At 57.7% G+C, this 230,686-nt stretch carries 212 protein-coding genes, 5 tRNA genes, 4 pseudogenes and 1 riboswitch (1 of these 222 only partly in view); of the genes and pseudogenes, 141 read left to right on the top strand and 80 right to left on the bottom strand.

Annotation, left to right across the window (positions count from 1 at the left end):
* Positions 1-856, top strand: partial view of a Stk1 family PASTA domain-containing Ser/Thr kinase gene (gene pknB, locus HMPREF9241_RS02160; RefSeq protein WP_006680643.1) — the 3' portion only. It extends 1,151 nt beyond the left edge of the window; the window shows 856 of its 2,007 coding nt (coding positions 1,152-2,007); the start codon falls outside the window, past its left edge; its stop codon occupies positions 854-856.
* Between the two features lie 384 nt (positions 857-1,240).
* Here the strand turns inward: pknB and HMPREF9241_RS09375 are convergent, their stop codons facing one another.
* From HMPREF9241_RS09375 to HMPREF9241_RS02145, 3 genes are read right to left on the bottom strand one after another with little or no spacing between them, the layout of a single operon-like run.
* Complete coding sequence (locus HMPREF9241_RS09375; RefSeq protein WP_006680642.1) at positions 1,241-1,393, bottom strand: hypothetical protein; 153 nt, start codon at positions 1,391-1,393, stop codon at positions 1,241-1,243.
* A 48-nt stretch (positions 1,394-1,441) separates the two neighbouring features.
* Positions 1,442-2,191 carry a class E sortase gene (locus HMPREF9241_RS02150; RefSeq protein ID WP_006680641.1) on the bottom strand — a complete coding sequence of 250 codons (750 nt, stop codon included), beginning with the start codon at positions 2,189-2,191 and terminating at the stop codon, positions 1,442-1,444.
* Positions 2,192-2,209: 18 nt separating this feature from the next.
* Entirely contained in the window at positions 2,210-3,100 is an 891-nt protein-coding gene (locus tag HMPREF9241_RS02145; RefSeq protein ID WP_006680640.1) for a DUF881 domain-containing protein, read from the bottom strand.
* 129 nt (positions 3,101-3,229) lie between these two features.
* On the opposite strand from HMPREF9241_RS02145, the gene HMPREF9241_RS02140 reads away from it, so the two are divergent.
* On the top strand, positions 3,230-3,493 hold the full coding sequence (locus HMPREF9241_RS02140) for a cell division protein CrgA (RefSeq protein WP_006680639.1): 264 nt from the start codon (positions 3,230-3,232) through the stop codon (positions 3,491-3,493).
* A gap of 148 nt (positions 3,494-3,641) precedes the next feature.
* Here HMPREF9241_RS02140 and HMPREF9241_RS02135 read toward each other — a convergent pair whose 3' ends face one another.
* Positions 3,642-4,496, bottom strand: coding sequence for a rhomboid family intramembrane serine protease (locus HMPREF9241_RS02135; protein WP_006680638.1), 855 nt, complete (start codon positions 4,494-4,496; stop codon positions 3,642-3,644).
* A 252-nt stretch (positions 4,497-4,748) separates the two neighbouring features.
* Positions 4,749-5,270 carry a peptidylprolyl isomerase gene (locus tag HMPREF9241_RS02130; RefSeq protein ID WP_006680637.1) on the bottom strand — a complete coding sequence of 174 codons (522 nt, stop codon included), beginning with the start codon at positions 5,268-5,270 and terminating at the stop codon, positions 4,749-4,751.
* A gap of 142 nt (positions 5,271-5,412) precedes the next feature.
* Here HMPREF9241_RS02130 and HMPREF9241_RS02125 point away from each other — a divergent pair, with 142 nt between their 5' ends.
* Positions 5,413-6,042: a hypothetical protein gene (locus HMPREF9241_RS02125; RefSeq protein WP_006680636.1), complete on the top strand. Its 630-nt coding sequence runs from the start codon at positions 5,413-5,415 to the stop codon at positions 6,040-6,042.
* Positions 6,043-6,371: 329 nt separating this feature from the next.
* On the opposite strand, the gene HMPREF9241_RS02120 is transcribed toward HMPREF9241_RS02125, so the two are convergent.
* Positions 6,372-7,244, bottom strand: coding sequence for a Cof-type HAD-IIB family hydrolase (locus HMPREF9241_RS02120; RefSeq protein WP_179370097.1), 873 nt, complete (start codon positions 7,242-7,244; stop codon positions 6,372-6,374).
* A gap of 152 nt (positions 7,245-7,396) precedes the next feature.
* On the opposite strand from HMPREF9241_RS02120, the gene HMPREF9241_RS02115 reads away from it, so the two are divergent.
* The 6 genes from HMPREF9241_RS02115 to HMPREF9241_RS02090 all read left to right on the top strand — a co-directional run bounded on the left by HMPREF9241_RS02115 (position 7,397) and on the right by HMPREF9241_RS02090 (position 13,681).
* Positions 7,397-9,139 (top strand): adenosylhomocysteinase, encoded by a 1,743-nt coding sequence (locus HMPREF9241_RS02115; RefSeq protein WP_050998764.1) that lies wholly within the window; start codon positions 7,397-7,399, stop codon positions 9,137-9,139.
* On the top strand, positions 9,132-10,433 hold the full coding sequence (locus HMPREF9241_RS02110) for an amidohydrolase family protein (RefSeq protein ID WP_006680633.1): 1,302 nt from the start codon (positions 9,132-9,134) through the stop codon (positions 10,431-10,433). Before HMPREF9241_RS02115 ends, HMPREF9241_RS02110 begins: the two co-directional genes overlap by 8 nt.
* Positions 10,430-10,963 carry a cupin domain-containing protein gene (locus HMPREF9241_RS02105; protein ID WP_006680632.1) on the top strand — a complete coding sequence of 178 codons (534 nt, stop codon included), beginning with the start codon at positions 10,430-10,432 and terminating at the stop codon, positions 10,961-10,963. Before HMPREF9241_RS02110 ends, HMPREF9241_RS02105 begins: the two co-directional genes overlap by 4 nt.
* Positions 10,964-11,086: 123 nt before the next feature.
* A complete protein-coding gene (locus tag HMPREF9241_RS02100; protein WP_006680631.1) occupies positions 11,087-11,956 on the top strand; it encodes an ABC transporter substrate-binding protein in 870 nt (289 codons plus the stop codon).
* 103 nt (positions 11,957-12,059) lie between these two features.
* Positions 12,060-12,908, top strand: a complete 849-nt coding sequence (locus HMPREF9241_RS02095) for an amino acid ABC transporter permease (RefSeq protein ID WP_040318460.1) — start codon at positions 12,060-12,062, stop codon at positions 12,906-12,908.
* Complete coding sequence (locus HMPREF9241_RS02090) at positions 12,908-13,681, top strand: amino acid ABC transporter ATP-binding protein (RefSeq protein WP_006680629.1); 774 nt, start codon at positions 12,908-12,910, stop codon at positions 13,679-13,681. The genes HMPREF9241_RS02095 and HMPREF9241_RS02090 overlap by 1 nt, the downstream gene beginning before the upstream one ends.
* A 110-nt stretch (positions 13,682-13,791) precedes the next feature.
* On the opposite strand, the gene HMPREF9241_RS02085 is transcribed toward HMPREF9241_RS02090, so the two are convergent.
* Both HMPREF9241_RS02085 and HMPREF9241_RS02080 read right to left on the bottom strand, forming a co-directional pair.
* A complete protein-coding gene (locus HMPREF9241_RS02085) occupies positions 13,792-14,526 on the bottom strand; it encodes a hypothetical protein (protein ID WP_243440753.1) in 735 nt (244 codons plus the stop codon).
* A 91-nt stretch (positions 14,527-14,617) separates the two neighbouring features.
* Positions 14,618-15,400: an NADPH-dependent oxidoreductase gene (locus tag HMPREF9241_RS02080; protein WP_006680627.1), complete on the bottom strand. Its 783-nt coding sequence runs from the start codon at positions 15,398-15,400 to the stop codon at positions 14,618-14,620.
* 231 nt (positions 15,401-15,631) lie between these two features.
* Here HMPREF9241_RS02080 and HMPREF9241_RS02075 point away from each other — a divergent pair, with 231 nt between their 5' ends.
* The gene (locus tag HMPREF9241_RS02075) at positions 15,632-16,045 is read left to right on the top strand and encodes a hypothetical protein (protein ID WP_006680626.1); all 414 of its coding nucleotides are present in this window, start codon (positions 15,632-15,634) and stop codon (positions 16,043-16,045) included.
* Between the two features lie 221 nt (positions 16,046-16,266).
* On the opposite strand, the gene HMPREF9241_RS02070 is transcribed toward HMPREF9241_RS02075, so the two are convergent.
* The 3 genes from HMPREF9241_RS02070 to HMPREF9241_RS02060 are packed head-to-tail and all read right to left on the bottom strand — an operon-like array spanning position 16,267 to position 20,328.
* The gene (locus tag HMPREF9241_RS02070) at positions 16,267-16,737 is read right to left on the bottom strand and encodes a response regulator (RefSeq protein WP_006680625.1); all 471 of its coding nucleotides are present in this window, start codon (positions 16,735-16,737) and stop codon (positions 16,267-16,269) included.
* A complete protein-coding gene (locus HMPREF9241_RS02065) occupies positions 16,734-18,920 on the bottom strand; it encodes a sensor histidine kinase (RefSeq protein WP_006680624.1) in 2,187 nt (728 codons plus the stop codon). The genes HMPREF9241_RS02070 and HMPREF9241_RS02065 overlap by 4 nt, the downstream gene beginning before the upstream one ends.
* A 1-nt stretch (position 18,921) precedes the next feature.
* Positions 18,922-20,328, bottom strand: a complete 1,407-nt coding sequence (locus HMPREF9241_RS02060) for an SLC13 family permease (RefSeq protein WP_131367624.1) — start codon at positions 20,326-20,328, stop codon at positions 18,922-18,924.
* Positions 20,329-20,360: 32 nt separating this feature from the next.
* Here HMPREF9241_RS02060 and HMPREF9241_RS09695 point away from each other — a divergent pair, with 32 nt between their 5' ends.
* The 6 genes from HMPREF9241_RS09695 to HMPREF9241_RS02035 all read left to right on the top strand — a co-directional run bounded on the left by HMPREF9241_RS09695 (position 20,361) and on the right by HMPREF9241_RS02035 (position 24,849).
* A complete protein-coding gene (locus tag HMPREF9241_RS09695; protein WP_279378218.1) occupies positions 20,361-20,495 on the top strand; it encodes a hypothetical protein in 135 nt (44 codons plus the stop codon).
* 80 nt (positions 20,496-20,575) lie between these two features.
* A complete protein-coding gene (locus tag HMPREF9241_RS02055; RefSeq protein WP_006680622.1) occupies positions 20,576-22,672 on the top strand; it encodes an ABC transporter ATP-binding protein in 2,097 nt (698 codons plus the stop codon).
* The gene (locus HMPREF9241_RS02050) at positions 22,669-23,445 is read left to right on the top strand and encodes a CbiQ family ECF transporter T component (protein WP_006680621.1); all 777 of its coding nucleotides are present in this window, start codon (positions 22,669-22,671) and stop codon (positions 23,443-23,445) included. Before HMPREF9241_RS02055 ends, HMPREF9241_RS02050 begins: the two co-directional genes overlap by 4 nt.
* Before the next feature lie 96 nt (positions 23,446-23,541).
* Positions 23,542-23,628 (top strand) — tRNA-Leu (locus HMPREF9241_RS02045).
* Positions 23,629-24,077: 449 nt separating this feature from the next.
* On the top strand, positions 24,078-24,287 hold the full coding sequence (locus HMPREF9241_RS02040) for a cold-shock protein (RefSeq protein ID WP_006680620.1): 210 nt from the start codon (positions 24,078-24,080) through the stop codon (positions 24,285-24,287).
* A 334-nt stretch (positions 24,288-24,621) separates the two neighbouring features.
* Positions 24,622-24,849: a hypothetical protein gene (locus HMPREF9241_RS02035; RefSeq protein WP_006680619.1), complete on the top strand. Its 228-nt coding sequence runs from the start codon at positions 24,622-24,624 to the stop codon at positions 24,847-24,849.
* A 308-nt stretch (positions 24,850-25,157) separates the two neighbouring features.
* Here HMPREF9241_RS02035 and dnaB read toward each other — a convergent pair whose 3' ends face one another.
* Entirely contained in the window at positions 25,158-26,492 is a 1,335-nt protein-coding gene (gene dnaB, locus HMPREF9241_RS02030) for a replicative DNA helicase (RefSeq protein ID WP_006680618.1), read from the bottom strand.
* A gap of 90 nt (positions 26,493-26,582) precedes the next feature.
* Here dnaB and HMPREF9241_RS02025 point away from each other — a divergent pair, with 90 nt between their 5' ends.
* The 5 genes from HMPREF9241_RS02025 to rplI all read left to right on the top strand — a co-directional run bounded on the left by HMPREF9241_RS02025 (position 26,583) and on the right by rplI (position 30,144).
* Positions 26,583-28,247, top strand: a complete 1,665-nt coding sequence (locus HMPREF9241_RS02025) for an MATE family efflux transporter (RefSeq protein WP_103632860.1) — start codon at positions 26,583-26,585, stop codon at positions 28,245-28,247.
* A gap of 225 nt (positions 28,248-28,472) precedes the next feature.
* Positions 28,473-28,763 (top strand): 30S ribosomal protein S6, encoded by a 291-nt coding sequence (gene rpsF / locus HMPREF9241_RS02020; RefSeq protein WP_006680616.1) that lies wholly within the window; start codon positions 28,473-28,475, stop codon positions 28,761-28,763.
* A gap of 39 nt (positions 28,764-28,802) precedes the next feature.
* A complete protein-coding gene (locus HMPREF9241_RS02015; RefSeq protein WP_006680615.1) occupies positions 28,803-29,339 on the top strand; it encodes a single-stranded DNA-binding protein in 537 nt (178 codons plus the stop codon).
* An 83-nt stretch (positions 29,340-29,422) separates the two neighbouring features.
* Positions 29,423-29,665, top strand: a complete 243-nt coding sequence (gene rpsR / locus HMPREF9241_RS02010) for a 30S ribosomal protein S18 (protein ID WP_006680614.1) — start codon at positions 29,423-29,425, stop codon at positions 29,663-29,665.
* A 20-nt stretch (positions 29,666-29,685) separates the two neighbouring features.
* Positions 29,686-30,144 carry a 50S ribosomal protein L9 gene (gene rplI / locus HMPREF9241_RS02005; RefSeq protein WP_006680613.1) on the top strand — a complete coding sequence of 153 codons (459 nt, stop codon included), beginning with the start codon at positions 29,686-29,688 and terminating at the stop codon, positions 30,142-30,144.
* 120 nt (positions 30,145-30,264) lie between these two features.
* Here the strand turns inward: rplI and HMPREF9241_RS02000 are convergent, their stop codons facing one another.
* Both HMPREF9241_RS02000 and HMPREF9241_RS01995 read right to left on the bottom strand, forming a co-directional pair.
* Positions 30,265-32,688, bottom strand: a complete 2,424-nt coding sequence (locus HMPREF9241_RS02000) for a transglycosylase domain-containing protein (RefSeq protein WP_006680612.1) — start codon at positions 32,686-32,688, stop codon at positions 30,265-30,267.
* A 248-nt stretch (positions 32,689-32,936) separates the two neighbouring features.
* Positions 32,937-34,493 carry a CCA tRNA nucleotidyltransferase gene (locus HMPREF9241_RS01995; protein ID WP_050998782.1) on the bottom strand — a complete coding sequence of 519 codons (1,557 nt, stop codon included), beginning with the start codon at positions 34,491-34,493 and terminating at the stop codon, positions 32,937-32,939.
* A gap of 223 nt (positions 34,494-34,716) precedes the next feature.
* Here HMPREF9241_RS01995 and HMPREF9241_RS01990 point away from each other — a divergent pair, with 223 nt between their 5' ends.
* From HMPREF9241_RS01990 to HMPREF9241_RS01950, 9 genes are all read left to right on the top strand, one after another.
* A complete protein-coding gene (locus tag HMPREF9241_RS01990) occupies positions 34,717-35,241 on the top strand; it encodes an NUDIX hydrolase (RefSeq protein ID WP_006680610.1) in 525 nt (174 codons plus the stop codon).
* Complete coding sequence (locus tag HMPREF9241_RS01985) at positions 35,242-37,512, top strand: DUF6049 family protein (RefSeq protein ID WP_006680609.1); 2,271 nt, start codon at positions 35,242-35,244, stop codon at positions 37,510-37,512.
* Positions 37,509-39,263: a murein biosynthesis integral membrane protein MurJ gene (gene murJ / locus HMPREF9241_RS01980; protein WP_006680608.1), complete on the top strand. Its 1,755-nt coding sequence runs from the start codon at positions 37,509-37,511 to the stop codon at positions 39,261-39,263. The genes HMPREF9241_RS01985 and murJ overlap by 4 nt, the downstream gene beginning before the upstream one ends.
* 29 nt (positions 39,264-39,292) lie before the next feature.
* Positions 39,293-40,840 (top strand): midas domain-containing protein, encoded by a 1,548-nt coding sequence (locus tag HMPREF9241_RS01975; RefSeq protein WP_006680607.1) that lies wholly within the window; start codon positions 39,293-39,295, stop codon positions 40,838-40,840.
* A gap of 87 nt (positions 40,841-40,927) precedes the next feature.
* Positions 40,928-41,968 carry a thioredoxin-disulfide reductase gene (gene trxB / locus HMPREF9241_RS01970; protein ID WP_006680606.1) on the top strand — a complete coding sequence of 347 codons (1,041 nt, stop codon included), beginning with the start codon at positions 40,928-40,930 and terminating at the stop codon, positions 41,966-41,968.
* A 101-nt stretch (positions 41,969-42,069) separates the two neighbouring features.
* Positions 42,070-43,155: a YeiH family protein gene (locus HMPREF9241_RS01965; protein WP_040318349.1), complete on the top strand. Its 1,086-nt coding sequence runs from the start codon at positions 42,070-42,072 to the stop codon at positions 43,153-43,155.
* A 157-nt stretch (positions 43,156-43,312) separates the two neighbouring features.
* Entirely contained in the window at positions 43,313-43,744 is a 432-nt protein-coding gene (locus tag HMPREF9241_RS01960; protein ID WP_006680604.1) for a YchJ family protein, read from the top strand.
* Positions 43,741-44,490 carry a phosphatase PAP2 family protein gene (locus HMPREF9241_RS01955; RefSeq protein ID WP_006680603.1) on the top strand — a complete coding sequence of 250 codons (750 nt, stop codon included), beginning with the start codon at positions 43,741-43,743 and terminating at the stop codon, positions 44,488-44,490. The genes HMPREF9241_RS01960 and HMPREF9241_RS01955 overlap by 4 nt, the downstream gene beginning before the upstream one ends.
* A 55-nt stretch (positions 44,491-44,545) precedes the next feature.
* Positions 44,546-44,785 (top strand): hypothetical protein, encoded by a 240-nt coding sequence (locus tag HMPREF9241_RS01950; RefSeq protein ID WP_006680602.1) that lies wholly within the window; start codon positions 44,546-44,548, stop codon positions 44,783-44,785.
* 87 nt (positions 44,786-44,872) lie between these two features.
* Here the strand turns inward: HMPREF9241_RS01950 and HMPREF9241_RS01945 are convergent.
* From HMPREF9241_RS01945 to dnaA, 10 genes are all read right to left on the bottom strand, one after another.
* A tRNA-Ala gene (locus HMPREF9241_RS01945) sits at positions 44,873-44,945 on the bottom strand.
* A gap of 7 nt (positions 44,946-44,952) precedes the next feature.
* Positions 44,953-45,090, bottom strand: a complete 138-nt coding sequence (locus HMPREF9241_RS09370) for a DLW-39 family protein (protein WP_006680601.1) — start codon at positions 45,088-45,090, stop codon at positions 44,953-44,955.
* A 32-nt stretch (positions 45,091-45,122) separates the two neighbouring features.
* Positions 45,123-45,196: transfer RNA gene (locus HMPREF9241_RS01940), tRNA-Ile, on the bottom strand.
* 89 nt (positions 45,197-45,285) lie between these two features.
* The gene (locus HMPREF9241_RS01935; RefSeq protein ID WP_006680600.1) at positions 45,286-45,681 is read right to left on the bottom strand and encodes a DUF3566 domain-containing protein; all 396 of its coding nucleotides are present in this window, start codon (positions 45,679-45,681) and stop codon (positions 45,286-45,288) included.
* On the bottom strand, positions 45,678-48,311 hold the full coding sequence (gene gyrA / locus HMPREF9241_RS01930; RefSeq protein ID WP_006680599.1) for a DNA gyrase subunit A: 2,634 nt from the start codon (positions 48,309-48,311) through the stop codon (positions 45,678-45,680). Before gyrA ends, HMPREF9241_RS01935 begins: the two co-directional genes overlap by 4 nt.
* Positions 48,312-48,368: 57 nt before the next feature.
* A complete protein-coding gene (gene gyrB / locus HMPREF9241_RS01925) occupies positions 48,369-50,396 on the bottom strand; it encodes a DNA topoisomerase (ATP-hydrolyzing) subunit B (RefSeq protein WP_006680598.1) in 2,028 nt (675 codons plus the stop codon).
* Between the two features lie 249 nt (positions 50,397-50,645).
* Positions 50,646-51,320, bottom strand: coding sequence for a DciA family protein (locus HMPREF9241_RS01920; RefSeq protein ID WP_006680597.1), 675 nt, complete (start codon positions 51,318-51,320; stop codon positions 50,646-50,648).
* Positions 51,317-52,504: a DNA replication/repair protein RecF gene (gene recF, locus HMPREF9241_RS01915; RefSeq protein WP_006680596.1), complete on the bottom strand. Its 1,188-nt coding sequence runs from the start codon at positions 52,502-52,504 to the stop codon at positions 51,317-51,319. The genes HMPREF9241_RS01920 and recF overlap by 4 nt, the downstream gene beginning before the upstream one ends.
* Positions 52,505-52,509: 5 nt before the next feature.
* Entirely contained in the window at positions 52,510-53,646 is a 1,137-nt protein-coding gene (gene dnaN / locus HMPREF9241_RS01910) for a DNA polymerase III subunit beta (RefSeq protein WP_006680595.1), read from the bottom strand.
* A gap of 576 nt (positions 53,647-54,222) precedes the next feature.
* Positions 54,223-55,788, bottom strand: a complete 1,566-nt coding sequence (gene dnaA, locus HMPREF9241_RS01905; RefSeq protein ID WP_424133815.1) for a chromosomal replication initiator protein DnaA — start codon at positions 55,786-55,788, stop codon at positions 54,223-54,225.
* A gap of 509 nt (positions 55,789-56,297) precedes the next feature.
* Between dnaA and rpmH the strand changes: the two genes are divergently transcribed.
* From rpmH to HMPREF9241_RS01870, 9 genes are all read left to right on the top strand, one after another.
* On the top strand, positions 56,298-56,438 hold the full coding sequence (rpmH, locus tag HMPREF9241_RS01900) for a 50S ribosomal protein L34 (RefSeq protein ID WP_006680593.1): 141 nt from the start codon (positions 56,298-56,300) through the stop codon (positions 56,436-56,438).
* A gap of 31 nt (positions 56,439-56,469) precedes the next feature.
* Positions 56,470-56,802 carry a ribonuclease P protein component gene (gene rnpA, locus HMPREF9241_RS08975; RefSeq protein ID WP_218840465.1) on the top strand — a complete coding sequence of 111 codons (333 nt, stop codon included), beginning with the start codon at positions 56,470-56,472 and terminating at the stop codon, positions 56,800-56,802.
* On the top strand, positions 56,799-57,212 hold the full coding sequence (gene yidD / locus HMPREF9241_RS08970; RefSeq protein ID WP_006680591.1) for a membrane protein insertion efficiency factor YidD: 414 nt from the start codon (positions 56,799-56,801) through the stop codon (positions 57,210-57,212). The genes rnpA and yidD overlap by 4 nt, the downstream gene beginning before the upstream one ends.
* Before the next feature lie 10 nt (positions 57,213-57,222).
* The gene (yidC, locus tag HMPREF9241_RS01895) at positions 57,223-58,560 is read left to right on the top strand and encodes a membrane protein insertase YidC (protein WP_006680590.1); all 1,338 of its coding nucleotides are present in this window, start codon (positions 57,223-57,225) and stop codon (positions 58,558-58,560) included.
* A 103-nt stretch (positions 58,561-58,663) separates the two neighbouring features.
* Positions 58,664-59,188, top strand: a complete 525-nt coding sequence (locus HMPREF9241_RS01890; RefSeq protein ID WP_006680589.1) for a Jag family protein — start codon at positions 58,664-58,666, stop codon at positions 59,186-59,188.
* The gene (gene rsmG, locus HMPREF9241_RS01885) at positions 59,185-59,883 is read left to right on the top strand and encodes a 16S rRNA (guanine(527)-N(7))-methyltransferase RsmG (protein WP_006680588.1); all 699 of its coding nucleotides are present in this window, start codon (positions 59,185-59,187) and stop codon (positions 59,881-59,883) included. The genes HMPREF9241_RS01890 and rsmG overlap by 4 nt, the downstream gene beginning before the upstream one ends.
* Before the next feature lie 180 nt (positions 59,884-60,063).
* Positions 60,064-60,951 carry a ParA family protein gene (locus tag HMPREF9241_RS01880; RefSeq protein ID WP_006680587.1) on the top strand — a complete coding sequence of 296 codons (888 nt, stop codon included), beginning with the start codon at positions 60,064-60,066 and terminating at the stop codon, positions 60,949-60,951.
* A gap of 351 nt (positions 60,952-61,302) precedes the next feature.
* Complete coding sequence (locus tag HMPREF9241_RS01875) at positions 61,303-62,670, top strand: ParB/RepB/Spo0J family partition protein (protein ID WP_006680586.1); 1,368 nt, start codon at positions 61,303-61,305, stop codon at positions 62,668-62,670.
* A 248-nt stretch (positions 62,671-62,918) separates the two neighbouring features.
* Positions 62,919-63,548: an HAD family hydrolase gene (locus HMPREF9241_RS01870; RefSeq protein WP_006680585.1), complete on the top strand. Its 630-nt coding sequence runs from the start codon at positions 62,919-62,921 to the stop codon at positions 63,546-63,548.
* A gap of 178 nt (positions 63,549-63,726) precedes the next feature.
* Here the strand turns inward: HMPREF9241_RS01870 and HMPREF9241_RS01865 are convergent, their stop codons facing one another.
* Positions 63,727-64,737 (bottom strand): D-alanine--D-alanine ligase family protein, encoded by a 1,011-nt coding sequence (locus HMPREF9241_RS01865; protein ID WP_006680584.1) that lies wholly within the window; start codon positions 64,735-64,737, stop codon positions 63,727-63,729.
* A 72-nt stretch (positions 64,738-64,809) separates the two neighbouring features.
* Positions 64,810-66,144, bottom strand: coding sequence for an aminotransferase-like domain-containing protein (locus HMPREF9241_RS01860; protein ID WP_006680583.1), 1,335 nt, complete (start codon positions 66,142-66,144; stop codon positions 64,810-64,812).
* 461 nt (positions 66,145-66,605) lie between these two features.
* Between HMPREF9241_RS01860 and rbsK the strand changes: the two genes are divergently transcribed.
* The 7 genes from rbsK to HMPREF9241_RS08735 all read left to right on the top strand — a co-directional run bounded on the left by rbsK (position 66,606) and on the right by HMPREF9241_RS08735 (position 76,703).
* Positions 66,606-67,559, top strand: coding sequence for a ribokinase (gene rbsK, locus HMPREF9241_RS01855; protein WP_006680582.1), 954 nt, complete (start codon positions 66,606-66,608; stop codon positions 67,557-67,559).
* Positions 67,560-67,780: 221 nt separating this feature from the next.
* Positions 67,781-68,824, top strand: coding sequence for an autoinducer 2 ABC transporter substrate-binding protein (locus HMPREF9241_RS01850; protein ID WP_006680581.1), 1,044 nt, complete (start codon positions 67,781-67,783; stop codon positions 68,822-68,824).
* A 113-nt stretch (positions 68,825-68,937) separates the two neighbouring features.
* Positions 68,938-70,446: a sugar ABC transporter ATP-binding protein gene (locus tag HMPREF9241_RS01845; protein WP_006680580.1), complete on the top strand. Its 1,509-nt coding sequence runs from the start codon at positions 68,938-68,940 to the stop codon at positions 70,444-70,446.
* A gap of 5 nt (positions 70,447-70,451) precedes the next feature.
* Positions 70,452-71,462 carry an ABC transporter permease gene (locus HMPREF9241_RS01840; protein WP_006680579.1) on the top strand — a complete coding sequence of 337 codons (1,011 nt, stop codon included), beginning with the start codon at positions 70,452-70,454 and terminating at the stop codon, positions 71,460-71,462.
* A gap of 14 nt (positions 71,463-71,476) precedes the next feature.
* Entirely contained in the window at positions 71,477-72,520 is a 1,044-nt protein-coding gene (locus HMPREF9241_RS01835; protein WP_006680578.1) for an ABC transporter permease, read from the top strand.
* Complete coding sequence (locus HMPREF9241_RS01830; RefSeq protein WP_006680577.1) at positions 72,520-73,083, top strand: RpiB/LacA/LacB family sugar-phosphate isomerase; 564 nt, start codon at positions 72,520-72,522, stop codon at positions 73,081-73,083. The genes HMPREF9241_RS01835 and HMPREF9241_RS01830 overlap by 1 nt, the downstream gene beginning before the upstream one ends.
* 290 nt (positions 73,084-73,373) lie before the next feature.
* The gene (locus tag HMPREF9241_RS08735; protein WP_006680576.1) at positions 73,374-76,703 is read left to right on the top strand and encodes a hypothetical protein; all 3,330 of its coding nucleotides are present in this window, start codon (positions 73,374-73,376) and stop codon (positions 76,701-76,703) included.
* Between the two features lie 421 nt (positions 76,704-77,124).
* Here the strand turns inward: HMPREF9241_RS08735 and HMPREF9241_RS01820 are convergent, their stop codons facing one another.
* Complete coding sequence (locus HMPREF9241_RS01820) at positions 77,125-78,147, bottom strand: LacI family DNA-binding transcriptional regulator (protein WP_006680575.1); 1,023 nt, start codon at positions 78,145-78,147, stop codon at positions 77,125-77,127.
* Between the two features lie 74 nt (positions 78,148-78,221).
* On the bottom strand, positions 78,222-79,466 hold the full coding sequence (locus tag HMPREF9241_RS01815) for an ROK family transcriptional regulator (RefSeq protein WP_006680574.1): 1,245 nt from the start codon (positions 79,464-79,466) through the stop codon (positions 78,222-78,224).
* 87 nt (positions 79,467-79,553) lie between these two features.
* Here HMPREF9241_RS01815 and xylA point away from each other — a divergent pair, with 87 nt between their 5' ends.
* From xylA to HMPREF9241_RS09365, 3 genes are all read left to right on the top strand, one after another.
* Complete coding sequence (gene xylA, locus HMPREF9241_RS01810; RefSeq protein ID WP_006680573.1) at positions 79,554-80,906, top strand: xylose isomerase; 1,353 nt, start codon at positions 79,554-79,556, stop codon at positions 80,904-80,906.
* Positions 80,907-81,029: 123 nt separating this feature from the next.
* On the top strand, positions 81,030-82,391 hold the full coding sequence (locus tag HMPREF9241_RS01805) for a xylulokinase (RefSeq protein WP_006680572.1): 1,362 nt from the start codon (positions 81,030-81,032) through the stop codon (positions 82,389-82,391).
* 16 nt (positions 82,392-82,407) lie between these two features.
* A complete protein-coding gene (locus HMPREF9241_RS09365; protein ID WP_006680571.1) occupies positions 82,408-82,713 on the top strand; it encodes a hypothetical protein in 306 nt (101 codons plus the stop codon).
* Here the strand turns inward: HMPREF9241_RS09365 and HMPREF9241_RS08965 are convergent.
* Positions 82,650-83,028, bottom strand: a pseudogene (locus HMPREF9241_RS08965) (helix-turn-helix domain-containing protein); the annotation flags it as partial. The gene HMPREF9241_RS09365 and the pseudogene HMPREF9241_RS08965 overlap by 64 nt on opposite strands.
* 449 nt (positions 83,029-83,477) lie before the next feature.
* Complete coding sequence (locus HMPREF9241_RS01795) at positions 83,478-84,497, bottom strand: sugar-binding transcriptional regulator (RefSeq protein ID WP_083856923.1); 1,020 nt, start codon at positions 84,495-84,497, stop codon at positions 83,478-83,480.
* Positions 84,498-84,601: 104 nt separating this feature from the next.
* Here HMPREF9241_RS01795 and HMPREF9241_RS01790 point away from each other — a divergent pair, with 104 nt between their 5' ends.
* The 9 genes and pseudogenes from HMPREF9241_RS01790 (at position 84,602) to HMPREF9241_RS01750 (ending at position 94,188) form a co-directional block, all read left to right on the top strand.
* Entirely contained in the window at positions 84,602-86,251 is a 1,650-nt protein-coding gene (locus HMPREF9241_RS01790) for a ribulokinase (protein ID WP_006680569.1), read from the top strand.
* Between the two features lie 36 nt (positions 86,252-86,287).
* Entirely contained in the window at positions 86,288-87,337 is a 1,050-nt protein-coding gene (locus HMPREF9241_RS01785; RefSeq protein WP_006680568.1) for a substrate-binding domain-containing protein, read from the top strand.
* 68 nt (positions 87,338-87,405) lie between these two features.
* Entirely contained in the window at positions 87,406-88,899 is a 1,494-nt protein-coding gene (locus HMPREF9241_RS01780; protein WP_006680567.1) for a sugar ABC transporter ATP-binding protein, read from the top strand.
* On the top strand, positions 88,896-89,906 hold the full coding sequence (locus HMPREF9241_RS01775; RefSeq protein WP_006680566.1) for an ABC transporter permease: 1,011 nt from the start codon (positions 88,896-88,898) through the stop codon (positions 89,904-89,906). The genes HMPREF9241_RS01780 and HMPREF9241_RS01775 overlap by 4 nt, the downstream gene beginning before the upstream one ends.
* The gene (locus HMPREF9241_RS01770) at positions 89,906-90,949 is read left to right on the top strand and encodes an ABC transporter permease (RefSeq protein ID WP_006680565.1); all 1,044 of its coding nucleotides are present in this window, start codon (positions 89,906-89,908) and stop codon (positions 90,947-90,949) included. The genes HMPREF9241_RS01775 and HMPREF9241_RS01770 overlap by 1 nt, the downstream gene beginning before the upstream one ends.
* 116 nt (positions 90,950-91,065) lie before the next feature.
* Complete coding sequence (locus HMPREF9241_RS01765; protein WP_006680564.1) at positions 91,066-91,689, top strand: KpsF/GutQ family sugar-phosphate isomerase; 624 nt, start codon at positions 91,066-91,068, stop codon at positions 91,687-91,689.
* A gap of 222 nt (positions 91,690-91,911) precedes the next feature.
* Positions 91,912-92,283, top strand: coding sequence for a transposase (locus HMPREF9241_RS09225; protein WP_308339590.1), 372 nt, complete (start codon positions 91,912-91,914; stop codon positions 92,281-92,283).
* Positions 92,280-92,828 (top strand): annotated as a pseudogene (locus HMPREF9241_RS09765) (IS3 family transposase); the annotation flags it as partial. The gene HMPREF9241_RS09225 and the pseudogene HMPREF9241_RS09765, both read left to right, overlap by 4 nt.
* 100 nt (positions 92,829-92,928) lie before the next feature.
* On the top strand, positions 92,929-94,188 hold the full coding sequence (locus HMPREF9241_RS01750) for an ATP-binding protein (RefSeq protein WP_006680562.1): 1,260 nt from the start codon (positions 92,929-92,931) through the stop codon (positions 94,186-94,188).
* Here the strand turns inward: HMPREF9241_RS01750 and HMPREF9241_RS09360 are convergent.
* Positions 94,099-94,749 (bottom strand): hypothetical protein, encoded by a 651-nt coding sequence (locus HMPREF9241_RS09360; protein WP_006680561.1) that lies wholly within the window; start codon positions 94,747-94,749, stop codon positions 94,099-94,101. The genes HMPREF9241_RS01750 and HMPREF9241_RS09360 overlap by 90 nt on opposite strands.
* A 38-nt stretch (positions 94,750-94,787) precedes the next feature.
* On the opposite strand from HMPREF9241_RS09360, the gene HMPREF9241_RS09690 reads away from it, so the two are divergent.
* The 5 genes from HMPREF9241_RS09690 (at position 94,788) to mmsB (ending at position 100,513) form a co-directional block, all read left to right on the top strand.
* The gene (locus HMPREF9241_RS09690) at positions 94,788-94,919 is read left to right on the top strand and encodes a hypothetical protein (RefSeq protein WP_257878459.1); all 132 of its coding nucleotides are present in this window, start codon (positions 94,788-94,790) and stop codon (positions 94,917-94,919) included.
* Between the two features lie 240 nt (positions 94,920-95,159).
* Positions 95,160-96,179 carry an acetylxylan esterase gene (locus HMPREF9241_RS01740; protein ID WP_006680560.1) on the top strand — a complete coding sequence of 340 codons (1,020 nt, stop codon included), beginning with the start codon at positions 95,160-95,162 and terminating at the stop codon, positions 96,177-96,179.
* A 460-nt stretch (positions 96,180-96,639) separates the two neighbouring features.
* The gene (chvE, locus tag HMPREF9241_RS01735; RefSeq protein WP_006680559.1) at positions 96,640-97,761 is read left to right on the top strand and encodes a multiple monosaccharide ABC transporter substrate-binding protein; all 1,122 of its coding nucleotides are present in this window, start codon (positions 96,640-96,642) and stop codon (positions 97,759-97,761) included.
* Between the two features lie 41 nt (positions 97,762-97,802).
* Positions 97,803-99,353, top strand: a complete 1,551-nt coding sequence (mmsA, locus tag HMPREF9241_RS01730) for a multiple monosaccharide ABC transporter ATP-binding protein (RefSeq protein ID WP_006680558.1) — start codon at positions 97,803-97,805, stop codon at positions 99,351-99,353.
* The gene (gene mmsB / locus HMPREF9241_RS01725; RefSeq protein ID WP_006680557.1) at positions 99,350-100,513 is read left to right on the top strand and encodes a multiple monosaccharide ABC transporter permease; all 1,164 of its coding nucleotides are present in this window, start codon (positions 99,350-99,352) and stop codon (positions 100,511-100,513) included. The genes mmsA and mmsB overlap by 4 nt, the downstream gene beginning before the upstream one ends.
* Positions 100,514-100,658: 145 nt before the next feature.
* Here the strand turns inward: mmsB and HMPREF9241_RS01720 are convergent, their stop codons facing one another.
* Positions 100,659-101,633 (bottom strand): aldose epimerase family protein, encoded by a 975-nt coding sequence (locus tag HMPREF9241_RS01720; protein ID WP_006680556.1) that lies wholly within the window; start codon positions 101,631-101,633, stop codon positions 100,659-100,661.
* Between the two features lie 161 nt (positions 101,634-101,794).
* Here HMPREF9241_RS01720 and HMPREF9241_RS01715 point away from each other — a divergent pair, with 161 nt between their 5' ends.
* From HMPREF9241_RS01715 to HMPREF9241_RS01695, 5 genes are all read left to right on the top strand, one after another.
* On the top strand, positions 101,795-102,901 hold the full coding sequence (locus tag HMPREF9241_RS01715; protein WP_006680555.1) for a glycerate kinase: 1,107 nt from the start codon (positions 101,795-101,797) through the stop codon (positions 102,899-102,901).
* A gap of 731 nt (positions 102,902-103,632) precedes the next feature.
* Positions 103,633-104,886, top strand: a complete 1,254-nt coding sequence (locus tag HMPREF9241_RS01710) for an ABC transporter substrate-binding protein (RefSeq protein ID WP_040318446.1) — start codon at positions 103,633-103,635, stop codon at positions 104,884-104,886.
* 211 nt (positions 104,887-105,097) lie between these two features.
* Complete coding sequence (locus HMPREF9241_RS01705) at positions 105,098-105,880, top strand: carbohydrate ABC transporter permease (protein ID WP_243440752.1); 783 nt, start codon at positions 105,098-105,100, stop codon at positions 105,878-105,880.
* Complete coding sequence (locus HMPREF9241_RS01700) at positions 105,873-106,721, top strand: carbohydrate ABC transporter permease (protein WP_006680552.1); 849 nt, start codon at positions 105,873-105,875, stop codon at positions 106,719-106,721. The genes HMPREF9241_RS01705 and HMPREF9241_RS01700 overlap by 8 nt, the downstream gene beginning before the upstream one ends.
* A gap of 2 nt (positions 106,722-106,723) precedes the next feature.
* Positions 106,724-108,052, top strand: a complete 1,329-nt coding sequence (locus HMPREF9241_RS01695; RefSeq protein WP_006680551.1) for an alpha-L-fucosidase — start codon at positions 106,724-106,726, stop codon at positions 108,050-108,052.
* A 136-nt stretch (positions 108,053-108,188) separates the two neighbouring features.
* On the opposite strand, the gene HMPREF9241_RS09595 is transcribed toward HMPREF9241_RS01695, so the two are convergent.
* Complete coding sequence (locus HMPREF9241_RS09595) at positions 108,189-108,449, bottom strand: 2-oxoacid:acceptor oxidoreductase family protein (protein ID WP_006680550.1); 261 nt, start codon at positions 108,447-108,449, stop codon at positions 108,189-108,191.
* Positions 108,450-108,834: 385 nt separating this feature from the next.
* Between HMPREF9241_RS09595 and HMPREF9241_RS01685 the strand changes: the two genes are divergently transcribed.
* The 8 genes from HMPREF9241_RS01685 to HMPREF9241_RS01650 all read left to right on the top strand — a co-directional run bounded on the left by HMPREF9241_RS01685 (position 108,835) and on the right by HMPREF9241_RS01650 (position 117,215).
* Positions 108,835-109,299 carry a RidA family protein gene (locus HMPREF9241_RS01685; RefSeq protein WP_006680549.1) on the top strand — a complete coding sequence of 155 codons (465 nt, stop codon included), beginning with the start codon at positions 108,835-108,837 and terminating at the stop codon, positions 109,297-109,299.
* Positions 109,300-109,393: 94 nt separating this feature from the next.
* A complete protein-coding gene (locus HMPREF9241_RS01680; protein WP_006680548.1) occupies positions 109,394-109,942 on the top strand; it encodes a DUF2249 domain-containing protein in 549 nt (182 codons plus the stop codon).
* Positions 109,943-110,042: 100 nt separating this feature from the next.
* Positions 110,043-110,516: an SRPBCC family protein gene (locus tag HMPREF9241_RS01675; RefSeq protein WP_006680547.1), complete on the top strand. Its 474-nt coding sequence runs from the start codon at positions 110,043-110,045 to the stop codon at positions 110,514-110,516.
* Positions 110,517-110,861: 345 nt separating this feature from the next.
* Entirely contained in the window at positions 110,862-112,310 is a 1,449-nt protein-coding gene (locus HMPREF9241_RS01670) for an amino acid permease (RefSeq protein ID WP_040318345.1), read from the top strand.
* A gap of 125 nt (positions 112,311-112,435) precedes the next feature.
* A riboswitch (TPP riboswitch) is annotated at positions 112,436-112,548 on the top strand.
* Between the two features lie 32 nt (positions 112,549-112,580).
* Positions 112,581-113,186: an ECF transporter S component gene (locus HMPREF9241_RS01665; RefSeq protein WP_006680545.1), complete on the top strand. Its 606-nt coding sequence runs from the start codon at positions 112,581-112,583 to the stop codon at positions 113,184-113,186.
* 95 nt (positions 113,187-113,281) lie between these two features.
* Positions 113,282-115,717 carry an ATP-binding cassette domain-containing protein gene (locus HMPREF9241_RS01660; RefSeq protein ID WP_006680544.1) on the top strand — a complete coding sequence of 812 codons (2,436 nt, stop codon included), beginning with the start codon at positions 113,282-113,284 and terminating at the stop codon, positions 115,715-115,717.
* Between the two features lie 2 nt (positions 115,718-115,719).
* A complete protein-coding gene (locus HMPREF9241_RS01655) occupies positions 115,720-116,331 on the top strand; it encodes a nucleoside/nucleotide kinase family protein (protein WP_040318445.1) in 612 nt (203 codons plus the stop codon).
* A 95-nt stretch (positions 116,332-116,426) separates the two neighbouring features.
* Positions 116,427-117,215, top strand: coding sequence for a class I SAM-dependent methyltransferase (locus tag HMPREF9241_RS01650; RefSeq protein WP_006680542.1), 789 nt, complete (start codon positions 116,427-116,429; stop codon positions 117,213-117,215).
* A gap of 81 nt (positions 117,216-117,296) precedes the next feature.
* Here HMPREF9241_RS01650 and HMPREF9241_RS01645 read toward each other — a convergent pair whose 3' ends face one another.
* Positions 117,297-118,382, bottom strand: coding sequence for a Gfo/Idh/MocA family protein (locus HMPREF9241_RS01645; protein ID WP_006680541.1), 1,086 nt, complete (start codon positions 118,380-118,382; stop codon positions 117,297-117,299).
* Positions 118,383-118,449: 67 nt separating this feature from the next.
* Complete coding sequence (locus tag HMPREF9241_RS01640; protein ID WP_006680540.1) at positions 118,450-121,143, bottom strand: lysylphosphatidylglycerol synthase transmembrane domain-containing protein; 2,694 nt, start codon at positions 121,141-121,143, stop codon at positions 118,450-118,452.
* Positions 121,144-121,306: 163 nt separating this feature from the next.
* Between HMPREF9241_RS01640 and HMPREF9241_RS01635 the strand changes: the two genes are divergently transcribed.
* The 3 genes from HMPREF9241_RS01635 to pheA are packed head-to-tail and all read left to right on the top strand — an operon-like array spanning position 121,307 to position 125,320.
* Positions 121,307-121,990 carry a DedA family protein gene (locus tag HMPREF9241_RS01635; RefSeq protein ID WP_050998781.1) on the top strand — a complete coding sequence of 228 codons (684 nt, stop codon included), beginning with the start codon at positions 121,307-121,309 and terminating at the stop codon, positions 121,988-121,990.
* A gap of 3 nt (positions 121,991-121,993) precedes the next feature.
* On the top strand, positions 121,994-124,330 hold the full coding sequence (locus HMPREF9241_RS01630; protein ID WP_006680538.1) for a DUF6541 family protein: 2,337 nt from the start codon (positions 121,994-121,996) through the stop codon (positions 124,328-124,330).
* A gap of 12 nt (positions 124,331-124,342) precedes the next feature.
* Positions 124,343-125,320 (top strand): prephenate dehydratase, encoded by a 978-nt coding sequence (gene pheA, locus HMPREF9241_RS01625; protein WP_006680537.1) that lies wholly within the window; start codon positions 124,343-124,345, stop codon positions 125,318-125,320.
* Between the two features lie 17 nt (positions 125,321-125,337).
* Here the strand turns inward: pheA and HMPREF9241_RS01620 are convergent, their stop codons facing one another.
* Complete coding sequence (locus HMPREF9241_RS01620) at positions 125,338-126,678, bottom strand: diacylglycerol/lipid kinase family protein (RefSeq protein WP_103633014.1); 1,341 nt, start codon at positions 126,676-126,678, stop codon at positions 125,338-125,340.
* Between the two features lie 186 nt (positions 126,679-126,864).
* On the opposite strand from HMPREF9241_RS01620, the gene serS reads away from it, so the two are divergent.
* The 4 genes from serS (at position 126,865) to HMPREF9241_RS01600 (ending at position 131,820) form a co-directional block, all read left to right on the top strand.
* The gene (gene serS / locus HMPREF9241_RS01615) at positions 126,865-128,139 is read left to right on the top strand and encodes a serine--tRNA ligase (protein WP_006680535.1); all 1,275 of its coding nucleotides are present in this window, start codon (positions 126,865-126,867) and stop codon (positions 128,137-128,139) included.
* A 6-nt stretch (positions 128,140-128,145) separates the two neighbouring features.
* Positions 128,146-129,093, top strand: a complete 948-nt coding sequence (locus HMPREF9241_RS01610) for an HAD hydrolase family protein (protein WP_006680534.1) — start codon at positions 128,146-128,148, stop codon at positions 129,091-129,093.
* Positions 129,094-129,169: 76 nt separating this feature from the next.
* Positions 129,170-130,762, top strand: coding sequence for a xylulokinase (locus HMPREF9241_RS01605; RefSeq protein ID WP_006680533.1), 1,593 nt, complete (start codon positions 129,170-129,172; stop codon positions 130,760-130,762).
* A 176-nt stretch (positions 130,763-130,938) separates the two neighbouring features.
* On the top strand, positions 130,939-131,820 hold the full coding sequence (locus HMPREF9241_RS01600) for a DUF5926 family protein (RefSeq protein WP_006680532.1): 882 nt from the start codon (positions 130,939-130,941) through the stop codon (positions 131,818-131,820).
* Positions 131,821-131,913: 93 nt separating this feature from the next.
* Here HMPREF9241_RS01600 and HMPREF9241_RS01595 read toward each other — a convergent pair whose 3' ends face one another.
* The 4 genes from HMPREF9241_RS01595 to HMPREF9241_RS01580 all read right to left on the bottom strand — a co-directional run bounded on the left by HMPREF9241_RS01595 (position 131,914) and on the right by HMPREF9241_RS01580 (position 136,138).
* Entirely contained in the window at positions 131,914-132,699 is a 786-nt protein-coding gene (locus HMPREF9241_RS01595) for a glycosyltransferase (RefSeq protein WP_006680531.1), read from the bottom strand.
* A 106-nt stretch (positions 132,700-132,805) separates the two neighbouring features.
* Positions 132,806-135,358 carry a heavy metal translocating P-type ATPase gene (locus HMPREF9241_RS01590; protein ID WP_006680530.1) on the bottom strand — a complete coding sequence of 851 codons (2,553 nt, stop codon included), beginning with the start codon at positions 135,356-135,358 and terminating at the stop codon, positions 132,806-132,808.
* A 204-nt stretch (positions 135,359-135,562) separates the two neighbouring features.
* A complete protein-coding gene (locus HMPREF9241_RS01585) occupies positions 135,563-135,808 on the bottom strand; it encodes a heavy-metal-associated domain-containing protein (protein ID WP_006680529.1) in 246 nt (81 codons plus the stop codon).
* Positions 135,809-135,853: 45 nt separating this feature from the next.
* The gene (locus HMPREF9241_RS01580; RefSeq protein ID WP_006680528.1) at positions 135,854-136,138 is read right to left on the bottom strand and encodes a metal-sensitive transcriptional regulator; all 285 of its coding nucleotides are present in this window, start codon (positions 136,136-136,138) and stop codon (positions 135,854-135,856) included.
* A 190-nt stretch (positions 136,139-136,328) separates the two neighbouring features.
* On the opposite strand from HMPREF9241_RS01580, the gene HMPREF9241_RS01575 reads away from it, so the two are divergent.
* The 4 genes from HMPREF9241_RS01575 (at position 136,329) to HMPREF9241_RS01560 (ending at position 140,907) form a co-directional block, all read left to right on the top strand.
* On the top strand, positions 136,329-137,825 hold the full coding sequence (locus HMPREF9241_RS01575) for a hypothetical protein (RefSeq protein ID WP_006680527.1): 1,497 nt from the start codon (positions 136,329-136,331) through the stop codon (positions 137,823-137,825).
* A 43-nt stretch (positions 137,826-137,868) separates the two neighbouring features.
* The gene (locus tag HMPREF9241_RS01570; RefSeq protein WP_040318343.1) at positions 137,869-138,507 is read left to right on the top strand and encodes a hypothetical protein; all 639 of its coding nucleotides are present in this window, start codon (positions 137,869-137,871) and stop codon (positions 138,505-138,507) included.
* An 83-nt stretch (positions 138,508-138,590) separates the two neighbouring features.
* Complete coding sequence (locus tag HMPREF9241_RS01565; protein WP_050998762.1) at positions 138,591-140,312, top strand: glycoside hydrolase family 13 protein; 1,722 nt, start codon at positions 138,591-138,593, stop codon at positions 140,310-140,312.
* A gap of 58 nt (positions 140,313-140,370) precedes the next feature.
* On the top strand, positions 140,371-140,907 hold the full coding sequence (locus HMPREF9241_RS01560; protein WP_207326462.1) for a 3'-5' exonuclease: 537 nt from the start codon (positions 140,371-140,373) through the stop codon (positions 140,905-140,907).
* A gap of 24 nt (positions 140,908-140,931) precedes the next feature.
* Here HMPREF9241_RS01560 and HMPREF9241_RS01555 read toward each other — a convergent pair whose 3' ends face one another.
* Entirely contained in the window at positions 140,932-141,510 is a 579-nt protein-coding gene (locus HMPREF9241_RS01555; protein WP_131367599.1) for a hypothetical protein, read from the bottom strand.
* A gap of 276 nt (positions 141,511-141,786) precedes the next feature.
* On the opposite strand from HMPREF9241_RS01555, the gene HMPREF9241_RS01550 reads away from it, so the two are divergent.
* Positions 141,787-142,671, top strand: coding sequence for a DMT family transporter (locus HMPREF9241_RS01550; RefSeq protein ID WP_006680522.1), 885 nt, complete (start codon positions 141,787-141,789; stop codon positions 142,669-142,671).
* Positions 142,672-142,830: 159 nt separating this feature from the next.
* On the top strand, positions 142,831-143,049 hold the full coding sequence (locus tag HMPREF9241_RS08950) for a hypothetical protein (RefSeq protein WP_006680521.1): 219 nt from the start codon (positions 142,831-142,833) through the stop codon (positions 143,047-143,049).
* A gap of 240 nt (positions 143,050-143,289) precedes the next feature.
* On the opposite strand, the gene purB is transcribed toward HMPREF9241_RS08950, so the two are convergent.
* Positions 143,290-144,759 carry an adenylosuccinate lyase gene (purB, locus tag HMPREF9241_RS01545; protein WP_006680520.1) on the bottom strand — a complete coding sequence of 490 codons (1,470 nt, stop codon included), beginning with the start codon at positions 144,757-144,759 and terminating at the stop codon, positions 143,290-143,292.
* A gap of 214 nt (positions 144,760-144,973) precedes the next feature.
* On the opposite strand from purB, the gene HMPREF9241_RS01540 reads away from it, so the two are divergent.
* Entirely contained in the window at positions 144,974-147,058 is a 2,085-nt protein-coding gene (locus HMPREF9241_RS01540; RefSeq protein ID WP_165544423.1) for an acyltransferase family protein, read from the top strand.
* 48 nt (positions 147,059-147,106) lie between these two features.
* Here HMPREF9241_RS01540 and HMPREF9241_RS01535 read toward each other — a convergent pair whose 3' ends face one another.
* Positions 147,107-147,877, bottom strand: coding sequence for a fructosamine kinase family protein (locus tag HMPREF9241_RS01535; protein WP_006680518.1), 771 nt, complete (start codon positions 147,875-147,877; stop codon positions 147,107-147,109).
* Positions 147,878-148,017: 140 nt separating this feature from the next.
* Between HMPREF9241_RS01535 and HMPREF9241_RS01530 the strand changes: the two genes are divergently transcribed.
* From HMPREF9241_RS01530 to HMPREF9241_RS01505, 6 genes are all read left to right on the top strand, one after another.
* Positions 148,018-148,362, top strand: coding sequence for a hypothetical protein (locus HMPREF9241_RS01530; RefSeq protein WP_006680517.1), 345 nt, complete (start codon positions 148,018-148,020; stop codon positions 148,360-148,362).
* A gap of 1 nt (position 148,363) precedes the next feature.
* A complete protein-coding gene (locus tag HMPREF9241_RS08725) occupies positions 148,364-150,034 on the top strand; it encodes a hypothetical protein (RefSeq protein ID WP_006680516.1) in 1,671 nt (556 codons plus the stop codon).
* Positions 150,035-150,181: 147 nt separating this feature from the next.
* Positions 150,182-150,985, top strand: a complete 804-nt coding sequence (gene thiM, locus HMPREF9241_RS01520) for a hydroxyethylthiazole kinase (RefSeq protein WP_006680515.1) — start codon at positions 150,182-150,184, stop codon at positions 150,983-150,985.
* Positions 150,982-151,677, top strand: coding sequence for a thiamine phosphate synthase (gene thiE, locus HMPREF9241_RS01515; RefSeq protein ID WP_006680514.1), 696 nt, complete (start codon positions 150,982-150,984; stop codon positions 151,675-151,677). The genes thiM and thiE overlap by 4 nt, the downstream gene beginning before the upstream one ends.
* A complete protein-coding gene (thiD, locus tag HMPREF9241_RS01510) occupies positions 151,674-152,504 on the top strand; it encodes a bifunctional hydroxymethylpyrimidine kinase/phosphomethylpyrimidine kinase (protein ID WP_006680513.1) in 831 nt (276 codons plus the stop codon). Before thiE ends, thiD begins: the two co-directional genes overlap by 4 nt.
* Positions 152,491-153,138, top strand: a complete 648-nt coding sequence (locus HMPREF9241_RS01505) for a TenA family protein (protein WP_207326461.1) — start codon at positions 152,491-152,493, stop codon at positions 153,136-153,138. The genes thiD and HMPREF9241_RS01505 overlap by 14 nt, the downstream gene beginning before the upstream one ends.
* A 135-nt stretch (positions 153,139-153,273) precedes the next feature.
* Here the strand turns inward: HMPREF9241_RS01505 and HMPREF9241_RS01500 are convergent, their stop codons facing one another.
* Positions 153,274-153,657, bottom strand: a complete 384-nt coding sequence (locus HMPREF9241_RS01500; RefSeq protein WP_006680511.1) for a phage holin family protein — start codon at positions 153,655-153,657, stop codon at positions 153,274-153,276.
* On the opposite strand from HMPREF9241_RS01500, the gene HMPREF9241_RS01495 reads away from it, so the two are divergent.
* The 3 genes from HMPREF9241_RS01495 to HMPREF9241_RS01485 all read left to right on the top strand — a co-directional run bounded on the left by HMPREF9241_RS01495 (position 153,651) and on the right by HMPREF9241_RS01485 (position 157,909).
* Positions 153,651-154,073 (top strand): glutamate-cysteine ligase family protein, encoded by a 423-nt coding sequence (locus tag HMPREF9241_RS01495; protein WP_336619914.1) that lies wholly within the window; start codon positions 153,651-153,653, stop codon positions 154,071-154,073. The two genes, HMPREF9241_RS01500 and HMPREF9241_RS01495, sit on opposite strands and share 7 nt — an antisense overlap.
* A gap of 54 nt (positions 154,074-154,127) precedes the next feature.
* Positions 154,128-155,621 carry a glycoside hydrolase family 32 protein gene (locus HMPREF9241_RS01490; RefSeq protein ID WP_006680510.1) on the top strand — a complete coding sequence of 498 codons (1,494 nt, stop codon included), beginning with the start codon at positions 154,128-154,130 and terminating at the stop codon, positions 155,619-155,621.
* Between the two features lie 284 nt (positions 155,622-155,905).
* Positions 155,906-157,909, top strand: coding sequence for a sucrose-specific PTS transporter subunit IIBC (locus HMPREF9241_RS01485; RefSeq protein ID WP_006680509.1), 2,004 nt, complete (start codon positions 155,906-155,908; stop codon positions 157,907-157,909).
* A 135-nt stretch (positions 157,910-158,044) separates the two neighbouring features.
* On the opposite strand, the gene HMPREF9241_RS01480 is transcribed toward HMPREF9241_RS01485, so the two are convergent.
* Complete coding sequence (locus HMPREF9241_RS01480; RefSeq protein WP_006680508.1) at positions 158,045-159,082, bottom strand: LacI family DNA-binding transcriptional regulator; 1,038 nt, start codon at positions 159,080-159,082, stop codon at positions 158,045-158,047.
* 412 nt (positions 159,083-159,494) lie between these two features.
* Between HMPREF9241_RS01480 and HMPREF9241_RS01475 the strand changes: the two genes are divergently transcribed.
* Positions 159,495-159,761, top strand: coding sequence for an HPr family phosphocarrier protein (locus tag HMPREF9241_RS01475; RefSeq protein WP_006680507.1), 267 nt, complete (start codon positions 159,495-159,497; stop codon positions 159,759-159,761).
* Between the two features lie 2 nt (positions 159,762-159,763).
* Positions 159,764-161,449 carry a phosphoenolpyruvate--protein phosphotransferase gene (gene ptsP / locus HMPREF9241_RS01470; RefSeq protein WP_006680506.1) on the top strand — a complete coding sequence of 562 codons (1,686 nt, stop codon included), beginning with the start codon at positions 159,764-159,766 and terminating at the stop codon, positions 161,447-161,449.
* An 81-nt stretch (positions 161,450-161,530) separates the two neighbouring features.
* Here ptsP and HMPREF9241_RS01465 read toward each other — a convergent pair whose 3' ends face one another.
* Entirely contained in the window at positions 161,531-162,154 is a 624-nt protein-coding gene (locus HMPREF9241_RS01465) for a superoxide dismutase (RefSeq protein ID WP_006680505.1), read from the bottom strand.
* Between the two features lie 267 nt (positions 162,155-162,421).
* Positions 162,422-163,366, bottom strand: a complete 945-nt coding sequence (locus HMPREF9241_RS01460; RefSeq protein WP_006680504.1) for a DUF808 domain-containing protein — start codon at positions 163,364-163,366, stop codon at positions 162,422-162,424.
* Between the two features lie 244 nt (positions 163,367-163,610).
* On the opposite strand from HMPREF9241_RS01460, the gene HMPREF9241_RS01455 reads away from it, so the two are divergent.
* From HMPREF9241_RS01455 to HMPREF9241_RS01405, 13 genes and pseudogenes are all read left to right on the top strand, one after another.
* Complete coding sequence (locus HMPREF9241_RS01455; RefSeq protein ID WP_040318435.1) at positions 163,611-165,314, top strand: DUF7059 domain-containing protein; 1,704 nt, start codon at positions 163,611-163,613, stop codon at positions 165,312-165,314.
* Positions 165,315-165,428: 114 nt separating this feature from the next.
* Positions 165,429-168,158 carry a type I DNA topoisomerase gene (topA, locus tag HMPREF9241_RS01450; protein ID WP_006680502.1) on the top strand — a complete coding sequence of 910 codons (2,730 nt, stop codon included), beginning with the start codon at positions 165,429-165,431 and terminating at the stop codon, positions 168,156-168,158.
* A 137-nt stretch (positions 168,159-168,295) separates the two neighbouring features.
* A complete protein-coding gene (tmk, locus tag HMPREF9241_RS01445; RefSeq protein WP_006680501.1) occupies positions 168,296-169,147 on the top strand; it encodes a dTMP kinase in 852 nt (283 codons plus the stop codon).
* Complete coding sequence (locus tag HMPREF9241_RS01440; protein ID WP_006680500.1) at positions 169,147-170,418, top strand: DNA polymerase III subunit delta'; 1,272 nt, start codon at positions 169,147-169,149, stop codon at positions 170,416-170,418. The genes tmk and HMPREF9241_RS01440 overlap by 1 nt, the downstream gene beginning before the upstream one ends.
* 48 nt (positions 170,419-170,466) lie before the next feature.
* On the top strand, positions 170,467-172,113 hold the full coding sequence (locus HMPREF9241_RS01435) for an alpha/beta hydrolase (RefSeq protein ID WP_006680499.1): 1,647 nt from the start codon (positions 170,467-170,469) through the stop codon (positions 172,111-172,113).
* Between the two features lie 181 nt (positions 172,114-172,294).
* A tRNA-Thr gene (locus tag HMPREF9241_RS01430) sits at positions 172,295-172,367 on the top strand.
* 378 nt (positions 172,368-172,745) lie between these two features.
* Entirely contained in the window at positions 172,746-172,994 is a 249-nt protein-coding gene (locus HMPREF9241_RS01425; protein WP_006680497.1) for a helix-turn-helix domain-containing protein, read from the top strand.
* Positions 172,981-173,277 (top strand): hypothetical protein, encoded by a 297-nt coding sequence (locus tag HMPREF9241_RS01420; protein WP_006680496.1) that lies wholly within the window; start codon positions 172,981-172,983, stop codon positions 173,275-173,277. Before HMPREF9241_RS01425 ends, HMPREF9241_RS01420 begins: the two co-directional genes overlap by 14 nt.
* A gap of 37 nt (positions 173,278-173,314) precedes the next feature.
* Positions 173,315-173,533 carry a hypothetical protein gene (locus HMPREF9241_RS09210; RefSeq protein ID WP_131367597.1) on the top strand — a complete coding sequence of 73 codons (219 nt, stop codon included), beginning with the start codon at positions 173,315-173,317 and terminating at the stop codon, positions 173,531-173,533.
* Positions 173,530-173,814: a hypothetical protein gene (locus tag HMPREF9241_RS01415; protein WP_006680495.1), complete on the top strand. Its 285-nt coding sequence runs from the start codon at positions 173,530-173,532 to the stop codon at positions 173,812-173,814. Before HMPREF9241_RS09210 ends, HMPREF9241_RS01415 begins: the two co-directional genes overlap by 4 nt.
* A pseudogene (locus HMPREF9241_RS09760) lies at positions 173,811-174,002 on the top strand (helix-turn-helix domain-containing protein); the annotation flags it as partial. The gene HMPREF9241_RS01415 and the pseudogene HMPREF9241_RS09760, both read left to right, overlap by 4 nt.
* Positions 174,003-174,368: 366 nt before the next feature.
* Positions 174,369-174,905 (top strand): hypothetical protein, encoded by a 537-nt coding sequence (locus tag HMPREF9241_RS09590; RefSeq protein ID WP_243440751.1) that lies wholly within the window; start codon positions 174,369-174,371, stop codon positions 174,903-174,905.
* On the top strand, positions 174,902-175,969 hold the full coding sequence (locus HMPREF9241_RS01405) for a MarR family transcriptional regulator (protein ID WP_006680493.1): 1,068 nt from the start codon (positions 174,902-174,904) through the stop codon (positions 175,967-175,969). Before HMPREF9241_RS09590 ends, HMPREF9241_RS01405 begins: the two co-directional genes overlap by 4 nt.
* A gap of 68 nt (positions 175,970-176,037) precedes the next feature.
* On the opposite strand, the gene HMPREF9241_RS01400 is transcribed toward HMPREF9241_RS01405, so the two are convergent.
* Positions 176,038-176,310, bottom strand: coding sequence for a hypothetical protein (locus HMPREF9241_RS01400; RefSeq protein WP_006680492.1), 273 nt, complete (start codon positions 176,308-176,310; stop codon positions 176,038-176,040).
* Between the two features lie 16 nt (positions 176,311-176,326).
* A complete protein-coding gene (locus tag HMPREF9241_RS09205) occupies positions 176,327-177,433 on the bottom strand; it encodes a hypothetical protein (protein WP_006680491.1) in 1,107 nt (368 codons plus the stop codon).
* A gap of 60 nt (positions 177,434-177,493) precedes the next feature.
* Between HMPREF9241_RS09205 and HMPREF9241_RS01390 the strand changes: the two genes are divergently transcribed.
* The 8 genes from HMPREF9241_RS01390 (at position 177,494) to HMPREF9241_RS01355 (ending at position 186,128) form a co-directional block, all read left to right on the top strand.
* Positions 177,494-178,060, top strand: a complete 567-nt coding sequence (locus tag HMPREF9241_RS01390; RefSeq protein WP_006680490.1) for a DUF6668 family protein — start codon at positions 177,494-177,496, stop codon at positions 178,058-178,060.
* Positions 178,060-178,374 carry a hypothetical protein gene (locus HMPREF9241_RS01385; protein WP_006680489.1) on the top strand — a complete coding sequence of 105 codons (315 nt, stop codon included), beginning with the start codon at positions 178,060-178,062 and terminating at the stop codon, positions 178,372-178,374. The genes HMPREF9241_RS01390 and HMPREF9241_RS01385 overlap by 1 nt, the downstream gene beginning before the upstream one ends.
* Positions 178,374-179,135 (top strand): DUF8175 domain-containg protein, encoded by a 762-nt coding sequence (locus HMPREF9241_RS01380; RefSeq protein WP_006680488.1) that lies wholly within the window; start codon positions 178,374-178,376, stop codon positions 179,133-179,135. The genes HMPREF9241_RS01385 and HMPREF9241_RS01380 overlap by 1 nt, the downstream gene beginning before the upstream one ends.
* Positions 179,136-180,389 (top strand): collagen-like triple helix repeat-containing protein, encoded by a 1,254-nt coding sequence (locus HMPREF9241_RS09350; protein WP_006680487.1) that lies wholly within the window; start codon positions 179,136-179,138, stop codon positions 180,387-180,389.
* A complete protein-coding gene (locus tag HMPREF9241_RS01370) occupies positions 180,386-181,867 on the top strand; it encodes an SCO6880 family protein (protein ID WP_131367596.1) in 1,482 nt (493 codons plus the stop codon). Before HMPREF9241_RS09350 ends, HMPREF9241_RS01370 begins: the two co-directional genes overlap by 4 nt.
* A gap of 143 nt (positions 181,868-182,010) precedes the next feature.
* The gene (locus HMPREF9241_RS01365; RefSeq protein WP_131367595.1) at positions 182,011-183,342 is read left to right on the top strand and encodes an ATP/GTP-binding protein; all 1,332 of its coding nucleotides are present in this window, start codon (positions 182,011-182,013) and stop codon (positions 183,340-183,342) included.
* Positions 183,324-185,051, top strand: a complete 1,728-nt coding sequence (locus HMPREF9241_RS01360; RefSeq protein ID WP_131367594.1) for a type IV secretory system conjugative DNA transfer family protein — start codon at positions 183,324-183,326, stop codon at positions 185,049-185,051. The genes HMPREF9241_RS01365 and HMPREF9241_RS01360 overlap by 19 nt, the downstream gene beginning before the upstream one ends.
* A gap of 15 nt (positions 185,052-185,066) precedes the next feature.
* Positions 185,067-186,128, top strand: a complete 1,062-nt coding sequence (locus tag HMPREF9241_RS01355; RefSeq protein ID WP_006680483.1) for a hypothetical protein — start codon at positions 185,067-185,069, stop codon at positions 186,126-186,128.
* A gap of 49 nt (positions 186,129-186,177) precedes the next feature.
* On the opposite strand, the gene HMPREF9241_RS01350 is transcribed toward HMPREF9241_RS01355, so the two are convergent.
* From HMPREF9241_RS01350 to mobC, 3 genes are read right to left on the bottom strand one after another with little or no spacing between them, the layout of a single operon-like run.
* Positions 186,178-186,561: a DUF4913 domain-containing protein gene (locus tag HMPREF9241_RS01350; protein WP_040318430.1), complete on the bottom strand. Its 384-nt coding sequence runs from the start codon at positions 186,559-186,561 to the stop codon at positions 186,178-186,180.
* 25 nt (positions 186,562-186,586) lie between these two features.
* Positions 186,587-188,482 (bottom strand): relaxase/mobilization nuclease domain-containing protein, encoded by a 1,896-nt coding sequence (locus HMPREF9241_RS01345; RefSeq protein ID WP_006680481.1) that lies wholly within the window; start codon positions 188,480-188,482, stop codon positions 186,587-186,589.
* Positions 188,479-188,895, bottom strand: coding sequence for a plasmid mobilization relaxosome protein MobC (gene mobC / locus HMPREF9241_RS01340; RefSeq protein ID WP_006680480.1), 417 nt, complete (start codon positions 188,893-188,895; stop codon positions 188,479-188,481). The genes HMPREF9241_RS01345 and mobC overlap by 4 nt, the downstream gene beginning before the upstream one ends.
* 531 nt (positions 188,896-189,426) lie before the next feature.
* Between mobC and HMPREF9241_RS01335 the strand changes: the two genes are divergently transcribed.
* Positions 189,427-189,684 (top strand): hypothetical protein, encoded by a 258-nt coding sequence (locus HMPREF9241_RS01335; RefSeq protein WP_006680479.1) that lies wholly within the window; start codon positions 189,427-189,429, stop codon positions 189,682-189,684.
* A 49-nt stretch (positions 189,685-189,733) separates the two neighbouring features.
* On the opposite strand, the gene HMPREF9241_RS01330 is transcribed toward HMPREF9241_RS01335, so the two are convergent.
* The 5 genes from HMPREF9241_RS01330 to HMPREF9241_RS01310 all read right to left on the bottom strand — a co-directional run bounded on the left by HMPREF9241_RS01330 (position 189,734) and on the right by HMPREF9241_RS01310 (position 192,508).
* The gene (locus HMPREF9241_RS01330; protein ID WP_006680478.1) at positions 189,734-190,114 is read right to left on the bottom strand and encodes a hypothetical protein; all 381 of its coding nucleotides are present in this window, start codon (positions 190,112-190,114) and stop codon (positions 189,734-189,736) included.
* A 355-nt stretch (positions 190,115-190,469) separates the two neighbouring features.
* The gene (locus tag HMPREF9241_RS01325; protein ID WP_006680477.1) at positions 190,470-190,736 is read right to left on the bottom strand and encodes a type II toxin-antitoxin system RelE family toxin; all 267 of its coding nucleotides are present in this window, start codon (positions 190,734-190,736) and stop codon (positions 190,470-190,472) included.
* Entirely contained in the window at positions 190,733-190,954 is a 222-nt protein-coding gene (gene relB, locus HMPREF9241_RS09585; protein WP_006680476.1) for a type II toxin-antitoxin system RelB family antitoxin, read from the bottom strand. Before relB (HMPREF9241_RS09585) ends, HMPREF9241_RS01325 begins: the two co-directional genes overlap by 4 nt.
* Positions 190,955-191,132: 178 nt before the next feature.
* Positions 191,133-191,687 (bottom strand): recombinase family protein, encoded by a 555-nt coding sequence (locus HMPREF9241_RS01315; protein WP_006680475.1) that lies wholly within the window; start codon positions 191,685-191,687, stop codon positions 191,133-191,135.
* Complete coding sequence (locus tag HMPREF9241_RS01310) at positions 191,687-192,508, bottom strand: Fic/DOC family protein (protein WP_006680474.1); 822 nt, start codon at positions 192,506-192,508, stop codon at positions 191,687-191,689. The genes HMPREF9241_RS01315 and HMPREF9241_RS01310 overlap by 1 nt, the downstream gene beginning before the upstream one ends.
* A 1,070-nt stretch (positions 192,509-193,578) precedes the next feature.
* Here HMPREF9241_RS01310 and relB (HMPREF9241_RS01295) point away from each other — a divergent pair.
* Together relB (HMPREF9241_RS01295) and HMPREF9241_RS01290 are read left to right on the top strand one after the other, a co-directional pair.
* Positions 193,579-193,815 carry a type II toxin-antitoxin system RelB family antitoxin gene (gene relB, locus HMPREF9241_RS01295; RefSeq protein ID WP_006680471.1) on the top strand — a complete coding sequence of 79 codons (237 nt, stop codon included), beginning with the start codon at positions 193,579-193,581 and terminating at the stop codon, positions 193,813-193,815.
* Positions 193,781-194,071: a type II toxin-antitoxin system RelE family toxin gene (locus HMPREF9241_RS01290; protein WP_207326459.1), complete on the top strand. Its 291-nt coding sequence runs from the start codon at positions 193,781-193,783 to the stop codon at positions 194,069-194,071. Before relB (HMPREF9241_RS01295) ends, HMPREF9241_RS01290 begins: the two co-directional genes overlap by 35 nt.
* 179 nt (positions 194,072-194,250) lie before the next feature.
* Here HMPREF9241_RS01290 and HMPREF9241_RS01285 read toward each other — a convergent pair whose 3' ends face one another.
* The 7 genes from HMPREF9241_RS01285 to HMPREF9241_RS01260 all read right to left on the bottom strand — a co-directional run bounded on the left by HMPREF9241_RS01285 (position 194,251) and on the right by HMPREF9241_RS01260 (position 199,209).
* Positions 194,251-195,219 (bottom strand): DNA cytosine methyltransferase, encoded by a 969-nt coding sequence (locus HMPREF9241_RS01285; RefSeq protein ID WP_006680469.1) that lies wholly within the window; start codon positions 195,217-195,219, stop codon positions 194,251-194,253.
* Between the two features lie 55 nt (positions 195,220-195,274).
* On the bottom strand, positions 195,275-196,189 hold the full coding sequence (locus HMPREF9241_RS01280) for an ArdC family protein (RefSeq protein ID WP_006680468.1): 915 nt from the start codon (positions 196,187-196,189) through the stop codon (positions 195,275-195,277).
* A 2-nt stretch (positions 196,190-196,191) separates the two neighbouring features.
* Positions 196,192-196,326, bottom strand: a complete 135-nt coding sequence (locus HMPREF9241_RS09685; RefSeq protein WP_006680467.1) for a hypothetical protein — start codon at positions 196,324-196,326, stop codon at positions 196,192-196,194.
* A 13-nt stretch (positions 196,327-196,339) separates the two neighbouring features.
* On the bottom strand, positions 196,340-196,714 hold the full coding sequence (locus HMPREF9241_RS01275; RefSeq protein ID WP_006680466.1) for a single-stranded DNA-binding protein: 375 nt from the start codon (positions 196,712-196,714) through the stop codon (positions 196,340-196,342).
* A gap of 30 nt (positions 196,715-196,744) precedes the next feature.
* The gene (locus HMPREF9241_RS01270; RefSeq protein ID WP_006680465.1) at positions 196,745-197,677 is read right to left on the bottom strand and encodes a C40 family peptidase; all 933 of its coding nucleotides are present in this window, start codon (positions 197,675-197,677) and stop codon (positions 196,745-196,747) included.
* A complete protein-coding gene (locus HMPREF9241_RS08720) occupies positions 197,674-198,036 on the bottom strand; it encodes a glutaredoxin family protein (protein ID WP_006680464.1) in 363 nt (120 codons plus the stop codon). The genes HMPREF9241_RS01270 and HMPREF9241_RS08720 overlap by 4 nt, the downstream gene beginning before the upstream one ends.
* Positions 198,037-198,339: 303 nt before the next feature.
* Complete coding sequence (locus tag HMPREF9241_RS01260) at positions 198,340-199,209, bottom strand: DNA adenine methylase (RefSeq protein ID WP_006680463.1); 870 nt, start codon at positions 199,207-199,209, stop codon at positions 198,340-198,342.
* Between the two features lie 190 nt (positions 199,210-199,399).
* Here HMPREF9241_RS01260 and HMPREF9241_RS09465 point away from each other — a divergent pair, with 190 nt between their 5' ends.
* The gene (locus HMPREF9241_RS09465) at positions 199,400-199,633 is read left to right on the top strand and encodes a hypothetical protein (protein WP_207326458.1); all 234 of its coding nucleotides are present in this window, start codon (positions 199,400-199,402) and stop codon (positions 199,631-199,633) included.
* A 1,063-nt stretch (positions 199,634-200,696) separates the two neighbouring features.
* Here HMPREF9241_RS09465 and HMPREF9241_RS01250 read toward each other — a convergent pair.
* The 6 genes from HMPREF9241_RS01250 to HMPREF9241_RS01225 form a co-directional block, all read right to left on the bottom strand.
* Complete coding sequence (locus tag HMPREF9241_RS01250) at positions 200,697-202,967, bottom strand: VaFE repeat-containing surface-anchored protein (RefSeq protein WP_006680461.1); 2,271 nt, start codon at positions 202,965-202,967, stop codon at positions 200,697-200,699.
* A gap of 139 nt (positions 202,968-203,106) precedes the next feature.
* Positions 203,107-204,159 carry a hypothetical protein gene (locus tag HMPREF9241_RS01245; protein WP_006680460.1) on the bottom strand — a complete coding sequence of 351 codons (1,053 nt, stop codon included), beginning with the start codon at positions 204,157-204,159 and terminating at the stop codon, positions 203,107-203,109.
* Between the two features lie 360 nt (positions 204,160-204,519).
* The gene (locus tag HMPREF9241_RS01240; protein WP_006680458.1) at positions 204,520-204,828 is read right to left on the bottom strand and encodes a hypothetical protein; all 309 of its coding nucleotides are present in this window, start codon (positions 204,826-204,828) and stop codon (positions 204,520-204,522) included.
* 379 nt (positions 204,829-205,207) lie between these two features.
* Positions 205,208-206,551 carry an IS256-like element ISActu1 family transposase gene (locus tag HMPREF9241_RS01235; RefSeq protein ID WP_006680457.1) on the bottom strand — a complete coding sequence of 448 codons (1,344 nt, stop codon included), beginning with the start codon at positions 206,549-206,551 and terminating at the stop codon, positions 205,208-205,210.
* A gap of 29 nt (positions 206,552-206,580) precedes the next feature.
* Positions 206,581-207,075 (bottom strand): ParA family protein, encoded by a 495-nt coding sequence (locus tag HMPREF9241_RS01230; protein ID WP_006680456.1) that lies wholly within the window; start codon positions 207,073-207,075, stop codon positions 206,581-206,583.
* 86 nt (positions 207,076-207,161) lie between these two features.
* On the bottom strand, positions 207,162-208,010 hold the full coding sequence (locus tag HMPREF9241_RS01225; RefSeq protein ID WP_050998759.1) for a tyrosine-type recombinase/integrase: 849 nt from the start codon (positions 208,008-208,010) through the stop codon (positions 207,162-207,164).
* Here HMPREF9241_RS01225 and HMPREF9241_RS09345 point away from each other — a divergent pair.
* Complete coding sequence (locus HMPREF9241_RS09345; protein WP_040318336.1) at positions 208,009-208,215, top strand: hypothetical protein; 207 nt, start codon at positions 208,009-208,011, stop codon at positions 208,213-208,215. The genes HMPREF9241_RS01225 and HMPREF9241_RS09345 overlap by 2 nt on opposite strands.
* Before the next feature lie 210 nt (positions 208,216-208,425).
* Here HMPREF9241_RS09345 and HMPREF9241_RS01215 read toward each other — a convergent pair.
* From HMPREF9241_RS01215 to HMPREF9241_RS01205, 3 genes are all read right to left on the bottom strand, one after another.
* A tRNA-Pro gene (locus tag HMPREF9241_RS01215) sits at positions 208,426-208,499 on the bottom strand.
* Positions 208,500-208,654: 155 nt separating this feature from the next.
* On the bottom strand, positions 208,655-209,689 hold the full coding sequence (locus HMPREF9241_RS01210; protein WP_006680454.1) for a metallophosphoesterase: 1,035 nt from the start codon (positions 209,687-209,689) through the stop codon (positions 208,655-208,657).
* A 33-nt stretch (positions 209,690-209,722) separates the two neighbouring features.
* A complete protein-coding gene (locus HMPREF9241_RS01205; protein WP_006680453.1) occupies positions 209,723-211,825 on the bottom strand; it encodes a transglycosylase domain-containing protein in 2,103 nt (700 codons plus the stop codon).
* A gap of 161 nt (positions 211,826-211,986) precedes the next feature.
* Here HMPREF9241_RS01205 and HMPREF9241_RS01200 point away from each other — a divergent pair, with 161 nt between their 5' ends.
* Both HMPREF9241_RS01200 and sp36 read left to right on the top strand, forming a co-directional pair.
* Positions 211,987-212,322, top strand: a complete 336-nt coding sequence (locus HMPREF9241_RS01200; RefSeq protein WP_006680452.1) for a WhiB family transcriptional regulator — start codon at positions 211,987-211,989, stop codon at positions 212,320-212,322.
* A 91-nt stretch (positions 212,323-212,413) separates the two neighbouring features.
* Positions 212,414-212,575 carry a Sp36 family protein gene (gene sp36 / locus HMPREF9241_RS08935; RefSeq protein WP_006680451.1) on the top strand — a complete coding sequence of 54 codons (162 nt, stop codon included), beginning with the start codon at positions 212,414-212,416 and terminating at the stop codon, positions 212,573-212,575.
* Between the two features lie 137 nt (positions 212,576-212,712).
* Here sp36 and HMPREF9241_RS01195 read toward each other — a convergent pair whose 3' ends face one another.
* The 3 genes from HMPREF9241_RS01195 to HMPREF9241_RS01185 form a co-directional block, all read right to left on the bottom strand.
* Entirely contained in the window at positions 212,713-213,396 is a 684-nt protein-coding gene (locus HMPREF9241_RS01195) for a Crp/Fnr family transcriptional regulator (RefSeq protein ID WP_040318335.1), read from the bottom strand.
* Between the two features lie 344 nt (positions 213,397-213,740).
* Complete coding sequence (locus HMPREF9241_RS08715) at positions 213,741-214,883, bottom strand: hypothetical protein (protein ID WP_006680449.1); 1,143 nt, start codon at positions 214,881-214,883, stop codon at positions 213,741-213,743.
* 55 nt (positions 214,884-214,938) lie between these two features.
* Positions 214,939-215,895: a hypothetical protein gene (locus tag HMPREF9241_RS01185; protein ID WP_006680448.1), complete on the bottom strand. Its 957-nt coding sequence runs from the start codon at positions 215,893-215,895 to the stop codon at positions 214,939-214,941.
* Positions 215,896-215,961: 66 nt separating this feature from the next.
* On the opposite strand from HMPREF9241_RS01185, the gene HMPREF9241_RS01180 reads away from it, so the two are divergent.
* Positions 215,962-216,825 carry a hypothetical protein gene (locus tag HMPREF9241_RS01180; RefSeq protein WP_006680447.1) on the top strand — a complete coding sequence of 288 codons (864 nt, stop codon included), beginning with the start codon at positions 215,962-215,964 and terminating at the stop codon, positions 216,823-216,825.
* 95 nt (positions 216,826-216,920) lie between these two features.
* Here the strand turns inward: HMPREF9241_RS01180 and HMPREF9241_RS01175 are convergent, their stop codons facing one another.
* The gene (locus HMPREF9241_RS01175) at positions 216,921-217,721 is read right to left on the bottom strand and encodes an HAD family hydrolase (protein ID WP_006680446.1); all 801 of its coding nucleotides are present in this window, start codon (positions 217,719-217,721) and stop codon (positions 216,921-216,923) included.
* A gap of 231 nt (positions 217,722-217,952) precedes the next feature.
* Here HMPREF9241_RS01175 and HMPREF9241_RS01170 point away from each other — a divergent pair, with 231 nt between their 5' ends.
* From HMPREF9241_RS01170 to HMPREF9241_RS09570, 9 genes and pseudogenes are all read left to right on the top strand, one after another.
* Positions 217,953-218,990 carry a CpaE-like family protein gene (locus tag HMPREF9241_RS01170; protein ID WP_006680445.1) on the top strand — a complete coding sequence of 346 codons (1,038 nt, stop codon included), beginning with the start codon at positions 217,953-217,955 and terminating at the stop codon, positions 218,988-218,990.
* 29 nt (positions 218,991-219,019) lie between these two features.
* Positions 219,020-220,285, top strand: a complete 1,266-nt coding sequence (locus tag HMPREF9241_RS01165) for a TadA family conjugal transfer-associated ATPase (protein WP_131367592.1) — start codon at positions 219,020-219,022, stop codon at positions 220,283-220,285.
* Complete coding sequence (locus tag HMPREF9241_RS01160) at positions 220,282-221,526, top strand: type II secretion system F family protein (protein WP_006680443.1); 1,245 nt, start codon at positions 220,282-220,284, stop codon at positions 221,524-221,526. The genes HMPREF9241_RS01165 and HMPREF9241_RS01160 overlap by 4 nt, the downstream gene beginning before the upstream one ends.
* Before the next feature lie 163 nt (positions 221,527-221,689).
* Positions 221,690-221,935 (top strand): DUF4244 domain-containing protein, encoded by a 246-nt coding sequence (locus HMPREF9241_RS01155; protein WP_006680442.1) that lies wholly within the window; start codon positions 221,690-221,692, stop codon positions 221,933-221,935.
* 212 nt (positions 221,936-222,147) lie between these two features.
* The gene (locus HMPREF9241_RS01150; RefSeq protein WP_040318334.1) at positions 222,148-222,477 is read left to right on the top strand and encodes a hypothetical protein; all 330 of its coding nucleotides are present in this window, start codon (positions 222,148-222,150) and stop codon (positions 222,475-222,477) included.
* 44 nt (positions 222,478-222,521) lie between these two features.
* Positions 222,522-222,881, top strand: a complete 360-nt coding sequence (locus HMPREF9241_RS01145; RefSeq protein WP_006680440.1) for an Rv3654c family TadE-like protein — start codon at positions 222,522-222,524, stop codon at positions 222,879-222,881.
* A 481-nt stretch (positions 222,882-223,362) separates the two neighbouring features.
* Positions 223,363-224,479 (top strand): annotated as a pseudogene (locus tag HMPREF9241_RS08930) (IS1249 family transposase).
* Positions 224,480-224,496: 17 nt separating this feature from the next.
* Positions 224,497-225,441 carry an MBL fold metallo-hydrolase gene (locus HMPREF9241_RS01130; protein WP_006680436.1) on the top strand — a complete coding sequence of 315 codons (945 nt, stop codon included), beginning with the start codon at positions 224,497-224,499 and terminating at the stop codon, positions 225,439-225,441.
* Positions 225,442-225,523: 82 nt separating this feature from the next.
* On the top strand, positions 225,524-225,778 hold the full coding sequence (locus tag HMPREF9241_RS09570; protein WP_243440763.1) for an MBL fold metallo-hydrolase RNA specificity domain-containing protein: 255 nt from the start codon (positions 225,524-225,526) through the stop codon (positions 225,776-225,778).
* A gap of 122 nt (positions 225,779-225,900) precedes the next feature.
* Here HMPREF9241_RS09570 and HMPREF9241_RS01125 read toward each other — a convergent pair whose 3' ends face one another.
* The gene (locus HMPREF9241_RS01125) at positions 225,901-227,301 is read right to left on the bottom strand and encodes a GntP family permease (RefSeq protein ID WP_006680434.1); all 1,401 of its coding nucleotides are present in this window, start codon (positions 227,299-227,301) and stop codon (positions 225,901-225,903) included.
* 42 nt (positions 227,302-227,343) lie between these two features.
* A complete protein-coding gene (locus HMPREF9241_RS01120) occupies positions 227,344-227,886 on the bottom strand; it encodes a gluconokinase (RefSeq protein ID WP_006680433.1) in 543 nt (180 codons plus the stop codon).
* 141 nt (positions 227,887-228,027) lie between these two features.
* On the opposite strand from HMPREF9241_RS01120, the gene HMPREF9241_RS01115 reads away from it, so the two are divergent.
* A complete protein-coding gene (locus HMPREF9241_RS01115; RefSeq protein ID WP_006680432.1) occupies positions 228,028-228,741 on the top strand; it encodes a FadR/GntR family transcriptional regulator in 714 nt (237 codons plus the stop codon).
* A 76-nt stretch (positions 228,742-228,817) separates the two neighbouring features.
* Positions 228,818-230,284, top strand: coding sequence for an NADP-dependent phosphogluconate dehydrogenase (gene gndA / locus HMPREF9241_RS01110; RefSeq protein ID WP_006680431.1), 1,467 nt, complete (start codon positions 228,818-228,820; stop codon positions 230,282-230,284).
* 30 nt (positions 230,285-230,314) lie between these two features.
* Here gndA and HMPREF9241_RS01105 read toward each other — a convergent pair.
* Positions 230,315-230,686, bottom strand: a 372-nt coding sequence (locus HMPREF9241_RS01105) for a hypothetical protein (protein ID WP_006680430.1), incomplete at its 5' end; no start/stop codon positions are given.

Here is a 230,686-nt window from a genome sequence, read left to right as displayed (position 1 = left end):
CAATCTGATCGGAATGACGCAGGCGGAGGCGAAGTCCGCAGTTGAGTCTGTTGGCTTGGTGTTCGCGATTTCGAATGAGACGGTTGCCTCTGACGAGATTGAAGAAGGCAAGGTCGCCGAGACTGATCCGCCGTCGGGCGATCAGGTTGAGGTTGGTTCGACCGTGACGGCGAAGTTGTCGAGTGGCGCTGAATCCGTTGTTATTCCTGACAATCTAGTGGGTATGAGCCCGGATGCCGCGAAGCAGGCAATTGAGGCTCTGGGGCTTGTGTATGAACAGACCGCTGACCCTGTTGCTTCTGCGGATGTGGAAGAAGGCAAGGTTGCTCAGGTGAACCCGTCGGTTGGTTCGAAGGTCAAGAAGGGATCGACCGTGAAGGTCAGTCTGTCGTCGGGCCCGAAGAGCGTTGAGGTTCCGGATGTTACGGGTATGACGCAGGATCAGGCGCGCGAGGCTCTGGCTGCGAAGGGCTTGACGGTTGGTTCCGTTCAGGTGTCGGATGACCCGAGCCAGAAGGAAGGTCTAGTGATTTCCACTAACCCGGCTGCTGGCACGTCGGTTAATAAGGACACGGCGATCACGTTGACTGTGTCTTCTGGCAAGATCACGATTCCTTCAGGTTTGGTTGGTTACGACCAGGCGCATGTTGTTCAGACTTTGCAGGAGCTTGGCTTGCGCACATCGGTGACGGAGCAGTACTCGAACAATCTGGAAGCTGGCGGTGTTCTGGCGGTGAATCCGACTGAGGGTTCTGTTGTCGCCCAGGGTTCGACCGTGAACCTTACGGTGTCGAAGGGTCCGCAGACTCCTCCGGCTAATCCGAACAATTCCGGTCAGGCGAACTCGGGTAGCTAGTGGGTAGTTATCCGATTCACCGTGGGTGGATTTGATTGACGAGGCCTGGCGGGGATCATATGATCCCCGCCAGGTTACGCTGAAGGTTGTTGGAACTTTCACCGCAACATCAACAGATGCAAACCTTAACTATGCGCCCTCACTCATAGTGGCGTATTTCCGCTCAGCTACAACAGGCTTCAAGCTCCGCGCCCGTCCAGGCGTGGCCTCGTCCCCCTTAAGCCACCCTGATAGAATCACGCCGATTCCACGCGCCAGAACACGTTGGCAACGCGTCACAACGACACCAAGATCAAACGAACCGGCACGAACCATCCGCGCGTATGCGGAAAAGTATCAGCCGAACGCCACCTGAAACGGCGAAAGCGTCAACGGGTGAACAGGTCAGACGGACGCTTCGCCCAACTCTAAGTATTCCTGGGCCCACGGGTAACCCCACTCAAGAAGAGCGTAGGCAACAAGGCCAATCAGAACCAACGACTCAATCACCTTCAACCATGTCGGTCCGGGAAGATGACGAAAAATCCAAGCGTACATGTGGATCAAATGTCCTTTTCAAGCGATGTTCAAGCGGAGAAAATGGGATCAGGCTGCGGGTTCGTCCGCCAGCGCACTGGGCACGCCAGTGTCCTTAGGAGTCCATGACTTGAACTTCAGGTGAACAATGAAACGTTGCGAGTTCCCGTATTCGGGGTGGCACGTAGTCATGGTCATCCAACGTTCCGTGGGCACCTGGCTCCACGTGACATCATCAATCACGGGGGCGACGACGCGGTAGTTGTCCGGGTCATTGGCCTCAACGATTTCGCTGGTTTCCATAGTGTACGTGACGTAGTGGTTGTCGAGTTCGACAACAACGGGGTCGCCGACGGACAGGCGGTCGATCCAGCGGAAGTTATTACCGTAGGTGCGACGGTGGCCGGCAACAGAGAAGTTGCCGATGTCGCCGGGCTGAGCGGTGTCCTCATAGTGGCCTGCGAAACCCTGGTCTAGGACGAATGTCGACGTGGTTTCCGCCAACGGAATCTTCATCCAGTTCCACTTTGGGACATGAATAAGACCGTAGATCTGGTTCGGGTCAACGCTGGTGGTCATTGACGGCGGCTCATCCGTGCGTTCCTCACCAACGTTTGTGGTAGCGGGCGCGTGCGCGTGGGCGTATGTTTCGATCGCTTGCTGGCGAGGTCCTTCAACTTTGAAAGACGTCCAGTAGAGTTGCCAGAGTGCGAAACCAATCAAAACGATGGCGACGGTAATGAAGAGTTCACCAATCACTCCAAGAGCGACGCTGAGCGGCGAGGCCTTCTTTTGGGGTGCAATATGTGCGCCTGCCATGGAACGCCTTGTCATGTTTTAGTCCACCACCTGTGCGTATGAGTTAAATGTCTTCACGCTAGCCGCGGGAAGATGAAGGGATTTGTTCGTCTCCAGATCCCAGCCAAGGCCATACAAAGCAACGTAGGCCTTGTAATTAACAATACGGGGATTTGCGTTGACCTTCTCTGTGAGTGCGTTCGGATCACCAATGGCTTCCACCACGTATGGCGGAGAAAAAGGCTGTCCGTCAACAAGAATCACGTTGCCAATGCATCGGATCACTGTTTGTCCGGTCACGCGTACTCCTTGGACAGTCATGGCTTCCGCGCCACCATTCCAGAGCGCGTTCATCACGTCTTCAATGTCCTGCTGGTGAATGACTAGGTCGTTCGGTGTAGCACCGTCGGGAATCGCCTGCTGGGGTGCGTCCGTGAGCGTAATAGTCACACCTGGGCCGGTCACGGGCTGCGCTGCCAGTGAGGTAATGGACGTATCCTCGGTCTGCGTTTGTCCGGACGAGTTGGCGTATTGAGAGACGATGTCGCGCAGTGCGCTCACTTCAAAATCAAGCGTTTCGACTTCATCCTGCGAGGCTCGTACCAGCGAAATCAGGTTGGTATCTCGCCCGAGGTTGTCGGCGTCATTCTTCGCCTGCGCTGAAACGATGAACAGCAAGCCGCAAGCAGCGGTGACAATAAAAACGGATGTGGCCGCGCGTGGAGACAGTGGCGCAAACTTCCGTAGCTTGCGCAGGGCCACGTGCCAGGGGCCGTCGAAGTGCGAAATGTGGGGCTTGGGTTTCATCGACGAGGCCGCCTTCTTTTTCGAACGCGACCTCGGTTCAAAAGCGGGTGGGGTCGAGGAATCGGATTTTTGTGATGCCTCGGGTGGAGTCAAATGGGGCGAATCGTCCTGCTTGTGTGCCATCAATGCCTCCTTCCCGCGTTGCACTTTGGTTTGTCGTTACTTGGAAGACTACGCTAAAGGGGTTAGCGTTCTGCGATGCCTTTCCGAGAAGTAGTCGGCAAGGGCACCAAAGTTCAATTGAGGAGAAACGTGGCTGAGAACAAAAAGCGCAAGAATACGAAGCACCAGGTTCCTGAAGATCAGGATCTCAACGCCTGGACCGCAGGTATTCCGCTGAGCCCCAGCTGGTGGGCACCGACTTTCGTTGCCCTTCTTCTCATCGGCCTTGTGTGGCTGATGGTCTACTACATTTCTTCAGGCGTTTACCCAATTCCCGGCATCAACTGGTGGAACATGGTGATCGGCCTGGGCATCATGATGGTGGGCTTCCTGATGACGCTCCGCTGGCGATGACCTGTTGATAAAGGTTTCCCGCTAGATTTCAACAATCACAAGAGTTATCCCCAGGTGTTTCCACACCTGGGGATAAATTACATCCGTGTAACTTAGACAATCATACAGATTGTGGATAACTCGCATAAACCTCGAGATTTCAACGAATTTATCCGAGAACCTCGAAAATCACTTCGTAGGTCAAGCCAATCAAGGCGATCGCAGCAACATACATACCCACAGTTATCCACAAGGCCTGACGTTCCTGCTTTTTCGCAGTAATTCCAGGCTTTGCACGCCCCTGACGCCAATAAATCCACGTCGCCAACGCGCCCGTGGCAAGGCCACCCACGTGCCCCTGCCACGACACATTCGGGACAATAAAACCGATCAGCAAGTTCACAAGTAAGAGGCCCACAACGGCCCTCGTATCCATACCCGACTGCTTCTGCAAAACGAACATCGCACCGAACAAACCGAACACAGCACCGGACGCGCCCACGGTCACCGTCCCAAGCGACGACGGTTGAATCAAGACCCACGCCAAAACAAACAGCGACGCACCAATCGCACTCAGCAGATAAACAGACAAATACCGGGTACGCCCCAACACCTGCTCAAGCTCAACACCCACCGAGTATAAAGCCAACATATTGAACGCAATATGCATGAACCCGCTGTGAAGGAACGCAGTCGTCAAGAACCGCCACACCTGGCGGTAACCCACCGCAGGGTTAAAGAACAGCCAATTCCCCACCAACGGCAACACGAAGGACAAGATGAACAACGCAACGTTGATACCAATCAGCGTGTACGTCACAACCGGCTGACCACTGGGAACACGTGGCCTGCGAACGTTCGCGCACTCCACGCACACTGAACGAACCTCGGTCCGCACCGTGCAATCAACACACATCGGACGATTGCACTTCTTGCAATAATCCACCGAACGTACACCCGGGTGACGCGGGCACTCAGGAGCCGCATACGGGTTCGAACGCTGTCCATACAAAGGCGTCGACATGCTCTATATCCTCCACACACCGCCAGAAACCAGACACACCATCCCGCTCCCGACGCTCACGAGCAACCAAAATCGCTCTTACCGTCTGAATACACCTAGGGCGGACAGACGCACGAATCCACACTGGATCCGCTCCCCCATCCGCCCCACAATGAAGAAAACGTGACCGATCAAGTGGAGGCGGCCTCGCCAATCAGCAACAATTACCCACGCGGGAAACCACGCCGAACACGAGACACGCCAACCTCACACTCAGTCGACGATCGAAACCGACTCGATCACAACGTCATTCACTGGACGATCATTCGCGCCCGTCGCAGTCGTTGCAATCGCGTCGACAACCTTCTTCGACTCTTCGTCTTTGACCTCACCGAAAATGGTGTGGTTGCCCAGCAACCACGGGGTCGGCGCAACCGTGATGAAGAACTGCGAGCCATTCGTGCCCTTGCCCATACGCTTACCAGCATTCGCCATGGCCAGCAGGTAGGGGCTGTTGAAGTTGAGTTCCGGGTGGATCTCATCGTTGAACTGGTAGCCCGGGCCACCAGTACCGGTGCCCAGCGGGTCACCACCCTGAATCATGAAGCCCGAAATAACGCGGTGGAAAATCGTGCCGTCGTAAAGCGGACGCGACGTCTTCTGGCCGGTCATCGGGTCAACCCACTCGCGCTCGCCACGAGCCAGCGTGACAAAGTTATTCACCGTGTTCGGTGCGTGGTTCGGGAACAGTTCAATGTTGATATCACCCATAGAGGTGTGCAGTGTTGCTTCCATGTCTTCATCGTCCCAGAAAAGGCGCCAAAAGGCATGATCTGGAGCCATCCGATTTTGTCGCTAGGGGTGCAGATCACAAAACTTCGGTGCACAATAGGAAGACGCGGTACAAACCGCAGCAACTATTGGAAGGATTCGGACTATGGCCAACACACCGAACTTCGACACGGAGAAACTTCGCAACGAAGCACTCCAACTGCGCGACGCGGTCGCCGTGCACGCCGGACGGGTGGCAGTGAAAGCCACCGAACTCGCTGAACAGGGCATCGACTGGGCAGCACCTCGCGCCCAAGCAGCACTGAACGAAGCAATCGACCGCGCAACACCAGTCGTCGAAGACGTCACCGCTCGCGCCGTTGACGCAGCAGACCGTGCACGCCCCGCATTCGAAAAGGCACGCGAAGAGGTCGTCGAAGACTACATTCCGCGCATCCAGCGAGCCGTCCACGAAGGTGGCGCAGCGCTCGCCGCAGAGGGAACGCCGTTGCTTGAACGCGCACGTCACGCCAGCGAAGCATCGCAGGCAGCTCTCACCACCCCGACAAAGAAGGTCATCGTGAAGAAACACCGCTTCCTCCGCGCCATCGGGTGGACCGCCCTGGCAACAACCGTCGCCGGCGCCGGCTACGTGCTCTGGAAGCGTAGCCAGCCGATCGAAGATCCATGGGCCGAAGAATACTGGGCCGACCTGGAAACGACTGTCGACCTGCCCGCCACCGAACCTGAAGAGGTTGAAAGCGTCGAGCAGATTGACACCGCAACCGAAGAGTGAGCTCTCGGCGAAGTGAGTTCACTCAGAAGTGAGTCTCCGGCGCAACAAGATGACAGCGAAGTGGAATTCACGGGAAAGTGAACCCCTCGGAAGAGCGCAACTGAGCCTCACACCCCTCGCCATCACACGTTAAAGCTGGTGGTCATGCGATTGATGTCGCGTGACCACCAGTTTTGTGTTTGAGAAGCATCAGTTGTGCGTTTGTGGGTCACCAGCTTTGCTCGCGCGTTTCTCTCGTCGCGCGTCACCACCTACACCTCACGCGACACAACCACACATTTCAGGACAAAAGTGTCGCATCAAGCGCATCCGGGGTCACTTCGCGAAAATCAGTCATCTCCTATCAGGGTGCGAACAACCTGGCCGACACCATCTTCATTGTTGGACGGCGCAATATATCGGGCTTCCGCAACAACGTCAGCGTGAGCGTTCGCCATGGCGAACGACCAGTCGGCGTACTTGAACATGGAGATGTCGTTGTGGAAGTCGCCGAATGCTGCGGTCTGCGCGGGCGTCACACCAAGAGCGTCCTGCAGTGCGAGCACAGCATCACCCTTGTCGACGCCACGAATCTGCAGGTCAGCCCAGTTATCTCCGGAAACCGCATACTGGTGAGTGTCCGCGAAGTTCGCAAGTGTTGCTTCAGCCAGCGGGCCCACCGGGTCAAGACACATGACGGCGAGCTTCACGATGTCGTCGTCGATTTCACCGGAATCGATCATGTCGATGATCTCGTGCTGATCGGCGATTCGTTTGGTGCGGTGGTAGTAGGGCAAGACGCCGTCAACAAATAGGTCGTCCGTGCGTTCAACGTAGGCGAATTGCTTGCCACACATGACTAGGCCACCATTGATTCCGGTTGCGACGGCGTCGCGCACCATGTCGATGGCACGGTGGAGAGTTTCGTGATCGATGGGGCTGGATGAAACTTCCTTGCCGTCTTTCATGACAATCGCACCGTTTTCAGCGATGACTGTCATTCCGGGGCGTCCGGGGAACATGTCGAGCAACGTCCATGCTTGGCGTCCTGATGATGGGGCGAACACGATCCCACGCTCATCCATGATGTCGAGGAGTTCAGGGAGTCTCTCGGGGAAGTTTTTGTCGTCATCGAGCAGGGTACCGTCCATGTCGACAGCGACAAGACGCAGGTCGCAGTCGGTAGCGAGGGATGACAGGTCGGTGGGTTCAAGCAGTGTCATGCTTCGATTGTCCCCGATTGTTGGGGACGTATCCGACACGAAAGCTGTTCCTGGTCTCATTTCATGCGTGAGATTGTCGACGTTTATGCGATTGTGTTCGAATTCTTGTGCTCTGACTGTGCGTGAGACTACGTCTTGCTAGCGTCGTTGGTATGAAATATGTTCGTCCTTTTGCTTCGACCTCTTCTGATTCGCGTGCCATCGCGCAGGTTGTGGTGCGTCGTTTTGCGGCAACGACGAATCTGCTGGTTGCTGGTCGCTCGTTTGCGATTCTGACGTCCGCGAGCGCGTCCTCGCCATGGTGGTGCGAGGTGTACGAGGCACTGGGGTCGTTGCTCTCGGGGTTTGGCGCGCATGTCAGGTTTGTGAATTCGGTTGACGAGGCCACCGCTGACGCGGTGGTTGTACGTCCCGAAGAGGCTGCCGAACAGTCGTTAGGGCACATTAGTGTGGTGGTGGGCGTGAATGAGGCGCCCGTTGTGCGTGTGAATCCGTCGCAGGTTGGCATGTATGTGAATGTGGATGAGGAGCCTGATGTTCGCCAGATTCCTCCCCACGTTCAGGTTCTTGATTCGGATGGGAAGCTTCTTCGGGATCCCTATGATCCTAAGAATGATGCGAGTTATGCGCAGCGTCGTCTGGCGTGGGCGCGATCATTCATGCCGGTGACGCGTGCGACGGTCAGTGATCTTGTAGCAACGGGCGCTCTTAAGGGTCGTCATGTCGGGCTCGCGTTGGTATTGGAGCCGAAGACGGCGGTGCTCGCTCTCCTGCTGAAGGAAGCGGGCGCGACGGTCAGCGTGTTTGGGCACGCAGATGAAACTCGGGACGATGTGGCGGATCAGCTTCGTGCGGCAGGGCTTGCCGTCTTTGCGGAGTCGAGCGCGACACCGGAGCGTGAAGAAGAGCTTGCTCGCCAGTTTCTGACCAGTGGGATCGAGTTCCTGCTCGATGATGGATCGCATCTGATCCGCATGGCGCATGACGAGACGCGCGCTCCTAACGCTCTGACTACCTTGAAGGGTGCCGCGGAAGAGACGACGTCGGGGATTCGTCCGCTTCGGGGCTTTCCGTTACGCATCCCGGTGATGGCATCGAATGATGCGCGCTCGAAGACTCTTTTCGATAACGCGTATGCGACGGGCCAGTCCTGTTTGCTGACTTCTCTGGACCTCGTTGATCCGCAGTTACAGGGGGTTCCGCTCTGGAATCAGCGTTTCGTGGTTGTGGGCTACGGCGATGTTGGCATGGGCGGTGCTCGCTTTGCCCGCGCGTGTGGCGCTCTGGTGACAGTGGTGGAGCTCGATCCGGTGCGCGAACTGCGTGCTCGCATGGATGGGTTCCAGACAGCCTCGCTTCTCGATGCCTGCGCGAACGCCGATTGGGTGATGAGCGCAACCGGCGAACGTGACACGATCACCCTCGAAGCCCTCACTGCAATGCCCGACGCGTGCGTGGTGACGGTATCCGGTGGCGTAACCGACGAAGTTGCCCTTTCAGAGGCTCTCAAAGCCGGTTGGACTTGGGTAGATAGCGATGATCGCGCAGTCGGTCTGCTCTACGTTCCCGCGACGGCTACAGATCCTGCTCTCCCAGGTAGTGCGCAGGGGAACGAGGCCACCCACCGCCACATCACGATCCTCGACAAGGGCGGGTGCATTAACTGCACAGCCGGCGAAGGCAACGCTATCGAAATCATGGATATGAGCTTCGCCGTCCAGGTGTCTTCACTGCGCGAACTGCTCACGCACGAGAACCCCACACACGATCCGTTATCACCAGGCGTGCACTCCCTGCCCGAGGATGCAGATAATCTGGTCGCACGGCGCGCGCTCGACCTGCAGTGGACGACCGAACCCCAGCCGATTTCTTTCGCGAAGGAAACTCATGTCTAACGTTCAAGTCTGGTCTGCCGGACTGGTTATCCCGATTACCGCTCCGTCCGTCATGGATGGCGCTGTCGCAGTGAAAGATGGTCGCATCGAGCACGTTGGGGCGCGCGACTGGGTTCTGGAAACGCTGGCCGAGCGCGGACTGTCATATTCGGAGCGCCACTTTGATGGGGTTTTGCTTCCCGGCCTCGTGAATGCGCACACGCACCTGCAGTACACGGGAATGGCCGAAGTTGGTGTCAAGCAATACAGAGGGATGCCCGACTGGATCAGCGGGTTCAACGCCGTCTACGACGCAGGCGGTTTGGATTGGGGTAAGGATGCGTCGACCGGCGCGCACATGCTCCTCGAAGCGGGCACGACCAGCGCCGCCGACGTAGTGACCGATCCCGAAGCCGCGTCCGCACTTCACAACGCTGGCTTACACGGCGTCGCCTACTGGGAGGTCATGGACTGGACGAACGACGACTGGAAAGAGCGCGGGCCCGCAACCGTCGAGAAGGCTCTCGACGCAATGCCCACCCCTCCTGCCGTCGGCATTTCGCCACACGCCCCCTACTCACTCGAAGCTGACCCGCTACTCGATCTGCCCGACTTGGCGCGCAGGCGCGGAGTTCGACTGCACATTCACCTCGGTGAATCACACTCGGAAGCCGAATGGGCTGAAGGCCGCACGGGCGAACTCTCAGACCTCTGGCGCACCGGTGACTCGTCGTCGTTCACGGCGATGCGCGCTCGCGGTGGCGGTTTCTCAGCGACGCAGTTCGTTGACCAGCTGGGAGTTCTCGGCCCCGACTGCCACGTTGCGCACGGCGTGTACATGACGGCAGATGATCGTCGCCGTCTGCGTTCTCGTTCGACTGCCGTGGCGCTTTGCCCGCGTTCGAACCGTGTCATTGGTTTGGATGCGCCACCCGTGGCCGCCTACCTCAATGAGGGCAATATGATTGCTGTCGGCACCGACTCGCTGTCATCGTCGCCCTCGCTGGACGTAATGGAAGATGTTGCCGTCCTGTTCGATATCGCACGCAACCAGGGGTATCGCGCGTCCGACCTGGCACGTAGGTTACTCAACGCCGCAACACTAGGGGGTGCGTGGGCCATGGGACTCGCGACGGGACCGGATCGCGTTGGTCAGCTTCAAGCGGGCGCGGTGGCAGACCTGTGCGTCATCGATGTCCCTGTTTCCGACATCACGGGTTCAATCGAAGACGTTGTTCGCTACGGCGCGGGTCGTCAAGTTGAAACAGTGATCGCAGGTCAGGTCAGGTTCTCGCGCGACGGAAGCCTCCGATGACCGATCAGCTAGACGTTTCCACCGAGGCGATCGGCCTCGTGAACTCTCTTTGCCTTGAGCCACACCCCGAGGGTGGCTGGTTCCGCAGAACATGGACAGCGCCCGCGGTCGTGGAAACGGAGGGTGGGCGACGAGCGACCGCGTCCGCGATCCTGTTCCTGCTCGACCAGGACATGGAAGCCCGCTGGCACGTCGTCCGCTCCGATGAGTTGTGGCTCTGGCATGGGCCGGGCGCGCTCGAAATCCAGTTCGGCGGAACCGGGGACGCGCCATGCAACCAACCCGAAACCATCATCTTGGGTGCACCCCAGGTTTCGACGGTGAACGAGGCCGGAACCCAGTCCGCATCGCCTTCACCTGATCAGGCCGGAACACCGCAGGTGCCCACCGACGCGGCGAACCCTGTTCAGGTCCTGGTGAAAGCAGGAACATGGCAGCGAACGTTCGCACGCGATAGCGTCGCATTGGCAACGTGTGTTGTCTCACCCGAATTCACCTACGAAGACTGGAGACTCGCAGAAAACGTGTGATTTTCTTGTCACAAACGTCCGTGAAGCAAGATTGCAGACGAATCTGTACATGGTCGCCCGTAGGCTGAAGAGGTCGCGGAAAACTGCGACTGAGTTTCCCATCAGGCTAACTGGAGGCATTTGATGCGCCGTTCTGTCCGTTCATTCTCCGCTCTCGCGCTGGTAACGTCTGCTGCACTGTTCCTGAGCGCATGCTCGGGTTCTGCTGACACGTCGTCGGAATCTGCCACATCGGTCGCCACTCAGTCTGGTGCGCTTGAAACCGTCACCCCCGGCAAGCTGACCATCGCCACCGGCGAACCAGCCTACTCCCCGTGGGTTATCGATAACGCTCCCGAATCCGGTGAAGGCTTCGAAGCAGCCGTCGCATACGCTGTCGCCGAAGAACTCGGCTACAGCAAGGAAAACGTCCAGTGGACCCGCGCAACCTTCGATTCGTCTATCGCTCCGGGCGCAAAGGACTGGGACATTAACCTTCAGCAGTTCTCCATCACGGACGAGCGTAAGCAGGCCGTTGATTTCTCCAGCCCGTACTACACGACCTCTCAGGCTGTTGTTGCCATTGAAGGCTCCGCTGCCGCCTCCGCTCAGAGCATCGCAAAACTGAAGGATGTTCAGTTCGGCGTTCAGGCCGGCACCACCTCGCAGCAGTTCATCACGAACACGCTTGGTGATCAGCTGTCCAAGCAGGCTTCGATCTACAACAACTCCGACGACACTCTTGCTGCCTTGCAGAACGGCCAGGTTGACGCGATCGTCGTCGACCTTCCGACCGCGTTCTACATGACCAGCGCTCAGATCGATAATGGCGTCATTGTCGGCCAGTTCGAGGCCACCTCCAATGGCGACGACTATGGCATTGTTCTGCCGAAGGGATCGAAGCTGACCGCAGCCGTCACCGCAGCCGTTGATTCCCTGCGTGACAAGGGCACCCTTTCTGAACTCCAGTCCAAGTGGCTCTCTGAAAGTGTCGCGGTCCCGCTAATCAAGTGACGTTTCGTCAACCGCAGTTTGACTGCCGGCTCGGACGATAGCCGGCACTGATAACGAAGGACAATACGTGTCCCCAGCAGTAAACACTGATGCTACCGACGTGATGGCCGGGCTCCCCGTTTCTGACGTGGAACTCGGCCGTCGCGCGTATCGGCGTAAGCGTGCAACACGATCGATTCTGATCTCCATGGCCTCAACACTGGTCTTCGCACTGGTCATGTGGTTCGTTATCACCCGCTCTCCCGGGTGGGAACGCACGCAGGAAACCTTCTTCTCAGGCGAGCACTTCATCAAAGCGCTCCCGCAGGTTGCCGAAGGCTTGTGGCTGAACATCCGGATTCTGCTGGTGTCCGTCATCGGCGTTGCCTTCTTCGCAACGTTACTGGCTGCGGCACGCACTTTGGGTGGCCCGATCTTCTTCCCCGTCCGATTCTTAGCGGCTGCGTACACGGATATTTTCCGCGGTGTCCCGTTCCTGGTGGTTCTTTACCTGATTGGCTTTGGTATTCCGGCACTCAACCCGACAACGCGCATCCCAGTCGCGTTCTTGGGCACGGTCGCGCTGATCCTCACCTACACGTCATATGTTGCCGAGGTCCTGCGCGCAGGTCTGGAATCGGTTCACCCGTCCCAGCGTTACGCTGCGCGTTCGCTTGGCTTGACGCACGGCCAGACTTTGCGCCACATCATCGTCCCGCAGGCAATCCGTAAAGTCACGCCGGCATTGATGAATGACTTCATTTCAATGCAGAAAGACGTCGGCCTGATCTCGGTCCTCGGCGCTGTCGACGCGATCCGCGGAGCGCAGATCTACCAGGCAATGACGTACAACTTCACCTCGTACGTCGTTGCTGGCCTGCTGTTTATCGTCATGTCATTCCCCTTCATCCGCTTGTCTGACTGGTACACGGCACGCCTGCGCCAGCGCGAACAAATGGAAGGCACCGTCTGATGAGCACCCCCACAGCCCACGTTTTTTTGAACACCGCAAGCACGCCCGTCCTTGAAGCCAAGCGCGTCGTCAAACGATTCGGCGACAACGTCGTGCTTCGCGGGCTGAACCTTGCAGTCAATTCGCACGAAGTCGTCGTCTTGCTCGGTGCATCCGGCTCCGGTAAGTCCACACTTCTGCGCTGCGCCAACCTGCTTGAGCGCGTTGACGACGGCCAGATTTTCCTTGCTGGCGAAGACATCACTGATCCGTCAGTGAACGTCGACAAGGTTCGTTCACGTATCGGTGTTGTCTTCCAGCACTACAACTTGTTCCCCCACATGTCCGTTCTTGCCAACGTCACTCTGGCGGCACGCAAGGTCCACGGATGGGATCGCGAAAAGGCTGACCAGCGTGGCATGGAACTTCTCAGCCGAATTGGTTTGGAAAACAAGGCGAAGGAATTCCCCGATCGTCTGTCCGGTGGCCAACAACAGCGCGTCGCTATCGTCCGCGCGCTTGCCACCAACCCCGAACTACTTCTGCTGGACGAGATCACATCCGCACTTGACCCCGTCTTGGTCGGCGAAGTTCTGGACCTCGTCCGCGAAATCAAAGCGCAAGGATCAACGATTCTCATGGCCACGCACGAAATTGGCTTCGCGCGCAACGTTGCAGACCGCGTTGTCTTCCTTGAGCACGGTCGCATCGTCGAGCAGGGAACACCCTCGCAGGTGATCGACAATCCTCAGGAAGACGCGACTCGAGACTTCCTGTCACGAATCCTGCACTAACGCTGTCAGGTACGTGCAGGAATAAAACATGGATGTGGGGCTCCGCGCCAAGGCGCGGAGCCCCACATCCATGTTCAGGACATGTGTTGGGCGAGAGCCCATAACCCCCGCTAGATAATGGACGAATCGGTGACGAACGCGGGTCCGTTATACCCGGACTTGCCAAGCACATTCAGCATCGCGCTCATCAATTCGGTGTGGGACAGGAAGCCCTGTGAGTAGTCCGCGTGCACGATCTCAATTGCCGCCATGCCGTGAACGTCATGTACCGGCTGAGTGGAAAAACGAGACAGCAACAGCATTTCAGCTTCAGCCAAATCGGTCGGGGAACCGAAAAACCAGGTACGCGCTTCCTTCCTACCTTCGATCTCGCCGATATACATGTGGGTCATAATCACACGATTGCCGGCCTCGACAATGTTCTTCCCCATGCGGGTAAAGAGCGAGATCTTTGCGCCCGAATCGAAGGAGGATTCAATCAACGAGTACGCAAAGGCACCGAAACCACGAACAATCAGAGCGTCTGCCAAGTCACCGAGGACCTCGTCAGGGAAAGGCTGTTCGGTGAAGTAGATGCCCTCACCAGCGCGCTCGCGCCCAGTGTTGATATCTCCCTTGCCGAGAATCTCCATATCGTAGCCAGCATCATCCAACGCATCTCGGACTGCTTCAATCTTGGTTTCCGGATAGGGATGAAGTACTGCCGAGTTGGCTGAGTTTCGCTCGATAAAAACGTAGGTCGAGAATCCGTAGGCGAAGCCTTCCATGTCGCACATCCTCAAGGTCGTTGTGTCACCCGCATTGTTGTGCGAGAAACTACCGTTGTTTATCTCATTCGATGTCATTGAATGAAACGCCCCCGAATTGCTTCAGGTGTTGCGTGGCGCTTACATCAAATCTGTTGAGATTGAATGTAGTCGAAACAATGGTTTTTGTTTAGAGGTCAAACCCCTGCTTGTGGATAACTCTCAGAATGTCTGAAACCTGTGCACCGCCGATACCAACTTTGGTACGTACGAGAGTAGAAAATGACTCGACGCGCTTGGACGTATCACGCAGGTCGTAGTACTCGGTGATCCTCTGGTCGTATTCAGCCAAAGCTTCTTCATACGAGTCCAAGCACGGATACGTGTTATCGGCGACCGTGACCGACAGGGGCAGGCGAGGCTTGTACTGAGGCGACTGGTCGGGGTGGCCAATGAGCAAGCCGAGGACAGGGAAGGTTAGCTTCGGCAGGTTAAGGGCCTCGATAACCAGTTCCGGATTCGCGTGAATTGAGCCGAGGTAGCACGTTCCCAAGCCCATCGATTCAGCAGCGACAACAACGTTTTGCGCGCTGAGCAGAGCATCGTGAAGGGCGGTGAGAAACAAGTTGACCGTGTGAAGTGGGGTGTCTTCGATCCCCGCTTCTTCGCGAATTCGCGCATTGCAGTACTGATCAGCGACAAAAACCAGAAGCTCGCCTTTCGTGCCACCAACATATGGCTGTCCGGAAGCCTGATGGAGCTTCTCACGAACCTCAGGATCCGTGATCCGCAGGATGGTGCACTGCTGAAGGAATGAAGAAGAGGCAGTCTGACGTGCAACCTCAAACAGTGTTGTCAGTTCTTCTTCGGTAAGCGCCCTGTCAGTGAAAGCTCGGATTGTCCGGTGCCCAAGCTGAGTGGCAATCGTGTCGTTTTCGATGGGTGCTGATGGGCGGGTATTCAGATCAACCATGTCCTTCTCCATGTTCTTCGAGGCTCTTGCAAAGCATCTACGCTTTCGACGATGATCGGGTGATACACGCACGATGCAGGTCAAATCTATTCCGATACTTTCCGCCTGATTTTACTGGTCTTTCCTTAATCTTTAGGTCTTGGCAATGATGAATGAAAGGTCACGTTTTAAATGGGACTCAAACGTGACCTCTGCGGATTTTCAAGAATAATGCACCCGTATGATTGAAAGATGATGAAGAAAACCTCTATTTCTCTGTGCACAATTGCTCTCGCAACCGCTCTTCTTGCAGGTTGCTCGTCAGCTTCAACCGAGACCGCCGATTCTTCGGGTTCCGCTGCAACGTCTCAGTCCGCTTCCGCGTCGACCCAGATGCTGACCATCGAAAAGGATCCCGCAACCATTTCCGGTGCGCTGGTGACTCTTCCGATCAAGCGCGTCCTGATTCTCAAGGTTGATCAGGTAGCTGCCGCACACTGGACCGGCACCGTTGAAGACGCGTCGATCGCAGAGTTTGTTGCCGGCACCGATTCCGATGCCCCGATGATCAAGCCTCTGGCTGAAGGCGACACGACCGCAACACTGACCTCCCCCGAGGGTGAAACCATCACCTTCGACCTGTCGGTTACTCCGGGCGCTCGCTGAGTCGATCACCTGAACTCAATACGACTGTCCTCGGGGGCGGGTTGCCGTAGCAACCCGCCCCCGAGTTTCATATGGATGCACCCACCACACCGAGCTCCACGGGGCTCATCAGCCAGAAGACACCTGCACAACTCGTCGCAACGGCAACGAATACAGTCTTAGCTGAAACGACGCGGGGCCGGGGTGCAACGCCCCCGGCCCCGTCCTCGTGAATACAGAAACTAGCGGATAGCCTCCATGATTCGCACACCATCGAGAAGTGGCATGTACGGTAGCGGATCAACCTCAGCCTCAAGGACAAAACTTGTCAACTGATCACGCACAACGGCGCGTAGAGCATCTGCATCCCACGGCTTGGAAATGTAGTGGTCCAAGCCTGCTTCGTTCAGTGCACGGATCGTGTCATCTTGATCAGCCTGACCGGTAACCAAGACCGTGCGAGCCAGCTCGAAGCGATAGTCCTTCGTCAGCTCAATGAGGAAGTCAACGCCGGAACGACCGGGCAGCCGATGGTCCGACAAGACCAACGCCAACTGATCGTCGTCCGCCTCGATATCTTCCACCGCAGCCCACGCATCGTCCGCATCTTCGGCGACCTCAAGCCTGATCTTCGACCAGAATTCTTCAAGGTCACGCTCGATCGCGTCGCGCACGTCTGCTTCGTCTTCGAGAACCAGAATTGCCAGTGTCATCGTTCTACCTCCATTGGTGTGGACGCTTCGTGGGTTGAATGGTCGGCGGGGGAATCTGCGCCGGTCTGAGAAGAATGGGTACCAGTGACACTCTCAGTAGCAGAATCACCAATCATCGGGAATCGGGCTGTCATCACCGTGCGCCCTGGGCGAGATTCAACGGTGAGCTCGCCACCGTGGTCGGCAATGATCGACCGAACAATGGACATTCCCATGCCTAAGCCGAATCGAACCATGCCCGCCTTCGTGGTGAAGTGTGGTTCAAAAATCTTATCCACCAGTTCCGGCGAAATGCCAGGCCCGTTATCGCCGATGACGACGCAGACGTGACCATCCTCAACCCGGGTGGTGATGTCGATCTGCGCGGGGGCTTCACCGCGGGCAGGCGCACATTCTTCACCTTTCGCTCGCCGATCTTTGATAGCGTCGCGCTCATCGTCAATCGCTTCGGCAGCGTTGACCAGAATGTTGGTCCACACCTGCTGAAGCCTCGAGGGAATCCCCATGATCGGTGGAACATCTTCCTCGTCGCGGGTAACGACGATGTCACGCATCCTGTATCCGGTCAACCGAATAACGTCATCGACTCCTTCACGCACATCGATGGGGTGCAGTTCTACCGCGTCGGGACGCGCGTACCCCTTGAGCGACTTCGTCAGATCGATGACGCGGTCAGAGGCTGCGCGAATAGAACGGAGCGATGAACCGATCCTTGAACCGGATTCGACGACATTAAGCGCCTCGTCTCCCCCGCGCGCCAAAGCTTTGGCCGTCGCAGCCTCCGTCACGCCGGCAAGCATGAGGCGACGCGCCAAGCGCCGGTCTCCGCCCGCCGAAGACAAGAGCGACTTCACAATTTCGCGTTCCGTGGCCGTTGAGCGAGGAGGAGCTTCCAACGCAGAGCGCATGGACGTGCGCGCTGGCTCAAGCGATGGCGACGTAGACAAAACACGGTCGATGTCTTCATTTAAGTGTTCTGCCGCGCGCGCCAGCGCAGTGATCGGATTATTCAGTTCGTGCGCTATGCCTGCCGACAGTTCGCCGAGCATCGCGAACCTCGCCTTATTGACCAATTCCGCCCTGGTGCTTCGAAGGTCTTCAAGTGTGCGCGCCAATTCCTGCTTCTGCCTCTCAAGGTCGGCGGCAAGCATCGCGTTTTCCAAGTGGAGGTCTTCGGCGCGCATCAGTCTGCGAGTCAGCGACTGAATCGCAAGCGCGGCCAGAGGGGTCGCGAGAGACGGTTCTTCAAGCAACGCAATCGACAGCTGTTCGTGGGTCAGCCGGACAACTCGGGCCGTCGACGTTGCAGTCGCCGTGAAGAATGCGTTTTCTCGTCGAGCAAGGGAGACGAGACCAATGAGAGGGCCGGATGATGCAAGGTGCGCAAGGACTTCCCCGCCATTGGAATCACGGTGCAGTGAAACATCGCCGTCGAGCACAAGGTGGACAGCGCCAACCGGCTGGCCCTGAACGGCAAGTTCCGTTCCTGGTTCAATAACGAGGCGCGGTCTGGGACCCAGAACCTTTTCAACGCCAATAAGAAGCTCGCGAACAACATCATGCTCGCTGTGATCAAGGCCTGTCAGCAACGGACCGCGTACGGCGTTCGCTGGTGGATCACCGAGAAGAAGATGGATCTCGTCATCAGTTCGACCGTCTGCTTCAAGGTGGCCCACCATCGTCGAATATGACTGGCCCAGAAGAAGCGGAACAGTCCAGGGAACCGAAATCACGGACGCCAAACGGTCGGACGTGGTCGCTCGTGCCAAGTCGGTGTGCTCGTCCTGATCCGTCACCACCAGCCAGCGGGTGGGCTCCAGAATTGGACGACCGTCCATTTGATCCAGCAGATCATCGATCTGAGTGACTTCGGACGTCACCAGACCTAAGACCACGTGGTCAGCCGGGCCCAGGGAGGCATCGTAAATATTCAGGTCAGCGCCAGAATCGATGCGATCCAGACAAAGATTCGGGAATGCGATCCCCATATCCGTTGTCAGTTGGCGAGCAAGACCCCTCGAGTCATCACCGATGACAAGGATGTGGACGTGCGCATCCTGCTTGTGCCCTCTTTCGCGGACATTCGAGCGCTCCCACGGATCTTGCTTGTTCAGCACACAATTATGCAGACCTCGCGGGGCCTCGCCCCCGGGCGGAAGTGAATCAGAACCCAAGGTGACCATCTCAGATCACTCCGAGCGCGCCCCACGTTAGCGGTGCAACGAAAGAGAGCAGGACGACGCCCAAGACACCAACAACGATGCCAACGATCGCCATTTCGCGAGTCGGCGTTGTCCCCGTCGAGTAGGCGATCGCGTTCGGCGGAGTCGAAATCGGAAGGCACATACCCAACGAGCAACCGAGTGCCAAGACGATGGCGATTTCGGTAGCCGGCGTTGAAATCGTCGTAGCCAAGCCCATACCCATTGGAATCAAGAGGTTTGCCGACGCAGAGTGCGAAATAACGTTCGAGGTCACCCAACCAACCAGGGCAAGCACCAAGAGGAGCATGATCGTCGGGATCGATCCCCACTGGATAGAGCCAAGCATCCACTTATCCAAGCCCGTGTTACCAACGCCGGACCCAAGAGCGATACCACCTGCGACCAGCCACAACACAGGCCAGTCGAGGGCTCGAAGGTCGTCACCGCTCATAACCTTAAAGACCATCAGTGCAACGACAGGGAAGAAACCAACGATATTCGCCGACACACCGTGGAGCGATTCAGTCATCCAGAGCAGGATCGTCAGAAGCGAAACGACATAGAAGATCTTCGCGTTTCGCGACATATCGAACTTGGCCGTCATATCAATGTCGAACTGCGCATCCTTGGGAATGTAGCGCCACGAAATAAACAACCACGAGACCGCCAAAACAATCAGCATCAACGGAACAGCGGCGATCATCCAGTCAAGGAACGTCACGGAAATACCCGCAGTCTGCAGTGCGCCCAGGGCGATTGCATTCGGGGGCGTGCCGACCGGCGTTCCCATACCGCCCACGTTGGCGGCGACGGGGATCGACAGTGCAATGCCTGTTCTTGCCTTACCTACGGGCAACGCCATGATGACCGGCATCATGACCGCGAACATCGTGGCGGTCGTTGCCGTATTCGACATGAACATACTCATCAGAGCGGTAATGAGCATGACGCCCATGACCGTCAAGCGTGGTTTGCCCAGGAATGGCTTCAACAAGACAGCTGAAAGCGCGCGGTCCACTTTATATTTCGCCGCGCCATCGGCCACCATGAAACCACCCAAGAACAGGATGATCACAGGGTTGGCGAGCGCTCCGAAGAAGACGGTGTATTTGGGTGCTTCTTCACCGACGGGAATAATCGCATGGTCGGACACGAAAAGAACTTCGAGAAAAATCACCAGCGTCGCAGTCGCTGCCAGCGGAATCGCTTCGGTCACCCAGAGGAGGATCGCGGCAAGAAAGATGCCGAACATACGCGAGCCTTCGACTTCCAGCCCGGGAAGACGCACGAATAGGAAGGTGATGATAGCGATTGCTGCGCTCATCTGTCCGAAGAGTTTCAGCGGGCTAATCCCGTTTTCTTTCTTCGGTTTTTGGCGCGTAGTCATGTTCTGGGCAGAACGCGGATTCACTTCTACATGTGAGTGGCGCGAATGATGAAGGTGATGAGAGCGACTCATGGGATGAAGACCTCGTTGTCTTTGAAAATGCCGACCGTCACGCCGATTTTATGTTGCCCATCACAGAAAATCTGCTGGTCGAACAACAATGCTGAAATTGTTAACAAATAACCGATATCCGCGGGCGTGCTTAGCCCACTGCGCACAAACGCCCCGTTCAAGGCACACTTAAACCATGAGTAAACGGCGCACTCCCCTAGCCCCCGCAGAAGTCGCAACCGGCGGCATTCTGGCGGGACTGTCGATTGCACTCGGACTCGCAGGAACGGTCATACCCGTGCTCTCCATCTTCTTCACAATCGGGTCAACAATCCCGATTGCGATGATCACCGCCCATATGCGCCCGCGCGCCAGCCTTGGCACCGCTCTCATCACGATCTTGATGTCACTGGCAGTCGGCGGTATCCAAAGCGCGCAGACCGTCGCTCAGGCTGTCGCCGTCGGCCTTGTTGTCGGCTACCTCGCGCGCAAAGAAGCCCACCGCGCTTTCGTTTACGGCGCGGCACTGTTGCTTGGCATCGCAGGCGGGGCCCTCACATGGCTCCTGCTTCTTGTACTTTCTGAATCGCGGAACCTCGTCCTTGAATCACTGCGCACAACGACCAACGGGTACATTGCCCTGATCGGGAAGATTCCCGCGCTGGCACCACAAACGGACGCCGTTCAGGCAATCATCAACACCTGGATTGAGCACTGGTACTACTGGATTCCACCCCTTGGAGCTCTTGGCATTTTTGTGTTGACGCTAGTTGCTCACTGGCTGACGATGAAGGTTCTACGTCGTATCACGATTACTGCGCCGTGGGATCCGTTGGTGGACACGGCAAACCGCGAGCGCACTGACACCCCGACTACCCCCGACCCGTTCCCTATTTCATTGCGTGATGTCACCTTCACCTACCCGGGGTCTGATACTCCGGCTTTGCGAGGGATCACCCTCGATATCAGTGATGGCTTCACGGTGATCGCGGGCCCGAACGGATCCGGCAAGTCCACCCTCTCCCTTGTCCTCGCTGGCGCGCAACCGACAAGCGGGCAGGTGATTCGACCTGGTGGTGTCGGTTTGGGGGACGAGGCCGGAACTGCTGTTGTCGCTCAACGTTCTGAGTTGCAGTTCCTCGGTGACACGGTGGCCGAGGATATTGCATGGGGAATGAGTGACGATGAGCGTGCTTCGCTGGACCTTCCCGAGCTTCTTCACACTGTCGGTTTGGAGGGCCTTGAAGATGCTTCTCCCCGACGTTTGTCCGGCGGTCAGTTACAGCGCCTATCTTTGGCTGGTGCTCTTGCGCGTAAGCCTCGCGTGCTCATTTCCGATGAATCCACGGCGATGATTGATTCGCGTGGCCGGCGCGAGCTTCTTGAGGTTCTGCATGGTCTGCCCGCTTTAGGAACGTCCGTCATTCATATTACGCACGATGCAACCGAAGCAAGTAGTGCTGACACGCTGATTCGTCTGCGCGATGGGCACATCGATACTTCTGATGCACCGGACCCTCTTGAAGATACGTACTCGCAGGTCACACCTGTTATTGAGCGGAGCATTGCAGCTCCTCAGCCCTATCAAGGCGGGTCAATTGACCACCTGTGGGTGAAGAATGTCGGGCACGCCTACGATGTCGGATCCCCGTGGGAAAACACGGTTCTCAGTGACGTCTCATTTATTGTTTCGCCCGGTCAAGCACTACTGATCACCGGCGAAAACGGGTCAGGCAAGTCCACCTTGGCACGGATTCTAACCGGGTTGATGCGACCAACGTGGGGCGAGTGCACGCTTGGTGGCTCCCCTGTTTCTCTTCGAGTGGGTGACGTCGGGTTAGCGCGACAGTTCGCGCGCCTACAACTACAACGTCCAACGGTCGCAAAGGATATTTTGGCGGCCGCGAAAGTGGGTGCAGCTGTCGGCTCGTCCGATTCGACTCGCCGCCACCGAGGCGCCTCGTCGACTCTGGTTGATTCTGACCAGCTTGTCGCTAAAGCCTTGGCCGAAGTGGGACTGCCCGGCGACCTTGCATCGCGCAACGTTGATGATCTTTCCGGCGGTCAGATGCGTCGCGTCGCCCTGGCGGGAGTGTTAGCGTCACACCCGAAAGTGTTGGTGCTAGATGAACCTTTCGCTGGGCTTGATGTCGAATCGCGACGCTTACTCAGTGACGTGTTGAGAAAGCGGAGAGCGGACGGGCTTGGGCTGATCATCATTTCGCACGATACGGATGAGCTGATCGATCTGGTCGATAATCACCTGCATCTTGCCCAGGGAGTGATCCGATGACGCGCGTGCGTTCACGTAAGACATATCGCCCCAGCGGATTCACTCTGCCCCGCCCGCTTCCATGGACGTCGCCTCTGACGCGTACCAGCCCGGAAGTCATGATCGTCTGCTGGACGGTACTCACATCGTTCCTGCTCGTATGGCCGAAGTGGCCGACGCTTGGACTGGTCGCTATCCCCCTAATCCTGGCAACCGTGATCTCACGCGTTCCACCGAAGGCCGTTCGCATTCCCCCACTCTGGTTCTGGTCGGGCGTGATCGGCGGATTCATTGGCGCGTCGATCGGCGGAGGTTTCTGGGTTTTCCTGCGACTCTGCGTGCTTGCTCTGCTCGTGTTATGGGGAACGTACCTGCTGGCGTGGACATTCTCTACCGCGCGCCTCGCAACTGCGTTGTCGCACCTGATCTATCCACTGAAGTGGATTGGTGCTCCCGTTGATGAGTGGGCTGCGATGATGGCACTCGCCCTCAAGTCGCTTCCCATATTGGGCGATCAAGCATCCGCCGTCGTAGACACTGCGCGCCTCAGGATGGGCAACGATCTCATGCGAGCATCGTTTACGACGCTAGTGAAAGCCGGGATCGACATCATCACGGCGTGCCTATCGGCGGCATCGCGAAGCGCCGTCGACACGGGACGCGCAATGAGTCTTCGCGGTGGCACCCTGTTCACCCGCGGAAAAGGCAGTCAACTGAACTGGCCAGACCTCGTCGTCATCCTCATCGTCGTAGCCGACGTTACGGGAATTGTCGCAGCGCACCTGCTGGTGTGATACGCGCGTGCACGCCCCGATATTCCAACATAATTGGACAGGAAGTATCTTCCATTTGACGTGCACACACTTTTGCCCGTAATCTTTTCAACGCACGCGCGAGTGGCGGAATAGGCAGACGCGCACGGTTCAGGTCCGTGTCCCAGAAATGGGGTGGGGGTTCAACTCCCCCCTCGCGCACCACGTGTTTCTTAGCTGAAAAGCTATCTTCGGCAGATTTGCCGGCACCCCCTATATTCACCCTTGGGTGAAGTACATCCTCTTTTCTTCCCTTCTTTTTCGTTACACCCGAGGTTTCCCTGCGGGCGCAGATGAAGTTCGCAGACGTCGACGGTCTCGTCAATCATTCACGTGGCCACGCACACCGGCGTACCCCTACCACTAAAAGTGGGCGCGAAACCAATTACATGACATGCCCCATGAAAGTGCCCGCGATAGCACTTTATTGATGGGGGTGAGGTAGCGTTAAACGCGTAGTTACACAGTTTCATTGCAGTACCCCACGTTTTTCCAAGTGTTTTTCGTTGTGTGTGCAGGAGGTTGGGTCACTATGCCGTCGCCGAACTCGGCACGGTACGACTGCTCCTAGTTCTTTCCTTATTGCTTGGGGCGCACACAGATTGGAAACACCCATGACCACTGGTGTTGTGAAATGGTTCAACGACGACAAGGGCTTCGGCTTCATCACTCCCGATGATGGCTCCGCAGACGCTTTCGCTCACTTCTCAAACATCGTTCAGGCGTCTGGCCGTCGCACCTTGATCGAAGGCGAAAAGGTTGAGTTTGACGTCACCGCAGGTCCGAAGGGCCCGCAGGCTGAGAACATCCAGCGTCTCGGCTGAAACTCTACGTTTTCACTTCACTGCTCGGCGCATACTGGCGTGATCGGTAGCGATCATCGTGATCGCATGCTCGCGCACAGATAGCCGAAACAGGACAGAGGATCCCCGAGCTTTACAGCTCGGGGATTGTTGTATGCACTTTGGCCTCACACATGCTTGGCAGGCCGTAGCTTTGCGTCAAAGATGTGATGTCAGGCTCAACAGTGGAAACGTTTCCGACACTTTGCTAAATTAAATGGTGCTGGACGAGGTTAGTTCCTCGGTAGCGAAACTGACACATTGCCGTGCGGGGCATGTTCAGTGCTTCGCATAGCGCTGAACAAAGGAAACCACCATGGCTCACATCGTCAAGTCTGAAATCTCCCGCGCCTCTTGGCAGACCACCGCTGATGTCACCGCTCTGGTCGTCGCAGTCGTCATCCTCGCAACCCTCGGTATTGCAGGCGCCCTCGCCGCATCTTCCCCCCTCTCCGTTGCAATCGCAGCGCTGGTCGGCCTGACTGCAATCCTGTTCGTTCCCGCAACCTACGCAATCTCGCAGCAGCAGAACGAAACTCTCTGATAGGTAATTCGGGGCGCGCAAAGAGGCGCGCCCCCGCATAGTCGCGCGACGCCAGTTCGTCGCGCTTTTTGTTTGCCTTCTTCCGGCTCGTCCGCATTCCGCTTCTCTAGAACCACTCTTCAACTTCCCTGACACACGTTGCTTCCCCGGCGCCCGGCTTCCCCATTCACGTCGCGTCGCTCGCGTAAGCAGATGCGCAAGGTGCGCGAGCAGATTGCCGGTACGCCTGACGCCGATTGACGAGGCCACGCTCGCCCACACATCTCGATTCACCGTTGGTGGCGCGCGACGGGTGGGGCCGATGCCGATTAGTCTTCTTCGCGACGCGTGTAGTTGGCGAAGCGCGCCAGGTGTCCTTGGAAGAGCGCAGTGATCGTCTTCGTTGCGCCCGCACGGTGTTTGACGACATGGATTTCTGCTTCGCCCGGACGATCGTCTTCGTTGTAGTAGTCGGGGCGGTGAAGCAGCATGATGATGTCTGCGTCCTGTTCCAGTGATCCGGATTCACGCAGGTCAGACATCATGGGGCGCTTGTCGGTTCGTTCTTCGGACTTACGGTTCAACTGGGCGACTGCGACGACGGGAACGTCGACTTCCTTCGCCAGAAGCTTGAGGCTTCGCGAGATTTGCGAGACTTCCTGCTGACGCGATTCGGCTTTGCCACCAGTTGTCATCAGCTGGAGGTAGTCAACGACGACCAATCCAAGGTTCTGTTCCTGCTTGAGTTGACGGCACTTTGAACGAATTTCCGTCATCGTGATGTTGGCGGAGTCGTCAACGTAGAGGGGAGATTGTGCGACCTTGCCGATGGTGTTGGCGACCTTGCGCCAATCGTCATCGTTCATGGTGCCTTTCTGCATCTTTGTCAGTGGTACGCCGGATTCTGCGGACACCATACGCATGGCGATTTCTTGCTGGCTCATTTCGAGCGAGAAGATCAGTGACGTGATGTCGTGCTTGATTGACGCCGAGCGACAGAAGTCCAGTGCGAATGTGGACTTACCCATTGCCGGTCGGGCTGCAACGATGATCATCTGACCACCCTTGAGGCCCTGCGTCAGGTCATCCAGGTCGGTAAAGCCGGTGGGCACACCGAATAGATCGTCGTTCTTTTGAATGGCTTCAAGGTGTTCAACCAGCGAATTCACCATCGTGTTCATCGACACGTAGTCGGTGGATGCACGGTCGGTAGCGACGGCGAAGATTTCCTGTTGAGCCTGATCGACAAGCTCATCAATTTCCGCGCCTTCTTCGGAGTATCCCAATTGAACGACTCGCGTTCCGGCACTGACCAAGCGTCGCATAATGGATTTTTCGCGAACGATGCGCGCGTAGTAGCCGGCGTTGGCGGCAGTAGGAACCGATGCCATCAATGTGTGCAGGTAGGGCCTGCCACCAATTTTTGTCAGAGTGCCATCGTGCTGGAGCTTGTCAGACACCGTGATGGGATCGGCAACCTGGTTTTGTCCGAAGAGTTCAACGATCGCATCGAAGACAATCTCGTGTTTCATCGAGTAGAAGTCAGATCCACGAATCTCTTCGGTGACATCAACGATCGCGTCAACGGTCAGGAGCATGGAGCCAAGGACAGCAACTTCAGCTTCGTTATCATGCGGTTGGACGCGATCAAACTCTTCTGCCACTGCTTCTCCTTACGCCAGTATCGTGATACTTCGGTGTCTCGCGAGCATAACCCCGCATGGACGTTCTGCCCACTCTCAAGGTGAACTTGAATGGGGATAACGTGCGGAAAAGGTGTGGACAATACAGCGTGTTATCCACAGCATGGTGTGGACAGTATGTGGATAGTTTTACTTGTTGAAGAATGCTACACAAGTCTTTTCGGCGCGATTTACCGAAAGCAATGGTATACGTTGTCCACAGATATGTGCACAGATTGTGGAAAACAAAGTGAAGGAAAAATAGTGGACGACACGCCCAAAGGTTCATCGAACTCTCAACCCCAACTTGAGGCTTCGGCGGCACTGTCTTCACCCTCCACACCATCCGACCAAAAAGCCGAAACCCCCTTCAAAAACGGCAGGATCCAACCCCATAAATACCGCAGTATTACGCGGAAAATCTTCACTTTAGCAATCCCCGCTCTCGGTTCTCTCATCGCCGAACCCCTATTTACTTTCATCGACTCTGCAATGGTGGGAAACCTGGGAACACAGCAGCTCGCAGGGCTTTCCGTAGCCTCCCAGATCCTGCAAACAGTCATTGTTTTATTCGTTTTTCTGGCGTATTCCACAACTTCATTAACAGCTCGGGCGCTCGGTTCGGGGGATAGAGCGCACGCTTTTGCACAAGGCATGAACGCCACGATTTTGGCGCTGGGGCTAGGCATCCTCTCCACCGTCGCTCTCATTGCCAGCGCGAAGCCCCTTGTGGGTCTGTTGACCCAAGATCCCGAGGTCTCCCATCAGGCGACCATGTACCTGATCGCGTCAGCTCCCAGCCTGATCGGCACCCTGGTCGGATTCGCCGTAGTCGGAATGTTGCGTGGCCTTCAGGACACGCGCACACCGCTGATCGTCACCGCTGTCGGCACACTCGTCAACATCGCCTTGAACGCGACGCTGATGTACGGCTTCAAGTTGGGTGTCGCAGGCTCCGGTATCGGCACCTCGGTTTCATTGATCGGCATGGCGAGCGCGTATGTTGCGATCCTCTATTCGCATGCTCGAGCCGAAAAGATCACCCTTCGCCCCGACGCCTCAGGCATCGCGCACGCAGCGATTGAAGGCGCCCCACTGATCGTCCGCGGTGTTGCTCTGCGCGTCGCTGGACTCGCAACGATCTGGCCGGTGTCCCATCTTGGTGCCAGCGAAGTCGCGTCCTACCAGGTGGTCCTGACAATCTGGACTCTCGCATCTTTCATCCTTGATTCGTTAGCAATCGCTTCGCAGTCCCTCGTTGGGTTCGCGGTCGGCAAGGGGTCCTCGTCCGAACTCCGTGAGCTCCTTAAAGTACTGACCATCTGGGGTCTTGGAGTGGGCTTCATCCTGACCGTGCTCATCGCGTTCTTGTCCCCTTGGCTTCCCCTGACATTCGGTTCGGACCCGGTGATGCATGAGCTCGCAAAGTGGGGACTGGCCGCGTCCGTGCTTGGTTTCCCATTCTGCGGTGTGGTGTTCATGCTTGACGGCGTCCTGCTCGGCGCTGGTGACAACATGTTTTTCGCGATTGCGGGTCCCCTCCAGCTGGCCATTCTTCTGCCCGCGCTTGGAGTTGTCGAATACCTCAGGCAGGCGGGCGCTGCCTCGTCGACCATCGTCGTGGGAGTCTGGCTGGCCTACGCCCTCGTCTACCTGGGTGCGCGATTCGCGGCGAACATCTGGCGCACCTGGTTTTCCGAAGGCGGGCTCTTGCGTTCAATGTCAGCTACCTCATAGGTGATTGACGAGGCCCGGTAAAGCACTCACATCGCAGGAAGTGAGTGACACAGCACTACCTGACTCCACTAGCGCGCGGACTCATTTTGACGGTAATCTTGAGTCTTGGAAAGTCGTTGCACCAGTAGCGACTTTCCACGCGTTTGCAACCCGCAAATGCACACGCATTACCCTCCTGTCACGGACCGTCCGTGACCGCAAAGACCACAGGAGGTGGGATTAACAGTGCGTAACTACGAACTGATGGTGATCCTCGATCCTTCGATCGATGAGCGCACCGTCGCCCCCACGATGGAAAAGTACCTCGCACCCGTCACCGCAAACGGTGGCTCGATCGAGAACATTGACGTCTGGGGCAAGCGTCGTCTTGCATACGACATCCTCAAGCGCTCCGAAGGGATCTACGTTGTCATTAACATGACCACGACTCCCGATGTCGCGCTCGAGCTCAACCGCCGCATGGGTCTCGACGAGACAATCCTGCGCACCAAGCTCCAGCGCCCCGACGCTCACTGAGTTCAGTTCGATTTTCCACCACCGTCATTAGGAGTTGACATGGCACGAGATACCCAGATCACGATCGTCGGTAACCTCACCGCTGACCCCGAACTTCGTTTCACTAACAGCGGCCAAGCCGTTGTCGACTTCACCGTTGCTTCAACGCCCTCCCAGTACGACTCAAAGTCTGGTCAGTGGCGCGATGGCAACACCCTGTTCATGCGTTGCTCCGCATGGAACGAGTTCGCAGAGAACATCTCCGAATCGCTCCGTAAGGGCATGCGCGTCATCGTCCAGGGCAACCTGGTTCAGCGCAACTTCGAAGACCGTACGGGTGCTCAGCGCACCGTCGTTGAACTCCGCGTCGAAGAAGTTGGCCCATCCTTGCGTTGGGCCCGCGCCGAGGTGACTCGTCAGGAACGTTCCGGCTCCGGCCAAGGACGTGGCGGATACCAGGGTGGAAACCGTAACGCCGGTCAGTCCGGTAGCGGATACGTATCGAACCAAGCCAGCTACAGCGCACCTCAGGGTGGCGCGAACGATGATCCGTGGGGCACTTCCCAGGGTGACTCGTTCGGCGAACCCCCGTTCTGATTGGTGGCCCACGGGCCCACATCAGACACATAGACATCACATGAATTGGGCGGAACATTCCGTCCGGATCCAAGGAGACCATCATGGCGAAGCCTCAACTTCGCAATAAGCCCATCAAGAAAAAGGCCAACCCGCTGAAGTCGGCCAAGATCGAATCGATCGACTACAAGGACACTGCGCTTCTGCGTAAGTTCATCTCTGACCGTGGCAAGATCCGTGCACGTCGCGTCACTGGCGTTTCCGTCCAGGAGCAGCGTCGCATTGCCCGCGCAGTGAAGAACGCCCGCGAAATGGCGCTTCTGCCCTACTCGTCGACCGGCCGCTGATTCGGGGAAGGATACTTATTATGGCTACCACTAAGCTCATCCTCACCCACGATGTTGCCAACCTTGGCAACGCAGGCGAGGTCGTCGAGGTCAAGGCTGGCTTCGCACGCAACTACCTTGTTCCCCGCGGTTACGCGACCAAGTGGACGAAGGGCGCACAGTCGCAGATCGATCAGATCGCAGCTGCACGTCGTCGCCACGAGATCGCAACTGTCGACGATGCTCGCGAACTCCGCGACGTCCTTCAGGCAGCAGAGCCCATCACCGTTTCCGGCAAGGTCGGCCAGTCCGGTCGCCTATTCGGTGCAGTCTCGGCAGCTTCGATTGCTGACGCCGTCAAGGAACAGCTCGGTAAGACCATCGATCGTCGTCGTGTCATCATCGCAGCCCCGATCAAGTCCGTTGGTCAGTACACCGTCTCAGTGAACCTCCACCAGGAAGTTTCCGCGAACCTCAAGGTCCGCGTTGTCGCTGAGTGATTGGCATCCGCCGGTTGTTTACTTGACCGCTGAGTGAGTGAAGTAAACAGCCAGCACATAGCGGTGGGGCCCTACCAGTTGGTAGGGCCCCACCGCTGTTTTACCGGCTAGATGCTTGGACTACGGATTATCCGCAGGCTGCTCAGAATTCTGCCCATTGTGACCGTTCTGACCGCCACCCTGGTTCTGTCCGGAATTGTCAGTCCCGTTCTGGTTCTGCTGATCGGTTCTCGGAGTTGCAGGGGCAGGAGTCTGCTCCGTGGTCTGCCCCTGGGTGTCATTCGACTCAGTGGTCGAGTGCTCCGAAGTTTCAGTCTGAGGAGCTTGCGCACCACTCTGGCTCATGTTCTGTTGATTCGACTTGCGTTTCGGTGCAACGTACCAAGAGAAGGTCTGTTGGCTGAGCGTCGACGAAATCGCCGACATGTATGTGTTCCACACGGTCACAGGCCAGTCACCGCCGTGGAACTGGTCCAAGCCACCGATATTCGCCAGCGACACAGCGTTGCCTTCTTCGTCCGACTGATACATCGAAACAGCGGTCACCAATTCTGGAACGAAACCAATGAACTGGGCTGAAAGCTGGTCATTGGACGTGCCCGTCTTACCTGCAGTCGTAAAACCTGGCAGAGTGGACGACACCGTTTCAGCCGTACCACCCGAAGCGGTCACGGCCTGAAGAGCCGGCATAATTGCCGACACATCGGTTGACGAGAATGCCTGGCGAGCTTCAACGGTCGTCGTAAATATCGTGTTATCCGCTGAGTCAGCCACGGAACGAACGATGTGCGGGGTCATGCGCTGTCCGCCATTGGCGATCGTCGCGTACGCACTTGCTAGATCAATATTGTGGGGTGATGCGAAGCCAAGCACGTTCAGCAGGCTCGATTCCAAGCCGAGCGTAGATTCGGGAATACCAGCATCAATGGCTGCCTGCATCGTGGAAGCCGGACCAATATCCTTGTTCAAGGCGACGAACGAGGTGTTCACCGAATACTCGGTTGCAGTGATCAGATTGATCTTGCCGTAAGACACGTTCGCATTATTTTGAACGGGTTCGGGCAGCCCGGGGAACGACTGCGGAGAAGAACCGCTGTATGTGTCGTAGACAGATCCGCCGGCTCGCGCATTTGCGATGAGCGCAAACGGTTTGAAGCTGGAGCCGGCCATCGCGATATCCTGCGTCACAGCGTTCTGCTGACGAGCCAAGTAGTCATCGCCACCAAATTCAGCAACAATCTCACCCGTTGCAGGGTCAATGGACGACAGGGCAACGTGCATTGTCGCCGGATCCCAACCACTGACCGACGACATCGTCTGAGCGGCTGCAACCGCCTGATCCTGCTTCGTCTGATCGATGGTGGAGGTAATCTTCAAGCCACCCTCGTCGAGGCTTTCCTCCGTGAAAGCGCCCGTGGCGAGCAGTTCTTCCTTCACCTGCTGAATCAGATAGCCGTTGGGACCACTCATTGATTCAGTCTCCAAAGTTGCGGGGTCGATGGTTTCAGGGAAGGTTGCCTCATCAGCTTCCGCCTGCGAAATCCAGCCATCTTCGACCATGAGGTTGAGCACGCGCTCCCAGCGAGTCTTCGCCTGGTCTGCATCAACTGCAGGATCCCACGCGGAAGGCGCTGGGATAATGCCCGCAATCATTGCTGCTTCACTTAACGTCATTTCAGCAGCCGAATGACCGTAGTAAGCCTTTGCTGCCGCTTCAATACCGTATGCGCCACGACCAAAGTAGATCGTATTCATGTAGTTTGCCAGGATTTCGTCCTTGGACTGTTCACGATTGATCTTGATCGCCAGGACCGCTTCTTTTGCTTTACCTTTGTACGAGGTGGTTTCGCCCGTGTAGTAGCGCTCAACGTACTGCTGAGTCAGCGTTGAACCACCCTGACGTGAACCCGTTGTGACGTTGTTGAACAGGGCGCGAGCAATACCCTTCAAATCAACGCCCGAATTGGTGTAGAAGGTCCGGTCTTCCGACGCGACAATTGCCTTGCCGACATAGTCAGGAAGCGTGGTCGTATCAATGATCTCGCGGTTCACTTCACCAAGATCACCGAGCTTGGTCGTGCCATCCGAATAGTAGATGCTCGTCTTTTGAGCGAGCGCCAAGTCAGATGCGGCAGGAATCGTCGCACGTGAATACATGTAAAGGAACAGGCTCGCGCCAGCAATCACCGACAGCAAGAACGCGAAAACAATGGTCAGGCCAATGCGTCGACCCCACCCGGACTTCTTCTTCGCCACGGGTTTTGATTTGGTTGACTGGCCTCGTGACTGAGCGGAAGCCGAAGACGCAGAAGCCGGGCGGGCGGTGGCAGAAGTGACCGGAGCAAAATACCCCTGGCTCGCCTGCGCGCCCACCGAACGACGCTGAGGCGGTTGAGGCGCCTGCTTGGGTGGCTGCGACTGACGCTTACGGGCCTTCGCTACCGCTTCACGGTCGGCCACTTCCTGCGCGGCGCGACGCTGACGCGCATAATCAGCGCGCTTCGGCAGAGGTGAGCCCGGGTTATGACCGGTGGATTGTGCCACGGTTGAGCCTTTCGTCGGACAGTTCTACCACCAGCCTAGGCAGAAAACCTGAGAATCTGCGTGAAGAGTGACGGGGACAACCGAATCATCTTGAGTCTCACGCGAGATAATTCGCGCCCAACAAGAAAGGTGATTGCCCCCGTCACATGGAAGATGGAATCCCTGAGCTTTTGGGCCGAGGTTGCACAGTGAAGAGATGCAGTTAAGACCTCGTAGTTCGCACACTCAAACAGCAACTAGGGCGAAACTTAATCCGCTGATGTTGGCACTGTCTCATCTGCCAACTCAGATTGTCGCTTCGCTTTCGCAGCAGCTTTCTTTGCTCGCTTTTGCGCAACAAGCGACTCCCAGTGCGCCTGCTGAGCCTGATATTCCGCTGCAATCTCGCGGATTTCTTCCGAAGACCACCAGTCGAGCAAAGCTGCCTTTGCCGCCTCTTCACCCATCGGGCCGTTCTCCAGACGCAACTCCATCAGATAGTCGCGCGCGAGCTTGACCGCACGTGACGGACGCAATCCCAGGATTTCCATAATCTGGTCACCATCCAAGTCCGGGCGGATCGCGTCCAACTCTTCCTGCTCGCGCAGAGCAACGATACGGTTTTCCAGATCGTCGTAGGCGCTTGACAGCATCATTGCCTTACGACGATTACGCGTTGTGCAGTCAGCGCGAGTCAGACGATGAAGACGTTCAAGCTGGTCACCCGCGTCAGTAACATAGCGACGAACTGCCGAATCGCTCCAGGCTACTTCCCCGTACCCGTGGAAACGCAGGTGAAGAGACACGAGCTTTTCAACCGCCTGGGTTGTCGCCTTGTCGAACTTCAGAGCGCGCATACGCTTACGCGTCATCTTCGCACCCACGATTTCGTGATGGTGGAACGAGACGGTCCCGTTCTTCTCGAAAACGCGCGTATCGGGCTTGCCCACATCGTGCATCAACGCCGCGAATCGGAGGATGAAGTCGGGGCCGGGCACTGGACCATCCGGGCCGGTCTCCAACGCGATCGCCTGGTCGAGGACGGTCAGAGTGTGCTCGTAGACGTCCTTGTGGCGGTTGTGCTCATCCACAGTTTCCACCAGCGCGGCGAGTTCCGGCAGGACAATCTTGGCAACTCCCGTGTGAACCATCAATTCGAGGCCACGCCTAGGCCAGTGAGAAATGATCAGACGTTGCAGTTCGGCGCAAATTCGTTCTGCTGACACGATTTCAAGACGGGACGCCATTATTTCCATCGCATCCATGACATCCATGTCAACGTCGATACCTAGTTGAGCGCTGAAACGCGCAGCGCGCATGATGCGGAGCGGGTCATCATCAAAGGACTGCTCAGCTGTCACCGGCGTACGCAGGCGCGAGGCCGCGAGGTCTTCCAAACCGTTGTGCGGGTCAACAAGCGTCATGGACGGCAGACGCATCGCCATCGCATTCACGGTGAAGTCACGACGGGTCAGGTCGCCTTCCAGAGTGTCCCCAAAGGCAACTTCTGGTTTGCGTGAACCGACCTCGTACGAATCCGTACGATACGTGGTGACCTCGACGACCACATTCTTACGGCGTCCACCGATCGTTCCGAATTCCTTGCCGATATCCCATACGCCGTCGCCCCACATGGCCAGAAGTTCTTCGGTCTTATCTGGGCGCGCAGACGTTGTCAGGTCAAAATCATGCGGGTCCACACCCAGAAAGGCATCGCGAACCGGACCGCCGACTAGGGCGATCTCTTCTCCTGCATCTTCAAAAACGCGTCCAAGCTCAAGAATCTCCGATGGCAAATTGGCGAAGGCATTTCGAGCATTCACCATCAGCGATGGAATATCGCGAGCAGAGATATCCGCATATACACGTGCGTGAGGGCGCGAGTTAGGCTGATTCGAAAGTGTCGTCTTTTCACTCATCACCCCTAAGCGTGCCACGTTTTGGCGGGAAACTGCCATTAAGAAGCGCGTGAATCTGGTGACGAGTCTGCACACAAGGGCGGTCTGTCACAAAACGTTGCCATCGGACAACTAAAGTGGACGTATGCCTATGCGTCCGACGAATCACAGACAGGGGGTCCCACGACCCCCGATTCGTCATACGCGCCAGCTTCATTCGTCAACATCGCATCTTCCCGTTTCATCCGAAACGTCGGCCGGTGGCATCGTCATTGACGTTGTGGATGGAATTCCCTACGCCGCGTTGATTGCCAGAAGGAATCGTTCGGGTCGCATCGAATGGTGTCTTCCGAAGGGGCACATTGAACCCGGGGAAACGGCCGAGCAGGCAGCTCTTCGTGAAGTAGCGGAAGAGACCGGTATCCACGGCCAGATTCTGACTCACCTGACCAGCATCGACTACTGGTTCTCAGGCAATGAACGCCGGGTTCATAAGGTCGTTCACCACTACCTGATGCAGTACGTTTCGGGCGAAATCACGGTTGAAAATGACCCTGATCATGAAGCGGAAGCTGCCGCATGGGTTCGTTTGAAAGATCTTCCTCACCAGCTCGCTTACCCGAATGAGCGTCGCATCGTTTCTCTGGCCCTTGATCTTCTCTATCAGGGGCAATAGATGAGGCACGGACTTTTCGCCCGTCGGCTCTTCGCCACGAGTATCCGAAGCGTCGCCCTAGCAACCGCCACCCTTGCCGGCCTTGCCATGGTTGAAAGCAGTGTGGTCGCACCGGCCTCGTTCGGCGATGAAACGGCAGGTGGAACGCAGGCAACTGTCCCGGACCTGTTTGCCAAATCGCAATCATCGAACGGCTTGACCGTGTCGATCGACCAGCTCAGCCCGAAGATTCTGACGAACGAAAGCGAGCTGGTTGTTTCGGGCACAATCACGAACACCGGTGATGAAGCGCTTTCCGCCCCTTTGCTGATGGTCTCGATGGCCTTTGATCCGGCCGATAGTATTCGTGAACTCGCTGATTCTTTGGATGCGTCGACGCGTCCTGGGCGTCTGATCAGCTACGAAGAAACCAGCACGGACATTCCCGGCGGGCAGACCATCCCCTTCGAGGTTCATATTCCAGTTGATCGCCTCGACCTGTATTCGTCCTATGAGTGGGGTCCGCGAGCCCTCGGCGTCGACGTGCTGTCGGGGGATCGCAGTGGCGCGGATCGTACGATTTTTATTTGGGATTCCGGCCAGGAAGTCCAGCCCACACGGGTGAACGCTGTTGTTCCGTGGACCGCGTCGAATTCAAGCAATACCGTGAAAGAGCGTTCGGCGATAACTGAGATTGCTCAGATCCCGGGTACGACGCTGGCTCTTGATTCGACGGTGATTCCTCGTCCAACTCGTGACACGTCGACTTCGAAGGCGGATGCTGACGGATTGTTCGCATCGAAGCTATTGGTGGCTGAACGTGAAATCATCGCGCTTCCCACGGGGGATGCCGATCCCGGCGTGGTTGCGTTGGCGGCAAACGATCAGCTGTCTGCGCTGATGTCCGCGTCGATCAAATCCTTCCCGACGTCGGTGGAAGCAGCTGGGTGGAGCGCAACCGGCGTCGCGATTAAGGGGTACGAGGCCGCGTCTACCGACTTAGCCGAATCCAACCCGCAGAGCGCGACATCGCAGAGCTCTGACCAGTCGGGGGCTACCCAAACCCGGGATGATTTGGCGTCGCACAGTAAGCCAAACGGTTCACATTCTCAGTCCTCGAACGAAAGTGCTGCGCAGAAGGCGTCAAAAACCCACGCGAATGCAACGATTGTGAAGAATGTGGAGTGGCCGAAAGCTGAAACGTTCAGTACGACCGGGCTGGCCTTGGCTTCCGATAAGGTGACGATCGCTCCGGGCGGTGCGTTGGATCCGGACCCCGAGGTGTCGTTTACGTCCCTTGCTCCCGTTGAAGTGAATTATTCGACGGGTGAAACGTCCACGCAGGGGGCGACGGATTCGACGGCGACTGTTCTTTCAACGAATAAGACGTTGAACGATCTGCTGGGTTGGGAAGTGTCGACCAGCTCGGACGCTCTTGATGTTGACCAGGCACTTGCTGGCGTGTCTGCGATTATTACGCGTGAGCGTCCCAGTGTGTCTCGAACGGTTGAGGTGACGGCGTCGCGCACATTGACCCCGTCTGCTTCGCTTGTTCAGCGTCTGAATTCTTTGCTCCAACAGCGGTGGGTTGAGCCCACGTCGTTTAGCCAGATCGCGTCGTCGCAGGTGACTGACGTTGAGCGTTTCGTTGTTGGACCCGGTCAGCTGTCGGCTGAAACAAGCGCAGCGTTAACAACGCTTGGCGATGCACTGGCACAACTGAAGTCTTTTGCGGATTCAACGTCTGACCCGAAGGCGGTCAACGCGACTCTCCACGACGATATTTTGCCGACGGTGAGTGCGTCGATCAGCGCCGATGAGCAGGTGACGCGCGCATCCCAGTTCAGCGCGAAGGTGTCGCACCTCCGCTCTCTGGTGTCACTGGTGCCTTCAGACACGGTGAATCTGATTAACAAGTCCGCGGATTTTCCGATCCGTGTTCGTAATGATTTGGCGTGGGATGTGAATGTGACGGTCACGATCAACCCATCCGATCCCAGGCTGAAGGTTCGCCAGTCCGCGATCACAACCATTCCTGCGCAAACGGTCACCGCGGTCAACGTTCCCGTGAATGCCATCGGTTCGGGCGATATTGAAGTCACCTACCAAATCAATACTGCCGACGGCACGCTTCTTACCATTTCGGATAATGTTCTTGTTCGTATGCGTGCCGGCTGGGAAGATGCTTTTACTATTACGGTTGCGATTGCTTTTGGTCTTCTGTTTGTGATCGGCCTAGTCAGGTCGGTACGCAAGCGCCGTGCTGGGCGCGAAGAAGAGGAGAACAAATGACCGAGTCGAACTCTTCGGTTGAAGCGCCTCAGGAGCCTCGGAGCCGATCCATCCTGAGGGCCAGCGCGATCATGGCGTCGGGCACGATGGTGTCGCGAATCCTTGGGTTTGTTCGTTCGGCAATGCTTCTTGCTGCGATTGGAGCAGCCGGCGGTGGCGTATCTGCAGCCTTCCAAACGGCGAATACTTTGCCGAATACAGTCTTTAATCTTTTGGCGTCCGGCGTTTTTGATGCGGTTCTTGTTCCACAGATCGTTGGAGCACTGAAGCGGAAGCATGATGGTCAAACCTATGTGAATCGTCTGCTCACTCTTGCTGGGACGCTTCTGTTTATCGTGACGATCGTGGCGATGATTGCCGCTCCGCTGTTGGTCGTGATCACGGCGGCCGGCTACGATGCTCAAACTCGCACGTTGGCGATTCTTTTCGCTTTGCTCTGTTTACCGCAGCTGTTCTTCTACGGCCTGTACAACCTGCTGGGTGAGCTACTGAATGCGCGTGGCGTATTCGGCCCCTACATGTGGGCGCCGGTGGTGAATAACGTTGTTGGTATCGCCGGTTTGGGTGCATTCCTCTTTTTGTGGGGTGGCACCGAAGGGCGCATCAATGTCGAGGATCTTTCCGCGACACAATTCTGGCTACTGGGTGGGTCGGCGACGCTGGGCGTGATTGCTCAGGCGCTTGTCTTGTTCATCCCGATGAAACGATCGGGCGTTCATTTCAAGCCTGACTTCCATTTCCGAGGCACGTCATTTGGCTCCACGTCGAAGGTGGCCGGATGGACGTTTGCGACGCTGGGGGTCAGCCAGATTGGTGTCCTGTCGACGAATAACTTGGCCGCTTTGGCCGATGCGTACGCGAAGACGCATGACGGTGTGCTCGTCGGTATTAACGCCTACGCAACCGCTTTCATGATTTTCATGGTTCCGCAGTCGCTGATCACGGTGTCGCTGACAACAGCGATCTTCACTCAAATGGCGCGGGCGGTCGCCGATGATGATGATCGTTCCGTGGCAGCGAGCTACCACCTGGGCGTCCAAACGATTACGTCCCTGACTCTGCTGGCGGCTGCGATCCTGATGGCTGGTTCGGTGCCAATGATGCAGATGGTTCTGTACTCAAAGACGAACCAGGAAGTGATCACCGCGTATGCCTGGGTCCTTGTTGCTTTAATGCCGGGTGTGGCCTCAACGGGCATGGTCTTGATGAGTCAACGTGTTTTCTTCGCTTATGAAGACGTTAAACCAGTGTTCTTGATGGGTATTGGTCCGACCATTCTTCAGGTCATCGTCGGGTGGGGAATGTATGCGATGACGGGTGCCAAGTGGTGGGTTGTTGCCGCTGCTCTTGGTGAAACGTCGTGTCGCATTGTCCAGGGCGTGATTGCGGTGGCGTGGGTGTCGCGTCGTAATTCCTACGTGGATCGTGCCTTGCTTTTGCGTTCCTACAGCGCGTTTGTGGTTTCTGCCGTGCTGGCGGCGCTGTCTTCATTCGGCGCATTAAAGCTGGTGGGAGCGCAGACCCAGACTTCATCGACCCTGCTTCGTTTTGGTGGCGCTTCGTTGAAGCTGATCATGGTTTCACTGGTCGCGTCGATTGTGTACATGGTTGTTCTGAAGCTGATTTCGCCGTCGACAAGCGCGCGCACAATCACTCCGCTACTTCAAAGGTTGCGAGTTCCACTGGTTTTGCGGCGCATCCTTGCCACGCCAATACAGCCGAAATCGACTTCTTCAACGATAATGGATTGAGTTTCGTACTTTTTCAACGGAGGATCCCCATGAGCACGGACGGCAAGCCCGATCACGATGAATTGTCGGACGGTACGTCGTCTGAAAACTCACCCACTCTTGCGTCGCCCAACCCTGAGTTGAGCGAAGCCGAACGTGAGATTGCTATTGCGCTGGCCGCCGCTCTCCCCTCGTTCGACGAGATTCTGGCAGACCCTGAGTCTGATGATTCTGAAGTGGAAGATGGGGACGAGGCCGTGGTCGACTCTTCAGACACCCAGCTTGATGAAAGCCACGATGACGATGCGGATTCACCCGAGTTTGATGATGTGGTCGTTATCGATGAGCCTGAAGAACCTCTCCTAGGCGAGCAACCGGAAAGCATTGATCAGGATGAGGAGCGCGTCGAAGAAATCGATGATGTCTCTGATGGCGCCGACGATGCTGAATCCGAACAGGATAAGGACGCTGAAGACGACACTGACGTAGAAGACCGTGAGTCGAGCGACGATAGTTCTGACGAATCAGAAAATGAAGAATCTGATACTGAAAGCGGCGTGGCGCTCACGGGTTTTGCTGGCCTGATCGCCACGATCAAAGCAAAGTTGTCCGCTTCGAAAACACCTGAAGCGACAGATGACGTTGTTGAGTCTGGCGAAGACGGCGACCTCGACCAAGGCGCTCAGGACGAATCCGATGAAGATAATTCATCCATGCCTTCCGCCCCTGAAGAAGATCGGGGGAACGACGATGAAGGCAGCCTCGTCAATGAGGAAAACAACGAAGCCGAAAAGGCTGACAAGACTGTCACATCGAAGCACTCCACGGGCATTCCCCCGCTGGTGGCACCCGTTGACATGCCACTGGCACCCGAGGCCGATGTGACGACTTCCTTCCCCGGCCCGATTGTTGAGCGTCCCACAGACCATCTGGCTCTTGTGGCCTCCGCGGGTGAAGAGGACCAGCCTCAGCGTGAGCGAGGGCTGATTGATCCGACGAAGCCGACTCTTGTTTTCGCGGCTGTTTTGACTATTCTCGCTGCGATCTTCGGCACGGTGGGTCTGCTGAAACCCGTTGGCTCGCCTGACTTGGCGCAGTCGCTCGCAGACGCACAATCGGCAAACCACATCCAATCCGACGACCAATCGGCAATGCAGGGAACGACTTCTCCGCTTGTTTCTTCCGTATCCGTTCTGTCTTGGTCAAACGATGACGGCGATCACCCGGATACTGCGGTCAACATGATTGACGGCGACCCAGCAACCACGTGGCACTCTCGCTACTACGACACGAATTCTTTCACTGACGACAACACTGTCACCATCATTATCAAGCTCTCTGCAGAAGCAACGGTTTCTCAGATCACGCTGAACATGGATCCGTCCACGTCCGGTGGTGAACTGGTCGTGCGCAACGTCACGGATGCCGATGCTCCTCGGAGAGGAACAGAATTGGCTCGCGGGGCGTTGAGTCCTACAACGGAGATCACCCTTCCTGAACCCGTCACCACGTCGCAGATTGCTCTGTCCTTCGCGACCATGCCGACTTCGGTCGACGGTGACAACTGGGCATGGGTGAGCGAACTCAGCGTTCAGTAGCGATTTCCGCAAAGCACACTATTGGCTGATGAGGGTCAATAGGTGCCTGAAGCCTGACACTTTTGGCGATCTTTTCGAAAGGTAATGATGGAATTTACAGTGACGTCTGACCTGCTGGCCGTGAACACGGTTGATGCCGAGGTCGAGACCGTTTCGACCACACCGTCAACCCGCCCGTCTGGTGAGGTTCCCGCAGATGCGACCATTCACGATGTCATCGTCGTTGGTTCTGGTCCTGCCGGTTACACGGCTGCGATTTACACGGCTCGCGCCGGCCTGAAGCCAATCGTGATCGCTGGAGCTCTCGCTGCCGGTGGCGCTCTGATGACGACGACTGAGGTTGAGAACTTCCCCGGTTTCCCCGAAGGTATTCAGGGGCCCGAGCTCATGGATAACATGCGTGAGCAAGCAGAAAAGTTCGGCGCGGACGTTCGCTACGAGGATGTCACCGCGGTGAACCTGTCGGGTGATGTGAAGGTTGTGGCCGTCGACGACGAACTGTTGTACGCGAAGGCTGTTATTCTGGCGACCGGGTCTGAGTACCGTCACATGAATGTTCCGGGCGAGGATTCGCTGTCGGGTCGCGGTGTTTCCTACTGCGCGACCTGCGACGGCTTCTTCTTCAAGGATCGTGTGCTGGCCGTTATCGGTGGTGGCGACTCGGCAATGGAAGAAGCAACCTTCCTGACGAACTTCGCCTCCAAGGTGTACGTCGTGCACCGTCGCGATGAGCTTCGCGCTTCGAAGGCGATGGCTGACCGTGCGAAGTCAAACCCGAAGATTGAGTTCGTGTGGAATTCGACCGTCGACGAGGTCCTGGGTACCGACGAGGTCACGGGCCTGCGTTTGAAGAGCACCGTTGATGGCACGCTGTCCGACCTTGATGTCAATGGTGTGTTCGTGGCGATTGGTCACCTGCCACGCACGTCGTTCCTCGCTACGGACGTCGCACTGGACGACGCCGGCTACATCGTGGTCGACGAACCATCAACGCGCACCTCTGCAACAGGTGTCTTCGCCTGTGGCGACGCCGTCGATCACACCTACCGTCAGGCGATTACGGCTGCCGGTTCCGGTTGCCGCGCGGCCCTTGATGCCGAGCGTTGGTTGGCATCGAAGAGCGACTGATCATCTATCCGTGATGTGTGAGCGCGTGCAACAGCGCACATCAAGGTAAAAACGGGCATTCATCTCCTAATCTGCTCGGCTGGGCTCATACAGTTATCTGTATGAGCCCAGCTTCAGTTTCATCATCATCTGCTCCGACCCCTGCGCCAGCCACGGCGACTCAGTCTGGCCGGTCCGCCTCGTTGATGCGTATGTTGCCCGGCATCGCACTGTCTTTCGTTGCGGTCGGACTGGCATTGCTCATCAACCATTTTGTGCCGGCGCTGTCGGTAATGCTGGTGGCGATCATTCTGGGTGTTTTTCTGCGGAATATCGCACAGCTACCCGCGGTCCTGGATCCCGGTCTGGTTTTCACTTCCAAGCGTCTGTTGCGTGCTGGCGTTGTGCTATTGGGCCTACAGCTGGTGGTAGCCGATATCGTGGCACTGGGCGCTGGGATGATCGGTGTTGTTGTTGCGGTTATCGTCTTGGGTATTGTGTCGACGCTTCTTGTGGGGCGAGCTCTGCACCTATCGATCACGCAGACACTGCTGATCGCGTGCGGTTTCTCGATCTGCGGTGCGGCCGCTGTTGCCGCGGTTGATGGCGTTATTGAAGCTCAGGATCGCGAAGAGGTTGTCACCGCTATTGCGCAGGTCGTCATTTTTGGCACGCTGCTGATTCCGTTGATCCCGATTCTCGGCACGCTGTTCGGTTTGGATCCGCTAACCACTGGCTTGTGGGGTGGCGCAGCCACACACGAGGTTGCCCAGGTTGTCGCGATTGGCGGTGCGTTGGGAGGTGGCGAGGCACTGTCTGGTGCGGTTGTTGTGAAGCTTGCTCGCGTGCTGATGCTCGCTCCCGTTATGGCGACGATCAGCATCTGGAGGCGTCAGAAGATGGCGTCGGGAGCTCAGATCCCCGGTATGGGTTCCGAGGGTGGCAAACTTCCGCCTCTGATGCCACTGTTTGTCTTCGGATTCATCGTCATGGTCTTCGTGCGGTGGACCGGGATTGTGCCCGCGTCGTGGCTTGCGGTTCTGAAGATTATTCAGACGGCGCTACTCGCCTCGGCGATGTTCGCACTGGGCACGTCCGTGAAGCTGCGTGATTTTGCGTCCGTTGGCCCGAAGCCGTTCATTCTTGCTACCTCGACGACTGTCATTGTTGCTCTGACTGGCTTCATCGGCGTGATGCTGGCGCACTGATTCTTCGCTTACCGTCAACAGAGGGCCTCCGCTACCGCCCTCTTGCTGGCGTGGGGTGAGACCAGTGTGGTCGCCCTCGTATAGTGGTGAAAACAGCGACGGGCACACCCCTGTCCTGTTCGCTCCTCGTAAAATCTGCCCGGGTAGGCTGATTCGTATGACGTTTTCTGACGTGCCACGTAAAGGCGTAGCATCCGCGCAGGGCCTCGCACCCACTGACCCGTGCACCTGCGGTTCTTCCATCGCATTTCGCGCGTGTTGCTCCCCGATCCTTGACGGCGAGCCGGCACCCACCGCCGAAGCGCTCATGCGTTCGCGCTACTCCGCCTTCGTGCTGGGCAACGAAAACCATCTTTTCCGCTCGTGGCATCCGCGCACACGCCCCACTCCCCCATACATTGACCCGCAAATAACATGGAACGGGCTCACCATCGTCGACACCGTCACGGGAACCGAAAATGACCAGGACGGCATCGTCGAGTTCATCGCCGACTTCACCCACGCACGAGGCCACAACCGCCTGCACGAACGCTCCACCTTCACCAAGCGCGGTGGCCGGTGGGTCTATGTCGACGGGACGATAATGTGAACTTTCACCACACCCACACCGACCACATCCACCCCGAGCTCCGCGACCTTGTCCACTCAGTTGGCTTGATCGGCTGGACGCGGATTATTGTCGGCAACTGGGCGATTCTCGGCGCAATCATCCTGGGCCTGTTCATTCACCTGAAATCTGTTGCGAACTTTGATCAGGCGGTTCTGAACTGGGTGCTCACGATCCGCATCGATGCGTTGACCGCGTTCATGAAAGCGGTGACCCACCTTTTCTCCCCGACCGTTTCCGTGATCGAAGCGGTCGTCATCGGACTATTGATCTGGGCAGTCTCAAAGTCGTGGCGCTTCGGGCTGTTTATTCCTCTAGTGATGGCGGTGTCAGCGGTTGCAACGTCGCTGGTCAAGCTTGGTATCGAACGAGTCCGCCCACCGATCCCAGAGCGCCTCGTCGTCGAACTCTCCCATTCTTTCCCATCCGGTCACACCACCGCCGCCTCCGCCCTCGCTATCAGTGCTGCTCTGCTTGCGTTACATGCATGGGGACTATCCCTGATCAATGTCGGTATCGCAGACTCCCGCCTTTCATGGAATCGACGAGGCTACGCCTGCCTGATCTGGGCGCTCGCGATCTCATTAGTGGCGCTTGTGGCCACAACACGCATTTACCTGGCCGCGCACTGGACAACAGACATCATTGGTGGAGCGCTGATGGGATCAGGTACCGCGCTGATCTTGGGAGGTCTTTTATTGAGCCGCCACAGCGTCCACACACGCTAGACAGTGAACCATGTCACGGCCATACTGGGACTATCCCGGATGAAAGGAGACACCGATGTCTCTGGTGTTACGGTGGCTTGTCGCGTTCTTCTCAGGCTGGGTCGTCATCCTGATTGCAACAACATTTTCAACCGAGGTCGCCGCAGCTGACACCTACCGTATCTGCGCTCATGGCTATGTCATTATCGGCGCGTTCTTTCTTGCTGTCGCAGTGTTCCTTTACCTGCTGATTCAGGCTCTGTCGGCCACAAGTACGACCATTGAACTGCGCGGAAACTCTGACCAGTCCGCTTAGTCAAACATGTATGTGCCACGCCCGTGCGCGCCCAAATCAGCGGCAACAAACGAAAAACCCCGGCACCGAAATGTACCGGGGTATGTGTGGAGCTAACGGGACTCGAACCCGTAACCCCCTGCTTGCAAAGCAGGTGCGCTACCAATTGCGCCATAGCCCCAATGACATCAATCCTGGAAAGGATTGTCCGTCACGGATTTCCACAACTCTACATTGTCGGAGAGATCTTCGAGAATCTGTCGCACAACAATACCCGCTGCAACAGCCGTAGCCACCGCACTGAGTGCTGTGATCCATTTCTTCATTGGATCTCCGCCTTTCTTGCGATTGCGGAACGTGGGCCTAGATGGGCTCGAACCATCGACCTCAGTCTTATCAGGACTGCGCTCTAACCTACTGAGCTATAGGCCCAACCTTGTACCCCGAAGAGCACTCGATTATGTTACGCACACCCACCGTCCAACTTCAAATTGAATGGCGTGATGTAGCGCACCACACGATTATTCGTCCATCAAGGAGATCTTCACGCCACCCACCAGGGACGCGATGAGGTTGTACAGCATGGCGCCAAGGGTTGAGATGGCGGTCAACAGAACAACATTCGCGACACCGGCAATGGTGGCGTAGGACAGAACCTTGGGAAGACGCAGATAGTCAAGGAACGGGATGAACTTTTCACCACCGATGGTCTTCATGAAGTCTTCGATGGTGGAAAAGACATGCATACCGTCAACCATGAACCACAAGACAGCGGTTGCAATCACCATGGCAATGCCGAATGCGACGGAAAGAAGGAAGCTCACCTTCATTACCGTCCACGCATCGACTCGCGCGATAGCGATATCAACTCGACGAGGCGTGTCATTGATGGAATACATGCCGTGCGCGTCGCTCATTCGTCATTACCTTCCTGGGTGGACTCTTGCTCTGACGCTACAGTGTTATCAGCGCTTTCGTCAGCATTCGAAGAGTTTGTCGGCGTTTCATCACCCAAGCTATCGGAGTCCTGAGATTCAGATTCGCCATCTTCATTATCAATATCGCGCTCCGGGTTCGGAGTGATCGCGATGATGCGGTCGTCCTCGTCCGGGCGAGCGAAAATAACGCCCATCGTGTTGCGTGCCGTTGGGCGAACGTCCGAGGCGTTCACTTGGACCAGCTTGCCGGATTCGGTGATGACCATGACGTCTTCATCCGGATTGACCACAAGTGCACCAACAAGGCCACCGCGTTCATCAACGAGCTTGCCAACGCGGACACCCAACGTGCCACGGGACTTCGTTGGGTATTCCTCAACCGGAGTGCGCTTCGCATAACCGGAGTCAGTGACGATCAGCAGATCAGCGCCCTCGCGCGGAACCTCCATGGACAGCAGTTCGTCGTCACCGCGGAATCTCATGCCACGAACGCCCGCCGTGGAGCGACCCATCGGGCGGAGCTGCTCGTCGGTGGCGGCGAAGCGGACTGCCTGGCCATCACGCGAGACCAGGATCAGGTCCTGATCAGCGTTAATGACCTGTGCGGACACGAGCTCATCCGGGTTACCGGCCTCATCTTCACGCAAGTTGATGCCGATGATGCCACCGGTACGTGAGGACTCGTAGAGCTTCAGCGGAGTCTTCTTCACCAAACCGGACTTGGTTGCCAAGACAAGGTAGTCGGCGACCTCGTAGTCGCGGATGGCGAGGACCTGCGCGATGTGTTCCTCCGGCTGGAATGCCAGCAGGTTTGCAACGTGCTGGCCCTTGGCATCGCGACCGCCTTCGGGGATCTCGTATGCCTTCGCACGGTACACGCGGCCGAGGTTCGTAAAGAACAGCAGCCAGTGGTGCGTGGTCGTGACGAAGAAGTGCTCAACAACATCATCTCCGCGCAATTGCGTGCCACGAACACCCTTGCCACCGCGCTTTTGCGAACGGTAGTTGTCGGTGCGCGTACGCTTAGCAAAACCTTCGCGGGTGATGGTGACGACCACGTCTTCTTCGGGAATGAGGTCTTCCATCGACATTTCTCCGTCGAAGGCTACGATGCGCGTGCGACGATCATCGCCGTACTTGTCGACAATTTTCTGCAGTTCACTCGAGATGATGGAACGCTGACGCGCCGGCGTATCGAGGATGTCCTGCAGATCGGTGACGCGCGCGGTCAGTTCGGCATGCTCGTCCATAATCTTCTGGCGTTCCAGAGCAGCCAGACGACGCAGCTGCAGGGCGAGGATCGCGTCTGCCTGAACCTCGTCCACACCGAGCAAGTCCATGAGGCCCTTACGTGCTTCGTCGACAGTCGGCGAACGACGGATGAGCGCGATGACCTCGTCGAGAGCGTCGAGTGCCTTGAGGTAGCCCTCCAAGATATGGAGGCGTTCCTGAGCCTTGCGCAGACGGAACTGGGTGCGACGCACGATGACGGAAATCTGGTGCGTGATCCAGTGACGAACGAAGCCGTCCAGGCTGAGCGTACGCGGGACACCGTCGACGATCGCCAGCATGTTGGCGCTGAAGTTTTCCTGCAACGGAGTGCGCTTGTACAGGTTGTTGAGAACGACCTTGGCGACCGCGTCACGCTTCAAGACGATGACGAGGCGCTGGCCGGTACGACCCGAGGTTTCGTCACGGATATCCGCAATACCCTGGATCTGGCCGTCACGAACCAGCTGAGCGATCTTGTCGGCAAGATTGTCGGGGTTCACCTGGTAGGGAAGCTCGGTGACAACCAGGCACTGGCGTCCCTGAATTTCCTCAACGTTGACGACTGCACGCTGGGTGATGGAACCGCGACCAGTTCGGTAAGCGTCTTCGATGCCCTTGCGTCCGAGGATCGTAGCGCCGGTCGGGAAGTCCGGGCCGGGGATGCGCTGAATCAGAGCCTCAAGCAGTTCCTCGCGGGATGCTTCAGTGTTCTCGAGCGCCCACTGGATACCGTCGGCAACTTCTCGCAGGTTGTGCGGCGGGATGCGGGTCGCCATACCGACCGCGATACCTTCGGAGCCGTTGACCAACAAATTCGGGAAGCGGGACGGCAGAATGGTCGGCTCTTGGTTCTTGCCATCGTAGTTGTCCTGAAAATCGACGGATTCTTCATCGATATCGCAGACCATTTCCATCGCCAAAGGCGCCATCTTACATTCGGTGTAACGGGGTGCTGCGGGGCCAAGGTTACCCGGCGTACCGAAGTTACCCTGACCGGCAACCAGCGGATAGCGCAACGACCACCACTGCACCAGACGTGCCAGCGCATCGTAGATCGCGGCATCGCCGTGCGGGTGGTAGTTACCCATGACGTCGCCGACGACGCGGGACGACTTGGAGAAGGAGGAAGTGGGTCGGTATCCGCCGTCGTACATCGCGTAGAGCACGCGACGGTGAACAGGCTTGAGGCCGTCACGCACGTCGGGGAGGGCTCGACCGACGATAACGCTCATCGCGTAGTCGAGGTAGGAGCGCTGCATTTCTACCTGCAGGTCAACCGGCAGGACACGGTCGTAGTCGACAGCCGCGTCGGTTGTGTTGTTTAGCTCGTCGCTCACGTTTTTCCTTAAGTTTTATTGACGAGGCCGGCCTGCGGCCGGTGCGTGACTGTTAGATCAGATATCGAGGAAGCGCACGTCAGAGGCGTTGCGCTGGATGAAGGAACGACGAAGATCGACGTCGTCGCCCATGAGGATCGTGAAGATCTCATCGGCGTCGGCGGCCTCATCGAGGGTGACCTTCTTGAGGATACGGTGAGCCGGGTCCATGGTGGTTTCCCAGAGCTCGTGGTCGTTCATTTCGCCCAGACCCTTGTAACGCTGGATACCACCTTCCTTGGGCAGGCGGTGATTAGCTGCCTGACCCGCTGCGAGGAGCTTGTCACGTTCCTTATCTGAGTAAGCGAATTCGTGCTCGGCGTTCGTCCACTTGATGCGGTAGAGCGGAGGCATTGCGATATAGGTGTGGCCCTGTTCGATCAGCGGTCGCATGTAGCGGAACAGCAGAGTGAGAAGCAGGGTTGCGATGTGCTGACCGTCGACGTCGGCGTCGGCCATGATAACGATCTTGCCGTAGCGGAGCTTTTCAAGATCAAAGTCTTCACCGATACCGGTACCGAACGCTGTGATGAGTGAGCGGATCGTGTCAGAGGACAGCGCGCGATCGAGGCGAGCCTTTTCAACGTTCAAGATCTTGCCTCGGATCGGCAGGATCGCCTGGTGTTCGGGGTCGCGACCACCAACGGCGGAACCACCTGCGGAGTCGCCCTCGACGATGAAGATTTCGCACTCTTCAGCCTTGCGCGAGGAGCAGTCACGAAGCTTGCCCGGCATGGACGCTGATTCAAGGACACCCTTACGGCGGGTAGCTTCGCGAGCCTTGCGGGCTGCGACGCGTGCCTGCTGCGCCTGCTGACCCTTGTTAATGATCGCCTTCGCGTCTGCGGGGTGAGCATCGAACCAGTCGGTGAGCTGGGAATATACCTGCTGCTGAACGAAGGTACGTGCCTCGGTGTTGCCGAGCTTCGTCTTCGTCTGGCCTTCGAACTGCGGTTCGGTCAGCTTGATCGAAATGACGGCTGTCAGTCCTTCGCGGACGTCATCGCCGGTCAGATTGTCATCCTTCTCTTTGATGATTCCCTTATCGCGACCGTAGCGGTTCACAATGGTCGTCAGCGCCGTGCGGAAGCCTTCTTCGTGCATACCGCCTTCGGTCGTGTTAATCGTATTCGCGAAAGTGTGGACGCTGGACGAGTAGGCTGTGGTCCACTGCATCGCAATCTCGACACTCATCGTGCCTTCATCGTTTTCCGATTCGAAGTCGATGATGTCATTGTTGATCGTTTCGATCTTCTTCGCCGAATCCAGGTATTCGACGTAGTCACGTAGACCGTGTTCGTACATGTAGGTGACCTGACGGTGACCGGGAACCGGATCGTCTGCGGGACCCATTTCATCGCCGGTGATCTCGTCGCCCTCATCAACAGCGGTGGGGCGCTCATCGGTCAGCGAAATACGCAGACCCTTGTTCAAGAAGGCCATCTGCTGGAAGCGCTGACGCAGGGTCTCGAAGGAGAACTCGGTGGTTTCAAAGATATTTGGATCCGGGTAGAACGTCTGTGTTGTGCCCGTCTCGGTGGTTTCTTCGCCACGTTCAAGCTTCGTGATCGGCGTACCGCCGTTGGCAAAGGACATCCGCCATGCATACCCCTGACGACGGACAATCGTGTCGACGCGGGTCGACAGCGCGTTCACAACCGAAATACCGACGCCGTGAAGACCACCGGACACCGCGTATCCGCCACCGCCGAATTTGCCACCGGCGTGCAGGATGGTCATGACAACCTCAACCGTGGGCTTACCTTCGGTCGGGTGAATATCAACGGGAATACCTCGACCGTTATCTTCGACGCGAAGACCACCATCGGCAAGAATTGTTACTTCGATGTGATCCGCATATCCAGCTAGAGCTTCGTCAACAGAATTATCGACGACCTCGTAGACCAGGTGGTGCAGACCGCGCTCACCGGTTGAACCGATATACATACCTGGACGCTTACGAACCGCCTCAAGCCCCTCCAGAACGGTGATGTCTGAAGCACCGTAGCCTTCAGCCCCGCCTGTCGTCTTTTCGTTGTCAGCCACGCGGCTCCCCTCATACAAGCTGGGCCTGAAAAACCCAACGATTTAACGCATTAATTCTACCAAAAATGACCATAAAACCGGGGAAACTCACGCCGTGACAAAGGCAATGAAATATCTTCTGACCTGCGAATATAGGTATGTGACCAGTCACACCCTCACCGTGATAAGAAACAGACAACCATCGACGCGCACACCATAAAAAACACGTGTATTTTCCGGTCGCATCATCGTCACCTGATCCGGCCCCAATCAGCCGTATGTATCGCGCGGACCCCGGCCTCGTACCGACAGCGGACCTTTCTTCCACGAAGGCGCCACCGGCCCCAAAACCACAACCTGTTCCACCACGCCACTACCGACAACCTCGCTGATGCGACGCAGAATTCTGGGGAGCAATAACTGCAGCTGTTTCGCCCACGCCGTTGACGTACAGCGCACAACAATCTTCTTGCCTTCGAAGCTTTCAATGTGCGTGTGCTCGGCAATATTCGGACCAACAATCTCGGGCCAGCGATTCGACACCGACGCAATCTGGATCTGATTCGACCAGCTGTTATCCTTCACAAACGAACTCAGGATCGAATCAATACGCCCAGACCGATGATACGAGCGATGCATGGCCGCCATGCCCGGTGTCTTTACCCACACCTCTGGGCGATGGCGCTGAGCCTGAACAATGCCACTCAAGTCGCCGGCTTCAGCCATCTTGTCGCTGAAATCAGATTCGGCTGATAGATCTGCCTGACCACGAGACATATCCACCGCGCAATCTTCATTCGCGCCAACAAGTGCCCCCGGAGTCGGACCTTTCACTCCTTGCATGACGAACGTGGGCACGGGTGAACGCGTGAAACCTCGTGCGCGCGCATCCATCTGAGCACGCGCCAAGGCCGCTGCCAGGAAGTCTTCTTCGGGCTCGTTCATTCTTGGACTTCCGAGCCGTTGTCGACCGACCACGCCACTTTCACAACGTGTGCATCCAATTCGGGAGGAATATCGCCCTCAACAGCAGCGGTGATTAGCACCTGATCCGCTTTATCCATACGCGTGGTGAGTCCAGCTCGCCGTTTCGTATCAAGTTCGGCGAACACATCGTCGAGGATCAGAATCGGGGTTTCACCGTCATCAGCCAGAAGATCAAAAGCTCCAAGACGCAGAGCCAACCCCACCGACCAGGATTCGCCGTGGGACGCAAAGCCCTTCACAGGCATATGTCCAAGACACAATGACAGATCATCACGGTGAGCACCCACAAGGTTCACTCCCCGCTCCATCTCTTGATCCTGAATACGTTCTAAGGCGGCCAACAGACGCTGAGTCTGCGCCTCAACATTCTCCAAGTCGGCGCTTGTCGGATCGTCCGGATTCGTCCCGATTTTTCGGTCGATTGACGCATCCATCGCCAAAACCAAGTGGCGAGGAGAATCGGCAACATCGTCATATGCCGTTGCCACGGGATCAGACAATCGACGAACAAGAGATGCTCGCATTGCCGTGACCTGGCTGGACAATTCAGCGAACCGCTCATCCCACACAGACAGCGTTGAAATATCTGGGATGCGACCCCGTCGCAATGCCACCTGCGCCTGCTTCATCAACGCAGCCCGCTGGCGCGCCACTCTGTCAAAATCAGACTTCGTCTGCGAATACAGGGGGTGAATCTGAACCGCAATATCATCAAGAAATGCCCTGCGTACGCTGGGATCTCCACGAACAATCTGCAAGTCCTCGGGTGCAAAGACAACCGTACGAACGAGACCCAGAATGTCTTTCGGCTTCACGTTCGTGCGATTAATTCGCGCCCGATTTGCCTTGCCACGCACGATCTCAAGCTCAAGAACCTGGGAGCGATCGTCTTCCAAGGCTGTCTTCACGCGGACAAACGCTCCAGCCGGCGGGCGCTCCTCGACATCTAACGGAATACGAACCAGCGAGGACTCCGCAGACACCCTGTGCGAAGAAAATGTCGACAGGTAAGCGATAGCCTCAATGAGGTTTGTTTTCCCCTGACCGTTGGCGCCAAGAAAGACCGTGGGACCAGCCGGTAATTCAATGACGACGTGGCACCATGATCGAAAATCATCAAGCGCGACGTGCGAGACGCGCATGAAGATCAGGCACCGAAGCGAATCGGCATCAACAGGTAGCGGAACTGCGTCACTTCGCCTTCATCCACCTTCGACTGGCCGGTCATCACGGCGGGCTTGGTCGGGTGAGTGAAACCGAAACGAACAAAATCCGTGTCGAGAACGCCCAGGCCATCAAGCAGGAACTGCGGATTGAACGCGGTCGCAATATCTTCACCATTCAGGTGAGCTTCAATTGCTTCGGATGCCTGAGCGTTATCTCCCTGACCGGCTTCGAGAACCAGCTGACCATCCGAGAAAGACAGGCGAACCGAGGTCTTGCGCTCTGCAACCAGCGACATACGCTTCACAGCTTCAAGCAGTTCGTGGCGGTCGCACACTGCGGTGATCGGCGTAGATTCAGGGAACAGGCCGCGAACCGGCGGGTAATCGCCGTCCATCATGGTCGACGTGGTCCGACGGTTCGACGATGCGAAGCCAATCAATGAGGCTCCGCCCGCAACCATTTCATTAGACAGACCAATTTCAACCTTGGCACCCGACGTCATTGACTTCGAAACATCCTGAAGAATGCGAGCCTTCACGAGGGCAACCTGTTCGATCGAAGTATCGGCAGGCTCCCAATCAAGTTCACGCATTGCCAAACGATAACGATCAGTGGCAAGCAAGGTCATGTGTTCGCCGTCGATTTCCATTCGAACACCGGTCAGAATCGGCAGAGTGTCATCGCGCGATGCGGCAATAGAAACCTGGGAAATAGCCTGTGTCAGAACCTCGGAGTCAACGGTTCCCGCAAGCGGTGGCTGAAGTGGAAGCAACGGATATTCATCCAAAGGCATGACAGCAAGCGTGAAGTGCGAAGAACCACATCGCATATTCACCTTCTGACCATCAAGTTCAATGGTGACTGGCTTATTCGGCAACGATTTGGAAATGTCTGCCAGCAGGCGACCTGAAACCAGAACTTCGCCTTTTTCTTCCACATTGGCCGGAATACGCGAATTAGCGGAGACTTCGTAATCGAATGATGAAAGGGTCAGTTCCTCATTGTCTGCATGAATACGCACACCGGCAAGGATGGGGCTAGCTGGGCGAACAGGCAGGGCGCGAGCAGTCCAAGACACTGCCTCAGAAAGAACGTCTCTTGCGACGGTGAACTTCATGCCGGCCTCCAATTAAAAACTCGGTCAACGTACGTACGACACATGCCTCGCCATTCTACCTGTATGCACTACAACTATTCACCTAGAAAATATTTTGTTGTGAATAACTATCGTCTGACACTTTTTATCGTTGTTTGATTACCCATAATTCACCGCGTTCAACGCAATAGATTCCAATTGACTCGTTCAACGTGAATCCACAAGGTGGCACGCTCACATCTGTTCGGTTGATTTTTTCGCTACGCGTTTTTTAAAAGGAACCTTCATCATCAGTGTTGTGTACACAGTGGAGAACTATGTTTTTCGTTGGAATATAGCCACACTGATCGTGGATAGAGCTGAGTACGATCGTGTGAATGACACAGGAGCAGTTGTGGATGAAAAATGACTGGTTTTTGTCATTCACACGTAAGCCCACTCCATCATCAGCAAATGACACGTTTTCCACTGTGTCATTCACACCGAGGAAAGCTCTGATATGTGATGTGCAGTGACGGCAGGCAGGTATAGCTCCGCCCTTCGACATCCTTGAAGGGATACAGACTTCGAATAGGGTGACCGCGATAGGTCGAGTCGTCAGTTTCCGCCTCGCGCTACCTTCTTAATACGGTTCGTCAATTCAGTGACGTCGTTATAGACCTCGCGACGCTGTTTCATTTGTTCCAGGATCTTCTTATTTGCATGCATGACCGTCGAATGGTCACGGTCGAATGATTGACCGATCTTTGGCAAAGACAATTCGGTGAGCTCGCGACAGAGATACATAGCGATCTGACGTGCCTCGACAATCGCGCGACTGCGATCAGTTGAACACAGCTGGTCGATAGTGACGTTGAAATACTTTGCACACTGACCCATGATCAGCGGAATAGTAATTTCAGTGTCGTCGGGGTCAGAGATGTAGTCCTTCAAGGTCATCTCTGCCAATGCCAGGTCAATTTTCTCGTGGTAGAGGTTCGCATACGCGACTACGCGAAGGATGGCACCTTCGAGCTCACGAATATTCGACGAAATACGTTCAGCAATATACGTGAAGATTTCAGGGTCAATATCCAGATTTTCGTCCGCGGTCTTCTTCTGCAAGATTGCAATACGCGTTTCCAGATCTGGTGGCTGAACATCAACCAGCAGACCCGATCCGAAGCGTGACCTCAAACGTTCCTCAATGCCTTCGAGGTGCTTGGGCTGAACGTCCGAGGTAATGACGATCTGCTTATTGGCCTGATAGAGAGCATTAAACGTATGGAAGAAACCTTCCATCGTCTGCTCCTTCTTAGAAAGGAACTGAATGTCGTCGATTAACAGCAGGTCGAGTTCACGGTATCGACGGTGGAATTCTTCAACGGCCGAGTTATTGGGGTTGTTGACACGAATTGCATTGATGAATTCGTTGGTGAATTCCTCGGATGATACGTAGCGGACCTTCTGGTTTGGGTAGAGCGACAGAGTGTAGTGGCCGATTGCTTGCAGAAGGTGTGTTTTGCCCAGTCCGGATTCGCCGTAGATAAACAGCGGGTTGAAGTCAGTTCCCGGAGATTCCGAAACGGCGACAGCTGCCGCGTGAGCGAAGCGGTTCGACGGACCAATAACGAAGGTATCGAATGTGTGTTTTGGATTCAGCCTGGTTGACGAGGTATCGAGTGCGCGATCGGTTGATTGAGGCGCAACGTATGAGAATCGCTTGGGATCGTGCTCTTCAAACGAAGAATCTGGGAAGTCATTGATGGCTTCAACGCCGTCGAGCTGTCGAAGTCGTTCTTCTGCCGACGGGTACGAAAAGCTCTGTGCATAGGTGGGTGTATCGCCGGTCTGGTGGTGCCCCGCGCTGGGTACCTCATTGGTAGTTGGTTGATTATCTTCGGTTGACGAGGCCACCTCTACATTCTTCGCCTGATGCTCTTTTTCGTCGGCGGTTTCTGGCAGTTCCATGTCCGGGTCAACGGTGATGGCGATCCTGGTGCGTTTTCCAAAGGTCTGGGACAGAGCATCCGTCACGCTTGACGATGAGCGTTCAATCCAGTTCTTCGTGAAGTCATTGGGAACGGACAGAAGAATTGTGCCTTCGATATTGCCCAAAGGACGTGTGGATTGAAGAAATCCCATGCCTGCGGGACCAAGACCTGTCTGAGCAAGTAACTCCAATGCTTGTGTCCAAGCAGCATTCAACGATGGAGTTTCCACAATCGATCCTTTAAATAGTGCGAAGTTGCGTGAGGTCTATCACCGAATTATGCCCCTCATTGAGCAGTGGTGACGTCGCTACTCTACTTGTCTTGTGAATAATTCACAGCCTGTGGATGAAGTTGTGGATAAGAATCTTTAAATCACATATTTGTAGTTACAAAAGTGTCAGCGCGTAGTTCCGCCAAAGAATCGACGTTCACGCTAACGAAAAGAAATTCATGTGATTTTCATTTGTGGAAAAGTTATCCCCAAGGTATTCCACAGTTGTGGATACGGGGACTTCGTCACAGACGGCGCTATCACATTGACTGATAAAACCTGAACTTCTAACCTGGATATCTGTCTGTGCCCACGCAAAAGGGCGCGCAAGAGGTTCCTGCGCACAACGAGTGCGGTGGAACCTGAACCAATACAACCGACAAGTTGAGTGCCAGCGGTGCTGGTGCTCGCCGCCAAGGAGAACAGCTGTGACCACCAAGCGGACTTTCCAGCCCAATAACCGCCGTCGTGCCAAGACGCACGGTTTCCGTCTGCGCATGAGCACCCGCGCCGGCCGCGCCATTCTGTCATCGCGTCGCCGCAAGGGTCGCGCAAAGCTGTCTGCCTGAGACTGCACTGGTGTTGCCTCGCGCACACCGGATGGTCGATCCAGGCGATTTCCGCTCAACCTTTCGACAGGGTAAACGGGCCGGAGATCGAGTCCTGATTGTCCACGCTCGAACCGACGAGGGTCAGTTGAACTCCCTCGTCGGTTTCGTCGTACCCAAAAAGGAAATCAAACTGGCCACGGGACGCAACCGTGTGAAACGGCAGCTCCGGCACCTCATGCGCGATCGGCTCGACACTCTGCCCGACGGTTCACGCATCGTCGTTCGAGCAAGCTCCCAGGCCCTCGGCTGTACATCAGACGAGCTCGCTACACACTTAGACTCGGCTCTTCACCGCGCCTGGAAGAAGTGGGACGCTCGATGAGTGCGCGGCCTCGTGAACTAGTAAGGCGAATCTTCACCTACCCGATTCGTTTCTACCAGCGGTACATTTCGCTCAGAATTGCACCACGATGCCGATATGCACCCACCTGCTCGGCATATGCGCTCCAAGCCATCGAAATCCACGGAGTTGTCAAAGGCATCATCCTTGGCACCTGGCGACTCCTTCGATGCAACCCTTGGAGCCACGGCGGAGTCGACTACGTCCCCGAAGTTGGACGCTGGAAACCAGAGCCATGGGTACCACCAGAAGATTGGGCCGGTAACGCAACCGACATCGTGCGACCCGCCCCCATGGGTATGAGCGACGAATACGCTTCGTTCACCACCCCCCAGAATTTCCCGGCATCCGCCGGACGACCGAAGGACGCTTTCAGCGTCCGCACTTCTTGAAGGAGCGCGCATGTTTGACAAGATCCTTCACCCCTTCGCCATAGCGGTGGCGTGGGTATGGGTGAAGATCCACGATTTCCTTGAGCTGATCGGATTCTCATCCGGTTCGGGTGCAGCCTGGGTGATTTCAATCGTCCTGCTGACCCTGATCGTTCGTATCCTGATCGTGCCGCTGTTCCTCAAGCAGATTAAGAGCTCGCGCGCCATGCAGGCTGTCCAGCCTGAAATGCAGCGCATCCAAGCCAAGTACAAGGGCAAGACCGACCAGCTGTCACGTCAGAAGCAGGCCGAAGAAACCCAGGCTCTCTACAAGAAGTACAAGGTCAGCCCCTTTGCTTCCTGTCTGCCACTGCTGGTCCAGATGCCGATCCTGTTCGCCATGTACCGCGCCATCTACGCGGTCAAGGACCTAGCAGCCGGCACCTACAAGTACGCCAACATCGAAACCGACCACCTCGGTCCGATCACCCAGGCAGTCGCATCCGACATCAACGGATCGACCGTTTTCGGTGTCCCGCTGTCGCACACCATTACTTCCGGTGATGGCACTGTTGCCGTCGCCGTCTTCGTCATCGCGATCATCGTGATGGTTGGCCTGCAGTTCTACTCCATGCGCATGTCCATGGTTCGCAACATGCCGCCGGCAATGGATCCGAACAACCCGATGGTTCAGTCGCAGAAGTCCATGCTCTACGTCATGCCACTGATGTTCGTGTTCTCTGGCGCCTTCTTCCAAATGGGCGTTCTGGTCTACATGCTGACCGGTTCCTTCTGGGCACTCGGTCAGTCCTTCTGGACGATCAAGGTCATGCCGACCCCCGGCTCACCGGCCTACAAGGAGCTCGTCGCACACCGCGAAGCACGCTACGCCGAATGGGCAAAGCCCTTCTTCGCTTCCTACGACGAAGCACGCTCTGCCCTGCCCGCAACAGCTGACAACGCCGAGGTTATCGCTCTGAATGAGAAGACCTTCGCTGAAGCAGCTTCGAAGGCCAAGGCTCAGAAGGTCGCCACCGACTTCCCCGAAACCATGAGCGCCGGCGAAAAGGTCTCTGTCCTGCGCAACCTGTCCATGCAGGAATGGACCACGCTCCCCGACGAAATGTGGATGCGTAGTGTCAAGGATGCAGCCTCTAAGGCCAATGAACGTCGCGCCCAGCAGGAAAAGCGCGAGCAGGCTAAGAAGATGTCCCGCGAACAGCGCAAGGCACAGTCTGAACGCAATCGTGCTCGCGAAGAGCGCAAAGCCGCTGTCTCCGACACTTCCGGCCTGTCAGCCGATGAGCTCGAGCGCCGTCGTCAAGAGCGTCGCAAGGCCCGCCGCCAGTCCAATAAGAAGAAGCGCTAAGGGATACGAGGCCTGGCCCGTTTACAGATACCCAGTTTTGTCCGGGTGGCCGACCTCGTGAATAGCGCATTGCACTCAAGCTGAAAAATTAAGGGAGAACCACATGAGTGAGAAGACCAAGTCCACGATTGAGCGCCTCGAAGAAGAGGGCGAACTCGCAGCCGACTACCTGGAAGAGCTGCTGGATATCGCTGACCTTGATGGCGACATTGAGATCGATGTTGAGAATGATCGCGCAAGCGTCGAGATCATCTCCGAAGAGTCCGCTACACTCGAACGCCTAGTTGGTGAAGACGGCGAGGTCCTCGACGCACTTCAGGAACTGACCCGTCTGGCAGTTCAGACCGAAACCGGTGAACGTTCGCGCCTGATGCTCGACATTGCTGGCTTCCGCGCCGACCGCAAGGCCGAACTGCAGGATATCGCGATGGAAGCAATCGCACGTCTGCGCGCCACCGGCGTCGCTCAGAAGCTTGATCCGATGAACCCCTTCGAGCGCAAGGTCTGCCACGACGTTGTCGCCACCGAGGGCCTGCGTTCCGAGTCCGAGGGTTCCGAACCCCACCGTTGTGTTGTCATCCTTCCCGCCGATGAATCCGACGAGATTGAAGAGAGCGACGCCGAGTGAGCGAACTCGACATTTCAGCTGATCAGGGCGAGTTTCATGACCCGCTGAAGCGCAAGGTTGGCGATCCGTTTATCCCGGAACAGCCCACCGATGAGGTACGCGAATTCTTCGGACCGGCTTTTTCTGACGTCGAAGAATACGTCCACATGCTCGAAGAAGAAGGCGAAATTCGAGGACTTGTCGGTCCGCGTGAGATGCCTCGACTCTGGTCGCGCCACGCTGTCAATGCAGCAGCTGTTCTCGACTTCCTTCCCCGCTCGGGGCAGATTCTCGACATCGGTTCGGGCGCGGGACTTCCCGGTATCATCATCGCGATCTGCCGTCCTGAATTGGATGTCCACCTTGCTGAACCCATGCAACGTCGTTGCGAGTGGTTGAGCGATGTCATTGACCACCTAGCATTGGACAATGTCACTCTGCACCAGGTGCGTGCCGAAGAACTGCGTGGCAAAGGCCAGGCTGACGTGATCACCGCACGCGCGGTCGCCAATATGTCGAAACTGATCCGCATGACAACGAAGCTCATTGCTCCGGGTGGATCACTGGTCGCTTTGAAGGGGCGCCGTGCACCCATCGAAATTGATGAGGCAGCCAAGGAATTGAAGAGCCATCATCTGCGCGCTCAAATCCACGAGGTTCCTTCCATCATGGAAGAAGAATCTACATACGTGGTTGTCTGCAAGCGTCAGAAGTAGGCTCTGGGTGTGCCACCGTCGTTAACGCTGTGAGGCTTTGGCTCTCGACACATGGGCTGTGGCGCCTAGCGTCTGTCGTTCAATTTACCTATGGTCGCCCGTAGACTTTCATAGGGTGTTCGCCTAGAACTCGTTCTAGGGCACGCATCCGTTGATAGCAGTTTCAAGAGAGGATCTCAGATGAGTTCAGGTAAGCGGAGTGATACTCCCCTGCTTTCTCAGATCGAACAGAATATGCACGATCGTAAGATCCTGGATGCTGCTACCTTCGGTCGCCCCTCGAAGACTCGCGTCATCGCTGTCGCTAATCAAAAGGGTGGCGTTGGAAAGACAACATCTGCCGTTAACATTGCTGCCAGTCTTGCATTGGGTGGCCTGTCGGTTGTCGTCATCGATGCCGATGCTCAGGGCAATGCATCAAGTGCGCTCGGCATTGAACACCCCGCAGGAACACCGTCTACGTACGACGTTCTGATTGGTGGCACTCCCCTGGCCGAGGTCCTTCAGCCATGCCCTGATATTGAAGGGCTTTTAGTGTGCCCGGCGACGATTGATTTGTCAGGTGCAGAGATCGAACTGGTTGATTTACCGTCCCGCGAATTTCGCCTAGCCGACGCGGTTAAGCATTTCCTTGCAACGTCGCGCGATGTTGATGTCGTCTTGATCGACTGTCCCCCGTCGCTCGGTCTTGTCACCCTGAATGTCATGGTTGCCGCCCACGAGGTCATGATTCCGATTCAGACCGAGTATTACGCTCTTGAAGGACTCTCACAACTCTGGACCACCATCGACCGCATTGCCTCTGACCTGAATCCGAAGCTCCACGTTTCCACGATGCTTCTGACAATGATGGATAAGCGAACGCGACTCAGCGAAGAGGTTGAAGCTGAGGTTCGTACCCACTTCCCCGCTTTGACGTTGCAGACGGTTATCCCCCGCTCCGTTCGTATTTCCGAGGCTCCTTCATACGGTCAGACCGTCGTTACCTACGACCCGCGTAACACCGGTGCACTTGCGTATCGCAAGGCCGCTTTGGAGCTCAGTTTGCGTCTTGCTCAGCAGAGCTAACCGGGGTTTTTTGGGGTAGTTTTTTGTTTACCTGCTCCATTTCGACGTGGTCAAATAGCCTTTGACCTGCGATAATAATAGTTGTTCTATGTGTGCCGGATGTTGGCCTTAGAGGTTGTTTCACGCGAAACAATCACGTTGCAATGTGCATCGTTGTGCACTTCTGGATGCCTCTGCTTCCAATGTTTCACGTGAAACAATGGCGATGATTACCTGTTCTCTGCGTGTACGAAGAACGCATTCATATCTAACAATTGCTCACTGAAGATTTCTACAACCCCGTGCTACGAGATATGCGCATCGATGTTTCACGTGAAACAATGAAACATAAACTCGTCACGGAGGTTAATGATGGCAGATAAGAAGTCGACCACAGGTGGCCGTCACTCAGCATTGGGTAAGGGGCTCGGTGCTTTGATTCCAAATCAGATTGATACTCAATCGACCGAGTCGTCATCCCCCAGTGTTCCATCAAATCCTCTCGATGTGTTCTTCCCCGCCCGTCCGGCTGGTCAAGCTCCTTCAGCGTCACGTAAACGCGGAGGTTCAGCAGCGTCTCTTCTGAATCCGAAGACAACAAAGTCTGCTTCAAAGACGACGAAAAAAGCATCTTCACGGACTAAAAAGGTTGAGACGTCCACGTCTGTTTCGCCAGCAGAAAGCCTTGAGGAAAACGTAAAAATGCGTTCGAGTGCCACGAAAGCGCGTTCAACTCAGTCGAAATCGGAGCCGCGTAGACTGTCCCCCATTGCCGATGCTTTCGATAAACACAGTGCTCAGGAATCGAATCAGCAGCTGGATCAGCATGATTTGTCGTCTGATGAAGCGAATGTTTCACGTGAAACATTGGATAACCTCGTTCCGGTTCCAGGTGCAACATTCGCCGAAATTCCGCACGATCTAATCGTTCCGAATACCAGGCAACCTCGTGAAGTTTTCGATGAAGATGATCTTGCCGAACTTCGCGACTCGATTCGTGAGGTCGGTGTTCTTCAGCCGATCGTTGTGCGTCCGATTAACTTTGACGCTCCGATGACTGAGCGAATGCAGGAGTTTCTTGCAGAGAAGCCGAATGCTCGTTTCGAACTCATCATGGGTGAAAGGCGTCTTCGTGCGTCCGAGCTAGCTGGTCTTGAGGCAGTTCCTGCAATTATTCGCCAGACGGAAGACTCCGATCTTCTGCGCGATGCGCTCTTGGAAAACCTTCATCGTGCGCAGTTGAACCCGCTGGAAGAAGCATCTGCATACCAGCAGCTGATGGCCGACTTCGGCACAACTCAGGAAGAGCTTTCGAAGAGAATCGCACGGTCTCGCCCGCAAATTGCGAACACAATGCGACTGTTGAAACTACCCCCATCGGTTCAAAGCAAGGTTGCCGCGCAGACTATTTCTGCTGGTCATGCGCGTGCATTGCTCGCATTGAATAGCCCTGAAGAGATGGAATCTCTTGCTCAACGTATTATTGCTGAGGGCCTTTCGGTGCGCACAACTGAAGAATTGATTCGCTTGGGACGGGTAAAAGCTCAGACGGGTCCTACGCGCAGGCGCGAAAAGATTGTGTCTGCTCTTGGGCAGGCGGTGATTAGCTCTTTGTCAGATGTCTATGAGACTCGGGTGACGATCACGGAAGGCGTTCGTAAAGGCAAGATCGTGATTGAGTTTGCTGGAGAAGAAGATCTCCAACGTATCGCGGACCTGATCGCGGAACAGAAGCGGTAACGTTTCTGGCCTTGTCCTGCTTGGAATACGCCCTCTTCGGGTCGTCGTTGCCTGGATCGGTAGTGCGCACCATTCCATAAAGTATGCATAATCGCCTCCTCTCAAACCCTGTAATGAGCCGTGCTTTCGGTTCAATTGCGCGGTTTCTGACGGGTGTTCACTATGTGGCGTGTCTTTCGACACGAAAGTGGTTAAACGGAAGTCAATCGGAAACAATGGAGACACCATCACGAGCACTAGGGGGTCGCATGTCGCAACAGCAGACACCACATGTCGCCCTATTTGACGTTGGTGGAGTACTGGTTGAATCTCATCCCGAGCCTCAGCGTGTGGCCGAGATCCTCGGACAGACCGACGATGCTTTCGTTTCCCTTGTTGACCAAGCAATGTGGGCACACCGTGCCAGCTATGACGAGGGGTGTTCGGATCGTGAATTCTGGGATCGCGTAGCAGGCGACTGCGGTGCACCACGGATCACCGATGATCAGATTGCTCAGTTGGTTGCGTACGATTCGATTCGAATGCACGACGCCGTCGAACCGGCCGTTCAGATTATTCGTGAACTGGAAGAAAACGGCATCGTCCTAGGCATTCTTTCAAACGCGCCTTTCGCTATTGCTGAAGAAATCCGCGTCACTGCATGGGCACAGCACTTTGATGACTTCGTATTCTCTTGCGAGGTTGGTTCCGCGAAGCCTCATCGCTCGATCTACCGTGAAGCTATCGAACGTTTTGACGTGGACGCTGAAGATGCTGTTTTCATCGACGACCGCAAGAAGAATGTTCGTGCCGCGGAGCTTCTGGGAATGAAGGGCCTGCTCTGGGAAAATGCATCCCAGGCGCGTGCGGATCTTCATGCTCTGGGGATGCTGAAGTAATCTTCAATTTGTTGCGGAATTCCAACGCTTAGCGTCGGTTGAATCGAACTTTTTCCAATTCTTCACGAGCATTTCTGTTGATGAGCACGTCATTGTTTCACGTGAAACATCATCACATACTCCAGTGGCCGGACCGCACATTGCGATGCGCAATCCGGCCACTGTTTTAAGTGAAACCCTATTCGGTCTGGCCGGCCTCGTCGTCATAGGAAGCGGAAGGGTCGACCTTGTCTTCGATGATCCGAACGTGACGGTCAGCGGCAACGAACTCAACGATGCGCGTGCACAGTTCAGCGAAGGAACCGTCAGCGTCGGCGGCCTGGGGGAGTAGCGACGTATCCGTCATACCCGGCGTGACATTAGCATCGATGAACCAGCAGGTGCCTTCATCATCGACAACGAAGTCGATACGTGACAGGTCGCGTAGACCGAGGATCGTGTGTGCCTCGACGGCTGCTTGGCGTAGAACATCGAGCTGTTCCTCGGTGAAGCGGGCGGGCACAAAGTACTCGGTTTCGTCCGTTGTGTAACGCGCTGCGTAGTCGTAGCGACCACCATCGGTCGAAATCTCAACCGGAGGGAGAGCCACCGGACCGTTTTCCAGATCGACAACGGAAACTGCGATGTCACGGCCCTTGATGAGTTCCTCGACCATGATGTGCTCACCGTAGGCGAAGGCATCGACCATCGCGCTACGGAGTTCTCCAGGGTCATGAACTGCGGAGAGGCCAAGAGCAGAACCGCCGTCGGTCGGCTTGATGATGACGGGGAACTGAGTCTGTGACTCGATAGCATCGAGAACCTGGGAGGCGCCGATTTGGCGGAAGAGGATCTGGGGAAGTGAAACCCAGCCGGGTGTTACCAAGCCAGCCGAACCGAGCAAGGACTTAGCTGTCGGCTTATTCGACGCGAGCATCGCCTGCACGGATGAGGAGCCGACGAAGGGGATGCCGATTGCCTCGAGCAAAGTCTGTAAAGAACCGTCTTCGCCGATGGAGCCGTGGACGACGGGCCAGATGACGTCGGGTGCGAACTCGTCAATGACGCTGGTCAGCTGGTGATCAACGTCGGCAACGTGCACGGTATAGCCGGCCTGCGTGAGGATGTTTGCGACTCGGCGTCCAGAGCGAACCGAGACGTCGCGCTCATGTGTGAGGCCGCCAGCAATGATGAGGACCTTTAATGCCACGGGATTACTCCTTAGTAATAGTGGTATGCCGATGTGTGGATGCGCGACGATGCGCCGAAGTATTTATGCAGGTCAGAGTGCGTTTGGTGCGGGTGCTACGCCTGGGCCAACGTCATCGATGTTCCGACGGTGGAAGCCGGCACCGAACATGTCGACCAGTTCCTTCTCTGCGTTCACGACGGTGGCAAGTCGCCTGACGCCCTCGCGAATACGCTCGGGAGTCGGGTAGCAGAAGGAGAGGCGCATGTGGTCGGCGCCTTCGCCGTTGTAGTAGAACGCGGTGCCGGACACGTAGGCAACCTGGGCGCGAACTGCGCGAGGGAGCATGGACTTAGCGTCGAGGCCCTCGGGGAGTGTGACCCATGTGTAGAAGCCGCCGTCGGGATGGGTCCACTCGCAGTCTGGCATGAATTCCTCGAGGGCGTCCATCATGGCCTGGCAACGTTCGGCGTACATGGCGCGGAACGTCTTGACCTGTGAATACCAGTCGTAGCTGGACAGGTAGTCGGCGATAGCCATCTGGCCGATCATCGAGGGGGAGAGGATTGCGGATTCGGATGCGAGAACCAGCTTGTCGCGGATGGCGTGTGGCGCGTAGGCCCACCCGATGCGGAAGCCCGGGGCGAACATCTTCGAGAAGGAGCCGAGGTAGACGACGCCTTCGGGGGAGAAGCTCTTCAGTGCCGGCATGGGGTCGGAGTGGAAGCCGAGCAGACCGTAGGGGTTGTCTTCCATGATGAGGACGCCTTCGCGCATGCAGATTTCGGTGATCTGCGGGCGACGTTCCAGCGACAGGGTGACACCCATCGGGTTGTGGAAGTTCGGGATGGTGTAGAGCATCTTGATGGTGCGACCCGATGCGCGGACCTCGCGGATGACGCGTTCTAGTTCGGCCGGGATGATGCCCTTGTCGTCCATGGGGACGTGCGCGATATCGGCCTGACGGGCACGGAACACGCCAAGTGCACCAACGTACGATGGTGCTTCACACAGAATGACGTCGCCCGGATCGATGAAGAGTTCAGTCATCAGGTCGAGAGCCTGCTGCGACCCGGTGGTGATGACAACGTCGTCGGGATCAGCGCCGACGATTCCGTCGTAGCTCATGACTTCGGTGATGCGCTCGCGCAGAACTTCCCAGCCTTGACCCGAGCCGTACTGCATGGCCTGGGCACCGTGCGCTGAGATCAGGCGCTTCGCTGATTCAGCGAGCTGGTCGAGGGGGAGGTCCTTCAGGTTCGGCATGCCACCGGCAAGGGAGACAACTTCGGGTCGCGAGACGACGGAGAACAGAGCGCGAATCTCGGAAGCTCGCAGGTTGTGAGCTCGCTCTGCGTAGGCGTTAAACCACGGGTCGAGTCGGTTTCCCTGCTGATTGCTGTCCGGATTCTGCGCTTGCGTGCTCACTGGACCTTCCTTCTCTTGGTTTGGTTGCTCATCGCGTGGATGCGGTGAGCCAGCGTTGTATGGTCGTGACCGAGGCAACACTGGTTCTTAGTCTGCCACTATTGAGTGCCACATAGTGAATAGGGCGGGCGGTTATGGACAAACGGGGGAGTGAAGCGTCGCTTAGAAGCTAAGCGCCACGAGTACCAAGGATAATCATCAAGGATGAGGGGTACGAGGCCGCGTCCACCAATGAGGCGCACAGCTTCAGCAGGCGCGGGCAGCCTCGTTCTTCTTTTCTGCTGAAGGTGAGCACGACGAAGCGGATTTCATAACGAAATGATTCCGACGAAGAACAACACGACAAGTGGATGACAGAACGCAAACGTTTGCGCTAGGATCATTTCATCCAGCGTTAAACGTGGGCATCGTCGCCCATACATACGCTCTTAACCCCTCAACCTCTTTACCAAGGTGGTTCCATGAGCATCGCAGTCATCGGTTCGAACAACACTGATCTGATCACGTACATCACCCGCATGCCCGTCGAAGGCGAAACCATCGAAGCCCTCGACTTCGAGATCGGGTTCGGCGGAAAAGGATCAAACCAAGCAATCGCAGCCGCAAAACTCGGCACCAAAGTCACGATGGTGACCTGCGTTGGTGACGATGCGTTCGGTGAGACCTACCTGCAGAACTACCGAAACAACGACATCGACACCTCGTTTGTGAAGCAGGTTCACGGAACATCCGGCGTTGCCCCGATCTTCGTTGACCAGGAATCACATAACTCCATCATCATCGTCAAGGGTGCGAACAAAGGTCTGACCCCGGAGGACCTTGAAGAGGCCGCCGACGCGATCAGTGAATGCTCACTGATTGTTCTTCAGCTGGAAATCGCGTTCGAAACCGTGAAGGCTGCAATCGCTCTGGGTAACCGCCTGGGTATTCCGGTTCTTCTTAACCCCGCGCCCGCAACGAAGGAACTCGACTTGGCGCTCGCGGCGAAGTGCCAGTACGTCATGCCCAACGAGACAGAGCTCGAGCTACTGACCGGACTGCCGACGTCCACCGACGATGAGGTTCGTGTTGCAGCGCAAGTCCTTTTGGATGCCGGATGCACAAACGTCATCGTCACGCTCGGGTCTCGAGGAGTCTGGTGGCTCTCCGCTGACGGGGGAGACGTTCGCTTGGAGCAATTCCCGGCGAAGGCGATTGACACAACCGGCGCGGGCGATGCCTTCATTGGGTGTTTCTCGCACTGTTTGTCTGAGGGGCTCAACGAAGCCGAAGCTCTGGAACTGGCAAACGCATACGCGGCACTGTCGGTGACGGGTCGCGGTACTCAGAAATCCTACCGTGATGCGCAAGAGTTCTCTGCCTGGCTTTCCGAGGTCGGATCTAACCTAGCAACATCGCGGGTATTTGGGCTTTGATAACGATTGCACAACATCATGCGAAGAAGGTTGCTTCGTGTGTGCTGTGCAATATACCATCGAGCATGTTCGTACGAACGATCAGATGGATAGCTGTCTATTTGGTCGATCATTCGCGCATGACATACCGCTAATGATGGCGGTGTGATGCAACGAAATGATCCACGCACCTCGTGTGCAACGATCCTCATCAATGTGGATGTGAATCTCAAGGAGTCAACATGAAGTCTCGTATTGTAGCCGCTAGTGCAATCGTTCTCACTTCAGCACTTGCACTTGCAGCGTGCTCCGGTGGTGCGGGTGATACTGCAGCCTCCGGCGCAGCAAGCGGATCGGGTGACGGCGACTACACGATCGCCATCGTTCCTAAGGACGCCACCAACCCGTGGTTCGTCCGTATGGAGACCGGCGTTCAGAAGTACGCAGCCGACACAGGCATGAACGTGTTCCAGAAGGGCCCATCGGAAACTGACGCCACGATGCAGGCGCAGGTCATCCAGGACCTCATTGCGCAGGGCGTTGACGCAATCGGCGTCGTTCCGGTTGATCCGGGCGCAATTGAGCCCGCCCTCAAGGAAGCAAGGGATGCAGGCATCGTTGTTGTGACACACGAAGGTGCGTCGCAGGAAAACACGATGTACGACATCGAAGCCTTCAACAACGCCAAGTACGGCGCATTCATCATGGACAACCTTGCACAAGCCATGGGTGAAGAAGGCACCTACACCACGATGGTCGGCCACGTGACGAACGCTTCCCACAACGAATGGGCTGACGGTGCAGTTGCACGTCAGAAGGAGGCCTACCCGAACATGACCCTGCTCGAGGCAGAACCTCGTGTTGAGTCTCAAGACAACGGCGAAACCGCCTACCAGGTCGCCAAGGAAGTTCTCAAGAAGTACCCCGAGATTAAGGGCATCCTGGGCACCTCCTCGTTCGACGCTCCCGGCGTTGCACGTGCAATTGACGAACTTGGCCTGAAGGACAAGGTCTTCACCGCAGGTACCGGCATGCCGGCAGCCAACAAGGAAATCCTCGATAAGGGCCTCGTTGCGGCACTGACCCTGTGGGATCCGGCAGATGCTGGCTACGCAATGGCAGCACTCGCCACCAAGATCCTGAACGGTGACAAGATCACTGACGGTGTCAATCTGGGCGTCAAGGGCTATGAAGAGATGCACTTCTCCGAGGGTTCCGACAAGGTTCTGGAAGGCAACGGCTGGATCCAGATCACCAAGGACAATGTCGATAGCCTCGGCTTCTGATAGCTCCTCAGCATCGGTGCTGGGCAAAGATGCCCAGCACCGATGCTGTTGAAGCACTGAAATCGCGATCGCGTATCTCTATGCGCTAAATGCGGGCTGGAAGGAATCGATTTATGACAACGCCGCTTATTTCAGTGAAGAACATCAACAAGTCTTTTGCTGGTGTGCACGCTCTTCACGACATCAATCTTGACATCGCTCCCGGTGAAATCCACTGTCTTGCCGGCGAGAATGGCTGCGGAAAATCAACGCTTATTAAAGTTATTTCTGGTGTCCACGAGCCCGACTCGGGAACCATCGAAATTAACGGAAAATCTTGGACCAAGATGACGCCGCTCGAAGCGATCGACGCGGGCGTCCAGGTTATCTATCAGGACTTCTCCGTCTTCCCGAACCTGTCGGTTATGGAAAACCTTGCTATGACGACGGAGGTCGCAGCCGGACGAAAGCTCGTTAATTGGAAGCGATTGAGGAAGATCGCTGAAGAAGCAGTTGCCAAGATCGGTTTCAATGTCGACCTTGATGCGCGCGTCGGCGACCTTTCGGTTGCTGACAAGCAGCTGGTCGCCATCTGCCGTGCACTCATGTCAGACGCCAAGCTCATCATCATGGACGAGCCCACAACGGCACTGACGAAGAACGAGGTCAACGCCCTCTTCAAGATCATCTCCGATCTGAAAGCACGCGGTATTGCGATCCTCTTCGTTTCGCACAAGCTCGAAGAAGTTTTCGAAATCTCCGAACGCTTCACGATCCTGCGCTCCGGCGAAAAGGTCATCACCTGCGACTCATCCGAACTCGACCGTCACAAGTTCGCTAAGTACATGACGGGCAAGGAATTCGACGAAACTCGCTTCGAAGCATCAACCCTGACCGAAAACCCCGTCCTTGAGGTCAAGGATCTGGGCTCAGAAGGGGCTTTCGAAGGCGTGAACTTCTCGCTCCACGGTGGCGAAATCCTGGGTATTACGGGTCTGCTCGGCTCTGGCCGTACCGAACTCGCTCTTGCACTGTTCGGCGCCCTGCCCACGAATGCCGGATCGATCGCCATCAACGGCAAGACCGTCACCCTGAAGTCCATCCAAGACGCTATCGATGCTGGTATCGCACTGGTCCCCGAAGACCGACTGACAGAAGGTCTCTTCCTGTCACGCTCCATCGGCGAAAACATTGTCATCTCAGAAATGGACGAATTCGCTGGCGCACTCGGTGTTCTCGATAAGAAGCGCATCGCCGAAGAAGAGAAGCGTTGGGTCAAAGACCTCGAGGTCGCGACCCCCGATCCTGACAACGCGGTCTCCACTCTCTCCGGTGGTAATCAGCAGAAGGTCGTTCTTGCCAAGTGGCTTGCAACGAAACCGGATGTCCTGATCCTCAACGGTCCGACGGTCGGCGTTGATATCGGTTCCAAGTACACGATTCACTCCATCCTTCAGCGCCTCGCACGCGAAGGCATGGCCATCGTCATCATCTCTGACGACATCGCGGAAGTTCTGACGAACTGCTCGAAGGTCCTCATCATGCGTGCTGGCCGAATCCGTGAATCGATCGACCCCGCCCAGACATCCGAAGCCGAACTCGGCGAACTGATGTCGCGTGACGTTGCTACTCAAGGAGCGTGATGAACATGACGTCTCTTAAAACAAAGATCCTGCGAGCCAACGAATTCTGGGTTTTCCTGGTTATCGTTGCCCTTGCACTCGTCATCCAGGCACGAAGCGGTCAGTTCTTCACGGCAAACAACCTTGTTGACCTGGCAAACGCAATGGTCGTCCCCGGACTCTTCGCCGTCGCCGCCCACCTTGTTCTGGTTTCTGGTGGCATCGACGTGTCTTTCCCGGCCCTCGCATCGCTTGCCGTTTACGCAACTACGCGTTTCCTTGTCGATCAGGGATTCAACGGACCGGTCATCGTCCCCTTCCTGATGGCAATGCTCCTTGGTGCACTGCTTGGTGCCTTCAACGGTATCTTCACCTCGTGGCTGACCGTTCCCACGCTGATCATCACGCTCGGCACCTCGAACGTCTTCTCCGGTGTCATGCAGGGCGCACTGAACTCGGTGCAGATCCCGAACATTCCCGAATCCATGAAGACCTTCGGCGCTAGCTCACTGTTTACGGTGACGAACACGCAATCCGGACTCCAGTCCGCGATGCCGACCAGCTTCCTCATCTTCGTGGTTGTCCTGGCCATTGCCTACTTCATCACCCGATACACGATGTTCGGTCGTGGCATCTTCGCCATCGGTGGCGATGAATCCGCAGCAGAACGAGCAGGCTTCAAGGTCCGTCGCACCAAGTTCTGGCTCTACGTCATCGTTGGTGTCATCGCCGCACTCGCGGGCATGGTTCGTACGACCTCCATGGGTCAGATGCACCCGACCAACCTGCTTGGTATGGAAATGATGGTCATCGCGGCCGTCGTCCTTGGTGGAACCGCCATTACCGGTGGTACCGGCTCCCTGACCGGTGTCGTGCTTGGCACCCTGCTGATCGTCATCGTTCAGAACTCCATGATTCTGACCGGTATTCCCACCTTCTGGCAGGGCTTCGCGCTCGGCCTGCTGATCATCGTTGGTACCGGCGTTTCAGCAATCCAGGTTGCTCGTAGCCGCAAGCAACGAGCCTCGATTCTGTGAAAGGAGAGCGTGAAATGACTACTGAATCCGTAAAGAAGCGTTCTTTCGCACTCCCGTCCTTCATGACGAAGGATGCCTACATGACGAGGCTCGTCATCGTCTTCGCTCTGCTCCTCATCTTCTTCGCCGTGATTCGCCCGGGCCCCTTCTTCGCCCTGCGTACCTGGCAGTCGATGGCAATCCAGTTCCCTGAATTCGGTCTGATGGCTCTGGGCGTCATGCTGACCATGTTCACCGCAGGCATCGACCTCTCGGTCGTGGCAATCGCAAACGTGACATCGATTAGCGCAGCCCTTGTCCTGCGAGCAATGCTCACCGGCGATGGTGGTGGCCAAGCAGGTCTCGCCGTCGTGATCGCACTGGTTATCGCACTGCTTGTTGGCACAATTTGCGGTGCCATCAACGGCATGCTCGTCTCCATGCTGAAGATTCCACCAATCCTCGCAACACTGGGCACACTCGAACTCTTCGGTGGTGTCGCCATCATCCTGACTGAAGGCAAGCCCGTTTCAGGCGTGCCCGACGCATTCGGTTCGGTATTCGCAGCCCATCTGGGCGGTCTTGTCCCCATGCCACTTGTCATCTTCATCATCTGCTGCGTCATCGTCGGCCTGATCCTTACCCTGACCGGCTTTGGCACCAAGATCCTGATGATCGGCACGAACGAAACCGCGGCACGTTTTGCCGGTCTGAAGATCACCAGCCTGCTGATGCGCACCTACATCCTGTCGGGCATCATGGCAGCCGTCGCAGGCATTGTCATGCTGGCGAACTACAACTCCGCGAAGGCCGACTACGGCGCAAGCTACACACTGCTGACCGTTCTGATCGTCGTCCTCGGTGGCGTGAACCCCAACGGTGGCCGTGGTCGAATTGCCGGCGTCGTCATGGCGATCCTCGTGCTGCAGGTCCTGTCTTCGGGCCTCAACATGTTCCCGAATATCTCCAATTTCTACCGACCCCTCATCTGGGGCGGCGTCCTGCTGTTCGTTATCAGCATGAATGAATTCAACGGCAAGAACCCCTTCAAGGGCCTCCTTGCGGGAAGGAAGAAGTAATGAAGACCGTACGAAGCAAGCACGTTGTCGTCGGCGCCGACTTCGCTGGTTTCCCTCTGAAGGAGGCCGTGAAGAAGCACCTTCAGGATCGTGGGTGGACCGTCACCGACATTACGCCGGACCTTGATAAGACTCCCATGTATCACAGAGTCGGTTTTGCTCTGGGTGCGAAGATCGCCGAAGGTGAATTCGAGCGAGCACTGGCATTCTGTGGCACCGGCATGGGTATCCACATCGCAGCCTCAAAGGTTCCTCACGTTCACGCAGCCGTCTGCGAATCCGTTGCGTCAGCTCGTCGCGCAGCTGCCGCAAACAGCGCAAACCTGCTGGCCATGGGCGCTTTCTACATCGCTGAACGTAAGGGTATGGCCATGGCGGATGCATTCCTCGAGTCGGAGCTTGGCAGCGGTTACGAAGATTGGGAAGGCTTCTACGCCTACCACCGCATCGGCTTCGACGAGTGCGAGAACTTCGACTACGAGGCCTACAAGGCAAACGGTTTCGAGGTTGTTAACCCGCAGTCGGCAGTGCTGGCAGACGAACCGAAGGGTCTTGCGTACTGAGACTCAGATACGCAGATCCTGACGGTTTGAACATCGTCTGAACTGAAATCGGCGGGTCCATCACGACAGTGATGGGCCCGCCGATTGCTGTATAGGTCAAGGTGGGGTTATAGGACAAAATGTGTTGATTTTTTCCTTGTTTTATCGTCTGTTCCGGGCTAAGTAACATTTTGGGGTTAATACCCAAAGGGCGGCTGGACTTTTATGCGTGGGGTAGGATTAGGGTTACAGGGAATCTATAATCTTTACCTATTTCGAGCGAAATACTAAACCAATCAGAGGGGATTGATATGGCGCGCAAACAGCTTGCGAAGGTAGCGATTGCAGTAGGCACCGGGATCGCACTGGTGGCTCCGGCGGGAGCGGCATTCGGGATTAATCAAGCAGAACCGCAGGGCAAGTTGAATATTCAGGGAGCTGTTTCGCAGTGCCGCGTCGGAGTTGACGTAGCTGCGGTCAACAAGGCCTATCAGGATTATCTGCGCGCCCAGCAGCAAGCCACGGATGCGGCCACAAATTTGGATGTTGAACAATCCAAACCCGAGATTGCAGAGCCCCTCGCGGCTTATGCAGGCGCTCAGGATACCTTGCGGAAGGCACAAGCTGACCAGCAGCAGAAGCGCGATGATGCCACCGCTGCGCACCAGCAGATGCAGGACCAGGCGGCACAAGCCTTGGTGGCGGCAGTTGCTAATCTGGATAAAGCTCAAAAGGGCTTAGAGCAGGCTAAGCAGCAGCAAAAGCAGGCCGAAGAAAACCTCAGTAAAGCCAAGACGAACAAAAAGGCAACGGACGAAGCAAATACTGCGGCGCAGGCGGCTGCCCCCGGAGCTGACGCAGTAGCTGAAGCTAAGAAAGCTGTCGATGAGGCCGCAGCAGCTCTGGCTACGGCGCAAGAAAAAGCCGAGGAAGCTAAATCTAACCTGGACGCAGCCACCAAGGCTGCGGAGCAGGCAGACCAGGATGCCAAGAATACTGAAACCGCCAAGCAAGACGCAGAGCAAAAAGCTCAAGACGCTGCGGATGAGGTAAAAAATAAAGAAGAAGCCTTAGCTGACGCGCAGAATAAATTGCAGGACGTTAAAGATGTTCTGGAAAACGACGATGCGGTCAGTGAAGCACAAGCAAAGGTAGATCAGGCGCAACAGGAAAAGGACGTTGCTGCCGAGGCTAGGAAAACTGCAGATGAAGCGCTTGCGGCTGCTAAAGCGACACTGAAAGAAAAGCAGGATGCCACGGCAGGGAAAGCGCAGGCGGTTGTTGACGCGACAAATGCCTTTGAAGATGCAAAGACTGAGCTAGGTAAGTTAAGCCAGGCACAGGCGGAAAAGCGGACCGCCTATGAGGAAGCCGTCCAGGCGCAAAAAGAGGCTGAAGCCAATAGAGATAAAGCGCAAAAAGACTTGGATGCACAGCAGCCAAAATGCGACGCTGCTAATGCAGCGGTAACTACTGCGCAAAACGAAAAGAATGCCGCAGACCAGGCAGTCAAAGACGCGGAAGCAGCGGTTAAGGCAGCGAAAGAGGCTCTGGAAGCTTCCAAAGCTGATGCTAAAGCGCAGATTGCTAAAGGATCAAAAGGCTTCTTCGAAAAGATGAATGCAACTAAGGCCTTGGAAGAGCTCAATACAGATTACAAAATCGGTGATACGCCCCTTGTGAACCACACTCATATAGGTGCTGACGGGGATGCGACTTCGCTTGAAAATATGCTGAAAGCTCTGGACTATATCGATCAAGGAAATGGTTTTAGAACAGCTGGGGATAACAACTTTGGTTCCATGGATGCCCTTCGAGTGACGGACCAGTTAATGGCACTTGCCCAAATAAACGCTAATGGTTCCGCAATTACCAAGAACCACACTCATAACTGGGGAGTTCTGCAAGAAGTTGGTAGAAGTGGAGAAAATCTAGCTTGGTCTTTGAATCCTTACGACGGTTGGTATAACGCTGAAAAGCATTTTTATGACGATAATGGTGGTCCGGTTAGCTACTCTGATAACAAAAAAGCTAAGTACGGGTATTGGATTGTTAATACCACGGGACACTATGAATCGCTAATGAAACAGGAATTTCTGTATACTGGTTTTGGTTTCGGTTCGAATCCAATGGCAAATATTCAACAGTTCCGCACTTACACCGCAGAAAAGTCCTACTCGGTATCAGAGTATAGGGAAAGACTCCTAAACTACTATGCTCCTTTGAAGGAGACAGCTACTAAAGGTACTACAGATGCGCAGACTGCGTTAAATGCAGCTCAAGTCACGCTTGCGGCAAAGCAGGCCGCACAAAAAACTGCAGAGACAAACTTACAGAACGCGAAGGATAACGCCGCTAAGGAAGCGAAGAATTGTGAGGCTTGCCAGAAAGCGCTGGACGAAGCAGAAGCAGCACTTAATAATGCTAAAGTTGCGGTTCCCGCTGCCGAGCAAGCTTTGAAAGATGCCAAGGCAGCTGTTAAAGCTCAAGACGGTGTAGTTCAAAACAAAGCCACGGAACTGGTCAACGCTGAAAAGGCTAAAGCGGCAGCAGATGAAGCAGTCACCCAGGCACAAAATGAGGTTAACGCCAAACAGCAAGCTGCTGATGACGCGCAAAAAACAGTGGACGAAAAGCAAAAAGCTTTGGATGCGGCCAAAGAGAACTATGACGCAGTAGTTGCCACCAAGGCTGACGCTAAGAAGCAGTTGGATGAGGCAGAAAATGCAGTAAAGCAGGCAGACGCTGCCCTGAATACCGCTAAAGACGAAAAAGCTAAAGCTGATGCGGCAGTAGCCGATGCCACCACCAAGCTAAATGAAGCGAAGCAGAAAGCTGCCGAGGCCGAAACCCGGGCACAAGATGCGCAGGCAGCTAAAGACACCGCTGATCAAAAAGCAGCGGATGCCAAGACGGTAAACGACGCGGCAGCCAAAGATTACGCAGACAAAGCAGCCGCCCAAAAGGCTGCCGATGAGGCGCAAGCTAAAGCAGATGCCGCGGCGAAAGCAGTAGAGGATGCGCAGAAAGCTAAAGACACCGCCGATCAAGAAGCAGTAGATGCCAACACGGCCAAAGAGACTGCCCAGAAAGCTAAAGATCAGGCTGCGGTAGATAACGACGGCGCACAGAAAGTACCCGACCTCGACACCTGGATAGGACAACAACCTGGTAGCGCACCTGCTCCCGTAGCACTGCTGAGCATAATGGCGATGCGTGCACCGGCAGCTACCCGCGTTAGTGCCGAAACCCAGCAGGCGATCGATGACGTCCTCGCAAAGTATCAAGCTTATCTGGAAGCCGCGCAGGCAGCAGATACTGCTACCGAGGAAGTACAGCAGTTAGAGGCCGCCTATAAAGAAGCTAAAGCCGCGCTAGCGCCATTTGAAGCAGCCCTGCAGCAGGCTAACACTCAGTTGGATAAGGCAAAAGCCACCTACGAGAAGCTCTATCAAGACTGCATCGCTCCCGGGTCAGCCTATAGAGGCAAGCACGCAGGTGAACCGGATAACGCCTCCAGGTCCGGCTTGGGTAAAACCGGAGCCGACGACCTGTCCACCATTTTGGGGCTATCGGCAATCAGCGCGGGTGCCGGTGCCTACCTGGTTGCCCGGCGGCGCCAGCCAAAGCACGCGCGCTAGAAAACGTGTCTTAATCTGACAGATAACCTATGGTGGGGTCAATGCCTGAAGAAGGCATTGACCCCACCATAAATTCAGCTATAAGTTCTAAGTCGATAGGCGATACGGGTTAACAGGTTGAACACCTGATCACCAAAACGAAGGTTCATACCAGGATTAGGGGCTAATGCCCTTTTCGATATTAACCAGGCTCAGCAGTGGGGGCAGGCACGATGCCTGCACCCCATGAAACCCCACCCCGAACTAACCCATCAACACAATTTGTCCTATAAGCCTCAAGGTGCTACGGTGCCGCGAGGCCGGTACGAGTATGCCGATAAGGTCGCGGACGACCGTGCTCAGACAGTGGTGGTCTAAAAACTCTGGGCTTTTTAACCCTTGGGCCTGTTCAGCCTCGGGATTGTGTACAGCTGCGGACCGTTTAAAATTCTGGGATCGTCGACTGCCGGATGACCAGCTCACCTTTAACCAAGATACGCTTGGGCAACTCAGAGTCCGACTCGTCAAGGAGAAGCTCTACACCCTGGCGTGCAATTTCCGGAAGAGGTTGGCGTAGCGTAGTCACGGATGGGCGCATCAGTTCGGCGAACTGAATATCGTCAAAGCCGGTGACCATGATGTCCTCGGGAATACCGAAGCCACGATGACGGAGCTCTGTAATTGCGCCGATGGCAAGAAGATCGTTCAGACACACGATCGCGTCCCAGCGATTTCCCCCGTTGATCAGGGTTGAAACTGCGCTACGTGCCGATTCGACGGAATGGTTGCATTCAAGGACATCGCTGTCCGCAAGTTCCATCCCGAACTCGGGAGCAGCCCGGCGCGCTTCGGTCACACGCTTAACGGACGATAGATCAGAGCCCGTATTCGACAGCATCGCGATGCGACGTGCTCCGCGTTCCTTCAGGTGTCCTAAGACTTCGCGAACGCCGTGTGCATCGTCAACGCCAACGAATGGGATGTGAGGCAAAGAGACGGCTCTGTCGAGCTGGACGGTTGGCACCAAGGCTGCCGCGCGCTCTAGGGAGGGCGTTGAGAAAGATTCGTGACAGGGCACGATGATCAGACCGTCTACCGAACCCCCTTCGAATGAGCGAAGCTTCAAGTCTTCCGTAGTGACAGACATTTCCGCATCGGAAATGAGCAGGGAAAGGCCGCGCTGGGATAAGTGGTGCTCGACTTGAACAATGAGGTCCGTGTAGAACGGGTTGGAGATCGAAGGGACGAGCATGCCGATCTGCTTCGTTTTGGCTAGGCGAAGAGATCTGGCGACGGGGTTCACTCTGTAGCCAAGTTTGCGTGCGACCTCTCGAACGTGGTCGCGCGTTTGCGCACCGATGAGCTCGGAACCTCGTCCTAGAGCACGTGAAGCTGTGGAAACTGAAACGCCTGCCGCTTGAGCGACATCAACAAGGCGTGGGCGGGGTTTCTCATCTCCGATCATGGATACAGATTAACCCGCACATTGAGTGAAATTGCGGCACCCTGAATGAAAACCGTGATGTTCTGCGGAGTTTGTCATGCTGTCCATGCCATGGGGTCATCGACCAAGCGCTGCAGAATTCGATATGCCGCTCCGCGCGAGTCAAGACCTTGGGAATCTCGGATTACTTCGAGTTTCGGCTGAGACCAGGCGTATTGAAGAACGCGGGTTTCGATTTCCTTTTCAGCTACGGGCACAAGCCATTCGCTCAGTTCAGCGACAATTCCGCCGAGCAGAACCAGCGGGATGTCCGCAGAGTTGATGACGGCTGAAAGCGCTCGACCAAGGGCTGCTCCGCCTTCTTCGAGGGCTTCACGTGCTTGCTTCGAACCGTTTTCTGCCGCCTTGCGAATGTCTTCAACGGTTGCGTGGCGATCAAGTCCGGAGCGCTCAGCGAGGGCGCGCAGACCGAGGTATGCCTCGAGGCAACCGGTAGTCCCGCACGAGCAGAGGGGACCGGAAGGGTCTGCGCAGATGTGGCCGATTTCGCCGGACCACCCGTGTGCTCCGCTGAACGGACGATGGTCGACAATGATGCCGGCGCCGATGCCAACTTCGCCCGATATGTAGACGAATGACGCGGGCCCCGAGGGAACGCCGGGAAGTGGGTGTGCGACAGCGAAGGCGGCCAGGTCGGCTTCGTTGGCAACGATCGCAGGGTAGAGGTCTGATAGGGGAGCGAGCAGCTTTTCTAGGGGGATGTCGCGCCATCCCAAGTTGGGTGCGAGTGCCAGTCGGTCGGGGGATACGAGGCCTGGAAGAGCCAATCCACTGCCGAGGAAAATTGCTCCATCGGGAAGATGTTCCTCGACGAGAGCGTGTGCCATGTCGGCCAATGAGGTCATCACTTCGACGTGATCGGAGTTCGCAAAGTCGCCTTCGATGCGATTTCGTTCAATTTCGTTGCCACTCAGATCGATGATAACAGCGTCAAGGGCGGAAATATTGACTTCGAGCCCCAGCGCGACCGCCCTTCCTGGGGCTGGTGTGAGTCGATTGGCTGGGCGACCTCGTCCGCCGATGGATGGTTCAAGTTCGAGAACGAGGCCCGCGTTGATAAGCTCATCGACGAGGCGCGAGATGGTGGCCCGCGTAATGCCTGTTGCTTGAGAAATTCCTGATCGGGAGATCTCTCCGGGGGCGGCAAGGATATGTCGCAGGGCGAGGGAGAGGTTCAATGCACGCAGGCTTTCAGCCTTCACGCCCGCCATTGCGCGCTCCGACGGGCGCTGGGGTGCTCGCTGGGAAACCGACGTGTGTCGACGAATTGCTGCTGCCATGCTCTTGACTCTAGTACATTTCACACAGTATGTTTTGTTATGTAACAAAAGCGATCATATCGATCTCTGAATCTCTGAGAGGCAACCATGTCTGAGAATCTCTGGAACATCGACAAGATCCCCTTCGTCGGAACATCGTCGCTCCGTCAGGGTCTTGGCTTCCGCTACTACGACGCCGAGCGAGTGGTCGCCGGCAAGACCATGCGCGAATGGCTGCGCTTCGGTGTTGCCTACTGGCACTCCTTCCAGGCCGAACTCGTCGATCCCTTCGGTGAGGGCACAGCGCAGCGCCCCTTCGATGGCAAGTACTCCAAGCCACTCGATCTGGCACTGGCCAAGGTCGACTACGCCTTTGACTTCTACAAGGCGCTGGGCGTTGACTACTTCTGCTTCCATGACCGCGACATCGCTCCCGAAGGCGACACACTTCGCGAGACCAACGCAAATCTCGACAAGGTTGTCGATGCGATCGAAGCAAAGCAGAAGGAAACCGGCGTCAAGCTCCTGTGGAACACCTCTTCGCTGTTCACCAACCGCCGCTTCGTTTCCGGCGCAGCAACCTCGCCGTTCGCCGAGATCTACTCCTACGCCGGCGCACAGCTGAAGCATTCCCTGGAAATCGCCAAGCGCCTGGGCGCAGAGAACTACGTGTTCTGGGGCGGTCGCGAAGGGTACGAGAACCTGTGGAACACTGACCTCAAGCGCGAGCAAGACCACATCGCAGCAATGTTCCAGATGTGCGTTGACTACGCCAAGGAAATCGGTCTCGACGCTCAGTTCATGCTCGAGCCGAAGCCGAAGGAGCCGACGAGCCACCAGTACGATTTCGACGCAGCAACCACCATCGCCTTCCTCCAGACCTACGGCCTGCAGGATCACTTCAAGCTGAACCTCGAAGGCAACCACGCCAACCTTGCTGGTCACACCTACCAGCACGAAATTCGCGTGGCACGCGAAGCTGGCATGCTCGGTTCTCTCGATGCCAACCAGGGCGACAAGCTCATCGGTTGGGACATCGACGAATTCCCGTCAGACCTCTACGAGACCACCGCAGTCATGTGGGAGGTCCTCGCAGAAGGCCAGATCGGCCCGCACGGTGGCCTGAACTTTGACGCCAAGCCGCGCCGTACCTCGTTCACCGCTGAGGACCTTTTCCGCGCCCACGTTGTTGGCATGGACTCCTACGCAGCCGGCCTGTTGGTCGCAGCCCGCATGCACGAAGAAGGACTTATCGAAGATCTCGTCTCCGAGCGCTACTCGTCCTTCGATTCGGGCATCGGTGCGACGGTCGAAGATGGCACAGCCTCCCTCGCCTCGCTGGAAGCACACTCACTTGACATTCCGCAGGCTGACCTTGTTGCAGCCACGAAGTCGGACCATCTCGAGTCTGTGAAGGCTACGATTAACAACTACATCGTCGATACTTTGGGCCGCGCCTGATCGACACTATCCTTACGGGCGGTCGCCAGCTTTTGGTGACCGCCCGTTTGGGTACTTTCGCTTCCTTCGCTTGGAAAAGTGGCATCGGTGCCACTTCGAAAAGCCCTTACTTTTGGAGCATATATGAGCACTCTTCGCCCCTACGTTGCCGGTGTTGATACGTCGACCCAGTCCTGCAAGGTCGTCATCTACGACCCCGCTACGTCCACCATCGTCCGCCAGGGCAAGGCCTCGCACCCGGATGGCACCGAAGTTGATCCCGAAAAATGGTGGGATGCCTTCGAGGAGGCCCTTGAACGTGCCGGCGGTTTGGACGATGTGGCTGCCCTGTCCGTCGGCGGTCAGCAGCACGGCATGGTCTGCCTGGATAAGGACGGCAACGTCATCCGTCCCGCCCTGCTGTGGAACGACACGCGTTCGGCTGGTGCTGCGCGCGACCTTATTCGCGAACGTGGCACCGATGACCGCGACGATGCCAGCTCTGAGGGCGCTGCATGGTGGGCCGAGGCCACGGGTTCCGTTCCCGTCGCATCGTTGACCGTCACCAAGTTGCGTTGGCTCGCCGATAACGAGCCCGAGAATGTCGCCAAGATCGCCGCAATCTGCCTTCCGCACGATTATCTGACCTGGCGCATCATGGGCAAGCCCGCGTTGGACCAGCTGGCAACCGACCGCTCCGACGCGTCGGGCACCGGCTACATGGCACGCGAGACCCCGACGTACCGTCGCGATATTCTCGCCTCTGCGCTTCGTATCGACGAGGCCACGGCTGCCTCTATCATTCTTCCGACCATTGCTGGTCCGTGGGACGTGGTCGGTCACGGTGACCCTGAGCGTGGCTGGGGAGACATTGTCCTTGGCCCTGGCGCTGGCGATAACGCTGCTTCTGCGCTGGGCGTCGACCTGGAGCCGGGCAGTGCCCTGCTGTCTCTCGGAACCTCTGGTGTGGTCGCAGCAGTGTCGGCAACATCCGTTGCTGATCCGTCCGGTCTGGTGACAGGATTCTCCGATGCATCGGGCAACTGGCTACCGTTGGCGTGCACCCTCAATGCGTCGCGCATTATCGACGCGATGATGAAGGTGACCGGCCTGAACTATAAAGAGTTCGACGAATACGCCCTGTCTGTCCCGGATGCCGGAGGCCTCGAGCTGATCCCCTACTTCGAAGGCGAACGCACCCCGAACCTGCCCGATGCGACGGCGGAGCTCCGCGGCATGACGTTGGCTAACTCCGACCGTGCGCACGTTGCTCGCGCCACGGTTGAAGGTCTGCTCAACCTCATGCGCTACGCGCTCGATGCCATGCGCGCGCTTGGTGTCCCGTTGAACAAGGTGCTCATTGTCGGTGGTGGCGTGAAGTCGACAGCCGTCCAGGCCCTGGCAGCAGACATGCTAGATGCCGTTGTGGAACTACCCGAGCCCGGCGAATACGTCGCCCTCGGTATGGCGAAGCAGGCCGCCCGGGTGCTCGCCGAGACCGAGTGAATCGTCAAGGAGTCGAATGACCTCGAGTGAAGGAGGGGGGCTGCACGCATACGCGGCCCTCCTCCGCCGTCCGCATGTCGCCCGCTTCCTCCTCGGCGGGGTCATCATCCAGTTCCCCTACGCGATGGTGAACATGGCCCTCCTCATCGGAGCGCGCGACGTCTACGGCTCCTACTCGAGCGCCGGCGTCGCCGCGGCGGTGATGTCGATCGCCGGCGCCGTCATCGGGCCCACTATCGGCCGCCTCATCGACCGGCACGGGCAGTTGCGCACCGCGAGCCCTGTGGCCCGGTCGACGTGCGCGAGGAGCGGCATGTGGTAGCGGTTCAGGACCCGCCCGACCGTGGAGCGGGCCAAATGCAGGTGGTAGGCGATGCAGGCCCCAGTGGCGAGTGAAACGCAAGGCGATGATGCGCCGCTCGACGCGCTTGGGCAGGCGGGTGGGGCAGTGATTGGGGCGGGAGGACCGGTCGGAAAGGGGCGCGCCCGCCCGATACCGGTCCACCCACCGCTTGACCGTTGCCGGCGAGCATCCGAACCGTTCGGCGGCCCGGCGCATCGGCCACCCCTCATCAACCACCAAGGACGCCAGGCGGCGCCTTCCCTCCGGCGTCAACGGTGCATTAGCGTGTGTCACGAAGGCCTCCTTGTACAGGTTGCGAGTGTGGTAACCCACATCCTGCCAAGGAGGCCTTCACCTATCCACGCCGTTCACAACCTCCCGAGGAAGTACAGCTAGCCGGACCTGATCTTTACCGGCTCGTACTCTCGGCGTGGCTCGGCGGGCACGAGGGGTGTCGAGTGTGCGTTCCGGAGCGTGGGCGCGCGCGGATCGGCGGGGAGCTCCCACGGCCGCTCAGATTCTTGACGCGGGCTCAGGCGAATTCCGCTCCAAGATATCGAGGGCGACTTCATCTGTCGTGATGAGCGCGGAGATCACCCCGGATCGAGCGATCGACTCGATGGCTCGCGCCTTCCCGGGCAGGGGAAGAGCTCACCTGCTTTCTATTTCCGTTTCGAGTTGGGAAAAGGTTGAAGCGCAGCCGACACGGGACGCGTCGTTTCGGCCCAGTGCTGATACATTGCTCAGTTTCGTTGGTACGCGGTCTTCGTGATGGGATCCATGTCCAGGAGTGCTTCAGCGACCTCCGTTGTCGTCACAAGGTGGGTCGCCAAGCCCGATGAACACACGGAATGGATCGCGTGGACCTTCTCGATCTGTCCGGCGACAGCGACCACCATCGGAGTGGCGAGAAGCTGTTCGACGCTGACGGAGAGTCTGCATTCGTTGATCGGGGTATCCACATAGCGGCCCTTCGTGTCGAAGAAGAGACCGCCGAAGTCTGCGCAGGCGCCTTTGGAATCAAGGTCGAGCTGATCGGCAGTGCTGATGTGCTGAGCCAGTTGAGTCACGCGCGGACGCCATGACCCCACCGACAGGAAGGCCATATCGAGCTTCTCGTAGAGTGCGAGAACCTCGGTGACGGCCGGTTCTTGACGCAGGGCATGAACCACTGTTGCCGATGCGGAGAACAGGGGAGCAATTAGCGCTTTCGCGGTGGATCCGGAGCGACGGCTGATCGCTCCGATGATTTCGATCGGGGACTTCGATGGATCGTTGCCGACGACGCCGGTGAGTTGCACGAACTCCGCCGAGGGGAGCTCTCCCAGGTAGTCGGCGATCGGTAGCAGTGTTCGTCCCCAGGAGAATCCCACCCGTTGACCCATGCGCAAATGGGTCGTGAGGATCTCTGCGGCTGTCGCGCCGAGTGCCTGACGTTCTTTGACGATGTCGGACGAGGGGGGGACGAGTCGAACATGGGAGATGCCGAGATGCCCTTCGAGAGCGCTCGTGAGATCGGTCCTTTGTTCGTTGGGCGTGCGAATCGTGATGCGGACGATTCCTCGCTCGCAGGCCTCTTGAAGATGGCGAGCCACCTTGAAGCGCGAGATTCCGTAGTGGGCGGCGATCTCCACCTTGCTCATGTCGTCGAGGTAGAAGCTGCGTGCGATTCGAGCGAGGAGACCTTCGCGGTCGGGCTCTGTCGAGGGGGATACGTCGTCATAGGTCTCCATTGTCGCCGGCCCCTCTCCATAGATGCTCATATGAGCATATAAGAGAAGTGTTGCATTCACAAGTGAGTGGAGCTATCTTTAGTTTATCTGAGCGTAATGTAGCGCTCAAATGAGCAACTCTCGGAGGTGTGGCGATGTCGCGCATTGGCTGCGGAGTCGATTTCGGAACGGAGTCTGCCCGGGCTCTCCTGCTCGATCTCGAGACCGGAGACGAGATCGGAAGCGCCGTGTCCATGTACACCCACGGCGTCATGGATCGCGAACTGTGGGTCACAGGTGAGGCTCTCCCCCCTCAATGGGCGCTTCAGGACCCGGATGACTGGATGGATGCCCTCGCTGATTCGATTCAGGGCGCGGTTCGCGAGGCAGGCGTCGACGGCTCGGACATCGTTTCTTTGGGCATCGACACCACCGCGTGCACCGTCGTGCCCGCAAGGCGTGATCTGACCCCGCTTTCTCGTCTCGATGACCTACGAAAGAACCCCTGGGCCTGGGCGAGGCTGTGGAAGGATCATGCCTCCCAGGATTGCGCAGAGGACCTCAATAGGCGCTTCGCCGATACCCCGGATTTCCTTGAAGACTACGGAGGAGCGCTATCCCCCGAATGGATGCTGCCGAAGGCTCTGCTCATCCTGCGGTGTGCACCTGAAGTCTGGGATCGCGCGGAGCTTCTCATCGAACAGGAGGACTGGATCGTTTCACAGCTCGTCGGGCATGAAGTCCGAGGTCGGCACGTTGCTGGATACAAGGGGTCTTATCGCGTCGAAAGCGGGGGATACCCGGAAGCGACGGTCCTCGACGATGTCGAAGCAGGATTCTCAGGAGTCCTGGGGAGGCTCGGGCGTGACTTCCTCGATCCCGGCGACTTCGCGGGCGGACTCACGGGTGAATGGGCGGAGCGCCTCGGTCTGCGAACCGGCCTCCCCATCGCCATCGGCAATATGGATGCCCATGTCGCGCTGCTCGGCGTCGGTTGCACGAAACCCGGAACGCTCGTCGCAGTCATGGGAACCAGCGTGTGCGACCTCGTCATGCACGAGCGTCACGAAAGAGTCGCAGGAATCCAAGGTGTTGTTCGTGACGGCATCATTCCGGGTCACTGGGCGTATGAGGCGGGGCAGGCGGGCGTGGGCGACGCTTTCAGCTGGTTCGTCGACGTGCTGCGTTTGGCGCAGGTCGGCGGCGAGCCCGTTTCCCGTTCATCCCTATTCGCCCACCTGGAAGCCGAAGCGGAGAAGCTGGCGCCGGCCTCGACAGGCGTCGTCGCCCTTGACTGGTTGAACGGCAATCGGTCCGTCCTCATCAATGCGGATCTGTCCGGTGTCTTCGCGGGAATCACATTGACGACAAGCGTCGTCGATCTGTATCGCGCCCTCCTCGAGGGAGTGGCTTTCGGTCAACAGGTGATACTCGAAGCCTTCGAGGAATGCGGCATTGCGATCGAGCGGATCATCGCGTGCGGAGGACTGTCGAAGAAGAGCCCCCTCCTCATGCAGATCCTCGCAGATGTCACAGGGCGCGAGATCGAAGTCAGCGCATCCGCCAATACGCCGGCGCTCGGAGCGGCCCTCCACGGGGCCCTCGCCGCAGGTCTGATCGAGGACTGGGATCGAGCTGCGGCACTCGTCAGCGCTCCGTCTCGGATCTACACGCCCGATACCGAAGCGGTCGCGGCGTATGAACGGCTGCGCCAGAGCTGGCGCAGCGTGCATGACTGGTTCGGGGTCGAACACCCCGAACTCATGAAGGAGTGGAGGACTCTCCATCGTCAAGGGCGCGAGTGACAGTCGCTTCCACACAACACAGGTGAAAGGATAACCATGACTACGAAGAGGAAAGGCGCCGTCGCCTTCGTCTCCTTGGCGGCACTCGTCGCCTTGTCAGCATGCTCGACCACGGGCGCCCGTACCGCCGATTCAGGTGCGGAGTCCGGGGCGCCCGCCGCTTCGAGCGGGGACCGGAACATCGTCAACGTCGTGAAGCTGTCCGGCGGAGACTGGTTCAACCGAATGCAGGTCGGTAACGAAGAATACGCGGAAGAGCACGGCATCAGCGTCACTCAGACCGCCGGTGATGACGCCTCCGAGGAGAAGCAGATCGCGATCATCAACGATCTCATCGCCCAGAAGCCGTCCGCGATGACGATCGTCCCGAACTCCCCCGAATCCCTCGAGAACGTTATTCAGCGCGCGAAGCAGGCGGGGATCGTCATCGTCACGGGCGAAGCCGCCGGCATGAACGGCGTCGACGCCGACGTCGAGGCATTCGTCAACCAGGACTACGGCGCCCATCAGCTTGATCAGCTCGCCACCTGCATGGGCGATGCCGGTGGGCAATACGCACACTTCGTCGGCTCGCTCACCGTCAAGTCGCACAACGAATGGGCCGATGGAGCCACCGAGCACCTCAAGGACTACCCGAACATCACGAGCATCGGGGAGAGGGTCTCTTCGGATGAATCCCAGGAGACCGCCTATCAGCGGACCAAGGAGATTCTGGCGCGCTATCCCGACATCAAGGGCTTCATCGGTTCGGCGTCCACCGATGTCGCTGGTATCGGTCGTGCCATTCAGGAAGCTGGGAAGCAGGATCAGACTTGCGTCGTCGGCACCTCGACTCCGGCGATCGTCGGCTCCCTCATTGATGACGGTTCGGTCGATGTGATCACCGGATGGGATCCCGCCCTCCAGGGCAAGGCGATGCTCGCAGCCGCCGAGATCATTCTCGATGGAGGATCAATCGTGGACGGCGCCGATCTGGGGGTTCCGGGCTACGAGAAGGTCACGCAGGACAAGGAGTCACCGACGACCTTCTACGGCAACGCCTGGATCGACATCACCAAGGAAACGACCAAGGACTACCCGTTCTGACGGGCGTCCTTGAGCGGGGTCGGGGCGGTGCCAGCACTGCCCCGACCCTCGATGAAGGGAGGGTAGGCATGTCTCAAGCCGTTCTCGAGGCCAAGGGCATCACGAAGAGATACGGGGGTGTCACTGCACTCGACGACGTATCGATCGCGATTCGCAGGGGGGAGGTCCTCTGCCTCGCCGGAACCAACGGATGCGGGAAGTCGACGCTCATCAAGATACTGTCAGGAGTTGAGCATCCGAGCGAAGGGCGCGTTCTCCTGGACGGAGCGGATGTCACCGGCCTTGGCGCGCTCGACGCGATACGCCTCGGAATCCAAGTGATTTTCCAAGACATGTCGGTCTTTCCCAACCTCACCGTCGCCGAGAACATTTGCTTCGGCGAACGGGTTGCGGAGGGGAGACGCACTCGCCAGCCTCGGATCGATCACGAGACGGCGAAGAGGGTTCTGAACGAACTCGGTGTCGAGATGGATCTGGATGCTGAGCTCAAGGACCTCACTGTTGCCGACCGGCAGATCGTCGCGATCGCTCGCGCTCTCGCCCGCGACGTCAAGGTCCTCTTCATGGATGAGCCGACGACTGCCCTGACCTGGAAAGAGGTTCAGGTCCTCTTCGGCATCGTCGCCAAACTGCGTGACCAGGGAGTCGCCATCGTCTTCGTCTCTCATAAGACTGATGAGGTGCTTTCCGTTTCGGATCGGATCGTCGTGATGCGCAACGGAAAAGTCGTGGCGGACAGTCCGAGCGATCGATTCACGCCCGACCTGCTCGCAGAGTCGCTTCTCGGTTATGTCGCGACTGAGGAACGCCGCGTCAGCGCGTTGGCTCCCGACGAACCGGAAGTCTTGAGTGTCGATTCGTTGAGTGCCCATCGTCTCTTTGAAGACGTCTCCTTCCACGTCAAGAAGGGGGAGATCGTCGGTATCACCGGTCTGCTCGGCTCAGGTCGTTCCGAAATCGCTGAAGCTGTCGTCGGCAAGATTCGTACGGATCGAGGAAGCGTGAGCGTAGGAGGGGAGGTAGTCCGATTCCGAGGCTCAGCCGCAGCTCTCGATGCAGGGATCGCCTACGTTCCGCCGGATCGTTTGACCCAAGGAGTCTTCCTGAAGCAGTCGATCCTCAATAATGTCATCGCCTCGACTCTTGCGTCGCTCTCCTCCGCACTGGGTTGGATCCGCTGGAACCGTGCGCGCGAGCTCGTGGACCAACAGATCGAGGAGCTTGGTATCAAAGTCGGATCGCCGAAGGACCCCGTCTCGTCCCTCTCCGGAGGGAATCAGCAGAAGGTCGTTCTCGCGAAGTGCTTCGCGACGAACCCGAGGGTCCTCATTCTCAACGGTCCGACAGTCGGAGTCGACATCGGCGCCAAAGCCACAATCATGGACATTCTCCGGGAACGCGCGGCTTCGGGAATGGGCGTCCTACTCATATCGGATGACATCCCCGAGCTCGTTTCGGTCTGTCACCGTGTTCTCGTCATGCGACGCGGACGGCTCGTCGATGAACTCGCCGGAGATGAGGTCACGACGGACCGCGTCGAGGAGGTGTTTCAAGCAGAATGAAGTCAGGCTTCAGCATTCGTTCCCTGCGGGGCAGGAACAACGAGGGGATTCTTCTTCTCGTCATTATCGTGATCCTCGTCGGCATGGCGGTGATCTCACCCGGACAGATGAGTCTCTCTTTCGCAGGGGACATCATCAGGTCGGGAATCGTCACGATGGCCCTCGCCCTGGGGCTCCTCCCCGTCATCATCTCGGGTGGAATGGACGTCTCCTTCACGGCGATCGCCGTCTTCTCCGGTTACACGGTGGTCACCGTGATGAATTCCAGCGGAGTGGACGGCCGAGTCTGGCCGTTCCTCGCCGCTGCAGGTCTGGGCGGAGTGCTCGGTCTCCTCAATGCGCTTCTCGTCGCTCGTTATCGCATTGAGACGCTCGTCGCGACTCTCGGCACTCAGGTCATTATCCGAGGAGCGCTCCTCGCCTTCATCGGATCCACTTACCTGGCGACATTACCGACACTGTTCGATTCCGTCGGAGCCACGAGTGTGCTGAGCCTAGGGGGATCCCCTATCAACGTCACCGTTCTCGTCGTGCTCGGCGTCGCGGCGCTCGTCGCCCTCCTCTTGAGTCGAACGACATTCGGGCGCTCGATCTACGCCATCGGCGGGGATCGGGAAGCGGCACGCAGGATCGGCATCCAAGTCGCACGCGTACAAGTGGGGATCTACGTTCTTGCGGGCGTGCTGGCGGGCCTCGGCGGCATGGTCCACATGGTCGTGTCGCGCCACGCATCGCCGTTCGAACTTGTTGGAACGGAGATGAACGTCATCGCCGCCGTCGTGATCGGTGGTGCTCTTGATTCCGGGGGCCGCGGGTCCGTACGGGGAACCTTCCTGGGTGTTCTCCTCATCTCCTTGACGCAGAACTCGCTCGTACGTCTCGGGGTATCGAGCTACTGGCAGAGCTTCGTCATTGGCTTCGTCATTCTCCTGGGCGTAGCGGTTCAGGCGCGGTCTGCGCTTCTTGCCGTTCGTCGCCCGCAGATCCTCGAGGAGGCAGGTGCGTAATGCTCACCTCTCAAGTTCTTCACCGCATGCCGCGTTTCGGCTACTCCGCCGGGCTCCTGGGAGTGGCCGGGGTTCTCGCGATCGCATTTTCATTGGCGGCTCCGGCGACCTTCTTTTCGTCGCTGAATCTCGCTTCCATCGCCTACGCGGTGCCGGAGATCGCATTGATGGCTCTCGCGATCTCAGTGGCGATGACTACTGCAGGGATCGACCTGTCGACGGTGACCGTCGCGAATCTATCGGCTCTGCTCGTCCTCTTCCTGTCTGATGCGCTGGTCGATGCGGAATTCCCATCGATTGTTGCGACTCTGATCGCCGTCGGTGCGGCGCTCGTCGTCGGGGTAGTCGCAGGAGCGATCAATGGTCTCTTGGTTGCGAAAGTGAGAATCGCTCCGATTCTCGCCACATTGGCAACCCAGCAGATTTTCCTCGGTCTCGCCATCGCTTTGACGAAGGGAAAGCCCCTTTACGGGGGCACCCCTGAACTCGATGTTCTCGGAATAGGAACTCTGGCGGGCATTCCCTTCCTGTTCTGGGCATTCCTCGTCGTCGTCGTCGTCGTCGCCCTGCTCATGGGGCGCACCTCCTTCGGCGTACGGGCAGTGATGCTCGGCGAGAATCCCGTAGCCACTGACTATTCGGGAATCTCCAGGGTAGGTGTGACCGTGCAGACCTATGTCCTGTGCGGGGTCCTTTCGTCGCTCGCAGGAGTGTTCATGGCCGCTAGAACAGCTTCAGCCTCTGCGGGCTACGGCGGCTCCTATCTCATGCTTGCGATCACTATCGCCGTTCTCGGCGGCGTTAATCCCTTCGGCGGACGAGTGGCGATTCCCGGTGCCGCTATCGCCGCCGTCATCCTCCAGATGATCTCCTCCGGGCTCAATGCACTCGGCTATTCGGCGTACATCTATCAGATCGTCCAAGGCCTGATTCTCGTGTCCGTCTTCGTCGTCCAGTGGGAGGTGAAGCACCGAGCTGAACGTGTTTCGCGGGACAAGGGACGACACGGGGTCCCGCGCAATCGAGTCGCCGCTTTTGCATGAAGGAGTGAACGACAGCTGAGAGTCGGGCCGTATCAATCGCACGGCCTCTACTCAGGTCGGGCATGAGCCCGACCAATCGTGTTCTGGCCGTGATGGGTCGGGGAAAGGAGTCGGACATGAGTGCCGATAAGGAACTACTTGAAGCGTGCCGATCGTTGATCATGCGAGAAGCCGAAGATGTTGCGCACACGGCGGCGAGCCTCGATGAGGACTTCGTCGCGGTGGCAGAGGCGATTCTTTCAACGGAGGGGAAAACGGTGTGCACGGGATCGGGCACTTCAGGCACGATCGCTCGGCGCATGGCTCATCTCTTCAATGTCACCGGCACGCCTGCGCTGTACCAGAATCCCGCAGACGGTCTCCACGGCAGTCTGGGGGTCGTAACAGGGAGAGACCTCGTCATCGCGATCTCCAAGGGCGGAGAATCCGACGAGCTATCGGAATTCGTCGATCGCTCGAAGCATCGGGGCGCGAAGATCGTTGTTCTCACGTGCTACCCGGAGTCGACCCTGGAGCGAATGGCTGATCTCGTGTGCGTTACCCCGTTCATGTCGGGGGATCCGGAAGGCGTGCTCGCCATGGGGTCGACTCTGTCCAACTGTGCATGGGGGGATGCGATGGCGATGTACGTTCGCGGGCGTCGCGGCTTCGGTTGGGAGGAAGTGCTCTACCTGCACCCCAGCGGCAAGGTCGGCAAGGATACCGAGGAGACGCTTGCGCGCCTGTCTCAACAGGAGTGAGTGCTGACCGGAAAATACTCAGCGATGGGGGCGGTCCGCGTCGGCGGACCGCCCCCATCAATATTCGAATTGCCCTCAATGAATCGATGAGAATCCTGATGTTGAACCTGACTCGTGCAACTTAAGTGACCCATATCTATGGTGTGGAGTCGATGTGGAGGCTGGTGAGAATTCTTTGGGCGGTGTTGTTGTGGTGCAGGCTGTGGGGCATGCGTTTGGTTCATGGTGAAGCGCCCCGGGTTTTGTTCCTCGGTTGTTGTGAGAGGATTTCGCATGCCAAGGAACTATCCGACAGAGTTTCAGGATCGGGCTGTACGCCTTGTTGAGGATCGGCTTCGGGATGATCCTGGAGTGTCTGAGACAAGCGTGATTGCTGATACGGCGATGAAGTTGGGAACGTCGAGGGAGTCACTTCGACGGTGGGTAATGCGGGCGCGCGTGGATGCGGGAGTTCGTCCTGGGGTTTCCACTGAGGAAAGCGTCGAACTCAAGCGCTTGCGTCGGGAGAACGCAGAGCTACGGCGGACGAACGAGATTTTGAAGTTGGCGTCGGCTTTTTTCGCGTCCGAACTCGACCCCCAACGTCGGAAATGATTGCCTTCATTGACGCATATCGTGATCGTTTCAGTGTTGAGTTCATCTGTCAGACGTTGAACCGTGAGCGCGCGGGCGGTTTTCTGTCCTCGCGGGGCTACCGAGCCGCAAATACGCGAGCCCCATCCGCGCGATCGTTCAATGACGCCGTCCTTACAGGCGAGATCGCCGCGATTTTCGAGGCGAACTATCGGGTGTATGGGGTGCGCAAGATGTGGCATGCCCTCAAGCGTGCTGGTTGGACTGTGGGGCGTGAGCAGGTCGCACGCCTCATGCGGACAGCGCGAATCCGTGGTGTGCGCAGGGGCCGGGCCCCGATCACTACCCGCAAGGGTAGACAGGCAGACACGCGCGCGGATCTGGTCAACCGCCAGTTCACAGCTGATCGGCCGAATCGTCTGTGGGTCGCGGACATGACGTACGTGCGAACGAAGGTCGGGTTTGTGTACACCGCGTTCGTGACCGATGTGTTTTCTCGCAAGATCGTGGGCTGGTCCACGCGCTCGTCCATGAAGACCGAAGCTTTGCCGCTCGAAGCCCCAGAGTCAACTCACTCAATAGAATTCGTCCAACTCACGCAACGAAAGCCGTCCAACTCACACAATCACTTACACTGTTCCTCAAGATTCAGGGAAAGGTAAGTAGATGGCGGACTACATTCCTCGCTTCGTCGATCAACAGCTTCGTCGATCGCTAGAAACCAGCGGAGCCGTCCTCATCGCCGGACCCAAGTGGTGTGGTAAGACCTCGACCGCTCGGGAAGCCGCCGCATCGGTCGTCTACTTGCAGGATCCCGACACCTCGAGCTCTTACCGGCAGCTGGCGGAGGTGAAGCCATCCGCGCTCCTCGAGGGGCCTATTCCTCGGCTGATCGACGAATGGCAGATGGCCCCTCAACTCTGGGACGCGGTGCGCTTTTGCGTCGACCGTCGCGGTGAAGCGGGCCAGTTCATCCTCACGGGGTCTTCGACGCCCTCGATCGTGGGAGCCCACTCGGGAGTCGGCAGAATCGAGCGGTTCGTCATGCGTACGATGAGTCTGGCGGAGGCTGGCGACTCGAGTGGGGAGATCTCCCTGAGGGCTCTATTCGATGGCGAGGGCGACGTCGCGGCCATCGCCCCGCTCGACGTCGAAAGGATTGTCGAACTTCTGTGTAGGGGAGGGTGGCCTCAGGCAGTCACTGCGGCGACTGCTGATGTCGGGCGGCGTGCACGCACCTATGTCGAGGGGCTCATCGGTTCGGATGCTGCGCGCATGGATGGCGTGAACCGCAATGCGACTCGAATGCGCGCCCTTATGAGGGCGTATGCTCGGCGTGTCTCGACCGAGGCGGCGCAGACGACGATCGCGGCCGACCTCGCGGTCAATGATGAGGCGATGCCGCCGAACACCGTGAGTGACTATCTCGATGCTCTCACTCGCGCGTATGTGATCGAGGACCTCGCCGCATGGAATCCAGCGCTACGCTCGAAAACCGCCGTGCGTACGAGTCCGACCCGTCACTTCTCGGATCCGTCGATCGGAGTGGCGCTCATGCGCGCGACTCCCGCGGCGCTGCTGAAGGACATGGAGACCTTCGGCCTCCAGTTCGAATCCCTGTGCGTTCACGACCTTCGGGTGTACGCGGAATACAACGACGGCGAAGTATTCCACTATCGCGATAAAACGGGACTTGAAGCCGATGCGGTGATCGTCCTTGCCGATGGGCGTTGGGCCCCGATCGAAGTGAAGCTCGGCGGTTCGCAAATCGATGAGGCGGCGAAGCATCTGTCCGCCCTACGCGATCGCGTTGACACGCAGCGGATGGGCGAGCCGTCATTCCTCGCCGTGCTTACCGCAGGTCGAACCGCATATCGAAGGGACGACGGTGTCCTCGTCGTCCCTCTCGCGTGCCTGACTGCATGACTGTTGCATCCTTCCGTTGCGTGTTCGATGCCGGAAGACCCGGGGTATGAAGCGTCTCAGCCGATCCGCGGTCCGCCCGGCCTCGAAGTCGACGGCGGTCGAGTATCCGGCCTTCGCCAGTGGGTTGTCGCCGGCAGAGACGCCCTGCCCAAAGTCGAAGGCCGAGGTGATTGGCTCGACCCCGAGGCAGAGGTTCGTCCCGCCCCAGGGCAGCCCCTTGCGCCCGCGGTTGGACATCCACAGCATCGCGCTCTTGAGATACGTCGGATCCCATTCGACGCCGACGCGGTACCCCTCCGCCTCGTTGACAAGGGCGACGCGAGGCTCCTTCGGCTCGGCGATGAGGACGATCTCGTCGACCTCGACGCCGAGCGGGACTCGAGTGAGGTCGATGGTCGATCCGTCGGAGCGGGGAGCGGCGGCGAGATCCTCGAAGACAGCGCCGACCTCGAGGACGGAGGTGCCCGAATCGATGGGGAGCGCCCAGTAGGCGTCGCACTCCGGGGCCTCGATGCGCGCCGCGGATGCCGACGTGCAGGCTACGGACGCCGTGAAGCTCACGACCGCTGACGGATCCTTCCGGATCCCGCGCTCCGGCGGTGCAGTCGCCGGCCGTTCAGGCCCTGGCAGCAGACATGTTGGATGCTGCAGTGGAACTGCCCGAGCCCGCCGAATACGTCGCCCTCGGTGTGGCGAAGCAGGCTGCGAAGGTTCTGGCTTCCCGGGACTGATATCAGCTGATACTTCTTTGCCGCCGGCCTTTCAATAGGCTGAGGGCTTTGAAGTGTGGCCGGCCTCGTCAATTGAGGGAGAGCTGGGATGCAGTGCGATGGTGAACTGTGCCCAGTCGCTGCGTGTAGAAGGCGGGAGGCTTGTCCCATCTGCTAAACAGGTGTGAGGAATCGTTTCCCCCATTGTCGATGTTTGCCAAAGACGGTGCACCACGGGGGATTGCACACGCAGGAGTACACATGTCGACCTTCTTCGACCTTGACCGGGACCAGTTGGAAACCTATCGCCCCGATAGTTTCGAGCCCGAAGACTTCGATGAATTTTGGGCGGTGACTCTTGAAGAGAATCCTTTCGACCCGAGGTCCGTTCAGATCGAAGAGGTCACCGATCTGGTGGTGAAGACTCACCGAGTCTTCGACGTGACCTTCGGCGGGTACGCGGGCGATCCGATCAAGGCGTGGCTGACAATTCCTGCAACGGCTCAGCCCGGCGAAGAATTGCCCACCATTGTCGAGTTCCGCGGATATGGCGGTGGACGAGGCCTCCCGTACGAGCACCTCGGCTGGGCGGGCGCGGGCTTTGCGCACCTAGTCATGGACAACCGTGGCCAAGGCGGAAACTGGGGGACAGGGGCGGACACCGTCGATCCGCATCCCCTGGGCGTTGGTCAGTTCGGACTCATGACACGTGGAATCGAAGACCCTCACGACTACTACTTCCGTCGGATCTATATCGACGCGCACCACGCGGTTGAGGCTACTGTGCACCTTCCGCACTGCGACGAGAAGCGGATCATTGTCACCGGGCAAAGCCAGGGTGGCACACTGTCCGTTGTGGCCGGCGTTCTGAACCCGCGCGTTTTGGCTACGATGCCCGACGTTGCGTGGATGGCCGACTTCCGCCGTGCGGTCGGATTAAGCGAACATACGCCCTATCAGGAAGTTGTCCGCTACCTGTCCGTGTTCCGTGGCCGTGACGAGATGGTGTTTGAGACCCTCGCCTACTTTGACATTGTGTCGCTGGGGAAGCGCGCGACGATTCCCGCGTTGTTCTCGACCGGGCTCATGGATATCTGTTGCCCGCCGTCGACGGTGTATGCAGCGAAAAACTGGTGGGGTGAAAAGGTGGTTGAGGCTGGCGGACAGCGACCGAGTGCCCAGATTGATGCCCACGCATTCAACGAGCATGAGGGTGGTGGCCTGTATCAGTGGCACCGTCAGGTGTTGTGGGTGAAAGACTTCTTGGGCCTTGTCGACTGAGTTGTGGAGTGTGAAACGCAGGTGTTGTTATGAAATTGTTGCATAACAATCGAAAATAGTGACTTCGGTGCTTAAATCAGGAAAAATCGCAGTTCAGGGCTAGTTTTTCAGAGTCCGCAAAAGTCCAAGATAGGGGTAAATGTTCCCCGAAAACCGTGTGAAAACGGGTGACAGTTTGTTTTTGTCTTGACGAGGCGTGTGTCACCGTTTATGTTTTGTTTGGGAACAAAAGGGAATCGGGGTTTACCCTCCCTACTAGCCGGCTAGCGGTGGCTATAGGAAGAAACCACCCCAGCCTCCACGGTTCTCCAGAATTGAAGACTGAATGCGCAGGTGGCCTCGTACCCCCTGCGTGAAGGGGAGCAACGCATACTCCCCAGATTCGTGAACATCCCATTTTGAATCACAGACCCGCGGGTCGTGCTGAAGCGACACCGCACAATGGCGAAGGAGCCAAACAATGCGAGGAATTGCAAAGAAGACGCTCGTTGCACTTGCAGCGTCATCCATGGCCTTTGGCATGGCCGCTTGCTCCGCAGAACGCGGTGGCTCGTCCGAATCCGGCGCAGCAGCTGGCGGTGAAGGTGGCCTCATCGGTGTTTCAATGCCGAGTAAGTCCCTCGAGCGCTGGAACCGTGACGGTTCGCACCTCGAAGAACTGCTGAAGGACGAAGGCTACGACGTCTCCCTGCAGTACGCAGACAACAAGGTTGAACAGCAGATCACCCAGATCCAGAACATGATCAACGCAGGCCCCAAGGTCCTCGTTGTCGCCTCCATTGACGGCTCCGCACTGGCTCCCGTTCTAGAACAGGCCAAGTCCGCAGGCATCCCGGTCATCGCATACGACCGCCTGATCCGCGACACCGAAGCAGTCGACTACTACGCGACCTTCGACAACTACAAGGTCGGCCAGCTGCAGGGCCAGTACATCGAAGAATCCCTCGGCCTCAAGGACGGCAAGGGCCCGTTCAACTTCGAACCCTTCTCCGGTTCCCCCGATGACAACAACGCCAAGTTCTTTTTCTCCGGCGCATGGGACGTCCTCTCGCCCTACGTTGAATCCGGCATGCTGACCGTTCCGTCCGGCAAGGCACCGTCATCCGTTGACGATTGGCAGTCCATCGGCATCCAGGCATGGATGTCCACCACCGCACAGTCAGAAATGGAAACCCGCCTCAATTCCTTCTATTCCGACAAGAAGGTTGAAGCCATCCTCTCCCCGAACGACTCCCTCGCACTCGGCATCTCCCAGGCGCTCGACTCGGACGGCTACACCGCCGATGCGTGGCCGGTCCTGACCGGTCAGGACGCCGACCAGGCAAACGTCCAGAACATCATCGCTGGCAAGCAATCCATGACCGTCTGGAAGGACACCCGCGCTCTCGGTGATCGCGTCGCCAAGATGGTCGACCAGATCGTCAAGGGCACTGAGGTCGAGGTCAACGACACCGAGTCCTACGACAACGGCATGAAGGTTGTTCCTTCGTTCCTGCTCGATCCGGTCGTCATCACGAAGGACAACGTCCAAGAGAAGCTCGTTGACTCGGGCTTCTACACGGCAGCAGACCTCGGTCTCTGATCCTCGGACGTAAGTAACTCTCCTAGAAACTGAGGTGAATGATGCAGACCGATGAACTGGTCCTGCGCATGACGCACATCGTCAAGGAGTTCTCCGGTGTGAGGGCCCTCGACGACGTGACGATGGAGGTCCGACGCGGCGAAGTCCACGCCATCTGCGGCGAGAACGGCGCCGGCAAGTCGACCCTCATGAAGGTGCTATCGGGCGTCTACCCGTACGGCTCCTACGACGGCACGATCGAGTACGCCGGTGAGGAGTGCCGATTCAAGTCCATCCGTGAATCGGAGGATGTCGGCATCGTCATCATTCACCAGGAACTGGCGCTGTCCCCGTTCCTGTCCGTTGCGGAAAACATTTTCCTTGGCAACGAACGGGGACGTGCCGGATTCGTTGATTGGCACGAAACCAAGATTCTGGCGAAGGAACTGCTCGACAAGGTCGGTTTGGACGTCAACCCTGACGCGCGCGTCGTCGACCTGGGCGTTGGCCAGCAACAGCTCGTTGAAATCGCAAAGGCATTGTCCAAGGACGTCAAGCTCCTGATCCTGGACGAGCCGACCGCAGCACTCAACGACGATGACTCTGAGCACCTGCTTGAGCTGATGCGTCAGCTCCGCGAAGAGGGCATCACCATGATCATCATCTCCCACAAGCTGGGAGAAATCCGCGAGATCGCCGACTCCACGTCGATCATCCGTGACGGCAAGACCGTCGGCTACATCGACATGCACCGCCCCGAAGGCGTAACCGAAGACGAAATCATCGCCAAGATGGTCGGTCGCGAACTGTCCAACCGCTTCCCGGAGCACACGCCGACCATCGGCGACACAATCCTCGAAGTTTCCAACTGGACCGTTCACCACCCGATCGACACTGGCCGAAAGGTCGTCGACGACGCGAGCTTCGAACTGCGCCGCGGAGAGATCACCGGCCTGGCCGGTCTGATGGGTGCGGGACGTACCGAGCTTGCCATGAGCATCTTCGGTCACCAGTACGGCACCTCGATCAGCGGTGAAGTTCGCAAGAACGGCGAGGTCATCGACACCTCCACCGTGACCAAGGCGATCAGCCACCGCCTGGCATATGTCCCCGAAGACCGCAAGACGATGGGGCTGAACCTGATCCAAGACATTCGCAAGAACGTCACCATTGCAGCCATCGACAAGATTATCAAGGGGCACGTCATCCAGTCCCATGACGAGGATGCGCTGGTCGAAGACTTCCGACAGAAGCTTCGCATCAAGACCTCGTCGATCGACGCACTCGCGTCGTCCCTGTCCGGTGGCAACCAGCAGAAGGTTGTCCTAGCCAAGTGGATCAACACCGATCCCGAGATCCTCATCCTTGACGAGCCGACACGAGGCATCGACGTCGGTGCCAAGTACGAGATCTACCAAATCATTCAGCAACTAGCCGATGAGGGTCACGCTGTCCTCGTCATCTCGTCGGAGTTGCCCGAGCTTCTGGGCATCTGCGATCGCATCTACACAATGAGCCAAGGCATGATCACGGGTGTCGTTCCCGCGGCCGAAGCAACACAGGAATCTCTCATGAAGCTCATGACCAAGGAACGAGTGAAGGAAGCACGATGAAAGAGTCGACCAAACGGCTGCAGGGCAGCCTCCAGCAGTACGGGATTCTCGGTGCGCTCGTCGTCATTGTCATCCTGTTCAACATTCTTACCGGTGGCCGCCTTTTGGCCCCGAACAATATCGCCTCGCTGATTCAGCAGAACGCGTACGTGATGGTTCTGACCATCGGCATGACCATGGTCATCATCGCCCGCCACATCGACCTCGCTGTCGGCTCTGTCGTCGCCTTCGTCGGTGGCGTGGTCGCACTGCTCATGTACCAGATGCACGTTGCGTGGCCACTTGCAGTGGTCATCGGCCTGCTTCTCGGTATCTTGATTGGCTGCTGGCAGGGCTTCTGGGTTGCCTACGTTGGCATCCCCGCGTTCATCGTCACCCTGGGTGGCATGCTCATCTTCCGTGGCCTCGCGATCGTCCTCGTAGAAGCAACCGTTTCCGGTCTGCCGTCGGGCTTCGTGGCCATCGCAGCCGGATCCCTGCCCCCGTTCCTCGGCTACGCGGGCATGCTTGACGTCGTCACTCTGGTTATCGGTATCGCAACGATCGCAGTCGCGCTCTTCTCCTCTTTCCGCCGTCGCGCAAAGGATATCAAGGCAGGTGCAGCGGTCATCCCGTTCGGATTGTTCGTCACCGGTCAGGTCCTGATAGCCCTGGCAATCGCCTTCGTGACCTACCTGCTCTCCCTGTCCTCCGGTGGGACCCCGATCGTTCTCATCATCATCGGCGTCCTGGTGGTCATCTACTCGTTCGTCATGGCGAAGACGAAGTTCGGTCGTCACATCTACGCCGTTGGTGGCAACCTCCGCGCAGCCCAGCTGTCCGGTATCAACACCAAGCGCACTGACTTCCTGGTCTTCGTGAACATGGGCTTCCTTGCCGCACTCGCCGGCATCATCACGACCTCTCGCGCAGGTGCTGCAGTCGCAACCGCAGGTAACAACTACGAACTCGACGCTATCGCAGCAGCCTTCATCGGTGGTACTGCGGTCTCCGGTGGTATCGGTAAGATCTCCGGTGCCATCATCGGTGCACTCATCATGGGCGTTCTGAACATGGGCCTGTCGATTCTGGCAGTCGACTCCGCATGGCAGCAGTCCATCAAGGGTCTCGTTGTGATTCTCGCAGTCGCTGTTGACCTGATCTCCTCGAAGAAGAACTGAGGTTGAACAAGCGCGTGCTTGATACGCCTTAATCGCAGAGGGTGGTTTAAACACCTGGCTTGAATAATGTGACCCCGAAGGAATTCCTTCGGGGTCACATGCGTCTGTCAGCCTTTGCGCTGTTTCTCAAACGTATTACTAGGCCTCAGATGCGCTCGGCACTGATGCGGTGAGTAATCGTGTAGGTCTGACCTGCCTTTAAATCGATCGCGGTGGCATATCCGGCTTCCGTCAGAGGGTTGGTCGCTGCTGAAACGCCTTCACCGAAGTCGAATGCCGAGGTAATCGGTTCGACGCCTAGGCAGAGGTTGTTTCCTCCCCACGGAGCACCTTTACGACCGTGGTTGGAGATCCAGAACATGACGTTATTCAACAGGGTGCGATCCCATTCAAGGGTGGCCTTGTATCCTTCAGCATCGTTGATCAGGGTGACCCGCCCGTCCTTGGGGCCCGCGGTTAGAACGATTTCGTCAACCTCTTCGGTTAGGGGAAGGTGAGTCAGATCGATCGTGCCACCGTCGGCTCGAGGTGCCTTGGCAAGGTCACTGAAACGCGCACCAAGTTCAAGAACCGTGGTTCCTGAGTCGGCTGGGAAAGCCCAGAATCCATCGGCTTCGCCGAGCTCAATGTGAGCATCTCCCGGGTTCTCAGGAAGATGGAAGATGGGATGCAGACCAAGTGGCAGGCGAGCATCGGCGCGCATGATGATTGAGTCTTCGAATTCAACAGCACCTTCAATGCAGGTCACGCGACGCTCCACGCGCTTCACCGGGTCGTCGTCGGCGTAGTCCAGGCTGAGTACGGCAGAATCGGATTCCAGCGCCTCGACGTTCCAACGCAGGTTTGCGGAGGGGCCGTGGATCCAGGGGCTGGCACCGTTGTGACCATTACGCCATCCCTCGGGCAGTTCTTCAGCAGTTTCGGGTGCGGCGCCGAAGGGGACGCAAAGGAAGTCGCCACGAAGCTTGTCCAAAATCGGGGCCTCGGGGAAACCTTCCCACGTGGCAATGTATGAGGGAGTGAACTCTTTATCCGTTCCTGCCTCAAAAAGTGCGGTCGTCATCGCGCCCTGAATTTGGATAGTTGCGCGAACTTTACCGGTGCCGATCGAAACGCTCATCTGGACTCCTTCGTCAATTTTCTTTAGGGCAGTTCCTGTTCTCAGCCTAGTCAATTCCGCTCTCAAAACAGGCAATACACGTTATTGTTAGTTGTTAACAGTAATGATGCTGTTTGTCCGTACTACCCCAGTGCTGGCACCTGCTCACCCAAGGAAACGCCGTGAAATTCATCCTCGCACCCGACTCTTTCAAAGAGAACATGACTGCATTGGAAGCAGTAACGGCAATGGAAAAGGGAATCCATGACGTGTACCCCGATGCCGACTGCGTCCGCGTCCCCATGTCCGACGGCGGTGAAGGCTTCATTGAAGCCGTTGCAACTGCGTGGGGAGCTCGCCGAATCACGGTCGTCAACATGGATGCCTTGGGCAGGCCGATTCAATCCGAATACGCGCTCGCGGACGGGCGAGCCGTCCTTGATGTTGCGTCGTGTGCGGGAATTGAACTGGTCGCTCCCCACGAACGCAATGTCGCCAAATCCAATACTGCTGGCCTCGGCATGATTATTCGCGACGCCCTGTCGCGTGGCGCACGCGAACTGTTGATCGGAATCGGTGGGTCTGCCACAAATGACGCTGGCATTGGAATGCTTGTTGAGCTCGGAGCACGTCTTCTCGATGCGGATGGTGCAGAGCTTGCCCCGAAGCTAGAAAACCTCGACCAAGTAGCGAGCGTTGACACGTCTGCCTTGGACGCGTTGCTGGACGGACTAAGCGTCAAGGTCGCTTGCGACGTGACCAACCCGCTGAACGGGCCTGAAGGCGCCACCGCAGTCTTTGGTCCACAAAAGGGAGTCCAGCCCGAACAGGTCGAATACTTCGATTCCCTCCACCTGCATTTCGCCACCGTCAGTGGTCACGGAGACGACGCGCTTCTGCCGGGCTCGGGCGCCGCGGGTGGCCTTGGGTTTGCGCTACGTGCCTTCCTCCATGCGGAGTTGACGCCCGGAATTGACCTTGTCGCCGACGCGGTCGGCTTAGCCGATGCAGTGCAGGGAGCCGACTGGGTGTTCACAGGCGAAGGCTCGGTCGACTCTCAGACGATCAACGGTAAGACCCCCGCTGGCGTCACAGCGATCGCGCGCGCTGCCGGTGTCCCCGTTATGATCTTCGCTGGCCGAATTAAAGAAGGTGCTGAAATCCTTCTTGAGCACGGCGTTTCCAAGATTGTGAAGGTCGGTGATCCGGCTGAGCCACTCGAAGAAGCACTGAAGAACGGTCAAAAGAACCTGCGCGCCGCGGTTGTGAGTGCGTTGAACGCTGAGTAATTCGGGCTTCGTAAGGAGTACGACTAAGTAGAGATCCCGGCCTCGTGAATAGGTACGAGGCCGGGATCTTCTGCCATCTTTCACCTCGGATCTGGCCCGAGTGACGAGAAACCGGCGGCATGCAGGATCTTCGGCAGTTTCGGGTGTGGCGCCGAAAGGGACGCAGAGGAAGTCGCCACGAAGCTTGTTGAGGGCTCTGCTTACCCCCAACTCGAAGGGAGCCCCTCGCTCAGCACTGCGCCCACGAGGAGAGGCGCAGTCGGTCGAGTGCCCGAGTAGCCGTTCACCCGGACTGCACCTCCCGTGTCGACGTTTGGTCCCCACGCGGGCATCTACGACCTACTGCAGGAGTGACATATTTGTCAGATCAAATAATGGTTCGCCTGGTAGGGGGCGCATTGTGTTGCGTTCGTTCTATGGGGTTGCAGAAATATCTGTCTAGCTGGGAGATTGCAACATTCCTTCTCGGAAGTGAGGGTTCGTTCGCCGGTGTGGAACTTGCGTCGGGGTTGCGAATCCCGCGCCTTGATCGAAGGAGAGTTGCTAATTGTCCTAATGAAGCAAGGATGGTACTATGGCGCTTGTCACATTTAATGAAGAGTGTTGACGTCGAATGTCAGATGAACGCTGTTGCCTGGATCGCACACCGACGTGCTCTCCCGGGCGGTGCTCTCCCGGCTCGGACGCAGGGTCTTTCCTGTGTCGTTCCCCTCCCAAGAAAGAGACTGAACATGAGAACTTCTCGCACGATCAAGCGGACCGCCCTTCTCGCGGCCGCTGTCATGCCCCTATCGCTCCTTGCCGCGTGCTCCTCCGGCGGAAGCAGTGGGGAGGCCGGCTCTTCCGCCCAGACGGCGAAGATGTATGCGTGGGTCTCTTCGGAGTCTGACCGTGAGCAGTGGCAAGCCTTCGTGGACATTGCCAAAGAGAAGAACCCCGAATTCTCGTTGGAGTTCGAGGGTCCCTCTTACAACGACTACTTCACCAAGGTGAAGACCCGCATGGTCGCATCCGACGCGCCGTGCATTCTTACGACGCAGGCTGCCCGCGCCCAGGAGCTCCAGGGCATCCTCTCGCCACTCGATGAACTCATGAAGGCCAACGGCGTCGAAGCCTCGACCTACAACGCTGCGATGATCAAGGGCATGACCCTCGATGGGAAGATCGTCGCTCTCCCGTATGACGCCGAACCCGATGTCCTCTACTACAACCGCCAGATGTTCAAGGATGCTGGCCTCGAGGAGCCGGGTACTGACTACTCCACCGAGCGATTCCTCTCAGACCTCAAGGCCCTTACGAGCGACGGCAAGTACGGTCTCGCCGTCAAGCCGGCCCTCATGGACAACGCCCCGGGTTCCCTTGCGCACTCCTTCGGCGGCGTCGTGTCGAAGGATGGCAAAGTGACGATCGATGAGCAGAAGTTCGTCGACGGTGTTCAGTTCGCATTCGATCTCGTTGCCAAGGAAGGTGTCGCGGTCGCCCCGAATGCGGCCGACGGCGATGCACCCTCACAGGGTGCCTTCACTTCTGGCAAGGCCGCGATGCTCTTCGATGGTCCGTGGATGTACTCCACCTTCGAGAAGGAGCTTGGCGAGAACCTTGGTGTCGCTGTTGTCCCGAATCCGGAAGGTAAGTCCATTGGCGTTATCCAGGGCTCTGGATTCGGAATCGCCCAGTCCTGCCCGGACAAAGAAGCCGCTTTCAAGGTTCTCATGCAGCTCGTGACTCCTGAGGTCATCGGAAAGGTCGCTGCGACGCGCGGGACCGTTCCCTCGATCTCCTCGGTTGTCGATCAGTGGGCGGCAGGCAAGCCCGAGGATTCGGTTGCAGCGATCAACTATCTCCTTGAGAACGGAACTCCTCTCGTGACGACTCCGGCGTGGAATCAGATCACGACGTCGTTCATTCAGTACAGCCCCGAGGGCTTCCGCGGGACCCGCACGGCCGAGGACATCCTCGCGTCGATCGTCGGCTCTGCACAGTGATTACCCCAGGCGACAGGAACGGAGAGAACCCGTGAGAATGGCACTAGAGGCCTCCGGGAAAGTCGACGCTCGAACCCGGACGGGTCGCGGAGCCGTGCGCTCCGCGACCCGCTCCGGGAGGCGGGGCGACCCGGCGAGAGCTGCGATATACCTTGCGCCGGGAATGCTCGGTTTTGTGTGCTTCATAATCGTCCCACTCGTAGCCTCGCTGGTGATCAGCTTCTTCAGTTGGTCGCTCTTTGGGGGCGCGACCTTCGTCGGTCTCGACAACTACGTCCGCATGCTCTCCGGACAGGACCCAGCGTTCTGGATCGTCATGCGCAACACCGTCGTCTTCGCGCTGAGCTACACATTCCTCAACCTGGTGATCTCGCTAGGTTTGTCATACTGGCTTCAGCACTTGCCAGACTTCTGGTCCCGCTTCCTGCGCGTTGTCTTCTTCATCCCCGTCGTCACCCCGATGGCGGGCAACGCGCTCATCTGGCGTCTTCTTCTATCCGACCAAGGCGTTGTGAACGCGGGGCTCGGCTCCATCGGCGTCGAGCCGGTCTCCTGGCTCAACACCCCTGTGCTCGCGATGGTCTCTCTTCTGATTATGTCCCTGTGGCAGGGACTGGGCTACAACATCGTTGTTCTGACGGCTGGCCTCAACGGGCTGAACACGTCCGTCCTTGAGGCTGCGACTATTGACGGCGCTAACGGATTCCAGCGCTTCTTCAAGGTTGTCTTTCCGATGATCTCCCCGACCGTCTTCTTCTGCACGATCATGACAGTCATTGGGGCATTCAAGGTCTTTGCTCAGCCCTATTTCCTTACCGCCGGAGGCCCGGGAGAGAACACGAATACGATGGTTCTCTACTTGTACCGAAACGGCTTCGCTTTCGACAAGCTTGGCTACGCGTCCTCGTTGGCTTGGGTCCTCTTTGTCGTCGTCATGCTGCTGACTGCCCTCCAGTTCAGCCAGCAGAAAAAGTGGGTGAATTACGATGCGTGACAACTCGCGAGTGTCCCTCGGACGCAGGATCGGTCGAATCGGTTCCGCCGTCCTCCTCGTCCTCATAGCCCTCGTATTCCTTTTCCCCTTCTCTTGGATGGTCGTTACCTCCTTGAAGCCGACTGCCGAGGTCTTCTCGTCGGGCGCCTCGCTCGTCGCATCGCGACTCGAGTGGTCGAACTACCCGTCGGCTCTCACCTCGATTCCTTTCGGCCGCGTCATTCTCAATTCTTTCATCGTTTCGATCGCTGGCGCCCTCCTTTCAGTTTTCGTTTCAACGCTCTCGGCCTACGCCTTTGCGCGTCTGCGCTTCAGATTCCGTGACCAGCTGTTCCTCCTGTTCATCGGCACGCTCGTCCTTCCTCAGGAAGTCCTTGTTATCCCCCTCTATATTGGGATGCAACGCCTCGGCCTCATGAACTCCTACTTCGCGCTAATCGTTCCCTTCGCCTTCGGGGCTTTCGGCGCCTTCCTCATCCGTCAATTCCTTCTTTCCCTGCCCCTCGAATTCGAGGAGGCTGCGAGGATCGACGGGTGTTCGGATTTTGAGATCATGACGAAGATTCTTCTGCCTCTCCTCAAGGCGCCGATCATGGTCGTCGGGGTCTTCGCCTTCATCGACTACTGGTCGACGTTCCTTTGGCCGCTCATCGTCGTTAACGATTCGAGTCTCGCCACCATCCCGCTGGGCCTCCAGATGTTCTCTGGGGAGCGCGGCACGGATTGGGGCCCGATGATGGCCGCAGTGACCTTGACGACGATCCCCTCGATCTTCATCGTCGTCTTCCTTCAGAAACAACTCGAGAAGGGCGTCGCTCTCGGTGCCTTCGGAGGTCGATAAACATGGAATTCACACCGCAGACCGTGGAGTACTCAGCGAGCGACTGGTCGGATCTCGTCAGACCTACCCCGCAGTGGTACTCCGACGCCCCCCTCGGATTCTTCGTCCATTGGGGTGCCTACTCCTTGCCGGCTTGGGCCGAGGATCATGGTGAGCTTGGCACCGAGGCCGACTGGGTTCAGTGGTTCACTCACAATTCCTATGCCGAGTGGTACTACAACACGATCCGCATTCCGGGATCGCCCGCGAGCGTTCGTCACCAGGAGCTCTACGGCAAGCTCGACTACGACTCCTTCCTTGACATGTGGGATGCGCGACGATTCGACGCCCATGACTGGCTCGCCCGTTTCTCGGCGGCTGGCGCCGACTACGCGGTCCTGACGACGAAGCACCATGACGGCATCACCTTGTGGGACGCCCCCGAGACCGGGACCCGAAACACGGTCGCTCGCGGACCGCGGCGCAACTTCGTAGAGGCATTCGCCGATGCGACCCGTGAGGCTGGGCTGCACTTGGGCCTCTACTACTCGGGCGGACTCGATTGGCACTACAGGCCCTTCCCGCCAATCGTCACTGACGAGCAATGCAACGACCTTCACCGTCCCAAGGACCGCGATTACGCGCGCTACGCATTCGTCCAGTCGAAGGATCTCATTGACCGCTATCGCCCGGACGTGTTCTGGAATGACATCGACTGGCCCGACGAGGGGAAGAACTTCGGAGAATACGGTCTCGGTCGCCTGATGGAGCACTTCTATGCGGTGTGCCCGCAGGGGGTGACGAATGACCGCTACGGCGGCGTGCACTCAGACTTCCTCACTTCGGAGTATCAGCACTTCGGTGCCTCCGAGTCGGCTTCGGTTTGGGAGAACTGCCGCGGAGTGGGCCTGTCATTCGGCTACAACCGCAATGAGGGTCCCGAGCAGTACCTCGATGGGCCCGCGGCCGTCCGGCATCTCCTCGACGTCGTCACACGCGGCGGGCGCCTGCTTCTCAATGTTGGCCCGAAGGCCGACGGATCGATCCCCGAGGAGCAGATCGCGGCACTCGACGGCCTCGCGGAATTCATGGGACCGTACAAGGCGGAAACCGTTCGCGGCGCCGTCCTTGACACCCCCTTGGAGTCGACGGGATGGGCGCGGGGTCTTCGGCACGCGGACCATGCGACCCTCTTCGTCTCCGCCGACGCGAGCGAGGTTCGCGGTCTCCCCAGCGGTGTCGACTGGTCGCGCGCGACCTCTCGCGGTGCTCGGATCGAGTTCGAGGATGGTCTCCTTCGGCTGGAGGTCCCCGAAGGTGTGCCCTCGGTGATCACGGCTCCACTGAACTGAGTAGAGCGGAGGGGGCGCCGACCGCCCCCTCCGCTATCCGTCCGGCCCATGCGAACCGCTTAGAAAGCGCCTCGGGAGATCCCCGTCATGCCTTCTCGGGGGCGCCCCGTCGTCTCTGATTACCTGTGACGATGGCTCAATTCGACTGAGAGTCGTGAAGTGTGAAGCGGAAGGAGTAGAGCTCCGCGTTGTAGATGTGCGTGCCGAATTCGATGACCTCGTTCGCTGCATCGTAGGCAGTGCGCTCCATTGTGAGGACGGGCTCGCCAGTACGTTCTGAACCGAAGGACGGGAAAGCTTGCGTGTGGTGTCCGTCTGTAAAAGCAGCCATTGCTAACAGGTCGGATGCCGTGACGACTCCCTGTCCTCCTCGACCGTGGATTCTCACTTCAACCATGTCTGCGACCGTAGGTTGATTGTCAACAATTTGTGTGAGCCCTGAAAAAGTCGCGTAATAGCGCTGTTTATACGTGTCGAAAGGTGAGATTGTTAGTGATGGGCGACATAAAAACGTGCAACCGAAGTGTCGTAAAATGATGAGTGGTGCACATCATGTCAATTGGCCCTAATGCCTATGTGAACCCTATGTCCTCCACAGTGTGCCGACCTTGTCGCCACATTCCTTGGAGTGAACATTGGTGTCCTCGCAGTGACGATCGTCCTCGCGCGGTCGCGGACGATGGCAAAGACACCTAACCTGGAAGGGAATCGGCGTTGCTCGACGCTAAGGAGCGGGCAGACGCCTGCGACGAATATGATCAGCGAAAACTGAAAGGACAGTCATGAGCCTGCCATCTGAAAAACTTGCCGAACTTGGCCTGGAACTTCCGCCCGTCGCAACTCCTGTTGCCGCATACGTGCCAGCCGTCCTCGACCGCGGTGTTATCCGCACCTCGGGTCAGCTCCCTGTTGTTGACGGTGAACCCGTTTGCATCGGTGCAGTCGGTGAGGATGCAACTGACCCCGAAGATGCCAATGATGCCGCACGCGTCTGCGCGCTCAATGCGATCGCGGCAGCCGCGACGTTGGCGGGTGGCGTCGACAACCTCGCAGGTGTCGTCAAGGTTGTTGGCTTCGTGTCGTCGCGTCCTGACTTCTACGGCCAGGCCGGCGTCATCAATGGTGCGTCTGAACTATTCGCTGAAATCTTCGGCACCGCACACGCGCGTTCTGCATTCGGTGTTGCGGCCCTGCCGTTGAACGTATCCGTCGAGGTCGAAGCAGAATTCGCGCTCCGCGAAGACTGATCTGCTCGCGCTGAAATGGCGCGGAAGTCCTGTAGTGAACGGGTACCCCCATAGGGTATATTTCGAGTGAATGACTCAAGCTTTTGGAGGAAAAATGGCCGACGCCCTGCCCGAGGCAGCGCCCTCGCAGAACCATCAGACATTCAAGCTCGTTGACGCGCGAACCGGCACCGAAGACGTGAAGTCCGAAGGTGGCTGTGGCTGCGGCGGCCACGGAAACGGTGGAGGATGCGGTGGCAAGGGTCGTGGCCACGAGGTCCCCGTTGAAGAAACCGCGTCCGGTTGTGGCTGTGGTGGACACGGTCATAAGGCTGAAGAGGCAAAGCCGGAAGGCGGTTGTGGTTGCGGTGGTAAGGGACATGGCCGCGGAGGTCATGGACACGGCCATCACGGTCACGGACACTGTGGCCATGGTGCGGGCGTTGAAGAACTCGTTCTTCACTCGATCCCGAAGGTCGTTCGTCGCGCAACCTTGTTCGCGGCAATGGATTCTCTGCCGGTAGGCGAAAACATCCAGATCCGCGCTCCGCATCAGCCTGACCCGCTGTTTGCTCACCTGCAGGGCTCCGAGTCTCACTACCGTGTCGAGACCATCGAAGCGGGCCCGGAAAACTGGCGCTACCGCGTCACGCGTATTTCCTGATCATTCACTCACTTTGGGGTGCGTCGCGATCCGCGACGCACCCCAAAGTCATATTCGCGTTCATCTAGTGACGTGGGAAGATTCCGGTTACCGTTGAGGTATGAATTTCTTCGATGATGATGAGAACACCCCGGAAGAGGACTTCGACCGCGTCGAAGTTGACTGTGGAATTGCCACCTCTGTTGAAAACGTGTGGGCAGTTGTCAGCGAACCCGGCTGGTGGGTTAATGACGGTCCGGTCGACGACCACGAGGTCGCCCTTGATGATGAGGGCATCTACCACGTGACTGACCCTGAAGCGGGCGAGTGGCTGGTTGAAAAAGCAGACGAGGATCCGATGGATGTCGTCGCCTTCCGCTGGTATCCGATCGCATCCGATGAGCTCCCCGACGAATACGCGACTCGCGTCGAAATCTCCCTCTCTGAAGAGGGCGACTCGGTGAACGTTCACATCGAAGAGTCCGGCCTCTCGTCAGTCAGCGACGATGAAGACGAGGCCCGCCAAATGTGGGATGACGAAGCGGGGATGTGGGCTGAAGCGCTTGATGCGATCAAAGCTCACCTCGAAGCCTGAACCTTTCTTCAGACCGCCCACGCTGCAAGCCCTGGTGCTTTGTGGTGTGGGCGGCCTCGTGATTGAGGAAGAGAAAACGCGAAGGTGCAAGATCATGTAAATCGACACATATACGCAGGTGGGGCACGGTTGAGTGAATGCGACGTGACTCGTTTGCCATGTGTCGCGCATGAAAAGGTAACGCGAAGGTGAAGTATCGTAAACAATTATTGGGGCACTGTTAGCGAATTACGGACCTTGCACAGCAGCAGTGCTCGGCTTACCCGTAGTGTCGGCGTCATCACCGCCGACACACACGCTCGGCGATATCGCCGACGCGGAAGGAGTCTGATGAGTAGTCACGGCATGAGCGCAACCGGAACACCTGCGCCTAGCGCAGGAGCCGACACCGGCGAAAGTGGCCACCTGCAACGCAATCTGCAAAACCGACACGTCCAGCTCATCGCAATCGGTGGCGCAATTGGCACCGGCCTGTTCATGGGCTCCGGCAAGACGATCGCCACAGCAGGCCCTTCGATCCTGCTGGTCTACATCATTATCGGCGCGATCCTGTTCATGTTCATGCGCGCGATGGGTGAGTTACTTCTGTCGGACTCGCGCTATCACACGTTCGCTGACATCGCCCGCGACCTCATCGGTCCCTGGGCCGGGTTCGTCACCGGCTGGACGTACTGGATGTGCTGGGTCGTCACCGGCGTCGCCGACGTGATCGCCATCACCGGATACGTCAGATTCTGGTGGCCACAAACGCCCGCGTGGATCCCGATTGTCATTACGACAGTCCTGCTGTTCTCCCTGAACGCGATGACCGTGAAGGCGTTTGGTGAAACAGAATTCTGGTTCGCGCTGGTCAAGATCATTGCGATTCTTGCGCTGGTCGTCGTTGGTTTCATCATGGTCGCCATGCACACCACCTCCGAAGCTGGCACGACCGCTGCGGTATCAAACCTCTGGTCGCACGGCGGTGTTTTCCCGAAGGGTTTCATCGGATTCTTGGGTGGCTTCCAGATTGCTCTCTTCGCATTCGTCGGCATCGAACTGGTCGGCACGACGACCGCGGAAACCGCCGACCCGGAAAAGACTCTGCCCAAGGCGATCAACTCCATCCCCGTGCGCATCATGCTGTTCTACGTCGCGGCTCTCGCCGCGATCATGATGGTGACCCCGTGGGACCAGGTTGACCCCGAGCGCTCGCCGTTCGTCACCATGTTCTCCATGACCGGCCTAGCGGCGGCCGCGACGATCGTGAACATTGTCGTTCTGACCTCTGCTGCATCGTCGGCGAACTCCGGCATCTACTCAACGTCACGTATGCTGTTCGGCCTGGCGTCGCGCGGAGACGCCCCCAAGATCTTTGCCCGCCTGTCTCAGCGTCACGTCCCGAAGAACGCTCTGTTCCTGTCGTGTGTCTGCCTGCTGTCCGGCATTATCGTCATGGCGTCCGGCGGGTCAATCTCCGCGGCGTTCACGCTGGTCACATCCATGTCGGCAACCCTGTTCATGGGCGTGTGGGTCGTCATCATTGTCTCGTACCTGATTTACCTGCGTCGCTACCCTGAGCGCCACGAAGCCTCCGTCTTCAAGGCTCCGTGGGGCGCAGCATCCGCGTGGATCGTCTTCATCTTCATGCTGGCGATGGTCGCCGTCCTCATCCTGTTTGAGGACACGCGTCAGGGATTGTTCACGTCCCTCGTGTGGATCGTCTTTATCGTCGGTGTTGCGCTGATCAATCGCCATCGCATGTTGAAGCGCGCAGAGGAAGGCGCCCTCGATCACGCGGTCGCCGATGTTTGACGCACAGACGCGATTTCTCGCCCCTGTTGTCGGCACATCCGGCGTCTCCGTATCGCACGTCCTTTCATTTTCTGAAATATCGACCGCCCGAATTCGCAATCTGTGTATCCGCTGATTAGGCTTTACTTCAGTGCCACGGGAACCCGCACGCGTGCTGGGTTGAGAGGAAGGCAAAGTGCCTTCGACCGTCGAACCTGAACCGGATAATGCCGGCGTAGGGAGGCTTCCTACTCGTGAGCACCATGCTGTACACGAGAGGAGTTCTTCAGCATGAGTGACAACGTTGCATCCGCACCCCGCCTGAATTGGCGCGTCGTTGACATGGTGACCACCGCGATTCTTGGTGTTGCATGTGGTTTGCTGTTCCTGATCTGGAACCAGGTTGGTGGCTTGGGCTACGACGTTCTGGATGCTGTGACCCCCGGTTTCGGTGGTCTGATTACCGGTATTTGGCTGATCGGTGGCCCGATTGGTGGATTGATCGTCCGCAAGCCGGGTGCTGCAATCCTGGTTGAGGTCATTGCTGCTTCGGTTTCCGCTGCGCTGGGTTCACAGTGGGGTATTTCGACGCTGTACTCGGGTCTTGCTCAGGGTCTGGGCGCCGAAATCATCTTCGCTCTCTTCGTTTACCGTCGCTTCAGCCTGACGATTGCCGCCCTTTCGGGTGCTGGTGCCGGTGTGGGCGCGTGGATCCTTGAGTTCCTGGCGTTCGGCAACATGGCGAAGTCCTTCGGCTTCAACATCACTTACTTCATCACACTGATCATTTCGGGTGCGATTGCGGGCCTGCTGGCATGGCTGCTGGTTCGCGGTCTTGCGCAGACTGGCGCGCTGGATCGTTTCGCGGCCGGTCGCGAGGTTCGGACTCGCGTCTGATGAATTGACGAGGCCTGGACCCGCTGGCGAAGGCACAAGCCACCGCCAGCGGGTCCAGGTTTTATCGGTCTCTACTCTTTCTGGGGCGTTGCACTATGAGCACTAATCTGCCTGATCCCGGTGTTCCTGCTTCTCACTCTGACTCGTTACGTGGGGAGGATGCCAAGGAGCCTCGTACCCCCGCGTCGGTAGTGATCGAAGACTGGGGTTGGCGTCATGGCGGTCGTCTGAAGTGGACGCTCGATGGGGTGAATCTGCAGATTAACCCGGGTGAGCGCGTTCTGGTTTTAGGCCCGAGTGGCTCAGGTAAGTCGACGTTGATGGCGGGTTTGGCTGGCCTGCTCGGTGGGGAAGATGAGGGTGAAGCGCGAGGCTCCCTATTGGTCGAGGGCGAGAAGCCGGAGAATCTTCGCGGTCGCATCGGCTTGATGATGCAAGATCCTGAGGCTCAGGTTGTGCTTGCGCGTGTCGGTGATGACGTGGCGTTCGGCATGGAGAACCTCGGGGTTGTGCGCGAAGAGATTTGGCCGCGCGTTGATGCCGCTTTGGAAGCGGTTGGCCTGAATGTCAGCCGTGATCGCAATACGTCGATGCTGTCGGGCGGTCAGAAACAGCGCCTCGCACTCGCGTCGATTTTGGCGATGCAGCCCGGTCTTCTGCTTCTTGATGAGCCGACCGCAAACCTTGATCCGGAAGGCGTTGCGGGGGTTCGCGACGCGGTTGAGCGTGTCCTTGCTGTGAGCGGCGCAACGATGGTCGTTATTGAGCATCGCGTGGATGTGTGGGCGTCGCTCGTTGATCGTGTGATCGTGATCCTCGATGGCGCCGTTGCAGCTGATGGTCCAATTGAGCAGGTGCTTGCCGAGCAGGGCGAGACGCTGAAACAGCGTGGCATCTGGCTTCCCGTCGATGATGTTGTTGCCGCGCTCGGAGCTAGCGACGGAGAGAATCAGGCTCTCGATAACGGAGGGCAGACAGACTCCACTCCCATCCTGTCAGTTCGTGACCTGACGATCGGCTACTCACCGGAGCATCCTGTCCGCACCGGCATCAGCCTCGATATTCCGCGAGGCCAATCGACGTGCCTCGTTGGCGCGAACGGTGCGGGTAAGACGACTCTCGCTCTGACGCTCGCCGGCCTGTTACCGCAGATTGAAGGCACAATCAGAGCCACCCCGAAGGATGGTCTTCCCAGCGAATCCGCTGACCCGCACGAGTGGCGTTCGAAAGACCTCCTAGGCCGAATCTCTATGGTCTTCCAGGAACCCGAGTACCAGTTCGTCTCTACAACTGTGCGCGGTGAGCTTGAGATCGGCCCTCGTCAAGAGGGAATCGATGGAGACGAATTGGCCGGCCTCGTTGATGAGCACCTGGCCGCACTGGGCCTAGCCGCACTTGCTGGTGCGAACCCGATGACGCTGTCGGGTGGCGAAAAGCGCCGACTTTCTGTTGCGAGCGCGCTGATCAGCGCACCCGAACTGCTGATTCTCGATGAACCGACGTTCGGTCAGGATCGCACAACGTGGCTTGAGTTGGTCAGATTGCTTCGCCGTGCGCAGGCTCTCGGAACGACGCTCGTCTCGATTACGCACGACCCCGCCTTCGTCGAAGCGATGGGGCAGAACGTCATTGACCTCGGTAGCGTCGGCGTTGCGCCAGCGGGTGCGAATTCGTCGCTTGCGCCCTCGATCCCAGCGGACGAGGCCGACCATGCTTCATCGGACGCCACCTTGGAAGAGAAGGCCGAGCACTCCGCCACGGAGACGACGCGCCCCAAGCGTTTTATCGAATTGGTGAACCCGGTGACGCAGGTACTGTCCCTGATTCTGATGACGACGCCGTTAATCCTGTCGATCGACGTCGTATCCGCCGGCATCGCGCTGGTACTGGAACTTTTGCTTCTGCCGGTGACACATATTCGCGCTCGGACGATTGCGTTCCGCATGATCCCACTGTTCCTCGCAGCGCCTTTGGCTGCTCTGTCGATGTTGCTGTACGCGAACCCCGCGGGCGAAATCTTCTGGTCATTCGGTCCCGCAATCATCTCGGAGCGCTCCGTGTGGATGGCAGCCGGAATCTTTCTGCGCGTCCTGGCAATCGGCATGCCGGCAATCGTGTTGCTGTCACGGATTGATCCGACCGACATGGCGGACGGTCTGGCGCAGATCCTGCACGTTCCCGCCCGTCCCGTGCTGGCAACATTAGCGGCGGCCCGCATGACCGGACTGATGACCGCTGACTGGAAGGGCTTGGAGCAAGCGCGTCGGATCCGAGGAATCGGGGACGCTCACAAGGTCGTGTCACTGGCACGCGGTTCGTTCTCACTGCTCGTGTTCGCTTTGCGCCGTAGCGCGAAACTGTCTCTGACGATGGAAGCACGAGGCTTCGGCGCAACCGGACCTCGCACGTGGGCGCGCCAGTCCTCCATGGGCGTTCGAGACATCATCATGCTGATCGTCTCGATTCTGGTGCCGATCATCGCGTTGAGTGCTGCCGTCTATTTCGGTTATTTTGCCTTAATTGGACGCTGATGATGACGAACAAACAGGCTGAACAACGTCGGTTTTCATCCGCTCTGGGTCAACCGTTACCCGCCGACCTTGTCGAAGCGGCGCTGACCCACGCGCGCGCCTCAGCCAGCGAAACCCCGATCATTCTGGTTGACGGGCTGTCGGGCGCAGGCAAATCCACGTTTGCGCTCGCTCTTCGTGATGCCCTGAATGGCATGGCTGGCGGATACAAGTGGCGAATCATTGGCCCCGACGAGTGGTATCGCGGTTGGCAGGGCCTCGCCGGTGCGCAATCCATCACTGAAACGGTGATGGCTGACCTTCGTGCGGGTCGCATCGCCATCTATCGCCCCTGGGATTGGGAAGCATCCACTGAACGTGACCCAAAGCAGGTTCTTCCCGGTGTTCCCACGATCGTCGAAGGGTGCGGGGTGCTGACTGAGCGTAGTTGTGCGCTCGCGGACTACATTATCTGGATTGAAGCTGAGGGTGGCGAACCCGTCCGCTACGACCGTGCGATTGCCCGCGATGGAGACACATATCGGCCACATTGGCGCACCTGGGCCGAGCAAGATGATGCTCGCCTTCTGGTCGATCATCCACAAGAGCTCGCTGACGCGATCGTTCTGACCTGACGTTGCGTGAGCCTATTCGTTACCCGACGCATTCATCTGTCCCATCCTCGGTCCCATCCTCGCTTGAGCGTTCGCAGTGACTAGACTTCTCGCTGATGAATCCTTTCGACATTGCCTCCCCCGAGTATGCCTCGGTGCGTCCGGCATACCCAGTTTCGGTCGTTGACCAGCTTGTCGAAATGACGAGGCGAGGCTTGGCAGATCATTCCGCTGGCAAGAGTGATCTCGCTGGCGAGCAGCGCCCCCGCATTGCTGATATTGGTGCTGGAACAGGAAAAATGAGCGCGCTTATTGCCGAGCGTGGCATATGCGTGGAGGCTGTTGAACCATCAGAAGCAATGCGCCAGCAGATGAGTGAAGCACTCGAAGAGCGCTCACCGTGCTGGCGTCACCTCATCGCGATTCACGATGGAACCGCAGAAGATACCGGTTTGCCGACCGGCAGTGTCGACCTCGTTGTCTATGCGCAATCGTGGCACTGGGTCGACGAAGAGCTCGCGAGTCACGAAGCAAGCCGAATCTTGAAGGATCGCGGTGGGATTGGAGTGGTGTGGAACCAAATGGATGTTTCCATCCCCTGGGTTCATCGCCTGACCAGAATTATGAGGTCCGGTGACGTGCACCGACCCGACAAGCCACCGAGCTTTTCCAGCCAATTCACTGAGCCGGTGCTCGGCCTCGTGAACTTCGAAGAGTGCATCACCCCTGAGGACATTCTTCGCTTGGGCACCACGCGATCGTCCTACCTGCGTCAAAACGAAACCGGAAGGGCGCGGATGCAGGACAATCTGCGCTGGTACCTCTACGAACACCTCGCCTACGAGCCTGGAAAACCGGTGACCATTCCGTATATGACGCTCATGTGGACGGCCCATAAGCGCTGAAACACACTGAAAGAAGCGGCCCCGCTTTCCCAAAGAGGAAAACGAGGCCACTCAAACGTGTGAAGTCAGGAAAGCTGACGCTCACTTCTCCCACGGGTAAACGATGTTCGTCTGAGCGCGCATCTCGTCCAGAAGTTCCATCACGCGCAGGGTCGCTGACCTGGGCATCGTGTCGGATTCTTTCTTGCCGGCGGTCAAGCAACGAGCGACCTCGGCCGCCTGGTACTGGAAGCCGCCGGGGACGATGCCCGACCATTCAACGGTCTCACCATTTTCGGGCTTGCCTTCACCGAAAGTGCGCAGGCGCAGAGTCGAGGGACGGTAGAACTGCTCTTCCATCTCAATAGCGCCGCGTTCGAAAACAACTTCGCCGTAGGTCGCGGATCGGCCGTTGAAGTTCGAGGCCGCCATTGCCACCGCGGTGTCGGTCTTCAATAGGGCGGCGGACTGGACGTCGACCCCCAGATCGGTGAGGTTTGCGGTTGCTCCCACAAGCTTCACGTCCGGAAGAATCTGGTGGACGAAAGACATTGAGTAGACGCCAAGATCCATCAGAGCGCCACCACCGAGCTCGGGATCCCACGTGCGACGAATGTGATCCAGCTTTTGGCCGTGATCAGCGTGAACGGTCGAAACTGCACCGAGACCACCATTGGCGACAATCTGGCTGAGTACCTTCTGGTGTGGCAGGTGACGCGTCCACATGGCTTCCATGCAGAACAGGTCCTTTTCCTTCGCCAGATCCAGGACGCGCTTCGCGGAAACGGCATCCATGGTGAAACACTTTTCCACCAAGACCGGCTTGCCGGCGTTGAGCGCGAGGGTCGCCAGTTTCTCGTGCTGCGGGTGGACGGTGGCGACGTAGACGGCGTCAATATCATCGGCTGCAACGAGGTCCTCGTAGGAGTCGTAGGCCTTTTCGACGTTGTAGGTTGCGGCGAACTCTTGGGCGCGCTTTGGATCGCGAGCTGCGATACCTGCCATCACACCGGACGAGTAGGCGGCGACGTCATGAGCAAAAACTGCTGCAATTCCGCCAGCACCGAGGATGCCCCAGCGAATTGCAGGGGCTTCCATCGGATCAAGGAGTTCCACGCCTGCGGCCAGTTCGGCCAGGGGAGCGGGTAGAGGGGCAAGGGCTGCATGAGGATTCGACTGCGTTGTCATACCCCTATTGTTTCATAGCGAATGAAAATCGTCGCTTGGTCAAACAAGAGTATTCACGCACTGAGAATCAGAGCAGGTCCTTGCGCTCCATGTACTTCATCGCCAGCCAACCGAAGGGGATGCGACCGTAGAACGTCACCAGACGGTAGAGGACCGCGGTGGGCAAGCCGATTGATAGGGGAACGCCGGCAACCTGAAGACCGGCGGTGAGGGTAGCTTCGACAGGACCAATACCGCCGGGTGAGGGGATGACAGAACCCAGAGAGTTCGAAGCCAAGTAGGTCAAAGCCAGTGACAGGAGGTTCATGGAGCCACCCATCGCGGCAAGGGCCGCCCAGAAAGCTCCGATGAAACCGACGTTCATCAGAACATTTCCGCCAAGAATGGCAAGCAGACGCTGAGGCTGTCCAACAATCCAGATCAGACGGGGGTGCACCTGAGTCCATGTCGGCTCGATCTTCGACCACATCCACTTTCTGAACTGCGGAATCGACAAGAGTGCTGCAATCACTGCAATGACAACGACAACGACCGCAAGGATCGTGCCATACGGCAACTGGACGGAGAAAGAACTGCCGTTGAGTACCATCGCGATCAGCAAGAACAACAGGATGAACGCCAACTGGATCAACTGTTGCAAGGTGACCGTGGTGGCAGCGACAACCGTGCCAACCTTCTTCTTTTTCAATAGTCGCAGGTTGACGACCGCGGGACCGACGCCGGCGGGGGCAACGATCGTCGCGATCGATGCGCCGATCTGGGCGGTGAGAGCCTCCCAGAAGCGCAGTTTCACGGGGCTGAGTGCCATCAGTGGAATTGCGCCACCAACCCATGTCAAGCATGCGAGTCCAAACGAGAGCACCATCCACCACGGGTTCGCCTGCGTCACCGCTGTCGTAATGTCTTCGAAGTTCATCGAGCCCAAAACAACGACGAGCGCCGTGAAAAGAACCGCCACCATGATTACGGTGCGCGGGCGGAAACGCTGAAGATCCGTCAGCTCCACTTCATCGTCAGATTCAACGCCCATCAACTGCGCGCGCAGATTTTCCGTCAGGTCAGTTCTGCGCACGTTTTGTCGGACGCTCGTCGGCAACACCGGTTCCTGTAACACGGCTGCGCACGAGGTCAAAATTTCGGGCGCCACCGTTCTGCGGGCCGATTCCAAAGCTCGTTCACTGCCGACGGCAAGCGAGAGCAAGACAAGCATCTGGGCAATGTCGATACGGCGGTTGAGCTCAGTGGTTGCGACCTCGCCCTTTTGCCAATCGACAATCCACAGTTCCCCCCTATCGTCTAAGAGCACGGCATCCTGGGAAAGATCCCGGTGGCTAATACCGCTTCGATGGGCGGCACGAAGCTGCGTCCACGCCTCATCGAGCATCGCGTCACTGATCTGGTCAGCCTCGAATGACGTGAGCGGAGCCGTCGGTGGAAGCGCCTGCGATACGGAAATAAACGACTCGCCAGCCTGAGCGATTCCAGCAACGTCGGGGGTGTGAACACCAGCTTTACGGGCTGTAAGGGAAGTCAGCGTAGCGCGTTCCGTTGTTGCCTTCAGAGACGGGGAAATCCATCGCGAAATTCCGCGCAAGCGCACGTTGTTCCACACGTCAACAAGCGTTCCGACAATCTCGCGACCGGGATCCAACGCCACCACTTCATACAGCTGATCATCAACCGTCCACACCTGATAATGACGATTTTCGTCAACGTCAGGCCGACGATTCACCGTGTATTCGACAGTCTGCACGTCACGACTTTGAATGTGGAGCCGGCCTCGTGAATCTTCGATAATCGACCAAGCCGAAAGTGGTTCGCTTGATGTATCCAAATCGGTACGCACCACGCGAACTGGCACCAGACCCAAGTCCAAAAGAGCGGAAACGATATCCGTACCCGAGGCACGACGGTCCTCGAAGCCGAAAAACCACCGCGCAATTGAACCAACGATCCGCCCGATGAACACGGAAATGAACGCGCTTGGCAGAGTCATCGACGAACGCATCACGCCAAGGAAAACAATCACCCACAGGCCGATCCACGCCCAACGGACGGTTCGCATATTCTGCATCTCGCCCGCGACAGTGAACATTGCGCAGAGCGTGATCACGATCAGGTTGATCCCCAGCGCCGTTGACGTCGTATTGCCCAGCAGCGCGACAGCCTTCGCCACGCGAAGAGGAGCCGTGATGTCATCAGGTAGCAGTGAAGTCGCCCAGAGGAGCGCCCACCCCACCAGTACCGCGACGATCGCCGTGCCCACAGAATGAGCGATCGCGGAAATACGCCGACGCAAGGCCAGCGCAACCACAATCGCAATCGGAGCGATCAGGACAACGCTGCCCTCGACCAACGTGATCGGAAGAAGCAGAATTTCACGGATGAAACGAAAACGAAGAACATCCTCTGTCACACCCTGCGTAGTCGCGTTCGCAAAAACGCCGATTGCCCACGTGGCAGCGATTCCGAAAACACAGAAAAGTGCTTGAAACAAGTCCTCGCGACGTCGCCTGCGCGGAGTCTGCCTATCCGCATAGTGAACGGGGACGGGCAGACGGCCAGGTGTGTGGGGTTTCGCTTCATCATCCACGCCGTCGTCCGCCACGTCAGTTTCGGTATCCGCGGTGTCAGCCAGCGCTTCAGATTCCGCATAATTCTGCGGGTCTTCAGTGGTCTCGTGATCTGCGAGGGCAGAATCAGTCTGAGAGGAAACGTCACCGGAACCTGCGGGTGTGACGTCATCCTCTGTGTACTCCATGCTCTCAATCCTAACTGCGAGCGCGTGACGGGTAGGGTGTGAAGCGCGGGAATATGCCGAGCGCTATGTCCCGCCAACGCGCGAGAAAAGCTCGCACGAGTATCAAGGAGACTGAGTGATCATTTCGACCCTCGCCACCGACCTTCTGCCGGCGCTTTCGCCGATGGCCGATTCAAACTGGCTGAGCACGTTCATCGGTTGGTTCCATGATCCGGAGGGCTTGCTTCTAGCAATGGGCCCGTGGGTTTTGTGGGGCACACTTGCGATCGTGCTGATCGAGTCGGGCGTCTTGTTCCCGGTTCTTCCTGGCGATTCCTTGCTGTTCACAGCGGGTCTTCTGCACGACCGTCTGGGTTTGCACCTGCCAACTCTGGTCATCCTGACCTTCATCGCCGCATTCATCGGTGCGCAGATCGGCTATTGGCTGGGTGCGCGCTATGGCCGTCGCCTGTTCTCTGACGATGCGCGCTTCTTGAAAACCGAGCATCTGCACAAAGCGGAGAGCTACTTCCTGAACTACGGCGGTCGCGCGCTGGTGATTGGTCGATTCATCCCCTTCGTGCGTACTTTCATTCCGCTTGCTGCGGGCATTGCACGCTACCCCTACCCGAAGTTCTTGGCGTTTAACTCGCTCGGCTCGTTGCTCTGGGGCGCAGGCATCACCTACCTGGGTTCGGTCTTGGGTGGCGTCGACTTCGTTCACGATCACCTGTCGATAATTATTTTGGCGATCGTGTTCGTGTCTCTGATCCCGATGATCGTTGAGTTCATCCTTCACCGTTCGCACAAGGACCAGGCCGAACCCGCTGTAGACGCTGTAGACGCAGACACGCTTCCGCAGGAGTAAAACGTGTGTGGACAGTGGTGGGCCGCCGGACCGATCTTGGTGGAGATGGTGATGGCGCTGATTCTGCCGGGAGTCTTCTGGGTGCGCTCCTGGGTGCGCTCTTCCGTTATTGCGGTTGGCATTGCTCCTGCGATCACGCTTGGCTTCCTGACCATCCTGTCCGTTGTTTTTGATCGTAGCGATGTCACGTGGTCTCGTGAAAAAGTATTTCCCCTGCTCGGGATCGCTTTCGTTGTGGGATGCGTGAACTGGCTGTTTGCTAGCGCTCGCCGTGCTGGTGGAGGGCGCCTACAGCCGGGAAGCTTGCTGTCACACATTGGACCACGCCAGCCTCTGGGTGCTGAGCAGGCTCGACTACGAGCCTCAATGTGGATAATGATCACCGTCGGTACGTTCGTGGCAGCCCTTCCGATGCTGTTGCACGCAAGCCCGAGAAATCCTGTCCAGCAGTGGGATTCAACATTCCATTTGAATGGCGTATGGACGATTGTGCGAACCGGGAACGCTTCACCCTTCGGCGGTCTTTCTGACCTCTACGGTGGTCGAGACGTTTTCTATCCGACCACGTGGCACGCTTTCACCGCCCTGTTCGCAACCCCGAAGACAGTTGTTCTGACCGCGAATGTGACATCGCTGGTTCTGATGCTGATCTGGATTATTGGTGCGACCGCGATGACCAGCGTCATTACGCGTAAACGTGGAGCGATTCTTGCAGCCCCCGTTCTGGCAGGCGCTCTGTTGGATATGCCTGCGGACAATCTGACGATGTACAACCAGTGGCCACTGGCGACCGGTCTTGCTCTGATCCCAGGCGTTGTTGCGCTCGCGGTGATCGTCGGTCGGCGCTTGTTGGATGCGCGTCGGGTGGGTGTGGGCGCGCTTGCTCATCAGATCCCGTTGACGATCCTGCTACTGGCAGGAATGTTTGGTGCGTCGGTTGCTCACCCGAGTTCTGCGTTCACGATCTACGTCATGCTGATCGCTGCGTTCCTTTCGGGTGTCGGTGGGGGCGCGATTCGCGCCTACCGTCGAGGCGCTCGATCCCTTGCTTTCGTCGGGGGACTTGTCTGCGTGGCGAGCCTCGTCACCCCCTTCTTGCTTTTGACGACGGGCAAAATTCGCGCGATGGGCAACTATCCACGTGCTGGAATTTCGTGGGAGTACGCGTTTAGCCACACGTTCACGCCCGCGCCACCGTTCTCGCAAACGACCGCGATGACAATGCTGATCGCCGTCCAAGTTGTCCTACTGCTGGTCGGCATTGCGGTGAGCGTTGACGCCCTCAGCGTTTTCCGCATCGACGAGGCCGGGCCTGCTCAACATGCCGATACCTCCGATTGGGAGCCCGGTGCGATTTGGCCGATCGTCTCTTACCTGCTGTTCTGCTTCCTGACTTTCTTGGCGTACGCGCCGATCGGGGAATTCCGCACATTCCTTTTGGCCCCCTGGTACTTGGATCCGCGACGGATCATGGGACCGCATGGGCTGACAATGGTGCCATTGATGGCGATCGGTTTCGAGCGGATTTCCTTCCTCGCTTTTGAGTGGGTAGCCCGCGTTTCACAGGGTGCGACCGCGCAGCTCACCCACGAAGATGACGGCGGAACCGAAGAGATAGCGCATGTCTTGAGAACCGAAGAAGTGGCGCAACCCGGCGGAGCTCAAGAGGGGGTGCAAGCCGGTGAAGCTGAAGAATCAGAATTCTTCGGAGCCAGCGAAACCGACGAACTGGTGGGCGCCAACATGGGTGAAGAACACCTGCCCGCACTGTTCCCACGCTGGTTGATCGACGTTGTTATCGGCGTCCTGCTTCTGCTACTCACCGGCGGAGGTGCTTTGGATGCGCGCCTTCGCGCCACCGACTACGTCTACGACCCAGAAAACCTGGGGAAGCCGGGCATGGCTGACACCGCTGAGCTCGCAATGATTCGTCGAATGCAACTGCTGATTCCCGGAGATTCGCTTGTCCTGGGTGATCCGATTGCGGGCGCGGCGTACACGGAAGTTCTTGGACAGCATGACGCGGTTTTCCCTCAGCTGTCGACCACCAATAACGAGGAACGCTGGCAACAGGTTCTGGTGAAACACTTCAACGAGATCCACGACAATCCCGAAGTGTGCGAGGTCGTCAATCAGATGAGGATCACGCACTACTACGCCGATGAAGACGGAAAGTATTACAACTTCCTGCGTTCGTCTCGATTCCCGGGCCTGTACAACGTTGATACCTCGTATGGCTTTGAATTAGTGGATCAAGGCGGAACCGCGAAGCTCTACAGGATCACGGCATGTGGCGCCGTATCTGAGAACGCCGACTCTGCGTCTGCGGAAAACAAATAACGAAGGACATCAATGTCATTGCGAATCGCATTCCTTGGACCGTTCGGAACGTTCACCGAGCAGGCCGTGCGCCAAGTCGCGCCAGTCGACGCGACACTGATGCCGATGACCAGTGCACCGCAGGCTCTGGCCGCTGTTCGCCAGGGCAAAGCCGACCGCGCGGTTGTGCCGATCGAGAATTCAATTGAGGGTGGCGTGAACGCGACTCTTGATTCACTCTCCCGAGGTGAGCCACTGGTGATCGTTGCTGAAATGGTTGTCCAAGTGGTGTTCCAGCTGGCTGTTCGTCCGGGAACCCAGCCCGAAGATGTTCGTCGCATTGGTACGCACCCGCACGCGTGGGCTCAGTGTCGTGGATGGGTTGAAGCCACTTTCCCGGGCGCTGTTCACGTGCCTGCCACTTCCACGGCAGCCGGGGCAGAAATCCTTTCCGGTGGTGACGCCCCGTTTGATGCGGCTCTCTGCAACGAGGTTTCGGTTCAGACCTATGGTCTTGAAGCGATTTACAAGGACGTCGCTGATAATCCGGGTGCCGTGACGCGTTTCGTCCTGGTGTCGAAGCCGGGTCAGATCCCCGCGCCAACGGGTGCGGATAAGACGACGATCCAGGTTGCTCTTCCGGTGAACGAGTCCGGTGCATTGCTGACCCTGTTGGAGCAGTTCGCTGTCCGCGGTGTCGACCTTTCGCGTATTGAGTCTCGCCCAAGCGGTGACGGTTTGGGTGATTACACGTTCAGCATCGACATTGTTGGACACATTTCCGAAGAACGTGTTCAAGCCGCTCTTGTTGGTCTGCATCGCTATTCGCCCGAGGTTCGTTTTATGGGTTCGTACCCGCGCGTTGACGGAATGAAAGCACATGTTCTGCGTGGAACCAGCGATGAGGATTTCCACGCGGGTCGCGCATGGGTGGCGTCAATTCTTCAGGGTGGAAATGGCGTTGACGTTCCGGATTACCCGGTTGTGCCGTCGTGGCCGTTGAACGGCTGACTGCTTATTTCCCGGTTTCAGTTTTCGAGGCCGGGAACCGCAATATCTAGAGCCTGTGGATCAAGCCGGACGTGAACGGTTCGCGCAGTTCCGATCGCGTCACCATCAACCTGAATCACCTGGGGTGATTGAGCGGCGACGGATGCGCCCTCTGCCTGCCTGAATTGAATCTTGCCGGTGGAAACTGGAAGATTCATGGTCTTCACACCCAGTCCCTGTCCCATGATCTTCAAGGACAGGTCCGCCCAGCCCAGCACGCCAGCTTCCGTGTTGACGGCAATGACATCAATCAGCCCGTCATCGACGCGAGCACCCGGTGCCAAGGTGATGAATGGAAGTTCCCCGCAGTTCGCAAACATGACAGTGCGCGAATGAACCCACGTGAGAACTGATTCGGGCTGATCAGGGACGCTGACCCCGCTGATCGTTGCGGATTCGTCAACGACGCGAGAGTGCTCATCATCTCCGGGAGCATCCCCGACAGGATCATCGATCGGTTTCGGGTTGCGGAGCATCAAGCGCAGTCGTGTTCCTTCCTTCGCGATTGCTCCGAGGGCTGCTACCACATAGGCAACCCATCCAACCTTCTTCTTCAGTTCTGAATCGGTCGCAGCCATCGTTTCGCCGTCGAAGCCAAGACCGGCGATGACGACAAACGAATACTCGTCCGTTCCGGGCAGATTCTGAGCGCGGTGCGCCAGTGAGGAGTCCGCCTGATCGAGTGATGGCGGAGTATCAGTGTCAACTCTGTTCTTCGTCAGAGCCGCCCGCACCAGCATTCCCTCCGCGGGAATCTCGGAAGGCGTGTCGACGTTGTCGACGCGCAACCACCCGCAGTCAAGCGCCCGGTGGTTTTCTCCCAGAGCAATGCGCATCGCTTGAGCTGAATCGTCGATCGGAATTCCTAGGTTACGGGCCAGAATGTTGCCGGTGCCGGCGGGAATAATGCCCATACGTACACCCGACCCAGCAACGCCCGCGGCCACAGCGCGCACCGTGCCGTCACCACCGGAAGCAATGATGACGGATGCGCCCTGCGCCAAAGCGTCAATTGCTTGACCGGTGCCGGGGTCTTCCGCGGTTGTTTCACGCCAATGCACGTGGTCAATGCCCATCTGATGCGCAGCCTGATTGACTTCGGCTTTGAAAGCATCCACATCATCATGCTTGACCGGATTCACGATCACCCACGGACGTGGGCGACCGCGCTCGGGATCGAAAGCGGAACTGGGGGTGAGCATCGCATCTTTGCGCAGTTGCAAGCGTGCTTGACGCGTCTGATACCAACGCCAGAGCCACAGGCCACCAAAGAGAACGAACGCAAGCGTAAGAATGCCCACCACAATCCAGATCATCATGCATCCAAGACTATCCATCGAACGCTTTTCGCGTCCCGCCAGAAAACAAAATTGGTGGATAAATCAAATCCGCAATCCATCGCTGTGGAAACGCCTGTCCACATCCGGAGCCTGTTCACTTGCGTTATCCACACAAGCGCTGGTCGTGAATAACGCCAGGCCGAACCCTGCCCTAAGATTGGAAGCATGATTGATGTTCGCGCACTTCGTGAAAACCCTGAGCCCGCCCGTGCCTCCCAGCGCGCACGCGGTGGCGATGTTGAACTCGTCGACCGCATCCTTGAAGCTGATGCACTGCGTCGCACCAGCCTGCAGGATTTCGAGTCCCTTCGATCTACCCAGAAGGAAGTTTCCAAGTCGGTCGGTAAGGCATCCAAGGAAGAGCGCCCTGCGATTCTCGCTCGGGCGAAGGAACTTGCCGAACAGGTGAAGGCTCTCGAAGCCAAGGCGAACGAAGCAGACGCAGACGCTGACCGTCTTGCACGCCTGTTGCCGAACCTCGTCCTCGATGGTGTTCCGGTTGGTGGTGAAGAAGACTTTGTCGTCCTGCGCCACGAAGGCCCCAAGCCACGTGACTTCGCAGCCGAAGGCTTCGAACCCGCAGACCACCTGGCCATTGGTGAAGGCCTCGACGCGATCGACACCAAGCGTGGCGCAAAAGTCTCCGGCGCACGCTTCTACTACCTCAAGGGCATCGGCGCTCGCCTTGAACTCGCCATGATGACAATGGCACTCGACCAGGCCGTCAAGGCTGGTTTTGTCCCGATGATGACCCCGACCCTCGTGACCCCTGCAGTCATGGGCGGTACCGGCTTCCTCAACGAGCACTCGGACGAGATCTACTACCTGCCCGCCGACGACCTGTACCTGACCGGTACGTCCGAAGTGGCGCTCGCGGGCTATCACGCCGACGAGATCCTCGATCTGTCCGACGGTCCGAAGCGTTATCTAGGGTGGTCCACCTGCTACCGTCGCGAAGCCGGTTCTGCAGGCAAGGACACACGTGGCATCATCCGCGTCCATCAGTTCAACAAGGCTGAAATGTTCTCCTACTGCCGCCCTGAGCAGGCTGAAGAAGAGCACCAGCGCTTCCTGGCATGGGAAGAAGAGATGCTCCGCAAGGTTGAGCTTCCCTACCGCGTCATTGACACGGCTGCCGGCGACCTCGGCACCTCGGCTGCACGCAAGTTCGACTGCGAAGCATGGTTGCCGACCCAGGAACGCTACATGGAGGTCACGTCGACCTCGAACTGCACCACTTTCCAGGCACGTCGCCTGGGCATTCGTGAGCGTCGCGAAAATGGCATGGCCGCAGTGGCAACGCTGAATGGCACTCTTGCCACCACTCGCTGGCTGGTTTCGATCCTCGAAAATCACCAGCAGGCAGACGGCTCGGTCTACGTTCCCGAAGCAATGCGTCCGTACCTAGGTGGTCTGGAAGTGCTCGAGCCTGTCAAGTGACATCACATGGCTGAAACTTCCAACGCACCCATCGTTAACCTTGTGTCCCCGCCCCCATCGGGTGAGGCACCGATCCAGTTTGAATCACTGGTCGAATCGGCATTTCAGGCGTTGCCTGAATCGATGCCGACGGATCCGAAGAAGATCCTGATCGGTCTTGACCTTGATGGAACGGTGCTCTTACCGACGGGGGCGTCGGCGCGTGTGCGCGCAGCAATCGGCGCTGCTGAAGATGCGGGGATGAACGTCGTTATTGCGACGGGGCGTTCGTTGGAAGCGACGCAGCCGGTGCTTGAGCAACTGGGGGATCCTCGTGCGTGGGCGCTCTGCTCGAACGGTGCTATCCGCGTTCACTTTTCTGACGCGTATGCTTCTGGCGTGTTGTCTGCTGGCATTTCCACTTTTGATCCGTCGATCTTGGTTGACCAGGTTGGTCAGGGGATGCCGAATGCTCTGATCGGTGTGGAAATTCCTGGAATGTTCCTCATCTCCGGCGTTTTTCCACCCGGGGAACTGATCGAAGAATTCGCCCTGAAACCGATCGAAGACCTCAAGGTAGCTGACGCGATCAAGGTTGTCATTCGTGAACCAGCGATGAACCGTGAAGAGTTTGAAACTGCTTTGACCAATGCGGGAGTTATTGGGAACTGGGAATGCTCGATCGGTTGGACCAGTTGGGCTGACGTTCTTCCCCTGGGAGTAACGAAAGCCAGCGGGCTTGAAACTCTGAGCGCCGACTTGGGTGTTCCCTTTGAAGGCACTGTCGCGATCGGTGATGGCACGAATGATGTTCCCATGATTGAGTGGGCAAACTTCGGCGTTGTCATGGGTGGCGCCGATGATAATGTGAAAAAATCCGGTGATTTTGTCACGGGAGCCGTCGAAAACGATGGTGCTGCGGCCATCATTTGTGCACTTCTTCGTCATTGTGGGCAAACCCTTACGGACATTTGAGTCAGTGATAGCGTGACGTCGATAACGCGTGAAACAATTTCGACACGTCAACGATGACAAGTGGAGGAATAAACGCATGAGCGCTGCAGTTCAAGAGCTGATTGAAAACGGCCAGACCGCGCTGGGCATCGAGCTCGGCTCAACTCGAATTAAGGCCGTTCTTATTGGCCCCGACCACGAGGTTCTGGCGACGGGTGGTCATTCGTGGGAGAACCAGATTGTCGACGGCCTCTGGTCATACAGTCTTTCCGCCGTCAAAGAAGGCTTGTGTGATGCCTATGCGACGCTGGTTGCGCAGGTGAAGGAACGCTACGGTGTTGTTCCTACGACCTACGGTTCGCTGGGTATTTCGGCGATGATGCATGGCTACCTTGCGTTTGATGCCGATGGCAAGCAGCTTGCTCCGTTTAGGACGTGGCGTAACACGAACACGGGTCGCGCCGCGGCCGAGCTGATCGATGCATTCCACTTCAACATTCCGCTTCGCTGGTCGATTGCTCATCTTCATCAGGCGGTCATTGATGAAGAGATGCACGTTCCTCAGATTGCGTCGATCAATACTCTGTCTGGTTGGGTGCATGAGCAACTGACTGGTCGTCATGTTCTGGGTATTGGTGACGCGTCGGGTATGTTCCCGATTGATTCGGTTGCCGGTGATTTTGATGCGTCGATGGTTGCTGCCTACGACGAGTTGGTTGCTCCGCGTCATCTGCCGTGGCGGTTATCCGACCTGCTTCCGACGGTTTTGAGTGCTGGCGAAGATGCGGGTGTCCTGACCGAGGAAGGCGCGCTGTTGCTTGACCCGACGGGCACACTCCGCCCGGGTATTGCGATGTGTCCGCCTGAAGGTGACGCCGGTACGGGCATGGTGGCGACGAATTCGGTGGCTCAGCGTACGGGTAACATTTCATGTGGCACCTCCGTGTTCCTCATGATCGTGCTGGAGAAGGCGTTGAAACGCCTGCACACTGAGGTCGATATGGTGACGACTCCCGACGGTTCGCCCGTGGCGATGGTTCACTCGAACAACGGTTCGTCCGAGTTGGATGAGTGGGTTGGCATGTTCGTCGAGTTTGCGAAGCTTGCGGGCATGGATATGAAGGTTTCTGACGTGTATGACCTTCTGTATTTCAACGCGCTGAAGGGTGATGCTGATGGTGCGGGACTGCTGGCGTACAACACGCTGTCCGCAGAGCCGATCATGGGCTTGGAAGGCGGTCGCCCGCTGTTCACTCACACCCCGGATGCCACGTTCACCTTGGCGAATGTGTTCCGCGTTCAGCTGATGAGCGTCTTTGCGGCCGTCCGTATTGGACTCGACATTCTTGCCGATGAAGGGGTCGGGCTGGACAAGGTTTTCGCTCACGGTGGTCTGTTCAAGACGCCGGGTGTGGCGCAGAAGATCCTCGCGGATTCGCTGGGGATTGCGGCGTCCGTTGGTGAAACCGCTGGCGAGGGTGGCGCGTGGGGTATCGCGGTGCTCGCTCAGTTCATGAAGTCGCGCGGTGAAGGTGAGACTCTTCCCGAATATCTTGATTCCAAGGTGTTTGCGAACGTCCAGGCTACCGTCATCGACGCGGATCCCGATGATGCTCAGGCGTACGAGAAGTTCCTGGAACGCTTCAAGATAGCTCTTCCGGCTGTTCAGGCTGCCGCGGATAATAGCTGAGTTTTTCCGGGCACTTCCAGGTGCCAGTGTCGCTTGCGGCCCCGGCCTCGTGAATAATAATGACGAGGCCGGGATCATCTGCATTGTCGCACCGCGCTTGATTGTGCCCGATTGGACTAGCGCCGAACCGGACGCGGAATAACGCTGGCGGGCGTGCTACCGCTACGATTTGGACTATGGGTAAAGCAAGCCGCCGCAAGAAGGTAACAAATCCTGCCGCTCGTCCGGCATTCCGCGCTCCGATTCCGTTCGTTGCCCGCCCTTACGAGGGTCTCAAGGGTGAGGTTGAACTGGTCGCCATGCGCGAGATTCTCCCGTGCGCCATCATGAGCGCACGCACTAACGCTGAGCATGGCGCGGTCGAATTCGATTTCGTCACTCTGCTCCCGGACGGTCATCCCGCGATGGTGCGTGGCGATGGTCGAATTCTGGTTGCAGCTCAGACTCGTTTCAACTCGGCCGATCTGTCGCACGACGCTGGCGTTGCAATTCTCGCAGCGATTGCAGCCAAGGCTGACGGCGTCGAGGGCGTTATTGACATTGATGTGCGCGAACCTTCCGATCGTCTCCAGGACATCCTGGATCCGGAAGGCTTCGGCGAAATGAGCCTCGAAGAAAACTTCCACTTCTGGCTGAACCCGGAAGAGGAAATGGACGAGCAGACCACTCGTGCGCTTGAAGAAAACCGCGACGAGGTCATCCCAACCGTCGCAGTTCCTGGTGTTACCGGTATGTTCTGGTGCGAGATGAACCGTAACTTCGTGCGCTACGTGACCGACGTGGAAGAGTCCGCGCTGTTTACCGGCTTGGCTCGCCTGCAGGCGGCTGGCAAGGCTCGCATGGGCGAGGGCTCGCGCTTCGTAGGGGCGTTCCGTGCATGTGGCATCGCAATCCCGGTCTTCGAACTTGCCGAGGGTGCGACCGCTGATGACATCGCCGAAGACGCAGCAACCCTGGCAACTGAGCTTGAAAAGGCTCTTGCCGTGAAGGAGCCACTGACCGCTGATGAGCGTCGTGCTCGCCAGGGCATGGTCTCGCGTCAGGTGACGATCCGCTGATTGATGGTGTGAGTCGCTGACAAGCGTATGGTGCCCTGCTTGGGATCCTCCCAAGCAGGGCACCCAAGTTTTACGGTTGAAATCCTTGAACGGCTAGGCGTCAGTGAGTTCCCGATCACGTGCAACGCATGGGTAGGGGATTCCAACACCCTGGCGAGCATTCGCATACGGGTGCGGGTGATGGTGGCGCGCTTTTACGCGACCGAATACCGTGCGAATTGAAGCGATCGTCGTATCGGTGAAGCGCGTACGCGGGTTCAAATCGCCGAATGATTTATCGGCACCTGTGCGTTCGAAACTGCAGGGAATCTCAATGATCGACAAGCCCGCGTTGAGCACATCAATCGTCATCGCAATTTCCAAGCCGTACCCGTTCATAAAGGGCATAGCTGCCGTGATTCCCTCGCGTGTCACGCAACGCACGGACGCAAGCGGGTAAGCGGGTTCCCAGCCGGTTGCGCGTCGAATAACGCGACGCGCCAACCGCGCGGCCCGTCCCAATTTCGACGTGAGGCTCATTCCTACGGGAATAGAACACGCGCAGTCGGCTTCACCGTTCATCACGGACTCAACAAGCGCAGTAGCCTCAACCGCCGAATCTCCCAAGTCAGCGTTCAGAACAAGAAGAAGGCGCGCAGGCCAATCCGCCCGATCGCGCATCGCGGCCACTTTGACGCCAGTCTCGATGGCGGATGCGCGGCCTCGTTCCACAGAATGGCGGACGACGACTGCACCGGCGGCGCGGGCGGCAGCTCCCGTGTTGTCATCGGACCCATCGTCGACGACGATCAGCAGATCGACGCCGGGGATGGCTCGGCATGCGCGCACAGTACCGGCAACATCGTGGCCAACATTGTGGGCTGGGATGATGGCTGCCACTCGTTGAGGGGCGACGTTTGACCGTGCTGGCAGACTGGGAGGATTCACCCTTACAGTGTAAAACACTGGCAAAGTCTGTTAGGACAGTTGTTCACGTGGTGACCCGCTAGTGTGCTGAACGCAAACGCAACGAATTCAACACAACGAACACGGATGAGAACGCCATTGCAGCCGACGCAAGCATGGGGTTCAGCAGGCCGGCGATTGCCAGCGGAATCATTGCAACGTTGTAGGCACATGCCCAGAACAGATTGCCCTTAATGATGCGCAGGGTACGGCGCGAAATGCGGATGGCAGTGGCTGCGCTGGTCAAGTCGGAATTGACCAACGTAACGTCGGCGACCTCGATCGCAACATCGGTCCCTGATCCCATAGCGATCCCCAGGCCATGGGTGCCCGCCTGAGCAAGTGCCGCAGCGTCGTTTATGCCGTCGCCAACCATGGCGACAACGCGTCCCTCATCCTGCAATCCCTTGATGATGTCGAACTTCTTTTCCGGCATAACCTGCGAAATAACGCGCGAAATACCAACTTGCTGAGCAACATGTTGAGCGGCTGCCTCGTTGTCTCCGGTCAGTAGGATCGGCTCAATACCCAATCCCTTGAACTGCTCGATTGCGGTCTTAGACGTGTCCTTCACGGTGTCACGAACAACCAGAACACCGTACGCGTAGCCTTCAATACGCTCCGGCAGGATCCTCTGAGCGGAGGTCGTCTTCTCTTCGGTGTTCGCTGACATCGACGTCTCTGACGCAGATACGTCGGTTCGCCAAAGCACGGTTCCTTGGTATCCCGCGTTGTTGACGATGGTTTCGAGTTCTTCATCCGTGTGCGGTTTGGTCAGCGTGATCGTCGCGGACTCGGTCGCAAGGTTCACCGAGGCACTGACACCGTCGAGTGTGCCGAGCTTCCTCTCGACCCTGCGCACACACGACGCGCACGTCATGCCCTGGACGTTCATAGTGATCGTGGCCAGAGGAGCGGGCGCGGTCAAGCCGGGGATGTCAAGCGAAGTTTCTGCCGACTCGGAGGTGGAAGAGTCGGCCACCGATTCTACTGCGGTGGCTGAGTGAGCGTGGCCGGCCTCGTTGGAATCACTCCACTGGCCAGTCTGGGCGATCATGATTGCGGTCGCGCCACTTGCTTCGGCGGTGGCAACTGCAGACTCGACCTCGTACGGAATGGTGACGCCCAGGGAATCCAGCCATGACGCGCGTCCAACCAACACCAGCGAATCGCCACCGGAAGGGGTGTCTACCAGCGCAGATACACCAAGTCCTGCGTGGTTCGAGAATCCGCGAATCGACGAGGGCGCGACTCCCCGCGCGCTCGCACCGCTGACAATGGCGCGAGCAATAGGGTGCTCGGACGCAGACTCAACCGCGGCAGCAAGGCTGAGGATTATATCTTCCGATAGCCGGTCGCCGTTCGACTCTGGTGGAGCAACGATGCTTTCCAGCGACATCTTGCCGGTGGTGACGGTGCCGGTCTTATCCAGAACGATCGTGTCGATCGTTCGCGTCTGCTCCAGCGTTTCGGCGGATTTGATGACGATACCCAGCTGGGATGCGCGACCGGATCCCACCATAAGAGCGGTCGGAGTCGCCAAGCCGAGTGCGCATGGGCAGGCGACAACCAGCACGGCAACGCCGGCGGTGAAGGCTGCTTGCAGGGATGCTCCAGCGATCAGCCAGCCGATCAAAGTCGCCAGTGCGATGCCGATGACGACCGGAACGAAGACTCCGGAAAGACGGTCGGCAAGTCGCTGAACAGGGGCTTTACTGGCCTGCGCTTGGCTCACCATCGCGCCGATGCGAGCAAAAGTAGTGTCGGCTCCGACTCGGGTTGCCTTGACCGCGAGGGTGCCCCACGTGTTGATCGTCGCGCCGGTGACCTCGTCGCCCACGCTGATATCTTCGGGCACAGATTCGCCGGTTAGCAAGGAAGTGTCGAGTGCGGACTGGCCTTCAACAACGATGCCGTCCGTGGCCACCTTCTCGCCGGGCCGAACAATGAACATGTCGCCGACCTGCAAAGATGCTGCCGGAACAACCACTTCGTGACGCTCGCCGGTGGCGGGATCGACTTCGATCTTCGTCGCTTCCTTTGCGCCGAATTCAAGCAGCGCTCGCAGTGCGTTGCCGGCGCGGTATCGGGCGCGCGCTTCCATCCACCGTCCGGTCAGAAGGAAGACGGTGATCGTGCAGGCGCCCTCGAAATAGATTTCCGCGTGATGTGTGGCCGTGGCTGCGCGTGGGAAGAGAGTCATCGACATGCGCATGCCGAGTTCGCCTGCACCACCGAAGAGGAGAGCCCACCAGCTCCACAGGGAGGACGCAGTGACGCCCAGTGCCACCAGGGTGTCCATCGTTGTTGATCCGTGGCGTCCAGCCGCAAAGGCTGCCTTGTGGAAGGCCCATGCACCCCAAGTGGTGACGGGGATCGACGCAATGGCGACAACCCACTGCCAGCCGACGAACTGCCAGGCGGGCACCATCGACAAAAGCATGGCAATCAGCCAGAAAGGGATGCAGATGATCAGTCGGCGCTTGAGATCCTGCGCATGAACTTTGACGCCTTCGCCGATGTGGGTTGTGCCCTCGGAATTATAGGAGTCGGAAACGGGGGCGACGGACTGAAGAGTGGAGGATATGGACACGGTTGTCTTTCCTTGTCCGCTTGCCGGGACGTGCCACGAAGGCTGAGTGTGTGGGCATGCCGACTGGTGGCGTGCCCGCGGGCGGTCGTGGGTGTCCGGGCGCGGAAGGGAGGTGGTCGAGGACGTGGCGCGTTATGTTGGGCCACGTGCCGGCCAGTTTTGAGGAACGAGGTCGGGCGCGGGCATCGCCCGCGTCCGAGGGTCTCAGAAGTCGCGGGTGATGCCGACCAGCTCGAAGCCTGCTTCGGACACGGCTTCACGCAGGACATCATCGTCAAGGGCAACGTCGGACACGAGGGTGACCTTGGAGGTGGCACCGGAGTTGAGGATGACGTCAACGTTCTTCACGCCGGCAACGTCGGATAGTTCCTCGGTGACGGACTGGACGCAGTGTCCGCAGGTCAGGCCATTAACGGCGAGTTCAACGGTGCGATCGATTTCCATGGTCATGGCGTTCTCCTTGTTGTTGTGGCTGGATCGTGCAAAGTAGGTGGTTCAGGACTTGATGAGCCGGGCGATTGCCTTGGTGGCCTCTTCAATCTTTTCGTGCGCGGCTTCGTCGGATTCTTTGGCGGCGTGGACGACGCAGTGGTTCATGTGGTCTTCCAGCAGGCCGATGGCAACGGAATTAAGCGCTGATTGGACGGCGGACATCTGCGTAATGATGTCGATGCAGTACTCGTTTTCGCTAACCATGCGCTGGAGTCCGCGAACCTGTCCTTCAATACGGCGGAGTCTGGCCAGATAACGGTCAGTGGAGGCTGAATATCCGTATGCCATGGGTCGCCTTTCCTGCTTGTCCTTCTAAAACGAAGATACCCCTAGGGGGTATGGGTGTCAATGGCTGAAATCTGCCACGGTACGTGTGGAACTCAGGGAACAGGCAAATAAACAGGGGTTGTCCCCGATTGCGCCTTTTGCTGACCGCACTACGCTTGAAAGATAAGGAACCGCGGGGAAAGGAGAAGCCATGGCGCATCGTCGTACACCACGCATCTATGCGCCTCGCCGTGTTCCCCAGTCGTTTTCTCCCGCTTACACCGCCATGCGCCTGATTCCTTTGGTGCCAGCACTCCTTGCCTCCGGAGCATTAGGTCTTGTATCAGAACTACCCGCCCTCTCTGAAGAGATGCGACAAAAAGCTCGCCACGCCTCTCAATCGATGGGCGACGATTCATCTGAGCGCTCGCAACGCCTTTTCTTCGACGAACCCGGTCTTGATACGCTCTTCGTCCGCTTCCTCGCCGGTAGTGCGCAGGCCGTTTCCCACGTGGCAAAGACGGTAATGCGTGCTCGTATCGCCCTTGAACCCGATAGTCCAATGGGGAAACGAGCAGCTCAAGCACTTCCCCTTGTTCCCAAACGCGCATACGACACATTGATGACCGGAATGCTGTCGATCGGAACGGCCGTGGGCTACATTCATTCCGGCCCTGTTCACGCCCAAGTGATCGCAGATTCAGCCGAAGCCTCGTCCATTGATCCCCCAGCCGGACACGCCACAGCTGCACTTCGTCGCTGGCAAGCCCCCCAGAGTCTGGGCGATCTATGTGCCGATATTGACGACATGTACTGGTCGATGACCGACGGGAACACGGTGAAAATAACCCGCGTCGGTGAAGGGGAAGCCCGCAGATGGCTGGTATCCCTGCCCGGAACGGCGCATATGGACTTCGAATCGAACGCGAATCCCGCGGATATGGAATCAAACATCCGCGAAATGATCGGTATCGAATCGAATATGCGCAGTGGGCTTGTCATGGCGATCCACGATGCAATGAAACGCGATGGGCTTAACCCGCAAGAGTACGCAACGGAACCGGTGTTGATCTGCGGTCATTCGCAGGGGGGATTGATTGCGACTGTGTTGGCGTCGATGAATCCCAAGACGGCCGGCCTCGACGTGCAAGCAATTCTGGCGACGGGAGCACCGGCGCGCAGGTATCGGATTCGCCCGGATGTCACCATGGTGTCGCTGGCTCACGACCAGGACGTTATCCCGTCGATGGATGGGACTCCGGCGCGTCAGGCCGATCACCGAGTCACGATCGGTCGTAAGTTGGTGCGGCCGCGCCGCCAGCCTCTCTATTACGCCCATTCGTCGGCAACGTACACCGAAACAGCGCGTCAGTTGGAGCGCATGGTGAAGGTCAATCCGTGGGGTCGAACCGCGTCCGCTGTTGCCGCACTACAGGATTTTCTTCCTCAAGATGACGAGGTCACGCGCGTCATGTTTTACGAAATCTGGCAGGACGTCACAACGCCGACCTCTTTTGAGACATTCGACCCGGTGGTAACGCTTGCAAAAGACGATTCCGTCACTCCCGTGGAATTCGATGTCTCGTGGCCACCCTCCTCATCGCGCGCCACCGTTTCAGTTGCATCCAGTGACTCCGATGAAGGGGCGCTACTCACATCGAGAGTGAATGACTTCCCCTCCCTGGAAAGGACACCCAATGACGAGTGAATCCACAGGCTCAGAATTGTCCAAAATCGGACGGAGAATGCGGATGGCTGCCATGTCGCGCCAGAGCATACCTTCAGCCGGCAACGGCAAGAAATCTCAGATTCCGCAGATCGGAAGCCCTCTGCTGATCGGGGTCTTGGGCGTTGGCGCGTTGGGTGCAGGTATCGCCTTTCGCGCAATGAAGCCGACACGTCGACGAGGCCGATCAGACCGTTTTGAAACTTTGATCGAAGCGGGGATCGATGATGCTCTTACTGAAAAATGCGGGAAAGACATTCACTTCGATGTGTCGGTGAACGTGGGGGAAGGCTTCGGGAAACCGGCGCTGGTGACCTTCGATGTCACGGTTGATACCGACGGAGCTGAGTGCCAAGAAGATGACTTGAGAGAGATCCTTGATGGGGCGACCCAAGCTGTCTGGGACAACGGTGAATTAGCTCCACTCGCTATCCGCGGTCGTATTATGGCGCAGGTTCTAGCCGATGCCGACTGTGACACAGCGGGGCAGACAGACCAGAACTCTATATCCGCAGATGCTCTGGACATGAGCGAAACGGGTGCGGCCTCGTCGATAGTGATGGCGGATATGACGCTACTGGGATTCGACGACGGAACCGCTCGACCCACGGATCTGTTCGAGCGATACGGTGCTCCCGCATCGGATCGGAACTGGCGCCCGTAACAACGAAATTCGGTTTCTCCATGGTCTGATGGACAATAGTGGAGTGCGCGGAGCACAACGGGACTATCAGATCGGGGGTCGGAATGACTGCTCACCAGGAACACAATGGAGCATGGTGGCGCGGTGCGGTCGCATATCAGGTCTATGTCCGCTCATTTCGTGACTCGAACGGCGACGGGATTGGTGACCTGCCGGGGGTTACGCAGTCGCTGGACGATCTGGCGAAGCTGGGCGTTAACGCGATTTGGCTGAACCCCTGCTATCTATCTCCGCAACACGACCACGGCTACGACATTGCGGATTATCGTCAGATTTTGCCCGACTATGGAACTCTGGCCGATTTCGATCAGCTGGTCGCGCACGCTCACACGCGGGATATTCGCGTGCTGATGGATATCGTCCCCAACCACTGTTCCAGCGAACACCAGTGGTTCATCGACGCTACTTCCGCAGGTCCCGGCTCACCCGAACGCGATCGTTTTATCTTTGCCGACGGGGAAGGTGACGGGAGTCAGCCACCGAATGACTGGCCGTCGGTTTTCGGTGGCTCAGCCTGGGATCGCTTAGACGATGGGACCGAAAACCCTCAGTGGTATCTGCATCTCTTTGATTCTACGCAACCTGATTTCAACTGGCGCAACCCGGATGTCCGCACCGAATTCCTCGATATTCTGCGATTCTGGTTTGACCGTGGAGTCGACGGGTTCCGTATCGATGTTGCACACGGCATGGTGAAGTCCCTTCCGATTCCGCGCGGTACGCACGCGGACCAATCGGGTTTGTGGACCCAGCCGGAGCTCTTCGAAATCTATAGCCAGTGGCGTCAGCTTGCCGAATCCTACGATCCGCCGAAGTATTTTGTCGGCGAAGCGTGGGTCAATGATCCCGAGGTTTTCACTCGTTTTACAGCTCCTGGGCATCTTCAGCAGTCATTTGCGTTTGACCTGCTGGTTCAGCCTTGGTTTGCGTATAGGTTGCGTCGCTCGATTGAGCAATCCTTCGCGGTTGCCGGGCAAGAAGATGGGCCCGCGTGGGCGTTGGCGAACCATGATGTTCACCGCCTGGTTACCCGCTTGGGTCAGGAACGCATCGACAAAGACCCCGATCCTTTCGACATGCTGGCAGATGCCCGTCGAGATACTCCCGTGAATACTGCGCTGGGCAAGCGTCGTGCGCGCGCAGCAACCGCGTTGCTTTTCGCTCTGCCGGGAACGGTCTACGTGTATCAGGGTGAAGAACTCGGACTTCCAGAAGTACTCGATCTTCCCGATTGGGCCAGGCAAGACCCGATGTGGATTCGCACGAATGGCCAGCAACGAGGCCGCGATGGCTGTCGCGTCCCCCTGCCGTGGAAGAAGCGCGGATCGTCAATGGGTTTTGGGCCCGATGGGGCTTCTGCTCCGTGGCTACCTCAACCTGAAGAATTTCGAGCGTGGGCACGTGACGAACAAGGTGAGGATCCAACATCGATGCTGTCTTTGTACATGCGATTGGGTGGACTCCGACGCCAACTTGTTGGGTCAGCGCACCGTGTGCACTGGGCTGATCAGGTTCCCGAAGAAGTTCTGGCGTTCAGCGCGGGAAGACTGTTCTGCGCGACGAATACAGGTGGAGAAGATGTTGAGGTCCAGGTCCCTCAAGGTGCCCAGATGCTCCTGAATACTGCGGTTGCCGACTGTGACGTGCACCTGTTGGATAACGGAATGTCACTGGCTGATGGCACCGATTTTGATTCTCGCACGTGGTGTTTGCCCGCCGACTCAACATCCTGGTGGTCACTGAATGGGGGTGCTGACACTGAGTGAACAGAGAATACGGTCGCGCCGGCCTTTTAATGCGAAATACATTCCCAACCTGCACTTCTTGACGCAACCGTCTTTTGTTGCCGTCGATTTCGAAACTGCTAATCGCGGTGGCGGAGTCTCCGCCTGCCAGGTGGCATTGGTGAAAATGGAAGACGGGCAGGTGACTGACGAATTCTCGACCTTCATTCAGCCCCCGCAGGGTTATAGCCGGTTCGAATTCACATGGCTTCACGGAATCGGCCCGCGTCAAGTAGCGACGGCTCCAATGTGGGATCAGATCGCTGACCAGATCGCACGCTTCGTTGGCGATCTCCCCGTCTACGCTCATAACGCGACGTTCGACGCTCGAGTCTGGAAAGACTTGGACGACTACTTTGGGACACTTTCTTTGCCCCAGCATTTTTTCTGCTCGTATTTGACGGCACGACGAATGCTTCCGGGCCTCGAAAATTACGCGTTGCCGACTGTTCTTCACGAATGTGACCCGACCTTTAGTCTGAATCACCACGAAGCGGGTTCCGATGCTCACGCTTGTGCGCGAATCGTCAGGCACCTTGCGTCCCGCGATGATCTGCACGGCGCTCTTGCCCCCTGAAAACAGCCTTCAGCCAGCGCATTCTTAGATGGGGCACCTGCTCAAGGTGTCTTTTACCGTGCTCTTCGAACCGACCCACACGGCAATGCGATGATCGATCGACTCAAGTAACTTGAAGGCATCATGCATGCGCGCGTCAATGTCGTCGTCTAACAGGAACTCCATGTGCGCAACGCGGTTACGCAGATTGTGTAGGCGCGCCACCCTTCCGTAGGTGATTGACCCGTCGGGGTCCTTCTCATTCGGGAAAGCGTGAATCAGACACTGTTTCCACAACGCGCGACGATGCTTCTCTGCCTCCAAGCCGGCCAAATCTGACGGTGTGCTTGTCCCATGATGAGGAAGAAGATCCGCCCACATTCCAAACATGACGCAGGACAGGACGTCATCATGCGATGGCTGGTCTTTGCGAGAGTGAGTCTTCGGTTTTTGTTTAGATTCCTTATTCGCCCAGTTCAACGCTTGGCTTCGCTTTGAAGCAGAGAGCTTATCGAGCGGGGGAGCTGGATCCTCAAGAAGCCAACTGGTCGCTTCAGGGTCCTGTTTGCGGTTCCACGCCTGAAGTTGCCGATCCATCGCGTTGCGAACAAAAACTTCGGTCATCCCCAGAATGAAATGAACATCGGACGCCAGTTCGGCGTGCCAACAGTATAGCTCCAGGCTTTTGGGAATGTCCCCTCCCGTGCGCTTCAAATACGGCTTGAGCCTGGCCATGGAAATGTGGCTCACTAGGAGTTCTTGCTGCGACACTGTCATAAATTGATGGTGTCAATTAGCGCAACGCCTGGCAAGTGGTTTCGTCGCAGTGTTGTGTTTCGATACCGAACCTTCAAGTGGACGTGCGCGCGCCGGTGCAAGCGCCTGGTTTAGGCTGGCGTGATGAAAACCCGAGTTGATGCCATTGCAATGCTGGCCCTGATCTGTGTGACCGCGATCTGGGGCTCGACGTTCTTCATCATCAAGGGGATCCTGACGGCGATTCCGACGCTGGACTTCCTGGGCGTCCGCTTCTTCATTGCAGCGCTGGTGATTTTTGTTTTACGAGGCCGCACACTTCTGCGAGCTTCTGTCACCACGTGGAAGCGCGGATTGATGGCGGGCACGGTCTTCGCCGTGGCGCAAATCGTGCAGACGATTGGCCTGGAGACGGCAGATGCGTCGGTGTCCGGTTTTATTACGGGCATGTACGTGATCCTGACGCCACTGTTGCTTTTCATCGCGTTCCGGACGCCGATTTCAAAACCCGTCGTGTTTGCGCTGGTCTTGGCGTTTACTGGGTTGTCGATTTTGTCTCTGAACGGTTTTAGCGTCGGGCTTGGTGAGGGACTGACCTTCATTTCGGCTGTGTTGTTTGCCGTTCATATTGTGCTTCTTGATCAGTGGGCTGGTCAGGAATCCGGTCTTGATTTGGTAGCCATTCAGCTGATTGCTCTTGGTGTGATCTGTGGTGTTTCAGCCTTGCCAGGTGGAATCGTCCTGCCGTCGGGAATCAACGGCTGGGCGGTCATGATCTACATGGCGGTCATTGCCGGCATCGTAACTGTGGGACTTCAAACATGGGCGCAGTCAAGAATTCCTGCGACTAGTGCCGCGGTCATTATGACGACGGAGCCCGTGTTCGCAGCGATCTTCGCGATCCTCTTTGGTGGCGAGCATTTGACGTGGCGACTGTTCGCAGGTGGTTCGCTGGTGGTGGGCGCGATGCTCTTGGCAGAGCTCGCTCCACGGAAGTCTTCGACCGCAGATGAGGGTCTCGTGTCATAATTATGACAACGGCAGATAGCAACGGTGGATACTGGGTTTCAAGCCCTCTACTAGAGAAATAAAATATAAATTAGTAGGCTTTTTGGAATGAATTATAAAATTAATCTAAAAATGCGAAAGTAAAGTAATAGAAAGTAGAATTTTAGGAGGCAAAATCTTATGAAAAAATCCGGCAAATGCCCAAAGTGTGGAAGTGACAATATTTTATTTATACCAGGTAAAGTTGGAGCTTATGGTGCAGGGAATAATATTCCTATAGGTCTAACTACTCTGTCTTCTATTTTAGTAGAAAGATATGTATGTTGTAAATGTGGATTTTCTGAAGAGTGGGTTGATATCTCTGATATTGAGAAGTTGGAGAAGAAATATGGTAAGTGATCTAAGTCTAAAATTATAGGATTAACAGTCCGGCCGAACGACTATAAAACTTAGCTTTTGTAAAAGTTGATATTGCTATAAGATTTTTCACCCGGGAGTGGTGGTCTCGGAAGATTCGAGTTCCGTGTCCTGATTGTTTCGATCGCGCCCAGTCGCTAGCGCATCGATTCAAAGGTCAAGGTGTAAAAGTTTCGGGAGTGAGCAGATTGCTCACTCCCGAAACTAATGCGATCAGTCGGATCAGCGTTCGTCGTTCACCCAGTGTGCCATTTCGGTCGACAGACCGATGTAGGTTGCGGGTGTGAGAGCACAAAGGCGGGCTTCTTCTTTAGCGGGCAACCCAAGGCCGGCGATAAACTCACGCATTTCGGTGGCCCCGACCTCGTGGCCACGGGTCAGCTCCTTCAGGCGCTCGTACGGGTTCGTCATTCCGGTCGCGCCGGCGATCGACGCGGTGCGCATGACCTGCTGAACCGCTTCGCCGAGAACTTCCCAGTTCGCATCCAGGTCGGCAGCCATACGGTTAACGTCAATGTCGATGCCGTCAAGGCCACGAACCAGGTTGAAGAACGCGAGGATCGAGTGCCCAAGGCCAACACCGATATTGCGCTGGGTCGTCGAGTCGGTCAGGTCACGCTGCATACGCGAGGTGACCAGCGTCGATGCCAAGGAATCGAGCAGTGCGCACGAGACTTCCAGGTTCGCTTCGGCATTCTCGAAGCGAATCGGGTTCACCTTGTGGGGCATAGTCGACGAACCGGTGGAGCCCTGGGCTGCGAGGTTCTGGTGGAAGTAGCCCATCGAAATGTAGGTCCAGCAGTCGGTTGCCAGGTTGTGTGCGATACGTCCGGCGCGCGCAACATCGGAGTAGAGCTCTGCTTGCCAGTCGTGAGATTCGATCTGTGTGGTCAGCGGATTCCAGGTCAGGCCCAAACCTTCGACGAAGTTGCGAGCGAGGACCGGCCAATCAGCGTTCGGGACGGAAACGACGTGCGCTGCCCAAGTTCCCGTGGCGCCGTTGATCTTGCCCAAGTATTCGGTGTTTTCGATGCGTGCCAGCTGACGAGCGAAACGGTGGGCAAACACGGCCATTTCCTTGCCCATGGTGACGGGCGTTGCAGGCTGACCGTGCGTGTGTGCCAGCATCGGAGCGTCTGCGCCGGCTTCAGCGAGGCGCAGCAGTCGAGCCTGCAGTTCGCGGGCGGCGGGCAGCCACACCTGCTCGATGCCAGCCTTGATGGTGAGCGCGTAGGCGAGGTTGTTGATGTCTTCCGAGGTGCAGAAAATGTGGACGACCTCGCGCAGGTGCGGAAGCGAGGAATCGGGGCCGAGGACCCCGGTGGCCTTCTCCAGGTGCTCGCGGATCAGGTACTCGACGGCCTTCACGTCGTGACGGGTGACGGCCTCGAATTCGCCGAGACGTTTGATGTGGTCGGCGGAAAAATCGCGGGGCAGTGCGCGCAGGTAGTCGCGTTCAGCGTCGGTCAGGGTCGGCGCGCCAGGAAGGACGGTGTTGTCGAGCAGGTGGATCAGCCACTCAATCTCGACGTGTATGCGCGCACGATTCAAGCCGGCTTCGGACAGGTAATTCGCAAGAGGTGCAACGGCTGCGCGGTAGCGGCCGTCAAGCGGAGACAAAGGTTCGCCAGATGCTGCCAGATCGGCGTAACCATGATCGGTAGAGAAAAGGGAAATCCAGTTTGCGCTCATAGTGTCATCTTTTCATGTTGGCGCGTGGTTAAGAAACGGTGTTGCGTAACGAAAGTGATGATGCCGGACATATTCGGGTGCGCGTGAATAGTCAGCGGGACAGTGTATTCGCAGGTCGATAGGGGATGAGGCCACTCAACGTGAGAGGGTCTGACCTTTTGAGGTGCGTCACCCGATGGGGTGTCCCGATGGTGGATACTCTAAAATCTTGGGCGTGACGAACCCCCATACTCCGAGCCCGAGTGCTTTTGAATCCTCCGGTCAATCCGGTGGTGGTTTTCAGTCCGCGCACTCGGATAACGAAGGGGATTCGTCAGTAGGCGCGGCCTCGTCCACCCCATCGGAACCGACGCCAACTCTGACAACTCGACGACGCTTGCAGGGACTCGACGGCATTCGTGGCATCGCAGCGATGTTTGTTCTGGTCTATCACCTGCTCCCGCAGTATGCGAAAGCCGGGTTCGCGGGCGTCGACATTTTCTTCGTCCTATCGGGCTTCCTCATCACCTTGTTGCTGATAGACCGATTGGATTCAACTGGTTCACTTGGGATCGGTCATTTCTGGATTCGACGTTTCAGGCGTCTTGTCCCGGCGGCGGTCACGACGTGTATTGGTGCGGGAATCCTTGCTCTGCTCAGCGGGACGGATGCGCTAGTTGCGCTCCCTCGCCAAGTCGTCGGCGTGCTCACCGGCACGTACAACTGGCTTGAAATCATCTCCGGCGCCTCTTACTTCGAGCAACAGTCGCCACTGCTCCTGACCAACGCATGGTCATTCGCCGTTGAACAGCAGTTCTACGTCATCTGGCCACTGATCCTCCTTCTTCTGGTTCGGCTACCGAAACACCTCAGAATCTGGATCGCTCTTGGAATCGGCGGAGCATCGACCGCATGGCACGCTGTCCTAGTCGGCCAAGACCTTTCGCGCGCATACATGGGAACAGACACTCACCTGTGGGGTCTGATGATCGGCGCGGCCCTCGCATTCGCCGTCCCCAACGCCATGCAAATGGTCGATGAACGCGCCAAACATGCCGGATATATAGGCTTCTTCGGCGTCATCTCATTCTTTGCCACGATGTTCCTGATGACCGTGTTGCCGGAGTCTTTCATGTACCCGTGGGGCATGGTCATCGTGTCTTTGGCGACGGCGTTCACTATCCGTGGCTTGCTTCCCGACGTGTCCTACGCCGGGACTGCCCGCCTGCTTCGCAAGGTGCTTGAACTAGGTCCCCTGGTGTGGCTGGGAGAACGATCCTACGGAATCTACCTGTGGCATTGGCCGTTGTGGGTGCTCGCTTTCTACGTGGCTCCCCAGATGAGTCTGTCAATGTCGGCAACGCTCGTGTCAGTGGCATCGGTTCTTTTCGCCGCGCTGTCGTACAGGTTTATTGAGACTCCAATTCGTCGCGTCGGCTTCCTTCAGTGGTGCCGTATCGTGTGGTCAGGTTTTCTGACATTCACTGGAAAAGTACGCATCGTCATCGCCGTGATTGTACTGGTGATTGCCTCCCTGTTTGCGGTTGCACTTTGGTTCTCGCCGAATCAGTCGAGCGCTCAAATTGCCATTGAACAGGGAGCAATGTCGGCTCCTGCCAGCGATGCGATGACGTCCGGCTCGCAGTCCGCGGATGCGGCCTCGTCGGGCGACCAGTCGCAGAGCGAGACCCAAAGCGACGCACAGTCTGGCGCACAAAGTGGCGAACCAGAGTTCATCCGCCGCTACGACTACACGCAGCCACAGGTCACTGGCGAAGAAATCACGATTATTGGCGACTCGGTCACCCTGGGTTCTTCGGCTGCGCTCAGCGAAGCATTCCCGGGTGTCTACGTTGATGCCGAGGTCTCGCGTTCTGTTCTTGCTGCTGGTCCCATCATCGATTCTTTGAACGCGCAGGGCTTGCTTCGCGAATACGTCGTCATCTCACTGGCAACGAATAATGTCGTGACAGACGACCAGATTGACGCACTTGTTGCCCAGATCGGGCCAGAGAGAAAGCTCATCCTGGTCACTGCATTCGGTCCTGCTCGCACAACGTGGATCCCACCGTCGAATGACACGATTTGGCGTGCAGCAACGCGCTACCGGAACGTGTTCGCGGCCGATTGGGCGAACCCCATTTCCCGTCACCCCGAGGATCTTGCCGGAGACTCCGTGCACCCGGCAACGGATCAGGGGCACCAGATTTACGTTGAAGCAATCCGGAGTGCTCTGAACGAGGCCCTTCAGATCTCCCTGCGCGACAGTGAAGCGAGTGCCGAAACGGATTCTCAATTCGGAGCACAAGCGGCGTACTGATTCAGCACGTGGCACGTGTTCGACCCGGAGGGGCTCCCACCTGTTGTACTAGCCGTATTTCTTCACTATCTGCATCACATCTGACCGGTAGGACACGCCAAAAAGATAGGCGTGAATGATCAGAATATGAAGACTGTGAAGCCCGATGCGTTCGCGCCAGCCATCCTGAAGAGGTGACGCTTCGGCGTACGCATCGCGGATTGTTTCCAGATGAGGGCAACCAAAAACACCGAGCATCGCCAAGTCTTCTTCGCCGTGACCCCCTTGGGCTGCTGGATCAATAAGGGTTACACCATCGGGTGTCCACATGACGTTTCCGCTCCACAGATCTCCATGAAGTCGAGATACTTCCCCGGAACGGACAAGAGCGGGTTGGTCATGATCAAACACCCCGGATGCGAGTTTTTCAGCGAATTGATGCAGGCGCTCGCGGTCTGTCTGGCTAAAAGCTGGGCAGTCAATATAGGGCTCAACCCGGTATTTGGCGTAGTACTGTCCCCAAGATGCGCTGCCCCCATCGGCTAAGAGAGGCAATGGAGCTTCACCCATCCACCCGTCGGTTGTATGCCCGGGCGGTGGAGCGCCTAAATGAGGCGCGCCCGCTGCGTGCGTATACGCCAGGGCTCGTCCAAATTCCTCAGCCATTCGCGGGGTTGCTTCGATGCGAGACAGGACTGGCTCTTCGAGCCAGGTCTTCCCGTAATCGAGCACGGGAACAATCCGCGTTGCCTGATCGCCCGCATCCGCGAGCCATAAGAGCGCTGTCACTTCATAGGAGATCTTCTGAGGCCGATGGTCGGTTTTCCGGAACGTTTCCACGGTGTTACTCCTTAGGGGCTGCAATTGTTACGAGGATATCCACAGGTGCTCGTCCCTGAAATTGGTTATCCACAATTTTGCTTCCCTCGATTTTCCTCGTTGTCACTGTCCTTCTAGCGTGGGGAGTGGAAGGAGGATCCGTGGATGAAGTAGGCAATATGCAGGTCGCTCGCGAATCAATGCGGAGCGTATGCAAAGTGCTTGAAGACATACACGGCGACGTTGCATGTGAGCGCTTCGAAGACTGGCAGGGTGGAGCTGCAGATGCAGCTCGAGATGACCTCTTGGTGCTTTTAGGACAGCTCGGAGTGGTCATGGACTCGGGAGATGATGCGCTTTTAGCACTCGACACGGCGATTGCTGAGTGTCAGCTAGCCAGCGTTGTTCTGATGCCCGGACAAACAACAAATCCGTTATCGCTGGGCGCATATACGCCTGCCTCTTTTGCTTCGCATACGTTCTCTGAGTCATCAGGTGTGTTCTGACATGAACAGAATTGTTGTGACAAGCGGGCCAACGCACGTTGACACGGATGCGTTGATCATGGCATGTACCCGGCTTCGCAAGAGTGAAGAGTCGCTATCCGCATTGATCGCTTCCACTCGGTCGGCTCAGGATCATGCACGCCTGGGTATCGGGCTCAGCCCCACCGCATACACGGCTGTTAGTGCGATAGAAGAAGTGGCCTCGTTGATGACGTATCTTCGCGCCAAACTGTCCGCATTCGCCGACTCGATCGCCTACTGTGCAGCCATCTATTCGGGCGCAGACTCGCGAGCGGTTGCGCTTTTGTCATCAACCCACAACGACAGTCCCATCTTCAACCTGAATCTTTCGCAGCCGAACCTCAAAGAGCCTGCACCGGGCTTTCCGATGATTGCACAGTGGCTAAGGGAAAACACATGGGATGTGCGCTCGCGGAACCTTGATGTCCTATCAGCGATCCTGGCGTTCATGTTCGGGCGCTCAGATGGTTTAACGGCACTTCGTTTTGAACGCGATCTTGACGCGTTCTCCTTCGGCGTTCTGCATCTTTTCGGCGCTCGGCGCGGTGTGCCCGGAAGCTCAACGAAGCAGGTCGCCGGGTACGCCGCATCGTGGTCGTCCGGAATTGGTGCACTGTTCTTCGGAAATGTCACGGGCGTGGAAATTCAGACAGGCTCCTCGTCGGGAGCCGGCAGAGGACATCGGATTATCAAAGCAGTGAAAGAAGGATTCGCTCCCATATTAGCGGCGAGTCCGCATACGCCTTTCGCGCTCTCCGTTCTGTCGATCGTCGGTAGAGTGGGGCAGGGGGTTGGTGCGATCCGTTCGCATCCGACTCAGCGCGTGGTCACCCCTTCTACCCCCGATACTCGACCTGCAATGAGCACCCCTACTCCTATTTCCACGGTTGAAACTCCGCGGAAACCATCACAACTGTTGGAGTCACTTTCAGGACTGAATTCAGGAGGCGAAGAAGGGCAAATCAAGATCATCCGACACAGCACTCCGATTCCCTCCGATGCGTCATCGCCGGGTGGATCACGAACACGTTCGTCCTGGTCAGTCGTCATTCGAGGTACTCAGAAGTGGAGCGTCGGGGGAAGTAACCCGCAGGATATGCTCACCAATTTTGAGGGGGTAGCAGGGCGCGAATCCGACCAATCACGCGCGGTCCTAGAGGCGATGAAAATGGCTGGAATCAAAGCGGATGAACCCGTCGAATTCGTTGGTCATTCGCAAGGAGGCATTATTGCCGCTCAACTGGCGACCAGTAGCGACGTGAACCAGAACTACCACGTCGTATCAGCCCTGACAGCGGGGTCCCCGATTGGCGGATCGCAGACTCCTTCGCACGTCCACGTCCTCGCATTAGAGAACACCAGAGACCTGGTGCCAGCACTCGACGGGGGAGCGACTTCCCAAGGAGTGACAACCGTTCACTTTGATGGGCAAACGTACATCCCGGCCGAAAAACAGGGACAGAATCTGGTTGCGCACGACATTGGAACCTACCGTAACCTGCTAGGAGATATTGAGAATCGCCAAAATGAGCCGGGGCTTACCGAGGTTAAAGAATGGGAAGAACATCGGATCGAATCGCTCGGTTTGACCGAGCAGACGACCTCTCAAGCGTATGTCTTCGACACTAGGCGCATCCATGACGAGGGCTGAACAATCGGATAAACACCGGTGGACAGATGCAGACGAGCGCTCTGAAACCGCGTCCAACCTGCTAACGTGATGGCGTGACACGGGGTGCCACAGGCTGAGAAAAAACCCGTTGAACCTGTCGAGATAATTCTGACGAAGGGAATGTCAATGATGGATCGTGCCATCGTATCTTCGGCTCTTGAAGCTGTCCGAGAAACAAGCCCATTGGTTTCGTGCATTACCAATTCAGTGGTCACAAACTTTACGGCAAACGTCCTTTTGGCCATCGGCGCTGCCCCTGCAATGGTCGACATTGTTGGCGAAGCGGGACCGTTTGCGTCGATCGCGTCCGGTCTGCTGATTAACTTGGGAACGCCGACCCCCGAACAGCGTGAAGCTGCTCGTGAAGCCGCGTCAGCTGCGGTCGCAGCGGACGTTCCGTGGGTATTGGATCCGGTTGCGGTTGGTGCCTTGGTGCATCGCACCGATCTTGCGCGTGAGCTGGTGACAATGGGGCCGACTGTTGTTCGAGGTAACGCCTCGGAAATCATCGCGCTTGCGGGTGAGGGAGCTGGTGGTCGTGGCGTCGATGCCTCCGACGAGGTTGAATCAGCGTTCGAAGCAGCCCAGCTCATTGCGCGCAACTACGGCAGTGTTGTTGCAATCTCCGGCGCAACCGACGCAATTGTCAGCGCAGATCAGATTATTCGTGTTGGTGGTGGCGCAGAAATGCTGACTCGCGTCACCGGTGGTGGCTGTGCGCTGGGTGCGTTCCTCGCTGCTTTCGTCGGTGCGGCGAAGACGCGTGCGGTGACGCCGCTGGAAGCGGTTGCTGCCGGTCACGCCGTCTACTCTGCTGCGGGTGAGATTGCTCAAGAGAAAGCGTCGGGCCCGGGTACGTTCCAGATGCACTTCCTTGATTCGCTCTACTTGGTCTCGACAGACGACCTTGACAGGATTCCGCTGTCATGAGGAATGCTCCTGACCTGCGGGTCTATTTGGTGACGGATGCTGAGCAGTGCGAATCGATGGGGCGGAGTGTTCTTGAAACGGTTGAAGCCGCCGTCGAAGGTGGAGCAACGTGCGTCCAGCTTCGCGCGAAGACTTCCGATGGCGGTCCCTTCCTTGATGAGGTCTGCGAAGTAGCGAATGCGGTCGGCGACCAGGTTCCCGTGATCGTCAATGACCGGGTGGATGTGTTCCTCGCAGCTCGCGCATTGGGTGTCCCAGTTGCGGGTGTGCACGTTGGTCAATCGGATCTTCCCGCGAAGGTTGTGCGTGAAATGATCGGCGAGGTCGCGTTCCTTGGATTGTCTGTTGGGACTGATGAAGAGGCGCGGATTGCGGCAAGCGAAGGGGTTGCAGATCACGTTGGCCTCTCGGTTCTGCGCACCACGGCAACGAAGACGAATACGCCCGATGTCCTTGGCTATGACGGGTGTGAACGGCTTGCGCGCCTTGCCGTTATGCCAAGTGTCGCTATTGGTGGTGTTGGTATCGATGACATGGCACCTTTGAAAGCGCGTGGTGTGAATGGTGGTGCCGTGGTTTCGGCAATCTGTTGCGCAGAGGATCCGAAGCAGGCTGCTCGCGATCTTCTGAATGCGTGGAGCAGCGCTCCCGACGCTGGTCGTCAGGAAGCGACGGGGGTGAGTGATCGATGATTCCTACAGTGACCGCTTTGACGATTGCCGGGTCTGATCCCTCGGGTGGAGCAGGTATTCAGGCTGATATGAAAGCGATGAGCGCCAATGGTGCGTACGCGATGAGCGTCATTACCGCTCTGACCGCACAATCAACGAAGGGCGTGGCCGGAGTCCACGCGGTTCCCGTTGATTTCGTCAAACTCCAGTTAGACACGGTTCTTGACGATATTGCTCCCGATGCAACGAAGATCGGGATGCTGGCAACTGCAGACTTGGCACGCCTTGTTGGCGAATACCTTCCGCGGTTGCCTTACACGGTGCTTGATCCGGTGATGGTGGCAACCTCGGGTGATCCCCTATTGGACAACGAGGCTATCGCCACTGTTCGGCAGTTGTGCACTGTCGCAGATTTGATTACACCGAATCTTGCTGAGGCAGCGGTTCTTCTTGAATCCGATTGGGCAACCAACGTCAATGAGATGACGGAGCAAGCGTTCGCTTTGCGCGAGCTAGGCGTGAAGAATGCGCTGGTGAAGGGTGGTCACCTGGATGAGAAAGCCTGCGATGTCTTCCTCGGCGAAGGTGACTCAGAACCGCATATTCTGACCGCTCACCGTATTCACACGAAGAATACGCACGGAACAGGATGCACGCTCTCATCATCGATTGCGGCTCTTCGCCCGCGTTGCGACTCGTGGCTCGAAGCTGTCACGCGCGCGAAGGCGTACCTGACGGGCGCGATCGAACAGGCTGATGAGCTTGGAGTCGGACACGGGCACGGTCCCGTCCACCACTTCTACGCGCTGTGGAATAACGACATGATGAAGGACAATGATGTTCACTGACGAACTGTGGGAAGAGATCGCCCCCATTAAGAAAGCGATTGACCAGGGGCAATTCGTTCGAGGTCTCGGTGACGGGAGCCTCAGCCAAGACAAATTCAACTACTACATGGTCCAAGACGCCCTGTATTTAGCTGCATACGCGAAAGCTCTTGCTGGTCTCGCCACTTTTGCGCACGATCCGGATGACCTGGTGTTCTGGGCCGAAGCATCGGCGAATTCGATCAAGGTTGAGCGAGAGCTCCACGCGTCGCACGTCGACGTGATGGCAGCGGCAACGCCTTCGCCAACGTGTCGTGCCTACTCTGACTTCTTGGCTGCCCAGCTTGCCAGCGGCGAATACGGGATTGCTGCCGCAGCGGTTCTGCCCTGCTTCTGGATCTACCAAGTGGTGGGGACTGAGCTCCTCGACACTGCCGGCGACCTTGAAAAACACCCCTACGGTGACTGGATTGGAATGTACGCAAACCCCGTGTTTGCGGAAGAAACCAAGATCGTCCGCGGGATCGTTGACCGCGTGGCCGAAGGCGTTGTAGAACTCCAGCGCCAGCGCATGAGGGACGCGTTCGTTCAGGCCAGCCGATACGAATGGATGTTCTGGGACGCGGCATGGCGAATGGAGACGTGGCCAATCTGAAAGGGCCTCGGTCAACGCCTGCATCGACCGAGATGTGAAGCGTCGAGCAATACGAAGGGGCGGGGGTGTTCTGGATCCAGAACACCCCCGCCCCCTAATCTCAGCGGTTCACATTGTCATCTGACCGAACGCGGACTACTTGTCCTTCTTTGCGCCAATCAAGCCGGCAACAAGGGACGAGACGATTGCGGTGATGACAGCACCAAAGAAGCTTGCCCAGAAGCCACCCGTTTCAAAGGGAATGCCAACGGATGTTGAAAGTGCGCCGGTCAGCATGAACAGCAGGGCGTCGGTAACGATGGCGAACAAACCGAAGGTCAGGATGTACAGGGGGAAGGTCAAAACCTTCACCAGAGGTTTGATCAGGGAGTTCACCAGAGTGAACACCAATGCGATCACCGCAAGGGCGATCAGAGTGGAGGCTAGTGACGTTCCGTCGGTGAAATTGATCGACGGCACAATCAGGGTCGCTGCCCAGATACCAGCCATGGTTGCAATGAGTCGAAGTATAAATTCCATACTTCCAGTCTGCCTGTGTTCCAGCTTTTTCGCATCCGCAGGCGGTTTTTCGCGGGCGACATTCCGACTCTCCACGCCTGCCGACCGCTGGCTTGCCACACCTGTTGGATTCGTGGGAGCAGGTCGAAGATCTTGAGGAGCGTTTGAAGCGCGCGGGCGGGATCGTGAATTTCAACGAGGTTCGCTGGGATGTTCGCCCATCGCCGGGCTGTGGAACGATTGAGGTTCGCTCGTTCGATTCGGCGACGAATATGACGGAATTGCGGGCTTTGTCCGCGCTTGTTCACGCTTTGGTTGAGACGGTGTCGCGTGATCTTGATCGTGGGGTCGCGCCTGCGGTGCTGCCTCGCGAATTGCTGGAATTGAATAAGCGGCGTGCTTCCCGATTCGGGCCGACTGATTCGAGGTGTGTGTAAAGTTATGACCGAAAGCCTCTGTCAAACGAGTGACATACTTGCTAGTCTCGAAGAATGACTGAGGATTTCCTGGCTTTTGCACTCAATGCTGAACGTCGCTCTCACGCCTGCGAAGACGCGGACTACCCCCAATTTCATGTCGCTCCGCCAGTTGGGCGCCTCAATGATCCGAACGGCCTGATCAAAGTTGGCGACACTTACCACGCCTTCTTCCAGTACACCCCGGAGCATCCGAAGAAGCTTGTTTACTGGGGTCATGCGACGTCGAAGAACCTCGTGAACTGGGAATACCTGAAACCTGCGATCCTGCCCGACACTCACCAGGACGCAAACGGCGCCTACTCCGGTACTGCGATCGCGACCGAAGAGGGCGTGGAACTCTGGTACACGGGCAACTACAAGGATCCTCAGACCGGTGAGCGCGAAGCGACCCAGTGCGTCGTCATCACGTCCGACATGAAATCGTTCACCAAGCTTGTTCCGCCGATTATCGGCCATCAGCCCAACGGCTATACCGCTCACTTCCGCGACCCGCAGGTCTGGGCCGATCCCGAAGTGCCGGGTAGCTACCGCATGCTCCTCGGCGTGCAACGCGAAAACGAAACCGGCGCCGCCCTTCTCTACCGTTCGAGCAACCTGCGTACCTGGGAATGTGAAGGAGAAATGACCTTCCCCGATGCGAACGGCACATTCGACGCCTTCGGCTATATGTGGGAATGCCCGAACCTCGTTCGCCTGAGCGATGAGGTCAGTGGTGAAGTCCGCGACGTCCTCATCTTCTGTCCCCAGGGCATCGCCCCCGACGTTGAAGGCTACGAAAACATCTTCCCCTGCATTTACATCGTCGGAAAACTGGTCGGCACAGAATTTACCGAGTGTGACGGATCATTTACCGAGCTTGACCGCGGTTTCGAGTTCTACGCTCCCCAGGTCTACGCGCGCACTGACACCGCGTGGGGTGCATGGAGTGACGAGAAGCCCGCGCTTCTTGTCGGCTGGGCCGGCAACGCCAGCGAAGATGACCAGCCCTCGATCGAAACCGGAGGGTGGGTGCACTGCTTGACCTCTCCGCGACAGCTGGTGTTGGTTGACGGCGTGCTTGTTCAGCGTCCCTACCTGCCCGGCTTGCCGCTGTCATTCGACTCCGAAGTGGAGACTCTCGCGGGTTCGCGTTCGTGGAGGTTCTCAGCTGACGTCGAGTTCAACGCACCTTCCGCTACTTCATCCGACGAGGCCACCTCCATTACGTTCGTCATCGGCTCAACGGGGGCGGGAGTGAATGTGACACTGAGTCCGTCATCCCTGGCCGTTGATCGCTCCGACTCGCGTTACCCACATGGAGATATGCGAACCGTGACCCTCACGGACGAAGAGTCGGAGCATATTGAGATCATCCATGACCGGTCTCTCACCGAAATCTTCCTCGGAGATGGTCGCAAGGCCTTCACCTTCCGCTCCTTCTTGAACGGTGAAGCAGCTGGGCTCGAAGCGCGATGCGAATCGGGTTCTGTAACTCTGACAAACATATGCAGGGCTCGTCTGGACTGAAAGGTGTCCGCGCCAAGTAAAGGGTGGCGTGTGAGATGTGTGCGCGGCCTCGTGAATCGACAATCTGGGTGGGCTTCGGCTGGAATGTGTCCGCAGGTCATCACTGCTGAGGTGGTAAGCGCACATTTTTGCGCGTCAGTTCGGCGAAAAGTCCACATAACAATGAGACAAAAGCCCTTGCGCTGAGGCGTATGGCGCACATAGTATGTCAAACGATTGCTATATAGCCCGGTAGTGAACGACGACGTTGTACACGCGCCTGGCCCACCGAGAAAGGAACGTGGATGGCAATGGATTACGCCAAGGTGGCGTCCGAAGTTGTAGAAGCGGTCGGAGGTGCCGATAACATCAGCGCAGCCGCACACTGCGCAACCCGCCTGCGACTCGTTATTGTCGACGAGTCTAAGATTGACCAGGCTGCCCTCGACGCGAACGGAGACCTCAAGGGCACCTTCGCAGCAGGTGGCATGTTCCAGATCATCGTCGGTCCCGGCGATGTCGATAACGTCTACCGCAAGATGGTCGAAAACCACTCCGTCCGCGAGGTCTCCAAGGATGAAGCCAAGGAAGAAGCCGCAAAGTCCGGCAACCTCTTCTCGCGCTTCATCAAGATGATCGCTGACATCTTCGTTCCAGTCCTCCCCGCCCTGATCGCCGGCGGTCTGATGATGGCTATCAACAACGTTCTGACCGCTGAAGGCCTCTTCGGCGAACAGTCCGTCGTTGGAATGTTCCCGGCCATCGCTGACTACGCCTCCCTGATCAACATGATCTCGTCGGCAGCATTCGCTTCGCTGCCTGTCCTGGTTGGCTTCTCCGCTGCAAAGCGCTTCGGTGGCAACGTCTACCTCGGTGCAGCAATCGGCGCGGCAATGATCTCCTCCGACCTGCTCAATGCATGGAATACCGGCGCGGCACTTGCTGGCGACGCAGAGGTTGAATACTGGCACCTCTTCGGCATGGAAGTTGCCAAGATCGGCTACCAGGCACAGGTCATCCCGACCCTCGCCGTCACCTTCGTCATGTGCGTCATCGAAAAGTGGCTGCACAAGCGCCTGTCCGGCACCGTTGACTTCCTCGTCACCCCGCTGGTCACCATGCTTCTCACCGGCTTCCTCGCATTCATCGCAATCGGCCCGATCACCCGCGTTCTCGCAGAAGGCATCACCAACGGCATCAACTGGGGTTACTCCACGCTCGGCCCAATCGGTGGCCTGATCTTCGGCTTCTTCTACTCGCCGATCGTCGTCACCGGCCTGCACCAGTCCTTCCCGGCAGTTGAAATCCCGCTACTCCCCGTTAATGGTGGCATCGGTGACTTCATCTTCCCGATCGCCTCCATGGCAAACATCGCTCAGGGTGCTGCAGCCCTCGCTGTCTTCCTGAAGGCCCGCGATGCCAAGCTGAAGGGCCTCGCCGGCGCCGGCGGCGCGTCCGCAGTCTTCGGTATTACCGAACCCGCAATCTTCGGTGTCAACCTGCGCCTGCGCTGGCCCTTCTACGTCGGCATGGTTGCTGCAGCAATCGGCTCCGCCGGCGTCGCACTCTTCGACGTTCGTGGCCAGGCACTCGGTGCAGCAGGCTTCGTCGGCTTCGTGTCGATCATCCCGAATGACATCCCGATGTACCTGCTCCTTGAAATCCTCGTCTTTGCCCTATCCTTCGGTGCCACCTTCGCCTATGCCTCAACGCGAGGCAAGGTGGACTTGGCCGAAGGTGGCGCAGTCGCAGCATCCGCCGATTCTGCCGTCGTAGCTGCACCTGCAGCTACTGGCGTCGCAGAAGCCAAGATCGTTGAATACGCCGAAGGCGCAGACACCGACTACACCATCACCGCACCTCTCGCCGGTGAAATCATCCCGCTCGAGCAAGTCAAGGACGAGTCCTTCGCCAAGGGCATGCTCGGCCCGGGCGCAGCAATCATTCCCGCCGGTGGTGTAGTCGTCGCACCATTTGACGGCAAGGTCACGGTCGCATTCGAGACCGGCCACGCCTACGGCCTGAAGTCCGCATCCGGCATGCAGGTTCTGATCCACATTGGTATGGACACGGTCAAGCTTGAAGGCAAGTGCTTCACCCCCCGCGTCGCCAAGGGCGACATGGTCCGTCGTGGCGATGTCCTCGCCGAGGTTGACTGGGACGGTATCCGCGCAGCCGGTTACGATACCATCACCCCGGTTGTCGTCACCAATAAGAAGAAGTTTGACTCCGTCGAGCTTTCCGGCACGGGCACCGTTTCCACGAACGATACCTTCCTTGAGGCACAGCCGAAGGAAGTAACTGCCTAATCGGGTTTTATTCCTGACACGTGACGGGGAGAAGGCTACGGCCTTCTCCCCGTCGTGTGTGTGATCTGAGTGCGAATAATGAAGGGGCACTGACAATCGTCAGTGCCCCTGATTCGATTGAATTGAGATGTGTGCTTACGCGGTCCAGCCTTCAATCAAAGTCACTGGGAACTCGTAGCTTCCGCCAGTCGCTCGGTCGTGAGAATCATCGGATGTGTCGGCAGAGCCGTGGGCCTCGCTGCTAGTTTCACCGTTGATCTGCGCAAGCAGGATCTCGACGGCCTTGCGGGCAATCAGATCGAGGGGCTGGCGTAGCGTGGTCAGTCCGGGAAGAGCGCGGTGAATAGCCTGGGTTCCATCGAAGCCGATGATTCGCAGGTCGCCTGGAACGGTCAGGTTGTGCAGGCGTGCCCATTCGAGGACCTCGGCCGCGGCCAGGTCATCGGTGGCGAAAACGCCATCGATTTCTTCGGCGACAGAGTTGAGGCATTCATTGACGGCCAGTTGGCGGATCGCAGAATCCGTGTGGAAGGGAACTTCCAGAATGACCGGTTCAACGCCGTCTTCGCCAAGGGCTCGACGATATCCGTGCTCGCGCAGGTTCTTCGGGTGCGCGCGCGAGGTCAGCAGGGCCGGTCGGTGGCAGCCTGCGTCCAACAAGCGCCTGGTGGCGTCGTATCCGGCGGTTTCGTTGTTGCAACGAACGTTAGGGATCCGGGGTGAGAGCTCGCGGTCGATGGTGACCAGTGGCATGCGGATCGTTTGGTATTCCTCGAGCGCTTCGTTGTGTGCGCCAGAAATAATACCGTCGACTCGATTTCCAACCAGTAGGTTCAAGTAGTCGCGTTCACGGTCCGCGTGTCCCATCGAGTTGCAGATAAGGATGCGGTAGCCCTGTTCGGCAAGGGCGTTTTCAATCTCGACGGCGAGTTCGCCGAAGAAGGGGAGTGCGACAGTCGGGACGATCAATCCGATGGTGTCGGACTTTTTGCCGTGGAGTGCGCGTGCGAGCTGGTTGGGACGGTATCCGAGTTTCGCGATCGCGTCGCCGACGCGGTCCTTTGTTGTCTGGGACAGGTATCCGCGGTTGTTGAGGACTCGCGACACGGTGGTCAATGAGACGCCGGCTTCTTTGGCTACGTCGGCCAGGGTGGGCTCGGAGTGTGACTTCACGGGTTAGGTCCTTGTTTTGCTGGCGGTCGTTCGGTTCATTTTAGATGTTGATGTGTGCAGACCATATGGACTTCTGTCGAAGTGTGAGCCTATTTACTGACTACTCATCTCGTCACCTGTTGAACGTGTGCCTGACGCGCAGAATATTTGGTCAAGTCCGTGTTAAGCAGGCAAAAAAGGGGACGAGTCTGGGCGTCTTGGTGCGGTGTGTAGTCGGCCCTCGGCTTGGCTGTGGGTGATGAAAGTGTGGCCGGCCTCGTGAATGGGGAAGAAGGCGGAAGGCGCTGACGTGACAATGGTCGCGCAATTGCACCATGAAAGTGTGCTGACAGGCACGATAATTCCTTTTACGATTAAAGGCAAGGGTCAATATGTCCAACGATGGACATACCCGGGTTGGAAGGAAAACCTCATGATCTCTCGTTCTGTTGTCATCGCCTCCTCCGTTGGTCTGCACGCGCGCCCCGCTGCCATCCTTGCCGATGCCGTTGATGAATCCGGTGTCGACATCGTTATCTCGTTCGACGGTGAAGAAGCAGACGCAGCATCGCTCCTCGAAATCATGACCCTCGGTGTCAAGCACGGCGACGAAGTCACCCTGTCCACCGAAGATGACAACGCTGGCGCTGTTCTCGACTCGCTGGCCGAACTGCTTTCGCGCGATCTCGACCAGGAGTGAGCATGAGCACCGGACACTCAGTCCTTCACGGAATCGGCGTCTCAGCCGGAACAGCCGCTGCTCCGGTAGCGATCGTGCGCCCAGCACCCGGCGTTGATACGAACGAACCTGCTTGCACTGATCCCGAGGTGGACGGTGCCCGTGTGCGCGAGGCTCTCGCAACAGTCAGCAACAGCCTCAAAGAACGTATGGAAACGGCTCCCGAAGAGTCGAAGCCGATCCTGAAAGCCACCGCCAAACTCGCGTCAGACCGCGGTCTGGCAAAGGGGATCGACAAGAAGCTGAAGAAGGGCTTCGGTGTGACTGCCGCAGTCGAAGCAGCTGTCGAAGAATACGCCGAAATGCTCCGCGGACTGGGCGGGTACATGGCGGAACGCGCCACCGACCTGTACGACGTGCGCGACCGTGCAATGTGTGAACTGCGCGGACTTCCGGCTCCCGGCGTTCCCTCATTCGATGAGCCTGTCATCCTGGTTGCTCGCGATCTGGCACCCGCTGAAACTGCAACCCTGAACCCTGAGAAGGTCAAGGGCATCATCACCGAAATCGGTGGCCCCACGTCGCACACCGCGATTCTGGCCGCTCAGCTTGGTATTCCGGCAATCGTGAAGGTTACCGGCATCCTCGATATCACCGAAGGGCACATGCTCGCCCTTGACGGTGGCGTCGGTGAAGTCATCGTTAATCCGACCGACGAAGAAGTTGAGCTTCTTGAAGCGCGCTCGCGTCATCGCGCTACCGCGCTTGCCGGCTCGTCCGGTGAAGGTGCGACCTACGACGGCTACAAGGTCAAGCTTCTTGCCAACATCGGCACGATCGATGACGCTGAACGCGCAGCTAAGTTCGACCTTGAAGGCTCCGGCTTGTTCCGTACCGAATTCCTGTTCCTCGATCGCGCGGATGCGCCTTCGTTAGAAGAACAGACGGAAACCTACACCAAGGTTCTCCAGGCGTTCGGTGATCGTCGTGTTGTCGTGCGCACGCTTGACGCCGGCGCCGACAAGCCACTGTCGTTTGCAGATCTTGGCAAGGAAGAAAACCCGGCGCTTGGCCGTCGCGGTTTGCGCCTCTGCCAGGCTCGCGAGGACCTGATTGATACGCAGCTGACTGCTTTGGCTGCCGCCTACGAGGCCACGAAGGCTGACCTTTGGGTCATGGCACCGATGGTGTCCACACTTGAGGAAGCCCAGTGGTTCGCCGACAAGGCGCGTGGCGTGGGCCTGCCGAAGGTCGGCATCATGATCGAAGTTCCCGCGGCCGCTATCCGAGCAGACCAGATGCTGTCCATCGTTGACTTTGCGTCGATCGGCACGAATGACCTGACGCAGTACACGATGGCCGCTGACCGCATGGACGGCGAGCTTGCTCCGCTGCTCACCGCGTGGCAGCCGGCTGTCCTGCAGATGATCAAGTTCGCCTGTGAAGGTGGTCGTTCGACAGGCAAGTCGATCGGTGTCTGCGGTGAAGCCGGTGGCGACCCGCTGTTAGCGCTGGTTTTGACAGGTTTGGGTGTTGGCTCCCTGTCGATGGCACCGACCAAGGTGAACGCTGTTCGCGCCGCTCTTCGCCTGCACGACCTGGCGACCTGCCAGCAGATGGCTGCGTATGCGCTGGATGCTCCGACGGCTGAAGAGGGACGCAACAATGTCCTGAAGCTTGTCTCGCCGACGATGCTGGCGTTGCTCTGAGCACCCTCTGATTGAAGCACGAAGCCCCGGACCTCTACGAGGTCCGGGGCTCTGCTTTGTTAGTCAGAGACTAGGCAGGCGTCAGGCGACAACCAGGCCGGTGTACTGGGTGCGGGCGCGCTCGAAGCGTGCTGCGACGTCGTCCCAGTTGACGATGTTCCACCATGCCTTGACGTAGTCTGCCTTGACGTTCTGGTAGTCGAGGTAGAAGGCGTGCTCCCACATATCCAGCATGAGTAGCGGGACGGTGGCGACCGGGATGTTACCCTGCTGGTCGGTCAGCTGGAAGGTGACCAGACGGCCAGCGAGTGCATCCCATGCGAGGATGCCCCAGCCGGAGCCCTGCAGGCCGAGAGCCGCTGCTGCGAACTGGCCCTGGAACTTCTCGAAGGAGCCGAAGTATTCGTCGATTGCTGCGGCGAGTTCGCCTTCGGGGCGACCCTGGCCGTCGGGGGTCATGTTCTGCCAGAAGATGGTGTGGTTGGTGTGGCCACCGAGGTTGAACGCAAGGTTCTTCTCGTACAGGTTGATGGCGGCGAAGTCGCCGGATTCGCGTGCTGCTTCGAGCTTCTCAAGGGCGGTGTTTGCGCCACCGACGTAGTTTGCGTGGTGCTTGTCATGGTGCAGTTCCATGATTGTGCCGGAGATGTGCGGCTCGAGTGCTGCGTAGTCGTAGGGGAGCTCGGGGAGCGTGTAGACGGTCATTGCGTCTCCTTCGTTAGGTATTTAATGGCAGTGCCGCGACTGCCGTTCACACTTTCGAGGGTACAGGGCTTTAGTCCCCTTTTGCTACGGGAACGGTGGAACATGGACGTGAGGTTTCAGCCATTGCCGGCTGGGAATAAAACGCGCGTTGGGTGCAACGGGTGTGGTTTCACGAGGCCGCGCCCGCCTGTCGTAGGTCTTGGCGCAATTGGTGCGCGAGCTCGCCTCTGCTGATGGAGGTGTTGCGTTGGGGCCTCGTCGATGCCCTTACTTGGTGTGGCGCACCCGCTTGATGACGCTGGAAAACCCGAGCCAAATGTAGGCCAGGACGATGCCCCAGATCATGCCGAAGATGCCGGATTGGACGGTTTCGGCGGTCCATGCGGCGGCGCCACCGAGGTGTTCGACGTAGGAGACGCCGTGCTCGACGATGTGATGGAGCACGGTGAAGCCGAGGGTATTGAGGGAGGAGATGACGATGTGTCCGCCGACCCAGAGCATAGCGATCGTGCCGACGATTCCGATGACGGTGAAGACCTTCGGCATGACGGAAACGAGGCCTCGTCCAAAGCTGGCAATGCCACCCTTCTTTTCTGCGAGGCGTAGACCAAGGTCATCCATTTTGACCAGGACGGCGACGATTCCGTAGACGAAGAAGGTCATGAAGAAGGCGACACCGACCATGATGCCAACTTTGATGAGGTTGGAGGTGGTGGTGACGCCGGCCAGCGAAATAAGCATAATTTCCGCGGAAAGAATCAGGTCAGTGCGAGTGGCGGAAGAAACGATGCCCATCTCAATTTCTTCAGGAGTAACGGAGGTCGCTGAGTCCTTGTGGTCAACGTGTTCGGGGTAGAGGTGGAGCTTGGCGAGAGCTTTTTCTCCGCCTTCGAAGCAGAGATACGAGCCACCGATAATGAGGATGACAGGCAGAAGCCAGGGGGCTAGCCAGGTGAGGATCAATGCGACCGGCAGGATGATGGCGAGCTTGTTAATAAGGGATGCGCGCGCGATCTTCTTGATGATCGGGATTTCACGACTCGGGTCAAGGCCAGCCACATACTGCGGGGTGATGGCGGTGTCGTCGATGACGACGCCAACGGCTTTCGACGATGCTTTTGCGGCGCCGACAGCAATGTCATCGAGGGATGATGCTGTTGCTTTCGCGAGCGTGGCAATGTCGTCGAGAAGTGCGATGAGTCCGCCGGCCATGTTTGTCCTTGAAGTAGACGGTGTGTACGTCTCATCATGCCAGCGTTGGGGTGCCTGCGTGTAGCGAGGACGGGTGGGAGTGGGTGCGCAGGGAGTTGGTGCGTGGTTGGGTTGAGTACGATCGCTTTCCGCTGGTCGTTGGTGATTCAGTGACGAGGCCGCGCTTGTGGATACAAGTTTGCGTGTTCACAGGGCGCGGTTTGTGCAATTCGATTTGTCCATGGTGGCAACTAGTGTTGGTGTCATGAACGAATCCGAAGTGGCTGTTGCCAATACGCCGATCGTTGATCCGGCACTGATCGCGTGTCTGCGCTCTGACTTTGATGATGCCGGCTGGTACGTCGATGCTCTGAAGCAGGTTGTGTCGCAACGTGCTCTTACGGCCTTGGGGCGTGAACAGCGTGTGCCTGCGTTGGTTGAACTGCGTGCTCAGACCGCTCCGATCTCTGTTTTGACCAGGCTCTTCATGTTGGGCGATACGGTGGCGGGACAGCAGCTGGATCAGGCACTTCCCACGTGTGGCGTCGCCGGTGCCGTGTCGCTGGGTCTTGTGCAACCCGTGGCCGACTCGAGCTCTCCGTCGCGCTACCGCGCGACGGTTGACCTGCGCCCCTACAGCGCTGTGATTCCCGACGTTATGGTCGGCGGTGGGTCAGATTCCGATTCGACTCGACAGCTGAATTGGTGGATTGCCTCAGATCTAACGTCAATGGTGACAGGCGGAGCTCTTCGCCCTGACCACGTGTTGGGTGTGGGTGGAGCATCCACCAGTCTGCTTGAGATGACGATCCGAAAACCCTTTACGTCTGCCCTCGATATGGGGTGTGGTTGCGGAATCCAGGCGATGCACTTGGCAACTCATTGTGAACGTGTTGTGGCGACTGACCTGTCAGAGCGCGCGTGCCAGTTCACACGCTTTAATGCGGCGTTGAATGACATGCAGATTGAGGTGCGTGCGGGTTCGCTTTTTGAACCCGTTGCTGGACAGACCTTTGATCTGATCGTGACGAACCCTCCCTTCGTTATTACTCCTGATGTTCTGCGCGGAGATGGCGACGATCTGCTGGAATATCGCGATGGCGGGATGAGTCGTGACGAACTAGTTCGCACCGTAATCCAGGCGGGCCCAGATTATCTGGTGCCCGGCGGGTATATGCAGATGATTGGGAACTGGGAGATCCCCGCGGATGTGGATCCCGATTCTGGGTGGTCAGATCGTCTGAAGCCGTGGTTCTCCGACCGGCCCGTGGACGCGTGGATTGTCCAGCGCGATGTCTTGGACTCCGCGCAGTACGTGGAAATGTGGCTTCAAGATGCTGATCCCCACGACGCGGATTCTGAAGCGGATGCTGAACTGGACATTGGCGAATCCGGAGCGATGGTCGGTGTCGAGGATCCTTTCGGCCTCGTAGATTCGAAGCGAGAAATCGCATACGCGAAATGGCTCGCCGACTTTGACAGCGCGAACGTCGGCGCAGTCGGCATGGGGTTTGTTGCCATGCGACGACTGGACGCGGACGAAGCGGGTGGCGCTCGCGGAATCCAGCACTTCGATCTTGAACTCACTGGGCGCAGGCCGTTAGGAGCAGATGTCGAGCGCACGTTGGATGCGTTGCGCCTTCCGGACGATCTTGGTGCGCTGACTCTGGTTCGTGCCGATGACGTGACTGAAGAACGCCACTTTGTTCCAGGTACCCCTGATCCGAACGTCATGATCATGCATCAGGGCAGTGGACTTGGACGATCCATCATGGTCGGTACCGCCGTGTCAGCGATTGTTGGGGCGTGCGACGGCGAACTAGAGGTCGGGCAGATCAGTGCGGCCGTGGCGATGCTCACTGACCGTGAAATCTCAGACGTTCGCGCGGAAGTCGACACTCCGCTTCGAGCCCTGATTCGGGCAGGAATGCTTGAAGTTGCGACGTGTAGCAAGCAGTCGACCGTCTAGTGGACTTTCGTTGACACCGAGTGGACAGTGCGCGAAATTTGCCGGGTCCGTTGTAAGGTCAGGCAAGCGCGACGATTTTCGTTGAATTCAAATTAGGCACCGAAAGGGTGAGTCATGGGAGCGTCAAAGCTGGTCATCGTGGAGTCTCCCGCGAAGGCTGCGACCATCGAGGGATACCTAGGTCCCGACTACCATGTGACCGCATCAATTGGGCACATTCGTGACTTGCCTCAGCCGAAGGAGCTTCCGACCGACATGAAGAAGGGCCCCTACGGCCGCTTCGCCGTCGATGTCGAGCACGGTTTTACCCCTTACTATGCGGTCAACCCGGACAAGAAGAAAAAGGTCACCGAACTCAGGCGTGCGCTGAAAGAAGCCGACGAACTCTTCCTGGCAACTGATGAGGACCGCGAAGGTGAAGCAATCGCATGGCACCTTCTGCAGGTGTTGAAACCGAAGGTGCCGGTTAAGCGTATGGTCTTCCACGAAATCACAAAGGAAGCGATTACTCGCGCGCTTGAGAACACTCGTGAGCTCGATACGGCGCTCGTCGATGCGCAGGAAACCCGTCGAATCCTTGACCGCCTGTACGGCTACGAGGTCTCGCCTCTGCTCTGGCGCAAGATCCGTCCTTCCCTGTCGGCTGGTCGCGTGCAGTCAGTGGCAACCCGTCTGGTCGTGGATCGTGAACGTGACCGTATTGCCCACATTCCTGCTGAATACTGGTCAATCCAGACCCGCATCGAAGCAGGCGACGCGTTCAACGCGAAGGTAACGCACGTTGATGGTCGATCCGTAGCAACAGGTTCCGACTTCAGCGAGAAGGGTGTTCTGAAGGACAAGTCGGAAAAGGCTGACGTCCTGCACCTGAACGAGGCACTCGCTCAAGATCTCGCCACCGCGTTGGAAGCATCCACGACGTCGGTTATTGATTCGGTCACGCAGAAGCCGTATCGTCGTCGTCCGGCAGCGCCGTTCACGACGTCCACACTGCAGCAGGAAGCCTCGCGAAAGCTGCACTGGAATGCCTCGTCGACAATGCGTACCGCTCAGTCTCTGTACGAGTCCGGTTACATCACCTACATGCGAACCGACTCGACTGTACTGTCCGGCCAAGCCATTGCCGCGGCTCGAGCGCAGGCCGCAGAACTTTACGGTGCCGCCTCTGTCCCCGAGAAGCCTCGCGTGTACGGCAAGGCTGCGAAGGGAGCACAGGAAGCTCACGAAGCTATCCGTCCCGCCGGCGATCACTTCCGTACCCCCGCACAGGTTGCAGGTCAGTTGAGCCGTCAGCAGTTGGCTCTCTATGACTTGATCTGGAAGCGTACGGTTGCCTCGCAGATGACCGACGCTGTCGGTTTTACCGCGACGATTCGTGTTGCTACCGACGTTGCCACATCCGATGGTGCGCACTCTGTTGTTTCTTCCGCCTCTGGCACGGTCATCACCGAGCCCGGCTTCCGTCAGGCCTACGAAGAAGGCCGTGACAAGGGTCGTTACGACGCTGAAAAGGACAGTGAAGCAGAAGCAACTCTGCCGAACGTCTCCGAAGGCGATAGTGCAAACGTCGTGGAAGCAATCGCTGAAAGACACGAGACTCAGCCTCCGGGTCGCTACACCGAAGCAACTCTGGTCAAGACTATGGAAGAGCGTGGCATCGGTCGTCCTTCCACGTATGCGGCAACGATCCAGACGATCGGTGACCGCGGATACATCACGCACCGCGGTCAGTACCTTGTGCCGACATGGTTGGCATTCTCGGTCATGCGTCTGCTGGAAGAGAGCCTGCCTGGATTGGTTGACTACGACTTCACCGCGTCTATGGAAACGGATCTTGACCGCATCGCTACCGGTGAAGAAAAGGGTGCTGACTTCCTCACCGGTTTTTACCTGGGTGAAAATGGCAAGGGCGATGAAGACGGCTTGAAGTATCAGGTCGAATCACTCGGCGACGATATCGATGCTCGCGCCGTGAACTCGCAGCCTGTCGGTGATGACGTGGTTGTTCGCGTGGGTCGCTATGGCCCGTACCTTGAAAAGGCTGATGGCACGCGCGCCAACCTGCCCGAAGACGTTGCTCCCGATGAGGTCAACGCCGAAAAGATCTCCGAACTGTTCGCTCTTGCTGCAGATGATGGTCGCGAGCTGGGTGTTGATCCGCAAACCGGTCACACACTGGTGGCAAAAAACGGCCGTTTCGGCCCTTACATCACCGAGATTCTTCCCGAACCGGAAGAAACAGAAGCCACGACTACGAGGGGACGCAAGAAGGCTGCACCGAAGCCTCGAACCGCATCGTTGTTTAAGAGCATGGACCTGTCGACGGTGACCCTTGAACAGGCTCTCCAACTGCTTTCGCTTCCGCGCGAGGTCGGTGTTGATCCGGAAACGCAGGAAGTGATTACCGCTCAGAACGGTCGCTATGGTCCGTACCTGAAGAAGGGGAGCGACTCGCGCACGCTGGCGTCGGAAGAACAGTTGCTCACGATCACGGTGGACGAGGCTCTTGCGATCTACGCTCAGCCGAAAGTTCGCGGTCGAGGCGCTGCAAAGCCACCGCTTCGCGAGTTCGGTGAAGACCCGGTGTCCGGTAAGAAGGTCACGGTGAAGGACGGTCGTTTCGGTCCGTACGTGACAGACGGAGAAACGAACGTGACGGTGCCTCGTGCAGAAAGCGTCGAAGACCTGACCGAAGAACGTGCCTTCATGCTACTTGCCGATAAGCGTGCAAAGGGGCCGGCTCCGAAGCGAGGTCGTGCGACCGCGAAGAAGTCGAGCACAAAGAAGACCACGACACGTAAGACAACAACAAAGAAAACTGCTGCAAAGAAGACAACGAAGTAGTGGTCGACCGGTGCGCATCGGCAGGAACTGAACACCGGGGCCTGCAGTGACGTGCATGCGACGAACACATGTCTTCGTTCCAAAACAGGGCAGGTCATGCGACGATTGAAAGCATGACGGTAGACGGGAGTATGGGGATGAGCGCTGAGGGTGTGTTTATCACCTTCGAAGGTGGCGACGGAGCTGGAAAATCAACGCAGATCCAGCGCGTTCGTGACTGGTTTATCGAGCGTGGTCGTACCGTCAAGGTCACCCGTGAGCCCGGCGGTACCGAGCTTGGCGTTCAGATCCGTCAGATGGTTCAAAACGGTCCCGAAGACATCGATCCTCAGACCGAAGCCCTACTGTATGCAGCGGATCGCGCCTACCACGTTGCTACCCTGATCCGTCCAGCTCTTGCAGCCGGTGAGGTCGTATTGGCTGATCGCTATATCGATTCGTCACTCGCATACCAAGGGGCCGCTCGATCGCTTGGTGTTGACGAAATTCGTTCCCTGTCCATGTGGGCAACCCAGAGCCTAGATCCGACCCTGACCTTCCTGCTCGACCTGCCTCCAGAAGTGGGAGCCCGTCGTCGCACGGATGCCCCCGACCGCATGGAACGCGAATCCACGGACTTCCATGAGCGCGTCCGCCACGAATACCTGCGTTTGGCCGATGCTGAACCTGAACGCATTATCGTGATCGACGGCGTTGGCACGCCCGACGAAGTCTTTTCCGAAATCCGTGGTGTCCTTGAAGAACGCTTCGGCTCTGGCGTTGTTCAACACGTGGATGATGAAACCGCCGTCGATCAACCTTCTCGACCGGTCGACAAATCTGCCGAACCGTTGACTACGGATAACGCGAAGGTGGCGTCGCACTCGGCGCCGAAAGCCAAGACAAAGTCCGGCGCTCAGTCTTCGAAGTCATCCAAGAAGAAGTCAATGCTTGGAATCCTTGCAGGACAGGTGCCCCTGTGGCCATCCGCAGAAGAAGATAAAGCCTAATGGCGCTCCGTGGAGCACACGTCTGGGATGAACTCGTCGGCCAAGAAGCCGCCGTCGAGATCCTTCGAGGTGCTGCGCTAGGTGCGCGTGGCCTCGTCGATGGGGGATATGCGCACGCGTCTGTTGATCCCTCCCAGGCGGATCGCACTTCAGCCGACCCCTCCGATGACGATATCGATTCGGCCGGCGATGACGCTTCTCGCGCGATGAGCCACGCGTGGCTGATTACCGGACCGCCCGGTTCGGGTCGTTCGGTTGCTGCCAGGGCATTCGCGGCAGCCCTCCAATGCACCGAAGCCGACATGGGTGCAGGACACTGCCCAGGTTGCATAACAACGATGAACGGATCGAATGCTGACGTGCACCTTGTGGCCACAGAAGCCAGCGTCATTTCTGTCGATACCGCGCGTTCTCTGGTTCTCCACGCTCAGTCAGCACCCTCGCAGGGACGTTGGCGCGTCATCATCGTTGAAGATGCGGATCGTCTGACTGAAGCCGGCGCGAACGCGCTACTGAAAGCCATTGAAGAACCGCCCGCTCGCACCGTCTGGCTCCTCTGTTCTCCCAGCCCAGAAGACATGATTACGACGATTCGTTCGCGTTGCCGTCACCTTGGGCTCCGTATTCCATCCGTGGAAGCGGTCGCTGACCTGCTTGTCAGGGAAGGCGTGGCAGACCGGCAGAGCGCGATCAGCGCCGCCCGCACCGCCCAGTCGCATATCGGGTTGGCGAGGGCGCTGGCGAAAGACCCTGAAATGCGTGAGCGCCGTCGTCAGATTATGACCGCACCGGTTCGCGTTCGCTCCGTGGGAGAAGCAGTTTTCGCTGCCGAAGGTCTTTTGAAGACAGCGCAGGCGCAAGCTGATGCGCAGACTCTTGAACGAAACGCGCGCGAGAAAGCAGCTTTGCTTCGCCAGCTCGGCATGGACGAATCCGAGCGACCTGACCGTCAGCAAAGAGTGATGCTCAAACAACTGGAAGACGACCAGAAGCGTCGTTCCAAGCGCGCTCTGACCGATGCGTTAGATCGTGCGCTCGTTGATTTGCTCGCGATCTATCGCGATGTGCTGATGGTGCAGTTGGGGACCGGTCAACAGTTGGTGAATGCTGATCTTGAAGATTTGGTTTACGAACTGGCGTCCGATTCGACGCCTCGTCAGACAATGGGTCGCGTTGCCGCAATTGAAGAAGCCCGCAAGCGCCTTGTGTCGAACGGACAGGCACTTCTTGTGCTCGAAGCGATGGCAGTATCGCTTCGTCCCCAGGCTTAACGTCAGCCCAAGCACTCACTCCGACGAGGACTCCCATATCCTTGTCCTATGATTGTGAAGTCGAAGCGTCGAATAGCGATTGTTGCGATTGTTGGCGTCGTTGTCTTGGCGTTGCCGTTCATCGTGAACGCGGCAATGCTCCTGATTAACAGCTTCCGCTATTCCGAGAGCTCCATCCGCCCCTCCGAACCGAACGCCGTTTCGGGCACATCGGTCGATGATTTCTATCGTCAGACAATCAACTGGGGCGATTGCTCGACACAACAGATTTCCGACGGTTCGTCGGTGCCTCCTTCCGATCCGCAGAACTATCAGTGCGCAACGCTGTACGCGCCACTGGACTGGGACGAGCCCTCGGGCGAGCAAATTACGCTGTCGATCGCAGTGCATCGCAGTCGGGTCGAGGATGCTCCGGCGCTTTTCTACAATCTTGGTGGTCCGGGTGGCGCTGCCGTGTCGTCACTGGTCGGCCAAGTAAACGACGGTTTGGGCGATGCGGTTGTGAAGACTTATGACATCGTTGCTCTGGATCCTCGTGGCGTTGGCGCCTCGTCCCCCGCGATCTGTATGACGGATGCCCAGCGTGATGCCTACGCGACGGATGGCACGCTGGGCGATGGTGGGACTGCTGGCGAAGGTGTCTCCGGTCGCACTATGGATCCTGCTGAGATCATCGCGCACGCCGAAAAGCTGAGCGCCAGGATCGCCGATGGTTGCCAGCAACTGTCCGGGAACGTCTACAAGCACATCGATACGGTGTCCGTGGCGAAGGATTTCGACATGGCTCGTGCAATTCTTGGTCAAGAGAAGCTGAACTACCTTGGGTATTCCTACGGCACGTTCGTTGGCGCGCTCTACGCCGATATGTTCGCTGACAAGGTGGGGCGTTTCGTTCTTGATGGTGCGATTGATCCAGCGATGGATATCAACCAGGTGTCGGATCTTCAGATGGAAGGTTTTGAAGCGTCCGCGCGCCATTGGCTTGAAGAATGTGTTGCGGGGAAGGATTGCCCGTTCAGCGGAAGCGTTAATGACGCGGTCGCTGATCTTGTGGCCTTTCTTGATGCTGTCGCGGATCAGCCACTTGAGACTTCGGATCCTGACCGTCCGTTGACGCGTAATTTGGCGTTGACGGGAATTATTACGGGCTTGTATTCGTCCGATTCGTATTCTGTCCTCACCGAGGCGGTGCGCCAGGCGGTACAGGATAGCGACGGTTCGCAGTTGCTGTATATCGCGGACTTGTCCAGTGAGCGCCAGGATGATGGTACGTTCGCGTCGAATTCGATGGATGCGTTGATCGCGGTGAATAACGCTGATTATGAGCCGGTTGGCACCCCGGAAGAGTGGGCGCAGGCCGCTGAGAAACTGGCTGATACACTCCCGGTCTTCGGCGCGGATGCGGGGTATGCGTCGGCCGGTCTGAGTGCGTGGCCGACTGATCATGCGGCTCGCCAGCCGGTGAGTGCGAAGGGTGCCGCGCCGATTGTCGTGGTGGGGACGACGCATGATCCTGCGACTCCGTATGTGATGGCGCAGAACTTGGCGTCTCAGTTGGAGTCCGGTGTGCTGGTCTCGGTTGAAGGCTGGTCGCACACCGCCTATTCGAAGAAGGCCAGTACGTGCGTGGTGGATGCAGTCGAAGGCTACTTGGTCGACGGGAGAGTTCCGGCCAACGGTTTGAGTTGTTCGTGACCGCCTCCTGATTCACGAGGCCGATCGGCTCCGCCCCCGGGTGGGATGGTCGTCGGATTGCGGGCGGCCTCGCATGTGAGGAATATCCAAACGGTTAATCTGGGTAGTCATTTGCGGCAAACCCGTGGCGCACACTATGGTTATACCGTTGTCCGAACGCCCCTGTGGGGATTGCGGACAGGCCACCTTAGCTCAGTCGGCAGAGCGATTCACTCGTAATGAATAGGTCGTGGGTTCGATTCCCACAGGTGGCTCTGAGTTGCCCCCGCGAGAGCGGGGGTTTTCGCGTTTCCGGGGACGAATGGAGCCGGTATCCAGCTTCCATCTACTCCCCTTGTTGGCATTAGGTCGTTAGGTGTTAGCCCGTAGTTAGTGGCAATCGTAAGTAATTCTTCGGCAGACCACTTTGCGTACCCATGCAGTCTGCGCGAAATATTTTGACCAGTTACGCCCAGAAGTTGCCCCAAGTCACTCCGCGTTTCGCTGTGCAGGAACATGTACTGAGCAACAGTCATGCCAATTGCTCTGTCAAAATCGATTACATCGTCTGCCATGCTTCCAGTGTATCAAGTGAACGAAATATGCGCAAGTAAAACATTGACAATCATCTACACGGTTTGTAAGTTGTGCATATGTACGAAAAACGCACATCTGCATTGAAATGGGATGATCTGCTCACTGGTCGTGAAGCGGCTGCACTTTTGCCTCACACGAGTTATTCGCGCCTAATGCGCTGGGCGCGCGAACGCAAAGTGCCCTATATAGAAGATCCGGGCGGGCGACGCTTTTTTGAGCGGGCAGACATTGAGAAGCTAATGACGCGCGTTCCCGTCCGCAATGAGGCCGTTCTGTCTGGCGGTGGGTTTGATGATGCCGAATAAACCAAGCCGGGAGTCATACGAGAGCCTTATCGCTTCGTTGCGCGATGCGGTGCGGGAAACCGAGGATACGGCCAGCGCGATTAGTAAGTTGTATGACCTCGTATGGGCTATCAAAGACGAGAAAGCCCTCCGCGAGATTCAAGCGCTGGCCGGTCGTATGTGCACTGCGGGCGCAAGCATTATGGAGTACTCAACGCGTATTGATTTGGCGATAAGTCTTGACACAGGCGTTATTGCAAGCGGTGAGGCCGTTCTGTCTGGTGGTGGGTCTGGTGAGTGCTGAGGCTGTTCAGTGGGCTTGGCGGGTTGAGTGTCGTCGGTTGAGTGACAAGTTGGTTTTGCTTCGGTTGGCGTGGAAGGCGGATGGCGATGGTGCTGTTCGTGTTGATCCGGCGTTGGTGTCGGGTGTGACGGGTTTGAGCTTGTCTCGTGTGGAAGCGTCTATTTCTTCTTTAGAGCGTTCGGGTCTTATTGAGGCTCGGCGGTGGTCTGATTCGGGCTGCTGGTCAGCCCGCTTGCTGTTAGGCGGCGCGTTGTGAGTTTGGAAGCGATTGAGTGGGCGTTTGGTTTAACCGACGGTATTGATGTGCTCGAAAAGATGGTCTTGTTGTCTTTGGCTGATGATGCTGGCGAGGACGGCTGGATGTTGTTGCGCTCGCTTGAGCGTCCAGCTCGCCGGTCGCGTTCAAGTGTTGATGATGTGAAAGGTGCTTTGGTCCATCTTCGTGAGCTTGGGCTTATCAAGATGGATGGCTCGGATATTGAAGCGGAGCGCTTTCCCACGTTGTGTCAGGTGATGGTGGGGAGTGATGGGCTGTGAGTTTCAGGGCTGTTGCGTGGGCGTTTGATCGGATTAAGGGTCTTGGGCAGGGCGAGAAACTGGTGTTGTTGGCGTTGGCGGAGTTCGCTAACGACGAGGATGAGACGTGGCGTTCGCGTGAGGAGATTGCTCAGCGTGCGGAGTGTTCTTTGCGGAGTGTGGCGTCGCATTTAAAGACGCTGGATGAGTGTGGGCTCATTTCACGTGTTCCGCGTTATTCGTGGTGCGGGGATCAGTCGGGTGCGTGTGCGGATAAGTCCGCGCATAAGCACCGGTCGGGCACGACGTATCGTCTGCATTTGGAGGTGGAGGGTAACTTCGCTGAGTCTGCTGAGTCCACAGATGCAAATCTTGCACATGTGGACTTTTCGGCGGAATGTAGCGGTTGTGGCCACACATGCAAATCTTGCACATGTGGAGACGATAGGGGTTCCACAGATGCAAATTCGGGTAGTCCACAGATGCAACAGGTTGCACCCATATGTACATATAACCCCCAAATAAACCACCAAACCAAACCTAACCAAACCGAACCTACACACGAGGAAGCGCCTGTGGGGTGCGAGGGTGAGTTTTTTGGTTCGGTTGGGTCTGGTGTGGAAGTCGAGATTGATTCGCCGTTGGGGGTGGCGGATGCGGAGTTGATCGCGGAGTGCCTGCCACCGCCCTTGAGGGTGCTGGATGCTACGGGCGCTGTTGCGGTCACGCGGGTGTTGCGTGAGTGCGTGGACGCGGGTTGGCAACCGGCCCAGATTCGCCAGGTGATGGATCAGGCTTTGCCGCCCAATGTTGGTCGTTTGCCGGCCTTGGTGTGTTACAGGCTTCGGGCGAATGTGCTCAAGGGCCAGCCCCCGGCGCGTAGTGCGGATGAGGATCCGCGTGTGCGTCGTGAGCGTGAGCGCCAGGCGGAGCGCGCGCGTCAAGAGCGCATTGAGGCTCTTGCGGCTCAGGTTGAGCCTGGGGATGTTGATCCGTTGTGGGATCAGGCGTGGAGCCAGGTTGTGTCTGAGAACCCGGAGGCGTCTCGCGTGGAGCAGTTGCATTTGGCGCAGGAGCGTCACGCTGTCTTGCTGGGTGGTGAGTCGGCGTGAGTGTGTCGTGGCCGGTGTGGGCGCGTGGCGTGAAGGGTTTAACCCCGTCGCAGTCGCTGGTGTTGTTTGAGCTTGCCCGTTTGGCTGATGCTCGGGGCGTGGTGATTTGCGCGGTTGAGCACCTGGTGGAGGCTACGGGCGTGGCGCGCCGTAGCGTGTTTCGCGCGTTAGCTGGGTTGGAGGAGCGCGGCGTGCTTTCTCGAAAGATGCGCTATCGGGGCGGTAAGCAGGCTTCGTCAAGGTTTGTTTTGCATTGGGTGACTACTCGTAGCCAAGCGATTGTCAGTAATGATGTTCGCGAGGCTGGGGTAGTAGTTGAGTCGGGCGCTCAGGCGTGCGAGAGCACTGTGGCTTTGCGTATTTCGGATAATGAGGGTTTGCGCAGGACTCTTGAGCAGGCCGCGTCTGAGGGTTGGCGTGGGGCTGCGGCTCAGTGTTTGGCGGCGACGTTGCACCAGGTGGGTGCGCGCCAGTTTTCTAGCGCGATTTCAAGGGGTATGCAGTTTTCGGGCATGTCGTATTCCGAAGCGGCGTGTGACACGTATGGGATCGCGTGGGAGGTGGCGATAACGTGCACTGAGCAGCTTGTTGAGGCTTTGAGCCCGTGGGCGGTGTGGACAACGATTGTGAACCGGCGTTGTTTTGCTCGTGATGATGCTCGTGGCGTGGAGGAGCTGGTGGAGCCAGCGATGATGCCTGAGATGGGTTTGCGTCCTGGTATGGGCCAGGAGGGTGAGGTGTGGGTGTCGGTCGATGATTTTTCCGGCCCGCTTGCTCGACTGGTTGAGGCCTTGATCGATGCGGGTATGAGTGAGACCTTGGCGTGGGCGGGCACGCTTCGCGTGGCTGAACTGGCGGTGAATGATGCGTCAAGGCGGCACCGGGCAGCTGGTGTTGATCCGCGTTTATCTGATCTTGGTGTGAGCCCGGATGCGGGCAGGGCGTGGATGACGATGTTAGTTGGCTCTCGCCGTGGCGTGAAGGGTAGTATTTTGGATGCTGATGATGAATCATTAGCGTTAGCGGCTCGCGAGGTGGTTGAGGCTCTTACCCCCGCAGCCTAGTTAATGTGATGCACGCCACTATAGGGAGTGTGGGCAGAGTGCCAAATTGGCACTCTGCTTTTTGGTTTTTATAGGGGTTTGAATTCGTCGTTGATTTGTTGGATGACTTCTTCGTAGTTGGTGTCTCGTCCTACTTCGACCGTGTTTGTGGCGACGGTGATGAGGATGCGGTAGAAGATTCTGTTTTCGTTTGGGTCAAAGCCGTATTGGTAGGCCAGTTGTGTTCCCACGGTTTGAGCTGTGGCGTAGTCGTGGGCGATGAAGTATCTACTTCCGGCCTGGTCGGGGGTTGTGCCCTCGAAAGTGACGATGTATTCGTTGTGGTGTTCGAGTTGTTGCATGTGTTGGTTTCTCCGGTTAGTAGATGGTGATGGTGCCCGAGTTTGCTAGGCCGTCGCAGCTGGTGGTCCACGATTGTGTGCCAAGTGGGATGCCACTAACGGTGGCGTATGCGGTTCCGGGGATTGAGGTGCTTGCCGCCCCACCTGTTCCGCCGATGCTGATGCTGCATGTGGCGTAGCCGCTGCCCGAAAGACTGATTGAGAAGTGCGCGGCCCCTCCACCACTGGTGTTTACCGAGGTGTTCATCGATGTCACTCCAGCAGGAGCCGGAGCAGGTGCTGGGGCTGGGGCTGGTGCTGGAGCCGGCGTGGGTGCAGGTTCTGGCGAGGGTGCTGGAGTGGGTTCTGGTTCGGGTGCTGGTGCTGGTTCTGGTTCCGGCGTGGGTGCAGGTTCTGGCGAGGGTGCTGATTGCGGTTGGGTCTCAGACTGGGGTGTGGGTTTGTCGGTTTCTTGAGTCGAAACCGGCGCGCTTGGCTGCCCGGTTGGTTCGCTGGGTTTTCCGCCACCTGGTTGTAGCATGCGCACACTGAATATGACCGCTAGCGTCATGAGGATGATGAGTGTGGCCACGATGAGCTTTAACCGTTTGATTCGGGCCGGCTTATCCGTGCTGTCACCTGGGTTGTGCGTTGCAGGTTCTGCTTTTTCCTGAGGCGTTTTTCTGTTAATGCCTTGAGGCTCTGGGTCAATAGTTTCTTCTACTCTTTGTGGCTCTGGTGGCCTTTGGGGTGGAAGGGTGGCTTGTTTGTGCAGGGTTTGGGGCAGGGGCTGAGTGTGGTCTAGTTCGTCGCGGGCAAGGTTGCTGGCAACTCCGGCATTGCTGGCATTGCTGGCGTTGTCGGCATTGCTGGCGTTGTCGGTGGTGGGGGTTTCCGCGTTGTCGGTGTGGTGGGTGTCTATGTCTCCGTTTGGGTGGATGCTCATGTGGTAGGTGCCGTCTGGACCGCTAGCGGTCACGGGGAGGGTGCGCCCGTAGTGTTTGGCGATGGAGGCAGCGACGTTCATGGCTTGCCTCTGTGCGTCTTGCCCTGGTGGTAGTTGGGCTTGGGTGATGCCGGCGCTGGCGATGGTGATGGTGCCGTCAGTGTTTTGGGTAATGGTGATGGGTGGCCAGGCGGTCATTTCTCGTCCTTGTTTTGGGTGTGTGCGCACGTTCTACGTAGTACGTAGAAGGGAGCGCACATGAGTGAAGCAAATCCGTGGGCTAGCCCGCCTGTCATGCCTGTGCAGTCGCCCGCGCCGGAAAGGCCGGTGCGGGCGCGGGTGTGGAAGCCGGGTGCACAGGTGTCGATGACGGGCGGGTTGCCGATTGTTTCGGCTCAGGGCCAGGAGTGTCCGCTGTGGGTGGTTGCTGCTCATGGTGGGGCTGGGGCCACGTCGTGGGCGAGGCTTCTTGGCGCTGGCGATGCTGGCGTGGGTTGGCCTGATCCGAGTGGGTTTACTCGCGCGGTGGTGGTTGCTCGCAATAGTTTTGTGGGGCTTCGGGCCGCGCAGTCGGCCGCTATCCAGTGGGCTTCTGGCCAGGTAGAGCGCGTGGAGTTGGCGGGCTTGGTGTTGTCTGCGGACGCGCCGGGCAGGCCAGTTAAAGAGCTGGTGGAGCTACGTAAGCGGATAGAGGGGGCGTTTCCGCGCGTGTGGCTGGTGTCGTTCCAGGCCGCGTGGCGCGCCCAACTGGCGTGGGAGGCCCCTGTTTCGCGTGAGGTTCGCAAGGTTTTGAAAGATTTGTCTGTGATTGGAAAGGAAGTCTGATGACGGTTTTTTCTAGGGGTACTGCCCTGATTGGTGCGGGTAAGGCACGCTTGGTAGCTGGCTTGGCTGGTTTGGAGCTCAACCCGGTTCCTGTGGCTCCCCCTGGCGTGGTGGATAAGGTGTCGACGGTGTTGAACTGGCTGATGTGGATTGCCGGGGCAACGGTGATTGTGGGCTTCATTATTGGTGGCATTATGCTCGCGGTTTCTAATGAGCGTGGCATGGGTAATGAGAACGTGCGCCGTATCGGGTTTGTGATTATGGGCGCGGTCGTGATCGCAGCGGCTGCGGCTTTAGCGAAAGCACTGCTGTGATGGCGGAGGAAGAAAAGGCTGTTAATAGTCTGGTTCGCCCAGGGTTTATTGTTTCTGCCTTGCTGCTTGTCGCTTTGATTGTGGGGTTGGCGTTCTTATTGTTTACCCGCGAGAACGCTCGCGAGGCCGGCGCTGATAAGCCTGTTGAAGTCTCATCTACTAGGCAGGAAAGTGGGGGCCAGGCCCAGTCTGGCCTGGTCGAGGACGCGGGGCTACCTGAGTCTGATTCAGTGTGCGGGCTTGTCGCCCATGACCAGGTGGTTCCATCTCAGGCCTTGCCGTCTGTGCCGATCGATGTTGGTGATCGTATTCAGGTGCCACATGTTGACGGGTATGGGCCGGGCGTGACGGAGGGCGTTTCGCATTGTTTTGCGCACACCCCGTCTGGAGCGATTCTTGCATCGGCTAACTTCGTCACGTGGTTTTCATCGAAGGAACGCCTCGATGAGGTGGTGCCTACGCTCATGGCTACAGGGCCTAACCGGGATCGGTTGGAGTCTCAGATTAAGAGTCAGTGGCAGGGCGAGACTGGTTCGCCTGTGATGATTCACGGGTTTAAGTATGAAGATCGCGGCCCTGATAACGCGATGGTGGTTCTCGCTGTTTCACCCGTGGCCTCTCCCGACAAGATGATGGGGTTCCCGGTGGTGCTGATGTGGCAGGGCGGGGATTGGAAGGTGGAGGCTCCGTCTACTGATTCGTGGGGTGAGCGGATTATTGATTCGCTGCCTTTAGAGGGGTTCGTGGAGTGGGGCGCGTAAATGTGTCATTTCTGGGAATTGTCGTGCAAAATTAGCGAGGCCGCGACTGAGGCGAGTGAGAACATTATTGCCCAGTGGGCGTTCAACATCATTCAGGACGTGTCGGCCACGTTGCTGAAAGTCGGCACGGTATGGCTAGGCGTTGGCACGCCTAGCCTGACTGGAGCCGATTCTGCGGTTGGTTTCATCCATTCCACCACTCGTCTCCTCGTACTGGCTTTAGCTATCGGCTCGTTTATGGTCGCTGGTATTCACTTGGCCCTTTCTAAGCGCGGCGAGGGTGCGATGAACGTCTTGCACGCCCTGTTAGCTCTCGCTTTGGTTTCCAGTGTTTCTGTTGGCGCAGGCCAGCTACTGGTGGAGGCCTCAGATGAGTTTTCCACGTGGGTTATTGGCTTGGTTATAGATGGTGATGCAGGACAGTTTGGCGTCAAGATTCTCAACGTCACTGGTATTAACGGTGGCCTGGGGCTAACGATTTTGATCGTGGGCGGCTTGGGTGCACTGGTGGCAAACCTGGTGCAGATTGGCCTGATGTTTATCCGCTCATCGATGCTGATTTTGCTGGTTGGGATCATGCCTGTGGCGGCGGGAGCGTTTTCTACCAAGTGGGGTAGGGCATGGCTGAGCAAGATCATCGCCTGGTTTTTCGCGTTCTTAATGTTCAAACCGGCCGCGTCAATCATTTACGCGGTGGCAATCAAGCTGGTGCAGGGCGAGTCGTGGTCTATTGCTGATGGTGATGAGCTTACTCGTTTCATTACCGGGGTAATCATGATGATTTTGGCGGTACTGTCGTTGCCCGCACTGATTACTTTCATGGTTCCAGCCACTGAAGCGCTCAGTAGTGGCGGTTCTGGCGCTGGTGCTGGTGCGGGCGCGGTTCTAGCTACTGGCGCGATGACGGTCGCCAGGGGCGCGGGTGCGGCCGCTAGTGGTGGCGCTACCGAAGTAGCAGGCGCTGCCCTTGGCGCAGCCCAATCAGCTCACGGGGCAATCAATAGCGTAGCTTCGGGTGGTTCGCCTGGCGGCGGCGAGAATAGTTCGCCTGGTGTTTCAGGGCCGGCGGGAGCTTCTGGGTCTAACGGTCAAGACGGCGCTACAGGACCGTCTGGAGCTAGTGGCCAGACGGGTGCTAGCGGGCAAGATGCGGTGCCTAGCGCGGGCGGGCAGGCCCCATCGGGTGCGAGTGACGCAGCAGATGCTGGTGGCTCTTCTGGCGGGCCTAATGGTGGGCAGGAGGCTCAGTGGTGAGTGATGAGGCGGTAAAGGTTCGCACGTACGGCAACTGGCGGGTTCCACGTCGCGCAGGGCTTGGCAAGCTCGGTTTTGGTGAGTCGTTGATTGTTTTGCTTGGCCTGGCCGTGGTGTCGGTGGTGGCCATGTCCAAAGGCGTGATGGTGGCAGCCCTTGTCGCCGTGGCGTGGGCAGGCGGAGTGTTGCTTGTGATTACGCGCGACGTGCACGGAGTGTCGGTTTTAGAAAGGATGAGGCAAAAGATGCGTTTTCGGCGGGCGGCGCGTAGGAAGTCGAACATTCATGCTTCTGGTGGTCTTGCGGTTGATCCAACGCAGGGTAAGTGCCACCTACCTGGAATGTTGTACGGCTCGCGTCTGAGTGAGCATAAGGACTCTTATGAGCGTCCCTATGGTTTGGTTGAGCATGGGGATGGCACGCTCAGCGTGGTCATGTCTGTCTCACCTGAGGGGGGCGGTTTGACCGATCAGGACACGGTGGATCACCAGGTGGCATTGTGGGGCATGTGGCTTGGTGATTTGGGCGGGCAAATGGGCGTGGCTCAGGCCAGCGTGTGTGTGGAGACGATTCCTGATAGTGGGGATCGGCTTCGCCGCGAGGTGGGTGCTCGCATGAGCGATCAGGCCCCGCTGGTAGCCCGCCAGATTCTGACCCGTGTGGTCGATGATTATGGGCAGGGTGCGGCGAGGGTGCGCGCGTGGATTACGCTCACGTTTGACCCGTCTAAGATGGGCGCTTCGGCTAAGAAACGTCCGCAAGTTGTTTCACGTATTTCTTCGGACTTGCCGGGTCTTACTCAAACGCTGATGGGCACAGGCGCGGGCGGGGTGCATCTTTTGACCGCGCGTGAGGTGTGTCAGCTCACGCGCGTGGCGTTTGATCCGGCGAGTGAAGCCTTGTTTGAGCAGGCAGCTAATGCTGGTGAGGACGTTGCTTTGACGTGGGAGGATGCCGGGCCTATGAGAGCTGTGGCCCAGTGGGATCATTACCGGCACGATTCGGGTCTTTCACGCACGTGGGTGATGTCGAGGCCTGCGCGCGGGTATGTCCAATCTGGCGTGCTACGCAAGATTTTAGAGCCGTCTCGTGACGTGCAGCGCAAGCGCGTCACTATTGTGTACCGGCCTTTGGATGCGGCCAAGGCTCCAGGGGCGGCGGATGCGGATGTGAACCGCGCGGCCGCGCGGGTGGAGAACACGCCTCGGCCTACCGCTACTGCGCGTAGGGAGCTTCGCGCAGCACAGCAGGTGGCTGATGAGGAAGCGTCGGGCGCGGGCTTGTTGGATTTCGCGCTGATTATTAGCGCCACAACGAGTGCCGATGAGCTTGATGATACTTCTAGCGCGGTCCAGGCGTTGGCCGCTTCGTCACGTCTTTTGGTGCGCCCGGCTTATGGCGCGCAGGATAGCGCGTTCGCACTCGGCCTACCTTTAGGGCTTCGCCCGGCTTCGCAGGCATTGTCTGGAGGCTGGTAGGCGTGGCTTTTGTAACTGACCTGGTATCAGCCCTTTTCACCAGCTCTACCACTACTAGCAGTAGGGGCAAGCCTGGTTCTGGCACGGTAGCTAATCAGCCGCTGATCCAGCCGTGGCGCGCCACGTCGAAACAAGTGTGTGGCATGTTCCCTTTCATCGTGGGGTCGAACACGGCTTTAGTGGGAGCGCCCCTTGGCCGGGCCTTGCACGGTGGGGGAGCAGTGTGCGCCGACGAAATCTCATGGTTTGAACGCGGTTTGATTAGTGCCCCTTCGGCAATGGTGCTCGGCTTGAACGGTTTGGGTAAGTCCTCTCTGGTTCGGCGCATGATTACCGCTTCAGCCGGGTTCGGGGTGCACACGATGGTTCTGGGCGATATTAAGCCAGACTATGTGGCGTTGATTGAAGCCCTTGGCGGGCAAGTCATCAGTATTGAGCATGGTGGTGCGGGTATTAACCCACTCGATGCTGGCAACGTGCGTGAGGCCGTGGAGTTGTTGGAAGCGGCAGGCAAGTTTGAGGATCGTGACAAGCTCCTGGCCGCAGCCCATGAGCGTAAGAAAGACATGGTGTGCTCCCTCATCCACATTATTCGTCGCACGCCACCTTCAGATAGGGAGGAGACGATTGTTGACGAGGCTATCCGTATTTTGGAGACCTATGATCGGCCAGTAGTGTTGGCTGACCTTTTGGAGGTTGTGCGCTCCGCTCCAGATGAGCTCCGCGCAGCCGCACTGGATCGCGGCGATATTAACCACTACCGGACGGTCACCGAGAGCTTGGAAGCGTCCCTCATGGCTTTGTTGTCGGGCCGCTTTGGCGGTCTATTCGCGGTGGAGACCACAACGCCGATGATGATGGATCGTTCCGTAGTGTTTGACGTGTCCGCATTTAAGGAAGCCTCAGAGGACCTACAGGCCGCGTTGTTGCTTGCTACGTGGTCGTACGGGTTTGCGACCGTGGAGATCGCGCAGACACTGGCTGATGCGGGTGTTGCTCCGCGTCGGCGTTACAAGATTGTCATGGATGAGCTGTGGCGTATTTTACGCGCCTCATCGGGCTTGGTTGAGCGTATTGACTCTCTTACTCGTCTGAACCGCACGGTGGGTGTGGGCCAGCTGATGGTCACGCACTCGATGGCAGATTTTAACGCTCTGGCTTCCCCGGCAGACCGGCTTAAAGCCTTGGGGTTTGTTGAGCGGTCGAAAATGCTGTTTTTAGGTGGCCTTCCCGCCCGTGAGATGGAGTTGTTGGAGGGCGTGTTTTCTTTGACTGAGAAGGAAAAGTCGATGCTGACCTCGTGGAATGCTCCGGGCACGTACGACCCCACCACGGGTAGGGACGCCCCGCCTCTTGGCATGGGCAAGTTCATGTTGAAAACCTCCAACGCTCCAGGCACACCGTTCCAGGTGCGTTTCGTAGCGGGGGAGGCTGCCTTGTCGGATACGAACCAACGGTGGAACAAAAGAAGATGAGTGCGCGCGATGATGTATCCACGTGGGAGCCGTCCACTGTTGTAATGGCGGTCTTTATCGCCATTGTGGGCGCAGCTAGCCTGCTTATCACTCTTGGCGCACACACTTGGGCGCTCTGGCGCGGGGTAGACGGGGTTTCGTGGAACCCGTTTACTCTCATGATCGAGGTGTTTCAGGGCCGGCTTGACCCGACCGGCGAAGTGTATTGGTGGATTGGCGGGGTAGGCGTTGCCCTCCTCATCCTTGTCCTTACTGGTCTGGTTCTGGCACTTCCACGCCGCTCTAAGCGCTCTAGGCGCGGTGATGAGGCCGCGCAGTGGGCTGGTAGGGGTAAAGATATTGAGCCGATCACGAAGGCGACTGTGGCCGCTAAAGCGAAGCGTTTAGGCGTGAGTGGTGCCCTCGGATTCCCGGTGGGTCGCACGGTGGCTGGTGGGATACCGGTCATGTCATCGTTTGAGGACGTGTGTATCACGATTGCAGGGCCGCGTACAGGTAAGACCACCTCGTGGGTGGTGCCCCGCATTTTCGCTGCTCCTGGCGCGGTTGTGGCCACGTCGAACAAACGGGACATAGTAGATGAGACCCGCACGCGTCGTGCTCAGGCCACGGGTGAACAAGAGTGGGTGTTTGACCCTCAAGGCCTCGCTGGGGAGGAACAGTCGTGGTGGTGGAACCCGCTGTCGTACGTGACTGATTATGTGCAGGCAGGCGCGTTGGCGGACATGTTTTTATCTGCTGAGGACGTGTCGAATAAGGATGGTAACGACATGTGGGATCAGTGGGCGTGCCAACTGATTGCCCCGATGCTGTTAGCGGCCGCCACGGCAGGCAAGCCCATTACGGCTTTGCACACGTGGTTGGCTGACCAGACTAATGATGAGCCGGTTCTGTTGCTCCGCAGCCTTGCAGGCGAGTGCGCTGAGGATGACGTGCGAGATGATCTGTTGAAAGCTGCTACTAGCCTGGAAGGGTTTATGGGCATGCCCGCTGAAACGCGCGGCAGTGTGTATGGTGGCGCGGTGCGGATCATGCACTTTTTGAATAACACGCGTCTCATGCGTTGGGTCACCCCCGTCAAGGGCGTGCCCGAGTTTCACCCAAGCGAGTTCGTTAAGACCAAGCAAACCTTGTATTGCTTGTCGCAAGAAGGACGCGGCAGTGCAACCCAGATTGTCACCCCGCTTACCGTGGCCGTGGTTGAAGCGGCCACGGCCTACGCCACTAGCCAGGCGGGCGGCAGGTTGGCTACTCCCATGCTGATCGAGTTGGACGAGGCCGCGAATGTGTGTCGGTGGAACGAACTACCCTCGCAGTATTCCCATTTTGGTTCTCGCGGGCTGTGTGTAGACACGGTGTTGCAGTCGTGGAGTCAGGGTGAGCGAGTGTGGGGCGATAAGGGCATGAAGGCCCTTTGGTCGGCCGCGAATGTGAAGGTGTATGGCGGTGGCGTGTCAGAGCCAGACTTTTTGCGCAACCTCTCAGAACTGATTGGTACACATTGGGTGGACTCTACCCAGATTTCAAGTTCTTCTCAGGGCAGGTCGTATTCAACATCTAAGGCATCCCAACAGCGGCCTATTGCCACCGTGTCGGACTTGCAGGCACTACCGCAAGGCAGGGCGTGGGTGTTCGCTTCGGGCGCGGTAGCCACTTTGGTGCGACTGATCCCGTTTTGGGACCAGGAAGATTATCAGCCGGGCAAGTAGTTAAGGGAGAATACTATGGCAGATCACGTGTTGAATGAGACCAGCGCGGAAATGGTGCGCGCATGGCGGGTAGCGATGGCGGTGGGCCGTTTCATGGCCATGCGCAGAGAACAAGCCTTACGCAAGGCTGAACAATCCTCAGCCGGCCATGAGAGAGCGTTGCGAAGGGCGATTGAGGATGAGCGCCTGTTAGCGCAAAAGGTTTACTCTCAAGCCCTTGACGATAAGTGGTGGCACACCGCCGTCGAAGATGACGCAGCCTACGTTTACGGGGTGGCACGCCGTTTTAGCGATATTGACCCCCAGGCAGAGTTAGCTGCGCGCAGGTGTGAGAGGGAGGCTAAAGAGCGGTGGGGCATTGACGTTCACGGCCCGCTGGCAAGACCAGGTGATATTCCCAGTGTGGACGAGGCACTGAAGGACGCTCCCGTGCTCGATGGTGAGGACGCGGCCGAGTTAAAACCGGCCGTGCAAGAAGTGCTGTACCGGGCCTATCAGGACGGGGACTATCAGATGGTGGGTCGCGTTCGGGCCGAGGCGATCTTGGACTACGTGCAAGAGCAGAAGGACACTGCCCCGGATTGGCTCAATAGTCTCTGGCAAAAAGACTTATCCCAGTGGCTAGACGGGGACGCTCATATCGCGCAGCGGGTGCGCGATATTTATCCCGACATTCAAGCAGCTGAGCAGATGTACGCCGAAGCCGTTGGCATGGCCGCTCACGCTCAGCGTCAGGCGGGCGTTGAAGGCCGAGAAGGGCGCGAGGCGAGGCAGGAGCTCAAGGCGGGCGAGTCTAGCGAGGGTGCAGAAGGCGTAGCGGTGAAAGAGATGAGCGAGGCCAAGCATGCCGGGCGCGGCGCTGAGGTGGCGTGGGATACGATGCAGGCCCGACAGGCGCACGCCCAGTCTTTGCTCGATCAGGGAGCAGACCCGCAGGCGGTGCGCGCGGCGATGACTGCCGACACGGGACTACACCAGCCCGCTAGGACGGCCACGCGCAAGAGCGGTAAGACGAACACTACTCCCGCGCGCGTGCCAGCTAAGAGGCCGGCGCGTGTACAGACCCGCCACATGTAGCAAGCACGAACTAGAGGCGGCCGACACTACCTAGTGTCGGCCGCTAATGTTATTCGCGCGGTTTGAAAATGTCAGGATCGGCTGGCTCACAAGGAAGCTCCCCATCAGGGTGAGGCCGCATGTCGCGATGCCCGCCCTCGACGCTACAGCCTTTGAAGGGGCCGTCATTGTCGAGTAGTACCGTCATGATCGGGTCAGCGTAGCTCACCAGCCACTGTGCAGATGCTACTGGCCCGGCGTTGACACGCATGTGCTCCCACGCATGCCATAAGGCTTGTAGGCGGTAGACCGCTTCGTCATGTTTCCACCATTGCGGGCACCACGTCATCCGCCCTTTAGGTAAGGCGCGCTCGTAGATGCGCACAAGAAAATCACGCACGAACTCGTCCAGGGTGGGGTAGTACAAGTCTGGGGTTTGTTCTTCGTTGCTCATACCCACTACGTCAGGTGTGCGCGCACTAGCGGGAGCGGCCACGCCCGCGCTCGGGTGGCTGCCAAGTTGGCATCTTCGGGTGACGGGTTGGATGGTCCACCTTCTTAATCTGCGGCACCTCTCCAATACCAGGTAGCGGCCGCTGACGTTTCGGCGTTTCATCACTGCCGGCACTGTCGCCGGTCGTGGTCAAGTTTTGGTGCATTTCAGCGATGTAGTCACGATGGCTATTACCGTCAGGGTTATCACTGTGCTCTGTTGGAGTGGTAAAGCCTTGGGGAGTGGCAAGCCAAGGGGTGCGCTGGCCGATACGCTCAATCTCCGCCTCTTCACCTACGCTGGCCCGCGCCACTGCCGGCTCGATGATCTGCTCAGGTGAAAGTGGCGGCTCCGGCTCAGTCGTGATTTCCGGGAGCGTGTCTTGCTGCAAAGGCACCGGCTCAGCCTGCAACTGCGTAGTGGCTTGCAGATAGGGGGCTTCCATGCGCACGCGCTCGTACACGCCGCGCGTGTCACGCAGCATTGCGGCCGCAGTGTTGGCCTGTTGGGCTTGCCGGTATAGGTCGGCCAACGCTTTTACTAGCTCCATCGTTGCCACCAGGGCAAGCGCGTAGGAGACTTCACTGTTCTTTGGAGTAACAGCGGTGCTCAGCAGTTGGGCTCCAAGGACAACCCACGGGCTTGTCCCACTCTTTTGTGCGGGTCGCTGTTTGAGTTGAGCACTACGCCCCACTTGGCGCGCACAGTAGTCCAACGCGCCTCGCATCTCATCGCTTAAGTCTGGTTGCTGTGCAGCGGCAGCGAGTAGACCAGCCACATCATTAGTGGCGTTAGCAAGAGCCAATCGATCAGTTGGATCAACGTTGCTCAGCTGGTCACGGAAGATGTCCAGGCCGCGCTTGTGGCCAAGCCACTCCTCCCTCGTGTATGAGCGACGGCCGCCTGACAGGGGCATGCCCTTCCATGCGTCTTGCCACGCGCCCACCGCGTCAGTGGCGGACTCGATAGTGTCTGGCCAACGATCACGCAGCGCACGAAGCGTGAGGTCACGCGCGATAGAACCGCCCGCATACCATTGCGTCTTGACGCCCGGCTTAGTGTGCAGCGCAGCAGAATACCCCACCACCACGTCGGTGCGTCCCTTAGCAAAGCGTGGGCGCAACCTCACGCCCAGGCCACGGGCGCGGGCAATGAAGTCCACCTCGCTAGTCGCAGCCTTAGATGCTGCGCGCAAGCGTGACTCAAGCGCGGCCCGGTCGGTCACCTGCTTGCCCGCGCGCCGTGCAGCGTTGAGTGCTTGAGCGCTGTCACACTTGGAGCTGCGCGCGTGTTCGCGCGACTCAACAATGCGTAGCCCGTACTTGTGCTCAAGCGTGTTGCACGCGCGCTGGCTACGTGGTTGATCGTTCCACGAGTTCCACCTCGTGCCGTCCTCGCGAACAATGTTCGCGGCAATGTGAATGTGATCCCCACCGTTCTTAGACGTGCCGTGATGGATCGCCACCCACCGGCACTCAGCCTTGCCTGACGCGGCGGTGAACTCCATCTCGTCCATGAAGTCGCGCGCGATTGCCGCCCACTTGTCCTCAGACAATGGACCCTCATCGGGGGACAGGGACAAAGAACAGTGCCACACGTGGTTTGGACCGTAATCAGCGACGCGTGTCTTACCCATTTCAGGATCAAACTTGCGGATAGGTCCGCTAACGAAGCGTTCGGTCTCGTGCATGAATGAGTCGAGATAGTTCGCTATCTCGCTTGCTTGAGCAAGCGACAGTTCTGACCAGTCGCCCCACCTGTTCATGATCGTCCTTGAGCCAGCCACCAAGTGCGGCTCGACATGTTCGTTCGCGCGTCCAGGACCAACCAGGTAACGCATGAGACCACCAGTGTCGCCACCATCAACAATGTTGGGCATCATCGGCGCACACTCGCAAGCAAATAGTTGATCTCATCAACGCTACGCTCAACCTGGCCTAGCACATCATCAATATGTTGAGGCAACTCCCCTTTGACGTGAGCGTAGCGAGTGAGCTGGTTGAGGTTGTTAGCCAAGCCGGTGAGCTTGCGACGGTAATCGCGCAAGTCGGTAATAACCTCTGCAAGATTGTCGGTATCAATTTCTTGTGCCGAAGCTGGATGCAACGCAGCGTGGACGAGAGTGCGAGAGAGTGACCAGCCTTGATTGTTCGCCTTAGCTTCAAGCAACGCCCGCTCTTTACTTGTGAGGTGAACACGCAACGACGAACGCTGAAGGCCGTTAATCGATCGGGGAGCGCGACGAACATCGCGCGATGCAACGCGCTGCCTATCCGGCTTGTCCGACCCACTCATCACTCACAGTCTCCTCAGCGTAGCGACCCGAAGGGATCACACTCCTAGTGTGCCCCAGGTAGAACCACGTGTCTACCTGCAAGCCTGATAATGGTACCATTATCATATAGCTTGCTCCCCAGGCGACCGCGCACACTGTCGTGTGCGCTAGGGCGCGAGGGAAACGCACCTTGTGCGTTTGATTGGCTAGGGGTGCAAGCTACATGGATGTGGCTTGACCACTGTCCGCGATACGCGCCGGTGCGAGTCGCGGAGCGCGCGCGAGTGCGACGGCGAGGGGCACGGTTGCGCCTAGCGTTGCGACGTTAAGGTGCGTGGCTACGCCTGTCGTTGCGATGGTGAAGCGCGGCGGCGCAGTGCTTCGCTGTGAGACACGATCACTGTTGATAGTCGTCGCCTACGCGCGGGTGAGTGCGTTGCGAGTTCGGTTCGGTTTGGTCTGGTGGTTGTGCGCATGTGTGCGCGCACAACCTACGTAACGGGCGAAGCCATTAACCCGTGGCTTTTTGTGAAGTGAAAGGAAAACTTTGAATGTCAAACCCATTCGACCCAGTGACCAAACTGTTAAACCACGATGAAAACCGGGAGGACGCAGTGCGTAACCTCGGCCAAGCGATGATCCAACTTGAAGCAGTCGTATCTTCATACAAGAACGCATACAAGGCGGCAATTGCTACGGGCTGGACCACACGCGACCTCAACGTAGCCGGATTCTTCGACGTAGCAAAACTACCCAAGGTCAAGAAGATCGCCGCGCCCCCATCAAGCGCGCTCTTTAAAGACGAGTAGTAAGAACAGGGGCGTGCTAACCCGTTTGGGTTAGCACGCCCCTGTGTTCTTATGCCACGTGTGACCACGGGTTGCGGCTGCGGCGTTCGATCGCGTATGTCGCCTGTTCTGCTAAACGCTCTCCTGCATCCCAGAGAGCATCGCTCACATCAGCGCCAAGGAAGTCTTGATAGCTGATCGTTCCCCACGAACCGCTAATCGTTGCCACGGCTTGGCAACGATGGTAAGAGATGTAAATGTTCGGCCCACCAATAGCCACCGCTAAGCTGAACCCATTGAACTCTCCTTGCATGTTGAACGTAACCTCAATGTCCCAACAATCCTCAAGATATTCAGACAACTCCTCCAAGCAATCCGACTGAACCAAACTATCTAGTTTGGTTATGAACTCATCTACGCGTTCCTTTAATAGCGCCAAGTCCCTATCCATGATGACTCCCTCCAGGTGCTGTGTCGGTTGTGACTTTGTTTTTGCCGGCTGGCACGGAGTCAACAAGTCGCGGACAAGGTCTGCCCGTCACCATCGGCAAGTCGGTGCGGGTCATGGAATAAAAAACGAAGTGGTTTATGCCGTGAAAGCCCGCACCCACTTGAACGCAAAGCGTTTGACGGACAGACCACGCGACGTAGACTCGAAAGCCAGCAGGAAAAACCCCTGAGACAAGAAGAGTGCGCGCTCACGCGCTCCACAATTGCCACCACCAGTGGCACAAAAGAAACAAGGCCACGCACCGCGTGGCCACATCACGTTAAAAACGGCTAGGAAACTTCCTAGCCGTTTTTGCTTAGCGGTATATCTCGCGTCTGTGCCCGATGGAGATAGCCAAGATAGAAAGCTTATCGTCTTTGATTTCGGCAATGAGTCGATAGTCGCCGATGCGATAGCGCCATAAGCCAGCGAGATTGCCTGTTAAGGCTTTGCCGTGAATACGCGGGTTGTCGGCTTCCATGAGGTTTTTAGTAATCCAGCCTTTGATGATTCGTTGAGTGTAGTGATCGAGCTTTTTAAATTCTTTATCGAATGCTTTGGATGTTTCTAAACGCCAGTTCACAGCCCGCACTCTTCCCATAATTCTTCAATCGGGCGAGTTTTATATCCGTCTCGTTCCCACTCGTTCAGAGCTTCTTGGGCTATCTGTACGTCGTATTCATCCTCGATACGTTCGAACAGTGCTTGCTTGAATGCTTCACCTAAAGAAATCCCGTGCAAGTGCGAATAGCTTGTGGCTAGCTTGCGTTCTTTCTCGCTAAGTCTGATTGAAAAAGCCATGTTTACCGTCTCCCAACGCCTTTTAGTACATTGTACTTCAATCTGTGTTGTTTGTTAATGGTTAGCCGGACAAAGCCAGTCCTGTTTTCTTGAAGTGATGGCGGATAGTGCTGATTTCGTCCGCTTACCTACTCCCCGCGCTAGCGGGCATAAGTTCAGGCATTAGCGAGGGTCTTAACTATTTATGAGGGTTTAAGGCTCTTGAGACGGTGGAGCGGCTAACGCCGAGTACCCTGGCAATTTCAGCGTTATTAGAGCCGTTTTCTTGCATGGCTCTAGCGGTCTTTAACCGTTCAGGCGTCATGAGCGCGGGCCGGCCTCCAAGCCGTCCTTGGGAGCGTGCGGCAGCAAGGCCCGCTCGTGTTCGTTCTCTAATAAGGTCACGTTCGAACTGAGCAAAGGCTGCGGCCATGTGGAACACCAAACGCCCACCCGGCGTAGTAGTGTCGATCGATTCGGTAAGAGAGCGAAACTCAATGCCACGCTTATCTAAGTCCGCAATAACCTCAACAAGGTGGGGTAGTGAGCGGCCTAAGCGGTCGAGTTTCCACACCACAAGCGTGTCACCCTCACGTAAATAGTCCATCGCCTTGTCTAACTCTGGGCGCATGGTTTTAGCGCCCGAGGCATGGTCAGTGAAGATACGACTACACCCTGCGCGCGTGAGAGCGTCTAGTTGTCCGTCCAGATTCTGCTCCAGAGTAGATACGCGCGCATAACCAATAAGACTCATTACATCCCCCGTCCATAACCGTGATTCCTGCTCTTGCTGTGACGCTGTTGAGGCGCGACGTGGCGCGTTGGATGATCCAACTTCTTGAGCTGCGGGACTTCTCCAATGCCGGGTAGTGGTGGCCGTAATGGAGTGATGGCCTTGCTCAATACTTTTGCTAATCGTTTGTTGCTTCCTGTGGCTTGGCTGTAGAACCGGGCTGCTACAAAGTCCTCAATCAGTGCCTTGCCGGGGGCGAGTAAATCTTCGTTGAGTTTGTATCCGGCGTGAGCGCAAAGCTGACTGTAGAAAATGAACTGGGTGCGGGTGTTGCCTTCTCGGAAGGGGTGAATGGTGTTGATCTCGCCCCATGACTCAGCCAATGCTGATATAAGCTCGTCGGAGGCTAAGCCGCGAAAGTAGTTGTTGTTTTTAATGTAAGAAAATTGGTGTTCTGCCGCTTCACTGAGCGCGGGGCCAGCGGGGTAATAGTAATAGGTGCGCCACGGGGCGTTAGGGTCTCCAGGAGGATAGTCCACCACATCGGCATAGCCTTTCGCCATGAATGTATCTGGCGCGGTTCGTTCTTGTCCTGCCCATTCGTACACGTCTTGGAAAAGGTGGTAGTGAATGGCTTTCATGTGTTGGTAATCAAAACGGCCGCGGATGGGGTGTAAACGCAGTTCACCCGCGCGAAGCGCGGTAGCGGTTTCTTCTGCTGCTCGTAGTATTTGAGCGTCAGGCTCCCCGTAAGGGTGGGTTGCCGTCACGAATTTATTTCTCAGCGTGGTCGTTCCTGGAATGTAGTAGTCGTTCCAAGAGTAGTAACGTTGTTCGTTCACTGTGTGCGGCGGATGTGCTGGATAGCTTGGGCGAGGTATTCAGCGTCGCTGATTTGTCCAGATAAACACTGCTCGAGCAAATCTCTAATGTAGGGGTCAGTAACAGCGTGGCCAGCTAAGGCGAGTGCAGTATCTGCAAACGATATGGCCTCGCGTACTGCGGCCTGAGATACTAAAGGCGGTTGTGTTGACACGCTCATAATGGTTCCTCACTTCCGTGGTACACGCCTACCGTTGCACGCGCCAGATACTCGTCTATGCTTATTTCCCTGCGCACATAGTCGGTTAGGTTCTTGACAACGCGCCGAGTTGGTTCATTGCCTTCATGCCAACCCAAGGCGAGTGTGTCTAGGACGATTTCTCGTTGTGACGGCTCAAGACCTTCGAATAGATCAGGCCAGCGTTGCTCAATGTCAAAAGTGCTCACGGTGCCTCCCACGTGCTATTCAAATTCTACCGTGTGTGCGTGCGTTACTCAATGGGTGGTGGTTCTGCACGGGTTGGGTTTTGGGCGCTAGTTTTGCACGTTTTGTTTGGTTGGTTTTACGCGGTTTCTTGTTTCGGTAGTTGTGGTGTGCGTTATCGGTCGATAATGCACACTCGTCTGGACTCTCAGTCGTAGGGGCTAAATTCGTGCTCGATGTCTGCGTCAGTGATTGTGGCGCTGTTAGCTAGTGTGTAGGGGTTATCCCCGCATTGCGCGGGGTGTGTAGCGAAAACCGTGGGTTTACCTGCTTAGTGGCTATGCGTCTATGAGTGATTTGGTGAGCATGGCGCGCACTAGCTCGCTAGTGGTCATGTTCTCCTTGTCTGCCGTGGCTGTTAGCGCCCGTTTCATAGCGGCAGGAATCTTCACTGAGAGAGTCTCGCTACCCTCGCTGCTTAAGGCGCTGGGCGTGGACCAAACAGCGCTGGATCTGCGTATTGGGCCACCACGACACACATCACCGGTGCCCGACTCATAATGAGAATCTCCAGGCAATACTCTTTCCCCGAAAAATGATCGCCAGAGATTGAAGAAGGCGCGGGAACCAGCTAAGATGTTTACACGTAAACACTTGGGAGGAGTTATGGCAACATCAGTCGCAGCACTGCGTATTCCGCAAGACCTTGCAGGTCGGTATGACCGCCTTGCGTCGATGACAGGCAGAACGAAAACTTACTACCTCACTCAAGCTCTCGCAGAGTCGATTGATCGCCTTGAATACGAGTATGGCCTCATGCAAAAGGTTGAAGATTGGCGTGCTGGCAGACTTGAAACTGTAAGCCTTGATGAGTTGGAGGCTGACCTTGGCGTGGAAGGTTGAGGTCGATAAAGGCGCGCAACGCTTTTTGGCGAAGCTGGATAAGCCAATAGCTCGACGTATCGTCGCTAAACTTCGACAGATTTCAGAGCTTGATGACCCTCGGATGCAGGGGAAGGGTCTGACTGGAAACCTGGCAGGACTGTGGCGTTACCGAGTTGGAGATTATCGGCTCGTGTGCCTCATTGAAGATGATGTAATGGTAGTTCTTGTCGTCGATGTAAATCATCGTTCACAGGTGTACAAGGGGCGTTCATAAACGAACGATTCTGCCCGTGTCAGCACCACCAGTCAGGGCGGGTATCCCCGAAAGACTCATTGAGAATCTTCGCATCAGGGTAGAGCTTGCTCGCAATCCTTGCTGTCGTAGAGTCAATCTCAACACCCACCATGTCAAAGCCTTAAGGCAACACCAAACGCCCACCCTAAAAATGGTGATCAGTTGCTCAGGGCGCGGACGATGTTCTCGGCAATGCGGTGAATAACCTCAACGCACACCGAGTTTCCTGCCTGCTTGTACAGACGTGACTCGGCTTGCTTTGCAAGCTTGAAATCAAGTGGGAAACCCTGCGTATTGAAGCACTCGTGAGCAGTCAGCTTACGGATACCGCTTCTCACGCGGACGATGGGAACGTTATGTCCTCCTTCGCCCATGTTTGCGGTCAGAGTCGGGACAACACCAGACATGTTCTTACGTACGTATCGACGACGCCATTGATAGACGGCTGACGGATCGTCCATCGCAGCCTCAAGCTGCTCATACACGTCGCCTTTGAATTTTCCGGCGGTGTAGTAGTAGCGCTCACCCACCTCATGATCGAAATCGATAATGTCTGACAGACTCTTTGTTAGCGGAATCGGATCTGGGAATGAGAATCGCGCACAATCTGCTTCATTCCGGAAGCAGGCAATGTAGATACGCTCACGGTTCTGGGGAGTATTCCCATATTCCATCGCATTCAATACTTGGTAGCGGTAGTGGTATCCCTCTTCTTTCAGCGCTTCGAGGATGACTCTGAATGTGTTCCCACGATCATGACTCACTAGGTTTTTCACGTTTTCAAGGAAGATGACGCGAGGCTTCTTCACTGCGATAATCCGCATCAATTCGAAGAAAAGATCGCCTCGACCTTTCTTGTCGGTAAACCCTTGACGGTATCCCGCCACTGAAAAGGCCTGGCAGGGGAAACCGCCGACAAAGATATCGGCATCGGGTACTTCTTCGGGCAGAACCTCGTGAATATCGCGCCCATCTACTGTGAGATCAAAGTTCTGTTCATACGTTTGGGCGGCATATGGATCGAACTCATTGGCGTAAATCGTCTTTACTTTGCCGGTTTCTTCAAATCCGAGGTCGATCCCTCCGATTCCCGCAAAGAATGACGCTAACGTCCACTTCTCAGCCATGAATATGCCCCATTTCCACTTGGTGCCACTGATGGTGTTACCTGCTTGCTGGTTCCTATCTGTGTAGGGATAGGCTCGCGGTTTGGTGTGGTGTGCGCCGGGTGGCGAGGATGGTTTTTTCGTCTGCGTCTGCCCACCCGGCGATGTATCCGGTGGAGTATTCGGCTGTGTCGAGGCCGAAGTATTTACTGACTAGGTAGGCGCATGATTCGGCTTCTACTTCTTTGATCCCCCTATGCATGGACTCAGTTTGATCTGCTTGGTCCATGTGGAGTCGCGCGTGACTGATCTCGTGAATAAGAGTCTTGAACTGGTGGGCCTCAGGCGCGTCGGTGGCTACCGCGATGGTTTTCTCACCTTGCCCCTCGATCATCGGCCGCATTGTTACCCCGTATGCGCCACCAAGAGCTTTGCGCGTGGTTTCTTCATACTTGTACCCAAGATCAGCCACAATCTGTTTCGCGCGCTGCCATAACTGCTCAGAGCGCTCTCCGGTTACTTGGGGTAGGTCTTTGCCTTTGATCGGTTCACCTTCGGTTTGGTGGTAGCCAAACGTGGGGCGCACGGTAAACCCTGTGACGGCGGGCTTCCAGATAATGTCTTTCTTGTCGTACTTTTCTAGCTCGCTTTTGTCTATTGGCCGGTCCTCATCTTTGAGGAAGGGGAGCTTGTAGGTGACGGGTGCTAGGACGTGGTAGCTTTTTTCTCCTTTTTGGACGTGTCTACCTAGCTTTTTCCACGCTGTGTAGGAAGCAAACGAAGTTTCCTTGCTTCCGCGCTGGTGGGCTTGGGTGTGGAGCCACACGAGGTTGCGGAAGGAGTACTGGGGCATTTTCGCCATGTAGTCCAGCATGTCTTTCCATGTTTGGGTGTCTTTGAACCGGGCAGCTGCTGCGGCGATTTCTTCGTGAGCTTTGGCGAGTTTGGCTTCGCGTTCTTCTTTGGCTTCTTCTTTGCTGCGGGTGGCCATGATTAGTTGCCTACCTTGCCACTTTGAGCTTCAAGAGCCTGGAGGCGTTGTGAGAGCTGTTCGATCTGGTCTTGCTGGGCTTGGACCTGCTCGATGAGGGTTTCTACGAGTTCTAGCGTGGTGTATTGGTTGTCCATTTGAATCTCCTGGTTAGTTGTTTGTGGAGTCGTTGGTGCTGATGTGTAGTTCTTGGAGGGCAATGTCTGCTCCGATGTGGTCTACCCACACGTCGTGGGCTACGCGCTCTTGCCCGTCTTGACTGGTGTAGGTGCGCGCGCGATAGGTGCCACTAAAGATGATGGCGGCGTTGCCGTTTAACTCTTGGAAGTCTTTGAGTTTCACGGCGGTCTGCCCGTGGACTCGTAGGTAGTAGCCGGTGGTGGCCACGGTTTCCCACTTGCCGGTTTCTGGGTCTTTAGCCCGGTCGTTTACGATCACGGTTACGCGCCCGTGGTGGGTGCCGTCATCGTTGAGGGTGAGTTTGACGGGGCCTGCTAGATTTCCAGCTCGTACTATGTAGCTCACTGTTGGACTCCTCAATGGTTGTTTGGTTGGTTAGATGCGGACGGCTTGCCAGTGCAAGCTGAGCCAGTAGGGGGTGTCGAGGGGTATTTGTTCGACGTGTCCGCCCACGTCGGGGGCGTGGATCATGAGTCGGTTGCCATTGGGGTCTTTGCCTGCGTAGATGCCGATGTGGTGGTAGTGGCCGCTGCCCGGAGTGGCGAAGCCGATCAGGTCGCCTGGTTGTAGGGCTGATTGGTCTATGGGTGTGCCTGCTCGGGTGATGATGTCGTGGGCGGTTCGCGCGTTGAGGGGTTTGCCGAGGTCGGTGTAGACGCGCACGATGAGTCCCGAACAGTCCAGTCCGGCCGCGCTGGTGCCTCCCCACTTGTAGGGGGTGCCGAGATATTTTTGGGCAGTGGCCACTACGGACGAGGCTGAAGCACTTTTTTGAGTGTATTTTTTGGCCAGCTGTTTGATTTTGGTTACGTAGTTTTGGGTTTCAGAGTATGGGGGTATGCCCCGGTATTGTTGGATTGCTCCTGGTCCCGCGTTGTATGCGGCTAGGGCAAGATCAACCACGTTTCCTGTTGCTTGCCCGCTCGCGACGTAGGCTTTCACGGCGTCTACTAGCTTGCACATGAACTGGCCTTGGCTGGCGATAGCGTCGATAGGGTCGAACGGGTCGGCCACCCCGTCCCCGTTTGCGTCTATCCCGTGAGATTTCCATGTGGCGGGCATGAACTGAGCGATACCTTGTGCGCCGGCTGGGCTCACAGCTTTCGCGTCCCACCCGGATTCAGCCTCGATTTGTCCGGCGATGAGGCTGGGCGTGATTTCGGTGCAGATACTCCCCGCTTTCATCACGGCCTGCACATATTCGGGGGGCACTCCCTCTAGGCCCGCTCCTGCTCCTTCGGCTCCGCCTCCAGTCATCATCAGAGGCAAGAGCATGAGCGGGGCTGCGGCGATGAGTGTCGTTTTCACAGCCCGCGCCCTTGCTCGGTGGTTACACCGTGATCGAGGTTCCTCGTGTGGCTGGGGGTGCTGACAGCGCTTGTGTGGCCGGTATTGTTTGCGCGGCCCGCCTGGTCTGGTTTGGTGTAAGGGGTGGCCAGGGCGATGATTTCGCGGATGCGCTGGGGGTTAAACCCAGATGAGCGACCCGTTTGGGTTTCTATGATCGGGGCTGATAGGAGGCCTTCGTTTTTGAACTGTTCTACCAGGTCGGGTCGCTTGCTTAAGTCAATGGCGTTGTAGGTGATTCCTGCCTTGTCCAACTTGCGTTGGGTCAGGGCACACCCTGGACAGTGCGGGGTGGTGTAAATAGTAATGTTTTCGCTCATACCTACTACGTAGGTTGTGCGCGCACAGAGTTAAGGCCCGCACCAAAAGGTGCGGGCCTTAACTATCCCTGGAAGGGGCCAGAGAGAGGGGTGCGGAGCCATTTGTGGCCTTGCTGGTTGTAGTGGACGAGGGCTCAGGTTCTGGCTTCCATCGCAAGACAGGCCTGTCAGCCCTAAAGCGATCAGGCACACACGTAAATGGTGCACGTCCAAGAAAGCCTCGCCTACCCGGCACGGCGCTCATTTGACCCAGAGCGTTCGCGACGTCATGAGTACGCCGATTGAGTCTTTTGGCTAATGAGGTTAGATCCAATTGGCTTGTACGCCGGGGGTGATTTCCTGAGTGCGAGGAACGTTAATCGTTGGCCCGTAGATGATGGTTTCTGTCCCGATATGACTGTTTTGTGCGGTATGAGCGAGGTTGAAGCGAGCACAACGTTCGGCTCCGTATAGATCTTGCCAGATGATTTTTTCATCATCGTAGGTGAGAACCCAAGGGTATGGAGCGCTCAGAATTTTATCGGCGAGGGTTTTGTGGTCGTCAGCATTGAAGGCGTGGAGATAGAGCTTGTTCCCCTGGACGACGTATGGGGGGTCAGCGTAAACAAAGATGTTGTCCTCGTAGTGCTCGATACTGTCAAGGAAATCGAGCGCATCAAGCTCGGTCACGGTGATGTGGTCGGCTAATTCTTGGATGCGTTTGATGCGCGAGATGAGTCCTTGTTTGTTGTAGCGGGCATCGATGAGCCATCTGCCGGTCTGGTTGAGTCCACCGATGGGGCGTGCAGTGAGGATGCCAGATCGGTTGGTGCGATTGAGGAAGAAAGTGGCGAAGCCGAGGGCGAGATCGTCTCCATTGGGGCCCGCTTCAAAGATTGCGCGCTGTTCGTGCCATTGACTGATAGTGACCTCCGTTGTTTCGATGAGCTGGATGAATTCATCGGAGTGAGTAGTTACGGAGCGCCAGAAGGCCGCGATGCCGGGGTGGACATCATTGATGTGGATGTGGGAGACGCACTCTTCGTCGAGGAGGCGTAAGGCTGCACCAGCGCCTCCAGCGAAGGGTTCTGCGTATCGGATGGGAACGGGGTCCTGGATAGCCAGGAGCTGGGCGAAAAAGGGTGCGAGGCGCACTTTTCCACCGGGGTATCGCAGGGGAGATAGATTCCTCATGCAGTGCCTTGTTTGTGCAGTTGGTTTTCGCTCATACCTATTACGTAGGGTGTGCGCGCACAGAGTTAAGGCCCGCACCAAAAGGTGCGGGCCTTAACTATCTCTTGGAGGGGCCTGTGGGGTTAGTTTTTGCGTCGCTTAGCTACGAGGGCGGCTGCACCACCTGCGGCTAGTAGCGTGGCTACGCCTAGTGGTGCGAGGTTTGCGCCTGTTTGAGCAAGCGGCTGGGGTGTGGGCTCAGGTTCCGGCGTGGGTGCAGGTTCTGGCGAAGGTGCAGGTTCTGGCGAGGGTGTGGGTTCTGGCGAAGGTGCTGGTTCTGGCGTGGGTGCTGGTTCTGGCGTGGGTGTGGGTTCTGGCGTGGGTGCTGGTTCTGGCGAGGGTGCTGGTTCTGGCGAGGGCTCAGGTTCTGGTTCGGCAGTGTTGAACTCTATTTCCTGTTTCCGGGTTGCCTCGCTCGTGTCTTTGCCGGGGCCTGTGCGTACCGAGGTCAGTCCTTTCCTATTGAGTTGGATAACGAGAGAGTAATAGCCGGTCATGATTTCAATTTCGGCTTTAACAGTGCCAGCTCCGGTAGATTTCCAGGGTATTTGGAAGCCTTCGCTTGTGCTTTCGCCTTGCCATGTTTTAGTGCCACTGTCTTTGAATACGGCCGGGCCATCTAGCGTGGCCGTGGCTTTAAGTCCTTGACAGGGTTTGCCTAGGGCGTTGATCCAACGCAGGTTAATAGTTCCCTCGGACGTGCCATCGCCTTGGACGGTTGGTGAGCCGAACTTTTCGGGTGATGCGTTTACTGCTTGGTTAACGTATTTTTTCGCTAGTTCCACCACATCGGGATGCTCTTGTTGCATGGCCGCCGTGGCCTTGGCTGCGCGCTCACGTGCGGGTCGGAGCAGTTCTGAGTTCGGGTCGTGGCTAGGGTCGAGCGCGTACATCGAACCGTCAAAGTTGAGCCGGTTAAGCAGTGATATGGCGGCGCGAGACTGGGCGGTATTAACAGATTCGTAGGTGGCTAGAATCCACCCCATCTGTGTGCCAGTCACACTGAGTTGGGGGTCTTGGTGGTTATCAACGTTGGTTGTGTTAAGAAAGTAGCCTTGCGAGTCGTAGGGGATTTTATTGGTGAAGATGGTGGACCAGATGAGGGGGTCATGTCCGTCTGGGTTTTTCAATCCTCCAAACCACACAAGGCTGTCATCGATTTGTAGGTGGTAGCCTTGCCCGACTTCTTCTAACGCGCTGTCTTTTGATTCGGGAGGTAGGGCGTTAGCTGCAAGTCCTGCGCTTGTTGCTAGCACGGCTGTGGCTGTGATGGTCATAGCCGTAGTTTTCATGAGTGTTTTGAGTCTAGACACTGTTTTCCTGTTCGTCACCGGTGTTTGTTTCAGTCCGCGCTTGGGACTTCACCTACTGCGTAGGGTGTGCGCGCACAGTTAAGGCCCGCACCAAAAGGTGCGGGCCTTAACTATCCCTGGAGGGGATCTTGTGGGTTAGTTCTTGCGTCGCTTAGCTACGAGGGCACCTGCACCACCCGTGGCTAGTAGTGCGGCTACGCCTAGCGGTGCGAGGTTTGCGCCGGTCTTGGCCAGGGCCGACCCGCCACCGGAGTTGTCAGCGGCTGCGAGCTTAATGGTCTGATCCGTGTCATCAGCATCCGCGTGGGTGCCCACGAGCTGCCCGTCTGCGTCGTAGACGTATTCAAAGGCAACAAGCTGGGTGTTTGCCATGCCGGTAGTGTCCAGGTTGGCTACTACCTTCCCGCAGTCTTGCGGAGTGTTGGGCGTGAACTTCGCGGTCGCTTCATACTCTGTGCCGTCTACCATGACCATCTTGCCGGTGGTCTTGTTGTGAACCTTGAGCCTCAAGGTGTATTCAGTTCCGGGAACAAGTTTCTCGTTCGCGTCACACACCTTGTCAACCAGCTTCGTGTCCTTGCCAGGCTTCAAGGTTTTTTCACCGTTTTCGCCGGTGAACGTGGTCTTGAGCTTCGGCCCATCAGCTGTGATAGTGAACTGCTCGGTCACATCCTCTACAGAAGTAGCCAATGGGGTTACGCGGTCATCACCGGCGAAAGTAGAGATGAATACGTAGGTGCCGGCTACTAGCTTGCCGTCTGCACCCTTCTTAGCGATCCACGACGTGTCACCAACGCTGGGGTAGACACCGTTCTTAGCGGCAATGGTGACGGTTTGACCAATCTTTTCAGCCTTGTCGCGGTTCGCTTCGGTTACTTTAAGGCCAGCGGGGAAAAACAAGACCTCGTGAGAGATGAGTTTCTCGTCTGCCTTGAATCCGGCTGCGCCTTCAAAGTTGGGGTGATCGGAGGGCATTCCGGTGACGAACACGTCATCTACTAGGTAGGTACCCGCCTTGGTGTCACGCACACTCAACTTCGAATCAATCTGAGCTGGGTGTCTTACTGACGTGGTTTCGTCTGCCATGCCATAGTCGTCAACAAAGTCGGCCTTAATGTACTGAGACCAAGCAGCGTCCTGGTCATCGGCTTTTACTTCCCACACCCACGTGTAGAAACCGTCCTTGGGTGCGGCCCCTGCGCTAGCGGTAAGCACCGTTTCAGGCCCGTTGGCTTTGACGATGACGGACTTGATGAGTTCTGCGCCTTCTGGCACGGTATCGCTCTGTTCTGCTGGAGCGAGGGGGTCGATGTAGTAGAGGCTTGCGCGGTAGTTCACGGGCACATTGGTGCCATCGATGTTGAGCCACTTACCGTCCCCGTAGTTCGGGTCAGCGTTCGGGGTGAACGTGTCAGTCAGCTCAGCGCCGCTGTCAATGACCTTAGCGGTATCCACATTTGAGAGGCCTTGGGGGCGGAAATCGAAGATAACATCCCACGTTGGAGACTGAACGGTCTTAGATGTAACTCTCTCAATATCGAAAATCACGTCCTGCCTGCCACCGCCAGGCGACGCATAGCCGAGAACAGGGGCGGGAACGTTACTGTAAGTAACATCAGCAAAGACTTTGCCGTTGGCGGTTGAGTGCCACTTGATTCCATTGATTGGAGTGCTGGCGGTCGTGCCAGTGTAAGTATTAGTACCCGTTTCGTCGAATACGGCTGGACCGTTTAAGGTCGCGGTGAATGGGTAGCCGGATACAGGCGAACCGCTTGAGTTGCGTACCTGAATTCCGTTGAATGTCCCGTACATGTGGTTGGTGGTTTCTGGTTCACCTGCTTCCCATCCGACGACACCGGCCGCTTTGGCTTCTGCGACCATTTGGCGCGCCCGGTTTTGAATGTTAGTCGGCGTGAGTTGGAGTAGCTCATTGACATTCGCTTGAGCGCGACCCGAGTTTTCAAAGTTCACGTGTGCAAGGAAGCCTGTGGCGGCCGCGTCTACGTCAGTATTTGAAAACTCTAAGGACTTTGGCGTGTACCACTTCATGATGTACGCCATCTGAGCAATATCAACACTCAGATCAGCCGGACGGCTAAGGCCAGGCTGACTCGTCAGCTCTCCGGGGGTGACGGCAACTGCCGCCGAGGGGTTGACCGCGTCGGCCTGAATACACAGACCTGGGATGGGCTGGCCTTGGTAGGGAATCCACGTGCCAAGCCAGCCAACACTTCCTCCAATAGGCACGCCGCGCACCCAAGAGCCTGCCGCGTGAGCCGGTAGGGCACTCAGAGAGCCGACAAAGATAAGAGCAAGCGCTGTCAAAGCGAGAGCTAGCCGGTAGGCCAGCCCGCCCTTAGTGGCGCGAGGCGCGTCTTGAGCGTGCGTGGTCATAGGAATACTCATCACTACTCCACTTTCATATAGGTTTGATGATCGATCACGAAACCCATTCAGGGGCTTCACCTATTACGTGGAGTGTGCGCGCACAAAGTAAGGGGGCACCCGGTCGGGCGCCCCCTGGACTCATCGGATTCGCAGGTTGCTAGTCACATCCAGCGATACATCCGTGATCGTTCGTCCAATTTCCATTCTCATCTGGCTGCACCTGGTGGTGCCAGCTTCCGTCGTCGGTGGCTTGTATCCATTCGGGGAAGTTTGGGTTATAGCAGTATGGTCCGCCGCCGCACACGTCACCACTACCACCGCTGTAGCCACCGCCTCCATTGCCACCTGCGTTCGAGTTGCTGTAGTTACTGGCGCTGTAGCCACCACCATTGCCTTCGTCGTATCCGCCCGTGCTTTGAGCCTGTTGGGCTTGTGTGTAGGCTGTGGCCGCGTCGTTTACCGCTGTGGTGGCATCGCTTAGGGTTTTGGCTACTGTGCCTGCTTGGTCTGCGCGGGTAAACACAGCCTCAATATCAGCCACGGCCTCCAGCGTTTCAGGCTCGGCTTGGTCGAGTGCTTGAGCTTCTTTCAGTGCAGTATCAAGCTGGTCGGTCACGCTCGTTTCTACGCCTTCACGATTAGCCATGCCAGCGGCTTCGATTGCCTCATTCAGGGTTTTTATCCCCTGGTCAAAAGTGGTTGTAGCCGCGGCCGCGACGTGTTCGCGCACGCCAGCAAATGAAGCAGTGAGCTTATCAAGCACGCTTTGAGCCTCCCCTTGGGCGTCCTTGACCGCGCGCGTAGCTTCTTTGGCTTGTTCACGTCCTAACGCGGAAGCATCCTGGGCCTCAACGCTTGAAAGTGCGTCTGCTTCTTCTACCGCCACGGCTAGAGCCGTGGTGTCAGTGTCTAAAGCACGCTGAGCCACTAGATCAATAAGCGCTTTGGCTTGCGTCTTAGTCTGGTCAAGTTCGGTCAAGGTCTGCTGATAGGTGGCCTGGGTCGCCTGGTATTCCTCGCGCGCGCTCAACGTATCAGTGTGGGTTTTCCATACCACCCCAACCACAACCAGCACGGCGATGAGTGCTACGGCGATGGTGGCAATAATGGGCGGGCGCTTATACCACGGTGGTGTCACCGTAGAGACTGGCTCGCTCATCGCAGTATCAGTTGTTTCTTGTAATGGGGTGTGGGGCTGGCTGGTGCTCATGGTGTTTTCCTTGACCTGTGTTGATGTCGAGTCTAGTTGATGGGGCCGCGCGGTCCGACGGGTAGGGTGCCGATTTGGCGTGGTGGGACAGGCGCGTGTAGTCGCGCTCGGGCTTGCGTGTTGTAGGCGATGAGGGCTTGTTCTACCCATTTGCTCCACGTAGTCGGCCCATTATTGGCAAGGCTGGCGATGAATAGACCACGGGCTTCGTCTGCCACTTTTTCATCTACCCGAACAGTGATCTTTTGGATACCACTGGAGTGGGTCTTGGGTGTGGGTGTTTGTGCCCGTGGTTTGGCCTCGGTCTGGGTCTGGGTGATGACGCTGTGGCCTGCTAGGGCGCTACGTCTAGGTTGTGGTTTAGTCATGAGTGTGTCCTTCGTCGAGTTTACGCATGTGTTTGTCTAGTCGATTGATGGCATGCGCGGTTTCGGATAGGCGGGTGTGGAGTTGGAGCATTTGCTCAAAGTCTTTGCCTTCTAGCACGTGTTGGACTTTCTCTACCCACGTGTAAGGGCCTGCTGTTAGGTGTTCTGGTTCGATCCAGTATTGGAGGAAGTGAGTTACGTTTACCGTGTCGTTGTACAGCAACTTCAGATAGATGTCTTTTTCTTCACTGCTCGCCTGCCTGTAGGTGGCTAAGAGTTGTTTGTTACTGATTTTGCTCATTGCTCTGTTCTTCCTGGTGGGTTTGGATTGCGTGGAGGTATTGGGTGTAGATGTCGGCTAGTTGTGCTGCTTCTTGTGTGGGCCATTGTTCGAGTGGCTGACTGGCTTCCACGCTGTCTGCGATTGCTACCCGTTTAGGGATGGGTGGGTTAAAGATTGTTAGTCCGCGTTGTTCTACTTCATGGGTTAGCTCGCTTATCCAGTGCCCGCCGCTGGTGGTGCGGGCTTCGTGCTGGTTGATGATGATTCCCCCGATTGTGAGTGTGGGGTTGTAGTAGGTGCGGATCTGGTCGATCGAACTGAGTAGTCTCGCTAGCCCGTTAGCGCTCCAGAGTTTGGAGTGTGGAGGGTGTCAGTCCGTTTGTGTACGGGGACTGATTTACAAGTATGCGGCGAACCTGTCGGGGTAGGCCACGGATAGCTGATTGATTGCCTGTTTCCAGTTGCTGGTCTTGCTGCCTTCGATAAGTCGCTTGGCTGAAGCAGAAGCCTTGGCACCTTCTTTAGCGCGGCGGGCAGCACGACGGTCCTCGATGTTACAGATCATCAGCCACAGCGTCTTCACTGCCGCTGAATCCGACGGGAACTGAACGCGGTTTCGTGTTGCTTTCCGCAGCTCACTGTTCATCGATTCGATGGAATTCGTGGTGTAGATAACCTTCCTTGCCGCTGGCGGGAACTGCAGGAACGGAATGAACCTGTCCCACGCGTCGCGCCAGACTTTCACTGATTGCGGATACTTCTGGCCAAGCTCGCTGGCCTCAAACTCATCGAGTGCACTTCGAGCTTCATCCTCGTTGACAGCGGTATAGATGCCTCGTAGATGCTTCGAGACCTCTTTCCGGTCGCCGTAGGCTACCCACCTGTTAGCGGCACGAATCAGATGCACCACGCAGGTTTGGACCATGGAGTCCGGCCAGGTTGCCTGGATTGCTTCCGGAAAGCCTTTCAGTCCGTCACAGCAGACAATAAAGACATCGTTGACACCGCGGTTGGCGATTTCTGCGCACACCTGCGACCAGAATGCTGCACCTTCATTGGTAGCTACCCACAAGCCCAAGATGTGCTTAATGCCCTCCATGTCCACTCCGACACCCATGTAGACCGCCTTGTTGACGACGCGTCCGTTGTCACGGATTTTTACACGTAGGGCATCAAGGAAGATAACTGGATAGAACGCCTCGAGTTGCCTGGTCTGCCACGCGGTGACTTCCTCTAAGACCGCATCGGTGACCGCGCTAATGGTATCTGGCGACAAGTTCACGCCGATGGTGGTAGCCAGATGATGTTCGATGTCACGCACGGTCATTCCGCCCGCATACAAACTAATGATCATGTCATCGAGGTCGGTAAGTCTGCGGCTACCCTTGGGGACCATGCGCGGCATATAAGTGCCTGCTCGATCTCGAGGGACACTGATATCAACTGGCCCGTATGCCGAGTCCACGGTTTTAGGATAGGAGCCGTTACGGCTGTTGGCTTGGCCGGCCGCTTCCTTACCAGCCCGGTCGCCATTGACGTAGCCCAGGTGTGCATCCATTTCCGCGTTGAGCCCACTGTTAATCGTGGCCTGCAACAAGCCACGCACCAGCTCGTTGGCGTCGACGGTTGATTCACCCAGCTCCTGGATCAGCCTGGCAGTTTCCGGGTTCTCCATCAGCCGGCGGCTGATATCGGCGACGCGCTCAGCGCCACCATGTTTCTTCGGGGACACAACAGTCATTGTTGCGCACTCTCCTTCGTGATTGAGGATTAAACCTCATACACAAAACTTCCGACACCCTCGGAGTGTGTGACGATCAGGGTGATGTCGGTGGCGGTCAGGCCGTTGATTGTGAGCTGGTCGAGTGATGGTGGGCAGTCGATAAGACACACGTCATAGTTGCTCGCGATAGGACTTAAGGCGGCGCGTAGCCTGCTTTCGCGTCCAGCTCCTGCTACTACTAGTTCGTCTCTTACTACTGGTAGGGCCTCACCCGTGGTGGGTACGAGGTCTACCCCGTCCCATAGGCCAGGTACGGTGACTTCGCTTATCGGTAGCTTGGTTCGGTTTGAGAGCACGTCAGCCAACCCCGCAGTGTCCTCGTCTACTGGGTGTTTTGCGAGGCTACTGGTGATGTTGCCTTGCGGATCAAGGTCTACGACGATCACGCGCAAGCCCTCAAGAACCGCGGCGCGGGCTAGGTGATAGGTGGTAGTTGATTTACCTACCCCACCTTTTTGATTACACAGTGAAATGGTGAGCATCATTGTCTCCTCATGGGTTACATGTCTACGGTTGCCAGCGTTGCCGTCATTGCCGTCAATGCCGACGTTGCTGGCAGTGCTGGCGGTTAGAACAGGTAGTTGTTGAACATGGTTGGTAGTAGGTCGAGAGCCTGGCGTTGTAGGCGCACTGAAACGTTCATGTATAGGGCGGTTGTTTGTAGGTTTTCGTGACGCATAAGGGTTTGTACTACTCGCGCGTCTGCTCCTGCTTCGAGTAGGGCTGTGGCGAAATAGTGGCGTAGCTGGTGGGAAGTCATTGTGATACCCGCGCGTGCAAAAGCGTCAGAAATACTTGAACCAACAGCCCGACGCTCGACATGCGTGTGAGGGCATGTAGAAGAAGGGAACCACCAACCGCGTAGAGGGTAGTGTTCAGCCTCGCGCAAGATGATGGGATGCACCGGCAGAACGGCGGTTTTATTGCCTTTTCCAACTACGGTTATCATTCCCGTTGCGTGATCGATGTCTTGTCCGCGTATTTTCGCTATTTCGTGGACTCGCAGCCCAGCAAAGGCAGCAAGCATGATGCGGGTGCGCGTGGCGGGACGCAGAGGCGAGGTGAGAACGGCTCGTAGCTGTTCATCTGTGATGGGTCGCGGTTGATACTTAGGACGTTTAGGCGCTGCAACGCGGGACATAGGATTGTCCTGACGGTGATCGCTGATAACCAGCCAATGATAGAAGGCTCGCAGATGCACGTAATACGTGTGGCGCGTGATCGCAGACGGTAACGTGGCAAGCCATAAAGTAATGTCTTCGAAATTGGCTACCTGAGCGTTCACCCCCGTTTGCTGAGTGAATTGGTCTACGACACGTAATCGTTCATCAATCGTCCTTACTGACAAAGAGCGTGCGGACATCTCTACAGTCCATAGGCGGGCGAGTTGTTCAAAAGGAATAACAGTTTTGAGCATGACTAAAGTTTCAGCCATTAGCATTGGCAAGCATGCCCAATTGTTGAAAAAAACGGGCATTGCTGGCAGCGCCATCACTGCCATAGTTGCCGTCATTACTGGCATTGCCATAGTTGCTGGCAATACGAGTAAAAAGAAAAACGAAGCACAGAGCCAGCGAAGATACGATGCCGAAAATGAGTGGAACTCTTTACCGGGCTTGTAATGAATAGGTCGTGGGTTCGATTCCCACAGGTGGCTCGACTGAAACGGTCTGGACTTGCGGGTTGAGGCCGTTTTCTTTATATTCGGTGGTTTTGTCTGCTCGACGCTTCTATGATGAACGATTGATATATAACATTTGTCGTTTAAGCTCTCCGTCGCCAAAAAATGAAAAAGCCTCCGACACCTGCAGTGCCGGAGGATCTCACACGAGTCGGGGTGGCGGGATTTGAACCCACGACCTCTTCGTCCCGAACGAAGCGCGCTACCAAACTGCGCCACACCCCGTGCGACTGTTCGAGTATAGCGAGTCAAAGTCCCAGATGACAAAACGGAAAGCCCCTAGAGTCTGCCGAATAAGTCACAGTGCCCGATCCGAGCGCCCAGCCTAAATGCGTGGCAATCATTCGCCGGTAGCGCTATCCAAACGGGCTGCGTGAACGCTATGCGATTGAAAGAAGGGTGGCCTCGGGGCGTGTTGCGATACGAACCTGCGCGTAGCGCGACGTCCCCAGCCCGGCACTGACATTGACGAAGGACTGGTGCGTGCCATATCGCCACGAGTGCAGCCCTTTTGCGTATTTCCGTGGGAGGTCGCAGTTCGTCACGATCGCTCCAAAGCCGGGAAGTCCAATCTGACCGCCGTGCGTGTGACCGGCGAAGATAAGGTCGGCTCCAGCGTCCGTCATGGCGTTTAAAACGCGCGTATATGGAGCGTGCGTGAGACCGATACGCAGGTTCTGCTGGTTCGCCCACGAATCCAACGGGATGGGAAGTCGATCGCGGTTGAGGTGCGCGTCGTCGGTCCCGATAAAGCTGAGCGTTTGGGACGTGTGCGCGGCCTCGTGAATAGAAGGCGAAGAAGCGCCAGGTGCGATGGTCGACGAAGACGAGACGCGCGCAACCGGTGCTAAGACAACGGGAATCGAAAGCGTATCTGCGCGGTTAGTCAGGTTCGTCCAGCCGGCTTCGTGGAATGCGGAAGTCAGTTCAGTCCACGGCAGGTCCGGCGTTGTGCGCGCCTTTTGAGGGTGTCCGCCGACAAGGTAGCGTGCCCAGCTCTTCGGCATCTGCGAATAGTAGTCATTCGAGCCGAGCACGTAGGCACCGGGGTAGTCCAGCAGTGGTTTGTAGGCGCGCATCAGGGGGACGAGGCCGTCCACACTGGAGAAGTTATCGCCGGTAGAAACGACGAAATCAATGTGGTTTGTGGCCGTAACTTTCCTGAGGAAATCTTCGATGAAGTCTTGGCCGGGAAACATGTGCAGGTCAGAGACGTGAAGGATTGTCAGTGGCTGGATATTGCGCGATGGATCCAAGGTGACGTGGACGTGTCGCAATGTTGGCCAGCGTCGTTCAAACGAGCCCCAGGCGAGTGCTGACGCCCCCGCCAACCCCATGCCAAGGGTCGTGTAGGCGACGCCTTTAAACGCGCGCCCAGCGATGTTGAGGGAGCTTGTGTGCACGTCGTACGTCATGGGTCTGCCTTATTCGGAGTCTTCCTCTTCGTACTACTCGGTTGTCTGAGCTTCGGGCTGCTGAGTATGAGGCTGCGGGGCGGGGGAACCGATGCTGACCATCGGCATGGGCTCGATCGGAGTGCCCGCCATAACGGCTGACATGTAGGGTGCCCAGATGGTGCGACCAACGAAGGTCTCACCGTAAAGCTGGGAGTAGTAGACGCCGTTGATGGTCACGTCTTGAACGGGCTGGGTTGAAGCGTTCGCGTGGCCAACCCATGCCGAGGTGGCCAGAGAGGGGGTGAAACCGCTCATCCATGTGTTCGAGTTGTTATCCGTTGTACCCGACTTACCGGCGAACTGGCGGCCGTCAGCGATGTGTGTGGACGTGTAGTACTGGCTCACGGCCTGTGTCAGCGTCGTTGCCGTCTGCTGGGCGGCGGTTTCGGGGATGACCTGGCTACATTCGGGCGCGTATTCCTTCAGCGTGTTCTCGTCGCGGTCTGTGACCGACAGGAGCGCGTTCGGCTTGCAGTAGTTACCGTTGTTCGCGATCGCAGCGAAAGCACCGGCAACTTCAAGCGGGTTTGTTGACGAGGTGCCCAAGACGTTTGCCGGGAAGAGGTCGGCGACCTCGCCGTTTTGGGTTACGCCAAGGTCGTAGGCGGTCTGGAAGATCTGACAGAAGTCAACGCGCGATGCCATGTTCACGAACGCTTGGTTAACCGACAGGCCGGTTGCGCGAATGACGTTCATTGCGCCGTCCTTGCCGGGAAGGTCGACGACGTTGTAGGCGCCGGTGTTGATCGTTTGATCGCCACAGTGGAAGGCGTTCGAACCGTAGTAGCGGTTTGCTGAACCAACGGCTTCGTAGGCGCTGTGGCCTTCCTTGAACCATTGCAACAGGGTGAAGACCTTGTAGGTTGAACCGACCTGGAACTGACCATCGGCGGCGTAGTTTGCCATGGTCTGGCCGGCTTCAACACCGTAGTTGGTGTTCTGGCTCATCACTAGGATGTGTCCGGTGCTGGGCTCAACGGACACCAGTGCGGTATCAACGTCGGAGGCGTCGTCGACGGGGATCGCGCTGGTCAGTGAGTTCCAAGCGGCCGCTTGCTTCGTCGGATCAAGGGTGGTGCGGATCGTGATGCCCGCGGTCTTCAGCATGTGTTCGCGTTTCGCGGACGTATCGCCGTAGGTGTCATCGGCAAGGAATTGTGACAGGACGTAGTCGCAGAAGTATGCGGAGGAGCCCGATGCGCCGGAGCATCCTTCGGCGGAGACGTTCGGGTTCAACATGTCTTCAATGGTGGTGGCGAGGCCCGCGTCGTATTCCTCTTGCGTGATGATTTCCTGTTCAAGCATCAAGCCAAGAACAAGGTCGCGACGTTCTTTTGCTGCTTCAGGGTATGACAGAGGATTGTATTCAACGGGGGACTGGACCAAGCCTGCGAGCATTGCTGCTTCGAGGTAGTTGATTTCAGAGGCGCTCTTGGAGAAGTAGCGCTGCGATGCGGCTTCGACACCGTAGGTGATGGGGCCGAAGGGCGCGATATTTAGGTAACCGGTGAGAACCTGATCTTTGTCCAGCTTCCGTTCAAGGGCGAGAGCGTATTTGATCTCGCGGAGCTTGCGGGCTGCGGTCTGTTCGGTTGCCGCGTTGACCTGTTCAGCGTCGCCTTCCAAGTAGCCCTTTTCAAGGAGGGCGTTTCGAACGTACTGCTGCGTAATGGTGGATGCGCCCTGGGTGCCGGTTTCGGCCAAGTTGTTGACGAATGCGCGGGCGATGCCGGTTGCGTCAACGCCGTCGTGTTCGTAGAAGCGCTTGTCTTCGACTGTGACGATGGCTTGCTTCATGATGTCGGCGATGTTTGCCGAGGGGACGACGATGCGCTGTTTGTCGTAGAAGCGTGCAATCACTGCGCCTGTTGAATCGAGCATTTGCGATTCTTCTGCGGGCTCGACGACTTCAATTTCGCTGGGGAGGTCGTTGAAAACTTCCGGCATCGACTTGGCGGCGAGCGCGAGAGATCCGGTGAGCGGGACGAACATGCCTGCCCCGAGCACGCCGATGAGTGCTGACGTGGACACGAATGCCACGAGGAGCGCGACGAGCTGTGCGGGCCGGATAAGGCGCGAGTGATTGTGCGACATAGGTTAAGAATACGTGTTGGTGAGCGCTCCGCAGTGAGCAGACGCTTCTTTTTTGTGTGACTCTCTGCCAGGGCGAGACATCTTCGGTTTGTTAATTACTGTGGATGTGTGTATCGTCACAGGTGGAAGCTCATAGGCGAGCGATTTGGAAGTGCATATTCATGACCACCATTGACCAGGATCAGAGTTGGGTAGCAAAGGCGCTGTGTGCAAACTCTGAACCTGATGCTTCATTTGTTCAAGGGGCTGCGCAGCGCCAGGTACGCCTGCGTTGTTTGCAGTGCGAGGTCCGTTTGGAATGTCTTGCTGACGCCCTGCAGTCCGAAGCCAATTTTGGCGTGTGGGGTGGGTTGACAGAGCGTGAGCGACGCGCAATGCTTCGCCACTACACGACCGTTGAAAATTGGCGGGCCTGGCTGGAGTCCTCCCCGGATCCGCTGGCTGCTGAGATTCGTGCGGCGAAGGTTCCGCGGGTGCTTGCGCACGTTCGCGGGTGAACATCAGTTTCGTTTGATGCCACTGATTGACGAGGCCGCGACGGCGTGGCCGTCGTGGAACGAGTGGCAGTGAAGAACGTAGGATTGAGCCATGACTAAATGGGAATATGCAACGATTCCGTTGCTTACGCATGCCACGAAAGCAATTCTTGACCAGTGGGGTTCTGACGGGTGGGAGCTCGTTCAGGTGATCCCCGGTCCGACTGGTTCAGAGAATCTGGTTGCCTACTTGAAGCGACCGATCGAAGACTGAGCTGTGATGGCCTGATCGGTTGGCGCTTCGCTGACGGATTTAACAGACTGAATACGACTGGGGGGCTCGGAACTAAAAGTTCCGAGCCCCCCAGTTGCGTCTAATGAAGGATAAACCCCGAGGGTTACCTTGTGAGATCAGCGTGCGCGACGTGCCAGGCGGTCAACGTCGAGCAGGGTCACTGCGCGACCTTCCAGGCGGATCCAGCCACGGGAGACGAAGTCGGCGAGCGACTTGTTCACGGTTTCGCGCGAAGCGCCAACCAGCTGAGCAAGCTCTTCCTGGGTCAGGTCGTGAGGAACGTGAACGCCCTTGTCGGATGCAGTGCCGAAGCGATCTGCCAGATCCAGCAGAGCCTTTGCCACGCGACCGGGGACGTCGGAGAAGACGAGGTCGGACAGAGACTCGTTGGTGCGACGCAGACGCTGGGCGAGTGCCTTCAGCATGTGCTTTGCCAGGGTCGGGTTCGTGTCGAGGATTTCCATGAGGTCTTCGTGGTCCAGGTGGAGCAGCGAAACCGGGGAAACGGCAGTTGCGGTGGTGGAACGCGGACCCGGATCGAACAGGGTCAGTTCACCAATGATTTCACCGGGGCCGAGGACTGCAAGCAGGGACTCACGACCATCGTTTGACGTGTGACCGAGCTTCACCTTGCCTTCGGTGATGATGTAGAGGCGATCGCCAAGGTCGCCCTCGTCGAAGAGAGTCTCGCCACGACGCAGGGTCGTGTGGCCCATCTTCTGTTGCAGGGAAATCTGCTGGGAATCATCGAGGCCGCCGAACAGCGGGACTTGGCTGATGAAGTTACCGTCACCAATCATGTGGCGGGGCTCCTTTCTGCTCGTGGCCTCGTGGGTAACGAGGTCGAAACCATTATTGAGCACTCGTGTGCCATAGGACATACGAGACTGATACACCACACAGTATGCCCTGTTGACCGCTACTAGGTGAAGAAACCGTGTGGACACGCCGAAAACGCACATATAACCGCCGAATCTGCGAGCGTTTGTGCGTTGATCACAACGAGTAGGCGACCTGTTTTATTTCTCTGTCGTCTTTGTTTAATCACTGTTCATCCGCGCTTATTGCGCATGGTCTGGGCATAAAAACGCCGGTGGGTGCAAGCTTTTGCTTGCACCCACCGGGGAGAGCCTGATCAGGATCTTCAGCGCAGGCCAGCGGCCTTTTCTGCCTTGCGACGTGCGCGCGCAGTGTAGTGAGCGCTGGTCGGGTTCACCTTTTCGACCTCGGAACGCAGGACCTCTTCGGCGCGACCGGTGCGACGGACTCGGTGGGACAGGATGCCAATGAAGATCATGGCAATACCCATCAGAAGGAATCGACCGGAATAACCGGCAAGCTGGACGTGGTGCGTGAAGTTCGCGCCCACCGTGTTCCAGTTGTACAGCCATGTCAAAACCGGCTTGGTGTATTCGGCGGTCATGGCCGGAACAACCAGCCACGGCAGACCAATGATCGTGGTGATCACACCGGAGAAGCAGGGGCCAAGTGAGGACTTGCACGCAGCGATCAGCAGAGCAATGCCGATCACAATTGCAACCAGAAGCTCACCCAGTGCCAGCGTCGACACAAGAGGAGTGTCAATTGTCGGAACGCCCGTCATCGCATTCGTCATGCGCGAGCCAGCATCCGCGGCCAGATACCAGGCGATCGGTGCCAGGATGAAGAACGAGAGCAGGGAACCCCAGTGGGCTCCGGCGCGCGACGGCATTTCTGCTGTGAGGGTTGCGCCTTCAAAGATCGAATCATCAAGCGAAGTTGGAGTCGTCGCAACGAAAGGCTGCTCCGGTTCGGTCGTTTCAACAGCCTCTTCGCGGGGCTTCCACGTGGTTTCAGTTTCTTCCTCGACCTCTTCAACCGGAGCGGCCGTCATAAAGGAACGACGCTGAACGGTCGATGCTTCAACCGAAGCGGGAGTTGCGGGAGCTTCGTCGGTAGCGGGAGTGTCAACACGATTCGCCATCACGTCACGCGGAGTCGGAGTCGGATCCGAAACCGGGTCGATGACGATCGCAGGAATACCGTCCGTCATCACGGGGATGGTGGTCGTGTGCGGGGTCAGAATCACGGGTTCAATCTGGCCGGTCTGAACAAGAGACGATTCGCCGATAATGTCGTCCGCGCTTGAGATTTCACCTGGAAGGTCAACCTCTTCGCCGGTCAGCGGAAGTGCTGGGCTATCGGCAGCTTCACCTTCGGCCATCATCGGTTCATCGCTGAAGTATTCGGATGTTTCGGGTGCGACGAAGTCATCGTCCTTGGGTGTTGTGAAATCCTGATCAGACATGGTGCTCCTCCTGCTTGTGGGTACACACTATCGAGAAAAATGCCGGACTTTCGGCTTATTTATCCGCTAGGCGCGTTTCGTCACCATTGTTTTGGTCACGCTGTGTATCAAGCTGGGTGGCCTCGTCCCCTACGCTGACCCGCTGTCGTGCCACGTAGATACCCATTGTGGAGGCGCCCAACAGACATCCCAGGGACGCAATGACGGGAGACGCAAGCGCCAACTGAGTCGTCACCGAGGGCCCCGGAGTGACCACGGAACCCGTGATTGATGACCAGAGCGGAACCAGCATGTACGTGGGAACCGCCATGATCAGCCACGCGCCAGCCTGCGGGCCGGTCAACGAAAAACGTGCGACCAGAGCAGTTAAACCCAAGAGAATCGCGGCGATGATCGTTTCGAGAGCGTGCGTTCCCACCGCCGGCTCCAGTGCGGACAGTCCGTTCGCGCTCACCGCGCTGGTGTCATTCGGTGCCGCTAAGACAAAGAGTATCGACGCAATCAGCGTTGCGGGAATCGACAACGAGGCCACCCACGTGTGCCGATGCCCTGTAATCGCAGGATAGGGAACCAGAGAATCGATTTTGACTGCCGGGTAGCGCGCATACGTCAGCGCAACCGCGGCACATCCGGTGATCAGAGTGACCGACAGTGGGTAGAGGCTCCACAGGACCGACGAACGCATATCTGGCAGATCCAAAATCATCGACTGCAAGAGTGGAACGCGCAGGTAACCGGCTGCTTGGCTCAGCCCAATCGGAATTGAAAGCGCGGACGTCACGTACATTCCGGCGGGAGACTCCTCGCAGTTCAGTGATACCAATGCCAAGATAATCGTCGCCAACGCGACACCGATCAAACCTTCGACCGAAGCCAGTGGCAGACCAACGGCGGCTTGCGCCTGTAAATCAGCCATCGACGACCCCATGAAGATCAGGGCGACGGGCGCAAAAACAAGGGCGTATACGCCACTGCGCACGTGCTCAGAACGGGGGATCGGGCGAAGATTCATGCCTCAAGTATGTCGCACATCCGGGCATATGCCCGCCCAGTGGCCACCGGTTAGTAGTCTGAAGAAGTGACTATCGATTCCCTTGTTGACCCCACGCTTGCCGTCATCGCCGGTGCGAGTGCCCGCGAAGAAGTACGTTTGGCTTGCGAGGACGCCTTGAAGGCGTTTACCACGTTGCGCTTTCACGAGGGATTGCGTCGCGGTTGGGAAGAAGCTCGCGCCGAGGCGTCAGTCCGTGAGGCAGCAGCGATTGCGATCCTGTGTGGCGCCAGAACACATGTTGACGACATGCGTATCGCCTCAATGAATGACGCGCCTTGGTCTGCTGTCACCGATGAACGCACCGGATCGGGTGCCACCCGCGATCCAGCGATGGACCTGGCACTGGGGATTTGGAGGTCCCAAGCGAACCTCAGGGCAGGTTTTGACCCTTTAAACGCTCGAGTTCCCACCCGAAAAACCCCTCGGCCACTTCCGGCCCTGATCGCGGGACTCCACCGAGATGCCTGTTCCGGCCTCGTCGAATCGGGAAGACTCGATGTTGGACACGTAGCAATTCCACACGACGGCGGTGCGCTCGCATATGCGATGACGCTGATCAACGGGCAATTACCGGCGCTTGTGAAAGCAGCCTGCCTGGTTGCGCACTTCCGGTTTCGCACCGTCTTTGATCCAGCATCTGGCGCGGTCGGGTATGGGCTTGCGCGATGGCTTCTGGTCACCCAAGGAGTTGAACCCACGGGTGTCGCAGTGATTTCAGCCTTCGATGCTGAGAACCAAGCGGAAGCCTCGCGCGCGCTCGGCGGTTGGGTGGCTGCCAGCGAGGAAAGCGTTGCCAGGTGGCTTGTTCATTCGATACGCGCATTCGAATACGGCGCGAAGATCGGCGCTGACATTGCTTTCCACGTCCAAGCTGGCAGGCTCAGCTAGATCGCAAGGCTCGTCAAGTACAAGCAGGTCCGACAGTAGGCGATTCAAAAGGCGACTTAGCCCAGAAACCCGCAGGTGACACGTTGCCCTAGTAGTTAGGCGCGCTTTGCTGTCACATACCCTACGGCTGCCGCGCCAATCGCCACACCCGCGCCGATCATGGCAAGCGTGCGACGCGACGGCGTGGGAATCGTTCGGTGCACAGCTGCGGTCGAAGTGAAACGCATGATCTCCCACCCGTTCTTCACGGCTGCCTCACGCAAGCCCTTGTCGGGGTTGACGGCGATCGGGTGGCCGACGGCAGACAGTAGAGGAATATCGGAAACAGAATCGGAGTACGCCCAGCATTCATCCATATTCCACCCGCGTTTGGCGGCAAGCTCTTTGCAGGCCGCCGCCTTGTTCGCCGCCTGGTTGTAGTGGAGCACGGTGCCCGTGTACTCACCGTCGTCATTCACTTCAGCGATCGAGCCGAGACAGGCATCAGCACCCAGCATCTTGCCAATCGGGCGAACGATTTCAATGACAGATGCGGACGCAACAACAACGGGTCGCATCTGGTCATGATGGAACTGGATTTCTTCGAGTGCCTGCGTGAAACACACCGGGTCAATCGCGTGGCTGATGGAGGATTCAACGGTCGCTTCAAGGAGGGAAGCATTCATGCCTTTGGCCAGGTCACCGATCGCTTCAGCCATCTTGTCCATCCGCTTTTCATCTGCGCCTTTGAGCAGGTAGGGAAGCTGGACGAGGACGGACATGGCGGCAGCTCGGCGCGACAGGAGGCCGGCGTCAACGAAGGAGCTCTGAAGAGCAATCGAGGACGACGTGGCAAGGATCGTCTTATCAAGATCAAAGAAGGCAGCTGAATTTCGCTGAAGCGGGGGTTGAATCATCACATGCTCCTTGCCATTCGAGGGTCAGCGGGACGGATTAGAGTCGGCACTGACGTATTTGGTGAAATTGCGGGGCTTGTGACCCCGCTTATCCACAGGTCGATTGGTATCAGATTAGTCTTCCACAATTTCACTACGCTCACGTGGAATCTGCCTGTTCGCAGTGCAAGAGTGCGTCCAACGAGTCGGGTCTTTTCAGTGGGGCTCGGCGGGTGTGTTGGAGGAAACTCGATGGGTAAACGCAATACTTTCATCCGGGGTGCTCGGCGTGGGCTGGGCAGATTCGGGACGGTGAAGCCAGAGTATGCGCCCTGCACTGCGCGTCTGATTCTCGACGGTCTTACCCGCAACGATGAGCGCTTCGTGCGTCGCATGATTGCGCGCGAGCACGTGGACATCCAGGTGGGTGATGCGCACTCGTGGCTCGAGGACGCAGACGAACGAGGCCGGACACCTTACTCTTCGCCTCTTCTTGTTATTGCCGGACCGTACGCGATTGGCAGACTGGGAAGCACCCGCATCGAAGTAGGAGCTCACGGCCAATTCCGCCTTCCTGAAGACGAGGACCTTCTTCGCGCCATCCTTCGTGAACACGCTGGACAACCGCGCGAAGAAACGGAAGCTACAGCATTGTCTTCAACGCATCCATCCCGCCCATGTATCTGCGTTGCTGGGTGGAACGGAGGAGTCGGGACCAGCTCGATTGCGCACCAACTCGCGCATGAGCGCGGCCTCGTACTCATTGACGCAAGCGGACACGCACCAGCCCCATCGTGCGCAGACCTACCGGAGAGCCGTGGCGTGCGATGGGCGGATCTGGCGTACGGGGAAGTAGCGTATTCACCCGAACTTGCGCGCACCCTGCCCATCGTTCAACGCGTCAGCGTGTTAACGGGGGATGGGCTTGGGGTCGCTACGCCACTGGACTCTCGCTTAGGCGCGGTCATTTCAAGTCTGAACGAAGCCGGACACGGGTGCGTAGTTGACTGTGGACGGTGGGACGAGAGGTCGGCCGCCTGCGTGGGTGCACATGCGAGCGCACTCGTATTGATCGGACGAGCAGACCGCCAGGGCGCCACCCAGTGCGCGTGCTCGTTGACGTTGTGGCCACTTCAGTCTTGCCTGCCCTGCGTATTGCTGACTACGACGGGGAATAGTGGGAATATCCGCGCGCTGACTAACGCCCCGGTCTTGACGCTCAAGCGAGCACTACAGGCGCACTGTCGTCGCCTGTTCTGCGAGCTTGGAATCGGTGAGGGTGCGCTCTGATGTTCTTCACGCCCCACGCACCCAAAAGCATGCCTCGTCAGAAAGCTCAGAATCCGCCCGAAGACGGATGGCGACTGAGCCGTCAAGAAATTGAAGAGCGAACACTGCGGCACCTGGCAACACACGGTGACCTCGAAAAAGCCGTCGCAGAAAGCGCTCGCCCCGGCGCGGGCGTCGACGAAATGCGACACCTTCAAGAAAGAATCCGAACTCTCGCGCAGGGAACCGGGCCGGAAGTCGCCCGCCTACTGGCAATCAACGGAGTCACCGACGTGCTCATTAACTCCACTCACGCGTGGATCGACCGCGGTTTTGGGTTGGAAGAACGCGAGTTTTCACATTCAACGGACGCCCAAACGCGCGCCCTCGCTGTACACATGGCGGCCGCCTGCGGGAAACGCCTTGACGATGCCAGTCCCATCGTTGACGGAACACTCGAAGGAGGAATCCGACTCCACGCTGTCCTTCCCGCCCCCAGCGCATCCGGGACACTCATCTCGCTGAGAACCCCGCGCGCTCGCGGGATGGGACTGAGTGAAATGGAGGAGTGCGGGTCGGTTGCTCCCGTTGTGGCTCAGGTGCTTCGCGCATTGTGTGCTTGTCGTGCCAACGTTCTGATTTCCGGGGCAACCGGCAGCGGAAAAACGACGCTTCTTTCAGCCCTGCTGTCGCTTGTCCCTCACGACGAGCGAATCGTGTGTATCGAAGAAATTCCGGAACTCCACCCGGATCACGCTCACGCTGTATCCCTTGTCGAACGGCACCCGAATGTGCAGGGCAAGGGTGGGATCAGTCTGTCGGAGCTCGTGCGAGCAGCCATGCGAATGAGGCCCGACCGTCTGATTCTTGGTGAATGTCGTGGTCCGGAAGTTCGCGATGTCATGCTCGCGTTCAACACTGGGCACGACGGCGGATGGGCCACCCTGCACGCAAACTCTGCCGAGGATGTTCCCGCCCGATTACATGCGCTGGGAGGCCTTGCGGGACTCAGTGATTCCGCGGTCATTAACCAATCGGTCGCAGCGTTTGATGCGGTTATTCATATGCGTCGCAGTGCCATAAAACCCCAGGTTTCTCAGCCGTCTGACGAAGCAGAGCCGCACACTGATGCGTCTTACGCGGAACAGGCTCAGCTACCCGGGCGATGGGTCGGGCAAATCGGCATATTGAAACGTCAGGGCGGTGAGCTTGAGTGTGAGCTTGCGCTTGAGGTGAGCCAAGACGGGACAGCCCATTTCGGTAGCGCTTGGACTGACATACAGCGCCTGTGCGGGCTGGACGGCGGTGCGCCATGATGAGCCTTGTTGGCTGCTGCGTCGCAGTCGCTACTTGGATTCTTCTTGAGTATGCCCAGGTCAGACATGAAAAGAAGCTGGTGAAAGCGTGGGGTAAAACAGTCGGAATCAAGGAGTCATCGCACGATCGTGACAATGCTGGACGCTCCAGCGTCTCTTCTGTGCCGGGTAGTTCGGCTCGGCGCCACCGAACCCCTCCGTGGCGTTCGCCGTTCACACAGTTAGATGGCGCGCGCCTTGCCCTTCTTGTCGCGGACGTGGCCGGCAGATTGCGTGGCGGTGCGCCGACCGGTGCTGCTTGGGAGACTTCGTGGAAACGGTTCATTCCCGATGTGGCGTTCGGTGGAATTGACGAAGTAGGGACGCCCCTGGTCTTGACAGACATCATCGGCTTGAAAAGCATTGGGCACCGTATTCCCCGTTCTCTGAAGGAAGCGAGTCTTGAAAGGTGGATACGTTCCGTTCAGGGTAGAGGGGTTATTCATGCCTCAAAGGCGCTGGATTCAGCCTGCCGTTTAAGCGGAGCAACGGGCGCTCCGCTGGCGCATATCCTCGATGCGGTTGCCGATGGTTTAGAAGATGCGGAGGCTGTGGAAGAAGCTCGCCGGATCGCATCAGAAGGCTCCCGCATGTCAACACGAATCCTTCTGGCAATGCCACTGATGGGGGTGATAGTAGCGCAAGCGTTGGGCGCTGAGCCCTTGAAACAGTTTGTTTCGGGCGGAATCGGAACTGTTCTGGCAATTGTGGGGCTCACGTGCATGGTCGGCGCCTACTTTCTGAGCCACTACCTGATGGGAAGGGCTCGCGGTAAAGAAGAAACAATTGATCCTGCTCTTGCCTGCGATCTTGCGCGAGCTGTCCTTGAATCAGGTGCAGCAATCCCCAGCGTGATCGAATCGTTAGGTGAGGCGACCCGTGATGATCAGCTTGCCCGAATCGGGCGCGAGCTACGGCTCGGAGTGTCATGGGAACGAGCTTGGGAAGAGAGAGCCGCAGACCAGCTTGCGCTTGCTCTTCACTCGGCGTGGGTCGATGGGATCGCTCCAGACGACTTGCTGTCTCGCACTGCTCGCCAGATACGTGCTCGTCGTCTTGCAGAAGCGAGGACTCGCGCTGAAGCGCTCGGCGTGACGCTTGTTATCCCCCTTGGGTCCCTGCTGTTACCAGCCTTCTTGGCGCTCGGGTTAGGGCCGATCGTTGTTCATCTGATGGGCGACGGGATTATCGGACTTGGGTAAAGAAGCATGTTTTCGCCTCCGTCACCCTGAGTTATTCACAGGCCAATCTCTGGGCCAGAACTTATCCACACAATCGCTTTCGTCCGTTCGCAAAGTTCGAGCAGACATTTGACCATTGAACTCCCGGAGAACACTCGGGGTCATCGGACAAAAGGAGAACATCATGTTAGACACGCTCACGACAAAGACGATCGAGGGGCAACTGGCGGTGCATGACACCACGTCGGCGCTCGTCACGAAAGTCATGCCGAAGGGCAACCAGGACTCAGAAGAAGGCTCGACGACAGTCGAGTATGCAATCGGTGCGGTTGCCACTGCTGGATTGGCTGGACTCCTGATTGTCGTTTTGAAGTCCGGAGTCGTGAAAGGACTGCTTCAAAACATCATCACTCAGGCGCTGTCATTGTGAGTACTGACGTGGAAGTGGGGAGGGGTGTACACCCCTCCCCACGGGGAATCGAAAGGAAACCGCGTTGGCCGGGTCAGCGCCTGTGGAAACGAGGGCTCGAAAAGGTGCGATTCGCCTGGTGTGTGCGTGGAGATGCGCATTTCAGGCACTTCCGTGCTCGTGTAGCCGATGGGGCAAAACAGACACAGCGGAGTCGCGATGAAACAGGTTCAGTGACGGTCGAATTGGCAATTGGTTTTGTTGCCATCGCATTGATGCTGGCGCTGGTGCTCGGTGTTGCCTCCACAGTGTTGGCGCGTCAGAGCTTGTGCCATTCGGCAAGTGAAGCAGCGCGTGCCGCGATGATGGGAGTAGTGAATCCAACCCAAGTTGGAGCTACAGCATTAGGCTCTCTTGCCCAAAAAGGGGCAAGTGTTTCAGTTGTCGAAAACGGTGAGTGGGTTGAAGCTCGCGCCACGTATTCAAGGCATGCGATTTCGGGACTGACCATTGGTGACAACACATGCATGATCAGAGCCAAAAAGGACTCGTTGGTGCCATGAGAACGTGCACTACACCGCCTAATCGGCAACCTTGTAGACGAGCGATGGAAAAGGAAGAGGGCTCGGGCACGATCCTCGTTACCGCTATCTGTGCGCTGGTGTTGATCTGCCTGCTGGTCATTGTGTTCGCCGGTGCACTCTATTCGGCGAAAGCTCGTCTGAATGCGATCGCCGACCTTGGAGCGCTCGCGGGTGCGGATGCGTCGGCGACTGCGCAGTGGGAAGACGTGGGGTCCAGACCGTGTGAGCTGGCGGGCGACGTGGTGGCTCGTAATGATGCGGATCTCGAGAGTTGCGAAGTGGTCGAGTCGGATACCCGAATTGTTGTCAGACAGTCGGTTGTTGTCATGAATATTCCGGTGACGCTACGTTCCCGTGCGCGTGGTGGGCCTGTGAACGAGTGAGGTGAACGTGAGAACTGATGTTTGAAGGGAACAAAAACTCCCAGAGAACTTTAAGGAAGACTCAATGGTTTCTCAAGGAGAGCTCGTTACTGTTGTAGACATCAAGAGGAAAGCAGATGCGAAGAAAATGGACGCTTCGTAACTGACGGAAAGGGCGCTATTCGAAGACTTGACTGTGTTGATGGGATACCACGAGGGGCTAGGCCGTAAGGCCTAGCCCCTCGTGGTATCTAAGCTACGTTGTTTATGTGTGGTTGCACCAGTGAGTATCTGGTTGCCGATAGAGGCTGATGGTTTGGGTTATACGACAAAATGTGTGGCATTTTTGGTGACTTTTCGTTGTTTTGGTGCGGGAAAGTCTGTGTTGAAGTTGGTGTGGGGCAACTTGGAGGTTGGACAAAATGTGTGGCATTTTTGGTGACTTTTCGTTGTTTTGGAGCGGAAAAGTCGGGTTTTAAGTTGATGTGTTTGCTTGGGAGATATGAGAGCTCCCGTTTGCCCTGTGTGCGCCCAGTCAATGAATCGCAATGGAAGAACGTCTGCTGGACGAGTCAGGTGGAGGTGTCGGGGGTGTAATTCCTCGATGGTGCAACGTATCGACTCGGGAGCTAAAGACTTATCAGCGTTCCTTAACTGGCTGTTGTCAGGGACAACCCTCAAAGAGCTTCCCGGTGAGGGCAGATCCTTCCAGAGGCGTTGCCAGGCGTTGTGGAGCTATTGGGCCTTGCCACCCATCATTGACCAGGTCCATGACGTCATCTACGTTGATGGCATCCATCTAGGGCGCAAAGCTGTTGTTCTGATTGCCTGAAGCGATGAGTATGTGTTGGGCTGGTATGCGGCAAGAGCGGAGAAAGCAAGCGCGTGGGAAGCGTTAATGAGCCGTATCGCCCCGCCCTTGTTGGTGGTCACTGATGGGGGAAGCGGGTTTGAGAAGGCGCGCAAGAACATCTGGCCTACTACCGTGGTGCAGCGGTGCACCTTCCACGCTTTTGTCAATATCCGAAGTGCCACCACCACTCGCCCGCGACTACAGGCCAGTCAAGAGCTCTACGCTCTAGGTAAGAGCCTGATTCGGACGAAAACCGCGCCTGAGGCCTCAGAGTGGCTCGCAGCCTACATTGGGTGGGCTCAACGGTGGGAGGACTTCCTTGCCCAACGCACGCTCACTCCAGATGGGGGCTGGGTTCCCACGCATGCTCGGCTGGTAAGCCCGTCGCACTCTTAACCGTCTGATCAGCACGGGCACTTTGTTTGCTTTCCTTGACCCCAGTTGGGATCGGCCCATGCCTGCAATGACCAACCGCATTGAGGGGGCGACAAATGCCCCTCTTCGTCAGATGCTGCCCGATCACCGTGGTCTGAGCCTTACTAGGCGGATCAAAGCAATTTTCTGGTGGTGCTACATGCACACTGAGCACCCACTACCACCAGCTCAAATCCTCAAAACGATGCCAACAGATGCTGACATTGAAGCCGCCTATCAAACTATCCACCCCGCAGAGATCAAAACAACGAGCCTGCCCCAATGGGGAGACGCCATCACCTGGCAAGACCTCCACCACAACACCAGCCCATACACCAACCCCTGGGACTAAACGAACCAGGACCCCAAATGCCACACATTTTGTCGTATAACCCCGGACTTCCCGGTCCCCCCGCCTCGATCACCGACGTCCTGCTCACCCACGCGCATATGGACCACACCGGCTACCTGCCGCGCCTGGTGAAGAACGGATTCTCGGGGGCGATTTGGGGAACGGACACGACCCTCGCGCTGGCCGAGATCGTCCTGCGCGACTCGGCCCATCTTCAGGAGCGGGATGCGGAGTACACGAACGCGCACGGATTCTCACGTCACGAGAAGGCGCAGCCCCTGTACCGGATCGGCTACGTCAAACGCACCCTGCCGCTGTTCCGCTCGGTCGAGTTCGACCGTCCGCTCGAGCTCGGCGACGGCTTGGAGGCCCGATGGACGAGGGCGGGGCACATCCTCGGATCCGGGTCGATCCGACTCGCCACCCCGGAGGGATCCATCCTCTTCTCCGGCGACCTCGGGCGTTCGACGCACCCCGTGCTGCGCAGCCGTGAGATCCCCGAGGGCGCCGACCTCGTCCTCGTCGAGTCGACCTACGGCGACCGCGAGCACCCCGAGCCCGAGGGCCCTGCGCACGAAGCCTTCGCCGAGGCGATCCGGTCGGCCGTCGATGCGGGAGGATCGGTCCTCGTCCCGGCTTTCGCCGTGGACCGGACCGAAGTCGTCCTCCTGGCGCTCGACGAGATGAGCGCCGAGGGGCGGATCCCGCGGGTGCCCGTTTTCGTCGATTCCCCGATGGCGCTCGCATCACTGGAGATCTATCGGGCCCGTTCGCAGGCGGAGGAGCTGAGCGAGGGCGCACGGGGATTGCGCCTGCCCCACCTCGAGCTTCACGAATTGCGCAGCGTTGACGAATCGAAGAGCCTCAACGCCTTCTCCCGCCCATCGATCATCATTTCGGCCTCGGGGATGGCCACCGGCGGCCGCGTTTCTTCATCATCTGGCCCGGATGCTCCCCGATGAGCGCAACTGCGTCGTCCTCACGGGGTACCAAGCCGTCGGCACTCGTGGCCGTTCCCTGGCCGAGGGAGCCCCCTGCGTGAAGATGCTCGGCACCGAGGTCGCCGTGCACGCCCGGATCGTCAAGGATGAGGAGTTCTCCGTGCATGCGGACGCATCGGAGTTGATCGATTGGGTCGGGGCCCTGCGTCCTCGGCCCCGGAAGGTACTGACGGTCCACGGCGAGAAGGAGTCCGCCGAGGCCCTCGCAGTGCGCTTGGCGCAGGAGCTGACTCTCGAGGCGATGCCCGGGCGCGCGAATCACAGGATCGTTCTCGCGGAGTTCCTCTCCGCTGAATGAGGAGGCCGGGTCTGCGCCTGCTGAGGGTCGGCCTCGGACCCGGATGGGCCGGGGCCGCGGGGTTCAGATCCCTCGGCCCCGGCCTTCTGTCCTTCCGCGCGCATCCGCGCGGGGGCTCGCGATCAGAGGACCCCGAGGATCGCTCCGATGAGGAAGACCATGACGCCTGCGACGAACGAGAGGAGCGTCTCCATGAGCGACCACGTCTTGAGGGTCTCGCCGACCGTCATGCCGAAGTACTCCTTGACGAGCCAGAATCCCGCGTCGTTGACGTGCGAGAGGAACACGGAGCCGGCACCGATGGCGAGGACGAGGAGGCCGGCCTCGACCGGGGGCATGGCGCCTGCGAGGGGGGCCATGATACCTGCAGCCGTAATCGTCGCCACGGTCGCAGACCCAGTTGCCAGGCGAACAGCGACGGCGACGAGCCAGCCGGCGATGAGTGCCGGGACGGAGGCCTGTTCGATCCAGATTGCGATGACGTCGGCGATGCCGGAGTCGACGAGGGTCTGTTTGAAGCCGCCGCCGGCGCCCACGATGAGGAGGATCCCCGCGATCGGGCCGAGCGAGGCGCCGACGATCGTTGAGATCTCGTCGGCCTTACGGCCGGGCGCCACGCCGAAGGCGAGGATCGCGACGATCACGGTGATGAGGAGGGCGACGATCGGCTGGCCGAGGAACTCCGCGCAGGTGTAGAGCAGCGTCTCCTTGGCGGAGCCCATCAGAGTCTCCACGAGGGTGCGGCCGAGCATGAGGAGAACGGGGAGGAGGACGACGAAGATCGAGATGGCGAACGAGGGGCGCTTCTGCGGCTCGGTGATGGTCGATTCGCCGCCGAGAGGGGCCGGGGCCTCGATCGGAACCCACCGGGCCATGACGCGGGCGGCGATGGGCCCTGCGATGATGACGGTCGGGATGGCGAGGAGGAGGCCGAGGCCGAGTGTGATGCCGAGGTCGGCACCGAGGGCGTCGATCGCGATGAGCGGGCCGGGGTGAGGCGGTACGAGGCCGTGCAGGGCGGACAGGCCGGCGAGCGCGGGCACGCCCACGAGGATCAGCGGTTGCTCGGCCCTGCGTGCGACGAGCATGACCACCGGGATGAGCAGAACGATGCCGACTTCGAAGAAGAGGGGGATGCCGACGACGAAGGCGATGAGCGCCATCGCCCAGGGAAGTCGGGAGACGGGGGTCTTGTCGAGGATCGTGTCGACGATACGATCGGCGCCGCCGGATTCGATGAGGAGTTTGCCGATGATCGCGCCGAAGGCGATGAGGGTGCCGACGCCTCCGACGGTCGAGCCGAGGCCCGTCGAGAAGGATGTGAAGGTGTCGGTCAAGGGGATGCCTGCGACGAGGGCGAGGACGGCCGAGCCGAGCGTCAGGGCCAGGAAGGGGTGGACCTTCTTCCAGACGATTAGGACGATGATCGTCGTGATGCCTGCGAGGGCTGCGCCGACGAGCTGCAGTTCATTGTCGGAGTGCACGACTGCCTTGGCGGCTGCTCCGAGAAGGGGTGACATCATGAATTCCTCCATTGGAAAGTGATGATCCTGTGCGAATGGTGATCAGCGGGCGATGGCGACGCCCGCGCTCTCAAGTGCGTCGAGTACGGCGGCGAGGGTCTGTTCCGGGGTTTCGCGCGATTCGATGACGATGCCGTCCTCGTCGGGCTTGAGGGGCTCGAGGGTCGCGAACTGGGAGGGGAGGAGCTGCGGGGGCATGAAGTGCCCTTCACGCTGTTCCATGCGTTCGCGCAGGGCCTCCTGTTCTGCAACAAGGTGGACGAAGAGCACGCGACCCTTCGCTTCGGAAAGGAGATCGCGGTAGACGCGTTTGAGGGCCGAGCAGGTGACGATGGAGCAGCTCTGCTTGTCCACTTGCCCGCTCATCCAATCGCGCAGGCTCCTGAGCCAGGGCCAACGGTCTTCGTCGCTGAGGGGGGTGCCCGCAGACATCTTGACGATGTTCGCTTCGGGGTGGAAGTCGTCGGCTTCGGCGAGGGGCCACGATGTCAGAGCGGCCAGTGAAGCTGCGGCGGTCGTCTTTCCGCTGCCGGCAACGCCCATCACGACGAGGTGGGTCAGCGATGATTCGCGAGTGTCGTCCACGACTCCTCCTAAATATGACGTCTTCGTCCATATAGTACGTTTATAGTACCGAATACGTCATACATTTCAAGAAGGAGGAAAGTCCCATAGATCACAGACCTATAATGATTGGCGCAGAAGCCTCAACAAAAGGAGCTCAACGTGTCCCCCTCGCTCCACAGTGATGTTTTCGAGGCGCTCGGACGCAGGATCGCCGCAGGCGATCTACCGATCGGCGGCACGCTCACACTCGAATGGATCCAGACGGAGTTCGGGGTCTCACGCAGCATCGCCCGCGAGTGCGTGAAGTCGCTCGAATCCATGGGGCTCGTCGAATCCCGCAGACGCGCAGGGATCCTGATCCGCCCCGCGTCCGAGTGGGATGCGCTCTCACCGACCCTGATCCGCTGGCAGCTCGATGCCGATCCACGAGGGCCCAAACTCGGCGCCCTCAACGAGATGCGCGCCGCCATCGAACCGGTCGCAGCGGCTGCGGCCGCGCGCCGGGCCACCGAGAGCGAACGCACCCGGATCCTCGAACTCGCCGCACGATTGCGGGCCGAGGGCGCGAAGGACGACCTCACCGATTTTCTCGCCACCGACATCAAGCTTCATTCGGCAATCCTCGCCGCAAGCCACAACGACACCTTCTACGCGCTGAGGGAGCTCGTCGCCGAGGTCCTGGCCGGGCGCACGCGCCTCGGCCTCTACCCCGCCCACCCCGAGCCGATCGCCCTCGACCTCCACGACGAGGTCGCGCGCGCCATCGCCACCGGTTCCTCCGAAGCAGCCGAAGACGCGATGCGCGCCCTCGTCGCCGAAGTCCGCGAAGCCCTCCTCGAAAAAGGGCTGCGCGGGTTCCTCACCACGGACTGACCCCTCACCCCAGCATCGATGCCCCGGTGAGGAGTCCGCCGCCCGCGCATCGCGGCGGCGGACGGAAAGGCAAGACATGACCACCGCACCAAACCGCCTCCCCCGCGCCGACATCGGCGTTTACGGACTCGGCGTCATGGGGACGAGCCTCGCCCGCAACCTGGCCCATCACGGCCACGAGGTCGCCCTCTTCAACTACACGCCCGATCTCACGGAGCGCTTCGTCAACGACTACTCCCACGAGGGGCTCTTCCGTCCCGCTCGGGACATCGAAGGCTTCACTGCCTCCCTCAAGACCCCGAGGGTCGTTCTCGTGATGGTCCCCGCCGGCGCCGCGACGGAATCCGTCGTCAACCAGCTCAGATCCGTCCTCTCCCCCGGCGACATCATCATTGACGGGGGCAACGCCTTCTATCCCGACACGATCCGCCGCGAGAAAGCTTTACGGACTGAAGGGATCCACTTCGTCGGGATGGGGGTGTCCGGAGGGGAGGAGGGCGCCCTGGAGGGGCCTTCGCTCATGCCCGGAGGAGCCGACGAGTCCTACACGCGGATCGGCCCCCTCCTCGAAGACATCGCCGCCCAAGTCGACGGCCGCCCCTGCTGCGCCCACGTCGGCCCCGACGGAGCCGGGCACTTCGTCAAGATGGTGCACAACGGCATCGAATACGCCGACATGCAGGTGATCGCCGAGGCATACGATCTCCTCCGTCGTATCGGAGGCCTCAGCATCGATGAGATCGCCGAAGTCTTCCGAAGCTGGAGGCGTACCGAACTCGACTCCTACCTCATCGACATCACCGCCGAGGTCTTGGATCAGGTCGATTCGAGGACCGGCCGGCCCCTCATCGACGTCATCGTCGATCAAGCCGGTCAGAAGGGCACCGGCGTCTGGTCCTCGCAAACCGCGCTCGACCACGGCGTCCCGGTGCCAGCGATCGCCGAAGCGACCTTCGCCCGCTCCGCCTCCTCGGCGATCGCCCAGCGCACCGCCCTTCGCAATGCGGACATCACCCCGGGAACCGCCGAACGGACTCCCGCCAGCCGTGCGGCCTTTGTCGAATCCGTGCGCATGGCCCTGTACGGCGCCAAGATCGCCGCCTACGCTCAGGGCTTCCATGAGATCGCAACGGCCTCCGAACTCAACGGCTGGAACATCAACCTCGCACAGATCGCGAGGATCTGGCGGGGAGGCTGCATCATTCGCGCCCACTTCCTCGACGACATCGCCTCCGCATACGAGGACGAACCCGCCTTGCCCTCTCTGCTCACCGCTCCCGCATTCGCCTCGGCGCTTGAGAAGGCACTCCCCGCATGGCGCAGGCTCGCCGCCGACGCGATTCTCGCGGGCGTGCCCGCCCCCGTGTTCGCCTCAGGTCTGGCCTACATCGATTCGTTGAGGTCCGAGCGCCTTCCGGCTGCCCTCATTCAGGGGCAGCGCGATTTCTTCGGCGCGCACGGCTACCGGCGCATCGACGACCCCGGCACGACCCACCACGTCCTGTGGGCTGAAGAAAGGCGCCCCGAAGTCCGTCAAAAGTGACCCCCTCGGCGCCCGGGCGGGGCGCTCCCCTTATTCGAACGGAACGCTCCGCCCTCGCACCACCTGTGCGAGGTGCGCGCAGGGGACATCGACGACCTCCTGCACCGCGTGAAGGAACTCGGCGTGGGCAAGACGCGCCTCGTCCTCGTCCTCAGCGGTGAAGCGCAAGGTGACGCGCGCCTGTCCGGCCTCGATCCCGATGTCGAAGGATTCCAGACGCCGCACCCGCCGCGCCGCGGTCTCGACTTCCTGCGGAGCGCGGCCGGGATGGAGCGTCGAGACCGTGAGGCTCGTCCGGAAAGAGGGCATGGGGGAAGCGGGTTTGAGAAGGCGCGCAAGAACATCTGGCCTACTACCGTGGTGCAGCGGTGCACCTTCCACGCTTTTGTCAATATCCGAAGT

It is taken from the genome of Schaalia turicensis ACS-279-V-Col4, assembly GCF_000296505.1.
GTDB classification, from domain to species: domain Bacteria; phylum Actinomycetota; class Actinomycetes; order Actinomycetales; family Actinomycetaceae; genus Pauljensenia; species Pauljensenia turicensis_A.
This window is presented reverse-complemented; position numbering and strand designations above follow the sequence as displayed.

Coding starts and splice junctions, on each gene's coding strand:
- HMPREF9241_RS01155 (WP_006680442.1), top strand. CDS start 221,690: ATGTTAGACACGCTCACGACAAAGACGATCGAGGGGCAACTGGCGGTG.
- HMPREF9241_RS02115 (WP_050998764.1), top strand. CDS start 7,397: ATGAAATATGTTCGTCCTTTTGCTTCGACCTCTTCTGATTCGCGTGCC.
- HMPREF9241_RS01890 (WP_006680589.1), top strand. CDS start 58,664: ATGAGTGAGAAGACCAAGTCCACGATTGAGCGCCTCGAAGAAGAGGGC.
- HMPREF9241_RS01660 (WP_006680544.1), top strand. CDS start 113,282: ATGAGCACTAATCTGCCTGATCCCGGTGTTCCTGCTTCTCACTCTGAC.
- HMPREF9241_RS09350 (WP_006680487.1), top strand. CDS start 179,136: ATGTGTCATTTCTGGGAATTGTCGTGCAAAATTAGCGAGGCCGCGACT.
- HMPREF9241_RS01665 (WP_006680545.1), top strand. CDS start 112,581: ATGAGTGACAACGTTGCATCCGCACCCCGCCTGAATTGGCGCGTCGTT.
- xylA (WP_006680573.1), top strand. CDS start 79,554: ATGTCTGAGAATCTCTGGAACATCGACAAGATCCCCTTCGTCGGAACA.
- HMPREF9241_RS01455 (WP_040318435.1), top strand. CDS start 163,611: ATGAACGAATCCGAAGTGGCTGTTGCCAATACGCCGATCGTTGATCCG.
- HMPREF9241_RS01585 (WP_006680529.1), bottom strand. CDS start 135,808: ATGACCATGGAAATCGATCGCACCGTTGAACTCGCCGTTAATGGCCTG.
- HMPREF9241_RS08725 (WP_006680516.1), top strand. CDS start 148,364: ATGAACAGAATTGTTGTGACAAGCGGGCCAACGCACGTTGACACGGAT.
- HMPREF9241_RS02070 (WP_006680625.1), bottom strand. CDS start 16,737: ATGACACTGGCAATTCTGGTTCTCGAAGACGAAGCAGACGTGCGCGAC.
- HMPREF9241_RS01815 (WP_006680574.1), bottom strand. CDS start 79,466: ATGGCAGCAGCAATTCGTCGACACACGTCGGTTTCCCAGCGAGCACCC.
- HMPREF9241_RS01785 (WP_006680568.1), top strand. CDS start 86,288: ATGACTACGAAGAGGAAAGGCGCCGTCGCCTTCGTCTCCTTGGCGGCA.
- HMPREF9241_RS01685 (WP_006680549.1), top strand. CDS start 108,835: ATGAGCCTGCCATCTGAAAAACTTGCCGAACTTGGCCTGGAACTTCCG.
- HMPREF9241_RS02110 (WP_006680633.1), top strand. CDS start 9,132: ATGTCTAACGTTCAAGTCTGGTCTGCCGGACTGGTTATCCCGATTACC.
- HMPREF9241_RS01675 (WP_006680547.1), top strand. CDS start 110,043: ATGAATTTCTTCGATGATGATGAGAACACCCCGGAAGAGGACTTCGAC.
- gndA (WP_006680431.1), top strand. CDS start 228,818: ATGACCACCGCACCAAACCGCCTCCCCCGCGCCGACATCGGCGTTTAC.
- HMPREF9241_RS01820 (WP_006680575.1), bottom strand. CDS start 78,147: ATGATCGGAGATGAGAAACCCCGCCCACGCCTTGTTGATGTCGCTCAA.
- HMPREF9241_RS01635 (WP_050998781.1), top strand. CDS start 121,307: ATGGCCGATTCAAACTGGCTGAGCACGTTCATCGGTTGGTTCCATGAT.
- sp36 (WP_006680451.1), top strand. CDS start 212,414: ATGACTAAATGGGAATATGCAACGATTCCGTTGCTTACGCATGCCACG.
- thiD (WP_006680513.1), top strand. CDS start 151,674: ATGATTCCTACAGTGACCGCTTTGACGATTGCCGGGTCTGATCCCTCG.
- relB (WP_006680476.1), bottom strand. CDS start 190,954: ATGGCTTTTTCAATCAGACTTAGCGAGAAAGAACGCAAGCTAGCCACA.
- HMPREF9241_RS08720 (WP_006680464.1), bottom strand. CDS start 198,036: ATGAGCGAAAACATTACTATTTACACCACCCCGCACTGTCCAGGGTGT.
- HMPREF9241_RS01870 (WP_006680585.1), top strand. CDS start 62,919: ATGTCGCAACAGCAGACACCACATGTCGCCCTATTTGACGTTGGTGGA.
- HMPREF9241_RS02055 (WP_006680622.1), top strand. CDS start 20,576: ATGAGTAAACGGCGCACTCCCCTAGCCCCCGCAGAAGTCGCAACCGGC.
- topA (WP_006680502.1), top strand. CDS start 165,429: ATGGGAGCGTCAAAGCTGGTCATCGTGGAGTCTCCCGCGAAGGCTGCG.
- HMPREF9241_RS01485 (WP_006680509.1), top strand. CDS start 155,906: ATGGCAATGGATTACGCCAAGGTGGCGTCCGAAGTTGTAGAAGCGGTC.
- chvE (WP_006680559.1), top strand. CDS start 96,640: ATGCGAGGAATTGCAAAGAAGACGCTCGTTGCACTTGCAGCGTCATCC.
- HMPREF9241_RS01345 (WP_006680481.1), bottom strand. CDS start 188,482: ATGATGCCCAACATTGTTGATGGTGGCGACACTGGTGGTCTCATGCGT.
- HMPREF9241_RS01240 (WP_006680458.1), bottom strand. CDS start 204,828: ATGAGCAAAATCAGTAACAAACAACTCTTAGCCACCTACAGGCAGGCG.
- HMPREF9241_RS01330 (WP_006680478.1), bottom strand. CDS start 190,114: ATGGATAGGGACTTGGCGCTATTAAAGGAACGCGTAGATGAGTTCATA.
- HMPREF9241_RS02040 (WP_006680620.1), top strand. CDS start 24,078: ATGACCACTGGTGTTGTGAAATGGTTCAACGACGACAAGGGCTTCGGC.
- HMPREF9241_RS09345 (WP_040318336.1), top strand. CDS start 208,009: ATGACTAAAGTTTCAGCCATTAGCATTGGCAAGCATGCCCAATTGTTG.
- HMPREF9241_RS02130 (WP_006680637.1), bottom strand. CDS start 5,270: ATGGAAGCAACACTGCACACCTCTATGGGTGATATCAACATTGAACTG.
- HMPREF9241_RS01845 (WP_006680580.1), top strand. CDS start 68,938: ATGACAACGCCGCTTATTTCAGTGAAGAACATCAACAAGTCTTTTGCT.
- HMPREF9241_RS01835 (WP_006680578.1), top strand. CDS start 71,477: ATGACTACTGAATCCGTAAAGAAGCGTTCTTTCGCACTCCCGTCCTTC.
- HMPREF9241_RS01650 (WP_006680542.1), top strand. CDS start 116,427: ATGAATCCTTTCGACATTGCCTCCCCCGAGTATGCCTCGGTGCGTCCG.
- HMPREF9241_RS02075 (WP_006680626.1), top strand. CDS start 15,632: ATGATGAAGAAAACCTCTATTTCTCTGTGCACAATTGCTCTCGCAACC.
- HMPREF9241_RS01580 (WP_006680528.1), bottom strand. CDS start 136,138: ATGGCATACGGATATTCAGCCTCCACTGACCGTTATCTGGCCAGACTC.
- HMPREF9241_RS02095 (WP_040318460.1), top strand. CDS start 12,060: ATGGCCGGGCTCCCCGTTTCTGACGTGGAACTCGGCCGTCGCGCGTAT.
- HMPREF9241_RS01400 (WP_006680492.1), bottom strand. CDS start 176,310: ATGCAACAACTCGAACACCACAACGAATACATCGTCACTTTCGAGGGC.
- yidD (WP_006680591.1), top strand. CDS start 56,799: ATGAGTGCGCGGCCTCGTGAACTAGTAAGGCGAATCTTCACCTACCCG.
- HMPREF9241_RS01385 (WP_006680489.1), top strand. CDS start 178,060: ATGACGGTTTTTTCTAGGGGTACTGCCCTGATTGGTGCGGGTAAGGCA.
- HMPREF9241_RS01875 (WP_006680586.1), top strand. CDS start 61,303: ATGGCAGATAAGAAGTCGACCACAGGTGGCCGTCACTCAGCATTGGGT.
- HMPREF9241_RS01570 (WP_040318343.1), top strand. CDS start 137,869: ATGGCTGCCATGTCGCGCCAGAGCATACCTTCAGCCGGCAACGGCAAG.
- HMPREF9241_RS01985 (WP_006680609.1), top strand. CDS start 35,242: ATGAGGCACGGACTTTTCGCCCGTCGGCTCTTCGCCACGAGTATCCGA.
- yidC (WP_006680590.1), top strand. CDS start 57,223: ATGTTTGACAAGATCCTTCACCCCTTCGCCATAGCGGTGGCGTGGGTA.
- HMPREF9241_RS02125 (WP_006680636.1), top strand. CDS start 5,413: ATGGCCAACACACCGAACTTCGACACGGAGAAACTTCGCAACGAAGCA.
- HMPREF9241_RS09375 (WP_006680642.1), bottom strand. CDS start 1,393: ATGTACGCTTGGATTTTTCGTCATCTTCCCGGACCGACATGGTTGAAG.
- HMPREF9241_RS01250 (WP_006680461.1), bottom strand. CDS start 202,967: ATGAGTATTCCTATGACCACGCACGCTCAAGACGCGCCTCGCGCCACT.
- HMPREF9241_RS01175 (WP_006680446.1), bottom strand. CDS start 217,721: ATGATTCAACCCCCGCTTCAGCGAAATTCAGCTGCCTTCTTTGATCTT.
- HMPREF9241_RS02100 (WP_006680631.1), top strand. CDS start 11,087: ATGCGCCGTTCTGTCCGTTCATTCTCCGCTCTCGCGCTGGTAACGTCT.
- HMPREF9241_RS02015 (WP_006680615.1), top strand. CDS start 28,803: ATGGCACGAGATACCCAGATCACGATCGTCGGTAACCTCACCGCTGAC.
- mobC (WP_006680480.1), bottom strand. CDS start 188,895: ATGAGTGGGTCGGACAAGCCGGATAGGCAGCGCGTTGCATCGCGCGAT.
- HMPREF9241_RS01920 (WP_006680597.1), bottom strand. CDS start 51,320: ATGAACGAGCCCGAAGAAGACTTCCTGGCAGCGGCCTTGGCGCGTGCT.
- HMPREF9241_RS01460 (WP_006680504.1), bottom strand. CDS start 163,366: ATGGCCGGCGGACTCATCGCACTTCTCGACGACATTGCCACGCTCGCG.
- pheA (WP_006680537.1), top strand. CDS start 124,343: ATGTCATTGCGAATCGCATTCCTTGGACCGTTCGGAACGTTCACCGAG.
- HMPREF9241_RS01435 (WP_006680499.1), top strand. CDS start 170,467: ATGATTGTGAAGTCGAAGCGTCGAATAGCGATTGTTGCGATTGTTGGC.
- HMPREF9241_RS02050 (WP_006680621.1), top strand. CDS start 22,669: ATGACGCGCGTGCGTTCACGTAAGACATATCGCCCCAGCGGATTCACT.
- HMPREF9241_RS01260 (WP_006680463.1), bottom strand. CDS start 199,209: ATGAGGAATCTATCTCCCCTGCGATACCCCGGTGGAAAAGTGCGCCTC.
- HMPREF9241_RS02085 (WP_243440753.1), bottom strand. CDS start 14,526: ATGACATCGAATGAGATAAACAACGGTAGTTTCTCGCACAACAATGCG.
- HMPREF9241_RS09365 (WP_006680571.1), top strand. CDS start 82,408: ATGACCTCGAGTGAAGGAGGGGGGCTGCACGCATACGCGGCCCTCCTC.
- HMPREF9241_RS08735 (WP_006680576.1), top strand. CDS start 73,374: ATGGCGCGCAAACAGCTTGCGAAGGTAGCGATTGCAGTAGGCACCGGG.
- HMPREF9241_RS09205 (WP_006680491.1), bottom strand. CDS start 177,433: ATGACCGCCTGGCCACCCATCACCATTACCCAAAACACTGACGGCACC.
- HMPREF9241_RS01770 (WP_006680565.1), top strand. CDS start 89,906: ATGCTCACCTCTCAAGTTCTTCACCGCATGCCGCGTTTCGGCTACTCC.
- rplI (WP_006680613.1), top strand. CDS start 29,686: ATGGCTACCACTAAGCTCATCCTCACCCACGATGTTGCCAACCTTGGC.
- HMPREF9241_RS01245 (WP_006680460.1), bottom strand. CDS start 204,159: ATGAGCACCAGCCAGCCCCACACCCCATTACAAGAAACAACTGATACT.
- HMPREF9241_RS02135 (WP_006680638.1), bottom strand. CDS start 4,496: ATGTCGACGCCTTTGTATGGACAGCGTTCGAACCCGTATGCGGCTCCT.
- HMPREF9241_RS01205 (WP_006680453.1), bottom strand. CDS start 211,825: ATGTCGCACAATCACTCGCGCCTTATCCGGCCCGCACAGCTCGTCGCG.
- murJ (WP_006680608.1), top strand. CDS start 37,509: ATGACCGAGTCGAACTCTTCGGTTGAAGCGCCTCAGGAGCCTCGGAGC.
- HMPREF9241_RS01465 (WP_006680505.1), bottom strand. CDS start 162,154: ATGACCGTCTACACGCTCCCCGAGCTCCCCTACGACTACGCAGCACTC.
- thiM (WP_006680515.1), top strand. CDS start 150,182: ATGATGGATCGTGCCATCGTATCTTCGGCTCTTGAAGCTGTCCGAGAA.
- HMPREF9241_RS01130 (WP_006680436.1), top strand. CDS start 224,497: ATGCCACACATTTTGTCGTATAACCCCGGACTTCCCGGTCCCCCCGCC.
- HMPREF9241_RS01610 (WP_006680534.1), top strand. CDS start 128,146: ATGGCTGAAACTTCCAACGCACCCATCGTTAACCTTGTGTCCCCGCCC.
- HMPREF9241_RS01230 (WP_006680456.1), bottom strand. CDS start 207,075: ATGCTCACCATTTCACTGTGTAATCAAAAAGGTGGGGTAGGTAAATCA.
- HMPREF9241_RS01720 (WP_006680556.1), bottom strand. CDS start 101,633: ATGAGCGTTTCGATCGGCACCGGTAAAGTTCGCGCAACTATCCAAATT.
- HMPREF9241_RS01935 (WP_006680600.1), bottom strand. CDS start 45,681: ATGAGCGACGCGCACGGCATGTATTCCATCAATGACACGCCTCGTCGA.
- HMPREF9241_RS01640 (WP_006680540.1), bottom strand. CDS start 121,143: ATGGAGTACACAGAGGATGACGTCACACCCGCAGGTTCCGGTGACGTT.
- HMPREF9241_RS01145 (WP_006680440.1), top strand. CDS start 222,522: ATGGAAAAGGAAGAGGGCTCGGGCACGATCCTCGTTACCGCTATCTGT.
- relB (WP_006680471.1), top strand. CDS start 193,579: ATGGCAACATCAGTCGCAGCACTGCGTATTCCGCAAGACCTTGCAGGT.
- HMPREF9241_RS01500 (WP_006680511.1), bottom strand. CDS start 153,657: ATGGAATTTATACTTCGACTCATTGCAACCATGGCTGGTATCTGGGCA.
- HMPREF9241_RS01995 (WP_050998782.1), bottom strand. CDS start 34,493: ATGGTGAATGCTCGAAATGCCTTCGCCAATTTGCCATCGGAGATTCTT.
- HMPREF9241_RS09685 (WP_006680467.1), bottom strand. CDS start 196,326: ATGGACAACCAATACACCACGCTAGAACTCGTAGAAACCCTCATCGAG.
- HMPREF9241_RS01775 (WP_006680566.1), top strand. CDS start 88,896: ATGAAGTCAGGCTTCAGCATTCGTTCCCTGCGGGGCAGGAACAACGAG.
- HMPREF9241_RS09370 (WP_006680601.1), bottom strand. CDS start 45,090: ATGAAGAAATGGATCACAGCACTCAGTGCGGTGGCTACGGCTGTTGCA.
- HMPREF9241_RS01750 (WP_006680562.1), top strand. CDS start 92,929: ATGGCGGACTACATTCCTCGCTTCGTCGATCAACAGCTTCGTCGATCG.
- HMPREF9241_RS01990 (WP_006680610.1), top strand. CDS start 34,717: ATGCGTCCGACGAATCACAGACAGGGGGTCCCACGACCCCCGATTCGT.
- HMPREF9241_RS01350 (WP_040318430.1), bottom strand. CDS start 186,561: ATGAGCAACGAAGAACAAACCCCAGACTTGTACTACCCCACCCTGGAC.
- HMPREF9241_RS01235 (WP_006680457.1), bottom strand. CDS start 206,551: ATGACTGTTGTGTCCCCGAAGAAACATGGTGGCGCTGAGCGCGTCGCC.
- HMPREF9241_RS01850 (WP_006680581.1), top strand. CDS start 67,781: ATGAAGTCTCGTATTGTAGCCGCTAGTGCAATCGTTCTCACTTCAGCA.
- HMPREF9241_RS01285 (WP_006680469.1), bottom strand. CDS start 195,219: ATGGCTGAGAAGTGGACGTTAGCGTCATTCTTTGCGGGAATCGGAGGG.
- tmk (WP_006680501.1), top strand. CDS start 168,296: ATGAGCGCTGAGGGTGTGTTTATCACCTTCGAAGGTGGCGACGGAGCT.
- HMPREF9241_RS01950 (WP_006680602.1), top strand. CDS start 44,546: ATGTCTCTGGTGTTACGGTGGCTTGTCGCGTTCTTCTCAGGCTGGGTC.
- HMPREF9241_RS01960 (WP_006680604.1), top strand. CDS start 43,313: ATGACGTTTTCTGACGTGCCACGTAAAGGCGTAGCATCCGCGCAGGGC.
- HMPREF9241_RS01225 (WP_050998759.1), bottom strand. CDS start 208,010: ATGCTCAAAACTGTTATTCCTTTTGAACAACTCGCCCGCCTATGGACT.
- HMPREF9241_RS01475 (WP_006680507.1), top strand. CDS start 159,495: ATGATCTCTCGTTCTGTTGTCATCGCCTCCTCCGTTGGTCTGCACGCG.
- HMPREF9241_RS01840 (WP_006680579.1), top strand. CDS start 70,452: ATGACGTCTCTTAAAACAAAGATCCTGCGAGCCAACGAATTCTGGGTT.
- HMPREF9241_RS01165 (WP_131367592.1), top strand. CDS start 219,020: ATGCCTCGTCAGAAAGCTCAGAATCCGCCCGAAGACGGATGGCGACTG.
- HMPREF9241_RS09595 (WP_006680550.1), bottom strand. CDS start 108,449: ATGGTTGAAGTGAGAATCCACGGTCGAGGAGGACAGGGAGTCGTCACG.
- HMPREF9241_RS01700 (WP_006680552.1), top strand. CDS start 105,873: ATGCGTGACAACTCGCGAGTGTCCCTCGGACGCAGGATCGGTCGAATC.
- mmsB (WP_006680557.1), top strand. CDS start 99,350: ATGAAAGAGTCGACCAAACGGCTGCAGGGCAGCCTCCAGCAGTACGGG.
- HMPREF9241_RS01655 (WP_040318445.1), top strand. CDS start 115,720: ATGACGAACAAACAGGCTGAACAACGTCGGTTTTCATCCGCTCTGGGT.
- HMPREF9241_RS01710 (WP_040318446.1), top strand. CDS start 103,633: ATGAGAACTTCTCGCACGATCAAGCGGACCGCCCTTCTCGCGGCCGCT.
- ptsP (WP_006680506.1), top strand. CDS start 159,764: ATGAGCACCGGACACTCAGTCCTTCACGGAATCGGCGTCTCAGCCGGA.
- rpsR (WP_006680614.1), top strand. CDS start 29,423: ATGGCGAAGCCTCAACTTCGCAATAAGCCCATCAAGAAAAAGGCCAAC.
- HMPREF9241_RS01975 (WP_006680607.1), top strand. CDS start 39,293: ATGAGCACGGACGGCAAGCCCGATCACGATGAATTGTCGGACGGTACG.
- HMPREF9241_RS02035 (WP_006680619.1), top strand. CDS start 24,622: ATGGCTCACATCGTCAAGTCTGAAATCTCCCGCGCCTCTTGGCAGACC.
- HMPREF9241_RS02025 (WP_103632860.1), top strand. CDS start 26,583: ATGGGGATAACGTGCGGAAAAGGTGTGGACAATACAGCGTGTTATCCA.
- HMPREF9241_RS01695 (WP_006680551.1), top strand. CDS start 106,724: ATGGAATTCACACCGCAGACCGTGGAGTACTCAGCGAGCGACTGGTCG.
- HMPREF9241_RS01170 (WP_006680445.1), top strand. CDS start 217,953: ATGGGTAAACGCAATACTTTCATCCGGGGTGCTCGGCGTGGGCTGGGC.
- HMPREF9241_RS01355 (WP_006680483.1), top strand. CDS start 185,067: ATGGCAGATCACGTGTTGAATGAGACCAGCGCGGAAATGGTGCGCGCA.
- HMPREF9241_RS01965 (WP_040318349.1), top strand. CDS start 42,070: ATGAGCCCAGCTTCAGTTTCATCATCATCTGCTCCGACCCCTGCGCCA.
- HMPREF9241_RS01805 (WP_006680572.1), top strand. CDS start 81,030: ATGAGCACTCTTCGCCCCTACGTTGCCGGTGTTGATACGTCGACCCAG.
- HMPREF9241_RS01830 (WP_006680577.1), top strand. CDS start 72,520: ATGAAGACCGTACGAAGCAAGCACGTTGTCGTCGGCGCCGACTTCGCT.
- HMPREF9241_RS02060 (WP_131367624.1), bottom strand. CDS start 20,328: ATGACTACGCGCCAAAAACCGAAGAAAGAAAACGGGATTAGCCCGCTG.
- HMPREF9241_RS01600 (WP_006680532.1), top strand. CDS start 130,939: ATGGGTAAAGCAAGCCGCCGCAAGAAGGTAACAAATCCTGCCGCTCGT.
- HMPREF9241_RS01555 (WP_131367599.1), bottom strand. CDS start 141,510: ATGACCGAAGTTTTTGTTCGCAACGCGATGGATCGGCAACTTCAGGCG.
- HMPREF9241_RS01335 (WP_006680479.1), top strand. CDS start 189,427: ATGTCAAACCCATTCGACCCAGTGACCAAACTGTTAAACCACGATGAA.
- HMPREF9241_RS02145 (WP_006680640.1), bottom strand. CDS start 3,100: ATGGCACACAAGCAGGACGATTCGCCCCATTTGACTCCACCCGAGGCA.
- HMPREF9241_RS01645 (WP_006680541.1), bottom strand. CDS start 118,382: ATGACAACGCAGTCGAATCCTCATGCAGCCCTTGCCCCTCTACCCGCT.
- HMPREF9241_RS01605 (WP_006680533.1), top strand. CDS start 129,170: ATGAGCGCTGCAGTTCAAGAGCTGATTGAAAACGGCCAGACCGCGCTG.
- HMPREF9241_RS01390 (WP_006680490.1), top strand. CDS start 177,494: ATGAGTGAAGCAAATCCGTGGGCTAGCCCGCCTGTCATGCCTGTGCAG.
- HMPREF9241_RS01680 (WP_006680548.1), top strand. CDS start 109,394: ATGGCCGACGCCCTGCCCGAGGCAGCGCCCTCGCAGAACCATCAGACA.
- HMPREF9241_RS01160 (WP_006680443.1), top strand. CDS start 220,282: ATGATGAGCCTTGTTGGCTGCTGCGTCGCAGTCGCTACTTGGATTCTT.
- HMPREF9241_RS01620 (WP_103633014.1), bottom strand. CDS start 126,678: ATGATGATCTGGATTGTGGTGGGCATTCTTACGCTTGCGTTCGTTCTC.
- HMPREF9241_RS01550 (WP_006680522.1), top strand. CDS start 141,787: ATGAAAACCCGAGTTGATGCCATTGCAATGCTGGCCCTGATCTGTGTG.
- HMPREF9241_RS08715 (WP_006680449.1), bottom strand. CDS start 214,883: ATGTCTGATCAGGATTTCACAACACCCAAGGACGATGACTTCGTCGCA.
- HMPREF9241_RS01380 (WP_006680488.1), top strand. CDS start 178,374: ATGGCGGAGGAAGAAAAGGCTGTTAATAGTCTGGTTCGCCCAGGGTTT.
- HMPREF9241_RS01420 (WP_006680496.1), top strand. CDS start 172,981: ATGATGCCGAATAAACCAAGCCGGGAGTCATACGAGAGCCTTATCGCT.
- serS (WP_006680535.1), top strand. CDS start 126,865: ATGATTGATGTTCGCGCACTTCGTGAAAACCCTGAGCCCGCCCGTGCC.
- HMPREF9241_RS09570 (WP_243440763.1), top strand. CDS start 225,524: ATGCTCGGCACCGAGGTCGCCGTGCACGCCCGGATCGTCAAGGATGAG.
- HMPREF9241_RS02065 (WP_006680624.1), bottom strand. CDS start 18,920: ATGGTCACCTTGGGTTCTGATTCACTTCCGCCCGGGGGCGAGGCCCCG.
- HMPREF9241_RS01280 (WP_006680468.1), bottom strand. CDS start 196,189: ATGGCCACCCGCAGCAAAGAAGAAGCCAAAGAAGAACGCGAAGCCAAA.
- HMPREF9241_RS01505 (WP_207326461.1), top strand. CDS start 152,491: ATGATGTTCACTGACGAACTGTGGGAAGAGATCGCCCCCATTAAGAAA.
- HMPREF9241_RS08950 (WP_006680521.1), top strand. CDS start 142,831: ATGAAAAAATCCGGCAAATGCCCAAAGTGTGGAAGTGACAATATTTTA.
- HMPREF9241_RS01200 (WP_006680452.1), top strand. CDS start 211,987: ATGACCACCATTGACCAGGATCAGAGTTGGGTAGCAAAGGCGCTGTGT.
- HMPREF9241_RS02105 (WP_006680632.1), top strand. CDS start 10,430: ATGACCGATCAGCTAGACGTTTCCACCGAGGCGATCGGCCTCGTGAAC.
- HMPREF9241_RS09225 (WP_308339590.1), top strand. CDS start 91,912: ATGGTGAAGCGCCCCGGGTTTTGTTCCTCGGTTGTTGTGAGAGGATTT.
- HMPREF9241_RS01425 (WP_006680497.1), top strand. CDS start 172,746: ATGTACGAAAAACGCACATCTGCATTGAAATGGGATGATCTGCTCACT.
- HMPREF9241_RS01790 (WP_006680569.1), top strand. CDS start 84,602: ATGTCGCGCATTGGCTGCGGAGTCGATTTCGGAACGGAGTCTGCCCGG.
- HMPREF9241_RS01315 (WP_006680475.1), bottom strand. CDS start 191,687: ATGAGTCTTATTGGTTATGCGCGCGTATCTACTCTGGAGCAGAATCTG.
- HMPREF9241_RS01795 (WP_083856923.1), bottom strand. CDS start 84,497: ATGAGCATCTATGGAGAGGGGCCGGCGACAATGGAGACCTATGACGAC.
- HMPREF9241_RS02090 (WP_006680629.1), top strand. CDS start 12,908: ATGAGCACCCCCACAGCCCACGTTTTTTTGAACACCGCAAGCACGCCC.
- HMPREF9241_RS01780 (WP_006680567.1), top strand. CDS start 87,406: ATGTCTCAAGCCGTTCTCGAGGCCAAGGGCATCACGAAGAGATACGGG.
- HMPREF9241_RS01440 (WP_006680500.1), top strand. CDS start 169,147: ATGGCGCTCCGTGGAGCACACGTCTGGGATGAACTCGTCGGCCAAGAA.
- rnpA (WP_218840465.1), top strand. CDS start 56,470: ATGGTCGATCCAGGCGATTTCCGCTCAACCTTTCGACAGGGTAAACGG.
- HMPREF9241_RS01740 (WP_006680560.1), top strand. CDS start 95,160: ATGTCGACCTTCTTCGACCTTGACCGGGACCAGTTGGAAACCTATCGC.
- HMPREF9241_RS01880 (WP_006680587.1), top strand. CDS start 60,064: ATGAGTTCAGGTAAGCGGAGTGATACTCCCCTGCTTTCTCAGATCGAA.
- HMPREF9241_RS02120 (WP_179370097.1), bottom strand. CDS start 7,244: ATGACACTGCTTGAACCCACCGACCTGTCATCCCTCGCTACCGACTGC.
- HMPREF9241_RS01565 (WP_050998762.1), top strand. CDS start 138,591: ATGACTGCTCACCAGGAACACAATGGAGCATGGTGGCGCGGTGCGGTC.
- HMPREF9241_RS02150 (WP_006680641.1), bottom strand. CDS start 2,191: ATGGCAGGCGCACATATTGCACCCCAAAAGAAGGCCTCGCCGCTCAGC.
- rbsK (WP_006680582.1), top strand. CDS start 66,606: ATGAGCATCGCAGTCATCGGTTCGAACAACACTGATCTGATCACGTAC.
- dnaN (WP_006680595.1), bottom strand. CDS start 53,646: ATGAAGTTCACCGTCGCAAGAGACGTTCTTTCTGAGGCAGTGTCTTGG.
- HMPREF9241_RS01125 (WP_006680434.1), bottom strand. CDS start 227,301: ATGATGTCACCCCTTCTCGGAGCAGCCGCCAAGGCAGTCGTGCACTCC.
- HMPREF9241_RS01185 (WP_006680448.1), bottom strand. CDS start 215,895: ATGAATCTTCGCCCGATCCCCCGTTCTGAGCACGTGCGCAGTGGCGTA.
- HMPREF9241_RS01290 (WP_207326459.1), top strand. CDS start 193,781: ATGAGTTGGAGGCTGACCTTGGCGTGGAAGGTTGAGGTCGATAAAGGC.
- HMPREF9241_RS01210 (WP_006680454.1), bottom strand. CDS start 209,689: ATGACGTACGACGTGCACACAAGCTCCCTCAACATCGCTGGGCGCGCG.
- HMPREF9241_RS01490 (WP_006680510.1), top strand. CDS start 154,128: ATGACTGAGGATTTCCTGGCTTTTGCACTCAATGCTGAACGTCGCTCT.
- HMPREF9241_RS01765 (WP_006680564.1), top strand. CDS start 91,066: ATGAGTGCCGATAAGGAACTACTTGAAGCGTGCCGATCGTTGATCATG.
- HMPREF9241_RS01365 (WP_131367595.1), top strand. CDS start 182,011: ATGTTCCCTTTCATCGTGGGGTCGAACACGGCTTTAGTGGGAGCGCCC.
- mmsA (WP_006680558.1), top strand. CDS start 97,803: ATGCAGACCGATGAACTGGTCCTGCGCATGACGCACATCGTCAAGGAG.
- HMPREF9241_RS02080 (WP_006680627.1), bottom strand. CDS start 15,400: ATGGTTGATCTGAATACCCGCCCATCAGCACCCATCGAAAACGACACG.
- purB (WP_006680520.1), bottom strand. CDS start 144,759: ATGAGCGCAAACTGGATTTCCCTTTTCTCTACCGATCATGGTTACGCC.
- HMPREF9241_RS01195 (WP_040318335.1), bottom strand. CDS start 213,396: ATGATTGGTGACGGTAACTTCATCAGCCAAGTCCCGCTGTTCGGCGGC.
- recF (WP_006680596.1), bottom strand. CDS start 52,504: ATGCGCGTCTCGCACGTCGCGCTTGATGATTTTCGATCATGGTGCCAC.
- HMPREF9241_RS01575 (WP_006680527.1), top strand. CDS start 136,329: ATGGCGCATCGTCGTACACCACGCATCTATGCGCCTCGCCGTGTTCCC.
- trxB (WP_006680606.1), top strand. CDS start 40,928: ATGGAATTTACAGTGACGTCTGACCTGCTGGCCGTGAACACGGTTGAT.
- HMPREF9241_RS01670 (WP_040318345.1), top strand. CDS start 110,862: ATGAGCGCAACCGGAACACCTGCGCCTAGCGCAGGAGCCGACACCGGC.
- thiE (WP_006680514.1), top strand. CDS start 150,982: ATGAGGAATGCTCCTGACCTGCGGGTCTATTTGGTGACGGATGCTGAG.